This window comes from Qipengyuania zhejiangensis (genome assembly GCF_035607565.1).
Lineage (GTDB): Bacteria > Pseudomonadota > Alphaproteobacteria > Sphingomonadales > Sphingomonadaceae > Qipengyuania > Qipengyuania zhejiangensis.
Window position 1 is genome coordinate 1 of the sequence record NZ_JAYKGO010000002.1, and the last position, 230,686, is coordinate 230,686.

At 62.2% G+C, this 230,686-nt stretch carries 203 protein-coding genes, 6 tRNA genes and 1 other RNA gene (1 of these 210 cut by a window edge); 91 read left to right on the forward strand and 119 right to left on the reverse strand.

Translation table 11 applies throughout. The features are described from left to right. The first annotated feature begins 65 nt into the window (after nucleotides 1–65). From VR863_RS06055 to phoB, 8 genes are all read left to right on the forward strand, one after another. Nucleotides 66–1,253: an ATP-binding protein gene (locus tag VR863_RS06055; protein ID WP_324827577.1), complete on the forward strand. Its 1,188-nt coding sequence runs from the start codon at nucleotides 66–68 to the stop codon at nucleotides 1,251–1,253. A gap of 131 nt (nucleotides 1,254–1,384) precedes the next feature. Next, on the forward strand, nucleotides 1,385–2,761 hold the full coding sequence (locus VR863_RS06060; protein ID WP_324827578.1) for an OprO/OprP family phosphate-selective porin: 1,377 nt from the start codon (nucleotides 1,385–1,387) through the stop codon (nucleotides 2,759–2,761). A 120-nt stretch (nucleotides 2,762–2,881) separates the two neighbouring features. Next, complete coding sequence (locus tag VR863_RS06065) at nucleotides 2,882–3,928, forward strand: substrate-binding domain-containing protein (RefSeq protein ID WP_324827579.1); 1,047 nt, start codon at nucleotides 2,882–2,884, stop codon at nucleotides 3,926–3,928. Between the two features lie 16 nt (nucleotides 3,929–3,944). Continuing rightward, the gene (gene pstC, locus VR863_RS06070; protein WP_324827580.1) at nucleotides 3,945–5,330 is read left to right on the forward strand and encodes a phosphate ABC transporter permease subunit PstC; all 1,386 of its coding nucleotides are present in this window, start codon (nucleotides 3,945–3,947) and stop codon (nucleotides 5,328–5,330) included. After that, nucleotides 5,323–6,573, forward strand: a complete 1,251-nt coding sequence (gene pstA / locus VR863_RS06075) for a phosphate ABC transporter permease PstA (protein ID WP_324827581.1) — start codon at nucleotides 5,323–5,325, stop codon at nucleotides 6,571–6,573. Before pstC ends, pstA begins: the two co-directional genes overlap by 8 nt. Before the next feature lie 38 nt (nucleotides 6,574–6,611). Beyond that, complete coding sequence (pstB, locus tag VR863_RS06080; RefSeq protein WP_324827861.1) at nucleotides 6,612–7,358, forward strand: phosphate ABC transporter ATP-binding protein PstB; 747 nt, start codon at nucleotides 6,612–6,614, stop codon at nucleotides 7,356–7,358. Next, nucleotides 7,358–8,029, forward strand: coding sequence for a phosphate signaling complex protein PhoU (phoU, locus tag VR863_RS06085; protein ID WP_324827582.1), 672 nt, complete (start codon nucleotides 7,358–7,360; stop codon nucleotides 8,027–8,029). Before pstB ends, phoU begins: the two co-directional genes overlap by 1 nt. A gap of 70 nt (nucleotides 8,030–8,099) precedes the next feature. Further along, the gene (gene phoB / locus VR863_RS06090) at nucleotides 8,100–8,786 is read left to right on the forward strand and encodes a phosphate regulon transcriptional regulator PhoB (RefSeq protein WP_324827583.1); all 687 of its coding nucleotides are present in this window, start codon (nucleotides 8,100–8,102) and stop codon (nucleotides 8,784–8,786) included. A gap of 22 nt (nucleotides 8,787–8,808) precedes the next feature. On the opposite strand, the gene VR863_RS06095 is transcribed toward phoB, so the two are convergent. The 5 genes from VR863_RS06095 to VR863_RS06115 are packed head-to-tail and all read right to left on the reverse strand — an operon-like array spanning nucleotide 8,809 to nucleotide 16,397. Next, the gene (locus VR863_RS06095; protein WP_324827584.1) at nucleotides 8,809–9,534 is read right to left on the reverse strand and encodes an extensin-like domain-containing protein; all 726 of its coding nucleotides are present in this window, start codon (nucleotides 9,532–9,534) and stop codon (nucleotides 8,809–8,811) included. Beyond that, complete coding sequence (locus VR863_RS06100; RefSeq protein ID WP_324827585.1) at nucleotides 9,531–10,166, reverse strand: LysE family translocator; 636 nt, start codon at nucleotides 10,164–10,166, stop codon at nucleotides 9,531–9,533. The genes VR863_RS06095 and VR863_RS06100 overlap by 4 nt, the downstream gene beginning before the upstream one ends. 9 nt (nucleotides 10,167–10,175) lie before the next feature. After that, a complete protein-coding gene (locus VR863_RS06105) occupies nucleotides 10,176–13,715 on the reverse strand; it encodes an error-prone DNA polymerase (protein WP_324827586.1) in 3,540 nt (1,179 codons plus the stop codon). Nucleotide 13,716: 1 nt separating this feature from the next. Further along, entirely contained in the window at nucleotides 13,717–15,156 is a 1,440-nt protein-coding gene (locus VR863_RS06110) for a UdgX family uracil-DNA binding protein (RefSeq protein WP_324827587.1), read from the reverse strand. After that, the gene (locus VR863_RS06115; RefSeq protein ID WP_324827588.1) at nucleotides 15,153–16,397 is read right to left on the reverse strand and encodes a putative DNA modification/repair radical SAM protein; all 1,245 of its coding nucleotides are present in this window, start codon (nucleotides 16,395–16,397) and stop codon (nucleotides 15,153–15,155) included. The genes VR863_RS06110 and VR863_RS06115 overlap by 4 nt, the downstream gene beginning before the upstream one ends. Before the next feature lie 286 nt (nucleotides 16,398–16,683). On the opposite strand from VR863_RS06115, the gene VR863_RS06120 reads away from it, so the two are divergent. Continuing rightward, entirely contained in the window at nucleotides 16,684–17,085 is a 402-nt protein-coding gene (locus VR863_RS06120) for a PilZ domain-containing protein (RefSeq protein ID WP_324827589.1), read from the forward strand. On the opposite strand, the gene VR863_RS06125 is transcribed toward VR863_RS06120, so the two are convergent. Then, nucleotides 17,082–18,653 (reverse strand): DUF6504 family protein, encoded by a 1,572-nt coding sequence (locus VR863_RS06125; protein ID WP_324827590.1) that lies wholly within the window; start codon nucleotides 18,651–18,653, stop codon nucleotides 17,082–17,084. The genes VR863_RS06120 and VR863_RS06125 overlap by 4 nt on opposite strands. Beyond that, a complete protein-coding gene (locus VR863_RS06130; RefSeq protein WP_324827591.1) occupies nucleotides 18,650–19,432 on the reverse strand; it encodes a hypothetical protein in 783 nt (260 codons plus the stop codon). The genes VR863_RS06125 and VR863_RS06130 overlap by 4 nt, the downstream gene beginning before the upstream one ends. Nucleotides 19,433–19,581: 149 nt before the next feature. Between VR863_RS06130 and VR863_RS06135 the strand changes: the two genes are divergently transcribed. Continuing rightward, a complete protein-coding gene (locus tag VR863_RS06135; RefSeq protein WP_324827592.1) occupies nucleotides 19,582–20,067 on the forward strand; it encodes a pyridoxamine 5'-phosphate oxidase family protein in 486 nt (161 codons plus the stop codon). Between the two features lie 74 nt (nucleotides 20,068–20,141). Here the strand turns inward: VR863_RS06135 and VR863_RS06140 are convergent, their stop codons facing one another. After that, entirely contained in the window at nucleotides 20,142–21,722 is a 1,581-nt protein-coding gene (locus VR863_RS06140) for an amino acid permease (RefSeq protein WP_324827593.1), read from the reverse strand. A 108-nt stretch (nucleotides 21,723–21,830) separates the two neighbouring features. Next, entirely contained in the window at nucleotides 21,831–23,258 is a 1,428-nt protein-coding gene (locus tag VR863_RS06145; protein WP_324827594.1) for a sodium-dependent transporter, read from the reverse strand. A gap of 130 nt (nucleotides 23,259–23,388) precedes the next feature. Between VR863_RS06145 and panB the strand changes: the two genes are divergently transcribed. Both panB and VR863_RS06155 read left to right on the forward strand, forming a co-directional pair. Then, the gene (gene panB / locus VR863_RS06150) at nucleotides 23,389–24,261 is read left to right on the forward strand and encodes a 3-methyl-2-oxobutanoate hydroxymethyltransferase (protein WP_324827595.1); all 873 of its coding nucleotides are present in this window, start codon (nucleotides 23,389–23,391) and stop codon (nucleotides 24,259–24,261) included. 17 nt (nucleotides 24,262–24,278) lie between these two features. Beyond that, the gene (locus VR863_RS06155; protein ID WP_324827596.1) at nucleotides 24,279–25,346 is read left to right on the forward strand and encodes a DUF475 domain-containing protein; all 1,068 of its coding nucleotides are present in this window, start codon (nucleotides 24,279–24,281) and stop codon (nucleotides 25,344–25,346) included. On the opposite strand, the gene VR863_RS06160 is transcribed toward VR863_RS06155, so the two are convergent. The 7 genes from VR863_RS06160 to VR863_RS06190 form a co-directional block, all read right to left on the reverse strand. Beyond that, on the reverse strand, nucleotides 25,279–26,280 hold the full coding sequence (locus tag VR863_RS06160) for a bile acid:sodium symporter (RefSeq protein WP_324827597.1): 1,002 nt from the start codon (nucleotides 26,278–26,280) through the stop codon (nucleotides 25,279–25,281). The two genes, VR863_RS06155 and VR863_RS06160, sit on opposite strands and share 68 nt — an antisense overlap. Nucleotides 26,281–26,319: 39 nt before the next feature. Then, nucleotides 26,320–28,086 (reverse strand): tetratricopeptide repeat protein, encoded by a 1,767-nt coding sequence (locus tag VR863_RS06165; protein WP_324827598.1) that lies wholly within the window; start codon nucleotides 28,084–28,086, stop codon nucleotides 26,320–26,322. Continuing rightward, a complete protein-coding gene (prsR, locus tag VR863_RS06170; protein ID WP_324827599.1) occupies nucleotides 28,070–29,437 on the reverse strand; it encodes a PEP-CTERM-box response regulator transcription factor in 1,368 nt (455 codons plus the stop codon). The genes VR863_RS06165 and prsR overlap by 17 nt, the downstream gene beginning before the upstream one ends. Next, the gene (gene prsK, locus VR863_RS06175; RefSeq protein WP_324827600.1) at nucleotides 29,437–31,545 is read right to left on the reverse strand and encodes an XrtA/PEP-CTERM system histidine kinase PrsK; all 2,109 of its coding nucleotides are present in this window, start codon (nucleotides 31,543–31,545) and stop codon (nucleotides 29,437–29,439) included. Before prsK ends, prsR begins: the two co-directional genes overlap by 1 nt. Further along, entirely contained in the window at nucleotides 31,545–32,930 is a 1,386-nt protein-coding gene (locus VR863_RS06180) for a TIGR03013 family XrtA/PEP-CTERM system glycosyltransferase (RefSeq protein WP_324827601.1), read from the reverse strand. The genes prsK and VR863_RS06180 overlap by 1 nt, the downstream gene beginning before the upstream one ends. Nucleotides 32,931–33,082: 152 nt before the next feature. After that, nucleotides 33,083–33,376, reverse strand: a complete 294-nt coding sequence (locus tag VR863_RS06185) for a hypothetical protein (protein ID WP_324827602.1) — start codon at nucleotides 33,374–33,376, stop codon at nucleotides 33,083–33,085. A gap of 84 nt (nucleotides 33,377–33,460) precedes the next feature. Further along, a complete protein-coding gene (locus VR863_RS06190; protein ID WP_324827603.1) occupies nucleotides 33,461–34,843 on the reverse strand; it encodes a helix-turn-helix domain-containing protein in 1,383 nt (460 codons plus the stop codon). A gap of 152 nt (nucleotides 34,844–34,995) precedes the next feature. On the opposite strand from VR863_RS06190, the gene VR863_RS06195 reads away from it, so the two are divergent. Together VR863_RS06195 and VR863_RS06200 are read left to right on the forward strand one after the other, a co-directional pair. Then, on the forward strand, nucleotides 34,996–36,594 hold the full coding sequence (locus tag VR863_RS06195; RefSeq protein ID WP_324827604.1) for an isocitrate lyase: 1,599 nt from the start codon (nucleotides 34,996–34,998) through the stop codon (nucleotides 36,592–36,594). Between the two features lie 46 nt (nucleotides 36,595–36,640). Beyond that, nucleotides 36,641–36,829: a hypothetical protein gene (locus tag VR863_RS06200; protein WP_324827605.1), complete on the forward strand. Its 189-nt coding sequence runs from the start codon at nucleotides 36,641–36,643 to the stop codon at nucleotides 36,827–36,829. 114 nt (nucleotides 36,830–36,943) lie between these two features. Here VR863_RS06200 and VR863_RS06205 read toward each other — a convergent pair whose 3' ends face one another. From VR863_RS06205 to efp, 6 genes are all read right to left on the reverse strand, one after another. After that, complete coding sequence (locus tag VR863_RS06205; RefSeq protein ID WP_324827606.1) at nucleotides 36,944–38,275, reverse strand: amidohydrolase; 1,332 nt, start codon at nucleotides 38,273–38,275, stop codon at nucleotides 36,944–36,946. 29 nt (nucleotides 38,276–38,304) lie between these two features. Next, nucleotides 38,305–40,095, reverse strand: coding sequence for an SLC13 family permease (locus tag VR863_RS06210; RefSeq protein WP_324827607.1), 1,791 nt, complete (start codon nucleotides 40,093–40,095; stop codon nucleotides 38,305–38,307). Nucleotides 40,096–40,297: 202 nt separating this feature from the next. Continuing rightward, a tRNA-Leu gene (locus VR863_RS06215) sits at nucleotides 40,298–40,382 on the reverse strand. A 41-nt stretch (nucleotides 40,383–40,423) separates the two neighbouring features. Beyond that, nucleotides 40,424–41,245: an inositol monophosphatase family protein gene (locus VR863_RS06220; protein WP_324827608.1), complete on the reverse strand. Its 822-nt coding sequence runs from the start codon at nucleotides 41,243–41,245 to the stop codon at nucleotides 40,424–40,426. A gap of 10 nt (nucleotides 41,246–41,255) precedes the next feature. After that, on the reverse strand, nucleotides 41,256–41,609 hold the full coding sequence (locus tag VR863_RS06225) for a hypothetical protein (RefSeq protein ID WP_324827609.1): 354 nt from the start codon (nucleotides 41,607–41,609) through the stop codon (nucleotides 41,256–41,258). Between the two features lie 5 nt (nucleotides 41,610–41,614). Further along, the gene (gene efp / locus VR863_RS06230) at nucleotides 41,615–42,178 is read right to left on the reverse strand and encodes an elongation factor P (protein WP_324827610.1); all 564 of its coding nucleotides are present in this window, start codon (nucleotides 42,176–42,178) and stop codon (nucleotides 41,615–41,617) included. A 170-nt stretch (nucleotides 42,179–42,348) separates the two neighbouring features. On the opposite strand from efp, the gene VR863_RS06235 reads away from it, so the two are divergent. Continuing rightward, nucleotides 42,349–42,693, forward strand: coding sequence for an elongation factor P (locus tag VR863_RS06235; protein WP_324827611.1), 345 nt, complete (start codon nucleotides 42,349–42,351; stop codon nucleotides 42,691–42,693). Between the two features lies 1 nt (nucleotide 42,694). Here the strand turns inward: VR863_RS06235 and VR863_RS06240 are convergent, their stop codons facing one another. The 3 genes from VR863_RS06240 to thiE are packed head-to-tail and all read right to left on the reverse strand — an operon-like array spanning nucleotide 42,695 to nucleotide 45,357. After that, nucleotides 42,695–43,381, reverse strand: a complete 687-nt coding sequence (locus VR863_RS06240) for a M23 family metallopeptidase (protein WP_324827612.1) — start codon at nucleotides 43,379–43,381, stop codon at nucleotides 42,695–42,697. An 18-nt stretch (nucleotides 43,382–43,399) separates the two neighbouring features. Then, a complete protein-coding gene (locus VR863_RS06245; RefSeq protein ID WP_324827613.1) occupies nucleotides 43,400–44,680 on the reverse strand; it encodes a L,D-transpeptidase family protein in 1,281 nt (426 codons plus the stop codon). Between the two features lie 53 nt (nucleotides 44,681–44,733). Beyond that, nucleotides 44,734–45,357, reverse strand: coding sequence for a thiamine phosphate synthase (thiE, locus tag VR863_RS06250; RefSeq protein WP_324827614.1), 624 nt, complete (start codon nucleotides 45,355–45,357; stop codon nucleotides 44,734–44,736). Nucleotides 45,358–45,437: 80 nt separating this feature from the next. Here thiE and VR863_RS06255 point away from each other — a divergent pair, with 80 nt between their 5' ends. Further along, nucleotides 45,438–45,854 (forward strand): hypothetical protein, encoded by a 417-nt coding sequence (locus VR863_RS06255; RefSeq protein ID WP_324827615.1) that lies wholly within the window; start codon nucleotides 45,438–45,440, stop codon nucleotides 45,852–45,854. A 9-nt stretch (nucleotides 45,855–45,863) separates the two neighbouring features. Here the strand turns inward: VR863_RS06255 and VR863_RS06260 are convergent, their stop codons facing one another. The 5 genes from VR863_RS06260 to tkt all read right to left on the reverse strand — a co-directional run bounded on the left by VR863_RS06260 (nucleotide 45,864) and on the right by tkt (nucleotide 51,559). Continuing rightward, nucleotides 45,864–46,751, reverse strand: coding sequence for a fructose bisphosphate aldolase (locus VR863_RS06260; protein WP_324827616.1), 888 nt, complete (start codon nucleotides 46,749–46,751; stop codon nucleotides 45,864–45,866). Between the two features lie 143 nt (nucleotides 46,752–46,894). Continuing rightward, entirely contained in the window at nucleotides 46,895–47,350 is a 456-nt protein-coding gene (locus tag VR863_RS06265; protein WP_324827617.1) for a PaaI family thioesterase, read from the reverse strand. After that, complete coding sequence (locus VR863_RS06270; RefSeq protein ID WP_324827618.1) at nucleotides 47,347–48,546, reverse strand: phosphoglycerate kinase; 1,200 nt, start codon at nucleotides 48,544–48,546, stop codon at nucleotides 47,347–47,349. The genes VR863_RS06265 and VR863_RS06270 overlap by 4 nt, the downstream gene beginning before the upstream one ends. A 10-nt stretch (nucleotides 48,547–48,556) precedes the next feature. Further along, nucleotides 48,557–49,564, reverse strand: a complete 1,008-nt coding sequence (gap, locus tag VR863_RS06275; protein WP_324827619.1) for a type I glyceraldehyde-3-phosphate dehydrogenase — start codon at nucleotides 49,562–49,564, stop codon at nucleotides 48,557–48,559. A gap of 15 nt (nucleotides 49,565–49,579) precedes the next feature. Beyond that, nucleotides 49,580–51,559 (reverse strand): transketolase, encoded by a 1,980-nt coding sequence (gene tkt, locus VR863_RS06280; protein ID WP_324827620.1) that lies wholly within the window; start codon nucleotides 51,557–51,559, stop codon nucleotides 49,580–49,582. On the opposite strand from tkt, the gene VR863_RS06285 reads away from it, so the two are divergent. The 7 genes from VR863_RS06285 (at nucleotide 51,558) to VR863_RS06315 (ending at nucleotide 55,885) form a co-directional block, all read left to right on the forward strand. Then, entirely contained in the window at nucleotides 51,558–51,941 is a 384-nt protein-coding gene (locus VR863_RS06285) for a hypothetical protein (RefSeq protein WP_324827621.1), read from the forward strand. The two genes, tkt and VR863_RS06285, sit on opposite strands and share 2 nt — an antisense overlap. After that, on the forward strand, nucleotides 51,938–52,264 hold the full coding sequence (locus VR863_RS06290) for a cell division protein ZapA (protein WP_324827622.1): 327 nt from the start codon (nucleotides 51,938–51,940) through the stop codon (nucleotides 52,262–52,264). Before VR863_RS06285 ends, VR863_RS06290 begins: the two co-directional genes overlap by 4 nt. A 10-nt stretch (nucleotides 52,265–52,274) precedes the next feature. Next, nucleotides 52,275–52,444, forward strand: a non-coding RNA gene (ssrS, locus tag VR863_RS06295) — 6S RNA. A 95-nt stretch (nucleotides 52,445–52,539) separates the two neighbouring features. Further along, nucleotides 52,540–53,121 (forward strand): 5-formyltetrahydrofolate cyclo-ligase, encoded by a 582-nt coding sequence (locus VR863_RS06300; protein ID WP_324827623.1) that lies wholly within the window; start codon nucleotides 52,540–52,542, stop codon nucleotides 53,119–53,121. Beyond that, on the forward strand, nucleotides 53,118–53,333 hold the full coding sequence (locus VR863_RS06305; protein ID WP_324827624.1) for a DUF2842 domain-containing protein: 216 nt from the start codon (nucleotides 53,118–53,120) through the stop codon (nucleotides 53,331–53,333). The genes VR863_RS06300 and VR863_RS06305 overlap by 4 nt, the downstream gene beginning before the upstream one ends. A 51-nt stretch (nucleotides 53,334–53,384) precedes the next feature. Continuing rightward, on the forward strand, nucleotides 53,385–54,830 hold the full coding sequence (locus VR863_RS06310; protein ID WP_324827625.1) for an MFS transporter: 1,446 nt from the start codon (nucleotides 53,385–53,387) through the stop codon (nucleotides 54,828–54,830). Next, nucleotides 54,827–55,885, forward strand: coding sequence for an MBL fold metallo-hydrolase (locus VR863_RS06315; protein ID WP_324827626.1), 1,059 nt, complete (start codon nucleotides 54,827–54,829; stop codon nucleotides 55,883–55,885). Before VR863_RS06310 ends, VR863_RS06315 begins: the two co-directional genes overlap by 4 nt. Nucleotides 55,886–55,897: 12 nt before the next feature. Here VR863_RS06315 and VR863_RS06320 read toward each other — a convergent pair. The 5 genes from VR863_RS06320 to thyA all read right to left on the reverse strand — a co-directional run bounded on the left by VR863_RS06320 (nucleotide 55,898) and on the right by thyA (nucleotide 60,893). Continuing rightward, nucleotides 55,898–55,974, reverse strand: a tRNA-Asp gene (locus tag VR863_RS06320). Nucleotides 55,975–56,205: 231 nt separating this feature from the next. Beyond that, nucleotides 56,206–57,495 carry a dihydrolipoamide acetyltransferase family protein gene (locus tag VR863_RS06325; RefSeq protein WP_324827627.1) on the reverse strand — a complete coding sequence of 430 codons (1,290 nt, stop codon included), beginning with the start codon at nucleotides 57,493–57,495 and terminating at the stop codon, nucleotides 56,206–56,208. A gap of 5 nt (nucleotides 57,496–57,500) precedes the next feature. Beyond that, entirely contained in the window at nucleotides 57,501–58,499 is a 999-nt protein-coding gene (locus VR863_RS06330) for an alpha-ketoacid dehydrogenase subunit beta (RefSeq protein ID WP_324827862.1), read from the reverse strand. 71 nt (nucleotides 58,500–58,570) lie between these two features. Beyond that, a complete protein-coding gene (locus VR863_RS06335) occupies nucleotides 58,571–59,887 on the reverse strand; it encodes a 3-methyl-2-oxobutanoate dehydrogenase (2-methylpropanoyl-transferring) subunit alpha (protein WP_324827628.1) in 1,317 nt (438 codons plus the stop codon). A gap of 79 nt (nucleotides 59,888–59,966) precedes the next feature. Next, nucleotides 59,967–60,893 carry a thymidylate synthase gene (gene thyA, locus VR863_RS06340; protein WP_324827629.1) on the reverse strand — a complete coding sequence of 309 codons (927 nt, stop codon included), beginning with the start codon at nucleotides 60,891–60,893 and terminating at the stop codon, nucleotides 59,967–59,969. A 135-nt stretch (nucleotides 60,894–61,028) separates the two neighbouring features. On the opposite strand from thyA, the gene VR863_RS06345 reads away from it, so the two are divergent. The 4 genes from VR863_RS06345 to VR863_RS06360 all read left to right on the forward strand — a co-directional run bounded on the left by VR863_RS06345 (nucleotide 61,029) and on the right by VR863_RS06360 (nucleotide 64,500). After that, nucleotides 61,029–61,105: transfer RNA gene (locus tag VR863_RS06345), tRNA-Pro, on the forward strand. Between the two features lie 459 nt (nucleotides 61,106–61,564). Then, nucleotides 61,565–61,792 carry a hypothetical protein gene (locus VR863_RS06350; protein ID WP_324827630.1) on the forward strand — a complete coding sequence of 76 codons (228 nt, stop codon included), beginning with the start codon at nucleotides 61,565–61,567 and terminating at the stop codon, nucleotides 61,790–61,792. Then, nucleotides 61,761–63,665 (forward strand): ATP-binding protein, encoded by a 1,905-nt coding sequence (locus VR863_RS06355; RefSeq protein WP_324827631.1) that lies wholly within the window; start codon nucleotides 61,761–61,763, stop codon nucleotides 63,663–63,665. The genes VR863_RS06350 and VR863_RS06355 overlap by 32 nt, the downstream gene beginning before the upstream one ends. 361 nt (nucleotides 63,666–64,026) lie before the next feature. Beyond that, the gene (locus VR863_RS06360; RefSeq protein WP_324827632.1) at nucleotides 64,027–64,500 is read left to right on the forward strand and encodes a low molecular weight protein-tyrosine-phosphatase; all 474 of its coding nucleotides are present in this window, start codon (nucleotides 64,027–64,029) and stop codon (nucleotides 64,498–64,500) included. A gap of 18 nt (nucleotides 64,501–64,518) precedes the next feature. On the opposite strand, the gene recG is transcribed toward VR863_RS06360, so the two are convergent. Next, entirely contained in the window at nucleotides 64,519–66,582 is a 2,064-nt protein-coding gene (gene recG, locus VR863_RS06365; RefSeq protein ID WP_324827633.1) for an ATP-dependent DNA helicase RecG, read from the reverse strand. A 178-nt stretch (nucleotides 66,583–66,760) separates the two neighbouring features. Between recG and VR863_RS06370 the strand changes: the two genes are divergently transcribed. The 3 genes from VR863_RS06370 (at nucleotide 66,761) to mfd (ending at nucleotide 71,102) form a co-directional block, all read left to right on the forward strand. Next, nucleotides 66,761–67,189 carry a hypothetical protein gene (locus VR863_RS06370; RefSeq protein ID WP_324827634.1) on the forward strand — a complete coding sequence of 143 codons (429 nt, stop codon included), beginning with the start codon at nucleotides 66,761–66,763 and terminating at the stop codon, nucleotides 67,187–67,189. Between the two features lie 77 nt (nucleotides 67,190–67,266). Further along, complete coding sequence (locus tag VR863_RS06375; RefSeq protein ID WP_324827635.1) at nucleotides 67,267–67,545, forward strand: FAD assembly factor SdhE; 279 nt, start codon at nucleotides 67,267–67,269, stop codon at nucleotides 67,543–67,545. A gap of 74 nt (nucleotides 67,546–67,619) precedes the next feature. Further along, a complete protein-coding gene (gene mfd / locus VR863_RS06380) occupies nucleotides 67,620–71,102 on the forward strand; it encodes a transcription-repair coupling factor (RefSeq protein ID WP_324827636.1) in 3,483 nt (1,160 codons plus the stop codon). Between the two features lie 5 nt (nucleotides 71,103–71,107). Here the strand turns inward: mfd and VR863_RS06385 are convergent, their stop codons facing one another. After that, nucleotides 71,108–72,427, reverse strand: coding sequence for a GGDEF domain-containing phosphodiesterase (locus VR863_RS06385; RefSeq protein WP_324827637.1), 1,320 nt, complete (start codon nucleotides 72,425–72,427; stop codon nucleotides 71,108–71,110). A 133-nt stretch (nucleotides 72,428–72,560) separates the two neighbouring features. On the opposite strand from VR863_RS06385, the gene VR863_RS06390 reads away from it, so the two are divergent. Then, entirely contained in the window at nucleotides 72,561–73,340 is a 780-nt protein-coding gene (locus tag VR863_RS06390; protein WP_324827638.1) for an NAD kinase, read from the forward strand. Between the two features lie 98 nt (nucleotides 73,341–73,438). Beyond that, nucleotides 73,439–73,513 (forward strand) — tRNA-Asn (locus VR863_RS06395). A 4-nt stretch (nucleotides 73,514–73,517) separates the two neighbouring features. Here VR863_RS06395 and VR863_RS06400 read toward each other — a convergent pair. From VR863_RS06400 to VR863_RS06410, 3 genes are all read right to left on the reverse strand, one after another. Then, nucleotides 73,518–74,258, reverse strand: coding sequence for a sulfite exporter TauE/SafE family protein (locus tag VR863_RS06400; RefSeq protein ID WP_324827639.1), 741 nt, complete (start codon nucleotides 74,256–74,258; stop codon nucleotides 73,518–73,520). Nucleotides 74,259–74,296: 38 nt separating this feature from the next. Further along, on the reverse strand, nucleotides 74,297–77,056 hold the full coding sequence (gene secA, locus VR863_RS06405) for a preprotein translocase subunit SecA (RefSeq protein ID WP_324827640.1): 2,760 nt from the start codon (nucleotides 77,054–77,056) through the stop codon (nucleotides 74,297–74,299). A gap of 89 nt (nucleotides 77,057–77,145) precedes the next feature. Then, nucleotides 77,146–77,448, reverse strand: coding sequence for a hypothetical protein (locus VR863_RS06410; RefSeq protein WP_324827641.1), 303 nt, complete (start codon nucleotides 77,446–77,448; stop codon nucleotides 77,146–77,148). Between the two features lie 58 nt (nucleotides 77,449–77,506). Between VR863_RS06410 and argJ the strand changes: the two genes are divergently transcribed. Together argJ and VR863_RS06420 are read left to right on the forward strand one after the other, a co-directional pair. Then, entirely contained in the window at nucleotides 77,507–78,733 is a 1,227-nt protein-coding gene (gene argJ / locus VR863_RS06415) for a bifunctional glutamate N-acetyltransferase/amino-acid acetyltransferase ArgJ (RefSeq protein WP_324827642.1), read from the forward strand. After that, nucleotides 78,730–79,530, forward strand: a complete 801-nt coding sequence (locus VR863_RS06420; protein ID WP_324827643.1) for an inositol monophosphatase family protein — start codon at nucleotides 78,730–78,732, stop codon at nucleotides 79,528–79,530. Before argJ ends, VR863_RS06420 begins: the two co-directional genes overlap by 4 nt. On the opposite strand, the gene trxA is transcribed toward VR863_RS06420, so the two are convergent. From trxA to VR863_RS06465, 9 genes are all read right to left on the reverse strand, one after another. Then, entirely contained in the window at nucleotides 79,527–79,847 is a 321-nt protein-coding gene (gene trxA / locus VR863_RS06425; RefSeq protein ID WP_324827644.1) for a thioredoxin, read from the reverse strand. The genes VR863_RS06420 and trxA overlap by 4 nt on opposite strands. A gap of 51 nt (nucleotides 79,848–79,898) precedes the next feature. Continuing rightward, nucleotides 79,899–83,390: a double-strand break repair helicase AddA gene (addA, locus tag VR863_RS06430; protein WP_324827863.1), complete on the reverse strand. Its 3,492-nt coding sequence runs from the start codon at nucleotides 83,388–83,390 to the stop codon at nucleotides 79,899–79,901. After that, nucleotides 83,387–86,392, reverse strand: a complete 3,006-nt coding sequence (gene addB, locus VR863_RS06435) for a double-strand break repair protein AddB (RefSeq protein WP_324827645.1) — start codon at nucleotides 86,390–86,392, stop codon at nucleotides 83,387–83,389. Before addB ends, addA begins: the two co-directional genes overlap by 4 nt. Then, the gene (locus VR863_RS06440) at nucleotides 86,385–87,107 is read right to left on the reverse strand and encodes a nucleotidyltransferase family protein (protein WP_324827646.1); all 723 of its coding nucleotides are present in this window, start codon (nucleotides 87,105–87,107) and stop codon (nucleotides 86,385–86,387) included. The genes addB and VR863_RS06440 overlap by 8 nt, the downstream gene beginning before the upstream one ends. Beyond that, the gene (locus VR863_RS06445) at nucleotides 87,104–88,093 is read right to left on the reverse strand and encodes an aminoglycoside phosphotransferase family protein (RefSeq protein WP_324827647.1); all 990 of its coding nucleotides are present in this window, start codon (nucleotides 88,091–88,093) and stop codon (nucleotides 87,104–87,106) included. Before VR863_RS06445 ends, VR863_RS06440 begins: the two co-directional genes overlap by 4 nt. After that, entirely contained in the window at nucleotides 88,090–88,527 is a 438-nt protein-coding gene (tsaE, locus tag VR863_RS06450) for a tRNA (adenosine(37)-N6)-threonylcarbamoyltransferase complex ATPase subunit type 1 TsaE (protein ID WP_324827648.1), read from the reverse strand. Before tsaE ends, VR863_RS06445 begins: the two co-directional genes overlap by 4 nt. Then, nucleotides 88,524–90,866 (reverse strand): sensor histidine kinase, encoded by a 2,343-nt coding sequence (locus VR863_RS06455; protein ID WP_324827649.1) that lies wholly within the window; start codon nucleotides 90,864–90,866, stop codon nucleotides 88,524–88,526. The genes tsaE and VR863_RS06455 overlap by 4 nt, the downstream gene beginning before the upstream one ends. 73 nt (nucleotides 90,867–90,939) lie before the next feature. Then, nucleotides 90,940–92,349 (reverse strand): adenosylhomocysteinase, encoded by a 1,410-nt coding sequence (ahcY, locus tag VR863_RS06460; RefSeq protein ID WP_434784972.1) that lies wholly within the window; start codon nucleotides 92,347–92,349, stop codon nucleotides 90,940–90,942. Between the two features lie 128 nt (nucleotides 92,350–92,477). Next, nucleotides 92,478–92,942, reverse strand: a complete 465-nt coding sequence (locus VR863_RS06465; RefSeq protein ID WP_324827651.1) for an S-adenosyl-L-homocysteine hydrolase — start codon at nucleotides 92,940–92,942, stop codon at nucleotides 92,478–92,480. On the opposite strand from VR863_RS06465, the gene VR863_RS06470 reads away from it, so the two are divergent. From VR863_RS06470 to VR863_RS06480, 3 genes are all read left to right on the forward strand, one after another. Next, nucleotides 92,932–93,138 (forward strand): hypothetical protein, encoded by a 207-nt coding sequence (locus tag VR863_RS06470; protein WP_324827652.1) that lies wholly within the window; start codon nucleotides 92,932–92,934, stop codon nucleotides 93,136–93,138. The two genes, VR863_RS06465 and VR863_RS06470, sit on opposite strands and share 11 nt — an antisense overlap. Then, on the forward strand, nucleotides 93,119–93,598 hold the full coding sequence (locus VR863_RS06475; protein WP_324827653.1) for a peroxiredoxin: 480 nt from the start codon (nucleotides 93,119–93,121) through the stop codon (nucleotides 93,596–93,598). Before VR863_RS06470 ends, VR863_RS06475 begins: the two co-directional genes overlap by 20 nt. 75 nt (nucleotides 93,599–93,673) lie before the next feature. Beyond that, on the forward strand, nucleotides 93,674–93,931 hold the full coding sequence (locus VR863_RS06480; protein ID WP_324827654.1) for a hypothetical protein: 258 nt from the start codon (nucleotides 93,674–93,676) through the stop codon (nucleotides 93,929–93,931). A gap of 15 nt (nucleotides 93,932–93,946) precedes the next feature. Here VR863_RS06480 and folE read toward each other — a convergent pair whose 3' ends face one another. From folE to VR863_RS06495, 3 genes are read right to left on the reverse strand one after another with little or no spacing between them, the layout of a single operon-like run. Continuing rightward, nucleotides 93,947–94,555 carry a GTP cyclohydrolase I FolE gene (gene folE, locus VR863_RS06485; protein WP_324827655.1) on the reverse strand — a complete coding sequence of 203 codons (609 nt, stop codon included), beginning with the start codon at nucleotides 94,553–94,555 and terminating at the stop codon, nucleotides 93,947–93,949. Next, complete coding sequence (locus tag VR863_RS06490; protein WP_324827656.1) at nucleotides 94,552–96,090, reverse strand: phospholipase D-like domain-containing protein; 1,539 nt, start codon at nucleotides 96,088–96,090, stop codon at nucleotides 94,552–94,554. Before VR863_RS06490 ends, folE begins: the two co-directional genes overlap by 4 nt. A 24-nt stretch (nucleotides 96,091–96,114) precedes the next feature. Then, nucleotides 96,115–96,606 carry a hemerythrin domain-containing protein gene (locus VR863_RS06495; RefSeq protein WP_324827657.1) on the reverse strand — a complete coding sequence of 164 codons (492 nt, stop codon included), beginning with the start codon at nucleotides 96,604–96,606 and terminating at the stop codon, nucleotides 96,115–96,117. 89 nt (nucleotides 96,607–96,695) lie between these two features. Between VR863_RS06495 and VR863_RS06500 the strand changes: the two genes are divergently transcribed. After that, the gene (locus VR863_RS06500) at nucleotides 96,696–97,094 is read left to right on the forward strand and encodes a metallopeptidase family protein (RefSeq protein WP_324827658.1); all 399 of its coding nucleotides are present in this window, start codon (nucleotides 96,696–96,698) and stop codon (nucleotides 97,092–97,094) included. Nucleotides 97,095–97,163: 69 nt separating this feature from the next. On the opposite strand, the gene VR863_RS06505 is transcribed toward VR863_RS06500, so the two are convergent. Both VR863_RS06505 and VR863_RS06510 read right to left on the reverse strand, forming a co-directional pair. Further along, nucleotides 97,164–97,240: transfer RNA gene (locus tag VR863_RS06505), tRNA-Arg, on the reverse strand. 44 nt (nucleotides 97,241–97,284) lie between these two features. Next, a complete protein-coding gene (locus VR863_RS06510; RefSeq protein ID WP_324827659.1) occupies nucleotides 97,285–97,707 on the reverse strand; it encodes a (deoxy)nucleoside triphosphate pyrophosphohydrolase in 423 nt (140 codons plus the stop codon). 90 nt (nucleotides 97,708–97,797) lie between these two features. On the opposite strand from VR863_RS06510, the gene VR863_RS06515 reads away from it, so the two are divergent. Both VR863_RS06515 and VR863_RS06520 read left to right on the forward strand, forming a co-directional pair. Continuing rightward, a complete protein-coding gene (locus tag VR863_RS06515; RefSeq protein ID WP_324827660.1) occupies nucleotides 97,798–97,977 on the forward strand; it encodes a Flp family type IVb pilin in 180 nt (59 codons plus the stop codon). 117 nt (nucleotides 97,978–98,094) lie between these two features. After that, entirely contained in the window at nucleotides 98,095–98,274 is a 180-nt protein-coding gene (locus tag VR863_RS06520; RefSeq protein WP_324827661.1) for a Flp family type IVb pilin, read from the forward strand. A 95-nt stretch (nucleotides 98,275–98,369) separates the two neighbouring features. Here VR863_RS06520 and VR863_RS06525 read toward each other — a convergent pair whose 3' ends face one another. From VR863_RS06525 to VR863_RS06545, 5 genes are all read right to left on the reverse strand, one after another. Continuing rightward, nucleotides 98,370–99,836 carry a M48 family metalloprotease gene (locus tag VR863_RS06525; RefSeq protein WP_324827662.1) on the reverse strand — a complete coding sequence of 489 codons (1,467 nt, stop codon included), beginning with the start codon at nucleotides 99,834–99,836 and terminating at the stop codon, nucleotides 98,370–98,372. 104 nt (nucleotides 99,837–99,940) lie between these two features. Beyond that, the gene (locus tag VR863_RS06530; protein WP_324827663.1) at nucleotides 99,941–100,885 is read right to left on the reverse strand and encodes an acetyl-CoA carboxylase carboxyltransferase subunit alpha; all 945 of its coding nucleotides are present in this window, start codon (nucleotides 100,883–100,885) and stop codon (nucleotides 99,941–99,943) included. Between the two features lie 10 nt (nucleotides 100,886–100,895). Next, nucleotides 100,896–101,774, reverse strand: coding sequence for a tyrosine recombinase (locus VR863_RS06535; protein WP_324827664.1), 879 nt, complete (start codon nucleotides 101,772–101,774; stop codon nucleotides 100,896–100,898). A gap of 12 nt (nucleotides 101,775–101,786) precedes the next feature. After that, nucleotides 101,787–103,631: a hypothetical protein gene (locus VR863_RS06540; protein WP_324827665.1), complete on the reverse strand. Its 1,845-nt coding sequence runs from the start codon at nucleotides 103,629–103,631 to the stop codon at nucleotides 101,787–101,789. Beyond that, nucleotides 103,628–103,762, reverse strand: a complete 135-nt coding sequence (locus VR863_RS06545) for a hypothetical protein (RefSeq protein ID WP_324827666.1) — start codon at nucleotides 103,760–103,762, stop codon at nucleotides 103,628–103,630. Before VR863_RS06545 ends, VR863_RS06540 begins: the two co-directional genes overlap by 4 nt. 75 nt (nucleotides 103,763–103,837) lie before the next feature. Here VR863_RS06545 and VR863_RS06550 point away from each other — a divergent pair, with 75 nt between their 5' ends. From VR863_RS06550 to VR863_RS06560, 3 genes are read left to right on the forward strand one after another with little or no spacing between them, the layout of a single operon-like run. Then, entirely contained in the window at nucleotides 103,838–104,404 is a 567-nt protein-coding gene (locus VR863_RS06550) for a shikimate kinase (RefSeq protein ID WP_324827667.1), read from the forward strand. Beyond that, complete coding sequence (gene aroB / locus VR863_RS06555) at nucleotides 104,395–105,522, forward strand: 3-dehydroquinate synthase (protein WP_324827668.1); 1,128 nt, start codon at nucleotides 104,395–104,397, stop codon at nucleotides 105,520–105,522. The genes VR863_RS06550 and aroB overlap by 10 nt, the downstream gene beginning before the upstream one ends. Before the next feature lie 32 nt (nucleotides 105,523–105,554). Then, nucleotides 105,555–106,325, forward strand: coding sequence for a cyclase family protein (locus tag VR863_RS06560; RefSeq protein ID WP_324827669.1), 771 nt, complete (start codon nucleotides 105,555–105,557; stop codon nucleotides 106,323–106,325). On the opposite strand, the gene VR863_RS06565 is transcribed toward VR863_RS06560, so the two are convergent. The 11 genes from VR863_RS06565 to VR863_RS06615 form a co-directional block, all read right to left on the reverse strand. Next, nucleotides 106,322–106,582 (reverse strand): hypothetical protein, encoded by a 261-nt coding sequence (locus tag VR863_RS06565; RefSeq protein ID WP_324827670.1) that lies wholly within the window; start codon nucleotides 106,580–106,582, stop codon nucleotides 106,322–106,324. The two genes, VR863_RS06560 and VR863_RS06565, sit on opposite strands and share 4 nt — an antisense overlap. A gap of 181 nt (nucleotides 106,583–106,763) precedes the next feature. Beyond that, on the reverse strand, nucleotides 106,764–108,803 hold the full coding sequence (locus tag VR863_RS06570; RefSeq protein ID WP_324827671.1) for an acetyl/propionyl/methylcrotonyl-CoA carboxylase subunit alpha: 2,040 nt from the start codon (nucleotides 108,801–108,803) through the stop codon (nucleotides 106,764–106,766). Between the two features lie 93 nt (nucleotides 108,804–108,896). Further along, nucleotides 108,897–109,334 carry a hypothetical protein gene (locus VR863_RS06575; protein ID WP_324827672.1) on the reverse strand — a complete coding sequence of 146 codons (438 nt, stop codon included), beginning with the start codon at nucleotides 109,332–109,334 and terminating at the stop codon, nucleotides 108,897–108,899. A 144-nt stretch (nucleotides 109,335–109,478) separates the two neighbouring features. Further along, nucleotides 109,479–110,492 carry a biotin synthase BioB gene (gene bioB / locus VR863_RS06580; protein WP_324827673.1) on the reverse strand — a complete coding sequence of 338 codons (1,014 nt, stop codon included), beginning with the start codon at nucleotides 110,490–110,492 and terminating at the stop codon, nucleotides 109,479–109,481. Continuing rightward, a complete protein-coding gene (locus VR863_RS06585; RefSeq protein ID WP_324827674.1) occupies nucleotides 110,489–110,950 on the reverse strand; it encodes a DMT family transporter in 462 nt (153 codons plus the stop codon). The genes bioB and VR863_RS06585 overlap by 4 nt, the downstream gene beginning before the upstream one ends. Beyond that, nucleotides 110,947–113,103 carry a methylmalonyl-CoA mutase gene (scpA, locus tag VR863_RS06590; RefSeq protein WP_324827675.1) on the reverse strand — a complete coding sequence of 719 codons (2,157 nt, stop codon included), beginning with the start codon at nucleotides 113,101–113,103 and terminating at the stop codon, nucleotides 110,947–110,949. Before scpA ends, VR863_RS06585 begins: the two co-directional genes overlap by 4 nt. Nucleotides 113,104–113,138: 35 nt before the next feature. Continuing rightward, nucleotides 113,139–113,750, reverse strand: coding sequence for a glutathione S-transferase family protein (locus VR863_RS06595; protein ID WP_324827676.1), 612 nt, complete (start codon nucleotides 113,748–113,750; stop codon nucleotides 113,139–113,141). Nucleotides 113,751–113,781: 31 nt separating this feature from the next. Further along, complete coding sequence (gene mce, locus VR863_RS06600; RefSeq protein WP_324827677.1) at nucleotides 113,782–114,231, reverse strand: methylmalonyl-CoA epimerase; 450 nt, start codon at nucleotides 114,229–114,231, stop codon at nucleotides 113,782–113,784. Next, nucleotides 114,228–114,581: a hypothetical protein gene (locus VR863_RS06605; protein ID WP_324827678.1), complete on the reverse strand. Its 354-nt coding sequence runs from the start codon at nucleotides 114,579–114,581 to the stop codon at nucleotides 114,228–114,230. The genes mce and VR863_RS06605 overlap by 4 nt, the downstream gene beginning before the upstream one ends. A gap of 28 nt (nucleotides 114,582–114,609) precedes the next feature. Next, on the reverse strand, nucleotides 114,610–116,142 hold the full coding sequence (locus VR863_RS06610) for an acyl-CoA carboxylase subunit beta (RefSeq protein WP_324827679.1): 1,533 nt from the start codon (nucleotides 116,140–116,142) through the stop codon (nucleotides 114,610–114,612). A gap of 54 nt (nucleotides 116,143–116,196) precedes the next feature. Further along, on the reverse strand, nucleotides 116,197–116,907 hold the full coding sequence (locus tag VR863_RS06615; protein ID WP_324827864.1) for a TlyA family RNA methyltransferase: 711 nt from the start codon (nucleotides 116,905–116,907) through the stop codon (nucleotides 116,197–116,199). A gap of 71 nt (nucleotides 116,908–116,978) precedes the next feature. Between VR863_RS06615 and VR863_RS06620 the strand changes: the two genes are divergently transcribed. Together VR863_RS06620 and VR863_RS06625 are read left to right on the forward strand one after the other, a co-directional pair. Beyond that, nucleotides 116,979–117,536, forward strand: a complete 558-nt coding sequence (locus VR863_RS06620) for a hypothetical protein (protein ID WP_324827680.1) — start codon at nucleotides 116,979–116,981, stop codon at nucleotides 117,534–117,536. Between the two features lie 428 nt (nucleotides 117,537–117,964). Then, nucleotides 117,965–119,041 (forward strand): branched-chain amino acid aminotransferase, encoded by a 1,077-nt coding sequence (locus VR863_RS06625; protein WP_324827681.1) that lies wholly within the window; start codon nucleotides 117,965–117,967, stop codon nucleotides 119,039–119,041. A 39-nt stretch (nucleotides 119,042–119,080) separates the two neighbouring features. On the opposite strand, the gene VR863_RS06630 is transcribed toward VR863_RS06625, so the two are convergent. The 5 genes from VR863_RS06630 to VR863_RS06650 form a co-directional block, all read right to left on the reverse strand. Then, on the reverse strand, nucleotides 119,081–119,968 hold the full coding sequence (locus tag VR863_RS06630) for a DMT family transporter (protein ID WP_324827682.1): 888 nt from the start codon (nucleotides 119,966–119,968) through the stop codon (nucleotides 119,081–119,083). A 48-nt stretch (nucleotides 119,969–120,016) separates the two neighbouring features. After that, nucleotides 120,017–121,318 carry an MFS transporter gene (locus VR863_RS06635; protein WP_324827683.1) on the reverse strand — a complete coding sequence of 434 codons (1,302 nt, stop codon included), beginning with the start codon at nucleotides 121,316–121,318 and terminating at the stop codon, nucleotides 120,017–120,019. 144 nt (nucleotides 121,319–121,462) lie between these two features. Further along, nucleotides 121,463–123,790: an NAD(+) synthase gene (locus tag VR863_RS06640; RefSeq protein ID WP_434784973.1), complete on the reverse strand. Its 2,328-nt coding sequence runs from the start codon at nucleotides 123,788–123,790 to the stop codon at nucleotides 121,463–121,465. 28 nt (nucleotides 123,791–123,818) lie between these two features. Further along, nucleotides 123,819–124,832 (reverse strand): sensor histidine kinase, encoded by a 1,014-nt coding sequence (locus tag VR863_RS06645; RefSeq protein WP_324827684.1) that lies wholly within the window; start codon nucleotides 124,830–124,832, stop codon nucleotides 123,819–123,821. 137 nt (nucleotides 124,833–124,969) lie between these two features. Continuing rightward, a complete protein-coding gene (locus VR863_RS06650) occupies nucleotides 124,970–125,971 on the reverse strand; it encodes a DNA topoisomerase IB (RefSeq protein ID WP_324827685.1) in 1,002 nt (333 codons plus the stop codon). Between the two features lie 96 nt (nucleotides 125,972–126,067). On the opposite strand from VR863_RS06650, the gene yghU reads away from it, so the two are divergent. From yghU to VR863_RS06675, 5 genes are all read left to right on the forward strand, one after another. Then, nucleotides 126,068–126,919, forward strand: a complete 852-nt coding sequence (yghU, locus tag VR863_RS06655) for a glutathione-dependent disulfide-bond oxidoreductase (protein ID WP_324827686.1) — start codon at nucleotides 126,068–126,070, stop codon at nucleotides 126,917–126,919. A 61-nt stretch (nucleotides 126,920–126,980) separates the two neighbouring features. Beyond that, nucleotides 126,981–127,055: transfer RNA gene (locus VR863_RS06660), tRNA-Gln, on the forward strand. A gap of 81 nt (nucleotides 127,056–127,136) precedes the next feature. Beyond that, entirely contained in the window at nucleotides 127,137–128,642 is a 1,506-nt protein-coding gene (locus tag VR863_RS06665; RefSeq protein WP_324827687.1) for an acetyl-CoA acetyltransferase, read from the forward strand. 77 nt (nucleotides 128,643–128,719) lie between these two features. After that, nucleotides 128,720–129,505, forward strand: a complete 786-nt coding sequence (locus tag VR863_RS06670) for an enoyl-CoA hydratase-related protein (protein WP_324827688.1) — start codon at nucleotides 128,720–128,722, stop codon at nucleotides 129,503–129,505. Then, the gene (locus VR863_RS06675; RefSeq protein WP_324827689.1) at nucleotides 129,498–131,177 is read left to right on the forward strand and encodes an acyl-CoA dehydrogenase family protein; all 1,680 of its coding nucleotides are present in this window, start codon (nucleotides 129,498–129,500) and stop codon (nucleotides 131,175–131,177) included. Before VR863_RS06670 ends, VR863_RS06675 begins: the two co-directional genes overlap by 8 nt. 41 nt (nucleotides 131,178–131,218) lie before the next feature. Here VR863_RS06675 and VR863_RS06680 read toward each other — a convergent pair whose 3' ends face one another. The 4 genes from VR863_RS06680 to VR863_RS06695 all read right to left on the reverse strand — a co-directional run bounded on the left by VR863_RS06680 (nucleotide 131,219) and on the right by VR863_RS06695 (nucleotide 136,668). Further along, on the reverse strand, nucleotides 131,219–132,340 hold the full coding sequence (locus VR863_RS06680) for a DUF3500 domain-containing protein (protein ID WP_324827690.1): 1,122 nt from the start codon (nucleotides 132,338–132,340) through the stop codon (nucleotides 131,219–131,221). 131 nt (nucleotides 132,341–132,471) lie between these two features. Next, nucleotides 132,472–134,277, reverse strand: a complete 1,806-nt coding sequence (locus VR863_RS06685; RefSeq protein WP_324827691.1) for a flavin-containing monooxygenase — start codon at nucleotides 134,275–134,277, stop codon at nucleotides 132,472–132,474. A 259-nt stretch (nucleotides 134,278–134,536) separates the two neighbouring features. After that, nucleotides 134,537–135,538 carry a zinc-dependent alcohol dehydrogenase family protein gene (locus VR863_RS06690; protein ID WP_353545345.1) on the reverse strand — a complete coding sequence of 334 codons (1,002 nt, stop codon included), beginning with the start codon at nucleotides 135,536–135,538 and terminating at the stop codon, nucleotides 134,537–134,539. Next, a complete protein-coding gene (locus tag VR863_RS06695; protein WP_324827692.1) occupies nucleotides 135,538–136,668 on the reverse strand; it encodes a P-loop nucleotide/nucleoside kinase family protein in 1,131 nt (376 codons plus the stop codon). Before VR863_RS06695 ends, VR863_RS06690 begins: the two co-directional genes overlap by 1 nt. Nucleotides 136,669–137,002: 334 nt before the next feature. Here VR863_RS06695 and VR863_RS06700 point away from each other — a divergent pair, with 334 nt between their 5' ends. From VR863_RS06700 to VR863_RS06720, 5 genes are all read left to right on the forward strand, one after another. Next, a complete protein-coding gene (locus tag VR863_RS06700) occupies nucleotides 137,003–138,007 on the forward strand; it encodes a universal stress protein (RefSeq protein ID WP_324827693.1) in 1,005 nt (334 codons plus the stop codon). Beyond that, on the forward strand, nucleotides 138,007–146,178 hold the full coding sequence (locus tag VR863_RS06705; protein ID WP_324827694.1) for a GH36-type glycosyl hydrolase domain-containing protein: 8,172 nt from the start codon (nucleotides 138,007–138,009) through the stop codon (nucleotides 146,176–146,178). The genes VR863_RS06700 and VR863_RS06705 overlap by 1 nt, the downstream gene beginning before the upstream one ends. Before the next feature lie 91 nt (nucleotides 146,179–146,269). Continuing rightward, entirely contained in the window at nucleotides 146,270–146,689 is a 420-nt protein-coding gene (locus VR863_RS06710) for a CBS domain-containing protein (protein ID WP_324827695.1), read from the forward strand. Nucleotides 146,690–146,708: 19 nt separating this feature from the next. Next, a complete protein-coding gene (locus tag VR863_RS06715) occupies nucleotides 146,709–147,362 on the forward strand; it encodes a hypothetical protein (protein WP_324827696.1) in 654 nt (217 codons plus the stop codon). A gap of 27 nt (nucleotides 147,363–147,389) precedes the next feature. Then, on the forward strand, nucleotides 147,390–147,830 hold the full coding sequence (locus VR863_RS06720; protein WP_324827697.1) for a host attachment family protein: 441 nt from the start codon (nucleotides 147,390–147,392) through the stop codon (nucleotides 147,828–147,830). 19 nt (nucleotides 147,831–147,849) lie between these two features. On the opposite strand, the gene ppsA is transcribed toward VR863_RS06720, so the two are convergent. Beyond that, nucleotides 147,850–150,243, reverse strand: coding sequence for a phosphoenolpyruvate synthase (ppsA, locus tag VR863_RS06725; RefSeq protein WP_324827698.1), 2,394 nt, complete (start codon nucleotides 150,241–150,243; stop codon nucleotides 147,850–147,852). A gap of 27 nt (nucleotides 150,244–150,270) precedes the next feature. Beyond that, a complete protein-coding gene (locus VR863_RS06730; RefSeq protein ID WP_324827699.1) occupies nucleotides 150,271–150,633 on the reverse strand; it encodes a response regulator in 363 nt (120 codons plus the stop codon). 208 nt (nucleotides 150,634–150,841) lie between these two features. On the opposite strand from VR863_RS06730, the gene VR863_RS06735 reads away from it, so the two are divergent. The 4 genes from VR863_RS06735 to VR863_RS06750 all read left to right on the forward strand — a co-directional run bounded on the left by VR863_RS06735 (nucleotide 150,842) and on the right by VR863_RS06750 (nucleotide 156,057). Beyond that, nucleotides 150,842–152,125 (forward strand): cyclopropane-fatty-acyl-phospholipid synthase family protein, encoded by a 1,284-nt coding sequence (locus VR863_RS06735; protein ID WP_324827700.1) that lies wholly within the window; start codon nucleotides 150,842–150,844, stop codon nucleotides 152,123–152,125. A gap of 453 nt (nucleotides 152,126–152,578) precedes the next feature. Then, the gene (locus VR863_RS06740) at nucleotides 152,579–153,802 is read left to right on the forward strand and encodes an erythromycin esterase family protein (protein WP_324827701.1); all 1,224 of its coding nucleotides are present in this window, start codon (nucleotides 152,579–152,581) and stop codon (nucleotides 153,800–153,802) included. A gap of 11 nt (nucleotides 153,803–153,813) precedes the next feature. Next, the gene (locus VR863_RS06745; protein ID WP_324827702.1) at nucleotides 153,814–155,139 is read left to right on the forward strand and encodes an alpha/beta family hydrolase; all 1,326 of its coding nucleotides are present in this window, start codon (nucleotides 153,814–153,816) and stop codon (nucleotides 155,137–155,139) included. 3 nt (nucleotides 155,140–155,142) lie between these two features. Further along, nucleotides 155,143–156,057 carry a beta/alpha barrel domain-containing protein gene (locus VR863_RS06750; protein ID WP_324827703.1) on the forward strand — a complete coding sequence of 305 codons (915 nt, stop codon included), beginning with the start codon at nucleotides 155,143–155,145 and terminating at the stop codon, nucleotides 156,055–156,057. Here VR863_RS06750 and VR863_RS06755 read toward each other — a convergent pair. Both VR863_RS06755 and VR863_RS06760 read right to left on the reverse strand, forming a co-directional pair. After that, the gene (locus VR863_RS06755) at nucleotides 156,049–156,969 is read right to left on the reverse strand and encodes a 1-phosphofructokinase family hexose kinase (RefSeq protein WP_324827704.1); all 921 of its coding nucleotides are present in this window, start codon (nucleotides 156,967–156,969) and stop codon (nucleotides 156,049–156,051) included. The genes VR863_RS06750 and VR863_RS06755 overlap by 9 nt on opposite strands. 9 nt (nucleotides 156,970–156,978) lie before the next feature. Continuing rightward, complete coding sequence (locus tag VR863_RS06760) at nucleotides 156,979–157,566, reverse strand: CC0125/CC1285 family lipoprotein (RefSeq protein ID WP_324827705.1); 588 nt, start codon at nucleotides 157,564–157,566, stop codon at nucleotides 156,979–156,981. 258 nt (nucleotides 157,567–157,824) lie between these two features. Here VR863_RS06760 and VR863_RS06765 point away from each other — a divergent pair, with 258 nt between their 5' ends. The 3 genes from VR863_RS06765 to VR863_RS06775 all read left to right on the forward strand — a co-directional run bounded on the left by VR863_RS06765 (nucleotide 157,825) and on the right by VR863_RS06775 (nucleotide 161,162). Beyond that, a complete protein-coding gene (locus VR863_RS06765) occupies nucleotides 157,825–159,723 on the forward strand; it encodes a PAS domain S-box protein (RefSeq protein WP_324827706.1) in 1,899 nt (632 codons plus the stop codon). Beyond that, nucleotides 159,713–160,381: a response regulator transcription factor gene (locus tag VR863_RS06770; protein WP_324827707.1), complete on the forward strand. Its 669-nt coding sequence runs from the start codon at nucleotides 159,713–159,715 to the stop codon at nucleotides 160,379–160,381. The genes VR863_RS06765 and VR863_RS06770 overlap by 11 nt, the downstream gene beginning before the upstream one ends. Nucleotides 160,382–160,511: 130 nt before the next feature. Further along, entirely contained in the window at nucleotides 160,512–161,162 is a 651-nt protein-coding gene (locus tag VR863_RS06775; protein WP_324827708.1) for a BON domain-containing protein, read from the forward strand. A gap of 74 nt (nucleotides 161,163–161,236) precedes the next feature. Here the strand turns inward: VR863_RS06775 and VR863_RS06780 are convergent, their stop codons facing one another. The 3 genes from VR863_RS06780 to VR863_RS06790 are packed head-to-tail and all read right to left on the reverse strand — an operon-like array spanning nucleotide 161,237 to nucleotide 162,775. Continuing rightward, nucleotides 161,237–162,028: a universal stress protein gene (locus VR863_RS06780; protein ID WP_324827709.1), complete on the reverse strand. Its 792-nt coding sequence runs from the start codon at nucleotides 162,026–162,028 to the stop codon at nucleotides 161,237–161,239. 43 nt (nucleotides 162,029–162,071) lie between these two features. Continuing rightward, nucleotides 162,072–162,269, reverse strand: coding sequence for a hypothetical protein (locus tag VR863_RS06785; protein ID WP_324827710.1), 198 nt, complete (start codon nucleotides 162,267–162,269; stop codon nucleotides 162,072–162,074). A 23-nt stretch (nucleotides 162,270–162,292) separates the two neighbouring features. Next, nucleotides 162,293–162,775 carry an Hsp20/alpha crystallin family protein gene (locus tag VR863_RS06790; RefSeq protein WP_324827711.1) on the reverse strand — a complete coding sequence of 161 codons (483 nt, stop codon included), beginning with the start codon at nucleotides 162,773–162,775 and terminating at the stop codon, nucleotides 162,293–162,295. A gap of 207 nt (nucleotides 162,776–162,982) precedes the next feature. Between VR863_RS06790 and VR863_RS06795 the strand changes: the two genes are divergently transcribed. Beyond that, nucleotides 162,983–163,249, forward strand: coding sequence for a hypothetical protein (locus tag VR863_RS06795; protein ID WP_324827712.1), 267 nt, complete (start codon nucleotides 162,983–162,985; stop codon nucleotides 163,247–163,249). 257 nt (nucleotides 163,250–163,506) lie between these two features. Here VR863_RS06795 and VR863_RS06800 read toward each other — a convergent pair whose 3' ends face one another. Beyond that, nucleotides 163,507–164,046: a GNAT family N-acetyltransferase gene (locus tag VR863_RS06800; protein ID WP_324827713.1), complete on the reverse strand. Its 540-nt coding sequence runs from the start codon at nucleotides 164,044–164,046 to the stop codon at nucleotides 163,507–163,509. Between the two features lie 288 nt (nucleotides 164,047–164,334). Between VR863_RS06800 and VR863_RS06805 the strand changes: the two genes are divergently transcribed. From VR863_RS06805 to VR863_RS06815, 3 genes are read left to right on the forward strand one after another with little or no spacing between them, the layout of a single operon-like run. After that, on the forward strand, nucleotides 164,335–165,348 hold the full coding sequence (locus tag VR863_RS06805) for an AI-2E family transporter (RefSeq protein WP_324827714.1): 1,014 nt from the start codon (nucleotides 164,335–164,337) through the stop codon (nucleotides 165,346–165,348). Nucleotides 165,349–165,382: 34 nt separating this feature from the next. Beyond that, on the forward strand, nucleotides 165,383–166,204 hold the full coding sequence (locus VR863_RS06810) for an SDR family oxidoreductase (protein WP_324827715.1): 822 nt from the start codon (nucleotides 165,383–165,385) through the stop codon (nucleotides 166,202–166,204). A gap of 14 nt (nucleotides 166,205–166,218) precedes the next feature. After that, the gene (locus tag VR863_RS06815; RefSeq protein WP_324827716.1) at nucleotides 166,219–166,461 is read left to right on the forward strand and encodes a hypothetical protein; all 243 of its coding nucleotides are present in this window, start codon (nucleotides 166,219–166,221) and stop codon (nucleotides 166,459–166,461) included. Between the two features lie 32 nt (nucleotides 166,462–166,493). On the opposite strand, the gene VR863_RS06820 is transcribed toward VR863_RS06815, so the two are convergent. From VR863_RS06820 to acsA, 5 genes are read right to left on the reverse strand one after another with little or no spacing between them, the layout of a single operon-like run. Continuing rightward, nucleotides 166,494–166,745 (reverse strand): acyl carrier protein, encoded by a 252-nt coding sequence (locus VR863_RS06820; RefSeq protein ID WP_324827717.1) that lies wholly within the window; start codon nucleotides 166,743–166,745, stop codon nucleotides 166,494–166,496. Beyond that, nucleotides 166,742–167,911, reverse strand: a complete 1,170-nt coding sequence (locus tag VR863_RS06825; RefSeq protein ID WP_324827718.1) for a dihydrolipoamide acetyltransferase family protein — start codon at nucleotides 167,909–167,911, stop codon at nucleotides 166,742–166,744. Before VR863_RS06825 ends, VR863_RS06820 begins: the two co-directional genes overlap by 4 nt. A 1-nt stretch (nucleotide 167,912) precedes the next feature. Next, the gene (locus tag VR863_RS06830; protein WP_324827719.1) at nucleotides 167,913–168,887 is read right to left on the reverse strand and encodes an alpha-ketoacid dehydrogenase subunit beta; all 975 of its coding nucleotides are present in this window, start codon (nucleotides 168,885–168,887) and stop codon (nucleotides 167,913–167,915) included. Then, nucleotides 168,884–169,879 (reverse strand): pyruvate dehydrogenase (acetyl-transferring) E1 component subunit alpha, encoded by a 996-nt coding sequence (pdhA, locus tag VR863_RS06835; RefSeq protein ID WP_324827720.1) that lies wholly within the window; start codon nucleotides 169,877–169,879, stop codon nucleotides 168,884–168,886. Before pdhA ends, VR863_RS06830 begins: the two co-directional genes overlap by 4 nt. After that, nucleotides 169,879–171,627: an acetate--CoA ligase gene (gene acsA / locus VR863_RS06840; protein ID WP_324827721.1), complete on the reverse strand. Its 1,749-nt coding sequence runs from the start codon at nucleotides 171,625–171,627 to the stop codon at nucleotides 169,879–169,881. The genes pdhA and acsA overlap by 1 nt, the downstream gene beginning before the upstream one ends. 150 nt (nucleotides 171,628–171,777) lie before the next feature. On the opposite strand from acsA, the gene VR863_RS06845 reads away from it, so the two are divergent. Continuing rightward, complete coding sequence (locus tag VR863_RS06845) at nucleotides 171,778–172,350, forward strand: NAD(P)H-dependent oxidoreductase (RefSeq protein WP_324827722.1); 573 nt, start codon at nucleotides 171,778–171,780, stop codon at nucleotides 172,348–172,350. 6 nt (nucleotides 172,351–172,356) lie between these two features. Beyond that, on the forward strand, nucleotides 172,357–174,972 hold the full coding sequence (locus tag VR863_RS06850) for a cation-translocating P-type ATPase (protein ID WP_324827723.1): 2,616 nt from the start codon (nucleotides 172,357–172,359) through the stop codon (nucleotides 174,970–174,972). Between the two features lie 7 nt (nucleotides 174,973–174,979). Here the strand turns inward: VR863_RS06850 and VR863_RS06855 are convergent, their stop codons facing one another. The 4 genes from VR863_RS06855 to VR863_RS06870 form a co-directional block, all read right to left on the reverse strand. Continuing rightward, on the reverse strand, nucleotides 174,980–176,143 hold the full coding sequence (locus tag VR863_RS06855) for an efflux RND transporter periplasmic adaptor subunit (RefSeq protein WP_324827724.1): 1,164 nt from the start codon (nucleotides 176,141–176,143) through the stop codon (nucleotides 174,980–174,982). Next, a complete protein-coding gene (locus VR863_RS06860) occupies nucleotides 176,143–178,506 on the reverse strand; it encodes an ABC transporter permease (RefSeq protein WP_324827725.1) in 2,364 nt (787 codons plus the stop codon). Before VR863_RS06860 ends, VR863_RS06855 begins: the two co-directional genes overlap by 1 nt. Further along, nucleotides 178,503–179,231, reverse strand: coding sequence for an ABC transporter ATP-binding protein (locus VR863_RS06865; protein WP_324827726.1), 729 nt, complete (start codon nucleotides 179,229–179,231; stop codon nucleotides 178,503–178,505). The genes VR863_RS06860 and VR863_RS06865 overlap by 4 nt, the downstream gene beginning before the upstream one ends. A gap of 80 nt (nucleotides 179,232–179,311) precedes the next feature. After that, complete coding sequence (locus tag VR863_RS06870; RefSeq protein ID WP_324827727.1) at nucleotides 179,312–180,367, reverse strand: sodium:calcium antiporter; 1,056 nt, start codon at nucleotides 180,365–180,367, stop codon at nucleotides 179,312–179,314. Nucleotides 180,368–180,647: 280 nt separating this feature from the next. Between VR863_RS06870 and lptB the strand changes: the two genes are divergently transcribed. From lptB to VR863_RS06890, 4 genes are all read left to right on the forward strand, one after another. After that, entirely contained in the window at nucleotides 180,648–181,433 is a 786-nt protein-coding gene (gene lptB / locus VR863_RS06875; RefSeq protein WP_324827728.1) for an LPS export ABC transporter ATP-binding protein, read from the forward strand. A gap of 226 nt (nucleotides 181,434–181,659) precedes the next feature. Then, nucleotides 181,660–183,141, forward strand: a complete 1,482-nt coding sequence (locus VR863_RS06880) for a UbiA family prenyltransferase (RefSeq protein WP_324827729.1) — start codon at nucleotides 181,660–181,662, stop codon at nucleotides 183,139–183,141. Next, nucleotides 183,141–183,512: an SMR family transporter gene (locus VR863_RS06885; RefSeq protein ID WP_324827730.1), complete on the forward strand. Its 372-nt coding sequence runs from the start codon at nucleotides 183,141–183,143 to the stop codon at nucleotides 183,510–183,512. Before VR863_RS06880 ends, VR863_RS06885 begins: the two co-directional genes overlap by 1 nt. Before the next feature lie 2 nt (nucleotides 183,513–183,514). After that, on the forward strand, nucleotides 183,515–184,486 hold the full coding sequence (locus VR863_RS06890) for an NAD-dependent epimerase/dehydratase family protein (RefSeq protein WP_324827731.1): 972 nt from the start codon (nucleotides 183,515–183,517) through the stop codon (nucleotides 184,484–184,486). A 3-nt stretch (nucleotides 184,487–184,489) separates the two neighbouring features. Here VR863_RS06890 and VR863_RS06895 read toward each other — a convergent pair whose 3' ends face one another. The 9 genes from VR863_RS06895 to VR863_RS06935 all read right to left on the reverse strand — a co-directional run bounded on the left by VR863_RS06895 (nucleotide 184,490) and on the right by VR863_RS06935 (nucleotide 195,935). Next, on the reverse strand, nucleotides 184,490–186,133 hold the full coding sequence (locus tag VR863_RS06895; RefSeq protein ID WP_324827732.1) for a hypothetical protein: 1,644 nt from the start codon (nucleotides 186,131–186,133) through the stop codon (nucleotides 184,490–184,492). Further along, nucleotides 186,130–187,227 (reverse strand): acyltransferase family protein, encoded by a 1,098-nt coding sequence (locus tag VR863_RS06900; RefSeq protein WP_324827733.1) that lies wholly within the window; start codon nucleotides 187,225–187,227, stop codon nucleotides 186,130–186,132. Before VR863_RS06900 ends, VR863_RS06895 begins: the two co-directional genes overlap by 4 nt. 37 nt (nucleotides 187,228–187,264) lie before the next feature. Continuing rightward, nucleotides 187,265–188,581 (reverse strand): pectate lyase family protein, encoded by a 1,317-nt coding sequence (locus VR863_RS06905; protein WP_324827734.1) that lies wholly within the window; start codon nucleotides 188,579–188,581, stop codon nucleotides 187,265–187,267. A 5-nt stretch (nucleotides 188,582–188,586) separates the two neighbouring features. Beyond that, the gene (locus VR863_RS06910) at nucleotides 188,587–189,837 is read right to left on the reverse strand and encodes an outer membrane beta-barrel protein (protein WP_324827735.1); all 1,251 of its coding nucleotides are present in this window, start codon (nucleotides 189,835–189,837) and stop codon (nucleotides 188,587–188,589) included. A gap of 12 nt (nucleotides 189,838–189,849) precedes the next feature. Beyond that, a complete protein-coding gene (locus VR863_RS06915) occupies nucleotides 189,850–190,416 on the reverse strand; it encodes a polysaccharide biosynthesis/export family protein (protein ID WP_324827736.1) in 567 nt (188 codons plus the stop codon). Nucleotides 190,417–190,528: 112 nt separating this feature from the next. Continuing rightward, the gene (locus VR863_RS06920) at nucleotides 190,529–191,791 is read right to left on the reverse strand and encodes an O-antigen ligase family protein (protein ID WP_324827737.1); all 1,263 of its coding nucleotides are present in this window, start codon (nucleotides 191,789–191,791) and stop codon (nucleotides 190,529–190,531) included. Further along, complete coding sequence (locus tag VR863_RS06925; RefSeq protein WP_324827738.1) at nucleotides 191,792–192,616, reverse strand: sulfotransferase family protein; 825 nt, start codon at nucleotides 192,614–192,616, stop codon at nucleotides 191,792–191,794. A 5-nt stretch (nucleotides 192,617–192,621) separates the two neighbouring features. Continuing rightward, nucleotides 192,622–193,851 (reverse strand): DegT/DnrJ/EryC1/StrS family aminotransferase, encoded by a 1,230-nt coding sequence (locus VR863_RS06930; protein WP_324827739.1) that lies wholly within the window; start codon nucleotides 193,849–193,851, stop codon nucleotides 192,622–192,624. Continuing rightward, the gene (locus VR863_RS06935) at nucleotides 193,848–195,935 is read right to left on the reverse strand and encodes a nucleoside-diphosphate sugar epimerase/dehydratase (protein WP_324827740.1); all 2,088 of its coding nucleotides are present in this window, start codon (nucleotides 195,933–195,935) and stop codon (nucleotides 193,848–193,850) included. Before VR863_RS06935 ends, VR863_RS06930 begins: the two co-directional genes overlap by 4 nt. A gap of 461 nt (nucleotides 195,936–196,396) precedes the next feature. Here VR863_RS06935 and VR863_RS06940 point away from each other — a divergent pair, with 461 nt between their 5' ends. The 9 genes from VR863_RS06940 to VR863_RS06980 all read left to right on the forward strand — a co-directional run bounded on the left by VR863_RS06940 (nucleotide 196,397) and on the right by VR863_RS06980 (nucleotide 205,765). Next, on the forward strand, nucleotides 196,397–197,491 hold the full coding sequence (locus tag VR863_RS06940; RefSeq protein ID WP_324827741.1) for a glycosyltransferase: 1,095 nt from the start codon (nucleotides 196,397–196,399) through the stop codon (nucleotides 197,489–197,491). Beyond that, a complete protein-coding gene (locus VR863_RS06945; RefSeq protein ID WP_324827742.1) occupies nucleotides 197,491–198,678 on the forward strand; it encodes a glycosyltransferase in 1,188 nt (395 codons plus the stop codon). The genes VR863_RS06940 and VR863_RS06945 overlap by 1 nt, the downstream gene beginning before the upstream one ends. 1 nt (nucleotide 198,679) lies before the next feature. Next, nucleotides 198,680–200,473: a sugar transferase gene (locus tag VR863_RS06950; RefSeq protein ID WP_324827743.1), complete on the forward strand. Its 1,794-nt coding sequence runs from the start codon at nucleotides 198,680–198,682 to the stop codon at nucleotides 200,471–200,473. Continuing rightward, nucleotides 200,445–201,359, forward strand: coding sequence for a formyltransferase family protein (locus VR863_RS06955; RefSeq protein ID WP_324827744.1), 915 nt, complete (start codon nucleotides 200,445–200,447; stop codon nucleotides 201,357–201,359). Before VR863_RS06950 ends, VR863_RS06955 begins: the two co-directional genes overlap by 29 nt. Then, the gene (locus tag VR863_RS06960; RefSeq protein ID WP_324827745.1) at nucleotides 201,356–202,042 is read left to right on the forward strand and encodes a PIG-L deacetylase family protein; all 687 of its coding nucleotides are present in this window, start codon (nucleotides 201,356–201,358) and stop codon (nucleotides 202,040–202,042) included. Before VR863_RS06955 ends, VR863_RS06960 begins: the two co-directional genes overlap by 4 nt. Next, nucleotides 202,042–203,028: an ATP-grasp domain-containing protein gene (locus VR863_RS06965; RefSeq protein ID WP_324827746.1), complete on the forward strand. Its 987-nt coding sequence runs from the start codon at nucleotides 202,042–202,044 to the stop codon at nucleotides 203,026–203,028. The genes VR863_RS06960 and VR863_RS06965 overlap by 1 nt, the downstream gene beginning before the upstream one ends. 12 nt (nucleotides 203,029–203,040) lie before the next feature. Continuing rightward, entirely contained in the window at nucleotides 203,041–203,745 is a 705-nt protein-coding gene (locus tag VR863_RS06970) for an HAD family hydrolase (protein ID WP_324827747.1), read from the forward strand. Nucleotides 203,746–203,749: 4 nt separating this feature from the next. Beyond that, entirely contained in the window at nucleotides 203,750–204,841 is a 1,092-nt protein-coding gene (locus tag VR863_RS06975) for a glycosyltransferase family 4 protein (RefSeq protein ID WP_324827748.1), read from the forward strand. A gap of 213 nt (nucleotides 204,842–205,054) precedes the next feature. Next, nucleotides 205,055–205,765 (forward strand): response regulator transcription factor, encoded by a 711-nt coding sequence (locus VR863_RS06980; protein WP_324827749.1) that lies wholly within the window; start codon nucleotides 205,055–205,057, stop codon nucleotides 205,763–205,765. On the opposite strand, the gene VR863_RS06985 is transcribed toward VR863_RS06980, so the two are convergent. Beyond that, on the reverse strand, nucleotides 205,659–207,134 hold the full coding sequence (locus tag VR863_RS06985) for a lipopolysaccharide biosynthesis protein (protein WP_324827750.1): 1,476 nt from the start codon (nucleotides 207,132–207,134) through the stop codon (nucleotides 205,659–205,661). The genes VR863_RS06980 and VR863_RS06985 overlap by 107 nt on opposite strands. Before the next feature lie 178 nt (nucleotides 207,135–207,312). Between VR863_RS06985 and VR863_RS06990 the strand changes: the two genes are divergently transcribed. The 3 genes from VR863_RS06990 to ggt all read left to right on the forward strand — a co-directional run bounded on the left by VR863_RS06990 (nucleotide 207,313) and on the right by ggt (nucleotide 213,479). Further along, a complete protein-coding gene (locus VR863_RS06990; RefSeq protein WP_324827751.1) occupies nucleotides 207,313–209,613 on the forward strand; it encodes a GumC family protein in 2,301 nt (766 codons plus the stop codon). A 228-nt stretch (nucleotides 209,614–209,841) separates the two neighbouring features. Further along, a complete protein-coding gene (locus tag VR863_RS06995; protein WP_324827752.1) occupies nucleotides 209,842–211,599 on the forward strand; it encodes a hypothetical protein in 1,758 nt (585 codons plus the stop codon). Between the two features lie 92 nt (nucleotides 211,600–211,691). Further along, nucleotides 211,692–213,479: a gamma-glutamyltransferase gene (ggt, locus tag VR863_RS07000; RefSeq protein WP_324827753.1), complete on the forward strand. Its 1,788-nt coding sequence runs from the start codon at nucleotides 211,692–211,694 to the stop codon at nucleotides 213,477–213,479. Nucleotides 213,480–213,527: 48 nt separating this feature from the next. Here the strand turns inward: ggt and VR863_RS07005 are convergent, their stop codons facing one another. Next, nucleotides 213,528–214,727 (reverse strand): L,D-transpeptidase family protein, encoded by a 1,200-nt coding sequence (locus VR863_RS07005; protein WP_324827754.1) that lies wholly within the window; start codon nucleotides 214,725–214,727, stop codon nucleotides 213,528–213,530. Between the two features lie 69 nt (nucleotides 214,728–214,796). Here VR863_RS07005 and VR863_RS07010 point away from each other — a divergent pair, with 69 nt between their 5' ends. From VR863_RS07010 to VR863_RS07020, 3 genes are all read left to right on the forward strand, one after another. Continuing rightward, on the forward strand, nucleotides 214,797–215,438 hold the full coding sequence (locus VR863_RS07010; protein WP_324827755.1) for a murein L,D-transpeptidase catalytic domain family protein: 642 nt from the start codon (nucleotides 214,797–214,799) through the stop codon (nucleotides 215,436–215,438). 186 nt (nucleotides 215,439–215,624) lie between these two features. After that, nucleotides 215,625–216,896, forward strand: coding sequence for an APC family permease (locus tag VR863_RS07015; RefSeq protein WP_324827756.1), 1,272 nt, complete (start codon nucleotides 215,625–215,627; stop codon nucleotides 216,894–216,896). A 134-nt stretch (nucleotides 216,897–217,030) separates the two neighbouring features. Then, entirely contained in the window at nucleotides 217,031–217,735 is a 705-nt protein-coding gene (locus VR863_RS07020; protein ID WP_324827757.1) for a VIT1/CCC1 transporter family protein, read from the forward strand. Nucleotides 217,736–217,972: 237 nt separating this feature from the next. Here the strand turns inward: VR863_RS07020 and VR863_RS07025 are convergent, their stop codons facing one another. The 3 genes from VR863_RS07025 to VR863_RS07035 form a co-directional block, all read right to left on the reverse strand. Next, a complete protein-coding gene (locus VR863_RS07025) occupies nucleotides 217,973–218,572 on the reverse strand; it encodes an SDR family oxidoreductase (RefSeq protein WP_324827758.1) in 600 nt (199 codons plus the stop codon). Between the two features lie 48 nt (nucleotides 218,573–218,620). Next, entirely contained in the window at nucleotides 218,621–220,000 is a 1,380-nt protein-coding gene (locus tag VR863_RS07030; RefSeq protein WP_324827759.1) for an NAD-dependent succinate-semialdehyde dehydrogenase, read from the reverse strand. Between the two features lie 182 nt (nucleotides 220,001–220,182). Continuing rightward, nucleotides 220,183–220,749: a hypothetical protein gene (locus VR863_RS07035; protein WP_324827760.1), complete on the reverse strand. Its 567-nt coding sequence runs from the start codon at nucleotides 220,747–220,749 to the stop codon at nucleotides 220,183–220,185. A gap of 18 nt (nucleotides 220,750–220,767) precedes the next feature. Between VR863_RS07035 and VR863_RS07040 the strand changes: the two genes are divergently transcribed. Continuing rightward, nucleotides 220,768–221,544, forward strand: coding sequence for a hypothetical protein (locus VR863_RS07040; protein WP_324827761.1), 777 nt, complete (start codon nucleotides 220,768–220,770; stop codon nucleotides 221,542–221,544). A gap of 72 nt (nucleotides 221,545–221,616) precedes the next feature. Then, on the forward strand, nucleotides 221,617–222,192 hold the full coding sequence (locus tag VR863_RS07045) for a hypothetical protein (protein ID WP_324827762.1): 576 nt from the start codon (nucleotides 221,617–221,619) through the stop codon (nucleotides 222,190–222,192). Nucleotides 222,193–222,224: 32 nt separating this feature from the next. Here VR863_RS07045 and VR863_RS07050 read toward each other — a convergent pair whose 3' ends face one another. The 3 genes from VR863_RS07050 to VR863_RS07060 form a co-directional block, all read right to left on the reverse strand. Then, the gene (locus VR863_RS07050; RefSeq protein ID WP_324827763.1) at nucleotides 222,225–222,497 is read right to left on the reverse strand and encodes a hypothetical protein; all 273 of its coding nucleotides are present in this window, start codon (nucleotides 222,495–222,497) and stop codon (nucleotides 222,225–222,227) included. A gap of 729 nt (nucleotides 222,498–223,226) precedes the next feature. Continuing rightward, complete coding sequence (locus tag VR863_RS07055) at nucleotides 223,227–223,880, reverse strand: DUF2231 domain-containing protein (protein WP_434784974.1); 654 nt, start codon at nucleotides 223,878–223,880, stop codon at nucleotides 223,227–223,229. A 232-nt stretch (nucleotides 223,881–224,112) separates the two neighbouring features. Then, entirely contained in the window at nucleotides 224,113–224,502 is a 390-nt protein-coding gene (locus tag VR863_RS07060; RefSeq protein WP_324827765.1) for a hypothetical protein, read from the reverse strand. Nucleotides 224,503–224,728: 226 nt separating this feature from the next. Between VR863_RS07060 and VR863_RS07065 the strand changes: the two genes are divergently transcribed. Together VR863_RS07065 and VR863_RS07070 are read left to right on the forward strand one after the other, a co-directional pair. Next, nucleotides 224,729–225,016: a hypothetical protein gene (locus VR863_RS07065; protein ID WP_324827766.1), complete on the forward strand. Its 288-nt coding sequence runs from the start codon at nucleotides 224,729–224,731 to the stop codon at nucleotides 225,014–225,016. A gap of 93 nt (nucleotides 225,017–225,109) precedes the next feature. Continuing rightward, nucleotides 225,110–225,550 carry a hypothetical protein gene (locus VR863_RS07070; protein ID WP_173214127.1) on the forward strand — a complete coding sequence of 147 codons (441 nt, stop codon included), beginning with the start codon at nucleotides 225,110–225,112 and terminating at the stop codon, nucleotides 225,548–225,550. Between the two features lie 13 nt (nucleotides 225,551–225,563). Here the strand turns inward: VR863_RS07070 and VR863_RS07075 are convergent, their stop codons facing one another. The 6 genes in view from VR863_RS07075 to VR863_RS07100 are tightly spaced (at most 48 nt apart) and all read right to left on the reverse strand, a layout consistent with a single transcriptional unit that may run on beyond the window. After that, the gene (locus VR863_RS07075) at nucleotides 225,564–226,298 is read right to left on the reverse strand and encodes a PepSY domain-containing protein (protein ID WP_234030082.1); all 735 of its coding nucleotides are present in this window, start codon (nucleotides 226,296–226,298) and stop codon (nucleotides 225,564–225,566) included. A 20-nt stretch (nucleotides 226,299–226,318) separates the two neighbouring features. Next, nucleotides 226,319–226,885, reverse strand: coding sequence for a YybH family protein (locus tag VR863_RS07080; protein ID WP_324827767.1), 567 nt, complete (start codon nucleotides 226,883–226,885; stop codon nucleotides 226,319–226,321). 16 nt (nucleotides 226,886–226,901) lie between these two features. After that, nucleotides 226,902–228,251 (reverse strand): copper resistance protein B, encoded by a 1,350-nt coding sequence (locus tag VR863_RS07085; RefSeq protein ID WP_324827768.1) that lies wholly within the window; start codon nucleotides 228,249–228,251, stop codon nucleotides 226,902–226,904. Then, nucleotides 228,248–230,059 (reverse strand): copper resistance system multicopper oxidase, encoded by a 1,812-nt coding sequence (locus VR863_RS07090; protein ID WP_324827770.1) that lies wholly within the window; start codon nucleotides 230,057–230,059, stop codon nucleotides 228,248–228,250. Before VR863_RS07090 ends, VR863_RS07085 begins: the two co-directional genes overlap by 4 nt. Before the next feature lie 48 nt (nucleotides 230,060–230,107). After that, on the reverse strand, nucleotides 230,108–230,665 hold the full coding sequence (locus tag VR863_RS07095) for an RNA polymerase sigma factor (protein ID WP_434784975.1): 558 nt from the start codon (nucleotides 230,663–230,665) through the stop codon (nucleotides 230,108–230,110). Nucleotides 230,666–230,680: 15 nt separating this feature from the next. After that, a protein-coding gene (locus VR863_RS07100; protein ID WP_324827772.1) for a periplasmic heavy metal sensor crosses the window boundary here: on the reverse strand, nucleotides 230,681–230,686 show its final stretch. Its footprint extends 429 nt past the window's final position; the window shows 6 of its 435 coding nt (coding positions 430–435); its start codon lies off the right edge, out of view; the stop codon is at nucleotides 230,681–230,683.

Sequence of the window (230,686 nt, forward strand, 5' to 3'; positions counted from 1 at the left end):
CGGTTGTGACACAAACCCGATATCGGTTGGCATCATCGCTGCCACGCGTCTAAGCCGCGCGGACGATGGATGCGCGCCCCTTCCCCTGGTCCGGTTTCGTTCTGGCGCTGCTGTCCTGCGGCATCCTCGCCATCGTGGGCGTGGAGTTCATCTATGTCCTCGCGGTCCTGCTGGTCTGGGCGGGGTCGCTGTGGCTGGTCGGCTCCACTCCGCCGCCGCCCCAGCATACCAAGAACGAATCCGCCTTTTCGCGCGACCGGATGGGCGAACTGTTCGAACATTCCGAAACCCCCGTGGTCATCACCGAACGCGAACGAGTGATCATCGCGAACCTTTCCGCCCGCAAACTGCTCGGCTCCCATATTTTGGGGCAGGACGTGCGCATGGCCTTGCGCCAGCCAGAGGCGGTCCGGCTGATCGAACGCGGCGAAGATGGCAGCGCGATCGTTCGCGGACTGGCACGTCGCAACGACATCTGGCGAATCAACCGGCAGATGCTGGGCGGCGAACTTTCAATCGTGGAGTTTGTCAGCAAGACCGCCGAGGCCGACATCAGCCGGGCGCACACCGACTTTGTCGCAAACGCCAGCCACGAACTGCGCACACCGCTGGCGTCGATCATCGGCTATGTCGAAACGCTCCGCGAAGACGTCGACAACCTCGATCCAAAGATGGCCGACCGGTTCCTGGGCACGATCCAGCGCGAATCGCGGCGGTTGCAGGATCTGGTGAGCGACCTGATGTCGCTTTCCCGCATCGAGGCGGAAAAGCATGACCTTCCCGAAGACCGCATCGAATTCGGTGCCCTTGTCGAACGCGCCGCGCGCGACGGCGCCGGAAGCGATCGTGCCGGGCGAATCGATTTCGAGGCCAAGGGTCAATTCTTCGTGCGCGGCGATGCCCAGCAGCTGGAGCAACTGGTTCGCAACCTGATCGACAACGGCCTGAAATACGGTGCCGACGACCAGGTGGTTACCGTGCGCGTCCACCCCAAGGGGGAAAACCGCGTCAGATTGACCGTGACCGACAAGGGCGAAGGCATTCCGGCCGAACACATCCCCCACCTGACCCGCCGTTTCTACCGCACCGATCCGGGGCGCAGCCGCGCCTCAGGCGGCACGGGGCTAGGCCTCGCCATCGTCAAGCACATCGTGGAACGCCATCGTGGCCGGCTCGATATTGAAAGCACGCCCGGTGAAGGAACGCGCGTCACCGTGACCCTTCCGATCGAAGCGGCCGACGGAGCCGAATAGCAGGCGACCGCTTCGGTTCGTCCACAGCTTATCCACAGCGCAGCCGCGGGTAAGCAGCGCCTGTCACACAACTGTAATTTGCCCGTCATAGGGGCGTCAGCGGATCGACGTATTTCCTTAAAGGATTCCGCATGACACGTATTTTTCGCCTCTCGGTCGCGGCCGCTGCGCTCAGCTGCACCATGGCAACACCGCTGCTGGCCCAGGACGTAACCGTCACGGCTGACGAACTTGCCGCGATGCGCGCCCAGCTTTCGGCCATGAACGCCCGTATCGACCAGCTCGAAGGCGAACTGGCGACCGCAAAGGCGTCAAACGAAGCGCAGGACGCAACGATTGCCGCGCAGGCCGAAGCCGTTGCTGCCATCCCTGCCCCCACGGCATCGAAGACCTCGATCGCATTCAAGGGCGCACCCGAGATCAAGGGCGAAGGCGGCTGGAGCTTCAAGCCGCGCGGACGGTTGATGTACGATGCCGGTTTCACCAGCGTGCCCGAATCCACCGGACGCGACGACGGCTTTGGCAACGAAGTGCGCCGTGCGCGCCTTGGCGTGTCGGGCGATATCCCGGGCGGCTTCGGATACAAGTTCGAGCTCGACTTCGCAGGCAACGAAGTCGAAGCCGCCGACGCCTATCTATCGTATGCCGATGGCCCGATCGAAGTGATCGTGGGCCACCACAACAACTTCCAGTCACTGGAAGAGCTGACCAGCAGCCTTCACACGACCTTTATCGAACGTGCAGCCTTCACGGATGCCTTCGGCTTTGAACGGCGTATCGGTGCCTCGGTTTCCTATGCCAGCGGCATCGTTTCGGCACAGGGCGGCGTGTTCACGGACAACTTCGCCGATACCGGCACCAACAATCGCGGTGCCGATGCGCGGCTGGTGCTGAGCCCCAAGATGGGCGACACTCAGCTGCACTTCGGCGGTTCGCTGCATTACAACGACATGGGCGATGCAGCCGCAACCGTTCGCTACCGCCAGCGTCCGCTGGTTCACTTCACCTCCGAACGCTTCGTCAACACCGGCAACCTTGCCGCACAAAGCGAATTCGGCGTGGGTGTCGAAGCGGCGATGATTTCCGGCCCGTTCCATGCCGCTGCCGAAGGGTACTGGCAGTCGGTCAACATGCCCGGTGCGATGGAAGACCCTGGCTTCTTCGGTGGATATGCCGAAGTCGGGTATTTTCTCACCGGAGGCGATACGCGCGGGTACAAGGGCGGCAAGTTCGATCGCAGCAAGCCTGCCAATCCTGTGGGTGACGGCGGGATCGGTTCGATCCAGTTCAACCTTCGTTACGACTATCTCGATCTCAACGATGCCGGTGTCCTTGGCGGAACGCAAAACGGCTTCCTTGCATCGCTGATCTGGAAGCCGACCGATTACACCGCCTTTATGGTGAATTACGGGAAGCTGAAATACGACGATGCCGTCTATCCCACCACCACGGGCGACACCTCCTACTCTGTCGACGCGGTCGGTGTTCGCGCGCAGATCGATTTCTGATCGCGATACGGGGCGGGTGTTGGTCCGCCCCGGCATATCCGGCAAAAGACATACGCCTGTCGCAACCCTGTAACATTCCCGCGCTCTGGCGCCGCTAGCTATCAACCCAAGGGGCTAATCATGACCAAGACCAAATCCTATATCTTCGCAGCCGTGTCGGCCGTTGCTCTGTCCGCTTGCGGCGGCGCCAGTTCCGATGGCGGTTCGCGCGATTCGATCCGCGCCGTCGGCTCGTCGACCGTGTTCCCGTTCGCCAAGAATGTGGCCGAAGCGTTCGTTCGCTCCAACCCCGACTTCAAGTCGCCCATTATCGAATCGACCGGAACCGGCGGCGGCATGAAGCTGTTCTGCTCGGGCGTGGGCGCCGATACGCCGGACATGGCCAACGCCTCGCGCCGCATGAAGGCGAGCGAGTTTGCCGATTGCCAGGCCAATGGCGTTACCGACGTGATCGAAATTCAGGTCGGGCTCGACGGCATTGCCTTCGCTTCGTCGAAGGGCGGTATCAACATGAACCTGACCCCCCAGCAGGTTTACGAAGCGCTGGCCGCCAGCCCGTATGGCAAGGAACAGACTTCGAAGAACTGGTCGGACATCGACCCGTCGCTGCCGAACGAGCCCATCCTTGTCTACGGCCCGCCGTCCACTTCGGGCACGCGCGATGCGCTCAAGGAACTCGTTCTTGAAGCCGGGTGCAAGTCGAACGCCGAAATGAAGGCGCTGAAGGACAGCGACGAAGATCGCTACGACCAGCTCTGCACCGAAGTGCGTTCGGACGGCGCCTATGTCGATCAGGGCGAACAGGACAACCTGATCGTTCAGAAGATCGAAGGTAACCCCAAGGCAGTCGGCGTGTTCGGCTATTCCTACCTCGAAGAAAACGCCGACAAGGTTCAGGGCCTCAGCATGAATGGCGTGGCTCCGACCTATGAAAACATCTCGACCTTCGAGTATCCGGGCGCGCGTCCGCTGTATGTTTACGTCAAGAAAGCCCACCTCAACGCCATCCCGGGTCTGAAGGAATACCTCGCCCAGTGGACGAAGATGTGGGCAAAGGGTGGTGAACTGGCCAAGATCGGTCTTGTCGCATCGCCTGATGACGTTATGGCGGCCAACACCAAAGCCGCTATCGAGCACACAACGCTCGACGGTTCGCAGCTCAAGTAAGGTTTGAATGTAACACATGTCTCCAGCCATCCTGCTTCTCCTGGCCCTTGGCCTCGGGCTTGCCGGATGGCTGGCGGCCCGTGCTCGTGCGTGGGCGTTCCGTCGCGACAGCGCCGACGGACGCCTCGCCAGCCTCCCCAATTACCACGCCTGGTATGTGGCGCTGTGGATTGTCCTGCCGGTTCTGGCTTTCGTCGCCTTGTGGAGCGTGATTTCACCCGGCCTGATCAACCAGTCGGTCCTTGCGAGCCCGGCCGCCGCGGAACTTCCGGCCTTCGGCTTCCAGCGCCAGACGATTCTGAACGAAGCCCGCGCCGTAGCGACCGGCGCGGCGCCGGCGGTTTTCAACACTCAGGCGCAGGGGCTGATTGAACCCTATCGCGAGGCGCTTTCGCACTACAACATGATCGGCATCGTGGTGACGCTGCTGATCGCCTTTCTCGGTGGGGCATGGTCCTTCCTCCGCCTGAAGCCCGATTTTGCCGCACGAACGCGCGTGGAAAAGATGGTCATGTCCATCCTCCTCGGCGCTTCGCTGGTGGCCATCCTGACCACGATCGGCATCGTCGCCAGCCTGGTGTTCGAGACCGTTCGCTTCTTCGGCATGGTTTCGCCGCTGGACTTCCTGTTCGGAACCCATTGGGGTCCCGACCCCATGAGCAATCCCGAAAACCCCGATGGCAGCCGCTATGGCGCGATCCCGCTGTTCTGGGGCACGATCTTCATCGGCGCGATCATCGCCATGATCGTTGCGATCCCCCTTGGCCTGATGAGCGCGATCTATCTGACCCAATATGCCGCGCCGCGCCTGCGTGCCTGGGTCAAGCCGGCGCTCGAAATCCTCGCCGGTGTACCGACCGTCGTCTACGGCTATTTCGCCGCGCTGACGATTGCACCGGCGATCCGCGATCTCGCGCTGAAAATGGGGATGTCCAATCCGTCCAGCGAAAGCGCGCTTGCCGCAGGTCTGGTCATGGGCGTGATGATCATTCCGTTCGTATCGTCCATGGCTGACGACAGTATCGCCGCCGTTCCGCAATCCATGCGCGATGGCAGCCTGGCGATGGGCGCAACGACCAGCGAAACGATCCGCCGCGTCCTGGTTCCGGCGGCTCTCCCCGGTATCGTTGCAGGCATCATGCTCGCCATCAGCCGTGCGATCGGCGAAACGATGATCGTGGTGATGGCCGCGTCGACGGCCGCGAACCTTTCCGCCAATCCGCTCGAGGCGATGACCACGGTTACCGTGCAGATCGTTGCGATGCTGACCGGCGAAGGCAGCTTCGATCACCCGGCAACTCTCAGCGCCTTTGCTCTTGGCTTCGTGCTGTTCATGGTCACGCTGGGGCTGAATTTCATCGCGCTGCGCGTCGTAAAGAGGTTCCGCGAGGCTTATGACTGATCGCGTGGCCCCCACCCGTACGCCTGAATTCGAGGCTCGCCTGGCCAAGCGCTACTCCGCCGAACGGCGATTCCGCGCAATCGGCCTCGGTGCGATCCTGTTCTCGATAGCCGTGCTTCTCGTGTTGCTCGGCAACATGACTATCAACGGAATCGGCGGATTTCAGCGCGTCGAACTCGAAGTGCCGATTGACCTGTCGCAATCGGGCATCGCCGCCGACAGCGCCACCATGGCGCAGACCGACGCGGTCCAGACGCTCCAGGCCCAGGGCCTGGCCGACGTGGTGGATTATTTCGCCACCGAAGCTCTGGGCGAGGAAGCGGCCAGCGAACTTGGCGCGCAGGCGTGGCGCGATGTCGCCGCCGACATCATCGCCGATCCTTCGATCCTGAGGACCGAAGCGGTCTACTCGTTGCCGGCGTCAGCCAAGCTGGCCTCCGGATATTCCGGTGAAGGTTCTGCGGAAATGCAGGCGCTGGCCCAGCGCCTTTCCGACGAAGGCGTGCTGGTCAAGAATTTCGACCCCGCGTTTCTCAGCCGTGCGGATGCCACGAACCCGCAGCAGGTCGGGATCTGGGGGGCGCTGAAAGGGTCCATCCTGACCATGATCGTAACTCTGGCCCTGGCGTTCCCGATCGGTGTTCTGGCGGCTCTCTACCTCGAGGAATACGCCCCTAAGAACCGGTGGACCGATATCATCGAAGTGTCGATCAACAATCTTGCCGCCGTGCCATCGATCATTTTCGGGCTGCTGGGCCTTGCCGTCTTCCTCACCCTGTTCCCGAATTTGAGGTCCGCACCGCTGATCGGCGGGATGACGCTGGCCCTGATGACGATGCCCGTCATCGTGATTTCGGGACGTAACGCGATCAAGGCCGTGCCGCCCAGCATTCGTGACGGCGCGCTCGCGGTGGGTGCCTCGCCGGTGCAGGTGGTGTTCCACCATGTCCTCCCGCTTGCCCTGCCCGGCATCCTGACCGGGACCATCATCGGCATGGCCCGCGCGCTGGGTGAAACGGCCCCGCTGCTGATGATCGGCATGCGCGCATTCGTGGCGACCCCGCCTGATGGATTTACCTCTCCGGCCACCGTTCTGCCGGTCCAGATTTTCCTGTGGTCGGATGAAATTGACCGCGGTTTCGTGGAACGCACCAGCGCAGCGATTATCGTGCTATTGCTTTTCCTGCTCGTGATGAACGGGCTCGCCATCTACCTGCGAAACAAGTTTGAGAAAAAGTGGTGACCGTAGTCCATCAGAACCTTGAAACGACCGACGCCAAGATGAGCGCGCGGGACGTCTCCGTATTCTACGGGGACAAGAAGGCTATCGACGAGGTGTCGATCGACATCCCGACGAAATACGTCACCGCCTTCATCGGCCCTTCGGGCTGCGGCAAATCGACCTTCCTGCGCACGCTGAACCGGATGAACGACACGATTCCGTCAGCGCGGGTGGAAGGTGTGATCACGCTCGATGGCGACGATATCTACCGTTCCAAGATGGACGTGGTACAGCTTCGCGCCCGCGTCGGAATGGTCTTCCAGAAACCGAACCCCTTTCCCAAGTCGATTTACGACAATGTCGCTTATGGCCCCAAGATCCATGGCCTGGCGCAGGGCAAGGAAGAGCTGGACGCGGTGGTTCAAAAATCGCTCAAGCGCGCGGGCCTGTGGGAAGAAGTGAAGGATCGTCTGCAGGACAGCGGAACCGCGCTGTCGGGCGGCCAGCAGCAACGCCTGTGCATCGCGCGGGCCATCGCAGTCGATCCCGAGGTTATCCTTATGGATGAACCGTGTTCGGCACTCGACCCCATTGCGACTGCGAAAATCGAAGAGCTGATCGCCGAACTCAACGGCCGGTACGCGATCGTGATCGTAACCCACTCGATGCAGCAGGCTGCGCGCGTCAGCCAGCGCACCGCGTTCTTCCACCTCGGAAAGATGGTGGAATATGGGCGGACTTCTGACATATTCACCAATCCGCTGGAAAAGCGGACGCAAGATTACATCACAGGGCGCTACGGCTGATGCAGGAACATACCGTCAAGGCATTCGACGAGGATATCACGCGCCTCCGCGGGCTGATCGCGGAGATGGGCGGCCTGTCCGAAGCCGCAATCCACAACGCGATCGAAGCGCTCGTCAAAGGCGATGACGAGCTTTCCGACAAGGTCGTCAAGGGCGACAAGAAGATCGACGCGCTGGAAAGCGAAGTCGACAAGCTTGCCGTCCGCATCATCGCCCTGCGTGCGCCGATGGCGGATGACCTGCGCGAAGTGATCGCCGCCCTCAAGATTGCCGGCGTGGTCGAGAGGATCGGCGATTATTCGAAGAACATCGCCAAGGCGAGCAAGGAAATCGGGTCCAACCGCAAGCAGTTCGAACCGCTAACGCTGCTTCCGGCAATGGCCGAAGTCGCCAGCGAAATGGTTCACGATGTGCTCACCGCCTACGCTGCGCGCGATGCGGAACTGGCCCGCGAAGTGATCGCTGCGGACGAGAAGGTCGATGCCTTCTACAATTCGATCTTCCGCAACCTTGTCAGCCACATGGTCGAAAATCCGTCGACCATCTCGAGCGCGGCGCAGCTGCTGTTCGTCGCTCGCAATCTCGAGCGCATAGGCGACCATGCGACGAATGTTGCTGAAATGGTTCATTTTGCCGCGACAGGCCTTTATCCGCCTGACGAAGACGGCTGACACAAAACCGTAGCAAGAAGGTCATATTGAGATGCCGTCCGAGATAAGATTATCGCAGGAAGGCAAGAATTTGAACGCGGCCAAATTGCTTCTGGTAGAGGACGATCCCGCCCTCTCGGAGCTTCTGGAATATCGTTTCAGCAACGAAGGCTACCAGGTTCGCGCCACAGCGGACGGGGACGAGGCCCTGTTGCTTGCAGCGGAAGAAACGCCCGACCTCGTCATTCTCGACTGGATGATCGAGGGGACCAGCGGCATCGAAGTCTGTCGGCGTCTGCGCCGCGACAAGGAAACCGCGCACGTCCCCATCATCATGCTGACCGCACGCGAAGCGGAGGATGACCGGGTTCGCGGACTGGATACGGGCGCGGACGATTATCTGACCAAGCCGTTTTCTCCGCGTGAATTGCTGGCACGCGTCGCGGCGGTCATGCGGCGTATCCGCCCGGTACTCGCCGGCGAAACTATCGAAGTCGGCGATATCGCCCTCGATCCCGTGGCGCACAAGGTCACACGGCGCGGACAAACCCTGCAACTCGGACCGACCGAATACCGCCTGCTCAAGTTCTTCATGGAAAGCCCGGGCCGCGTGTTCAGCCGCGGGCAGTTGCTCGACGGGGTTTGGGGCACAGAAAGCGATATCGAGTTGCGCACGGTCGACGTACATATCCGCCGACTTCGCAAGGCTATCGAGCTGGAAGGGCTGAAGGATCCGGTTCGCACCGTTCGCAGCGCTGGCTATTCGCTCGAACCCTGAACGAAGGGCAAACAGCCCACGATCACCGGCAGACGCTGCGCCAACCCGGATTCATGTCGAGGTGCAGATGGTCGCGATGGGCAGCGTTGTAGTCCGGGCTCAACACCGTGGCGAAGCTTCGGCAGGCACCGTCGCGCACTTCGCGTAGAAAACGCGCCTTGGGCCCGTCACCTTCCCAGTCCCTTAGAACATCGATCCGGGTTCCGTCTGCTAGCGTAAAACCTGCAATGTCGATTGCATTTGCGGTTGCGTGTTCGCTCCACGGGCCATCATCGTTGCCATAAAGGCGGCGGCAGGAATAAGCGCCAAGATGCTGGATAGTTTCGATTTTGCTTGAGAAGATTCTTTCGGCAACAGGGCCGACCACATCGCGCTCCCACAAGACCAACCCGATCGCGGCGGGACAGGTCACCGGCGGCGTAGCGGGGTCGAGGGGGTAAGAGCCGAGCAGTGTGCGGTCGGTACGCGCGCATGCGCCTTCGCCCGCTGGTTCAAGCGCGCGGAACGCCACCTCGCTGCGGCTGAGAACCGCGCGACATGTTTGCGGATCGTCCCTCAACGCGATCAGCTTTGCGGTCGTTGCCATGCCATGTGGATCACGCAGGTCCAGCGGTGCCCAGGGATTGTGCTGCGGATTTTCTTCAAGCCAGGCCCGCCCGGCCAGCGCGATAGCAGCCAGGACCAGCAGCAGGACCACCCTGCGGTCGATGCGGAAGGGCCCGACCCATCGGGAAATAGGCTTGGTCACACGCCAGTCCGCAAAAGATCGACCAGAATGGCCGCGGCAATCGCCAGGAAAGCCAGGCCGATTCCCCGGTCAACCCACCGCCGCGTGGCTGCGCGTTCCATCGCGCTGGCCAGTCGGCGGCCCGCCCCGATGTACAGCCAACCCACCGCAAGATCGAGGACGAGTGCCACGATGGCGAGCACCACGATCTGGCCGCCGACCGATTGCGCCGGATCGACAAAAGGTGGTATTATTGCAACGACATAGAGCAGGGACTTGGGATTTCCGATGGCGACTATCGCGCCATCGCGGAACGCGTTGTCAGACGGTGCCTGCGCGGGCGCCTCGCTGTCCTCGCCCGCGTGGAAGGAGTGGCGAATGGCCTTGATCCCCAGCCAGGCAAGATAGGCGATACCCGCAAGCGCAAGCAGCCGGAAGGCGAGCGGGTAAGTCCGCGCCAGGGTGCCCAGGCCGAGTGCCGCGAGCAGCCACCACACGCAGTATCCGATCTGCATTCCCAGCAACGCAGCCCAGCCCGACCGCGCGCCCCGCCAGATCGCCTGCCCCATGACGAACAGCATCGATGGGCCGGGCACGATGCTCGTGGTGGCGGTCACCAGCATGAAGGCGGCAAGCTTTTCGGCATCGATCATGAAGGCCCCCTAATGGAAGTCCCGGCTTGGGGGAACGATTCGAACATTACGCGGGTGCCCGCCCGATGCCGGATCGTGCCACCCGCATTCGCTATTGCCCGCTGGCGGTTCCTGCCACGGCTCCACCGGTTGGTAGGGATCGTCCGCCCCGTGCTTGAGATTGTCGCGCGGATTGAATTTGTCCGGCAACGGTGAACTGACATGATCGGCCCGTGCGACAGGCGCGTTGAGCATATCGTCCGAGAGGCGATAGAGCTGGTCCGTTGCGTCAGTCATGTGCTGCGCGATGACGTGGATCACTTCGTCGTCGTATTCCACGCGCCCGCGCACTTCCATCAACCGGCTTCCCATCACCACGCGGCGCTGCCTGTCCTTCAGGTCAGGCCACACCACAAGGTTGATGACGCCCGTCTCGTCCTCCAGCGTGATGAAGCACACACCCTTGGCCGATCCGGGCCTTTGGCGGATCAGCACAACGCCTGCGACATGAACCATGCTGCGAAACTTGCGCTCGCGCAGGTCACAGGCGCGCACGAAGCCGCGTTCGGCAAGGCTGGCGCGCAGGAACGCCAGCGGGTGGGCCTTAAGGCTGAGGCGCGTGGTCTGGTAATCGGCGACGACTTCCTCGCTGAGCGGCATTTGCGGCAACTGCGTGCGCGACGTCTCGGCACCTTCGTCGCGCGCCTGCGCGGCAGCAAACAACGGCAGGTCCGCCCCACCGATCAGGCTGCGCGCATCCCACAGCGCCTGGCGTCGCGACAGCTGCATCGAACCGAAGCAGTCGGCGTTGGCAAGCCGCTCGATATGCGCAGGTCCGATGCGGGCACGATCCCTCAGCGCCGTGACGTCAGCATAGGCGCCATGCTCCTCACGTTCGGCAATCAGCCGTGCCGCCACGGCTTCCGGCAGGCCGTCGATCTGCCGCAGGCCCAGCCTGAGCGCGACGATCCCGCCGCTATCGTGCCGTGATGCCCCGGCGGCACCCGCCCCTTCCAGCGTGCAATCCCATTGGGACAGATTGACGTCAGCAGGCAGCACCGTGACGCCATGCTCGCGCACATCGCGCACGATCTGGGCCGGCGCATAGAAACCCATGGGCTGGGAATTCAGCAGCGCGCAGCCGAAAGCCGCCGGAAAATGGCATTTCATCCAGCTGCTTACATAGACCAGATGCGCAAAACTGGCCGCGTGGCTTTCCGGGAAACCGTATTCGCCGAACCCGCGGATCTGGTTGAAGCAGCGCTGGGCGAAGTCGCGGTCGTACCCGCGATCCACCATCCGTTCGACCATCATGTCCTGCAATTCGTCCACCATGCCGCGACTGCGGAAGGTCGCCATCGCCTTGCGTAGCCGGTTGGCTTCCAGCGACGAAAATTTCGCCGCGTCGAGCGCAATCTTCATGGCTTGTTCCTGAAAGATCGGGACACCGAGCGTGCGCTCGAGGATGCTGGACAGTTCGTCAGGCGGGCCGTGTTCGGGCGACGGTGCAGGAATGACCACCTGTTCCGCCCCGCGGCGGCGTTTGAGATAGGGGTGGACCATATCCCCCTGAATCGGGCCGGGGCGCACGATGGCGACCTGGATGACCAGATCATAGAATTCACGCGGCCGGAGCCGCGGAAGCATGTTCATCTGCGCGCGGCTTTCGACCTGGAACACGCCGAGCGAATCCCCCTTGCGCAACATGGCATAGGTTTCCGGATCTTCCCGCGGAACACTGGCCAGGGTCAGCGTACGACCGTGGTGCTCGTCGAGCAGGTCGAGGCACTTGCGGATGCAGGTCAGCATTCCCAGCGCCAGCACATCGACCTTGAGGATGCCAAGCGCCTCGATATCGTCCTTGTCCCATTCGATGAAACTGCGTTCGGGCATGGCGCCATTCCCGATCGGCACCGTTTCGCTCAACGCGCTTTGCGTGAGAATAAATCCGCCAACGTGTTGGGACAAATGGCGCGGCATACCAATCATTTGTTCGGTGAGTTTCAACACGCGTTTAAGATGTGGATCGGTTACATCCATCCCCGTTTCCGCAGCGTGTTTCTCGCTGATTTCGCGGCCCCACCCACCCCACACGGTTTTTGCGAGGGCAGCGGTAACATCTTCGGTGAGCCCCATTGCCTTGCCCACCTCGCGGATTGCCATTCGGGGCCGGTAATGGATCACGGTGGCGCACAGACCGGCCCGATGGCGGCTATACTTGCCGTAGATATACTGGATCACCTCCTCGCGCCGCTCATGCTCGAAATCGACATCGATATCGGGCGGCTCCTTGCGTTCTTCCGAAATGAAGCGGTCGAACAACAGGGCGTGTTTGGCCGGGTCGACAGACGTGATGCCAAGACAATAACAGACGGCTGAATTGGCCGCGCTGCCCCGCCCCTGGCACAGGATCGGCGGATCGACACCGCGAGCGTAATCGACGATATCCTTGATGGTCAGGAAATAGCGCGCAAGGTCCAGCTTGGCGATCAGCGCCAGTTCGCGATGCAGCGTCTGCCGGACACTGTCTGGCAGGCCGCTGGGGTAACGCCAGTTCGCCCCTTTCCAGGTTTCGCTTTCGAGGTGCTGCTGCGGCCCCTGCCCATCAGGATAGATTTCCTCGGGATATTCGTAGGCCAGTTCATCGAGGCTGAAATCGCAGGCGTCGGCTACATCGCGCGTGGCCGCGATCGCATGGGGCCAGCGATCGAACAGGCGCACCATCGTTGCGGGCGGTTTCAGATATCGTTCGGCGTTGCCGTGCAGCAAATGTCCGGCCCGCGCGACGGTGGTCTTGTGGCGAATGGCGGTCATCACGTCCTGCAACGGCCTCCGGTCGGGCGTGTGGTAATGCACATCGTTGGTGGCAAGGATGCCGAGGCCGTTTTCGCGGGCCAGCGCGTCCAGCGCCTCGATGCGCGCGATATCGTCACCGGCGTAAAGATAGGCCGCCGCGATATGCCGCAAGCCGGGCAGGCCCGCCGCAAGGTGCCGCACGGCATCTGCGAAAGGCACGGACAGATGCGCCTGCACCCGCTCGCCCCCCAGGCCGACGACATTGCTGGCCCAGGCGGGCACAGTGAATTGCCGCGCCAGATCGCGCGGCGGCAGCACGATCAACTGCACAGCTTCGCATTCTTCGGCCAGCATGCGCAGGCTGATGTGGCATTCGCCCTTTGCCTGCCATTCGCCATCCAGCGTAGACATCCGCCCGGCCGATATCAGGCGGCACAAGCGCCCATAGGCCGCGCGATTGCGGGGATAGGCGAGAAAGCACAGCCCTTCGACCGTTTCTATCCTGCACCCTATAAGCGGCTTTATCTTAAGTGTTTTCGATTCCGTATGGATACGGACCACACCGGCCATTGTGTTGGCATCGGCAATCCCGATCGCATCGTATCCATGGCTGCGCGCGGCAAGCACCAGGTCCACCGCATCCGATGCCCCGCGCAAAAAGCTGAAGCAGGAAACCATGCCCAGTTCCACGAACGCCGCGCGCGCGGGCGGATCGATCAGGTCGGGATCGAGCTCGATCCGCCGCTTGGGTATCTGAAGGTCGTTCTCGGGCATTTCACGCCGCCAGTTCCCTCAGCCGTTCCCTCACCACAGCAAGGTCGGCGTCGAACAGCCGCGCTTGCTGTTCGCGTGCAGCCCCATCAAGTCGCAAGAGATAGGACGGATGCGCGGTGACCCACAGCTCGCTTCCGTCGTCCAGCGGAATCGGGCTGCCGCGGACCTTGGAAATGCTCACCGTCCGGCCCAGAATACCGCGTGCGGCACTGGCGCCCATGGCCAGAACCAGCTTCGGCTTCACGATCGCGCGCTCGGCTTCGATCCACCAGCGGCAGGTGTCGATTTCCCTCGCCTGCGGGTTCTGGTGCAACCGCCGCTTGCCGCGTTGCACATATTTGAAATGCTTCACCGTATTGGTGACATAGGCGCGCCGGCGCTCGATCCCGGCATTTTCCAGATGCACGTCGAGCAGCTGGCCGGCAGGCCCGACAAACGGGCGTCCGGCCAGATCTTCCTGGTCGCCCGGCTGTTCGCCCACGATCATCAGGGCTGCGTCCTGCGGACCTTCCCCCATTACCGCATGGTTATCGAGCGCGCCGATCGGGCATTTGCGGCAGGCGTGGATAGCCCTGTCGATGCCGTCCAGCGTATCGGGTCGATCCTCGAACTCGAGCGAACCTTCCTCGACCATCGTCGCCTCGCGCCCCTGCGCGCCCGCAATCAGGCCCGGGATAAGCGCGGCTTCGGGCATGTTTTTCCAGTATTTCCTGGGCATTTCCTTCAGCATGGCGCCGACCTTCAATCGCGCGGGATTGAATATCGACGCGTAATAAGTGCGCCACAGATCCTCCATCGGATCGCCGTGCGGTGCATCGGAAACCTGCGCCGGGGGGCCTTCGGACATGGTTTCCCCATCCCAGTGCAAGCACCCGCCAGGGGTCAGGATGGACCAGCGCATATTGGCGAAGCGGCGCATGAAAAAGCCGGCGTTCGCACGCAGGATGTGATGTTCGGGCTCGAACCAGGCGACATAATGGTCGCCGACTTCCTCGTCCTCGCTCTCGACCAGGCGGAAGCGCACGAAAGCGTGCATCTTGTGACTGTCGCGGCGCACGTTCCTGGCCAGTTCTTCCACCCGGCGCACATCGGGATCGGCCTTGTCCTCCATCATTCGCGGATTGGCCTGCAAGCGCCACAAAAGGCGATAGAGCAGCGCAAAGCGTTCGCTATCCGAATGCAGGATGGCGTTCTTCGCAAGGCTGACGAAACGCCAGTTGGCCCGGACGGGGCGCGCATCGGCTGGCGGCACAGGCATACGCCGCTCTCCATGCGCGAACAGGTCACCGCTGCCACCCGGCTCCACCCAGGCGACACGATCGGGGGGCACTTCGCATTGAACCAGCGCCCGCGCACGTTCGCGCCAGAAATCGAAATCGTCCGGTTCGGGCAAGTGCGCCACGTAATAAGCGCCGAGCTTCACATGCTGGAGCGCGGTCATGACCCGAACAGCTCCAGCTGCTCGGTCCTGGGCGCGAGCAAGGTGCGAAGATCGGCGCGATCGGTCAGCATCACGGGGCGCCAGTCCACCGTGCAGATGAAGGGGCGCACCTTGGTGATCGACAGGGTCAGCCTGGCCACATCGTCAAGCCGCAGCGTGCGATGGCGACGGCTGGCCAGTATCTTGCCGACGGCCTTCACGCCAAGGCCGGGCACACGCAGCAATTGTTCCTTCGTGGCGCGGTTCACATCGAGCGGGAAGTGTTCGCGGAACTTGAGCGCCCAGGCCAGCTTGGGATCGATATCGAGCGGCAGGTTGCCGTCCGCTTCGGTCGCCTGCATCACCTCGGCCGGTTTGTAACCATAGAAGCGCATCAGCCAGTCGGACTGGTACAAGCGGTGCTCGCGGATGAGCGGCGGACGCTTGAGCGGCAGCACGGCGCTGGCATCGGGAATGGGCGAAAACGCGCTGTAATAGACCCGGCGCAGGCGGAAATTGTCATACAACCGGCTCGCCTTGCCCACGATATCGGCATCGGTCGCCGCGTCCGCGCCAACGATCATCTGTGTTGACTGCCCGGCCGGGGCAAAGCGCGGCGCGTGACGGAAACGCTTTCGCGCATCCTTCGCTTCGACCAGATCGGCCTTCACCTTGCCCATGGCGCCTTCGATCTGGCGCGCATCCTTGTCCGGCGCGAGACGGGTCAACCCGGCGTCGGTGGGCAGTTCGACATTGATGGAAACGCGGTCGGCATAAAGCCCCGCCTGATGGACAATCTCGGCATCCGCTTCGGGGATGGTCTTGAGGTGGATATAGCCCCGAAAATCGTTTTCTTCCCGAAGGATGCGCGCGACTTCGACCAATTGTTCCATCGTGTGGTTCGAGTTTTTCACGATGCCCGAGGACAGGAACAATCCCTCGATATAATTGCGACGATAGAAATTGAGCGTGAGGTCGACCACCTCCTGCGGCGTAAAGCGCGCCCGCGCCACGTTCGAGCTCTTGCGGTTGACGCAGTAATGGCAGTCGAACACGCAGTGGTTGGTCAGCAGTATCTTGAGCAGGGAGATACAACGCCCGTCGGGTGCGTAGGCATGGCATATCCCCATCCCCTCCGTCGAACCCAGGCCCTTGCCGCCTACCGAATTGCGTTTAGCCGTCCCGGAAGAGGCGCACGAAGCATCGTATTTTGCCGCATCGGCAAGGATTCCCAGCTTTTGAAGGATGGTGTGCGATGTCATTTGTTCCTTATATGTTCCTTTCCCGAATTCACCAATATCAAAAGGTGTGTTTTTCGAGGGCTGCATGAAATCAATGCAGTGAAAGAGGGAACGCTCACCTCTCTCAGGCCAGGAAATAGCAGGTCGCTTTCCGTCCCTTCCGAGCGCGCGATCAGGGCGGCCATACCGCCGGTGCGGCGCGCGGCCGCATGGCTAGCGGGCCCCAATGGTTAAAAGCTGGTCACCTTGCTCGTCAGACGGGTCTTAACCGTTCTTGCGGCACTGATCCGGTAACGGGGGAACAAGGGTGGCTTTTCTTCATAGCAACGCAGTCGCAAGCCACGCCGAACGCCGCTCGGTCCGGCGTTACGCGGTGGATTGCCCGGCAACGCTCAGGATGCCCGGGGGCGATCGCCCAGGCCGGTTGAGCGACCTTTCCGAAGCCGGGGCGCGGTTTGAATCCCAAGTGTCACCCGTAGAGGGGGCATCGGTCTTGCTGGTGTGGGCCGACCAGGAGCATTTCTGCAAGGCCGTATGGGTGAAGGGCCACAGCTGCGGATTGGTGTTCGAAAGGCCGATCCCGCTGAGCGTGGTCGAACACACCGTCGAATACGTCGATGTGCAATCGGGGCCAGTCGCCAATTTCGGCAACATCCCGCTTGGTCAGAAGCGTTCGCGGCGGGCGGCGTTGATACCCTCGGCAGACTAGGCGCACAGCCCCTGCAAATACCAGTCCGGCGCCCCGCCGCGCCCGTCACCTATGATACCCAGGCGATAAATCCAGTAACGCCGGCCACTGCCATCCTCGATCCGGTAGTAATCGCGCAGGCGGGCGCTGCCCCGTTCGCGCCACCATTCCGGCGCGATGCGTTCCGGCCCTTCGACACGGGCAACTTCATGCACCCGGCCCCGCCAGCGGAAGCGTTGGGGATAGCCATCGGGCGTGGCATAAAGCACCGCGATCTTTTCAGCCTTATCGAGAATTTTCAATGGCCTGGAATGGAAAGCCAATTCCCCTTGTGAAGCGGGTTCAGGGGCAAGCGGCTGTTGCCAGCGCTGCGCCCGTTCGGGAATATGGCTGGCGAAAGGAACCGGCCGGCTGACAGCATCCGGCCCAAGCCGGACCGTCAGGCGATCGATACAGGCGGCAAGGCTGGTGCCGTGGTTTTCGGCCGCCGCCTCGATATCATTCTGTTCCAGCGCGAGCGGTTCGGCCCAGCTGGCACGAAGGCGGAGCATCTCGATCCCGAAGCCGGCATCGATATCATCGAGGCGGGCGGAAAACAGCCGGCAGATATGCGCCGGATCGCGTGTGGCGGCGGCCAGTTCGAGGCGGCGTATCACCACTTCCCCATCCACGCGCCACATGCCCAGTTCAAGCCGCCTGGCGCCCTTGCCCCTGCCTTCCAGGTCACGCGCCATGTCCCGGGCCAGATCGCCCACCACCTGGTCGAGCAGCTGGCGATGGCGGATCGGTTCCATCAGGCGGCGCTGGACAAGCGGCATGGCCTGCGGGACCACCGGCAACAGCGGTTCCGGCACACGCCCCAGCAACTGGTCCATGCGGATCAGCGGGTTGGCGGCCGGCGATTTGCGGTTGCGGAACCGGCGCTGGATCGCATCGCGGCCGATAGTGGATATCTCGCCGAGCCGCTTGAGCCCCAGATGGCGCAACACGATTACCACGTCGTCGTCCAACCGCAGCGCCGCAACGGGCAACCCGCCCAGCGCCCGCTCGACATCGCCGGTGACGATCGCCCCTTCCGGTCCGTAATGCGCCAAAGCCCAGGCCGCCCCTGCCGTGGGCGCGATGGCGGTGCGTATGGCCAGTTGGCGGGCGGCAAAAGCCGTACGGACATCGGCCAGCAATTTTGCCTCGCCGCCGAACAGGTGCGGTACGCTCGTGATATCGACCAGCAGGCCGTCGGGCGGGTCCAGCGCAGCCCATGGGCCCCAGCGTTGTGCCCAGATCGCCAGCTTTTCCAGAAAACCCAGATCGCCTGCCGGATCCGAAGGGGCAGTGGCAATGTCGGGGCACAGCGTACGCGCATCGGCAAGCATCATCCCGCGCCGTGCGCCCGCCGCCGTGCCTGCGCGATTTACCGCCTCGATACGGGGACCATGGGCGGTATCGGCAATCAGGACCAGCGGCCCAGCGTCAAGCGCCCTGCCCGCCGCGCCCATTTCAAGCCGCCAACGGTCTATCGCGTAATCAGGCAGCCAGATTGCAAGGATACGGCGGCCACCTGGCCCCGCCGGCCCTTCGTTGTTGGTCATGCCCGCCGGGGCGCGTACCGATGCTGCAGCCCCGCCGTCCAGTTCGCCACCACACGGTCCGCTTCTTCGCGGGCCGTCGACGCGGCAAGCCGCCCCTGATCTTCGGTCAGTATCCATGTGCCGGGCGCATGTCCGCGGGCGCGGAACAGTTCCGCACGCCAGACGGGATCACCCGGTGCCTGCGGATTCCAGCGCCGCGCAGACGATGGGGCCGCGGCAATTTCCCAGCGCATCCGGGCTGAAGACAGGTCATGGCGGGCATCGATGCGGACCAGGAACAGCGGCACGCCGTGCCTGTCCGCTGCCAGTGTCAGACGCCGCGAGGCGGTGAAATCCAGCGCCCGGGGGTTGCCCGCAATTTCGCCCATGACGAAGGCGAATTCGCGGCAGCGCACGCCTTCTTCCAGCGCGAACAACGCGTCCTCTGCCTTTTCGGCCAGCACGTGAATGACACGCGCCTGCATGTCCTCGGGCAGGCCGGCACGGCACGGCCGCCCGCAAAGCCGCACCGCATCGCGGGTCTGCACCCACAGCACGGCCCGCCGGTCTTCCGCATCCTGCCCGTCACCGCGCGGCGTGTTGCGCCAATCATCCAGCGCCAGCGCCAGCGCCACTGCTGCGCCCGATCCTTCGCGAGAGGATGCGAAAATTTCACTGTGCAGCGCGGGCCCTGCTTGCGCCGCAAGCCCCGGATGCCAGCGCGCGCTGCGCCGCGCAGAAAGCGTGGCAACATCTTCAAGGGCCGCAATCGGCAGGAGGGAGGGATCGGCATGGGGCATGGGAACAAGACTCGTTTGTTCCTTCTATGTTCCATATTCCGGCGATTCGCAATTCATCCGTCCCCGGCCCCGCCCCGGCGCAGCCAGCGGAACATCCGGCCCGGCCCAAGCATTTGTCAGTTAACTACAAATTGAAAGGCACTCACCCCATGAAATATTCCGACGGAAACGCCGAAGCGCTCAAAGAAAAATTCTGGCACGCGATGGCCGACTCGCCCTTCCTGTTTCTCGAACTCGATGGCCAATCGGACACTTCGGTGCCGATGACCGCCCAGCTCGACAAGGACGCCAACAGTTCAGTCTGGTTCTTCACCCAGACGAACAGCGCATTCGCCAAACTGGGCAAGGTGAAGGCGAGCTTTGCCAACAAGGGTCATGATCTGTTTGCCCGCTTCGACGGCACCCTGTCGGTCGAAACCAGCAAGGAGCGTTTCGACGACCTGTGGAACAACTTTGTCGAAGCCTGGTACGACGGCGGCAAAGACGATCCTGACCTTCTGTTCCTGCGTATGGACCTGGGCCATGCCGAAATCTGGGGCGGCGATCTGGGATTGCTGAACACGGCCAAGATGGCGCTGGGAATGACGGTCCATGACGAGGCGGAAAAACGCCACGTGGAATCGGTCGACCTCTAAAACACATACGCCGCACACGTATAAAAAGGGCCGCCCCCAACCGGGAGCGGCCCTTTCATTTTATCGGCCGCAGGTCAGCCCTGCGGGTCTGACGGATGGATCGGTACCATCGTTTCTTCGCCAGCAACGTCATCCACCACTTCGACAATGCCGCGCCCCAGATGGCTGCGGCTGCGGCTGTAGCCAAAGTAGATCAGGATACCCAACGCGCCCCATCCCGGCAGGAACAGCATGGCCGCCGTCGGAAGATTGAAGAACAGCAGAACGCAGCCGACAATCGTCAGCGGCGCCACCAGCCAGACGAACGGCACCCTGAAGTGACGCTTGCGCCCCGGGTCCTTCACACGCAGCACCATCACCGCAATCGCCACCATCAGGAAGGCGTAAAGCGTCCCTGCGTTGGAGATGTCAGCCAGCTGGCCGACCGGGAAAAATGCCGCGCCGATAGCGACAGCCAATCCCGTGATGATCGTCACGATGTGCGGCGTGCGAAAACGGGGATGAACCTGGCTGAGCTTTTCGGGAAGCAGGCCGTCTCGGCTCATCACGAAGAAAATGCGCGTCTGGCCAAAGATCAGCACAAGGATGACCGATGGCAGGGCGACGAAGGCCGCCAGGCCGATTGCGTTACCGAAACCCGAGAAACCCAGCACCTTGAGCACATGGGCCAGCGGTTCGTTCGAACACACCAGCGCTTCGGCATACTGGGGCAGCGCGCATTGCCGCGCGAGTTCAGCCGAACCCGCTTCGAGTGGCAGGCCCATCGCATCCATGATCGGCTGACCGCCCACGGTGCCGATCGCCCCGGCCGCCACCAGGATGTAGAATACCGTGCAGAACAGCAGCGATCCGACCAGCCCGATGGGTACGTTGCGCTGCGGATCCTTGGTTTCTTCCGCAGCGGTCGAAACAGCGTCAAAGCCGACATACGCGAAGAACATGGTCGCCGCTGCACCGACCGCACCGACACCCGTGCCCCAACCGCCGAACACGCCCGCAGGCAGGAACGGGTTGAAGTTGCCGGGATCGAAATCGCTGCTGCCAAGGGTGATGATCACGAACGCCGTAAGCGCAGTCACCTTGATGGCGACGAGGACAGCGTTCACTTTCGCGCTTTCGCTGGTCCCGATGACCAGCAGCCCGGTCACGAGCAAGGCGATCAGCAAGGCCGGAAGGTTGATAAGCCCCCCTTCCACACCGCCGAGCGCCAGCGGCCCGGCGCTCAGGTAGGTTGGCAGATCGATGCCCAGCCCCCCAAGCACCGTGCCCGAGAAATAGCCTGACCAGCCCACTGAAACCGCGCTGGCGGCAATCGCGTATTCCATGATCAGCGCCCAGCCCACGGTCCAGGCGAAAAATTCGCCGATGGTCGCGTAGCTGTAGGTGTAGGCGCTGCCCGCCACCGGGATCATCGCGGCAATTTCGGCGTAGCAAAGTGCGGCCACGATACAGACCGCGCCCGCGATGGCGAAAGCCACCATCAGACCCGGTCCGGCCTTTTGCGCGCCGACAGCCGTGAGTACGAAAATGCCCGTGCCGATGACACAGCCGATCCCCAACAGGGTCAACTGCAACCAACCAAGCGAACGATGCAAAGACTTCTTCTGCGCTGTCGCCAAGATGGCGTCCAGCGGCTTCACCCGATCAAGGATCATATGGCGCAGTGGCCTCCCCCGGCCCGCCACGGGACAGTCCCGCTCCGCCAACCAGAAGCGCGTTATCTACGCCCGAATTTTAGCCCGAGAAAGTGGAAAAACGCAGGCTCAGTCAAGCAACGAAGGAAACAGCCCGGTCACCAGGATCGCGCCTACCGCAAGGGGGCAAACCCATGCAATCAGGAAGCGCCAGATCTTCAGAACGGCAGGAGAAAGTCCGGTTTCCGTCGCCAGCAACGTACGGTCCGCTTTCCAGCCGACGAAGATCGACGTCAGCATGGCCACCAGCGGCAACATCACCTTGCCCGTGAACCCGTCTATCGTGTCGAGAATGTCCGTGTCCGCGAACAACGGCCAGAAGCCAAGTGGGCGGACATCCGACCAGACATTGTAACCGAGCAGGCACAGGATGCCGACCAGGAAGGCCGCCCCACCGAAGATGAGCGCCGACTTGGGCCGTGACCATCCCCGTTCACCGATGCCCCATGCCGTCGGAACCTCCAGCAGGGAAATCGAACTGGTCACCGCAGCGACCAGGATCAGCACGAAAAAGAGAAATCCGATCAGGGCACCGCCCGGCATCGTCTGGAAAGCAAATGGCAGGGTCTGGAAAACCAGCGTCGGCCCCGCTGCCGGATCAAGGCCGACCGCGAACACGATGGGGAAGATCATCAGGCCTGCCAGCAGCGCAACCCCGGTATCGGCAATTGCAATCATCGCGGACGTCGCCCCGAGGCCGCTGCTTTCCTTGATGTAGGAGCCGTAGGTGATCAGGCCGGCAACCCCCAGCGACAGCGAGAACAGGGCCTGGCCCAGCGCGGTGTTGATTACCTGCGGGGTAAGCTTGCTAAAATCCGGGGTGAACAGGAATGCCATCGCCTGCGCCACGTCGCCTTCGATCATCCCGTAGATCACCAGCCCGATGAGCAGGACGAAGAACGCCGGCATCAGATAGGTAGCCGCTTTCTCGATGCCTGCATGGACACCGCGTGCCACGATGAACAAGGTCGCCCCCATGAAGAGAAAGTGCATCGTCAGCAGAAGGCCGGGGTCGGCGAACAGATTGCCCATCCGGCCCTGAATCGCTTCGCGGCTCTCACCCGCAAGGGCGCCGCGGAAAGGATCGCCCGACATGATTGCCTGGAAAAAGTCGGCGCCGAGGACGCCGGAATAATAGAGCACCCACCCCGCGACGACCGAATAGAAGGACAGGATCGGGAACGCAGCCATCACCCCGACCAACCCGAACAGCGACCAAGAAGACGACGCGTTGGATTTCGCGGCTACCCGCCGGATCGACCCGACCGCATCGCTCTGGCCGACCTTGCCGATGAAAATTTCCGCCAGCACCAGTGGCAAACCGAGCAGGAAAACGCAGGCAATGTAGACGATTACGAAAGCCCCACCCCCGCTTTCACCCGCAAGTGTCGGGAATCGCCAGATATTGCCGAGCCCGACAGCCGCGCCGACCGCAGCAAGGATGAAAGCCGTCCGCGAAGACCAGCCTTCGCCGGTAGTGGTGGTGGTAGCGACCATGGTTTCGTCCCTCTCCCGCGCGATGCATTCCCCAACCGCGCAATTTTCGTTCGCAGCCCTTAAACACGGTTTCACTTTTGAATCCAAGCGCCGCTTTGCCTTGTCCCTTGTCCTTGCTAGAGGCTTGAAAATGTCGACGACCTTCCAGCTCGATACGAGCACGAGCCGCGCCAATCCCACGCCGCAGCCGATGAAGCGGCTGACGGTACCCAAGATTCGCGCCCACAAGACGGACGGGCAATCCGGCGAACCGCTGGTAATGCTCACCGCCTACACCGCACGGCAGGCGCAACTGCTCGACGCGCATTGCGATCTGCTGCTCGTTGGGGATTCGCTGGGACAGGTTATCTATGGCCTGCCATCGACCATTCCGGTCACGCTTGACATGATGGCCAACCATGCCGCCGCCGTCGTGCGCGGAAGCTATCACGCCGTTGTCGTGGTCGACATGCCGTTCGGATCATACGAAGCTTCGAAAGAGCAGGCGTTCGAAAACGCAGCCTTTCTGCTCAAGCAATCGGGTGCTGCGGCGGTAAAGCTCGAGGGCGGTGCCCAAATGGCCGAAACGGTGGCTTTCCTGAACCAGCGCGGCATTCCTGTGATGGGCCATGTCGGTCTGACGCCGCAGGCGGTCAACGTGCTGGGCGGCTATATGGCGCGCGGACGCAGCGACAGCGAAGCGGACAAGATCGTCGGCGATGCAAAGTCGCTGGACGAAGCCGGCGCCTTTGCCATCGTTATCGAAGGCGTGGTCGAACCCATCGCGATCGCGGCGACGCGGGCCGTGTCCTGCCCGACGATCGGTATCGGCGCATCGGCCCAGTGCGACGGACAGGTGTTAGTAACCGAAGACATGCTCGGCATGTTCGACCGCGTGCCACGGTTCGTGAAGCAGTACGAGAATATCGCCGAAGTCATCGGCAAAACGGTAGCCCAATACGCCGAGGAGGTGCGAAGCCGCGCATTCCCCGGTGAACCACAGACCTACCAGCCCAAGAGCTGATCGAAAGACCGAAACAGATGGCCACTCTCTGGCGCTTTTACGGATTCTCGCTTGTCTTCACCGCGTTCTGCCTTGGCCTGGCGGCCTGGTACGGATGGTCGAGCACGGGCACCGTTTCCGGCACGCTTGCCCTGCTCTGGATCGTGGTGGTCCTGTCGGTGCTCGAAATCTCACTCAGCTTCGACAACGCCGTGGTCAACGCATCGGTGCTGAAGGAAATGGACGAAGTCTGGCAGCGCCGGTTCCTGACATGGGGGATCGCCTTTGCGGTCTTTGGTATGCGCGTGGTCTTCCCACTCGCAATCGTGGCCATTGCAGCGGGACTGGGGCCGATCGAGACAATCAATCTCTCGCTCAACCGGCCCGACGAATACGAACGGATCGTATCGTCCGCGCATGTCGGCATTGCCGGGTTCGGTGGCGCCTTCCTCGCGATGGTCGGTCTGAAATTCTTCTTCGATCTGGACAAGGACATTCACTGGATCGACGTCATCGAACGCAAGCTCAGCAAGTTCGCGGCTCTTCCGGCGGCAGAAATCGCTCTTCTCCTTCTCGCGCTGTGGGGCATCTCCACCATGCTGGAACCGGGCGAAGCGCTCACTTTCCTGATCGCGGGCATCCTTGGCCTCGTGACCTTCATCGCGGTCGAGGGCATCAACGCCATCCTCGAACTGAAGGAAGAGGCCCACAAGCTCCACGGCGCGGTGGCCCGGACCGGCCTCGGCGGGTTCCTTTATCTGAACGTCCTTGACGCAAGCTTCAGCTTTGACGGCGTGATCGGCGCGTTTGCCCTGTCCAACAACATGATCGTGATCGCGCTGGGCCTTTCGATCGGTGCGATGTTCGTGCGATCCATGACGATCCACCTCGTGCGCAAGGGCACGCTCGCGGCATACCGGTTCCTTGAACACGGCGCCTTCTGGGCGATCATCGTCCTTGGCGCGATCATGCTGCTGTCAGCCCGATTCCATATTCCCGAGACGATCACGGGATTGATCGGGGCGATCCTTATCGGTCTCAGCCTGGGGTGGTCGGTGCACTACAATCGTCGCCACCCGAACGGCGATGATGCGCCAACCGCGTAGCCAGCGGGGCAGCAAGAACCAGTTGCAGCAGGTGGTAAAGCAGCAGCGGCACCACCACGAACCCAGAAACTGCCGGGGGGAACAGGATCGTGGCGAGCGGCGCTCCGACGGCCGCGCTTTTCTGGGCACCGGCAAACAGGAATGCGATCCGGTCTTCGCGCAACAGGCCAAGTGCGCCGCCTGCTAGCCACGCGCCCCCGTGACCGATGGCGAGGAACAGGGTGACGGACGCCAGAAGCATGGCCCAGCTCGCGCCATCCACGCGGTTCCATATCCCTTGCTCGACCGCGCCGGAAAACGCGACATAGACGGCAATGGCGATTACGAAACGGTCGATCCATACGATTCGGTGCTTGTGCCGCAGGGTGAATGCAGCTGCCCGCGTCTGGAATAACTGGCCGAGGGCGAAGGGCAGGATCAAGATCGCGATGATCTTCACGATCGCTTCTCCTCCGACAGCCCCCTCGCCGCTGCCACCCAGGGCGAGGAATATCGGCACGCTGACCAGCACACCAAGAATGTTCAGAAGCGCCGCGCTAACCACGGAAAGCGCGACAGTTCCTCCCGCAAGTGAAGTGTAGGACGTTGCCGACTGGACAGTCGAAGGAAGGGTTCCGAGGTACAGGAAACCCAGCGCGATGATCGGCGGCATCCACCCGCCACCAAGCACCGACAGCCCCCAACCCGCCAGCGCCATGAAACCGAACACCCACATCACGAGCGGAAGGAGGAAACGCCAGTTGGCGATCCCCGCGGCAATTTCGCGGCGGGCAATCCGCAAGCCGTTGAGAAGGAACAGCACGAAAATCGCCGCGTTGGCGACGGCTTGCGCGGCTACGCGCGCTTCGCCCGATGCGGGAAGAATGGCTGCTAGGACGGTTGCACCGGCAAGCATCCTCAGCATGGGATCGGAAAGGACAGTCCTGAGCGCCATCGGGCGGCCCTGCCCCGCAGGCCCCGATTTGTCGAGCGTCTAGGTGCCCGGCAGCGAAGCCAGCTTGGCCGACAATTCGGCGCGGGCCGGCCGTTCTTCGTCCGGCAACGCCGCGATGAGCGCCGCAATCGCCGGCGGGTTCATCGGCTGCAATTCATGGGCTGCCAGGGCATATTCGAGCGCCGCGTCCGCATCGCCCAGCTTTCCCGCCGCCACACTCCGCGAGGCGAGCACCCACGGCACGCGTGCCATTCCCGATCGCATCGCATGATCCAGCAGGTTGGCCGCATCGGACCATCGGCCCTGCGCCGCGTAAGCATCTGCCAGCATAGCGGCAGCCTGCCCGTTGGCGGGATGACCGCGGACGTAGCTTTCCAGCAATTCCTGCGCCGCGACGGGATCATTCTGAGTGCTCGCAATCCGCAGGGTGAGTGGCCATGGCTGGCGCACGCGTGCCGATCTGAAATACGCGGCCCGGGCGGCCATCTTATTGCCCCGGGCGTACTCGGCATCCCCAAGAAGTGACCACGCATCGGCAGACCCCGGATTGCGGGTGGCGAAAGCGCTTGCCTGCAGATAGGCCAAGCCGATCCTGCCGCGGCCAATGGCATACCGCACGATATCGCGTGCTTGCAGATCCCTTTCCCCGGTTCTGGTGGACAGCGCATCCGATGGTGTTGTGCCGGGCAACACGGCAAGCGTGCTTCGCGCCGCTGCGGCCAGGTCGAGCAAGCTCGCCGCTTCCGCGCGATTGCCCAGCGTTTCGTGCGCCCGCCCGACCAGCGTGCGCAGATAGGCGGACCCGGTCGCGTCGCGTGCGCGCAGGTCAAATCGCTGGATCAGTTCACGTTCGCTGCCACTGCGCGAAAGCGCCAGGGCAAACAGATCCACCACGCGTGCATTGTCCGGCTGGCGGGTATGCAGCCGGTCCAGCGTCTGGGCTGCACTGGCAAAATTGCCTTCTTCCAGGTCGATAACCGCCGAAAGCAGGAGCGCCGAGGGAACATCCTCACGTACGAGGCCGGACCGCTGAAGAAGCTCGCGTGACAACGCGAAATTACGGCCCCGCGCCGCGATCACGGCGCGAATATAGTGCCCGCGCGATGTGGTTCGTGCACGCCCCCCTGCCGCGCGTAGAGCGTCGAGCGACTCCCGCGCGCGGCCGCCATCGGCTAGTGTGGCGGCGTATTCCAAGCGCAGGTCGGTGTTGGAAGGGTTTTCCTCAACCGCGCGCGCAAACCACGCCGCACCGGCTTCTGTACCTTGGTAATCGCGCACCAACTGACCACGAAATTGCAGCGCAGCAGCGGACGCGGGATCAAGCGCCATTGCCCTGTCGGCAGCATCGATGGCCTGGAAATGCTCCCCACCAAGATAGCGAAGGCGGCCGATATCTACCCAAAGATCCGCGCTTTCGGGATTTTCGGAATGGGATACGTCGAACGCCTTCCCGGCTGCCCGAAGATTGCCCCGTAGCGTCTCAAGCCGCCCCAGCATCCGAAACCCGAGAGCCCGCGTGTCCGGCGAGAACTCGGCATCGACCAGCCATTGTGCGGCTGCGTCCTCATCGCCCGAGGCAAGCGCGGCTTCCCCAAGCAGCGCCGCCAGGTGCGACCTGTCGCCGCCCTCTACCAAGAGGCGTTCCAGCACCACCCGTGCATCGGCAGCGTTGCCCGCCGCCAGCGCGCTGCGCGCACTTTCGACGGATACAGGCGTCGCCGAAGGCTGGGCACACGCGGCCACGACCAATAACGCGCACAGCGCCATCGGCCTTAGAAAATAGCGGAAGTCATGTCTGGAGATCATACTGCTTCAGCAAATCGTATAACGTCGGGCGACTGATCCCCAGCAGTTTGGCGGTGTTCGAGATATTACCCTCGCTGCGCGCCAGCGCCTGTCGGATCATCCGACGGTCGGCCTGTTCGCGGGCAGTCTTCAGGTTCAGGGCAAGATGCGCATCGTCCCCGCCAGTGCCTTCAAGGTCGAGATCGCCCGCCCCCACCAGCTTGCCATCGGCCATGATGACCGCGCGCTTGATACGGTTTTCGAGCTCGCGGACATTGCCCGGCCAACTCCACCCGTCGATCGCGGCAAGCGCATCGGGTGCAAAACCTTTCACCTGCGGATTCATCTCGGCGGCAAAGCGGGTCAGGAAATGCTTCGCCAGAAGCACCGCGTCACCGGGCCTTTCGGCCAGTGTCGGCACTTTCACAACGATTTCGGCCAGACGGTAATAGAGATCTTCACGGAAGGTGCCCTGGCCGATCATCGCTTCAAGGTCCTGATGGGTGGCGCACACGATGCGCGTGTCGACCTCGATCGGCTTGCGGCCGCCGATCCGTTCGATCGTTCGTTCCTGGAGGAAGCGGAGGAGCTTCACCTGAAGCGGCAGCGGAATGTCGCCTACCTCATCGAGGAACAGCGTACCCCCGTGGGCCAGTTCGACCTTGCCTTCGGTCATCTTCACCGCACCGGTGAAGGCACCTTTTTCGTGCCCGAACAACTCGCTTTCGAGCAGGTTTTCGGGGATCGCGGCACAGTTTATGGCAATGAAGGCCCCCGCCGAGCGATCGCTGGCTTCGTGAAGGCCCTTGGCGAGCAATTCCTTGCCCGTTCCACTGGCTCCGAGCAACATGACCGACACATTGGTTGGCGCGACGCGTTCGATCGTGCGGGCCACTTTCGCCATTTCCGGGGCGGATGTGACCATCGAGCCGAGGACCTTGCGATCCTCCCCGACCTTTTCGCTCAGTCGGCGATTTTCCGCTTCGATCTGGTGGAGGCGGTATGCCCGCTCAACGATCAGGCCAAGCGTGTCGATATCGACCGGCTTCTGGTAGAAATCGTAGGCGCCGTGTTCGATCGCCCGTAACGCGCTTTCACGCGCCCCGTGGCCCGATGCGACGACCACCTTGGTATCGGGCTTCATCGCCATGATCGCTTCAAGCACGGCGAAACCTTCGCTGGTCCCGTCCGGATCTGGCGGAAGGCCGAGATCAAGCGTTACAACCGCAGGTTCATCCAGACGCACTGCGGCCAGGGCTGCTTCGCGGGTTCCCGCAATAACGACGTCGAAATCGTCGTAAGCCCATTTGAGCTGCGCCTGCAGACCTTCGTCATCCTCGACGATCAACAGCTTTGGTTTGTCGCCGGCCATCATGCGTCCTCGTATTTGCTGCTGTGCGTGGTGCGCCCGATAAGCTTGCCCGCAGCTTCAAGTGGCACTGTAACAGTGAAGCGCGTTCCCAATCCCTCGCGCGATTCCACGTCGAGCCGTCCACCCATCGCACGGATCATTTCGCGCGCTTCGAAGGCGCCGATGCCGAAGCCTCCCTCCTTCGAGGATACGAAGGGCTTGAACAGGCCATTGCGCAGGAATTGCGGGCTCATTCCCTTGCCGTTGTCGATGACCTGAAGCTTGCCGGATACTCCGTTGGAATACACTTCAAGCATCACCGAACTGTTCGGATCGCTGGCGTCGATGGCGTTCTGGACAAGATGGACCAGCGCCTGTTCGAAACCTTCGGGATCGCCGGTGACGATCGCGGGTTCCGCCCGCATCAACGCGACCGGGTGCATCCGTCCGAACCGATCGGCGACCGACCGCGCAACCAGCGACAGATCGAATGGCCGCACGCTCGCGCTATCCTTGGTGCCATAGCGCGCAAGCCGCGCCAGCAGCGTGTTGAGCTTGTCCGCGCTGTTCCTGAGCGTGACCAGCATATCCTTGCGGAATTCCGGTTTCTCGGCGTGCTTTTCCGCGTTGCGAAGCAGCAGCGATATCTGGCTCGACAGGTTCTTTATGTCGTGCATGACAAAGGCCATCCGGCGATTGAATTCGTCGAACCGGCCCGCTTCAAGCAAAGCGGCCTGGCCGGATTCTTCCGCCAGATAACTGGCCAGCTGGCGCCCGACGACGGTCAAGAGGTCGAAATCCTCCCAATCCAGCTTTCGTTCGAGGACCGGTCGCGCAAGGATGGCAAGACCGACCAACCGGTCGAAATGCAGCAAGGGCACCGCAGCCCAGGCACGCGGATCGTCGCGCAGCCATGCCGGAACAAGCTCGACCTCGCCGTAATGATCCATGCCCGCACGCACTTCGCCGAAATCGATGATCAGTTCCTCGCGCTCGAGAATGGCGGCAAGCGCAACCGGAGCGGCAGGTGCCGGAACCTCCATGCTTCCCCAACGCCAGGTCGCGGCGAGTTCCAGTGCGCCATCTTCGTCCGGCATGAGCAGGAATCCGGCCGGGCTGTCGGTGATGTCGGCAAGCGCCTTGATCGCACGTTCCTGCAGGCTCGATTCGTCAAAGCCCGTGCGCCCGACCGTGTGGGTGAACCGGATCCATTCGCTGCGATAATCATAGCGATGCTTGAAAAGATGCTTGATCGCGGTAACCCGCAGCCAGCCCCGCAATTTTTCCGAGGGAAGCCAGATCAGCGCGAGAGCGCCGGCTGCAATGACCAGCCCGACCTGCGCAAGCCGAGCGAGATCACCCGTCAGCATGTCGAGCGAACGCGCCAGAGCGATCATGATCAACAGGTAGGCACCGATCACGAGCAGCGACAAGAACCGGAAGGTGACCACCCGAGAAGGGCGAAACTCCAATCCGGACGCCGATTTGGCAAAGCCGAGCGCGAACGGGATAGCAACGATACCGGCGGCCAGGCCGCGCAGAGCGACCAGTTCGGTCGGTGCGGCGCCGAGGATGTAGGACACGGTGTAGTAGTTCAGGTCGAACGCCCACATCCCGGCGAGCGCCGCTGCATTCCAGCGCAGCAACCGACGCGATGCCGCAGCCGCGCCGACATACAGATTGTGGAGCAGCACCAGCGCGCCGATCGCCACCATGACCCTGAACAGCGTTGCCGTTTCGGATGTGAGCTGGGTGATTTCGGGCGTTACCGCATATCGGTTTGCGACGAGAAGCAACGCAAAGTGCAGCGCCTCGACGCTGGCGAGCGCAAGAAGCGCCGGGCGCACGATGCGCAGCGATTCGTCGCGCCCGTCGTTTGCGAAGTGGCGCAGCATGACGAACAGCCACGCCAGATTGCGGGCAATTTCCGTCAGTTCGACAATAGTTCGCCCCGGCTCGAAACTGGCGGCGGCAAAACACCAGTTTGCCGTGAGCGCGAGCGCGACGATCGCGGGCATCCGGTCAGAGCGCGTCTCATCCCCGCGGCTCGCAATCCATGCGGCTGCAATGGCACAGGTGATCGCGCCAACGGTGTAGGCAATATAGGAGAAGGTGCCGGCGCTTTCCATCAACGGGCACCCTCGGGCCAAAGGATCACCCGCGCGGTCTGCAGCAGGATCAGAAGATCGAGAAAGGGCGTGTAATTCTTGGCGTAATACAGATCGTATTCCAGCTTGTGGCGTGAATCCTCGATGCTGGCTCCATAGGGATAATTGATCTGCGCCCAACCGGTGATGCCGGGTTTCACCACATGCCGTTCGGCATAATACGGCAATTCCCGGTCGAGGTCGGTGACGAATGTCGGCACTTCGGGTCGCGGGCCGACAAAGCTCATTTCGCCTTTCAAAACGCTCCAGACCTGCGGGAGTTCGTCGATGCGGACGGTGCGGATGATGCGCCCCACGCGAGTGATCCGCGGATCGTCCTGCTCCGCCCACCTGGCGCCTGATGCTTCGGCATCGGTCCGCATCGAACGAAGTTTGAAGAGATCGAACGGCACGCCGTACAGCCCGATCCGCGTCTGCCTGAAGAACGCGGGGCCCCTGGTTTCGAGCTTCACCAACACCGCAAAGATCGCGATCAGGGGCAGGCCGATCACCAGGATCAACAGGCTCACGACTATATCGAAGGCCCGCTTGGCAACGCTCGAAAGGCGGCGGCCGGCCGAAAATCCATCCGAGAAGATCAGCCAGCTCGGGTTGAGAGTGTCGAGGTCGACACGGCCGGTCTCACGCTCAAGAAAACTTGAGTAATCGTTGACGTTCACGCCCTTCGTTTTGACCCGCAACAGATCCTGGAGCGGCAGTGAATTACGGCGTTCCTGCAAGGCAAGGACGACTTCGCTTGCACCGGCGTTCTCGACAAAGCGTCCAAGGTCGGGAATGGAATCGCGCGGCACCGCACCTTTGACCGTGGCTTCGCAGTCACCCATATCGACAAAGGCAACGGTGGAAAAACCGCTCTCCCGGCGGGCGGAAATGCGTTGCAGGCGTTCTGCACGCGGACCGGCGCCTAGCACCAGGATGCTGCGCCGAAACGCTTCGATGCCGAGCATGCGAGTGGCGAGGATGCGGTTGCCGATCAAAGCAACAAGAGCGATGACCATCGCGTAAAGCAGGACGGATCGCCAGAACGCGGAGCCGGGCAGCACGAGATTGATGAATGCGATGCCCAGCACGCCAAGGCTGACCGCGACGAGCAGGCGGGCAATCGCGAACCGGATCGAGCGCAAGGCTTCCGGTCCGTAGGTCCCGACGGCGATCATCGCCAACCATACCAAAAGCGCGAAACCACCGAGGCCCAGCGACCGGTCAGCCAGCGAACCGATGTCGGTTCCGATCTGCCCGACACGAATGCGCCACGCGGCCTCGCCCGCAACCACGAGCAAGGCAAAGTCCACTAGGCACAGCAGCACCACATTGTAGGGAATGTAGTGCTTGAAAAGGCGGATCATCCTGTCCGGCTCGCAAATCGTTGGTGTCGGAATGCTTTACTAGCAGGCGGGAGTGAACCGTCGGTAAATTTTACACATCAAAAAGCGCGACAAAAAAGGGGCGGCAGACCCGCGTCCGCCGCCCCTTTCCGAAATATACCCGGATTAACGCGTTACTGCGTCACAGCGTCTTCCATGGCGGCGCCGGCATCCTGAGCCGCTTCGCCGACCTGGCCAGCGGCCTCGCCGACCTGACCGGCCGCTTCTGCAACGGCATTGTCCTTGGCCACTTCCGCACCGCTCATCTGGGTGATGAAGAAGACGCCAACCGCAGCAATGAGCAGGACGATCAGGATCAGGCCCCAATTCGTGCCGCTCGATCGTGTGTCCCCATCGGATACGATGGTGTGGGTGGTGTGCGTGTCGCCCGACGGCGTGGTGGTTTCTGTGATGCGTTCTTCGGTCATGGCTTCGCTCCCTGCGAATGATACTATTGTCCGCCAGAACGCCAAAGATACCGCCCCAGTTCCGCGCCACCCGCAGATTGATGGTTAATCGCCGGAAAACTCGAATGGGGTCAGGCCCCGCCCAACGGCATCAAAGGCAAGTTTTCGGCCAAGTGGTGGCAGCGAACGCTGGCTGCAACGCGCCCGGTGGCAACGTGCACACCCCGGTCCGATCGGCTGGGCATGTTCCGACCGCAGCGAAACGCCCCGTGCCTGGGCGAGTTGACCCGCAAGCACGCCTTCGACCCCAATGGAGACGGCAAATTGCGCCTCGCCTGGCGCTCCGCTGCCTTCCACCGTCCGCGAAAGAGTAAGCCAGCCCCCCTCACGTTCGCCCGCGTTGTCCAGCGCGACGAATTGCACCTGCAATTCACCGGCCCGCTCGAAGGCCCTGTGTGCGTGCCACAAGGGGCAACTGACATCGGAATTGACGAACCGTGCGGTGCTGGCGCCCATGAACGTCTTGGAAAACTGTCCTGCGCGGTCCAGTCGAACCATGAAGAAGGGAAGGCCCCGCTGCCCGACGCGTTGAAGCGTCGTCAAACGGTGGGCCAATTGTTCGAAGCTCACCCCAAATCGCCGTTCGAGCACGGGCAAGTCATATCCGGTGGCCTCGCAAGCCCGAAGGAAACGCCCGTAAGGCATGATCAGGGCCGCCGCGAAATATCCGGTCAGGTGGCGCGCGAACAGGGACCGGGCCGCATCATCGGCGAACCGTGCGCCATTTGCCTGCGCCTCGATTGCTGTCCGCTGTTCCAGTTGAGCTATTTGCAGGGCCAACTGGAAATTGCGGGAAGCGGGGCTGAGCATTTCGGAAAGCTGGACCTGGCGCGCATGCAGGTCGAGCCGCCGCAAAGTGTCAGGCAAGACCTCACGGGGCAGGACGCGCACCGATAGCTGGTGCCGTTCGCGCAGGCGTTCGGTCAAGGCAACACCGATGTCGCTACGCGACAGGCGGATCTCATCGGCGAGTTCCTCGGCTGCGTGATCGAGATCTGCGAAATGGTTGCGCCATCGTTCGATCTCGCGCCGCGATGCGGCAAGCGGATCGTCCGTCGAAGCCGCCGCGGGAAGGGCATTGTCATAAAGCCGCGCGAAAGCCGCTGCCGCCTGCGGTGCCGAAGCGAGAAATTCCTGCAGCTCTTCACGGTCGACACCCAAATCGCTGAAGCGTTCATCGGCAAACCGGCGCGTGAGCCCTTCGATGCCCCCGATCGCCTCGTCCTCGCGCAAGCCGCGCGGGTCGAAGTCGAACTGTTCCACCATCTGCATGACCACGCGCGCGCTCACCGGGCGCTGGTTGCGTTCGATCAGATTGAGATAGCTTGGTGATATGCCGAGCCGGGCAGCCGTGCTTGCCTGGGTCAACCCCTCACGCTTGCGAAGGCGGCGAATGGCAGGCCCGGCAAACAGCGCTTCATCGGCCATGTAGTGTCACTTTCTTTACATCTTTACACGCTCGATAGCGCAATTCCTGCCTTACAGACAAGAAACTTTGTAAATATTCCTGTCTTTCACCCCCTTGTCGCTCCATCTTCCTCTCAAGGCGATCACGCCAGACCATGACAAGGAGCAAACCCGTGACCTACCAGGCCCGGATCAAGGAACTGAACGAAACCATCACCGCAAACGGTGCGCCGTGGGGCGCAATCGACGCCGAAAGCGCTGCGCGCATGGTCGTCCAGAACCGTTTCCGCACGGGACTCGACATTGCCCGTTACACGGCAACCATCATGCGCGAAGACATGGAAGCGTATGATCGCGATCCGGCAAACTACACCCAGTCGCTGGGCACTTGGCACGGGTTCATCGCGCAGCAGAAGATGATTTCGATCAAGAAGCATTTCGGCAGCACCAAGCGCCGTTACCTTTACCTGTCGGGCTGGATGGTTGCCGCGCTGCGCAGCGATTTTGGCCCCCTTCCCGACCAGTCGATGCACGAAAAGACCAGCGTTCCTGCGCTGATCGAAGAACTGTACACCTTCCTCAAGCAGGCCGACGCCCGCGAACTGGGCGGCATGTTCCGCGATCTCGACGCCGCTCGTGAGCGCGGCGACGAAGTGGAGGCGAAGCGTCTGGAAAAGGCGATCGACGAACACGAAACCCATGTCGTTCCGATCATCGCGGACATCGACGCCGGTTTCGGCAATGCCGAAGCAACCTACCTGCTTGCCAAGAAGATGATCGAAGCCGGCGCCTGCGCGTTGCAGATCGAGAACCAGGTTTCGGATGAGAAGCAGTGCGGTCACCAGGATGGCAAGGTCACGGTTCCGCACGAGGACTTCGCCCAGAAGATCCGGGCGATCCGCTATGCCTTCCTCGAACTGGGCGTTCCGGATGGGATCATCGTTGCGCGCACCGACAGCCTTGGTGCCGGCCTGACCAAACAGATCGCCTTTTCGAGCGAGCCGGGCGATCTGGGCGACCAGTATAACGCCTTCCTCGACGCGGAAGAAGTCGATCCGGCCAACATCACCAACGGCCAGGTTTTCATCAGCCGCGACGGCAAGTTGATGGCGCCCAAGCGTCTGCCCAGCAATCTCTACCAGTTCCGTGCCGGAACCGGCGAAGACCGCTGTGTGCTTGACGGCATCACGTCGCTTCAGGCGGGCGCCGACCTGCTGTGGATCGAGACCGAAAAGCCGCATGTCGACCAGATCGCAGGAATGGTCGATCGGATCCGCGAAGTCGTCCCCAACGCCAAGCTGGTCTACAACAACTCGCCCAGCTTCAACTGGACGCTGAATTTCCGCCAGCAGGTTTATGATGCCTGGGAAGCGGCCGGCAAGGACGTTTCGGCCTATGATCGGGCGAAGCTGATGAGCGTGGATTACGACGGCACCGATCTGGCCGCCGAAGCCGACGAACGTATCCGCACCTTCCAGTCGGATGCTGCGAAGCGGGCCGGTATCTTCCACCACCTCATCACGCTGCCGACGTATCACACGGCGGCGCTGAGCACCGACAACCTTGCCCGCGAATATTTCGGGGACCAGGCGATGCTTGGTTACGTCAAGAACGTCCAGCGCGAGGAAATCCGCCAGGGCATCGCGTGTGTGAAGCACCAGAACATGGCCGGTTCCGATATCGGGGACGACCACAAGGAATACTTTGCTGGTGAAGCGGCCCTGAAGGCCGGCGGCAAGGACAACACCATGAACCAGTTCGCCGCTGCCTGAACCGCAACGCCGAACCATCAGATCCCACCTTTCAAAGGACAGGACCATGACTGAAGAAACCGCTGCACCGCCCCGCGAACCAGGCCGCGCCCGCGCGCTGTTCTCGACCGCGGATTTCCGGCTGCTGAGGACCGCCCTTACCGCCTACGCACGGCAGACGGACGACCGCGAGGAACTGGCCAGGATCAACGCCCTGCACCATCGCCTCGGAACATACGTCCCGTCCGACGGCTGATCGCGCGGCTTCGGCCGAAATTGCTACCAGTTCTCCTGGGGAGGAGAATACGACCGTCGGAGCGCCCCAACGCTCCGGCGGTCGACACGTTCAGGAAGGCAAGGGTCTAAGGATTTAGCCGCCTGCTCTGGGCATCAGATCCATGGCCGAACTGGCCAGCGCCTCTGCACCGGTTGCGATGACTTTTTCCGCGTCGGGTGCCCAGAACGGCGAATGCAGCGAGGGGAGAGGTTTGCCTTCGTCCTTCAGCGCCGTGAGCATGTGTTCGGGCGTTCCGCTGATCCAGAAAATCACCGATTTGATATTCTCGGGATCGGCGCGCCGGAACTCGCTGAAATCTTCGCCGCCCATCACCGGTGGCTGCGTTCCCACGCGATCTTCACCGAAACGCGTGGCAAATCCGGCCATCATCTGTTCGGCGAAATCGGGATCGTTGTAGGTTGCCGGAGTGAAATATTCCTGCACTTCGACAACCGGCATCATGTCATCGGGCAACCCGGCCGCAATCGCTTCGCCGCGGGCGATCCGCGCGATCCCGTCGAGCAGGAGCTTGCGGCTTTCATCCGAATAACTTCGCACGGTGAGCTGCATCCGCGCTTCATCGGAAATGATGTTGTGTTTCGCGCCGGACAGGAAACTGCCGACCGTCACGACACCAGGCTCCAGCGGCGAAAGTTCGCGGCTGACCAGCGTTTGCAGCCGCATGACGATCGCGCTGCCGAGCACGATCGGATCCTTGGTGGTATGCGGATAGGCGCCGTGCCCGCCGACGCCCTTTACCGTGATGTTCACACTGTCGACATTGGCCAGGGCATAGCCGGGAGAAACGCCAATCGTACCGGCTGGCTTATCCGCCGCGGCATCGTGAAAGGCGATTGCGTAATCGGGCTTGGGAAAACGGGTGTAGAGACCATCCGCAAGCATCGCGCGCGCACCGCCGCCTGCTTCTTCTGCCGGTTGCAGGATCATGACCAGCGTTCCTTGCCACTGGTCCTTGCGTTCGGAAAGAAGCTGCGCGGCACCTATGAAACCGGTCATGTGCGTATCGTGTCCGCAGGCGTGCATGACGCCGGTCGTGACGCCGCTTGCCGGTGTGGCAACCTGCTTCGATGCGAACGGCAAGCCCGTCTGCTCGACGACGGGCAGCCCGTCCATGTCGGCACGAAGCATGACCGTAGGCCCGTCACCGTTCTTCATGACCGAAACCACGCCGGTCTTGCCGACCCCTTCGGTCACTTCGAAGCCCAGCTTGCGCATCCGTTCCGCCAGCTTGGCGGCCGTTCGCACTTCGGCAAAACTCAGTTCCGGATTTGCATGCAGATCGCGATACAGCTCCATCAACTCGGGCAGGTCGGCCGCAACGGCATCGCGCAATTCGTTCGCCTGCGCCGGCATGCTGCCCAGTAGCGCCGCCATGGCCAGCGCGCTTGTCCCGATTACCCGCATCAAATCATCTCCCCTTGTGGCCCGAAAAGCTACAGACCGTATGTGACGACGAGCGCCACCGAAAGCGCCGTCACCATGATCAGCACCAGCGGCAAGCCGGTGCGAATGTAGTCTTTGAACACGTATGACCCTTCGGCCATGATCAACATGTTGGTCTGATAAGCAATGGGCGTCGCGTAACACAGGTTGCAGCCGAACAGCACGGCCAGCACCAGCGGTTCGGGCGGTAGCCCCAGCTTGGTCGCAATCGAGAAGGCAATCGGCGTGCCCACGGTCGCCGCGGTCGCATTCGATGCAAAATTGGTCAGCAAGGTCATGGTGAGCATGATTGCGGCGAGCGCCGCTGCCGGAGACAGATATTCAAGACCTGCCGCCATCACCGCAGCGATCCAGTCCGCCGCCCCGCTGTCGAGTATGATCCGGCCAAGCGCGATACTGGCGGCCACCAATACGATAACGCTTCCCGAAAGCGCCCTTCCCACCCGGTCGAACCGGACACAGCCGGTGACGAACATGAGAATGGCGCCAGCCAGTGCCGCAATCGCGATCGGTACGAACCCCAGGGAGGCAAACACGATAGAGCCGCCCATGATTGCGGCCGCAAGCGTCGCCTTGGACCGGCGCGGCAACTCGCGGATGCCCTCCAGCTGCAGAAGACTGTCTGCGCGGCTGAATTGCTGCATGTCGTCGGGCAGGCCCATCACGAGCAGAACGTCGCCTTCGGCAAACCGCAGGTCGCCGCCTTCCGAGAACTTGTCCCGTTCGCCGACCAGGCGTTCGGGCCGATGCGCGCCGATTACCGCCACCCCGTAGAGATCGGCGATTCCGGAACTGGGCAATGTGCGGCCAATCAGACGGGAATCCGCCGTCACGATCATTTCCACGACCGCGATGTCCACTCCCATTTCGACAGAACGGCGTTTGATCCGGTCGATGACCCAACTTGGAGCGGCATCCCCGCGCAGCGTGATCATGGCTTCTTCGATGGCATCGTGCGTGCCGGTCATCCGCAGCCGGTGATGCGGACGAAGGAGGCCGGGCGGAACGTCGTGAAACTCGATTCCCGCGGGCAGCCGAGAAGACACTTCGGACAATTCGCGCCCGTTGAGGATCGAATTTTCGGTCACGCGCAGACGGGTCTCGAACAGCCGCAGCGCGTGAACCCGTTCCACCCGGTTGTCGCCCAGCATCCGGGGCATCACCAGCCAGACATAGGGAAGCGCCACCAGGGACGCGACGAGAACGATCGGGGTAAAATGGAACACGTCCATTTCCGGCATACCCAGATCAACCGCGATCGATACGACCAGAATGTTGGTGGATGTGCCGATCGTAGTCGCCACCCCGCCCATCAGGGAGGCCGCGTTGAGTGGCATCAGCGTCTTTGAAGCCGGCAAGGCGCCTCTGAGCGCCAGTTGCACGAAGATCGGCATCAGCAGGACCAGCACCGGCGTGTTGTTCACGCCCATCGACAGGATGAAGGTCACAACCAGCGAGAACAGCAGGCCAAGCTGCAGGTTTATCTTGAACAACCGTTCGAGGAACCGGGCCGCCGGATCGAGCGCACCGGTGACGACCAACCCCCGCCCCATGATCATCAGGGCGCAGATGGTAATGAGCGCGTAGTGGCCGAAGCCGGAGAACGCGAGCGACAGCCCGTCCGTCGGCTGGGTTTCCGGAAGCGGGAAGAAATACAGCCCCACCGCGATAACCGCGATCGTCAGGAGCGAAATGATCTCGATCGACATCCGTCCGCGCGCAAACGCGACGAACATCCACAAGGTGACGATCATCGCCGCTATCGCGTGATATGATGGCATCCCGATCATCCGCCTTCGGGGATTCCATCCCTTGGCGCGGAAAACAAGGCAATTCGCGTTTTTAAATCGAGGCTTTGCACGTTCGCAGTGCTTGGGCGCCGCATAACGCCGCCAGGTCGATCAAGCCGCTTGCCGCAACCGTGTGTTTTGCGACGGCTGGCGGTCGACCGCGCATGGCGGTCTGCGGCTCATCGAATGTGTGTGGTGCCCCTGGCCGGACTCGAACCGGCACTTCCGAAGAAACTCGATTTTGAGTCGAGCGCGTCTACCAATTCCACCACAGGGGCACTGGACAAGGAGCGCGGGTTAGCCGCGCCTTGACGTGGCATCAAGCCTTCAATGCACCGACCAACAGCTTGTGCAGCTTGGAATGCAGCGTGTCGTTGGCGGCAAGCACCTGGCCCGAATGGATCGGCAGCGAACGGCCGCGGAAATCGGAAACGAAGCCGCCTGCCTCACGCACGATAAGACAGCCTGCGGCCGTATCCCAATCGTTGAGGCCGCTTTCCCAGAAGCCATCGAAACGGCCCGCTGCAACCCACGCCATGTCGAGCGAAGCCGCACCATTGCGCCGGATCCCGGCGACCTGCGGCCCGATGGACGAGAATATTTTCGTCCATTCGCCAAAATCGCCATGGCCCTGGAACGGGATGCCGGTGGCAATCAGCGCATCCGACAACCGGCCACGGGCCGAAACGCGCAGGCGGCCATCGTGCAGCCATGCACCGCGGGCCTTTTCAGCCCAGAAGGTTTCGTCGGTGACGGGATTGTAGACGACGCCAGCGGTGACTTCGCCCCAGCCCGACCCGTCGAGCTTGGGCTCCTGCGCGGCGATGGAGATCGCAAAATGCGGAATTCCGTGAAGGAAATTGCTGGTCCCGTCGAGTGGATCTACAATCCAGCGCGGCTTGGTCGGATCACCTTCGATGGTGCCGGCTTCTTCCAGCACGAAACCCCAGTCAGGGCGCGCTGCAAGGAGTTCGTCGTAAAGGGTGCGTTCGGAAATGCGGTCCGCCTTGGAAACGAAATCGGCAGGGCCTTTCCGGCTGACCTGAAGGTGTTCCACTTCGCCAAAGTCGCGGCGCAGACGGCCCCCGGCCTTGCGCGCGGCCTTTTCCATGACGCGGATCAATCCCGACAATACGGCCATCGTAACTCTCTTATTCGGTAAGGACGCGGATCGACCGCGCCTGAAGGTGGATATCGCCCCACTCGCAACTCATGTCGAAGCGGGTGCCTTCAATATTGAAGGAATGGATTGCAAAGCGGCGGTTGGTTCCGCCCGCTTCGCCTTCGGCACGTTCCAAAGTCAGCTTGGTAATACCCGCAAACTTCAGTGCACCAGGGTGGAAACAGCCTTCTTCGTCGACGCCGGGGGCTTCATAGTCCACGTGCGCCGGATCGAGGCAGAAATCCATGTCCAGCGTCAGTTCGTCATCGTTGATGATCACACCGAGAAGAACGCTCTTCTCGATGTCGATGTTCTCGAACCGGCTGGCGATGGATTTCCCCACGAGGCCTAGCCAGCCTTGCCCACGTATTCGCGATCGTAGACGTTCACGACAATGCGCGTGCCGCTTTCGATATGCGGCGGAACCATGACCCGTACGCCATTTTCAAGCACGGCCGGCTTGTAGCTGGACGAGGCGGTCTGCCCCTTCACCACTGCATCGGCTTCGACGATGGTGGCCTCGATCTGTTCGGGCAACTGAACGCTGATCGGCTTTTCTTCCCAGAGTTCGAGCGTGACGGTCATGCCATCTTCCAGGAAGGGGCGCTCGTCGCCCAGCAGGGCGGCATCGAGGTTGATCTGTTCGAAGCTTTCCTGATCCATGAAAACCAGGTGGGGGCTGTCTTCGTAAAGGAACTGGTATTCCTTCGTGTCGAGACGGACCTTCTCCACCGTGTCGGCGCTGCGAAAGCGCACGTTGGTTTTGCGTCCGTCCTGCAGGTTCTTCATTTCAACCTGCATGTAGGCGCCGCCCTTGCCCGGCTGGGTGTGCTGAATCTTGGCTACTTTCCAGATTCCGCCTTCGTATTCGATGATGTTGCCCGGACGAATGTCCACGCCGCTGATCTTCATGGGGAAGCTACCTTCGACTTGTAAAAGAGCGTGCCAGCCCGTGCGGGTGGCTTTGTGCGCCGCGCGCCTTAGCCCAGTGCGCCGCATCGGGCAAGGCGAGTGGAAAATCTGCGCCGCAGGTGTTATATGCATGCCGGACGGTAGACATGACAAAAACGAAACCACTTCTGATGACCTTTGCTGCCTTGGCGGCGCTTTCAGCACCCGTGGCTGCGCAGGGCCGGCTCGCGTTGCTGGAACGCGGCGAATATGTGTGTGCCCTTCCCGGGGATGCTACCGGTGCCGCCTGGATCGAGCAGGAAAACCGTGGCTTCTCCATTACCGGCGGCTCCAGCTATGAAACCAGCAAGGGGACCGGCACCTATCTGATGGAGGGAAAGCAGGTTATCTTCACCCGCGGGCCCCTGAAAAGCGTCAAGCTGATGCTGCTGAGTTCCGGGCTGCTGCAGGAAGTCGGGCGTGACGGCAAACTCGGCCGTTTGCGTTGCCACCGCGCTGGACCGCTGCCCGACTGAACTATTCGCCGATCAGCATCGGATAGGGGTTCAGCGCGTGGGCGGGTTCCCACCATTCGGCATCCGGTGTCGTCTGCAGGATCGCGAAATGCAGATGCGGGGCTTCATCGGACGCGTTGCCCGTGCTCCCCACCGTGCCAATTCGCTGCCCACGCCGCACACGCTGGCCCTCCTTCAGGCCTTCCGCGTACTGATCGAGGTGGGCGTAGTAATAGATCGTTTCGCCATCGGTCGACCGCACATAGATCGTGTTACCGCCAGCGTCCGATTTGAAAATTTTCTCTACCTCGCCCGGAGACGCCGCGACGACCGTGGTTCCCTTGGGCGCCATGATATCGATCGCTTCGTGAAGCCGTTCCCCGCCGCCGCGTGAATCGCTGTAGGTATCGGTCAGATCGGTTGGACGGACATTCAACACCGGAACCAGCAGACTGTTCTGACTGCCCGGCGCAGGCGCCATCGCACCCATCTCATCGAGCGGAGCGGCAACCTGCGTTTCCGACAGCCCCGCTGACGCACCGACATTGGCCGATGGTGAGGGACTGGGCGCCGCGTCAGCCGGACGGGTCGTTTCCAGCTGACTCGCGCTGTTCGCATTTTCGATCAGCGTCCCCCCCGCCACGATCCAGACTGCGCTGGTGGCCGTGGCGGTGACGACGATAGTGAGTATCCGGTCGATGAATGTCATGGGTTTCAGCCTAGCGCGTCAGGCTTCGAAAATCACCTGCGTATCGGTGGACACCATCTGGGACAGGCGCGCCGCATCCCAATTGGTCAGGCGAACGCAGCCGTGGCTCTGCGTGCGGCCGATGGTTTCAGGCTCGGGAGTGCCATGGATGCCGTAATGTTCCTTCGAAAGGTCGATCCACACTACCCCGACCGGACCATTGGGACCGGGAGGGAGCATCTGCTTTTCTTCATCGTCGGACACGTCCCAGAACAATTCGGGATTGTAGGCGAACGGCGTGTTGCGCGCGACGCCAAGAATTTTCCATTCGCCAATCGGCAGGGGATCGTTCTTGCTTCCGGTCGTGACGGTGAACATGGCCACCAGCTTGTCGTCCGCATCGAAGGCTTTCAGTGTGCCGGCCTTCTCGCTCACAACGATCCTGGTGACTTCGGCCTGTTCGGTACCGACACCCAGAGATGCGAGCGTTTTCTGCCAGTCGCCCTTTTCTACCTTACCCGGCGCAATCCGGTCTGCACCGATATTGGGAACGCGGATTTGCCGCCCTGCGGTGAAGAAGCTGTCGTTATTGGGGGTCGGGGTAAACCCGTCCTCGGCATTCTGCGCGGCACCGGACTTGGCAGGCGTGGGCGTGGCCGATGCGGTCGCGCGCTTCGCAGGGCCGGTTGTCGATGCACCACCCTTCATACCGGCAGGCACTCCTCCGGGATTCAGCTGCTTGAGAACATCGACCGTCGTATGGAATCGTTCTGCCAGCTTCTCGTCAAGCGAGGTGTAACCAAGACGCTTCATCTTCGCCTGATCTGCCGGGCTATCGGGCATTTCGTAAAAGGTTTCGGTCGACCAACTGGCCGGAATGGTCACGACGCGTGTTGCGGGGATATCCCGCCATTGCTCCAGCGCGGACCTTGTCTTCGTATCGAGCTTGCCGGTGATTTCCAGCTTGTTGGCTTCCTGAAACCCGCGCAGCGCGTTTTCGGTGCTCAAGCCCATCTTGCCGTCGATCACACCGGGACCGAACCCGCGCCTGTCGAGAACCACCTGGGCCTGCATGACCGGTCGATCTTCCGGATCGGCGATCGTGTCGGCGGATCCTGGCATCGCGTCGCCCTTGCCATAGGCGGCATCGTTCGATGCCATCGTATCGGCAAGATTGTCATCGCCGTAGGTTTCGTACCCATACTCGGAACCACTATCGGCGGTGGCGGCGATATTGGTCTCGGCGGCGTCGTTGTCCTGTCCGGACATTCCGCAGGCGGCGAGGGCCAGAAGCGATACGGTGGCGATGAAATTGCGCATGAAGGTCTCCCTGAAATACGGGACGCGACCCGCCCCTCTTCAGGTGACACAACTCACGCGGCGGCGATTTGCTCCGAAAATGCTTTTACCGCCGCCACTTCGTCGCCGTTCCAGACTGCGCCCGACACTGCCAGGAAGTCCGCACCGGCCTTGATAAGCGGGCCACAATTGGCCGGGGTAATCCCGCCTATGGCAACACACGGCAGTTCGAACACCGCGCTCCACCATTCGAGAATCTCGACATCGGGGCGATGCTCGGTTTCCTTGGTTGACGAGGGGTAGAACGCGCCGAACGCGACATAATCGGCACTGGCTTCACCTGCTTCCATCGCGAAGTGCTTTGACGCGTGACAGGTGATGCCAATCTGTGCGTCGGGCCCGAGTTCTTCGCGCGCCTGGCGCGGGTCGCCGTCGTCCTGCCCCAGGTGCACGCCGTCCGCCTGCAGGCGCTTCGCCAACGCGATATCGTCGTTTACGATGAACGCGACATCGCGGGCCGCGCAGATGGCCTGCAACGGCTCGGCCAAACGGGCGGCATCGTGCTGGTCCAGCCGTTTCACACGGAACTGGAAGGCCGTGACAAGGCCGGGACCCGCATCGAGAGCGCGTTCGAGCCGCTGGGGAAATTCGCCCGACACGTCGAGCGGCGAGATAAGATACAGTTGGCAATCGGTCATCGCTGCGCTCCGTATCGACCTGCGCGCGTTTCGTCACGCATTCAGATTGCGGCAAGCCTGGTGCGCGCTATCAGCGAGCGATGAACCGGACTGCAAAAACGCTCGCCGCGATCGCATTTCTCGCCCTGCCCCTTGGCGGATGCGTCGTCGTACCCGATTCGCCCAACGTCGAAGGCAGGCCTTGGGCGCAGGGAACTCCCGTCCCACTTGGCCAGCCCGTGCTGGTTGGCGATGTCGCGGTAACCGCGAAACGGATCGTCGAAGACAGCCGCTGCCCCATCAACGCCCGGTGCGTCTGGGCGGGCCGCCTGATCGTGGAAACGCGCATCGATGGTGCGGGCTGGCGCGATACCGCCAACATCACCTTGGGCGAATCCTATGGAACGCACGGGCAGGTCGTAGCCCTTGTCGATGCCGGTCCCGACAAGATGACCAGCCCGGAACTTCAGTCGGGCCAATACCGCTTCACATTTGCGGACGCCAAAGACCCCGGCTAACGGGGTGCGCTAGCTGACGCTGGCGGCGTGGATCTGGTCAATCGCGCCCGACAGGGTTCCGTCGAATTCGGAATCGTTTTGCGTGGCCCGCAGGTCCTGCAACAGGCCGCGGCTGAAACTGGCGATCATTCCAGGGTTCCTGGCCAGTTCGGCGCAGGCCTCGTCGGTCGAATACCCTCCGGAAAGCGCCACTACGCGCAGAACCTTGGGATGCCGCGTCAGGCCGGCGTAAAGCCCGGCTTCCTTCGGGATCGAAAGCTTCAGCATGACTTGCTGACCTTCGGGCAAGGTGTTCAGCCCTTCCTCAATGGCGGCGAGCATGATCTTTTCGCCTTCCGCACGGTCCGCCGCGGTAATGTCGTATTCCGGCTCCAGCATCGGCATTAGGCCGCTGGCCAGGATCCGCGCGCCTTCGGCAAATTGCTGGTGAACGGCTGCCTTAATGCCTGCTGGATTGGCGGATTTGATGACCGAACGCATCTTCGTTCCGAACACGCCGAGTTCGCGAGCACGGGCGCACATGCTCTCAAGCCCCGGGTTGGGCTTCATCAATTGTGCGCCGTCACGTTCGTCCTCAAGCCCCTTATCGACTTTCAGGAAAGGGACAATCCCGCGTTCCATCAGCCGCGCCGGAACGCTCTTGCCGCCGCTGTCGCCTTCCATCGTCTTTTCGAACAGGATTGCGCCAATGACCTTGCCGTTGCCGAAGCACGGGCTTTCGATGATGCGCTGGCGCATTTCGTGGATCAGGCCGAACATTTCGTCCTCGGTCGTCCACGCATCATCGGTAACGCCGTAACCCTGCAGCGCCTTGGGGGTCGAACCGCCCGATTGGTCGAGAGCGGCGATAAAGCCCTGTCCTTCGGCAATCCGCGCCTTCATTTCATCGAAAGTCATAGCAAAACCCCATGTGCGTGCATTCGTATGCGCGGCCACATAACGCGGCGATTTCGCACCTGCAACAGCGTGGGGCGAAACTTACTCAGAATTTCGGGTGGTGCATGCCTTCGGGAACAGCCGCTTTCGCGGGGTCGGCAAGATCAGCTGCGGCGCACCTTGCGGATGATCCCATTGAAGCTCAACACCGGTGCGCCATCGGCTGTGACCATACCGACCACATACAGTGTCTTGCCGCCCGCGCGGACAACTTCGCCGCGCGCCTCGATAAGCTGGCCGACGCGCGCGGGATCGAGGAAATCGCCCGCCAGGTGCATCGTCACCCCGTGCGAACCTGCAAGCGCTTCGGTCGCGATCGTGAACAGCGCGCTGTCCGCAAATGTCATCAGGCACCCGCCGTGCATGAAGCCAGCGCCATTCATATGGCGTTCTTCAGCGCGGAATGCGGTTACGAAGCTGCCGTCGTGGTCGCGGCGTTCGAAGAACGGGCCGGCACGCTGCTCGAAGGCATCGCCCTTCCAGGTCGACCAACCGCTCCACTCGCCCTGCGTGATCGGAACAAGCCCGCCCGTCGAGCCGACCGCTTCGTTTTCACTCATTTGACGAGCGCTGCGACGCCGGGCAGTTCCTTGCCTTCCATCCACTCGAGGAAGGCGCCGCCTGCGGTCGAAACAAAGGTGAAATCGTCCTTCGCCCCGGCGTGCGCAAGGGCGGCGACCGTATCACCGCCACCGGCAACCGATACGAGCGATCCGTCCTGGGTCAACGCGGCCGCCGTGCGGGCCAAGGCGACCGTTGCGGCATCGAACGGCTCGGTCTCGAACGCGCCAAGCGGTCCGTTCCAGACAAGCGTTCGGCATGTCTTGAGGACATCGGCCAGCGCCTCGACCGCCAGAGGACCAACATCGAGGATCATTTCATCCGCTTCGACTTCGTGGACATTGCACGTCCGCAGGCTGGCGGGATTGGCGGCGAATTCCTTGGCCACGACAACATCGTAAGGCAGATGCACGGTGCACCCGGCGTGACCCGCTTCGTCCAGAATCCGGCGGGCCGTGTCGGCAAGGTCATGTTCGCACAGCGATTTGCCTACATCGATGCCCTTGGCGGCAAGGAAGGTGTTGGCCATGCCGCCACCTATTATGAGGTGCTGGACCTTGCCCACGAGATTGGTGAGCACATCGAGCTTGCTCGACACTTTCGCGCCGCCAACGACTGCGGCGACCGGCTGCTCGGGATTTCCCAGCGCCGCGTCGAGCGCCTTGAGTTCCGCTTCCATCGCCCGGCCCGCGTAGGCAGGCAGAAAATGCGCCAGCCCTTCGGTCGTTGCATGGGCGCGGTGCGCGGCGGAAAAAGCGTCGTTCACGTAGAAGTCGCCGTGGGCGGCAATGGCCCTGGCAAAATCCGGATCGTTTGCCTCTTCACCCGGCCAGAAGCGCACATTGTCCATCAGCCCGATGTCGCCATTGCCGAGTATGCCGATGGATTGCTCAACCACGGGGCCGCTGACCTCGGGGATGAACATGATCTCACGGTTGAGCACACGCTCCACATCGCCCTGAACCATGCTGGTGCTCATGGTCGAATAACGCTTGCCCGCAGGGCGCCCGAAATGGGCGAGCAACAGAACCTTGGCGCCCTTGTCGGCGAGTTCGAGGATCGTAGGCATCGCTGCCTCGACCCTCGTTACATCGCTTGCACGGCCTTCCTGCATCGGCAGATTGAGGTCGACCCGCACCAGAGCGACCTTTCCGGCGATATCACCAAGGTCGTCCAGGGTTCTGAATTTGCTCATAATACTGCCCTTAAAGGAACTTCGCCATCACTCCGGCGGTGTCGATCATGCGGTTGGAGAAACCCCATTCGTTGTCATACCAGCTGACAACGCGGCACAGCTTGCCTTCCATGACCGAGGTTTCGAGGCTGTCGATCGTCGAACTTGCCGGGTAGTGGTTGAAATCGCTGCTGACGAGCGGCTGATCGGTGTAATCGAGCACGCCCTTCATCGGCCCTTCGGCAGCGGCCTTGAGCGCCGCGTTGAGCTCTTCCTTCGTCGTGTCGCGGCTCGGCGTGAACACCAGGTCGACGAGGCTGACATTGGGTGTCGGCACACGAACCGACGATCCGTCCAGCTTGCCCTTCAATTCGGGAAGAACGAGGCCGACGGCGCGCGCAGCACCCGTGGTGGTTGGAATCATGTTCTGGGCACCGCCACGCGCACGGCGCATATCGGAATGCATCTGATCGAGCATCCGCTGGTCGTTCGTGTAGCTGTGGATCGTGGTCATGAAACCACGCTCGATGCCGACAGTGTCGTGGAGAACCTTGGCCATTGGCGACAGGCAGTTCGTCGTACAGCTGGCGTTCGAAACGATCAGATCGTCCGCAGACAGCGTTTCGTGGTTCACCCCGTAAACGATGGTGGCCGACACGTTGTTGGCGGGGGCCGAAATCAGGACGCGCTTGGCGCCGGCCTTGAGGTGCGGTTCGGCAGCTTCGTGGCTCTGGAAGAAACCGGTGCATTCGAGCGCGATGTCGACACCCTGTGCCGCATGTGGAAGGTTACCCGGATCCCGCTCGCTGGTGACCGCGATCTTCTTGCCGTTCACGGTCATGAAGCCTTCACCGACTTCGACCGTTCCGGGGAAACGGCCATGCGTGCTGTCGTACTGGAACAGCAGGGCGTTCGATTTCGTGTCGGCCAGATCGTTGATGCTGACCAGTTCGAGATCGTGATCGTCACGTTCAAGAATTGCGCGGGCGACCAGGCGGCCGATGCGTCCAAAACCGTTGATTGCAACCTTCGTCGCCATGAGAAAAACTCCTGCTTAACCGTTCAGTTTATTGATGATCCGCGGAACGATACTGTCCGCGGTGAGACCGAATTTCTCGAACAATTCCTCGGCCGGGGCCGATGCGCCGAAGCGGTCGATCCCGACGGCAATCCCGTCACAACCGATGTATCGTTCCCAGCCAAAGGTCGTGCCCGCCTCTACCGACACCTTCAGCGCATCGCGCGGAAGGATATCGGCACGATAGGCGGCGTCCTGTTCATCGAACAATTGCGTGCAGACCATCGAAACGACGTCCGCGCCAACGCCCTGCTTCTCAAGCGCTTCCGCCGCTTCCAGTGCAACGTGGACTTCCGACCCGGTCGCGACCAGAACGACCTGCCTCTTTGCCCCGGCCTTTTTCAGACGATACGCACCCTTCGCACTCAGGCCGATCTCTTCGGGGGAATTGCGCAGCTGGGGCAGATTCTGCCGCGAGAGGGCCAACACGGTCGGACGGTCGCCCTGACGCAATGCGATTTCCCAGCATTCCGCGGTCTCTACCGCGTCCGCCGGTCGCATGACGAGCAGGTTCGGCATCATCCGCAGGCTTTGCACGTGCTCTACCGGCTGGTGGGTCGGGCCATCTTCGCCAAGGCCGATGCTGTCATGGGTCATGACATAGACCACACGGCACTTCTGCAACGCGGAAAGGCGGATCGCCCCGCGACAATAATCGGTGAACACCAGGAACGTGCCGCCATACGGTACCACGCCGCCGTGAAGCGCCATGCCGTTCATGGCGGCGGCCATGCCGAATTCCCGAATGCCGTAATAGATGTAGCGGCCCGAATAATCGTCTGCCGTAAGCGGACCGATACCGCCTGCCTTGGTGTTGTTCGATCCGGTCAGGTCGGCGCTGCCGCCAATCGTTTCGGGCATTTTGACGTTGATCTGACCCAGCGCCATTTCGCTCGCCTTGCGAGTGGCGACCTTCACCGGGTCTTTCATGAGGGATTCGATGTAGCCGTCGAGGCTGAAGCCTTTCGGCAATTCGCCCGCCATGCGGCGCTCGAACTCGGCACGCTGGGGATTACCGGCCAATCTGACCGACCAATCGCCATGTGCCTTTGAGCCACGATCCGCCGTGCCGGCCCAGTCGCCGAGTACTTCCTGCGGAATTTCGAACGGCTTTGCGTCCCACCCGAGCACGTCCCGCGCCTGGGCAATCTCTTCGTCGCCCAACGGCGCGCCATGGGTGGCGCTGGTGCCCTGCTTGTTCGGCGCGCCCTTGCCGATCACTGTACGGCAGGCAACCAGCGATGGGCGCTCGTCTGCAACCGCTTCGTCGATCGCGCGGCGGATATCGTCGAAATCATGACCGTCGCATTCCACGACATGCCAGCCGGTCGCTTCGTAGCGCGCCTTGATGTCCTCGCTCGTCGAAAGGTCCGTCGGTCCGTCGATGGTGATCTTGTTATCGTCCCACAGCACGACCATCCGGCCCAGCTTGAGGTGTCCGGCGATGCCGATCGCTTCGTGGTTGATACCTTCCATCAGGCACCCGTCACCGGCGATCACCCAGGTGCGGTGATCGACGATATCGTCGCCGAATGCCGTGTTGAGATGCCGCTCGGCAATGGCCATGCCCACAGCCATCGCTAGTCCCTGACCCAGCGGGCCAGTGGTCAGTTCAACGCCGTCCAGAAGGAAGTTTTCAGGGTGGCCCGCGCACGGGCTTCCCAGCTGGCGGAAATTGCGGATGTCATCCATCGTCGGGGCCGCGTAGCCGGAAAGATGCAGCAGGCTGTAGATAAGCATCGAACCGTGTCCGGCGCTCAATACGAAGCGGTCACGATCGGCCCAATCGGGGGCCTTGGGATCGTGCTTCAGATATTCGCTCCAGAGGACTGTCGCGACGTCCGCCATACCCATCGGCATACCCGGATGTCCGGAATTTGCCGCCTGCACCGCATCCATCGAAAGGGCCCTGATGGCATTGGCCATCCGGGCCATACGTGCGGTGGGAAGGCTCATGCTGCTGCTCTCCGGAAAATGGCTGATTCGACGCGCGCGCAGCCATCGCGGCTGCGACGCGGCAGGTCAACCCGGACACTTCCCCATGCACAGCGGCGATCCGGCTAAAGCCAGTTATCAACAGGGGGTGGCAAACCTTTGCCTGCACGGGCCAATCTTGGTATTTGAAACCGCAATGGCCACACAACGTATCTCACAGGCGATGGACCGTATCGATCGCGCTTTGGCGCGAATTGAGACCCAAGCCGCGCTGACACGGCATTCTCCTGCGGGCGATACCGCTTCGGGCAGCGCACTTGCCGCACGCCATGAAGCCTTGCGCAGCAGCGTTATCGCTACCGTCGCCCAGCTCGACGCTCTGATCGAAGGGCTCGGGAAGTGAGCGATGTGAAGCTCAAGGTTGGCGGACGCACCTACACCGTTGCCTGCGCTGACGGACAGGAAGCCCATGTCGAACATCTGGCAGGGATCGTGGATTCCAAGCTTGGCGGAATGGGCGGAAACCTGTCCAGTAATGAAGCCAAGAACCTGCTCTTCGCCGCGCTGCTGCTCGCGGATGAGGTTGACGAAGCGCAGAAAACCGCGCCTGCGCCAACGGCGGCACCGGATTTCGATGCCGAACGCCTAGCCGCACAGCTGGACAGGGTTGCCACCGCGCTCGAAAATGCCGCGCAAGTCCTTGAGAGCGGGCAGCCAAGCGCCTAGATAGGCTGCGGCGGTACTGCCCGGCACGAGCTGCAGAATATCCCTGAGGCTATAAGCAATCCTAGGGAGCTGTCCCTTTCCTGGAACACGGGTTCGTCCTGGGAACCGGGAAACACGGCCCCCACCTGACACTTTAGGCGTCAGAGGATTTCACCGGCAACGACCCATGGTGGTTCCGCCACTCCATATTCCGGCAGGCGCCGGGGAACGGCCCCGGCCCGCCCCCGCGCCCGCCCATTGTCCGGCACCAGCAATCCGGACGGAGAGACGAGCCGGTGACCACTGCAAACAAGGATGACCTTCGCAAATCGCTTCGCAAGGCGCGCAAGGTCCATGTGGAACAACTTCCGCAAAGTATGCGCGGGCTGGTTTTCCATCGTCCCCCGGCACCTCTTCTAGACCTCGTCCCTGCAGGCGTCGACATTGGCCTTTACAACGCGACGCCGCACGAAGCGCCCACCACGTCTTACGCGCAATTCCTGTTCGAACGCGGCCACCGGCTGTCCTTGCCGCGCTTTGCCGAACCTAACGGACCGATGGATTTTGCCCATTTCACCGATCCGTTCGACGAAAGCGATCTGGAAATCGGCCCGTTCGGCCTGCTCCAGCCAGATGCGGCAACCGAAAGCCTTGTCCCTGGAATTCTGTTCGTTCCGCTGGTCGGATTCACCGCAGAGGGCGGGCGCCTGGGTCAGGGCGGCGGACATTACGACCGATGGCTGGCAGCCCATCCCCAAACTACCGCGATCGGGCTGGCGTGGGATTGCCAGCTTCTTGATGCCCTGCCGATCGAAGCGCACGACCAGTCGTTGACCGCAATCGTCACACCCACACGCATTTATGGACCGTTCGAATGAGAAACGAGCCCACCTGGCGCATTCCCGTTGGGCTGCTCGGCCTGTTGTTTGCACTGGCGGTCTACGGCCTGGTCATCGCCCGTTACGTGCCCGAGGTAATCGGCACCTGGCCGACTTTGCTGCAAACACTGGTTTACGTGGCGCTGGGGCTTGCGTGGCTGCTGGCGCTTCGCCGGTTCCTCATCTGGATGGAAACCGGCCGCTGGGGGTGATTGCCAACTTCTTCGTCCTCTCCTAGCCTCACGGTTGAGGGAGAGTACCGAATGGCATCAAGTAGCATAGCCTCGTCTATCGAGGTGAATGGGAAGCCGACCGTCTGGATCAAGCTGGCGCATGGCTTTGGTGCGGCAGCCTTCGGTGTGAAGAACAACGGGTTCGATTATTTCCTGCTGCTTTTCTACGGTACCGTCATCGGCCTGGAACCCGGACTGGTCGGGCTGGCCATCCTGATCGCGCTGGTCTTCGACGCCTTGAGCGATCCGCTCGTCGGCTATTGGTCGGACAATCTGCGATCGCGCTGGGGACGCCGTCATCCCTTCATGTATGCCGCGGCCGTTCCGGTGGCGTTGAGCTATTTCCTTCTGTGGAATCCGCCAGACTGGGGCCAGACCGGCTTGTTCCTTTACCTCACCGGTCTCGCGGTGCTGATCCGGACGTTCATCACGTTCTACGAAACGCCGAGTTCAGCCCTTATCCCCGAACTGACGAGCGATTACGACGAACGCACAAGCCTGCAATCCTATCGCCTGTTTTTCGGCTGGTCCGGCGGGAATTTGATGAGCATTCTGATGTTCGGGGTGCTGCTGACCGGTCCCCTCGGGATGCGCGATCCGGATGCGTATGCGACCTATGGCATCATTGGATCGGTGGTGATCTTCGTGGCCATCATGATCTCGGCGCTCGGCACGCACAGCAGGATCCCCTACCTTCATAAACCGCCAGTGCCATCCCAGCGATACAGCGTCAGGCGCATCTTTCGCGAGATGATCGAAACCCTGAGCGAACGCAGTTTTCTTGCCCTGTTCGCCGCTACCATCCTGTTCGCGATCGCGACCGGACTGGCCGCGGCGCTCTCGTTCCTGATGCTCAACTATTTCTGGGGTTTCAGCGAATTCCAGATCTTCATCTGGACCTGCACCGTCTTCTTCTCCGCGCTCCTCGGCTTTCTCATCGCACCGTGGACGGCGAAACGCATGGGCAAGAAGCCGGCCACCATTCTGCTGGGCTTGCTCGCGTTTACGATCCAACCGGCACCTGTCCTTCTAAGGCTGGTCGGCGCGATGCCCGAAAACGGCGATCCGCTGCTGTTCCCGCTCGTGCTGTCCATCAACGTGATCGACCTTGCGCTTATCATCGCGGTGCAGGCGGTCGCCTTCTCGATGATTGCCGACCTGGTGGAAGCCAATCAAGTGAAGACCGGCCGGCGAAGCGAGGGCGTCTATTATGCCGCGATGACGTTCACGCGAAAGACCACGCAAGGCCTGGGCGTGCTTGCCGCGGGCGTCATCCTTTCCGCCATCCAGTTTCCGGAAGGTGCAGACCCGGGGACGGTCGATGCTGAAACCCTCTGGTGGCTTGGCGCACTATACGCCCCTTCATTGCTGGTCCTGTGGTTGGGCGCGCTGTTCTTTGTGGCGCGTTACAAGATCGACAAGGCTGGCCATGAAGAAAACCTGCGCAAGCTTTCCGCACAAGTGCCTGCCGAATGAAACGGGCGCTCGTAATCGGCGGCGTGATCCTGCTCGGCGCAGTCTTCTGGTTCAATCAGCAGGCCGCGGGACAATTCGTGTTCGACCGTGCGGTCAAATCAGCGGTCGGGCGTGATGCCTCCGCCGAACTGCCCGACGGGATTCATGCCTATCTGTGCGGTAGCGGTTCCCCCTTGCCCGATGCCGACCGCGCCGGTCCGTGCATAGCCGTCCTTGCCGGGAAGGACGCCTTCGTGTTCGATGCCGGATCCGGGGCAATCCGCAAGCTGGGCCGCATGGGGTTCCCGATGGAGAAGCTTGCAGCGGGCTTCCTCACCCACCTTCATTCCGACCACCTCGATGGCCTTGGCGAACTGATGCTTCAGGCCTGGATGGCGGGTGGCCGGGATACACCGCTCCCTGTTTATGGCCCCCCGGGGACGGAGCAGGTACTGGCGGGATTCATGCAGGCGTATGCGATCGACCGGGAATACCGCATCGCGCATCATGGGCCGGCGGTCGCCCGGCCAGGCGGGTTCGGTGGGGTTGCCCGCATCCTCGATCCATCCAAGGGAAATATTGCGTGGCAAGCCAACGGCGTGACCATACGGGTCATCGCGGTGGACCATCGCCCCGTGGACCATTCCTATGCTTACCGCATCGAATACGGCGGGCGTGCACTGGTCATCAGCGGCGATACGAAAAGATCAGATGAGCTGGCAGCCTTTGCAAAGGGCGCGGACGTTATGTTCCACGAAGCGTTGAACCCGGCGATGGTCGGCCAGATCGGAAGCGCGCTTGCGGCGCACGGCAACGCCGACGGGGCCAAAATCATGGCCGACATTCCCGACTATCACGCTTCGCCGGAAGAGGCCGCAGAAGTGGCTCAGGCCGCGGGGGTCAAAGCGCTGGTGCTCTATCACCTGGTTCCGGCACCGCCGATAGCGCTGGTCGGCAAGGCATTCCTGGGCAAGGCCGAGGATCAGTTCGAAGGGGACCTGCGCCTCGGCAACGACGGAATGCTCGTCAGCCTGCCCACAAGGGGCGAGGCTGTTGAGTTCGACGATCTGCTCTAGAAACTTCCCAAGTGGCGCGAGTGACGGGGCTCGAACCCGCGACCTCCGGCGTGACAGGCCGGCACTCTAACCATCTGAGCTACACCCGCTTGAAGCGTTGCACCGCTTGGGAGCCGGGCCACTAAGGCAGGGTCCGATTCCTGTCAATGGAATTTCGGGACCTTTTTTAGGCAATTTGCGACATTGCCCGATGTCGTCCCGATTGTGGCCGGATCGGACCGCTCGGTGCCGTTCATGCAAACTTTATTGCGCACAAAAAAGCGCCGCGAAATCGTGTGATCCCGCGGCGCTTTTGGAACCGATACGAGGGCTTCGACGCATTAGCCAACCAGGATGAGCGCCGGACTTTCGATGAGCTTTTTCAAGGCCTGGACAAAGCTGGCGGCATCCCAGCCGTCCACGACCCGGTGATCGCAGCTGATCGAGATATTCATCAGCTTGCGTTTTTCGATCCGTTCGCCGCCCTGTCCGTCGCTCACGAACATCGGGCGTTCGATTATGCGATTGGGACCAATAATGGCGACTTCCGGGCGGTTGATCACCGGCGTTGTCGCAACCCCGCCCAGTGGGCCGAGCGAAGTAACCGTCAGGGTGCCGCCCTGCATTTCTTCCTTCTTCGCCGTGCCGTTTCGCGCGGCATCGGCCAGCCGGACGATTTCGTTCGCAAGCTGCCACAGGTTCTTTGCCTGCGCATCCTTGATCACCGGCACCATCAGCCCCGCATCGGTCTGGGCGGCCATGCCCAGATTGACTGAACCGTGCCGTGTCACCACGCCGGCTTCGTCGTCATAGCGGGCGTTGATCATGGGGAAGTCCGGCAAGGTCTTGCAGATTGCCGTGATCAGCATTGGCAGGATGGTCAGCTTGGGCTTGTCACCACGGTTGGCGTTGAGCTGCGCCCGAAGATCTTCGAGCGCGGTGACATCACATTCCTCAACATAGGAGAAGTGGGGAATGTTGCGCTTGGACGCAGCCATATTCTCGGCAATGCGCCGCCGCATTCCGATGACCTTCACCACTTCATCATTCCGGCTCGGTGCAGCCGCACCGTATCCGCCCGTGTAGGACAGGAAAGCGTCGAGATCGCCATGCCGGATACGGCCATCTTCAGCCGGCTTCACCTGCGCCAGGTCGATGCCAATATCCCTGGCGCGCTTGCGAACCGCCGGGGTGGCGAGGACTTTGGCGGCGTGGGAGGGCTTAGGCGCCGGTGTTGGTGCCGGAAGCGGTTCGGGCTGCGGATCGGCGGCCAGGGCATCATCGGCATCGCTGGCGTCGGATGTTTCCACCTCGATACGCTCCTCCACCACATCGGCCTTCGGTGCAGGCGCAGGATGCATATCTTCCGGAGCGTCTTCCGGCGCTTCGCCTTCGACATCGATCACGACCAGCATCGAGCCGATCGAAACCATTTCGCCTTCGGCCCCTGCAATCTCGAGGATTTTGCCGGTCACGGGGCTTTCCATCGGGACGGTGGCCTTGTCGGTCATCATGTCGACGAATTCTTCGTCTTCGTTGACCGTGTCGCCGACCTTCTTGTGCCACTGCACAATCTCGGCCTCGGCGATGCCTTCGCCAATATCGGGCATGCGGAAGGTGAATTTCGCCATGGGACTCAGTCCTTGAGAATCTTGTCGAGGGCCTCGCCGATGCGGACAGGGCCAGGGAAATAGGCCCATTCGAGGCTGTGCGGATAAGGGGTGTCGAAACCGGTCACACGTTCGACCGGTGCTTCTAGATGGTAGAAACACCGCTCGGTCACGAGCGCGGAGAGTTCCGCCCCGAACCCTGCTGTGCGGGTGGCTTCGTGGACAATCAGGCAACGGCCGGTTTTCTGTACCGATGCCTCGATCGCTTCGATATCGAGCGGGACGATCGTGCGCAGGTCGAGGATATCCGCCTTCACGCCCTTTTCGGCGCAGACGGCTTCGACGACATGCACCATCGTGCCGTACGCCAGGATCGTGAGATCGTCGCCTTCGGTCGCGATACGCGCCTTGCCCAGCGGGATCTTGTAATAGCCTTCCGGCACCACGCTCGCATTGAACCGCTTCCACGGCTGGACGGGCTTGTCGTAATACCCCGAAAACGGTCCGTTATAGATGCGCTTGGGTTCGAAGAAGATGACCGGGTCGTTGTCCTCTATGCACGAGATCAACAGGCCCTTCGCGTCATACGGGGTCGCCGGGATGACGGTCTTCAATCCCGAAACGTGGGCAAAGATTGCTTCGGGGCTCTGGCTGTGCGTCTGGCCGCCGAAAATACCGCCACCGAACGGGCTGCGGACGGTCATCGGGGCGATATATTCGCCTGCCGAGCGGTAACGCAGCCGTGCCGCTTCGGAGATCAACTGGTCGAGACCGGGATAGATATAGTCGGCAAACTGGATTTCGGGGACCGGACGAAGGCCATACGCCCCCATCCCCACGGCCACGGCAATGATGCCGCATTCCGAAATCGGCGTGTCGAAAACGCGCGTCTTGCCATGCTTTTCCTGCAAGCCCGCCGTGCAGCGGAACACGCCGCCGAAATAGCCGACGTCTTCGCCCATGATGACCACGTCCGGATCGCGCGTCATCATGACATCGAGCGCTTCGTTGATCGCCTCGATCATGTTGAGGCGCCGTTCGGTGCCTTCGCCGGCGCTGTCCGTGCCGATCACCTCGGCGTCCTGTGCTTCGCCGCTCATAGGTCGAGCCCTCCGGGGAACTTCGTCTCGCGCTCGCGGATCGCCTGTTCGCTCTGTTCCTTGAGGTGCCAGGGCAGCTCTTCGAAAACATCTTCGAACATGGTGCGGAACGGGTGATGCAGACCATGGCCCAGAATGCCGTTGGCTTCCGCTTCCTTGGTCACCTTCTTGACGTACTCGGCAGCATCGACGTCCATCTTCACCTGGCGCTCTTCATCCCATTCACCGATCGCGATGAGATGCTTCTTGAGCCGGTTCACGGGGTCGCCCAGCGGCCATTCCTCGCGTTCCTGCGCGCTTCGGTATCCGGATGGATCGTCAGACGTGGAATGCCCTTCGGCCCGGTAGGTGAAGAATTCGATCAGCGTCGGCCCGGCGTTCGCGCGCGCACGGTTGGCGGCCCATTGTTCGGCCGCGAAACACGCCAGCGCATCGTTGCCGTCGACACGCAGTCCGGCAAGACCATAACCCAGCGCGCGGGCGGCGAAGGTCGTGCGTTCCGAACCGGCAAAACCCGAAAAGCTGGAGATCGCCCACTGGTTGTTGATTATGTTGAGGATCACAGGCGCGTTGTAGACGGTCGCGAAAGTGCAGGCGGAATGGAAATCGCCTTCCGCGGTGCTGCCCTCGCCCACCCAGGTCGCGGCAATGCGGCTGTCGCCCTTGATCGCGCTGGCCATTGCCCAGCCGACTGCTTGCGGCGTTTGCGTGGCCAGGTTTCCGCTGATCGTGAAGAAGCTGTGCTCGCGGCTCGAATACATGATCGGCAGCTGGCGGCCCTTCAGCTTGTCACCCTTGTTCGAATAGATCTGGTTGATCATTTCGATCATGGGATAACCGCGCTGGATGAGGATACCCTGCTGGCGGTAGCTGGGGAAAACCATGTCATCGCCCGCCAGCGCCATCGAAGCGGCAACGCTCGTCGCCTCTTCGCCGGTACATTTCATATAGAAGCTGGTCTTGCCCTGGCGCTGACCGCGGAACATGCGTTCGTCGAAAGCGCGGGTCATCGCCATGTGGCCGAGCATCCTACGCAAGGTGTCGGCATCCAGCTTGGGGTCCCACGGCCCATGCGCCTGATCGTCATCGCCCAGCACACGCACCAGACCGTAAGCGAGGTCGCGCATGTCCTTGGGATCGCATGTTTCATCGGGGCGCGGCTGCGAGCCGGCTTCCGGAATTTCGATATGCGAATAATCGACCGTGTCGCCCGGCCGGAACTTCGGTTCAGGAACGTGCAGCGAAAGCTTGGGACGGTTGCCGCCCTGCCCTGCCGCGTCCCGATCGTCTTCGGGTGTGGGCCTATCGGCCATAAGAAACTCTCCCAGACGCATTCTTACGCGTTGGCGTTATATTATTTCACACGCGCGAAACGGTCAAGAGATGGCCGGATCACACGGCAACGGGCGCCTTTATCGGCCCGTGCGGCGTGTAGTCCCGAACCTCGAAATCCTCAATGCGGTAGTCGAAAATGGTGTCGGGCTGCCGCACGAGATCAAGCCGCGGATACCCTTGCGGTTCCCGCGAAAGCTGCTCCTCGATCAACGCTTCGTGGTTCAGATACAGGTGAGTATCACCGCCCATCCACACGAATTCGCCCGGCTCCAGCCCCGTCTGCTGGGCCAGCATTCGCTGAAGCAAGGCGGCCGACCAAAGATTGAACGGCAGGCCGAGGGCGACGTCACAGCTGCGCTGGTACAACAGTGCGTTGAGGCACCCGTCCGCAACATGAAACTGATACGTCTTGTGGCACGGCGGCAACGCCATCCGGTCGATTTCCGCTACATTCCACCCTTCGATGATGTGGCGGCGGCTGCCCGGATTGGTCCTGAGCGATTCGACCAGTTCGGCGACCTGGTTGATGCCCTCGCCGGGCTCATACAGGCCGTCCTTGCGATAGCGGTAGGTTGGCCAGTCCACCCACTGCTTGCCATATACCGGCCCCAGATCTCCCCACCGCACGGCAAAGGCTTCGTCTTCGGCGATTCGCCGGACGAATTCGTCGAGCGCGATATCTTCGCCCGTTTCCCTGACGTACCGCGCGTGCGGCCAATCATTCCATATCTTCACGCCCTGCAGCACCAGGGGCCGAATGTTGGTGTCGCCCGTCAGGAACCACAACAATTCGCGGGTCGCCGTTTTCCAGTAGACACGCTTGGTGGTGATCAATGGCATGGCCCCACCGGCAAGATCGAACCTCAGCGTCGCGCCGAAGATCGAACGCGTACCTACCCCCGTGCGATCGCGCCGCTCGTCGCCCTCGCTCCAGATGCGCCTCATGAGGTCGAGATATTGCTGTTCGTAATGCGTTTGGGACACGGTCTGCCTTCTGTGCGGCCTTCCATCTCCTCTAGTGTGGTTTTGTCGAAATTGCCTGCTTGCACGTCTGCCAATCCACACCTATAGGCCGCGCCTGCTTCGCACCCGTGAGCTTGTCTTGCGGGCCGATCCGGTCGGGGAGTAGCTCAGCCTGGTAGAGCACTGTCTTCGGGAGGCAGGGGCCGGAGGTTCGAATCCTCTCTCCCCGACCACGATAACCCACTGGAAACAGTGGGTTTTTTCGTATTCAGCGTCCATCTTGGGCGACTTTTCTTGACCTAGTTTTGACCTAGCTTCGGACCTCGCAGCCAAATTCTGCAAGCTAGATCGCACGCATACGTGTCTGAATGAACTAGTTTTTCCTCAAACTCATTCACCGCTGTAATTCGCGCTTGAGACAGAGGTTACAGATCCAACCCGCCCGTCCTGAGCGCTTTTCTTGCCTATTGAGGCAAGGGTCAGACCATGTGCAGAGCGTCGGCCTATATGTCCGAAATGCGCCCCCACTCACATTATTCGCAAAATACTTGCGCAAATATGATATTTCAGACGTCATACAGCGCGGCTTATCCCCAATAATATTTGTTAAATAATCTTCGCCAAATTGACTCTCTGGTGAACGAGAATACTGTGTTCACGAATCGCAACGGGAAAATATTTGGATAAAGAGCATGGCCAAGCCAGACAAACACGAGAAATTTCGGGATCTTGCCGAAAAGCGGACCAACAAGGCGCTTGAGGCGATCTCGCGTATTGGCAATTTATCCAACACCCAGCTCTATCAATGGGAGGACGCGGAGTTACGCAAAATCCTCAAGGCATTGCGCGACGAGGTGAGCAAGGTTGAGGCGCGGTTCGATGCGCCCAATGCAAAGTCTCGCCGTGGATTTAAGCTCTGAAGGGATTGTGGTTGCTATGACAAATTCGATGTCTGTTTCTGCTCTGCGTGTTGATGATCAGGATTTTCTGGTCACTAGCACCATCGATCGTTGCCCTAAGGTGATGATGATCCGAGAGCTTCTGAAGAATGCAATCGAGGCCGCCACCCTTGAAGATGGAGGTGGATTAGTTGAGTTCTCGGTCACTGATGTTTGGGAAACCCCGAAGCTGACTATTTGGAATAGCGGTCCAGGCATGGATGATGAAGAACTGGCAAGGATGACAAATCTTGCCGCTTCAATCGGGAAAGAGAAAGGCTTGGATAAGAACTTCGGAATGGGAGCGAAGGTCGCATCCCTCCCATCGAACCGCCAGGGCCTGCGTTATCGCTCATGCAAAGATGGCAGGGTCCACGAGACCATTCTTTGCGAAAGAGAGGGCGTCTATGGTCGCCTCCGCAGAGAAGACCAAGAGGGCAACGATTTGGGTGATGTCATAGACGTCACTCAGGTCGTCGAGAATGAAGGCTTGAGATCCATTGATCACGATTGGACGGAAGTATGCTTGCTCGGCAACCGTCGAAATCAGAACACAGCTGAAGACCCGTATGACGGTGATCCAAAGCAGAAGAAGTTTTGGCTGGCTAACTACCTATACCACCGCTTCTACCGAACTCCCGATAATGTCGAAATCAAATTGCTTAGTGGCACCCACACAAGGGGTGACGGCACCAGAATGTTTAAGGCCATTCCTGAGAGACGGGAGGCTGGCTTTTTCGCAGACCACGAAACCATCGAACTATCAAATGGGATTCGCATCCACTACATTTATGACGAGCCTCTCGACGGAACATCACACAATCGATCTGTAAGCGGCTCAATTGCATCTAATCTCAGCACCTGCTCTGTAGTCTTTCAGGGCGAGATGTATGACGTCCTTAAAGGGCGCTCGTGGACCCTCGAAGCACCGACGTTTGGTATACCTTTTGGAGCGAAGCACATTTCAATCCACATTGAGCTACCGGACGACTACGAAGTTCGAGCTGACGGATACCGCCAGTTTCTTCGATACATTGATGGGGAGCAATCCCAAGTGGAGGCTAGCGACTTCACCGCAATCGTCGTTGAAAATAGGCCTGAGTGGCTTGTCGAACTTGTCCACTCGATGGCACCAAATACCGGAGATTCGAGTGACGAGATCCGCAATAAGCTTCAAGAGTTCTTGAACCGTTTGCGAGTTCGAGTCGCTTCCCCAAAAACTGATGACGAAGGTGATCTTGACGTCGATGTGGGCTCTGGACGGGGGGCGAGCGCGGGGACACTTGGAGGCAGTGGGTCCGGCACCAAGAGATCGAAACCAGATGACCTAGCTATTGTTGCGACCGGATCGCAAATGGCTCGGCTCGCGCAGAATTTAGAGCGAGCGCCGAAGCTCATCCCTCTCGATGATCTCGAAGAGATAGAAGCTAAGCAAATTGTAGGTCGTGCAGGCCGCTATTATCTCAAGTCAGGCGAGCTTTTCATCAACATGCGATATCCAGCAGTGGATGAGATGTGTGAGATGTTGAGGAAAGAATACGCTCACGCACCAGATCCTGAATTGATGCAGGAAATGGCGCGCGGCCATGCCCGGAATACCATGATCCAAAGGGTTGGATTGGCTGTTGTTTTCGCGCTCGCGAAGAGACTCAATAAGGAGTGGGACGATGTCGCAATGGATAAGGCCTTAGAGCCTGAGAGCCTGAGCCTTCCAGCAGACAACTTCTACGTCTCATTGCAAGATGCCCGGCGGTCGCTTGGTCGTGCACTGAAGTTAAGTCGCATGGGAACGGACTCTGAACAGGAAGAGGCCGAGAGTGAAAATTTTGAGAACGGGCAATCTGCGGTTGCGTGACGCTCAGCCAAAATCACCAAACCTCTTCATATCCTAGCGTCCCTCAATGAGCAAAGTGGCACACATGCAGCGAGCTTCAAGAGCAGTGCGTGTCGATTCAGTTTTGACCTAAACTTGACCTAAACTGACACTAAAAATGTGCTGAAACAGTGCGCTTTCGACGTCCTATAGCAACGAAGAAGCGCGGAAATGCGCGTGTTTGTTAATACGCATGTTTTTCGGGAGGCAGGGGCCGGAGGTTCGAATCCTCTCTCCCCGACCACATTCCTTTTCGTATTGGGGAAACCCCAGCGCGGTGGCGTCGAATAGCATTCGTCGTTCGCCCTTGCGCCTGGGTTATCGGCCAACCTAAACCACCAGCATGACCACGCCATCGGTCCTCTTCGTGTGCCTGGGCAATATCTGCCGTTCGCCACTCGCCGAGGCGGCTTTCCGCCGCGTTGCCGAGGAAGCGGGTCTGGATGCCGAGATCGATAGCGCGGGCACGGCAGATTATCATGTCGGAGCGGCGCCCGATCGCCGCAGTATCGAAGAGGCTGCGCGCCAGGGGGTCGACATTCGGCACTATCGGGGCCGGCAGCTTGTCGAAGCCGATTTCCATCGCTTCGATTTCATCATCGGCATGGATCGGTCGAACATGGCGAATATCGCGCGCTGCGAACCTCCCGGCGGCAAGGCGCGTGTGGCAATGCTGCTTGACCTGGTGGCGGGTCAGGAAGGGCGCGAGGTCGGCGACCCCTATTACGGCGGGCCGGAAGGTTTCCGCAGAACCTGGATGGAGGTCGAGGCCGGGGCGAAAGCCTTGCTCGCGCTATTTAACGAAGACCGTGATTAGGCTCCGCACTCGCGGGCTTTACCCCCCGCGAAGGGTCTTCACGCCGTAATCCCGTTCGAAAAGATAAAGAAGAATCCGCGCTGCCTCGCCCCTCGGCCCTTCAAGGCCGCCGTCCCGTTCGATCATCAAGCGGGCATCGTCATAGGCCTTGGGCAAGAGCTGCGTGATCTGCTCGAGGCTCGCCACGGTGAACGGCGTATCGCCTGACTGCCGCGTGCCGAGCAGTTCCCCACCCCCGCGCAGCCGCAGATCCTCTTCGGCAAGCCGGAACCCGTCCTGGGTTTCGCGCATCAGGGCCAGCCGTTCGCGCGCGGTTTCGGACAGGGTATCGCCGCGAACAAGCACGCAGATCGACTTTTCGCTCCCGCGCCCCACCCGTCCGCGCAGCTGGTGTAACTGGGCAAGGCCGAACCGTTCGGCCTGTTCGATTACCATCAGCGTGGCGTTCGGAACGTCCACGCCGACTTCAATCACCGTGGTTGCAACCAGCAGCTTTGCATCGCCGCTGGCGAACCGTTCCATCGCGGCATCCTTCATTTCCGGCGCAAGTTGGCCGTGAACCAGGACGACATCCGTTCCGAACCGCTCCGCCAGCGCGGCGTAGCGCGCTTCGGCGGCGGCTATTTCCTCTGGCCCGTCCATCTCGCGCACCATGGGGCACACCCAATAGGCCTGCCGGCCTTCGGCGATTTGCGCGGCAAGTCGGTCGACGAGCGCACCCAGCTTGTCCTGCCCCATGACAACGGTTTCGATCGCCTGGCGCCCGGGGGGCAGCTCGTCGAGCTTGCTCACATCGAGTTCGCCATACTGCGCCAGTGTGAGCGTGCGCGGAATAGGCGTTGCCGTCATTGCCAGGACATGCGGTGCGCGCCTGCCCTTGCTGGCCAGCATCAACCGCTGCCCAACCCCGAAGCGGTGCTGTTCGTCGATCACGACCATGGCGAGATTGCGATAGGCAACCTTGTCCTGGAAAATGGCGTGCGTGCCTACGACGATATCGATGCTGCCGTCCAGCAGGCCCATCAGTGTCGCCTCGCGGGCCTTGCCCTTGTCACGACCGGTGAGCAGCGCCACGCGGGCACCCGTCGGCTCTGCCATGCGGCGCAGGCTTTCGTAATGCTGGCGTGCAAGAATTTCGGTCGGCGCGAGCATGGCGGCTTGCGTTCCTGCCTCCACCGCGATGAGCATCGCTTCCAGCGCGACCACCGTCTTGCCCGCCCCGACGTCACCTTGCAGCAAGCGCAGCATCGGCGCTTCCTGGGCCAGATCGCCTTCGATTTCGGCGATCGAACGGATTTGCGCGCCGGTCAGCGGAAACGGGAGCTGCAACCTGTCGCGATAGGATCGATCGCCCTGCAACGGCTGCCCCTTGCGCTTGCGATTATCGGCACGCACCAGCATCAGCGCGAGGCTGTTGGCCAGCAGTTCGTCATAGGCCAATCGGTCGCGTGCGCCCTTGTCCTCGCCCTTGTGGGCCAGCACCAGCGCGTCACGCCATGCCGGCCAGTCTTCCTTTTCGATCTGGCTGCGTTCGATCCACTCCGGCAGTTCCGGCGTGCGTTGAAGAGCCTGGCCCACCAAACCCGCAACCTTGGGCTGGGTCAGCCCTTCGGAAAGGCGGTACACAGGCTCGCACAGCCGGTTAAGCGTATCGCCGCCTTCCTCCAGAACGTGGTCGGGATGAACGATCTGCAACATGTCGCCATAGCGTTCCAGCTTGCCGGCAACCCATCGGGTTTCCCCAACCGGAAGCTGCTTCCTGGCCGAATACGAGGCACGGCCGAAATACGTAAGCGCCAGGATATTGCCCGCGTCGTCCTGGGCGAGCACGCGATAGGGTGCCCGGGCGTTGCGCCCACCGCGATGCTCCGTCACGGTCAGGCGCACCACGATCTGCTCGCCCTCGCCCGCTTCATCGAGGTCCGCGATGGCCCGGCGGGTCACGAAACGTTCGGGCAAATGGTAATCGAGATCGCGGACCCGCGTGAGGCCGAGTTTCTCCAGCGGCTTCTTCAATTTCGGCCCCACGCCATCGAGGGCGTCAGTCTCGGTGAACAGGGGATTCAATACGTCGGGTCGCATGACACGATGCCCTAACCGCTTTCTTCCATCCTGCGAAGCTCGGAGCGCGGGTTGCCAACGTCCCGCTTTCCTGTTCTACATGGTTAATCGAGCTTAGCTTTGGGGGGCAGGTCGCAGTCTTGCCTTGGTGTATAGCCCGACCACATGGGTCGCGCCTGTCCACTAGGGGGAATAAGCAATGATCCGTAAAATCCTGATATCGGCCGCAGCGGCAACGATCGCATTTTCGGCGGTTCCGGCAGCGGCCCAAGATCAACCACAGCAGCCGCGCACGACGTATGAACTGCGGTTCCTGGACCTCGCTCCGGGCAAGGACGATCGCTGGAACGAAATCATCGAGACGTATTTCATGCCCGCCCGCAAGGCTGCCGGACTTCCCGACGTCACGATCCATTGGCTTGTGACCGGCGATTACGACATTCTCATGCCCATGGTCATGCCGCGCGGCATGGCAGCCTTCGATGAACATGGAGGCCCGGAACGCAGGGCGTTTCACCAGGCTTTGGTGAAGATTGTCGGAAGCGAGGAAGCGGCAACCAAGCTTTACGATGAAATGGGCGAAATCGTAGTTCGCACGAAGAGCGTCTACAGCCACACCCATCCGTAAACCTTATCCTGCCCTTGATCGACAGGGCAGTATCGGACACAGGGGGCGCCGTTCCATAAGGATGGCGCCCCTTTTCAATGCCTGAAGCACTCACTTTCGAAGGTCGCAAACAGCGTGCAAAGTTTCGCGCATGGCACCGCGGCACCCGCGAAGCCGATTACATGATCGGCGGCTTCTTCGATCGGTACCACGAAAGCTGGGGCGAAACGCAGCTGGCATGGTTTGAATCCCTGCTCGAAGAAGACGACGTGGACGTGATGGCCTGGGCGCTCAAGACCCAGCCAGCGCCGCCGCAGTTCGAAGGCCCGATGCTCCAAGCCATGCAGAAACTGGACTACGTCGACATTCCGCGTTGACGGGGCAAACCCGGCCCGGTCCACCAATCCCACGTTGACGGGAACGCGCGGAACGTTATCGCGCTGTCCCTTGCATGGCCGACCTTTCCCGCATCCTCAAATCCGACCGCGCCCTGACGCTGGCGCAGGTCGCGCGCGGCGCACAGCCGCTCGTCATGGCCGACCTCGCGCGGGCAAGCACGGGCCGCGCCGTGTTCATCGTCCCCGACGATGCGGCGATGCGCGGCGTGGTCGATGCAGCGCACTTCTTCGCCCCCGAACTGGAAGTGATCGAATTCCCCGCTTGGGATTCGCTACCCTACGATCGCGCAAGCCCGGCACTCTCCATCAGCGCCCGCAGGCTTTCCGCGCTGCATCGCCTGCAGACAGGCAAGGCGAAGGCGCAGTTGGTCGTCACGACGGCGAATGCCGTTCTCCAGCGGGTGCTGACCCCGTTCCGCGTTCGTGAAAGCGTCCGGGAATTCAAGGTCGGAACGGAGATCGGCCGCGACAGCCTGTCTGCACTTCTCCAGCGGCAGGGCTACAGTCGCACCGACACGGTGATCGACAAGGGCGAATACGCCATTCGCGGCTCGATCGTCGATGTCTTTCCCAGCGGTATGGAAGAAGCCCTGCGGCTAGATTTCTTCGGGGACGAACTGGAAAGCCTGCGGACATTCGACCCGAACACGCAGATGAGCACCGGCCGGCTGCCCTCGCATCTGCTGTTGCCCGCAAGCGAAGCCCTGCTTGACGAAGACAGCATCAAGCGGTTCCGCAGCCGATATCGCGAAATGTTCGGAGCGCACGCAACGCAGGACCCGCTATACGAAGCGGTCAGCGAGGGGCGCCGTCTGGCGGGGATGGAAAACTGGCTGCCGCTCTTTGAGGATCGGCTGTCGACGCTGTTCGATCACCTAGGCGAGAACGACCTTGTGGTGATCGACAACGCCGCGCTCGCTTCCGCCGATGAACGCATCAAGGACGTGGCCGACTATTTCGAACAGCGCACGGCCGCCAGCGGACAGGCCAAGGGAAGTTATCGCCCGCTCGAACCGGCGACGCTGTATCTGGGCGATGCCGAATTCAAGGCTGCGCTGGCCGCGGCACCCGCTCACCGTGCGACCGCTTTCGACGAACCCGAAAGCGACACCGTGATCAATTTCGGTTTCCGTTCGGGGCGCGACTTCACGCCTGAACGGGCGCGCGGCGACAATGTCTACCCCATCCTGGCCGACCATCTGAAAGGCCTAGCGAAAGCGGGAAAACGTCCCCTTCTTGCGACCTATTCCAAGGGCAGCAGGGCTCGCATAGCCTCGATCCTGGAAGAAGCCGGCACGCCAGTGCAACTGGCCGATACTTGGCAGGAGGCGCTGGGACTTTCCGCCAAGGGCAAACCTGCCGCGCTGATCCTGCCCATCGAGGCAAGCTTTGCCAATGACGAGATGGAACTGCTGACCGAGCAGGACATTCTCGGTGACCGGCTCGTGCGTCGCAAGAAAAAGCGCAAGGACGCCGATGCCTTCCTCGCCGAACTCCAGGCGCTGGGCGTCGGCGATCTCATCGTCCACACCGAACACGGCATCGGCAAATATCTCGGCCTGGTGCCGATACCCGTCGGCAAGTCCAAGCACGACTGCGTCCAGCTGGAATACCGCGGGGGCGACAAGCTGTTCATCCCGGTCGAGAATATCGACGTCCTCAGCCGCTATGGCAGCAGCGAAGATGCGGTGCAGCTCGACCGGCTGGGCGGCGAAGCATGGCAGAAACGCCGTGCCCGTCTGAAGGAACGCATCCGCGAAATCGCGGGCGAACTGCTGAAGGTCGCAGCCGCTCGCGCGTTGAGAAAGGCGCCCGTGCTGGAGGTCGAACCCGGCCCCTACAACCAGTTTCTCGATCGTTTCCCATGGGAAGAAACCGACGATCAGGACCGCGCCATTTCAGACGTTCTGGGCGATCTGGAAAGCGGCAAGCCGATGGACCGCCTGGTGTGCGGCGACGTGGGCTTCGGCAAGACCGAAGTCGCCCTGCGTGCCGCATTCGTAGCGGCCATGAACGGCCAGCAGGTCGCCGTGGTTGCGCCCACCACCCTTCTTGCCCGCCAGCATTTTGAAAACTTCGCCAACCGCTTTTCAGGATTCCCGCTCAAGATAGGCCGGCTTTCACGGCTCGTTCCGGCCAAGGAAATGAAGGAAACCCGCGAAGGGCTGGAAAAGGGCGATATCGACATCGTGGTCGGCACCCACGCCCTGCTGTCCAAGCAGACGCAGTTCAAGAACCTTGGCCTCGTGATCGTGGACGAGGAACAGCGGTTCGGCGTGACGCACAAGGAAAAGCTGAAGCAGCTGCGCGCCGACGTGCACATGCTCACGCTGACCGCGACACCGATCCCGCGAACACTGCAGATGGCGATGACCGGCCTACGCGAACTTTCGACCATTCAGACCCCGCCCGTCGACCGCCTCGCCGTGCGGACCTACGTGATGGAATGGGACGACATGGTGATGCGCGAAGCCTTGCTGCGCGAACACCATCGCGGCGGACAGAGCTTCATCGTCGTCCCGCGCATCTCGGACATGGAGGGGATTTCCGACTGGCTGCACGAACATGTTCCGGAAGTGAAATTCGTTGCTGCCCACGGACAGATGGGAGCAGGCGAAATCGAAGAACGCATGAGCGCCTTCTACGAGGGCAAATACGATGTGCTGCTGGCGACGACCATCGTCGAGAGCGGGCTCGATCTTCCCAGTGCCAACACGATCATCATCCACCGCGCCGATATTTTCGGTCTGGCCCAGCTTTACCAGCTTCGCGGCCGGGTGGGCCGTGCGAAACTGCGGGCCTATGCCTACCTGACCTACGCCGCCGATACGCAGCTTACCGAAGTGGCCGAAAAGCGGCTCAAGGTGCTGGGCGACCTCGACAGTCTCGGTGCGGGCTTCCAGCTTGCCAGCCACGATCTCGACATCCGCGGCGCGGGCAATCTGCTGGGCGATGAACAGTCCGGGCACATCCGCGAGGTCGGCTTCGAACTTTACCAGTCGATGCTGGAAGACGCGATCCTCGCTGCCAAGGCCGGGGAGCTTGGCCTCGAAGCCAAGCGCGAGACGGTCAGCCCGCAGATCACCGTCGACGCGCCCATCATGATCCCGGAAGAATACGTTCCCGACCTTGCGGTTCGCATGGCGCTGTATCGCCGCCTTAACGATGCCGCGGACAAGGCGGAAATCGAGGCGCTGGCCGCCGAAATGATCGACCGCTTCGGCGACCTGCCGGCAGCCACGGCCAATCTGGTGCGGCTGATCGAGATCAAGCATCAGGCGATAGAGGCGAATATCGCCAAGATCGACGTCGGCGCGCAGGGCACGCTCGTCACCTTCCACAAGGACGATTTCCCCGACGGTCCGGGCCTGCTGGCCTACGTGGATCGCCTGCAGGGTACAGCCAAGCTTCGCCCCGACATGAAGCTGGTGATCAGCCGTGCATGGAATTCACCCGAAAGCCGCCTCAACGGGCTGTACCAGCTGACCAAGGGCCTTTCGGCAATCGTGAAGAAAGCGCGCAGCCGGAAGCAATAGCGCGGTCAGGCCTTGGCAAGCGCCAGGAAATCGTCCGCAGCCATGGGTTCGGACCGCAAGAAGCCCTGATAATACGCGCACCCTTCGGCGGCGATAAGCGCACGCTGCGCTTCCTGTTCGACCCCCTCGACGACAACGGCGAGATCAAGCGCTCGCGCCATGGCCAGAATTGCGCGGAACACCGCAAGGTCGCGTTCGTCTTCGAGGACGCCATCGATCATCGAGCGATCCAGCTTGATACAATCGATCGGCAAGATCTTGAGGTAGCGAAAATTACAGAAACCCGCACCGAAGTCGTCGAGCGCGATGCGGATGTCGAAGACCTTCAGCTGGTCGAGAACATGGCCGACGCGGTCGAGGTCGCCCAGCAGGACTTGTTCGATGATTTCAAGCGTGATCCGCGACAGTGGGAACCCGATCCGTTCGGCCAACCGCGCAAATTCCATTGCGAAACTTTCGGCCGCCAGATCGGCAGGGGTTATATTCAGCGAAAGCCGCAATTCCGGCGGCCAATGCACCGCCTGCTCCAGCGCGCGCTGCGCGATATGCCGGGAAAGCTGTGCCGTATGGTCGGCCCGTTCGGCGATCTGGAACAAGGTGCTTGCACCGATCCGGCCGATTTCAGGGTGATGCCAGCGCGCCAACGCCTCGGCCCCGATCATCGCATCATCCTCCAGCGCGTATTGCGGTTGAAAAACGATCTCGATCTCATCGTTGTCGATGGCGGCCAGCAGGTCCGCTTCCAACTGGCGGAAGGAACGACCCGATCGTGCAACTTCGCCGGTCGACCAGTCGATCCTCTGACCCTGGCTGACACGCATGCGCGCGGACACTTCCGACAGGCGGTCCAGGATGCGGTCCAGCCCGTCGTTCTGCGTCACCCGCATCAGCGAAATCCGCGGCCACATTCGCAAGCTTGCACCGCCTTCCGGATTGGCAATCGGCATGGCGATGGCATCGGCAAGCGCTTCGGCGAGCCATTGCCACCGCTCGCGGCTGCATTGCTGGCGCGAAACGAGCAGGAAGGTGCTGCCGCTGATCCGGGCGGCAAGCCAAGCGGTGCTTTCCAGTTCGTCGACGGCGAAATGCCTGATCCGCTGTGCCACTTCGACAAGCGCGCCGTCGCCGGCGCTTTCGCCGAACGCCACGTTCACGGTGTCGATCCGTCCTAGCGAAATCAGCATGGCATGGATGGGGCACGCGATGGTATCGCGGGGCCAGTCTTGCTGCCAGCGGTCGATCAGCGCGCGCGCGGTTGCGCCGTCGGCCAATCCGGTGAGGCTGTCTCGCGATTCGTCTGTCGTTACGTGGGCCATAGTTGCCATGTGAGCGCTCTTATCGCGCCGACCCTCATGTTTGACCAGTAATTCCGTTCTGTTGCCAAATGGGACGTGTAACCATAGGTACGCACCGGAACACCCGCCCATGCCGGCCGGGATCGGGGGGATGGGGAAAATCATGGCAGAATACAAACGCCTCGCCCTGCTTGTCTCCGACACCGACCGCGCCAAGGAAGCCGCGATCGAACTCGCCAACCTGACCGATTGGGTTCCATTGGAAGATGCGGACGCGGTGGTGGTGCTGGGCGGCGACGGATACATGTTGCAAAGCCTGCATTCGATGCTGGACAGCGGGCGCATCATCCCGGCCTACGGCGTCAATCTGGGCACGGTGGGGTTTCTGATGAACCGCAACCGCAAGTTCGACACCCTTCTGGGCCGTATCGGGCGGGCGAAACCACACCGCATTGCGCCGCTCTTCATGCAAGCCGTGACGCAGGATGGCGAAATGCACAGTTTCTGCGCCATCAACGAAGTGTCGCTGCTGCGCGAAACGCGACAGACCGCCAAGATCGAAGTCTCGGTCGACAACAAGGTCCGCATTGCAGAACTGGTTTGCGACGGGGTGCTCGTATCCACACCCGCGGGTTCGACCGCCTACAATCTTTCCGCGGATGGCCCGATCCTCCCGCTCGATTCGAACCTTCTCGCGCTCACCCCTATCAGCCCCTTCCGGCCACGCCGCTGGCATGGCGCGATCCTGCCCGACCGCAGCGAAATACGTCTGCGTGTCCTCGAAGAAGAGAAGCGCCCCGTCAGCGCGGTGGCCGACCAGCGCGAATTGCGCGACGTTGCCGAAGTGCGCCTCGCCATCGCGCGGGAGAAAGAGCTGACGCTGCTGTTCGACCCTGGTCATTCGCTCGACGAACGCATCGTTGCCGAGCAGTTCATGGTGTGATTTGCACCCTGCCTGCCGCGCCGCACAATTTTTGCCAATTGCCTGCTTGCCAAACCAAATCAGCGCCCATATAGGCGCACCCCTGCCGTATAGGCTGCTCCCCGATAGCTCAGCGGTAGAGTAGGTGACTGTTAATCACTTGGTCGTTGGTTCGAATCCAACTCGGGGAGCCACTTTCTACCAAAGCGCCAGCAAGAGGCGTCCGCCCACCCAGATGGTGAGGGCGGCGGTGGCAAGCCTTATCCAGCGCTGAGGCAGATATTTCACGGCCAGCAGGCTACCCAACTGGCCCCCGATGGCCACGGCAATCAGAAGCGGTAATCCGAGGTCGACAGCGGCCGCCAGGCGCCCTTCCCCGCCCTTCAGCACCTGTCCGGCAATCCCGAAGAGGGAATTCACCAGGATGAACACGCTGGCGGTTGCAGCGATCCCCCGCGCCGTGTTCCAGCGGGCGAGATGCAAGAGCGGAGCAAGGAAAATTCCGCCGCCGATGCCGACAAGTCCGGCCAGAAAGCCCAGCGGTGCAGCCGCGAACGGCATGAGCGGCGCCAGCTTGGCGGGTCGTTCGGTGCTCTCGGTGATCGGCAACAAGAGAGCCAGGCCAGCCACGACGAGGCTGCCCCCCAGCAGCGCCATGAAGGCGCTCTCCTCGATCGGGGTGATCCCCCCGACAAACGCGGCAGGTGCCGCGATTGCCGTCAACGTCAGCGCCCCTTTCCAGGGCGTCACACCGGCTCGAGCGAAACGAACAGTGCTGCCGGCGACCACCACGATATTACAGGTCAGCGCCAGAAGCGGGAGTATGCGGTAATCGACATCCGAGAGCGCGAGCAGCGCGCTGTAGGTCGACCCACCGCCAAAACCGACACTGGCGTAAAGGACGGCGGTCACGAAAAAGGCGGCAACGAGCCAGATCATGCCCGTGCCGCCCTAACCGTCATCCCGCCAACGGTCGATCAGGCGCCGCCGCCGATCGCCCCGTGGCAATGCTTGTACTTGTTGCCCGAACCACACGGGCACGGCGCGTTGCGGCTGACTTCCATGCCCGCATAGGGATTTTCCGACACGGAGCCACCCGGCCCCACGGCCGCGCGTGCGCTGCCCGCAAGGGCGCCGAACAAGGCCGCCCGCTGCGCCGATCCATCGCCGTCGCCGGAATTTTCGAGACCGGTGAGCGGATCGATATGGCCAGTAAGGAAATCGGGCAATTCAGGCAGGTCGATCGGGGGAAGCGGTTCCGGTTCGCGCAATTCGATGCGGATGAGCTTGTTCGTCACCGTTTCGCGCAGCTTGTCGAGCATGCTTTCGAACAGGGTGAAGGCTTCCTGCTTGTATTCGTTGAGCGGCTGCTTCTGCGCATGGGCGCGAAGGCCGACCACCTGTCGCAGGGCATCGAGCGTTGCGAGGTGATCTTTCCATTCGCCGTCAAGTTCCTGAAGAAGAACGCTCTTTTCGATCCGCCTCCACAAGGCAGGATCACCGGCCGCCTGCTTGTTGTCCATGACGCGGTCGGCTTCGGTGCGAATCCGTTCCTCGATCAACTCGGGTTCGACCTGCTCTTCCTCCAGCCACTCTTCCATGGGGAAGGTCAGGCCCAGGACTTCTTCGGTGCGCTCCTTCAGGCCGGCGATATCCCATTGCTCGGGATAGCTTCCCGGCGGGCACGCGGCCGATACGATCGAATTGATCGCGTCGTGGCGCATGTCGACCACGACATCGTCCACCGCTTCGCTGTCCATGATCTCGGCGCGCTGTTCGTAGATGACCTTGCGCTGGTCGTTCATGACATCGTCGTACTGGACGACCTGTTTGCGAATTTCGTAGTTGCGCGCTTCGACCTTCTTCTGCGCGGTTTCGATGGCTTTCGACAGCCACTTCGACCCGATGGCTTCGCCATCTTCGAGGTTCGAATTCATCATGCGGCTGAACAGCGTGTCTGGGCCGAAAATTCGCAGAAGGTCGTCTTCGAGACAGAGGTAGAACCGGCTGAGGCCCGGATCGCCCTGGCGACCGGAGCGCCCGCGAAGCTGGTTGTCGATACGGCGGCTTTCGTGCCGTTCCGTGCCGAGAACGAACAGGCCCCCCGCCTCGAGAACCTTGCGCTTTTCTTCCTCGACTTCGGCCTTGATGCGCGCGATCGCCTCGTCCTTCTCCGGACCGTCCGGCATTTCGGAGAGTTCGTCGTCGATGCGGAAATCGACGTTGCCGCCGAGCTGGATGTCCGTCCCGCGGCCAGCCATGTTCGTGGCGATGGTCACGGCACCGAGACGGCCCGCCTGCGCCACGATGTGCGCCTCGCGTTCGTGGAAGCGGGCGTTGAGCACTTCATGCTCGACCCCTTCGTCGTGCAGGAACTGGGACAGCAGCTCCGATTTCTCGATCGACACCGTGCCGACCAGAACCGGTTGGCCGGTTTCGTATTTCTCGGCGATCGCCTTGGCGATGGCTTTGAACTTGTCCTGCGTGTTCTTGTAGAACTCGTCGTCCTCATCGATGCGCTGGATGGTCACGTTGGTCGGAATCTCGACCACGTTCATCTTGTAGATATCCCAGAATTCCGCGGCTTCCGTGGCTGCCGTACCGGTCATCCCAGAAAGCTTGGGGTACATGCGGAAATAGTTCTGGAAGGTAATCGACGCGAGGGTCTGGTTCTCGGGTTCGATCTTGACGCCTTCCTTGGCTTCCACGGCCTGGTGCAGGCCGTTGGACCAGCGGCGACCGTCCATCATCCGTCCGGTAAACTCGTCGATGATGACGACCTTGTCGTCCTTCACGATGTAATCGGTATCGAGCTTGAACATGTGCACCGCGCGCAAGGCCTGGTCGAGATGGTGGACAACCTGCGTGTTTTCCACGTCGTAAAGGTTTTCCGTTTCCAGCAGGCCCTTTTCGATCAGGATCTTCTCCGCTTCCTCGGTACCTTCCTCGGTCAACTGGATGGTGCGCTGCTTTTCGTCCTTCTCGAACCACAGGGCGGGGAATTCCTTCACCACTTCATCGATCGAGATGTAGAGATCGGACTTGTCTTCGGTCGGGCCGGAGATGATCAGCGGGGTACGCGCTTCGTCGATCAGGATCGAATCGACTTCATCGATGACCGCGAAATTGAAGGGGCGCTGCACCATTTGCGTGCGCTCGTGCTTCATGTTGTCGCGAAGGTAATCGAAGCCGAGTTCGTTGTTCGTCGAATAGGTGATGTCGGCGTTGTACGCTTCCCGCCGCTCGAATTCGTTCAGGTTGGGCACGATCACGCCGATGGTCAGTCCCAGGAACTGGTGCAGGCGGCCCATCCAGGCGGCGTCGCGCTTGGCCAGGTAATCGTTGACCGTGACCACGTGAACGCCCTTGCCCTCGATCGCGTTGAGGTAGGTCGCAAGAGTGGAGACCAGCGTCTTGCCCTCGCCCGTCTTCATTTCCGCGATTTCGCCGCGATGGAGGACGATACCGCCAACCATCTGCACATCGAAATGCCGCATGCCAAGGACGCGGACCGAGGCTTCGCGTACGGTTGCGAAGGCTTCGGGCAGGATATCGTCGAGCGACTTGCCGTCAGCCAGCTGGCTGCGGAACTTGTCGGTCTGGGCCGCCAGTTCTTCGTCGGTTAGAGCCTGAATTTGCGGCTCCAAGGCATTGATCTGGTTCACGATCTTGCCGAGCGATTTGACGTAGCGGTCGTTGGAAGAGCCGAACATGGCCTTCATCACGGAATTGAGCATGGGGATGGCACCTTGAGGTGAATTCTATGGGAAAATGCCCGTGCACACAGATTGTGCCGGGCAAATCGATCAAAATCCGGGAACGCGCGCTATTCGTGAGCGCGGTCGGGACCGAACATGACGGTGGGGATGACCACCGTAACCGCTTCGGTCGGACGGCAAGGGGTGGTTTTTTCGCCCCTCAGCTTTTGCTGGCGCTGACGTTCGGCACAGGTGACGACTTCGGTCTTGCCCGATGGATCGGCCTTCTGGCTGACCTCAAGTGTGGCGCCCAGCACTTCGACCATATTGGCGTGCACAGGCGTGCCGACGGCCGCAAGACCGGTGATTAGCGCGAGGCAGGCGAACAGACGACGAAGCATTGCCATGCCCAGATAAGCCTTCCAATTCATTGCGTCCACCCCCGGTTGACCGTTTACCCAAGGCCGTAGAGTTCGTATCGGCTTGCCTATGGATCTCGAACGCTCGCCCCTCGCCCTTCCCTTTCCCGACCTGCCGCCCATCGCGGGGGTCACGCTGCGCGTTGCACGGGCGCGCTACAAGGACTGGGATCGGTGCGATCTGACCTTTGCCGAACTGGCCGCAGGCACGGTCGTCGCGGGTGTTTTCACCAAGAGCGCCTGCGCATCGAGCGAAGTCGAATTGGGGCGCGAACAGGTCAGGCTCGGAAGCGCGCGGGCGCTTGTGGTCAACGCAGGCAATTCCAACGCATTTACCGGTTACCGCGGGCGCGAGGCGGTGGAACTGATCATGGCGCAGGTCGCCGAGGCGCTCGACTGTCAGCCCAGCGAGGTGTTCGTATCCTCCACCGGCGTGATCGGTGTGCCGCTGCCGCAGGACAAGGCCCGAGCGGGAATAGCGGCCGCCTTGTCCGCAGTGCCATGCAGCTGGGAAGATGCGGCCAGCGCCATCGGAACCACCGACACCTTCACCAAGGGCGCGGCTGCATCGGCGATGATCGGTTCGACCCGTGTGGAAATCGCGGGCATCATCAAGGGCAGCGGAATGATCGCACCCGACATGGCCACCATGCTGGGTTATGTGTTCACCGACGCCAGGGTCGATCCAGCCTTCCTGCAGGAGATGCTGACCCGCGCCAACGACGCGACATTTTCCTGCATTACTGTCGACGGCGACACATCCACGAGCGACACAGTTCTGGCCTTTGCAACCGGCAAGGCTGAAAATTCCCTGTTTTCCTCATGGGACGACAGCGGTGCCGACGCGTTCTATTGCGCGCTTCTCGATGTCTGCCGCCAGCTGTCCCACCTCGTCGTGCGCGACGGCGAAGGTGCACAAAAGTTCATTTCCATCGAAGTGACCGGGGCGCACAGTGATACCAGCGCACGCCGTGTCGGTCTGGCCATTGCCAATTCCCCCCTCGTGAAGACGGCAATCGCCGGTGGTGACGCCAATTGGGGCCGCGTGGTCATGGCTGTCGGCAAGGCGGGGGAACCTGCGGATAGGGACAAGTTGTCGATCGGGTTTGGCGGAACCTGGGCCGCAAGGGACGGGCAGCCGCTGGCAGATTACGACGAGACGCCGGTGGCAAAACACCTCGAAGGACGGGATATCGCGATCGCGGTCGATCTCGGCATCGGTGAAGGCCGCGCCACAGTCTGGACGTGCGATCTCACGCATGGGTACATCGACATCAACGCCGATTACCGGTCGTGACCACGCTCGACCGCGCGATCCACGCGTTGGTGCAGCGGGTTACCCAGCAGGTCATTTTGCCGCGCTATCGCAATCTGGCCAGCGGTGAAATCATCGAGAAGTCGGACGACGACCTCGTCACGATCGCCGATCGCGAAGCGGAAGCCATGCTCTCGGAAGGGCTGGCATCGCTCGACCCTTCCATTGCTATAGTCGGCGAGGAAGCGGCCCATGCCGACAAATCCGTGCTCGACCATCTGGCCAACGATTGCTGGATCATCGATCCGATCGACGGCACCCATAACTTTGCCCACGGCAAGGCTCCGTTCGGCATCCTGCTCGCCCGCGCATCGGGCGGTCTGGTGCAATCGGGGTGGATCTATGACTGCCTGACCGGCCGGTTCTGCCACGCCCACCGCAGCAAGGGCGCATTCGTGGGCGATTCCGCGATCAAGGCGCGCGGCACCGGAAGAACCCCTCAGGTAGCCGCCATCTCGGTCATCTTCCTTGACGAGCAGCGGCGCGAGGCGGTTGGTCGGCACATGGCACCGCATTACCGCACTGTGGAAACGCCGCGCTGTGCGGCGGAACAGTATCCGCGGCTCGGGCTGGGCGAAAACGACGTGTCGTTTTTCGAACGAACGCTGGCATGGGATCACGCCGCCGGCACGCTCTGGCTGGAAGAGGCCGGCGGCAAAGCCGCGCGGCCCGACGGATCGCCCTATCGGGTCGACGATTGGGAACGCACGGGCCTGCTGGGTGCGGCGAGCCCGGCCTTGTGGGACGAGCTCGCCAATCACTATTCGAAACTGGGTTAGAGTACGCTCTCAAGCCATTGCTTGAGCTGGCCCTTGGGTGCTGCGCCGCGCATCTGCGCAGCGGGCTGACCGTTCTTGAAAAGGACCAGGTACGGAATCGACTGCACACCCATTTCGCCCGGAATGCCGGTGTTTTCCATGATGTCCATCTTGGCGATGGTCACCTTGTCGGACATTTCATCGGACAATTCTTCGAGTGCCGGAGCGATCATCTTGCACGGGCCGCACCATTCGGCCCAGAAATCGACCAGAACGGGCTTGTCGCTATCGAGCACGTCGGCCTTGAAGCCTTCGTCGGTGACATTGATGGTGGCCATGGGATTCTCCTGAAATTCTTGGTCTGCAGTTATCTGGGGTGCGGGTATCGATTACTCAACAACCGGCAGCGCAAAGCTTTCCTGCCGGCCTGCAAATGCGCTCTTGTAAGCTTCGAGACGGGCAGGCGGCAAGGCGATCAGTAACGGGGTCTGCGTATAGAGCACGGCGGCCTCCACGGTGCGGCCGGGATAGACGACCTCAAGCGCCGCGACATAGGCGGCCATCTGCCGCATCGTGCTTTCCGGCACATCATCGAAGCTGGCCGGTGGGCGGCGCGCTGTCTTGAAATCGACAACGGTGACCTTTGTCGCGGTGACGAGAAGCCGGTCGGCCGTGCCCATAACCACCTGGCCTTCAACCGTAGCGGCCAGGGGAATTTCCGCCAGCGCGTCGGGTCCGAAGATCGCGGCAAAACCGGGTTCATCGATCACGGCAAGTGCGCGTGCGAGCATTTCTTCGCGGGCAGACGGAGCGAGTTCGGGCGCCTGCTGTTCGAGCCAGTCGCGCGCGCGCGCCGCGCGCTCGTCCACGGGGACTTGCGGCACGCGTTCCAGAAGCGCGTGGATCAACGTGCCGCGCCGCGCGGCTTCCGCTGCGTGCGCAGGCGGAAGGGGCGGATCGCTTCCCTCGACCTCGCCGAGGCCAGACGGCGCGAGCGGGCGCGGCGGACGCGGTTCCGGACCGACCGGTCGCTGCGCCCAATCGGGCAGCGCAGGCGCAGGTTGCGGCAGGCCCGCTTTCGCTTCGGCAGGCAGAGACGGTGCGCGCGCGCCGATTTCCCACCGTGCGCCCCAAATGTCATCGGCCAGGCCTTCGCCGTCATCGAACAGGGTCCGCAGCCGTGCGTACCAACTGTCTTCGTGCGGGCCATTTCGTGCGTCACGCGGGCCAAGCGACCCACCGATGAACAGCGCCTCCTCGGCTCGCGTCATCGCGACGTACAGCAGACGCCAGTGTTCCTGCATCGAGCGGGCAGCGTAATCGTCCGCAGCCTTCAGGATCGGTCCGATTTTCTCGTCCTTGGTCAACCCCGGCAAGGGCACCACCCGCGTTTCATGGCCGCCAGGCGGCGTATCCGCCAATTCGAGATCGCCCGAAGGATCAGGCCGGATCGCGGCGTCCGCCAGGATCACGATGGGCGCCTGCAGACCTTTCGATCCGTGCACGGTCATGACCCGAACCTGGTCGCCGCCCTCGCCCGCTTCGCGTTTCAGTTCACCATCGCCGGCATCGAACCAGCGAATGAACCCCTGCAGGCTCGGCACATGCGCGCTGGCATAGGCGTTGGCTGCGTTGAGCAATTCGTCGATCGGATCGTTGGCTTCGCGCCCCAACCGCGCGACCAATCTGCGCCGCCCATCCATCGGCCCGACAAGTATCCAGTGCAGCAATTGCTGCGGCGTATCGAAATCGGCGCGCCGCAATATCTCGCGAAGATTCGCAACCGTCCCAGTCGCCAACGCCGCCTCGCCTGCGCGCAAGTGTTCCCACAACCGCGTGCCCTTGGGGCGATACCCGTGTTCCAGCAGGTCGTCCTGATTCCATCCGACAAGGGGGGAAACCAGAAGGTTCGCAAGATTGAGGTCGTCGAGCGGTTGTGCAGCGAAACGAACGGCCGCCATCAGGTCCTTGACCGCCAGCGGATTGCCTAGCCGCAGCCGATCGACCCCGGCAACCGGCACGCCGTGGCCATACAGGCGCGCAACGATCAGTGCGGCGAGGTCACGGCGTTTCTGGACCAGCACCATGATATCGCCCGCCTGGGCGCGGCGCTTGCCGTTCTTCACGAGCGTGAAGCCGGGCCCTTCTTGGTCGAGCCAATCCCTGACCTGCCGGGCGATTTTGTCCGCCATCAGCCGATCATGCCGATCAAGCCAGCCTCCGCCTTCATCGTCGGTATCTGGGTCTTCATCGTAACCGTCAGGCCCGCGAACATCCTTCCACAGCGTCACGATGCCCGGATCGGTGCTGCCGACGTGCGGATCGTCGCGCATGTCGAGGCCCAGACCTTCGTGCCCGATCGCATCGATGGCTGAATCGACGAAACCCAGCACTGTGGCGTTGGTGCGGTAACTTTGGCCCAGGCCAAACTCTTCCAGACGCCGGATGGCGGGGGCATCGCGAAGATTTTCGGCGGCATCGGCGGTGGCGGCCATCCTGTCCCTGAAATAATCGCGCGCCTCGCGAAAATTTTCCGGACTTGTTCCCTGGAACCCGAAGATCGCCTGCTTGTAATCCCCGACCGTAAAAATGGTTCGCACCGCGCCTTCGCGCGCACCGATGCCCGAAAAATAATCGTCCGTCAGCGCCTTGATTATCGCCCACTGCGCCGCGTTCGTATCCTGCGCTTCGTCCACCAGGATGTGATCGAAACTGCGATCCAGCTTGTAACGGATCCAGTCAGACATCGCGTTGCTGGACAACAGGTCCGCCGCGCGCGCAATCAGATCGTCGAAATCGACCAGGCCTTCGCGTTGCTTCGCGGCTTCCCATCGCAGGGCAAAGGCACGGCCCACCTCAAGCTGCGGGGCGAGATAGCCGGAAAGTTCCACCAGCGCGGCGCGCTCACGGACGGCTGCGACCGCTTCGGACAAGGTCGCCTGATGTGCGGGGAGAGAGGGATCGACCTTCTCCGCCCCCGCCATCTTTCGCGGTGCGCCGTCCTTCTTGAGAAAGGAGTCGAGAAACCCGTCGAGCGCGCTCAACCGCCCGGCGCCGTCCAGCGCCAACCAATGTTCGGCAAAATTGGCCGCATTCTGGCCCGTTGCGGCGGACCAACCCCGCGCCGCATCGCGGCAACTCTTCAGGGTGGCGACCGGGAAAGTCCCGTCGAGGCATCCTTCGGCCACCCAGCTTTCATCCGCGTCGGCGGGAATTCCCAAAAGCTGGCGGACCCGCCCCAACATCGGCGGCTGCCAGCTTGCGGGCCCCTTCCACAGGTCCATGTGCCTTGTGCATCGCATCAACCATCCGCGAACCGCGTCAGGGCCCTTGCGACGGCTCATTTCGGCGATGGCTTCGCGGTTCGCGGGATTGCCTTCGGCCAACAGGTCGGAAAGCACCTGGCGGCTTAGCAGATCACGCTCGCGATCCTCGATCGGCCTCGAGCCGGGCAGAACGTCGGCCTCGCTCGGGAACGCGGCGAGGAGGTATTGGGCAAAAGCATGGATCGTATCGATCCGCATCCCGCCCCCGGGGCAATCGAGCACGCGCGCAAACAACGCACGGGCGCGGGCCTGGGTGTCGGGGTCGATGGGCGCGCCGAGATAGGCAAGCTCCCGCGCGAGATCGGCGGAAGCCATCCGCACCCAGCGCGCCAGCACCGAATTGACGCGAACGGCCATTTCCGCCGCGCCCGCCTTGGTGAAGGTGAGGCACAGTATTTGCGAAGGGTCCGCACCCGGTTCCAGCAGCAGGCGCAGAACGCGGGCCGAAAGCACCTGCGTCTTGCCTGTACCGGCGCTGGCCGAAAGCCACACGCTGTCCCGCGGGTCGACCGCCGGGCGCTGTTTACCGCGCAGTTCGTGAACCTTGCCGCTCATGCCGATTGTCCGCCATCCTGCAACGCGATCCATTCATCCAGACGCATCAACTGGTCGAACGTATCGTAGGCCGGGTAATCCGGGTTCTCACGCGCCGTGAACGGGTCTTTGCCCTTGATGAACCGGGCGATCGCTTCGGTCAGCTTGTCGGCTGTGAGAGGCAGAAATTCTTCCGGCACCACACCCGATGTCTTGCGCCCGATCTTCAGAGGCACCTCGACATAACCGAACCCGTGCGGATTATCCGCCTTTGCGCGGCCCAGCGACCAGTACTCGTAATCGCCCGGTTCACCCGATATTCCGGCAAAGCCACCGCGTTCCGCAATCAGGCCGAGTATGCCGAGCTGCAAGGCAAAGCCCTGCTCCACCATTGCCGCGCTCGGAGGCTTGCCGGTCTTGTAGTCGATGATCGCCAGCGACCCGTCTTCGAGCCGGTCGATCCGATCCGCCCGGCCGTGCACATGAACGCCGTGAAAATCCATCGCACCGCTTTTCTCAACCGCGACCACCGCGCGGTCCTGATAGGCGCTGACGGTTTCCTCGACCCATTGGAGCGCCGCCTGAAGCCGCGGCTGCCAAAGCCCGCGGGTCAGTGCATCGGCGTGTTCTTCATCCAGCACTTTCTCCATAATCGGAGCCAGGCGCGCGGCAGGATCGGCTACGCGTTGCTCGTGCCAGCGCTGGAGAATCTCGTGCGCGACATTGCCCTGCCACATGGGCGATGGTTCCGCATCCAGCGGTTCGAGATCGGAAAGGCCCATGATCTTGCCTGCGTAAAACTGGTATGGATCGCCCAGCAACCGATCGAGCGCAGTGGCCGAAATATCGACATCGCGCTGTTCGACGGATGGTTCGGGTTTCGGACGGGAATAGGGCTCCGCCTTTTCGGCACGGGCCATGGCCCGCGCCATATCCACGGCGGCCGTTTCCCTGTGCCGGTCCAGCAGATCCCCCAACAGGGCTTCGACCCGAAGCAGGAACCGGGATGGAATTGCCGGCCCGCCTTCGTCGCGTGACGCGCGGCTCAACACAACCTCGGGCGCGCCGAGCGCACCGGCAAGATCGTGCGCGGAAAGGCCGATGCGGAATTCTGCGCCAGGCACGCCAAGTGTCCTGAGAACCGGCGGTGCAAGCAGGGCGTCCACACCGCCCCTTGCAGGCCAGGTGCCTTCGTTCAGCCCTGCGCAAATGACCATGTCGGCACGGTTCATGCGGCTTTCGAGCAGACCGAGCACCTGAACCCTTGCATGCCCGCCATACGGCGGCCTTACCGCGACCAGTTCCATCGCATCGCGCAACGCCACGGAAGCTTCGCGTGGATCGAGCCGGAAATCCGCCTCGCGCGCGTTCTGCCGCAGTTCCTCGACGAAGGCGGCCAGCGCGCGGCCATCTTCACGGGCCCACAGACCTTCCCCGCACAGCGCTTCGCCTGCGGTCACGAACGCATCGAGCAAGTCGGCGAGCGCGACCTGCGTTCCCATGTCGAGCAGCGGGGAAAGCGCCGCGTCGACCGCCTCATACCATTCCGTCATACGTGGATGGCGTTTGACCAATCGTGCCGCAAGGCGCGAAACCGGCTCCAGCCCCCCGGCCTTGCGGGGGCCGCGCATTTCGCGTTCGATGCGGCGGAGCTGGCGCAACCAGACGCCGCGATCCATGCCGCCATGAACGAACGGATGGCCGAGCAACGCCATGAGCGGCACCGGTGCAGCATCGTCCGCCATGATTTCGGCCAGAAGCAGCAGCAATCGGCCCGCCGCCGTCTGCGAAAGCGGGCGTCCCGCCGAATCGTCCGCCACGATGTTCCACCGCGCCAGGTGATGAACCACGCGCCGCGCCAGTCCCCGATCCGGCGTCACGACCGCCACCCGTTTTTCCGGTTCCTCGACCGCACGCCGGACCAGCAACGCGATTGCCTGCGCCTCTTCTTCCGGGTGCGCGCTTTGCATGATCCGCACGCCGGACAGGCGCCGTTTTTCGGCAGGCAGGTCTACCCAGCCCTTGCTCGCCTCAGGTGGCAGGAACAACGATCCTATGGCGTGACTGCGCTCCGGCGCAGAGGCGGCCAGGCCCTTGCGGTGCCATTGCTGGACCTCCTCGCGCGCTACCCCCATTCGGTTCAGCAGCAATTTGAGGTGGTATTGCGGGTGCGTCACCGCATCGTCGCGCGCGAACGGCGTATCGCCCGGTTGCGGGGCCGCGCCCGCCCGTCCCAGTTCATCCCAAACTTCGCGCGGGATGGTGAGATCGAAATCGGGCAGGACGACCGCACCTTGGGGAAGGTCGGCGACCACGCGAAGCAGCCGGGCGAGCGACGGTGCCGTGCTGGTCACGCCAGCGGCCACCACGGGTGTCAGCGGCGGCGCGTCCTTCCACTGCCGTGCAGCGTGATCGAACAACCGGTTGCGGCGCGTTGCGGCATCCAGTGCGCCCCATTGGTCGAGCTGCGCCAGCCAGACGCGCTGCACCGTGGCGAAAAGGTGCAGGCTGCGCTGCCAGTGGGCAGAAAGATCGGGAAAAAGCCCGATGACCTTTTCGTCCATCAGGTCTTCGGGATTGACCCCTTCGATCAGCAGGCGGTCCATCGTGGCGCCGGTTTCACGCGCCAGGCGCAGCAATGTCGCGCCGCCGGGTGCATCGTCGCCCATGACCTGTGCGATAATCTGCGCCAGCGCAAACAGGCGCCTGCGCGGGTCGATGGCCGGCGGAATATCGCTGGCGCCCAGTGGATCGAGCAGAGGGCCAAGCGTTTCGTCGAGATCGAGGTCCCCGATCACCGCCATGCGGGGCATCAGGAGACCTTGCACACCCGTTTCGCCAGCGTGGCGAACGAAGGCCTCGGCCACGGTTCGGCGGGCACGGCTACTGGGCAGGAGAAGCGTCAGCCTGGCGAGGCCGAGATCGCCATCGGCATACCGCGGGACCAGGCCCGCCACCAGCGCATCGGAAAACCCCCGGTGGGCAGCGATGGAATAGACGAGCGGCCCCGACCGCTCAGCCACCCCGCAGCGCCTCTTCCGTCGGGCGAATGTGTTCAGGCGTGCCGACTTCGTACCAGTTGCCGGTGAAGGCGATGCCGAAAAGCCGGCCTTCGGCGATCGCGCGGTCCCACAGGATATTGGTCGAAAACTTGCCTTCGGGCGGATCGCGCAACAAGCGGTGGGATACAAGCTGGATGCCGGTGTAGATGAACGGCGCGATGCGGCCTGCAACCTTGCGCTTCAGGCAGCCGTGGCCGTCCATGTAGAAGTCCCCCGTCCCGTCGAAATTGAACGCCCGCGCATGGCCGACGACCAGCAAGAGCGCGTCCATCCTTTCGGGATTCCAGCGCGACGACAGATCGGCAAAGGCGTTGCGCGGCCCATCCAGCCAGATGCTGTCGGCGTTGCACGCGAAGAACGGATCGGGAAGCAGGCCAGCGGAATGCGCCTTGACCATGCCGCCGCCCGTTTCCAGCAAGACGTCACGCTCGTCGGAAAAGGTGATCTTCGGCGCGTTTCGCGGGCCGACGTGCGCCTCTATGGCATCGGCCAGATAGTGAACGTTGACGACGGCCTTGGCCACGCCTGCTTCTTCAAGCCGGTCGAGCGCGCGGTCGATAAGCGGTTGCCCGGCAACTCGCACCAGCGGCTTCGGCGTCGAAGCGGTCAGCGGACGCATGCGCTTGCCCAGGCCTGCGGCCATCAGCATCGCCGTATCGGAAACAAGACCGGTCACTGGACCTTGCCGCCTGCGGCGTCGCGGATTTGCTGCGGGATATTGTCGGCAAACCACCGTGCCACGGGGGCCATGGCTTCGTGGGAAAGGTCGCGCTCCATCGCCGTCCAGACACGCGGGATCATCGACAGATACCGATCCTTGCCGTCACGCTTCCACAGGCGGGTGAATATGCCGACGATCTTGACGTTGCGCTGCGCGCCGAGGCGGGCGTAGTCGGCTTCGAAATGATCGTCCGGATCGGCCGCCGCGCGATACCGGCACAGCATGTCGTGCTCCAACGCCTCGGACACGTCGCGGCGGGCATCCTGCAACAGGCTTACGAGGTCATAGGCCGGATGGCCGACCAGCGCGTCCTGGAAATCAATCAACCCCTGTGCGCCCGCCAGCCTGCCCGGCTCCAGCAGCATGATGTTCTCGGCATGATAGTCGCGCAGAACGGTAACGCCGGGGGCCTGCCGCCCCAGTAGCGGTGCCAGGGCCTCGTCCCACGCCGCGCGCCATCCGGCGGTATCGATGTTCAGCCGCATGGCGGGGCAATACCATTCGGTGAAAAGGTCGACCTCGCGGCGGTACACTTCCATATCGTAAGGATCGAAAGGTCCGGGCGGCAGCCGGTGGAGCCGAACCAGCGCATCGATCGCCTGTGCATAGACATGGTGTTCGTCACCGGGGTGTTCATCGATCCATTCGCGCATCCGCTGATCGCCGAAGTCTTCGATCAGGACCCAGCCTTCGGCCGAATTGTGGGCGAGGATATGCGGCGCGCGCATACCGTTTTCGTCCAGCCAACGGGCGACATGGATGAACGGCGCGGGATCTTCATGCGGCGGTGGCGCGTGCATCAGCAGCGCGCTTTTCCCGCCCATGCGGAGGCGGAAATAGCGGCGGAAAGAGGCATCACCAACCAGCGGGGCGATTTCCGCCCCTTTCCAGTCTGTGTCGCCAAGGAACTGGTGAATGCCTTCAGGCAGCGCATCGCTCATGGCCAACGGCTTTGCCAATTGTCGCCCGCGGTTACAACGGCTTCACGCCCCTCGCCCACCTTTTTGAGCGCGATTGAAAGGCAGCCTGCCTCATGCTCGAAGCCACCGGCGTGATCCGGCCACTCCGCGATCAAAGCCGCACCTTCGCGATAATCGTCGAGGCCCAGCTCCTCCACCTCCGAAGGGTGTTCCAAACGGTAGAAATCGGCATGGACCACAGGCACGCTGAGGCCGTCGTAGGCTTCGATGATCGTGTAGGTCGGCGATGGCACCTCGCCTTCGTGGCCAAGCGCCGACAGGATTGCGCGGGCCAGGGTTGTCTTTCCCGTTCCCAGATCACCGGACAGCGCGATGACATCGCCCGGTTCCAGGCGCGCCGCGATCCGTACGCCAAGAGCTTCCATCGCCGAAAGATCGGGCAGATCTATCGTCACGGCAGACTGATGGTTGCGGTGGTTCCGGCGTTCTTGCGGCTCTGGATATCCAGCTTGCCGCCATGCGCTTCGATCAACTGGCGCGCCAGCGGGATGCCGAGGCCGTGCCGCCGTTCGATCCCCTTGCCGTCTGCGGCCATGCGAATCCCCTCGAGCGCGCGGGCAAGTTCGTGCTGCGTCATGCCTTCGCCATTATCCGAAATGACAATGGTGTTCGCGCCGCGGTTCCTGGCAATTTCCACCAGAATACGCCCGCCGCGCGGCGTGCTCTTGATTGCGTTGTCGAGCAATTGCGCGATGGCGCGGCGCAACTGTTGCGGATCGACCGACAACGATTTGCCTGCGCCCCCCTTGAGGTCGAGCGTGAGCCCAGCTTCGACGATCGCATCCTCACGCGCGCGAACGACTTCGGTCACAAGCGGCAACAATTCCGTCTTGGACTTGTGCAGCGGCATGAGGCCCGCTTCGCTTTGAGACAGGTCGAGCACGTTTTCGACCTGTTCGGTCAGCTTGCCGACCGATAGCGAAATCGCCTGCACATACTCCATGGCCTGGGGCGACAGTTCGCCGGCGACACCGCCCGAAAGGAGTTCGGCAAATCCCCCGATCGATGTGAGCGGCGTACGGAACTCGTAACTCATGTTCGCCAGGAAGCGGGTCATCACGGCGTCGGCTTCCTCGAGCGCACGGTTGCGTTCGCGCAGCGCCTCTTCCGCCCGGCGCGATGCGGTCACGTCGAGCACCGTCAGCAGGCCGTTGCCATCGGGCAGCGGCACACCCGCGAAATCCAGCGAACGCCCGTCGGCAAGCTCGATACGGCCTTCGCGTTTCTTGCGGTCGAGCGTTGCCGAGCGGATCGTGTTGCCGACAACCGAAATGGTCTTGGGGTCGGCAAGGTTGGCGGCAATCGCCTCGAGCAGGTCTTCGGCCTGCGGATGCCCGTCCAGCACCTCCGGATCGACGCCCCAGGCACCCGAGAACCCGCGATTCCACAGCTCCAGATGGCCGTCGGGAGCGAACACCGCCAGCGCTTCGAAAAGACTGTCGAACGTGGCCGTGCGGGTGCGCAACAGCGTGTCGCGCATGGCGGACAGCGCGAGCTGTTCGGTGCGGTCTTCGGCAATGACCACAAGGCCGCCATCGGGCAGCGGCTGGGCCACGATCCGCAAGTGGGTGCCATCAGACAGCGGCCACGCTTCTTCGTGGGGTTCATCGGAAAGGAACCACTTGCCGATTTCGCCGCGCCACGCGGGGAAATCGCGCACTTCCGGAATACGGCCGTTTTCACGCGCAATCAGCAGCATCTGTTCAAACGTGGTCCGATCGTTGACCACGCCGGGCGGCAACGAAAACACGCGATGAAACGGCTGGTTGGCGAAGGTCATGCGATGCTGGGCGTCAAACTGCGCCACACCGATGGAAAGCTGGTCGAGCATGGACCGCTGCGCTTCGCGAAAGGCGCGAAATTCGCGTGCCTGTTCTTCCATTTCCTCGATATCGACGGCGTAACCGGCGATCCCTTCGCCCACGAGTGGAAGGTCGGTGACGCGGATGGTACGGCGCGCGTTGTCGATCGTGGCAGACACGATGCGTTCGATGGGTTGGCGGCGATCCGCGGCCTGCTGCGCCACCTGCGCTGCGTTGCGCCCGCCCACGGTTTCCACAAGTTCGATCTGGTTGGTGACGACGGTGTCCGCGCTTTCTGCGCCAACCGCTTCGACATAGGCCCTGTTGACGAGCCGCAGCTTCATATCCGCACCGCGGAACCACATCGGCATCGGGGCCGCTTCGATCAGGCCCACCAGCGCGCCGAAATCGTCGCGGGCGCGTGCCGCGTCTTCGCGCAATTGCGCCAGTTCGATCTGGCTTTCGCTATAGTCGAACACCCACACCAGCGCGGCACCACTGGGGGATACCGCCGGATCGGCCAGCGTTCCGTGCATGGCCAACGCCCGGTTGGAACCGGGCACCGTGACCGACATGCGAAACGGCTTGGCGGTTTTCTGCGTCCGCCGCACGTTCCGGGTCAGTTCTTCCATCTGTTCTTCGCTAAGACCGCTGCCGTCGAGATCGGACAGTTCGCTCAGGAATTCGGGAACCTGGTGCAGGCCAAGCCAGCGCGCGAAACGGTCCGGGGCTTCGATCCGCCCGTCAGTCCGCACGAGCAAGGGAATGGCCGGCGATTCTTCGATCATCCGCGCCAGGCGCAGCGCCGCCTTGCGGCTGGCGACCGATTTCTGCTCCTTGCCGCTGGCGCGCAGCATCACCCACACCGCTGTGGCCGTCCACAGGGCAAGCAGCAGGCCAACGATGGCCAGCAATGCGGGCGATGAATCCATTACCTGCCAGCTATGCCGCATGGCACGGCGATGCAATGGCAAGCCATTGCCGTTCCCCGCAAAGGATTACCGATCAATAGCGATAATGTTCGGGCTTGAACGGCCCTTCGACCGGCACGCCGATGTAATCCGCCTGCTTCTGGCTCAATTTCGTGAGCTTCACGCCCAGTTTGTCGAGATGCAGCGCAGCGACCTTTTCATCGAGGTGCTTGGGCAGGACATAGACGTCGTTCTTGTATCCGCCTGCGTTCTTCCACAGTTCGATCTGGGCGAGCGTCTGGTTGGTGAAGGAAAAGCTCATCACGAAGCTTGGGTGACCCGTGGCGCAGGCAAGGTTCACGAGGCGGCCCTTGCCCAGAACGATGATTTCCTTGCCGTCCGGGAACTTCACCAGGTCGGTCCCCGGTTTCAGCTCGTTCCACTCGTAATTGTCGAGAGCGGAAATCTGGATCTCGCTGTCGAAGTGGCCGATGTTGCACACGATGGCCATGTTCTTCATCGCCTTCATGTGTTCGGCGGAGATCACGTGTTCGTTGCCGGTGGCCGTCACGAAAATGTCCGCGACCTTCACCGCTTCGTCCATGGTGACGACTTCGAAGCCGTCCATTGCCGCCTGAAGGGCGCAAATCGGATCGACTTCGGTCACCAGAACGCGCGCGCCGCCATTGCGGAGCGACTGGGCACTGCCCTTGCCCACATCGCCGAAGCCGGCGACGCAGGCGACCTTGCCCGAAAGCATCACGTCGGTGGCGCGGCGGATCGCGTCGACCAGCGATTCGCGACAGCCGTACAGGTTGTCGAACTTCGACTTCGTGACGCTATCATTCACGTTGATCGCAGGAAACGGCAGCTTGCCGCCCTTGGCGATGTGATAAAGGCGGTGGACGCCGGTGGTGGTTTCTTCCGAAACGCCCTTGATCGCCTTCACCGACTTGGTGAGGTAGCCGGGCTTTGCATTCACGAAAGCCTTGAGCGCGCGCTGCATCTCGATTTCTTCGGCGTTCTGCGGCTCGGGCATTTCGTCGCCCGCTTCCATCCGTGCACCCCACAGCGCGAACATGGTCGCATCGCCGCCATCGTCCAGAATGAGGTTCGCGGTGCAATCGGGATCTTCGTCGCTCGACCAGTCGAAGATCCTGCCGACATAATCCCAGTAATCCGCCAGGCTTTCGCCCTTCACCGCGAAAACGGGAATGTCCTTGGCTGCTATGGCGGCTGCGGCGTGATCCTGCGTCGAATAGATGTTGCAGGTTGCCCAGCGCACGTCGGCGCCCAGCGCGACCAGCGTCTCGATCAGAACGGCCGTCTGGATGGTCATATGCAGCGAACCGGTGATCCGCGCGCCTTTCAGCGGCTGGCTCGCGCCGTATTCCTCGCGCAAGGCCATCAGGCCCGGCATTTCGGTTTCGGCAATGGCGATTTCGGCGCGGCCATAATTGGCCAGCGCGATATCCTTGATGACGTAGTCGGTGAATGCGGTCACGCTGCGGTCCTCGAACTTGCGGGAAGGCGCGCCGCGCAATAAAAATGGGGCGGCGCACGAATGGCGCCGCACCTAGCCCTTCGAGTGATCAAGGGCAACCGCCCCCATGACGCTCGGCACAGGGGGGTTTAACGCGCGGCGAAACGTCCCCCCGCCTGGGGCCGCTGATTCAGCAGCTCGCCTGCAGCCTGACCGAGGTCGGCAGGGTTGCGGGAACGGGCAAGGTCGTGGGTGATCTGCTTCAGTTCCCCGCAACCCAGCCACGGATGTCCCCGTCCGTACTGGTTGGCCATGCCGACGCTGATCCGATCGAGAGCGCGCTTGGCACCCTTGCTTCCGTGCCGTTTCACCAACCCGCTTTCCAGGGTGCGCGCGGCACCGTTCAGCGTTGTGATGTGGTTGGTGGTGAACGCGCGGTAATCCGGCTGGAAATCGTCCTGGCCCATGCGGCACCGCAGCGACGTGACCATTAGCATGATATCGAGCTTGCGGATCTGCTCCGCCTCGCTGCCGGTCACCGCTGCGGCCGATACCGGCGTCAGCAGGATTGCCGTTGCGCTGGCCATAGCCGCGATTTGCTTCGTGAAATTCATGTCCCTGTACTCCCCCGCGGAGCGTCCCGAATGCCCGCCTGAGAGAAAGGTGCGCCTGAAAATTTACCTGACTTTAAACGGCTGCGGTAAAGCGAAATTAACCAAGCGCCTCGGTTGCACTTGGCAACCCGGCGGCCTACCTCTTGGCGAGGATGGGACAGACAAGGAATTTAGCAATGACGATTTCGGTGGGTGACAAGCTACCCGATGTGACGCTGGTCAAGGCAACCGAGAGCGGGCCTGAGAAGGTCCAGTCGGGGGATTATTTCAAGGGCAAGAAAGTGGCGCTGTTCTCGGTGCCCGGTGCCTTCACTCCGACGTGCTCGGCGCGGCACCTTCCCGGCTATGTAGAGAAGGCTGACGAATTCAAGGCCAAGGGCGTCGACGAAATCGTCGCCACGGCGGTCAACGACGCTTTCGTGATGGGCGCGTGGAAAGCGGCCAACGGTGCCGATGCGGTCACCATGCTGGCAGACGGCAACGGCGAATTCGCGCAGGCCGTAGGCCTGACCATGGACGGTTCGGGCTTTGGCCTCGGCACCCGTGGACAACGCTATTCCATGATCGTGGAAGACGGCGTGGTTACCGAACTCAACGTGGAAGCGCCGGGTGATTTCTCGGTTTCGAGCGCAGAGCACATGCTCGGCCAGCTTTAACCGATACCGTCCCGATTGCGGACAAACCTGCGCCCCGTCTTGCTCCTTCGCAAGGCGGGGCGCAGTCTTTTATGCATGGCTAAGGAAGACCACACCCAGGACGATTTCGGAATGCTTCTCGGATGGAGGGCAAATCCGGCTGGCGACAAGATTGCCCTGCTCTTGCAGAGCGCGAGCAAGGTGGTCGAACATTCCGGGGATGTGCGCGAATACCGTTACTTCCTCACCAAGCAGCAGGCGGTGCAGCTCGGCAATTACCTTTACGGTCTTGCCGGGGAAACACCGCCCAGCCCCAAGCCTCAGGGCCTGTTCGGGCGTTGGCTGCGGGGCTAGGTTCGAGCGTTCAGCTCAGTAGCCCATCAAGCTGAGCACTTCCTTGCGGCTGCGCTGGTCTTCGAGGAAGGTACCCATCATCCGGCTGGTGATCATTCCAACACCGGGCGTGCGTACGCCGCGCGCCGTCATGCAGCTGTGCGCCGCTTCGATGACCACCGCCACACCCTGGGGTTGCAGGTTTTCCCAGATGCAGTCCGCCACTTCGGCGGTTAGGCGTTCCTGTACCTGCAGGCGCCGTGCAAATCCGTGCAGAACGCGCGCAAGTTTGGAAATACCCACCACACGGTCGTTCGGAAGGTAGGCGATCGCCGCCTTGCCGATGATCGGGGCCATGTGATGTTCGCAATGGCTCTGGAACGGAATGTCCTTGAGCAGGACGATTTCGTTGTAACCGCCAACCTCCTCGAACACGCGGCTGAGGTGATAGGAAGGGTCTTCGCCATACCCGAGGCAATATTCCTTCCACGCGCGCGCGACGCGTTGGGGTGTATCGATCAACCCTTCGCGCGACGGGTCATCGCCCGTCCATTCGATCAATGTGCGGATGGCAGCCTGCACATTTTCCGGCACAGGCGGCTTGCCGCGCGGATCGTCCTCGTCCGGTCCAACTAAACTGCTCACGAACCCCTGATCCTCCTGATCTTGTCGCGTACCCGTCCCAAGCGGCTGCCATCGCGGAACAGGCCGCCTTTTGCAAACGGCTCGAACATATCGTCGGGATTTTCGGGATCCAGCAAGCTCGACTGCGCGAGCTTTTTCTCGGCTTCGTTCAGGTCTGGCGGGTGATACCGGCGCAGATTGCGGCCGCCATCGGATTGCGAATGATCGATCATGGCGGCAATCGAACCGTGGCGTTCGATCAGTTCATCAATTTCGTCCGCGTCGAGCCCGATGTGCTCCGCCATGAGCGAACGGCGGATCGCGGCGACACCATCGCGGGCGTGATCGTTACCCGGCCGCGCCGCATCCACGAAAACATCGCATTCGCTGTCCAGACCCATGGAACGGTTGTTCAGATTGGCCGAACCGATCCGCAGGATTTCGTCATCGACAATCATGATCTTGGCGTGGACGTAAATTGGCGTTTCACCCGTCAACGGCGTCCAGATCGAAAACCGGCCCTTGTGATCGGCTTCCTCGATGCACCGCACCAGTTCGGCGCGGGCATGGTCCATCGCCTGCTGTTCCAGCCACCCGTCGGCATTGGCGGGATGCACCACGACGACTTCGGGCGGATCGTCTTCTTCCATGCGCGAAATGATCGCTTCGCAAACCTTGCGGGCAGCGAAATACTGGCTTTCGGCGTAGATGAATTTCTTGGCGCGGGCGATATGGAGGACGAACAGATCCTGGATTTCGTTGACCGCGTCCCAATCGCGATAGGCAGCGCGGGTCCGCGCAATGCCGATTTCGACATTCTCGAAATCAGGTTCCAGACCGTCGGGCCACAGGCTCCGGTCGGTACGTTTCATCGGCACCAGCGGGGTGCCGCCAGCCCTTATCCAGCGATCCCTGCCAAGATCGCCCAACGCTTCGGCCACGTCGCCTTCCATCATCATGGACGCATCGTGCCACGGTCCATATTCGAAACCCGATGGTGTCTTGCGCATCGGATCGTGTTCGACATGGTCGCGCGTGTCCCAGCGCTGCACGGTCATGTCGATGCCGCCGCACACCGCGAACGTGGAATCGAGTACGGCAATCTTCTGGTGATGGCTGCATCCCACCGGATGCGCGTTGTCGAACTTGAAATCGATCCTCTTGTGTCGCGCCCAGCGAAGCAGGTCCCACCACATCGACCCGCGGAACGTGAACTTGAACACGCCGAAGCTCCATTTCAGGATATCGATTTCCAACGTGGGCCGGTGCCGGACAAGCCAGGCGATGAACCCGCCGAGCCTGGCGGGGTATTTGCTCTTCCAGCCGCGCTGCCACCAGTGACGCCCGTCCGCCAGGTGGATGCGCGTGTCGAAATCCCACCCGACCAGGAAGATCCGGAAGCGTGCATTCAGCATCGCTGCCTGCATCAGCGAGAAATAGTTCGCGGCATCGATCGCCACATGCACGCGATCCGCATGCGCATAACGCCAGACGCCCGGCTCGACGCTATCGTCGAGCCGGGAGACGTTCTTCGGGTCCGGCTTTTCTTCCGACAAATTTCGTGCCCCCCTTGGCAGCCGTTATTCCTTGGCTTCTTCCTTCTTTTCCGGAGTCACTTCCGCGTCGGCCTTCTCGTCCTTCTTACGCCGCTCGAACACGCTCCGCATATGCTTCATGTCGTCGTCGTCCAGATATTTGGCGAATTCGGGAAAGTGGTCTTCTTCCTCTTCCTCGATGTGATGGCGATAATCGTGGTCGAAGGTCTTGAACTTCGTCAGCCACGCCCCTGACGACATATCGGTGGCAGCGAGGTCGTTGAGCGCTTCGTCCAGTTCGTGATGTTCGGCAACCGAATGGCGCGTATCGTCTGTGGTCGGCGGCTTGCGCAGCATGGTCGAATACAGCGCCTGCTCCTCTGCCGCGGCGTGCCCCTTCAGTTCCTTCGTCAGTTCGGTGAAGAGATTTTCACGCTCGCTGGTGTCGCCGCTGGTTTCCAGCAGCCGATCCAGCAGATCGCGGTGCTTGTCGTGGTCCTGCTTAAGACGTTCGAAAATTTTCTGGGTGTCGGACATGATCGAATCTCCTTTGGGTATCCAACAGGTGAAACGCCGTCGTGTTCCGCTTCCTTGCGCGGCGGATACGAACTTCTCATATCGGGTGCATGAGAAACCACCAAGACGGGCCGACACGGGTGCAGATGCAGGTCATGGCGCAGGCCGTCGTCGCCTCCTTGCCGGTGCATTTTCGCGATCAACTTGGCGATGTAATCCTCAAGGTCGAAGATTTCGCGACGCTGGAGCAGCTGCAAGCCGTGGGGCTGGACGACAGGTGGGACCTGACCGGCCTCTATGAAGGCCAGGCCCTGCCCGATCGCTCGATCTGGGAAAGCGGGACGATGCCGCCATGCATCTGGCTGTTTCGCGAACCGCTGATCGCCGAATGGCGCAGCACGGGCGTGCAGATGGACGATCTGGTGCGCCACGTGGTCGTCCATGAAGCCGGGCATCATTTCGGGTTCAGCGACGAAGACATGCACTGGCTCGAGGACGAAGCCGACTAGGCACCGACAGGATCAAAATCGAGCCCGAAACCACAAAAGGCCACCCTTCTTGCGAAGGATGGCCTTGTATGGCGCGCCCGGAAGGATTCGAACCTCCGACCACCTGATTCGTAGTCAGGTACTCTATCCAGCTGAGCTACGGGCGCGCTGGAGCGGGCCACATACGGGGGCACCATCGGCTTGGCAATCCCTAATCCCACCCTTTTTCAAACAGTCGTGCAGCCAGTTCGATATCGAGCGGCGGCTTGACGAGCGCGGCGATCTGGTCGGGTGTGAACCAGTCCACCGATCCCCCTTCCCGCACACACGGCGGTTCGCCATCCCAGGCCAGAGTGTAAAGAAGAATGACAATCGGCGAACGCGGCCCACCCGCTGGTTCCTGAGCAAAGCCGGCCGGCACCAGGTCGGCTCCGTTGACGACGAGCGACAGCTCTTCCTCGATCTCGCGAACCAACGCGTTTGCGGGGGTTTCGCCCGCTTCCACCTTGCCGCCGGGGAATTCCCACAAGCCGCCGTGATGCTTGTTGGCGGGGCGGCGATGCATGAGCCAACGGCCCGTATCGTCGTGCAGGGCCAGCGCGACCACGCATGTCCATGTCGGAATTTTTTCCATTTCTCTCACACCCTTCAACCTTTTCTTAACGCTGGCAGCCGTAACCACCCAATGTCAGCTTCGACACAGTGACAATGGGGCAATGCTGAAATGGTCAAATTCCTGAGAGAACTGGGACGCGACACAAGCGGAGCGACTGCTGTCGAATACGGGCTGATCCTCGCACTCGTCTTTCTGGCGATGATCGGGGGCATCCAGACCTTTGGTACCGAAGTCATCACGATGTGGACCAATGTCAGGGACAATGTCGCGGCCGTTACCGCGGCCTGACGGAAAGAAAGCGCGTCGGTGTTAGGAATTTCTCAACACCTGATGAGCAAAACGGAAATTGCTCGAACCGGTTAGCCGGGAAGAGCCGGGAACGAAGACTGAACCAGGAGACTACACATGAAATTCTTCACCAAGCTGATCCGCGACGAACAGGGCGCCACTGCAATTGAATACGGCCTGATCGCCGCACTCATCGCCGTTGCTGCCATCACCGCGATGCAGAGCCTCGGTAACGAGCTGAGCACGACCTTCAACAAGGTCGGCACCTCGATGAGCACTGCCAACACGGCTGCTTAATCGGCATAACGCCAAAACGAAGAAGGCGGCGGGAGCAATCCCGCCGCCTTTTTCTTTTTCTGCCGTAATCGTATCGGCAGAAGCGGTGTCGCGGATCAACGTCCGCGAATGACCACCTTGACCTTCTGACCAGCGCTCACGCCTTCGTTCGCACCAAGGCCGTTGAGCACGCGGAAGCGTTCAACCTGGTTATCCGTATAGGCCATGCGCCGGGCGAGCGAGGCAACCGTATCTCCGCTGCCGACAGTCACGACATCCAGAACACGGGGCACGATGCTGCCTGCCTGTTGCGCATCGATGCGCCGCATCGACGAGAACATGGGGTTGAACGCGCTGGCCTGACCGGCCGGGGTAATGGCGAGGAAGTGGTAAGCCCTGTCGTTGGCGAATTCATAGGCGAACACGGTCACATCGATCTGGTCGCTGCCCGACGTCACACGCGCCGTGCTGTACGCTGCGGGAAGGCCGTTCACGGTCGTGCGCTGGATCGCCTGGGGAGTGATCTGCTGTTCCTTGCTCAGACCCGCGAACACGCTGGTGACATAGGCGTTCAGATTGCCGTTATACGGGGCGAGCGTCAGCTGCGCCTTGCCGCTCTGGCCGCTGATCGAAACGGCGCGGGTGCCGTTGATCATATAAAAGCCCTGCGGCGCGGTGAACGCCAGACGCAGCTCAGGATGAATGAACTGACGTCCTTCGATGACGCCCTGCTGGGGATCATCACCATAGAGCAGCCCGTCGATACGCGACAGGAAGGTGTCGCGATTCGTTACACCGGTCATGCCTTGCGCCTTGGCCAATGCGCTTTGGACACGGCTGGCTGGATCGGGGTGGGTCGATGCCCATTCCGGAATGCTCGCGTTGTCGCGGCCCTGGATACGTGCATCGAGCGCGTTCTGCATCGCCAGACTCTGGAGAACGGTGCCCATTGCGCGCGGGTCATAACCCGCCTGGTTCAGATACCGGATGCCAAGATCGTCGGCCTCCAGTTCCTGGGTGCGGGAAAACTTCAGGGTCAGCAGCTGCGAACCCTGCATCGCAAGCTGACCCAGCTGCTGGCCGAAGCCGCCGCCGACCACCGATCCGACGACCGCACCCAGCAGGCCAAGCAGCGAATTCTGCTGCGCCTTTGCCTGCCTGCGCTGCGAGTGGCGCGCCGCGACGTGGCCAACTTCGTGGCCGAGAACGCCCGCGAGTTCGGCTTCGTTGTTCATCAGGCTGACGAGCTGGCGGGTGGTATAGATATAGCCGCCGGGAATGGCGAAGGCGTTGTTCACCGGGCTGTTCAGCAAAGACACCGTGAACGATTCGCGTGCGTTGCCGAGGCCCGACTGAACCGCGATGTTCTTGCCGACCTGTTCGACATACTGCGCCTGGGTCCCGGACATCGCACCGCCGAATTCGGCCAGCAGCTGCGGGTGTGCTTCCGAACCCATCTGGGCTTCGCTCTGCGTGATAGGCGCAGACGCGTCGGGAATTGGTCCGCCAACTGCGGCACAGCCGCCCAGCGCGAGCGAAAGCATTGCAGTGGACGTAACGGCGGTGAATTTGATGCGCGACATTTAAAGGCTCCCCTTGTGCAGGTGTGCGTCAAGGCATCCACCCGCGTGTTCGTTTACGACAAAGGAAACTTGGCGAAGCGGGGCTTTGTTCCCGCGTGCCTTTTTCAGCCTGCGATCTTCAGGAAACGTTCCTCGCGAATCCGCTTCAGTTCGGGCGCTTCGAATCGCTCCAACTTGTCGAGCTCTTCCGAAATAGCGGAGCCGAGCGCGGTGGCTGCCGCACGCGGGTCGCGGTGGGCACCGCCCACGGGCTCCGAAACGATCCGGTCGATCACGCCCAATTGGGCAAGATCCTGCGCGGTTATCTTCATCGCTTCCGCCGCATCAGGGGCCTTTTCGGCGGTGCGCCACAGGATCGACGCGCAACCTTCGGGCGAAATCACCGAATAGACCGCATGTTCGAGCATCAGGACGCGCTCCGCACTGGCCAACGCAACCGCACCGCCCGAACCGCCTTCGCCAACGATCGCAGCGACCATCGGTACGGGCAAGGCAAGGCACGCTTCGGTCGACCGGGCGATCGCTTCGGCTTGCCCTCGCTCTTCCGCCTCCACACCGGGAAAGGCGCCCGAGGTATCGACCAGCGTGACGACCGGCAGGCCGAAACGACCGGCCAGGCCCATCAGGCGGATCGCCTTGCGATAGCCTTCGGGCTTGCCCATGCCGAAATTGTGCTGGATGCGGCTGGCGGTATCGTTGCCTTTTTCATGCCCGATCAAGACAATCTTGCGGCCATTCAGCTTGGCAAAACCGCCAAGGATCGCTTCGTCCTCGCCATAGGCGCGATCACCGCCAAGCGGCACGAATTCATCGAACGCATAGTCCACATAGTCGCGAAAATGCGGGCGCTGCGGGTGTCTGGCTACCTGTGTCTTCTGCCACGGACTCAGCGATGCATACGTGCTGGAAAGCAGGTTTGCGCTCTTGATTTCCAGCCGCTGCAATTCGTTAGAAATGTCGACGTCGTCGCCTTCGGCGGCAGTACGCAATTCGGCGATGCGCTGTTCAAGCTCGGCAACCGGCTTTTCGAATTCAAGATAAGAGATCATCGCCACCCCGCTAGTCGCTCGCGCGGTGGCGGGCAAGAGGATGGCGTTCGTTGACCAGCTTGACGAGCCGCGCGGCATCCACGTGCGTGTATATCTGGGTCGTCGAGATATCCGCATGTCCGAGCAGCGTCTGGAGCGCACGAAGATCCGCTCCGCCTTCCAGAAGATGGGTCGCAAAAGCGTGACGAAGGACGTGGGGGCTGAGTTTTTCAGGAGGCAGGTCGGCTCGGGCGGCGAGCGCCTTGAGCAGCTGAAAAAGGCGCACGCGCGTAAGGTGGCCGGTTCGCGACGGAAACAACCACGCCGAATCCGCATCGCGCAGAGGCAACCATGCGGACATGGCCGCCTTTGCACGCTGACTGACGGGGACCATGCGGGTCTGCCCGCCCTTGCCTGTGACGGTCAGGAACGGGGCGTCGCGCGGCACGGCCGAAACGGGCAGGGACACGAGTTCGGTCGCGCGCAAACCCGATCCGTAAAGCAATTCCAGCAATGCGAGCATTCGCACAGCCAATTTCTCGCCGCTCGAAGCTTCCGTCTCGGCCCGTTCGAATAATGCCGCAATGTCCTCATGCGACAGAATTTTCGGCAACGGGCGGCGTGTCGCTGGACGCGGCAAGGCGTGCGTCGGATCGTCCTCGCGCACGCCCTCGTCCACAAGAAATCCGAAAAACTGGCGAAGGGACGAAACCTTGCGCGCCAGTGTGGCCGGTGCCAGCGAAGCCCAGCCCTGCCCCAGCCTCGCCAACTGAGCCGGCGATGCGCTTTCCAGCGCGCCGCCGACCATGTCATCGGCTTGTTCGAGATCGCGCCCATAGGCCAGGATCGTGTTGCGAGCGGCACCGCGTTCCGCCGCCAGCATTGCAAGGAAATCGTCGATCTGGCTCATTGCGCCCCCACGTCAGGCGCGCGCCACCGCCTCTGCAGCGATCATGCGGGCTTCGGCTTCCATCCCGACCCGGCGCAAGGCCGAAACGATGTGGAAAAGGTGGCGGGCGGTCATGCGATCCCAGCTGTCCCCCTGCATCCCGAGCCCGGCAAGAAACGCGACGAGGGCAGGATTGTTCACCTCTGCCGCGCGGTCGATTGCCCGGGTCCAACGCGTTTCACCGCCCAGACTGAACGACAGGCGGTTGCTGTATTCGGTGACTTCACCCTGATCGACGCGGTCCAGGCCGGCCAGCCCAGCCAGCAGGAATCGGGATTTGCGCTGGCGGGACGATTCGTCCGCATCGGTAAAGGTGTCGAGTTCCCCGTCCGTAACCTTCGCCTGGCGGTCGGGTGCGGCCAACGCCAGCAAGGCCCATCCCAGGCTGCCATCGTCAACGGTATCGGCCCAGCGCAAGGCGTCGCGGTCGAGGCCGGCCGCCAGCATGGACGCGATCAATTCGCCGGCATCATCGGCAAAATCGTCCTGCGCGGGCAACCGCGCCGCTGCATAGGCGGTCAGCACCATTCGGCCGTAGCCATATCCATCAGCGCCGTTCCACACGTCGCGGATGGCGGCGAGCCGGGCAGCCGGATCGGTGCCGACATAGGCTTCGCGCAGCCGCGAGGCGCGCACGGCCGCATCGCCCTGGGCCGAACCCAGCGCAAATATCTGCGAATAGAGGTCGACCATTGCTGCCGATGAATAAAGGCCGCTCTGCGCCGCGACATCGGCTGCAGCCACACGCTGGAGGGGTGACAGCGCCGGAGTAAGTGCGGCGCTTCGGAGCAGGGATTCGGGCAAATCCCTTGCCAGCGATTCCGGCACTTCTTCGCCCAGCGCATTCGCCAGCGCGAACCGCCACGCGGTCATGTCCTCGACATCGTCCCACTCGATGGTGACCGCTTTGCGCCCAGTGCCCGCCGCACCCGAAAAACGCTGCGCGAGCAGCACGTCGATCACCGCGCCTTCGCCGCGCGACTGGAGGCGGCGCAGATCGTTCTGCGCGCGCGTTTCCTCGCCTGCGAAAGCATTGCAGATACCAGCCAGCATCTTCCATTCGGCATCGTCCCGGTCGGTCTTGACCAACCGGACGGCCGGACACGCACCTACGATATCGGCTGTCCCGATATACGCATCGACCGCCGCATTCGCGAGGCCGGGCGAATAGTTCGCAGTGTCGATATCCTGGACCAGCGCGCGGGCGACAGCGTGTTCGCCCAGCGCGTTGAGGGCGCGAACCCTGAGGGCGGCAAATTCAACCGGGTCCATGCCCGATGGCGCCTCGAGACGGCTGGCAAGGGCGCGCCGCATGAGAATGTGCCCCCAGCGCGAAACCATCGGTGCCTTCGTGCCGCGCAGAACCGCCCTGACCAGTGCAGCCGGCTGGTTTGCCAGCGACCCGCGGGGAAGCCCACCCTCGGCATTCGAAATCACACCTGCCGCATCCATCGAACGCCGGGCAGCGGGGGGAATATCGAACTTGGCCTTGAGGCCGAGCAACTCGTCGAGTTCGTCGGTCGACATTTTCTCGAGTTCGCTGGCCGTCGGCAGACGTTCGAATTCGAACGCAGCTCCGGCGGTTTCCGCTTGCTGCTGTCCGCTCGGCAGCGGCTGCACGATTTCGCCGGCAACCGTGGCAGCAGGGCGCGGAGCCGAAGTGCCGGACGGTGCGGGTGCCTGAGACGGCCGCGGCGCGGGGGCCGGGGCCGGATCGTTGAAACCGGGCGGCAGGAGATCTTCGGGCGCATCCTGTGCCAGAACCAGCGTCGAGGTCAGCGCAAGCGCCGCCCCACCGATCAGCCAAGTCGCCTTCATCGGGCATTCTCCGGCAATTCGATGGTCTGCTCGATCGGATGCAAGGGCTCACGCCCGCCGTCGAACCAGGCCCACGCGAGCACGGCCACGATCGCCAACGCCGCAATTACTCCAACACGCTTACCGCTCATGGCCAAGATTTTCGCGTCCCGTCTCAAGTGCTCATACCTTGCCCGCGCCCTAGCCCATCTCTAGGCACGGCGGCAATGACCGAAGCGCTTGCCCTGTCCGATGCGGAAATTGCCGGTATCGCCCGCAGGCTTGACCGGCCGGTTGTCCTTGTGGGGCTGATGGGGGTCGGCAAATCCACGGTCGGGCGGCGGCTGGCCAATCTTCTATCGACCAAATTCGCCGATGCGGACGAAGAAATCGAACGTGCGGCCGATCGCAGTGTTGCCGAAATCTTCGAGGAATACGGCGAAGCCTATTTCCGTGATGGCGAACGACGTGTTATCGCCCGTCTGATGGAGGAACGCATCGGCGTGATCGCCACAGGCGGCGGTGCGTTCGTCGACGAGGAAACCCGCACCACGATTCTTGAAAACGGTCTGGCAATCTGGCTCGACTGCGACATCGATACGCTGGTCGAACGCACCGGCCGGCGCAACACCCGCCCCCTTTTGCGAAACGGCGATCCGCGCCAGATCCTCACCGAATTGAAAGACCGGCGCTCAGCGGCCTATTCGCAGGCCCAACTGCACATCGTCACCGACAACGGGCCGCATACCGAAACGGCGTTACGCATACTGGAGGCAATCGACGCATGGCTGTAATCCCTGTCGAACTCGCGGGCCGAAGCTATGACGTGCTGGTCGGACGGGGCGTTCTGGATCAGGCGATGGTCCACGCGCGGCCGTTCATTGAACCGTATCATGCCGCTGGCCGGCGCAAGGTGCCGGTCGTGGCCGATCGCAACGCGCTGAAATTTCACGGCGAGCGTCTGGCCCATTCGCTGGCCTCCGACGGGTTCGAAATCGACTGGTTCCTGGTCGAGCCGGGAGAGGCGGCGAAAAGCTGGGCCGGGCTGCAGGACCTGGTCGACTGGCTGCTCGAACTTGGCATCACGCGCGGCGATCATGTCTTTGCCCTTGGTGGCGGCGTCGTCGGCGACCTGACAGGCTTTGCCTGTGCCATCCTGAAGCGCGGTTGCGGGTTCATCCAGTTGCCGACCACCCTGCTGGCGCAGGTGGACAGTTCGGTGGGCGGGAAAACCGCAATCAACACATCGACCGGCAAGAACCTTGTCGGCGCGTTTCACCAACCGTCGCTGGTGCTGGCCGATCTCGACGCGCTTGCCACCCTGCCCTTGCGCGAATTGCGTGCCGGTTATGCCGAAGTGCTGAAATATGGCGCCCTGGGCGATGCTGGCTTTTTCGACTGGCTGGAGGCAAACGGCGACGCGGTGCTCGCGCTGGAAGATGACCCGCTCGAACGCGCGGTTGCCAACAGCGTTGCTGCAAAAGCCCGCATCGTCGCCGAGGACGAGCGCGAGACGACTGGCACCCGCGCCCTGCTCAACCTCGGCCACACTTTCGGACACGCGCTTGAAGCGGAAACAGGGTTTTCGGACCGGCTGCTCCATGGCGAAGGGGTCGCCCTGGGCATGGCGCTCGCCGCTCGGTATTCCGCGCGACGCGGGACCATGTCGCACGCCGATGCGGATCGCGTAACGCGCACGATCGAAGCGGCAGGCTTGCCGGCCAACATTTCCGCGCTGGCGCTGGATTGCAACGGGGCGGCACTTGTCGGCCATATGCTGCACGACAAGAAGATGGCTGCAGGCACCCTGCCCTTCATCCTGCTTCGCGCAATTGGCGACGCGTACCTTGCGAAGGACGTGAACCTGGACGATGTGGCTGCCTTCCTGGACGAACAGCTCCTGACCGATTGACCGGTGGAATTGCTGCGCGCATGCTGCAGCGCATGACGCGCTTCATCGACCTGTCGATCCCGATCACGAACGATGTCGTTTCCGACCCGGAGGTGATGCGGCCCAGGATCCAGTACATGACCCACGAAAGCACATGGCAACAGATCGCCATGTTCTTTCCCGGTCTGGAAAAGGACGACCTGCCCGACGGCGAAGGCTGGGCCGTGGAAACGCTCCAGCTGTCGACGCATAACGGAACCCACATGGATGCCCCGTGGCATTTCCACTCCACCACCGATTGCGGCGCAAGGCGCGCGCCCAGCATCGACGAAGCTCCCCTCGACCGATTTTTTCGTCCTGCGGTAAAGCTGGATTTCAGTCACCTTCCCGATGGGCATGTGGTGTCCGCGGCCGAAGTTGCAGAGGCGCTGGACAAGATCGAATACGCGTTGCAGCCGCTGGATATCGTGCTGGTCCAATCGGGGGCAATTTACGGCACCGACAACTTTACCGACCAGGGCGTGGGATTGGGCGAAGACGCCACGCTGTGGCTGACCGAACGGGGCGTGGAAGTCGTCGGCACCGACGCTTGGAGCTGGGACGCGCCGTTCAGCCATACGGCAAAACGATGGGCCGAAACGCGGGACCCGAAGATCATTTGGGAAGGCCACAAGGCAGGCCGCATCCGCCCGTACTATCAGATCGAGAAGCTGACGAACCTTTCATCGCTTCCCGCTCACGGGTTCACCCTGAGCTGTTTTCCCGTGAAGATCGAACGCGCCAGCGCGGGATGGATCCGCGCCGTCGCGATGATCGACGATTAGCCGGCGCGCGGCGTAAGCTTGGTTACCGAGCCAGCCTGGCTGGCATCGATTGCTTCGGCCAGCATCGCATCGTGATCGGCAAACAACCGTTCGATCTCGTTCCTGCGATCGAGGAGCGTGTAAGCGATGCCCGGCGCGAGGCTTTCGCCATCGCCGATCTTGCCGAGGATGCCGGCCAGGTCGCTGACCGTCGCTTCCTCCGGCGTCTTGAAGAAATGCCCCTTGTTGTCGAAGAAGCCTGTACCCCTGTGTGCCATGCCAAATACTCCTGTGCGAAAGCTTCAGAAGCGACTCGAAGAACCACAGGATCATCCACCAGCCGGCTGGTTACCAGTGCGTTTACCATGATCGACCGAAATTCGCGGCATTTGTGCAAGTTTGGATATGCTCCGAAACGCGTTCGTTTCGCAGCTCGGTAATATCCTGTTCCGTCCGGATCTATTCCAGTTCGAGAATGATCGCGTCGACCGCCAGGCTATCGCCTTCGGCAGCGTTGATCTTTGCCACCACCGCCTGCTTTTCGGCGCGCAGGATGTTTTCCATCTTCATGGCTTCGACAGTTGCGAGCGGTTGGCCAGGCTGGACCTCTTCGCCCTCGCCCACGTGCAGCTTCACCAGCAAACCCGGCATGGGGCAGATCAACAATCTGGAAAGGTCCGGCGGGACCTTTTCGATCATCAGCTTGGCGAGATGGGCAATCCGCGTCGGCAGAATACGCACATCGTGCGTCGCCCCGCGCGTCGTGAGCGCGTAACCGGTACGGGTCGGGGAAAGCTGCACGGTCAGCGCTTCGCCCGGCGTGTCTTCATCACCGCCCAGATCGACTTCGAGGATCGCGTCGCCGGGTGTATATTCCATCGACAAGGCAACCGGTTCGCCATCGACCGTGATCGCATCTTCTTCCAGAACCACGGCATAATCGGTTGCACCGATGCGCACCGTCCAGTCACCCGGGGCAAGCATGGTGCCGTCCAGTTGTTGGTCGATACGGCGCGCCCGGTCCGCATCGGCTGTGGCGATTACACCGCCGACCGCCGCAAGGCCGCGTAGCAGGTCTTCGGACGCCGGTGCCCCTTCGAACCCGTCGGGATATTCTTCCGCGATGAAGCCCGTGGTCAGTTCGCCCGAGCGGAACCGGTCGTGCTGCATGATCGCGCTGAGGAAATCGATGTTGTGGCCCAGCCCGTCGATCCGGAAAGCATCGAGAGCCTGCACCTGCAGATCTGCCGCCTCGTCCCGCGTTTCGCCCCATGTCACCAGCTTGGCGATCATGGGGTCGTAGAACATCGAGACTTCGCCGCCTTCGAACACCCCATCGTCGACGCGAACGCCGCCGATCCCGCGGCGCCCGTTCGCCGCACCGTCGTCGGCCCAGGGCTCAACCGGTGGCTGGTAATGCACGAGACGGCCGGTCGACGGCAGGAAGCCGCGATAGGGGTCTTCGGCATAAACGCGATTCTCGATCGCCCATCCGTCGATGGTCACGTCATCCTGCGACATGGCGAGCTTTTCGCCCGCAGCCACGCGGATCATCTGCTCCACCAGATCGACACCGGTGATCGCTTCCGTAACGGGGTGCTCTACCTGAAGCCGCGTGTTCATTTCGAGGAAGTAGAAACTTTCGCCGGACGGGTCCGCCCCGCTGACGATCAGTTCGACCGTGCCGGCGCTGTAATAACCCACCGCAGCGGACAGGGCGACGCATTGTTCGCCCATCGCCTTGCGCATTTTCGGTGTGACGAAGGGCGATGGCGCTTCCTCCACGACCTTCTGGTGGCGACGCTGGATGCTGCATTCGCGTTCGTTGAGGTAGATGATGTTGCCGTGCTTGTCGCCCAGCACCTGGATTTCGATATGACGGGGGTTCTCGATGAATTTCTCGATGAACACGCGGTCGTCGCCAAAGCTGTTCAGCCCTTCGCGCTTGGTGGCTTCGAACCCCTCGCGCACATCCTTCTCGTCATAGGCAAGGCGCATGCCCTTGCCCCCGCCGCCCGCGCTGGCCTTCATCATGACCGGATACCCGATTTCGGCGGAAATCCGGACCGCGTGTTCGGTATCGTCGATTTCGCCGACGTAACCCGGAACGACGTTCACGCCCGCCTCGCGCGCCAGCTTCTTCGATTCGATCTTGTCGCCCATCGCTGCGATGGCGTTGACGGGAGGGCCGATAAATTCGATCCCCTCTGCCGCCAGCGCCTCTGCGAAGCTGGTCCGTTCGGACAGGAAGCCATAGCCGGGATGAACGGCCTGCGCCCCCGTCTGCTTGCACGCGGCGATGATCTTGTCCGCGATCAGGTAGCTTTCGGCAGCAGCGGCGGGCCCAATATGCACCGCTTCGTCCGCCATCCGCACGAAAGGCGCGCGCGCATCGGCATCGGAATAGACGGCAACCGTGGCGATTCCCATCCGTCTGGCGGTCTTGATCACACGGCAGGCAATCTCACCACGGTTGGCAATCAGGATCTTTGAAAACATCGGGCCTCCGGCGCGGAAAAATAAGCGTTACATGCCCATGCCGCAGCGGAGGCCCGGTATCAAGGCGCGCTCAGCACGCCATGCGTTCGCCGGTCACTCGTTGGTGTCGATGTGACCGATTTCGGTGCGTTGTTCCTGAATGCAATCATCGAATTCGGCGAAAAGGGCCTTGGCCTTGTCTTCGCCGCCAACCTGCCGGGCGAATTCGGCATCCCATTTCTCGCCGTCAGGGTTGGATTTCCAGCCCATCGACGCGATGCCTTTGCGCATCTTCATGCCGACGATGGAATCCCATCCGCCGGTGCCCATGTGGAAATCGATCACGTCGTTCCAGCCGAGCGCCTTGTCGACTTTTTCGAACATCGAGATGATTTCATGGGCACGGGCTGCCTTGCCCGATTTCCACTTGATGAACTGGACCCGATACCAATCGACTTCGCGCAGTTCGGGTGTTTCATGATGTTCGGCAAGAGCCGGCGTTGCACCGAACACAAGGCCCAGCGCAGCGGCAGTCAGAGTCAGCTTCTTCATAAAGTTCTCCCCCAGTAAAGGTTACGACCCTAAGAAGCGTCCCGGTTTTGTTGATGCTGATGTCCCCCCAGCGCGCACAGGCAACGCCTCTTTTGAAGGCGAGTCAAGCAGGCCATGCACACGGTTGAAATTCCAGTCGATTCCCTATTCCGCTGGTTCCAGTTTGCGCTCGCAAGCGCGCATCGGCTCTTGTTGGGCAAGAGGCGTGAGTCCCAGTTTTGCAAACAGCGCCACGTCGCTGTCGTCGCCCGCATTGGGAGCCGTGAGCAACGTGTCGCCGGTGAAGATCGAATTCGCGCCGGCCATGAAACAAAGAGCCTGCGTGGCCTCGGACATGCTTTCGCGCCCTGCACTAAGGCGCACCATGCTCATCGGCATGCAGATGCGCGCCACCGCCACGGTGCGAACGAACTCGATATCGTCGATCTTGGCGAGCGGGGTGTCGGCGAGCATATCCCCCAGAACCGTGCCCTTGACCGGGACAAGCGCGTTGACCGGTACGCTTTCGGGATGGCGTTCGAGCGTGGCGAGCGTGTTGACGAAGCCGACCCGATCCTCGCGCGTTTCGCCCATCCCGACGATCCCGCCGCTGCACACGTTGATGCCAGCGTCGCGCACATTCTGGAGCGTGTCGAGCCGGTCCTGATAGTTGCGGGTCGAGATCACGCGCTCGTAATATTCGGGGCCGGTATCGACGTTGTGGTTGTAGTAATCGAGGCCCGCTTCTTTCAGCATGTCCGCCTGTTTCGGCGTCAGCATGCCCAGCGTCATGCAGGTCTCCAGCCCCATGGCGCGCACGCCCTTCACGATCTCGACGAGTCCAGGCATGTCGCGGTCCTTGGGGTTGCGCCAGGCGGCACCCATACAGAAGCGCTGGCTGCCTGCGTCCTTTGCCTGCGCCGCGCGCTGGAGGACGGACTGGACCTCCATCAGCTTCGTCGCCTCGACCCCGCTGTCGGCCTTCACCGATTGCGAGCAATAGCCGCAATCCTCCGGACACCCGCCGGTCTTGATCGACAGCAGCGTGCACAGCTGGACCTGGCTTGGCGGATGAAATTCGCGGTGGACCGTGGCGGCCTGGAAGAGCAATTCGGTGAACGGCAAATTGAAGAGGCCCGCGATTTCCTCGCGGGTCCAATCGGTGCGGATTTGGATCACGCGGGTTTCCTTGCAAGATAGATACCCAGCGTCATCACCGCGATGCCGATCAGGCGCTTGGGTGTGAGGCTGGACTGGATAGCGCCAAGCCATCCGAAATGGTCAATTGCCGCTGCCGCAACGATCTGCCCCAGCAGGACGAAAAATATCGCATTACCCAGCCCGATGCGCGGCGCGGCATAGGCAACAGATGTGGCATAAAACAGCATGAAGATGGCGCCAAACCATATCCACGGCGTCTCGAAATGGAATGCTGACGCTTGTGGCAAGCCGGTAATGACCAGCATGATCATCGCTATTACAAGTCCAACGGCGAAGGTTACTGCTGTAGCCGCGACCGGACCACCAAGCTGCTTACCAAGCGCGGAATTGAGCGCAGCAAAAACGGGTATGCCAATGCCCGCGGCGAACATCATTCCCGCGATGGGCAAGAACGCGGACTGCGGTGCAGCGCTCACTCCGCTGCGTCCTCCATATCCTCGCCCGCAGGTGGCATGTTGTGCCCCAGCAACCGCAGCACGTCCGCCGCGCATTCGACCACATTGCTGCCCGGACCGTAGATGCCCTGGACCCCGGCATCGCGCAGGAAGTCGTAATCCTTCTGCGGGATCACGCCGCCGGCAATCACCTTGATATCGGGGCGACCGGCGTCCTTCAGCAGGCCGATCAGTTCGGGTATCAGCGTCTTGTGCCCCGCCGCAAGGCTGCTCGCACCGATGGCGTCGACTTCATTTTCCAGAGCCATGTCGCGGGTTTCCGCAGGTGTCTGGAACAACGGGCCGGAAAGCACGTCGAAACCCATGTCGGCAAACGCGGAGGCTATGACATTGGCACCGCGATCGTGCCCGTCCTGGCCCATCTTCGCGACCATGATCCTGGGTTTGTGGCCGAGCCGGCGTTCCACCGCCTTCACGCCTTCGATCACCTGTTCGTACCGGTCGTCGCCCTCATACGCCTGCGAGTAGATGCCGCGAACCGGCTTGGGCAGCGTGTTGTAGCGGCCATAGGCGTCTTCCATCGCCTGGCTGATTTCGCCCAACGTCGCATCGTGGCGCGCCGCCTCCACGGCGAGCGCGAGAAGATTGCCATCCTTCTGCGCCGCCCCGCGTGCAAGCGCGTCGAGCGCTGCCTTGCAGGCCATGTCGTCGCGCCCTGCCCGCACCTTCTCGAGGCGTGCAATCTGGCTTTCGCGCACGGCGTGGTTGTCGATGTCGAGCGTGTCGATGTCGGCCTCTTTTTCGAGGCGATACTTGTTGACGCCAACGATCACCGTTTCGCCCTTGTCGACGCTGGCCTGCTTGGCCGCGGCGGCGCTTTCGATGGCCGCCTTGGGCTTGCCGCTGGCGACATAGGCCGTCATCCCGCCTGCCGCTTCCACTTCGGCGAGCAACAACCGGGCCTCGTCGACCAGCGCAGCGGTGAGGCTTTCGATATAATAGCTGCCGCCCAGCGGATCGGCGACGTGGGTGATGCCTGTTTCTTCCTGGATCACCAGCTGCGTGTTGCGCGCGATGCGGGCGGAAAAATCGGTCGGCAAGGCGATCGCTTCATCGAGCGCGTTGGTGTGAAGCGACTGCGTTCCGCCCAGCACCGCCGCCATCGCCTCAACCGTGGTGCGGATGACGTTGTTGTAGGGGTCCTGCTCCTGCAAGCTCACGCCGCTTGTCTGGCAATGGGTCCGCAGCATCTTCGATTTTTCGTTCTGCGCGCCCAGCCCGTCCATCACGTCATGCCACAGCGCGCGGGCCGCCCGCATCTTGGCGATCTCCATGAAGAAATTCATGCCGATGCCCCAGAAGAAGGACAGGCGCGGCGCAAAGGCATCGATATCGAGCCCCGCTTCCATCGCGCGCTTGGCGTATTCCTTGCCGTCCGCAATCGTGAAGGCCAGTTCCTGCACCGCCGTCGCGCCGGCTTCGTGCATGTGATAGCCGCTGATCGAAATACTGTTGAATTTCGGCATGTTGGCCGATGTGTACGCGATGATGTCGGACACGATCCGCATGCTCGGTTCGGGCGGATAGATATAGGTGTTGCGGACCATGAACTCCTTGAGGATATCGTTCTGGATGGTCCCCGAAAGCTTGTCCTGTGATACGCCCTGGCGTTCCGCCGCGACGATGTAGAACGCCAGCACGGGAATGACCGCGCCGTTCATCGTCATGGAAACGCTCATCGTGTCGAGCGGGATCTGGTCGAACAGGATTTCCATGTCGCGCACGGTGTCGATCGCAACGCCCGCCTTGCCGACATCGCCGACAACGCGGGGATGGTCGGAATCGTAACCCCGGTGGGTGGCCAGATCGAAGGCGACCGACAGGCCTTTTTGCCCGGCGGCAAGATTGCGGCGATAAAAGGCGTTCGATTCCTCGGCGGTGGAAAAGCCTGCGTACTGGCGGATGGTCCACGGGCGGCCGGTGTACATCGACGCATACGGCCCGCGCGTGAACGGCGCGATGCCGGGAACGCCAGGGTCGATGCCCTGTGTATCCTCGCTCGTGTAGAGCGGCTTCACGGCGATACCTTCCGGCGTATGCCAGGTCAGGTCGCGGCCCTTCACTTCCTTGTCGGCGAGGGGCTTCCAGTCGTCATAGGTGCGCTTTTCGGTCATGCCCAAGCCCTAGCGGGGCCGGGCGCGCTTGCCAATCAGGCAGAGGCGCTTGGCCGTGCGGAAACCCGTTCGTGCCATGCGCGCAGGTTCGCGCATTCCTCGGGCATGTCCATGCCGACAAAACCGGCGAAATCGATGGTTGTCAGCAACAGGATATCGGCCGCGCTAAAAGCCTCCCCGGCAAGAAATTCCCGCCCCTTCAGCGACGTGTCGAAAAAGCGCATCGCATCCAGCGCGCGCGGACGGTTTGCTTCGCCCCATTCGACATTGCGGCCCGGAAGGGCGGCGGTGAACGCATGGGTGTGGACCCACACCGCGCCCACGGCGGGCATGAGGATCATCTCGACCCGGCGGCTCCACATCTCGATCTCCGCGATTTCCACCGGTCCCGTCCCGAACAGGCAGGGTTCGGGATGCAGCGCTTCGAGATACCGCATGATCGCAACGCTTTCCGCAATCACCGTACCATCGTCCAGTTCGAGGATCGGCGTCTGTCCCCGCGGATTCTTGGCGACGAATTCCGGCGCCTTCTGTTCGCGCCGGGGAATGGAAACTTCCTGCGAAGGCAGGTCGATGCCCTTTTCTGCGGCGAAAATACGCACGCGGCGCGGATTCGGTGCGGGATTTGGGCTGTCGTAAAAGATCATCGCTCTGCGTTCCTCGCTGTCGTCGGGCCGGTCAGTTGGACCAGTGCGCGCCTTCCCTGGGCGTTTCCATGATTTCGGTCAGCTGGCCCATCATGTCCTTGGGGTGGAGGAAGAAGATCGGCGTGCCGTGCGCGCCGATGCGCGTGGGGCCAAGGATGCGCTTACCCATGTCCTCGAACCATTTGCGCGCGTCCTCGATATCCTCGACTTCGTAGCACAGGTGATGCTGCGCGCCGGCGGGGTTCTTTTCGAGGAATTTGGCGATGGGGCTGTCGGGACCAAGCGGTTCGATCAGCTCGATCTGCGTGCCGTGGGTGCCGTTTTCGCCGGGCGTATCGACGAAGCAGACCTTCACCCCCTGCGCCTCGAGATCGAACGGCTTGTGGAACGAGGTCGCGCCCATGACATCGCGGTAATAGCGGATCGATTCCTCGATCGAGGGCGTAGCGACGCCGATGTGATTGAGACGGCCGAGTTTCATTGATCGTTCCTCTGTCGCGACTGGCTCATTCCCCCACCACGCTTTCCGGGCGGCAGCACATCCTGAACCAGAACCATTGATTTTCCCGACTTGCACATTGCAACCTGAACGCTTCGCGCAACTCCGGCTTCGGTCGTGCGGCGATGGTAGCCGTAAAATGCGCAATCGGGGGTTCCGTGGTCAGGAGTGAACCCTGCTGACAACAAATCTGCAACGACTTCGCCCCGCAAGGACCAATCAGTCCGCGCTAGCCCTTCTAAATGAATTTGGGCGGCTTGTGCATCGCCAAGGACGATGGCCTCAAGCGGGCTACGCGGTGTCAAATCGGGCGCCTGCGCGAACGCAGCCATGGGCAGCAAGAGGAGGGCAAGGCCTGTGCTACAATGGAATATTGTCATGCTTCTTCCACGGGTTTTCGAGCACCTTCCCGCGAAGCTTCCGTAGCCCCAGCGCAATCCGCCGCCGCGTGGAGTGCGGGTAGATCACCTCGTCGATATAGCCGCGGCTCGCCGCCACGAAGGGGTTGGCGAAGCGGTCTTCGTATTCCTTCGTCTTCTCGGCGATCTTGTCCGGATCGTCGCGGTCCTGGCGGAAGATGATCTCGACCGCGCCCTTGGCGCCCATCACGGCGATTTCGGCGGTGGGCCATGCGTAGTTGAGGTCGCCGCGCAAATGCTTGGAGGCCATCACGTCATACGCGCCGCCATAGGCCTTGCGGGTGATCACGGTGATCTTGGGCACGGTCGCCTCGGCATAGGCGAAGAGCAGCTTCGCGCCGTGCTTGATGATGCCATTATGCTCCTGCGCCGTGCCGGGCAGGAAGCCCGGCACGTCGACGAAAGTCAGGATCGGGATTTCGAAGGCATCGCAGAACCGCACGAAGCGCGCGGCTTTCTTGGACGAATTGATGTCGAGCACGCCCGCCAGCACCATCGGCTGGTTGGCCACGACGCCAACCGTGCGCCCTTCGACACGCCCGAAGCCGCACAGGATATTGCCCGCGTGCGCCGGCTGAATTTCGAAGAAATCGCCTTCGTCCAGGACCTTGGCGATCACTTCGTGCATGTCGTATGGCTGGTTGGCGTTGTCGGGGATCAGCGTGTCCAGGCTCGCCTCTTCGCGGTCCCACGGGTCCGATGTGGGCCGTTCGGGCACCTCTTCGCGATTCGACAGCGGCAGGAAGTCAAAGAAATTGCGGGTCGCGAGCAGGGTTTCGATGTCGTTTTCGAACGCGACATCGGCCACCGATGTCTTGGTCGTGTGGGTAATTGCCCCACCCAGTTCTTCCTGCGTGACGACTTCGTTGGTCACCGTTTTCACCACGTCCGGGCCGGTGACGAACATGTACGAGCTGTCCTTCACCATGAAAATGAAGTCGGTCATCGCGGGCGAATAGACCGCACCGCCCGCACACGGCCCCATGATCAGGCTGATCTGCGGGACCACGCCGCTGGCAAGAACGTTGCGCTGGAACACATCGGCATAGCCACCAAGACTGGCGACACCTTCCTGGATGCGCGCACCGCCGCTGTCGTTAAGCCCGATCACCGGCGCGCCGTATTTCATGGCGCCTTCCATGACCTTGCAGATTTTTTCCGCATGGCGTTTTGACAGGCTGCCGCCGAAAACCGTGAAATCCTGGCTGAACACGAACACGAGGCGTCCGTTGATCGTGCCCGAACCGGTGACCACGCCGTCACCGGGAATTTTCTGGGTTTCCATTCCGAAATCGGTGCAATCGTGTTCGACATAGGTGTCGAGTTCTTCGAAACTGCCTTCGTCCAGCAGTACGTCGAGCCGTTCGCGCGCGGTCAGTTTACCCTTGGCGTGCTGTGCGTCGATCCGCTTCTGGCCCCCACCCATGCGGGCAGCTTCGCGGCGGCGTTCCATTTCGGCGATATTGGCGGACATGCTCTCTCCGTTTGAACTCTCGGCAAACCGCCTAGAGCGCGGAGCGCGGCAGCGTCAATCGCGGTGGGCAGATATCAGGAATTCCACATTGCCTTCCGGACCGGTGATCGGGCTTTCGACTATGCCCTGGACAACGAAGCCCAGCCCTTCGACCCAGGCGCGCACTTCATCGCACACACGCTGGTGCAAATGCGGGTCGCGCACCACACCGCCCTTGCCCACTTCTTCGCGACCGACTTCGAATTGCGGCTTGATCAGCGCCACGAGACGGCATTGCCGCGCAGCCAGTTCGAGCGGGCGTTCCAGCACCTTTGCCAGCCCGATGAAGCTGGCATCGCAGACGACCCAACTGCACGGCCGGTCGATCATCTGCGGCGTCAGGATGCGGGCGCTGGTCTGTTCGAGCACGGTAACGCGTTCGTCCTGCCGCAGCTTCCACGCCAGCTGGTTTGTCCCGCTGTCGACCGCGAAAACGTGATCGGCACCGCCCTGCAAAAGCACATCGGTAAATCCGCCGGTGGAACTGCCGATATCCATCGCGGTCACGCCCGAAGGGTCGAGGCCGAAATGTTCGATTGCATGGGCCAGCTTGATGCCGCCCCGACTTACCCACGGGTGGTCGCGGCCGCGCACTTCGAGCGGCGCGTCTTCGGCCAGTTGCTGACCGGGCTTCGGCAGTTTCTTCTCGTTCGAGAACACCAGCCCCGCCATCACCAGCGCCTGCGCCCGCGTTCGGCTCTCCACGAGCCCGCGGTCGACAAGCATCTGGTCGAGGCGTTTTTTCGGCAATGCAAACTCCGTTTGAAACCAGGGCGCTTAGCGATCATTGGTACATCATGAAACCGATCTATGCCCATGCCACAGGCGCTCTTGCACTCACCTTCGCCATCGCCGCCTGCGTGCCTGCACCCGATTCGACGCCCGCACCGGCCCCTGCCCCGAGACCTGTGGCGACGAGCGCGGCCCCCGCCCCGGCGCCAGCGCCGGTCTACGATGCCTGGATCGACGCTCCGCAAACCGCGGGCGATTGGCGGATCTCCGGCTCGCAGGCCATCTTTGCCGATGCCAGTTCGTCCGGCGGCCCGATCCCCTCCGGAGTTGCCAAGCTGCTGCTGGAATGTCGGCCCGGTTCGATCCGGGTCATGGTTTACAGCGATTCGCGCGTCGCCGTGCCCGTCACGATCCGCACCGAAACCGCGGCACGCAGCTTTACCGCGCAACCTGTGGCATCCGGCACCAGCCGCCATGTCATGTTCGACATCGCCGCGCGTGACCCGATACTCGACGCCATGGCGCTGACCCGCGGGCGCTTCGCCGTAGAAGCGCAAGGGACCACGCCGCTGTACATTCCCAATTGGGCCGAAGTGACGCGGGTCATCGAGGATTGTCGCTGACAACAAAAAAGGCCCGCGCGGTTTCGCCGGACCAGAAACATCAATTCTGACGTGGGAAAACTTTTTTACAAGCCTTGTTTTTGAGCGTTTAGCGCAACAAATTGTCAGTCAAGATCAGCGGCGCACGCGGTCTTGGGCCCGGTGAAACGGGTTCTAGCTCACAAGCTTGAAAGGAGGTGATCCGATGTCTCATGGTTCAGTAGCGAGGTCGGTGAAGATCCCTACGGAGCATATTCGGTAACTTTCCAGCCGAGTAAGGCTACGTGAGCGGCGCTTCCGGCCGCTGACCATGCGAAGGGCAGTTTCGACCGAGGTCGGAGCTGCCCTTCTCATTTGCGCCACAGTTCACCCGGTCTGCGCTTCCCGATTTGTGTCAGTGAAGATTGCCTGCCTTGCGAAAGCGCGCGCCGCGCATTACCCGCCGGAACATGGAATTCGAGCATATCACGCACCCCTCGCCCATGGCCGACGACGCCCGCGAAGCGATTCTGGCCGATCCGGGATTCGGCACGCACTTCACCGACCACATGGTCACGATCGAATGGTCCGAGGAAAAGGGCTGGCACGATGCCAAGGTTGGCCCCCACGAGGCGATTGCGCTCAATCCGGCTGCGGCGGTGCTCCACTACGCGCAGGAAATTTTCGAAGGGCTCAAGGCCTATCGCCACGAAGACGGCGCCATCGCCCTGTTTCGTCCTGAACAGAACGCGCGCCGGTTGAACGCATCGGCGGACCGGCTGGCCATGCCGAACCTTCCCGAAGACCTTTTCCTGCAGGCGATTCGCGAATTGATCGCGGTCGACAAGGCGTGGGTGCCCAGCCTTGAAGGGGGATCGCTTTACCTGCGCCCCTTCATGATCGCGACCGAGGCTTTCCTGGGCGTGCGCCCGGCAAAGAATTACAAGTTCCTCGTGATCGCAGGGCCTGCGGGCAGTTATTTCAAATCCGGCGCACCGGCGGTCAGCATCTGGATTTCGGACTACAGCCGCGCTGCCCCCGGCGGAACGGGCGCGGCGAAATGCGGCGGCAACTACGCCGCCAGCCTGGTCCCCACGCGCGAGGCGTTTGCCCGCGGGCACGACCAAGTGCTGTTCCTCGACGCGGTTGAGCACAAGTGGGTGGAAGAACTGGGCGGAATGAACCTGTTCTTCGTTTTCGACGATGGCAGCGTGATCACGCCGCCGCTGACGGGCACCATCCTGCCGGGCATCACCCGCAACAGCCTGATCCAGATTATGCGCGAAGAAGGCCTCGATGTGCGCGAGGAGCCTTACAGTATCGATCAGTGGCGCGACGATGCCCAGAGCGGTCGCCTGCTCGAAACCATGGCCTGCGGGACAGCTGCCGTGGTTACCCCGGTCGGCAAGGTCGCGGGCGACGATGGGGAATTCACTATCGGCAGCGGCGGCCCCGGCCAGCTCACCAGCAAGATCCGCGAACGGCTCACCGGTATTCAGCGCGGCACCAGCGCCGACACGCACGGCTGGGTGACACGGCTGGTCTGATCGCTGCAGAAACAGGCGCAGGACGCCTGCGCCTTCCGATCAGAACCGCGCCTTCACCAGGAACCACCGCGTGAACGTGGCGCTTGGCCGGACTACGATGATCCCCACCCCGCACAGCGCGATGGCCCCACCGATCAGAAGGCGCGGGCCGATCTCGTCCCCGGTCAGCCATGCCCCGAAGGCGATCGTCAGGATAGGCGTCATGAGCGTGAGTGGGACCAGAAGGTTGGCATCGTGCGCCTGCAACAATTTGAAATACGCCGTATGCGCGCCGACCGATACGATGATCGAAGCGAAGAACAGGCAGGCAGCCAGTTCCAGCGGCGCCGCCGCAAACGCCGAAACCTGGCCACTTTCCAGGCCGAGGCTCAGCGGCAACAGAACGATCATCGAAGACACGGCGGCCCACGCCTGAAGCTGGATGGACGATATCTCCAGCCGCTTGACGAACACCGACCCGAGCGCGCCGATGACTGCCGATACGAACACCAGCAGAAGGCCCGCGCTTGCCTCCATCTGGTTTTCACCCATCATCGCGAACAGCACGCCCCCGAACGCAAGTGCGATTCCCAGCCCCCTGCGCCATCTGACCTTCTCACCCAGAAACAGGATGGCGAACAGCACGGTCATCGGCGCGCCTGAAAGGCTGATCACCCCCGCAGCCGATGGGCTTGCCGTTTGCAAACCCATGAACAGCAGGGAAAACGATCCGCCGCTGATCGCAAGGCCGACCAGCATGACCCGGCCGAGTTGCGGCGGCACCGGACGCAGCAACGGCAACAGCGCGATGGCAACGATCGCGGACCTCAGCAGAGCATAGAAAAGCGGCGGCGCGCCAAGATCGCCGACCGCGATCTTGCTGATCACGACATTGAGCGCCCACACGATGTTGCAGAACATCATGATCGCAAGACTGCGCGAACTCATGCCTTTAGAACGACCGGCGCTGGCAGAAGTCGGTTATGCGTTTCACCTTCAATCCACTCTGGGTTTGAGCACCTCGTCATGCGGCAGTTTCGCAGCCAGCCTGGCAAAATACTCGGGCCGGCGCGGATAGCGCACGGTCACCAGAAGGACAATCGACGTCACGACACCTGCCCCCACAACGAGGAAGATCGAAGGCAGCCCGCCGAACGATTCCACCCTGCTCAGCATGAACGCGCCAAAGGATATGCCGAAGTTGGAAAGCGCCATGTAGATCGTGAACTGGGTGGCCGCCACGCTGACATCGCACAGCCTCATCGAGATCGGCAGACAGGCAACGGTGAGCAGGAAATCCAGCGAAACCCACGCATAGACGAATGCCATGAACAGCCGCTCGTCCGACCATTGGTCGACGCTGAAGTACATTATGCTGACCACCGCCAGCTGCACGAACAGCCAGCCGATCGCGGTCCGCTTGGCACCGAACTTGTCACCCAGCCATCCACCAAGCGTGAGGCAAAGAACCCCCGCGATCAGTCCGGCCGACGCGGTAAGGCCCGATATCTGCGCCTCGTTCCAGCCGAGAAAATTCGATCCGATCATCGGTGTCGCGCCCGTAAGCCCGCCGTAGAATATGCCCCTGCCGAACAGGACGGGCACCCACAGGACACTCGGCAATTTCGTAAGCGAGACAAATGTGCTTCGCAGTACCGGCCACCATGCCTCCGCCTGGATGGCAAGGTTGCGCGGATGGGATGTCCCCTTGCTCCAGGGGAAGCGTCGTTCCCCATCGCGTTCGTTGAAGGACAGAATGTAAACGCACAGCGCGCCGATCAGAAGTGCCACGATCGCATAGGCCGCCGGGGCACCATACGTACCGATGACAGCCCCTGTCAGCGCGGTGGCTGCGGCAATCCCGATCGCCTGCCCGCCGAACATCATCCCGCTGCCCCTGGCCCGTTCGTCTTCCTCCATGATGTCGACCGCGAGGCCGTCCACCGCGACATCCTGAAACGTCGTCGCCATGTTTACCGCAAAGCCGATCCCACCCAGAAGAGCGACATCGGTAACGCCGGGGTTGAGCAGGATCGCGGTGACAAGGCACGCGATCATCGCGCCCTGGGATCCCAGCAGCCAGGCACGGCGGCGCCCCATCGGAAGGTACGTGTAACGGTCCATGAAGAAGCCGTTGACGAATTTGAGGCTCCACGGGAGCGCGGTCAGGGCGATGACCGATCCGACGTCGGCAACCGACGCGCCGTTTGCCGCCATCCAGGCCGGAATTGCGAACCAGAACAAGCCAATCGGCATGCCCTGCCCAACGTAGAGGATGAAGAGAGTAAAAAGTCGCAAACGCCGACTCTGCGATAAAACGAGAGTCTTCGATTCAAACGATGGTGCCATGGTCCCCCCATTGCCGCCCGAAGGACGACAGGTAGCGACCGCTATTGCTTCGAATACACAGCGACGTTCGGTTTGTTAAGCGCCCAGCGCTATTTAATCTTCGGCGCTTGTGCTCTTGGGGAGCGAGGTCGCCAGATCCTGAAGCCAGATGTCGGCAACCGCATCGCTGGGCGCACGCCAGTCACCCCGCGGGCTCAGCGCCCCGCCCGCGCTCACCTTGGGACCGTTGGGCATCGCGCTGCGCTTGAACTGGCTGAAAGCGAAGAACCGCTTCACGAAGTTCTCCAGCCAGTGGGCAATCGTCGCAAGGTCGTATTCGTTCTTGGCGTCTTCGGGGAAACCGATGGGCCACAGGCCGGCCTTCGTGTCTTTCCAGGCGTGCCAGGCAAGGAAGGCCACGTGGCTGGGCTTGTGACCCCAACGGATGATGTGATGCAGGAAAAAATCGTTCAGTTCGTATGGGCCGATGATCGACTGCGTGCTTTGAATCTGGCCATCGGCATCGGCTGGCACCAGCTCGGGGCTGATTTCAGTGGCCAGGATGTCGGCAAGGACAGCATCCACGCCCTCATCGAACTGGCTGGTGGTGGTGGTCCAGCCGATCAAATACTGGATCAAGGTCTTCGGAACGCCTGAATTCACGCCGTAATGGCTCATCTGGTCGCCAACACCATAGGTGCACCAGCCCAGCGCCAGCTCGGAAAGATCGCCCGTGCCGATGACGAAGCCGGAATGGTGCCCCGCCAGCCGGAAAAGATAATCGGTCCTCAGGCCCGCCTGCACGTTTTCGAAGGTGGTATCGTAAACTGGATGGCCATCCGCAAAAGGATGTCCGATGTTTTCCAGCATGGTTGTGGCGGTCGGGCGAATGTCGATTTCCTCCGCCGTGATGCCAAAGGCGTTCATCAGCCTCCATGCGTTGGATTTCGTGCCCTCGGACGTGGCAAAACCCGGCATCGTGTACCCGCGTATATCGGTGCGCGGACGGTCGAGGCGGTCCATCGCCTTGGCGGCCACCAGCAGGGCATGGGTGCTGTCGAGGCCGCCCGAAATGCCGATCACCAGCGATTTCGCCCGGGTCGCCTGCACCCGGCGCATGAGCGCATCAACCTGGATGTTGAACGCTTCGTAACAATCCTCGTCCAGCTTTTCGGCGCGGTTGGGGACGAAAGGGAACCGGCGGATCGGGCGTTGCAAGCCCTTGTCGCCAGCCGGCGGAGAGTGTTCGAACTCGATGCGGCGAAACCAGTCTTCGGGCCGCCCCGCGGCTTCGGCGGCATCGTTGAACGTGCCCATCCGCATACGTTCGGCAAGGATGCGCTGCGTATCGATATCGGTCACGCACAATTCCGGGTGCAGATCGAAGCGCGTGCTTTCCACCATCAGGTCGCCCATCTCGTAGATCATGCCCTGCCCGTCCCACGCGAGATCGGTCGTGCTCTCGCCATGGCCTGACGCCGAATAGGCATAGGCGCACACGCAGCGGCTGGAACTTGCGCGGGAAAGCAGGTGGCGCTCGTCCGACTTGCCAATGGTGATGTTGGACGCAGACAGGTTCAGCAAGATGGCCGCTCCGGCAAGTGCGGCCATCGTACCGGGAGGATTGGGTGACCAGAAATCCTCGCAGATTTCGATCCCGAAGATGAACCCCTTCATATTGCCGGCGGCAAAGATCAGGTCGGTGCCGAACGGCACGTCCCGGGCATTCACCGCTATGGTCAGGCCAACGCATTCGCGGCCATTCGCAAACCAGCGCTTTTCATAGAATTCGCGATAGTTCGGCAGAAAGCTTTTCGGCACCGCGCCCAGCAACTTGCCGCGAGCGATCACAAGGGCGCAGTTGTAGATCCGGCCGTTGCGCCGCAGAGGTGCGCCGATGACGAGAACGGGCGAAAGGTCGCGCGACGCTTCGACGATATTGGCCAGATGCACCTCGACCGCGTCGAGCAGCGCCGTCTGGATATGCAGATCGTCCAGGGCATAAGACGACAGGCACAGTTCGGGGTACAGCAGCAGGTCCACGTTCTGATCGTGCGCCTTGCGCGCCTGTTCCAGGATACCTTCGGCATTGTAGGCCACGTCGGCGGTGCGAACCTTTGGCGTGCTGGTCGCCACGCGCACGAAGCCGTGGGTATGCAAGTCATAAAACGGGTGGGTATCGGTTGCGGCCATGTGGCTGTCCTGAAGTCCGGTGGAAGGAGTGATCGATGGCGTTATCCAGTCCACGGGCTGGCATATGCCGAGGTCGGAAAGCCGCCGCTGGACAGGTGCCCGGGCTATCTTGCCCTTGGCTTCCCATCCATAGACCGTTCGGCTTGGCCACGGTTCCGGCACGCCGTAAACGCGGCCGAATTCCGCCGCCGTCAACGGTGGATCATGCGCTTCGCGAAAGGTGCGGATCTTGGTTCCGGCAACGTGCATTGCCGCATCAGTATCCCTTCAGGATACTTTAGGCAACCGTCGCGGATTGCCTGGCCAGTTCGGTCCTGTACCCGTGAAGCGCGCCGCCCGATGCGTGGACCGCGTTGGCCTGCTGGGCAAACGCTTCCATCAGGCTGGATCCGAGCCCCTCGCCCGATCCGGAAACGGCATCGATGCCCACGCCGTCGTCCTCGATGGTCAGGCGCCAGTCGCCATCCGCGACATGGAAGAAGATGCCGATCTTGCCGCGGCGTTCGTCAGGAAAAGCGTATTTGACGCAATTCGCCATCGCTTCGTTCACATAAAGACCAATCGCGACCGCGTGTTCACGGGGCAAGGAAACAGCATCGATCTCGCGATAGACATCGATATTCTCTGACACGGCCGATCGTTCGATCCGGTCGATCAGCAAACCGAGGTACGGCTTCATCGCAACCTCGCGCTCGTCCGCTTCGTCGAACGACAGGCTGGAATAGGCATCGGCGAATGTTCGCACCCGAACCGCCGCATCGTCCAGGTGCCCATGCAGCGATAGGTCGGAAATGCGCCGTTTCTGGATTTCCAGAAGGCTTGCGACCAAGGCAAAATTGTTCTTCGTGCGATGTTCCAGTTCGGCCAGCAGCACCAGGCGCCTATCGGCGGCATCGCGGATCTGTTCGAATGTGCTGTTCGCAGCGCGGCGGAACGCCTCGGCAAATATGATGACGATCAGACAGCAGGCTGCGTTGAGGATGACGCGCGGCGGATCCGACGGGTTCGTGAAGGTGAACGAACCCACGGCCGGCAAAACGAAATACCATGCCCACACGAAGGTCGCAGAAAAGGCAACCAGCCCGGCTCGCCAGTGTCCGTAAAGGGTCGCGAGGAGGACCGTCGGATAGATCAGCGCGAAGGGACCGGACGTCGGCGCCCAGATATCGAACACCACCCTGAGGCCGATCATCGCAACGGCACACAGCAAGCCGAAGATCAGCTGCGAAGCAAGCTTGCCCCGGCGCGAAAGGAACTGGCGGCTGACATCGAATTGAGCGAGTCTCTGCATGACACGCCTTTCCCGCGGGGATTAGGTTCGGCGGCGACCTGCCGCCGAAACGCCGACGCTTCCCGCGATATCGGCGATACCGCGATACGCTACCGCGAACCAAGAGTCGAATATTGTCGTGCGAAACAGCCGAAAGATCAGGCGGCAAGCAGTTCGGTGGCGGACGGTGCCGATTCCAGCATCGCGATCAGGCCCCGTTCGTCGCGCGTCAACCACTTGGTTGCGCGCGGTAATTCCAGCGCGGTGCGCCATCCTTCCTGACTGTCGACCAGGCCTATCACCGCAGGGTGGATGTAGCTTTTGCGGGTGACAGCCGGGGTGTTTCCGAGCTTGCTGGCCACGCAATCGAGCAGGGTCTTCATCGGAATCGCCCCATCGCCGGTTCGCAGGCATTCAAAGGCCATCACGCTTGCGTGCCAGGTTCTGAAGTTCTTGGCGGTGAAGCGGTGCCCCATCGTCTCTTCCAGATATTCGTTCACGTCTGTCGACCCGACGGCCTGAACGTCGCCAGCATCGTCGACATATTTGAAGACGTTCTGCCCCGGCAGATCCTGCATCTGGCGCACCATCCGGGCGAGGCTTCCGTCCGACAGCGTGACTTCGCGCATCTGGCCCGACTTGCCCTTGTATCGCAGCTTCAGCGTCTTGCCGGTGACTTCGGCGTGGCGGCGGCGAAGGGTGGTTGCACCGAAACTCTTGTTGCGCTGCGCGTAACCTTCGTTGCCGACACGCACCGCGCCCAGATCGAGCAGACGCACGACGCTGGCCACGGCGCGATCCCAGGTCATCTTGCGCCCGGAAAGGTCGCTTTCGACACGCTTGCGGACCAGCGGCAAGAGGCTGCCGAACGCCAGGCAGCTGTCGAACTTCTCGCTTTCGCGCATGGTGCGAAAATCGGGGTGATAGCGGTATTGTTTGCGCCCCTTTGCGTCGATCCCGGTTGCCAGGATGTGGCCGTTGGCGGCGGGACAGAACCACGCATCGACATAGGCGGGCGGCAGCGCGACAGCGTTCAGCCGTTCCTTTTCGGACCGATCGGTAATCAGGTTACCGAGCGGATCGTAATAGGCCCATCCCTTGCCTGCACCCTTTCGGGTGATGCCGGGAAGATCGATGTCGACATAGATGAGCTTTGTCATGGCGTATCGAATACTCGCGGCAGGCGGGCCGGGTTCCGCTTGCTTGCGAAAAGACCCGCACCCACCTAGCCCGTTGCAACCAACAGGAGAGCGAACTTGGCCGATCCCACCTACACCCCGCCCGAAGTCTGGACCAACGACGCCGAGAACGGCGGACGCTTTGCGGCGATCAACCGGCCGACTGCCGGAGCGCGGGAGGAGAAGGATTTGCCTGTGGGCGAACACGCCCTGCAACTCTATTCGCTGGCGACGCCAAACGGCGTGAAGGCGACGATCATGCTGGAAGAACTGCTGGAAGCCGGTTTTTCCGAAGCCGAATACGATGCCTGGACCGTGAACATTTCGGACGGCACGCAATTCACCAGCGGCTTTGTCGACGTGAACCCCAATTCCAAGATACCGGCGCTTCTGGACTGCAGCGGCGCGCAGCCGGTTCGCGTGTTCGAAAGCGGCGCGATCCTGATGCACCTGGCAGAAAAGTTCGGCGCCTTCCTGCCCACGGATCACACCCGCGCCGAAGTGTTGAGCTGGCTGTTCTGGCAGATCGGCAGCGCGCCTTTCATCGGTGGCGGGTTCGGCCATTTCTATGCCTATGCGCCGGAAAAGTACGAATACCCGATCAACCGGTACGCAATGGAAACCAAGCGCCTGTTCGATGTCGCCGACCAGCGCCTGGCGCAGGCCGAATACCTGGGTGGCGGGGAATATACTGTCGCCGACATGGCCGCCTATCCGTGGATGGCCCCCTTCGTATTCGGCGGAATCTACGGCGAAGCGCGCAAGTTCCTCTCCATCCACGAGTACGAGAATGTCGAGCGCTGGGTGAAGCAGATTTCGGCGCGTCCTGCGGTGCGCCGCGGGCGGATCGTCAACAAGGCCTGGGGAGAAGAAGACGAACAATTGCTCGAGCGCCATTCGGCTGCCGATTTCGAAGGCAAGAAGCTGTAACGCACCCCTTCACATCCGCTCCGGGCACGTTATAGGGGCGGCCCGGCGCACACGCGCCTGCTGGGGTGTAGCCAAGCGGTAAGGCACCGGTTTTTGGTACCGGCATGCGCAGGTTCGAATCCTGCCACCCCAGCCACTCTCTCCCTCATCTTCCGGTTGCAGGTTGCAACCTTCCCGCTACGTTCAATTCCGACGAGCAAGTGGAGAGAGTACTCGCATGGCGCACACGGACCCCGAACGCACCCCCGTAATCGTTGGTGTGGGGCAGATAAACGACCGCCCCGAACAACCCGGCGATGGCCTCGATCCCGTGGCACTGATGGCCGAGGCGCTGCGGCGCGCAGACGATGACGCGGGCGGCGGCCTGCTGGCCGATTGCGATTCCCTGGCGGTGGTGGCCCAGCTTGCCTGGCCCCAGCTCAACCCCGTCGATGGTGCCGTTGCCGAAGCGCTGGGAATCGATCCGGCCCACCGTATGCAAACAGCGATGCCGAATGGCGACAGCCCGATCTTGCTCCTGCATGAAGCGGCCAATCGTATCGGGCGCGGCGAAGCGTCGATTTGCGCGATAACCGGCGGCGAGGCGCTGCGAACCGCAGGCCAGCTTGCCGCCATGAAGCCCCGCGATACCGATGAAAAACCCAACGCCCTGCGCGATGCCACACACCGCGTCCGCAAAGGGTACGCGCAGGCCTACGGCCTCGTCATCCCGACCGACGTGTACCCGCTTTACGAAAACGCCGGCCGCGCGGCCTATGGCCAGACATTGGCGCAAGGGCAGGCCGAAAGCGGCGCGATATGGGCCGCAATGAGCCAGGTCGCCGCGCAATACCCGGGCGCGTGGATACGCAAGCCGGTGAGCGCCGAAGACGTCACCACGCCATCGGACAACAACCGCCCGATCGCGTTTCCCTACACCAAGCTTCAGGTCGCCAATTCATCGGTGAATCAAGGCGCGGGGTTCATCGTCACGAGCCTTGCCGAAGCGCGCAGGCGAGGGATTGATGAAAGCCGCCTGGTGTTCATCGGCTATGGCGCGGCAGCGCATGAAAACGGAAATTTCCTTGTGCGCGATCGCTACGATGCGTCGCCCAGCCTGGCCACATCGATCGAACAGGCCATGGCGCTCAATGGCATCGAAACCGGCGATCTCGATCATGTCGAACTGTACAGCTGCTTCCCCTGCGTCCCGAAGATGGCGCGGCGGGTGCTGGACTGGCCGCTGGACAAGCCTTCGACCGTCTTCGGCGGCCTGACGTTCGGTGGCGGCCCCATCGGCAATTACATGAGCCACGCGGTGGTCGCGATGGTCGAAAAACTGCGCGGCACGGGGGAAAAAGGGTTGTTGTTCGCCAATGGCGGATACGCGACCCACAACCACACGATCCTGCTTTCGGGACACCCCACGCACGCGCAGTTCCCGCAGGACTTCGACTTCCAGGCGCAAGCGGATGCACGCAGGGGTCCGGTTCCCGCGCTCGATGAAGACTATTCGGGGCCTGCAACCGTGGAAACCTACACCGTATTCTATGACCGCAACGGCGCACCGCGCGCAGGCGTAGTCGTGGCGAAGACGCCCGACGGCTCCCGGACGCTGAGCGCAGTGGACGTGTCCGACCCGGATATGATCTGTGCGCTTACTTCGGGAGAGACGGAACCCGTGGGCCGCGCTGGAACGATCAGCCGTTTGCCGGACGGTCTTGCCCACTGGCACTTCGCGTGAACGCCAAGCTCGGTTGCATTGACGAACCGAATTGAGCAAGACAGTTCAAGAACATCAGGACGAGGGAGAATACAGACGTGAGCACATTCGAAACGATCATCGTCGAGAGAGACGGCGCTGTTGCGAAAATTACCCTCAACCGGCCCGAACGGCTCAACGCCTGCCCGCCGAACATGGCGGACGAGATTTTCGAAGCGACGCGTGATCTTGGCGATGCGCGCGCGCTGCTCATTACCGGCACCGGACGGGCGTTCTGCTCGGGCGCCGATCTCGCCGCGCGCGGCGATCGTTCCGTGGGCGGCGGCGACGGCGCGTTCGATGCGCTTTCGCGCCACTACAACCCGATGGTCATGGCCCTGGCAAACCTGCCGGTGCCGGTGATCAGCGCCGTTCAGGGCCCGGCAGCCGGGGTCGGCTGTTCGATCGCGCTTGCGGCGGATTTCGTGATCGCCGGCAAGAGCGGCTATTTCCTCCAGGCCTTCGTCAATATCGGCCTCGTTCCCGATGGCGGGTCAAGCTGGCTGCTCCCACGCCTTGTCGGCATGGCGCAGGCGACCCGCATGATGATGCTCGGCGAGAAGATCCACGCCGAAGAGGCCGAACGGATCGGCTTGATCTACAAGTGCGTCGAAGACGATGCCCTGACGGCCGAGGCAGAAGCGCTGGCCGCTCGGTTGGCCGCAGGACCGACGGTTGCCCTCGGCCTGATGAAGCAGACGATGCGCGATGGGCTCCAGGCGGATTTCGGGTCCACCCTGGCCGCAGAAGCGACCGCTCAGCGAAAGGCGGGCGGATCGCAGGATGCAATGGAAGGCGGGATGGCGTTCCTTCAAAAGCGCAAGGCCCAATTCAAGGGTGCCTGACGCCGCCGAAACCGCGGCAGACTGGATCGCCCTTGCCCATGATGCCGCGGCGGCTGCGCGCGATTACACCGATGCAGTGCATGCCAAGGTTGCCGGAATCATCGCCCCCGGCGGCAAGGTCGACGCCGCGCTGGCCGAACGCGAACAGCGGCTGGTGCATGGGTTTGCGTGGATAGCGACCACGGCCGAAGCCCTGGGCGCGGTGGCCCAATGGGCTTCGCGTGCCCATGCCGCCGGTTCCTATGGCGAAGTCGACGAACTGGCCTTGCGAGTGGGCTTCGGGGAATACTGCGCCCAGATCGCCGGCGGCGTTCCAATGAGCCAGAGCGAGGTGGCGCGACCGTCCGATTTCGGGCTGGCTTTCGAAGCGCACGATTTTGCCTCGAAAGGCGCCGTGGCGCGTTTTCTTGCAAGCGGCAGCACGCCAGAAACCCGGGCGAAATTCGCCGAAATTCTGGCGCAAGGAAACCGCCCCTACGAAGGGTTTGGCGACGAAACGCTGGACCTGATCCGCGACCAGTTTCGCGCCTTCACCCGCGATCGCATCGCCCCCAAGGCGCATGAATGGCATCTCGCGGACGATCTCATCCCGATCGAAGTGGTCGAGGAGATGGCCGATCTCGGCGTGTTCGGCGTCTGCATCGCGGAAGAATATGGCGGCCTCGGCCTCGGTAAACTGGCGATGTGCCTTGTCTCCGAAGAGCTTTCGCGCGGGTGGATCTGCGCCGGTTCGCTTGGCACCCGGTCCGAAATCGCCGGCGAATTGATCGGGGAGAACGGGACGGACGAACAGAAGGCGAAATTCCTGCCCCTGCTCGCCGACGGGTCGATCCTGCCGACCGCGGTCTTCACCGAACCGGACACCGGATCGGACCTTGCGTCTGTCCGCACGCGTGCAAGCCCGGCGGCGGACGGGACATGGCGCATCAACGGCGCGAAGACATGGATCACCCATGCCGCCCGGGCCGATCTCATGACCGTGCTGTGCCGGACAGATCCGGACACGCCGGGTTATGGCGGCCTGTCGATGCTGCTTGCCGAAAAGACCCGCGGCACCGATGAAGCCCCCTTCCCCGATCCCGGCATTGCTGGCGGAGAGATCGAAGTGCTCGGTTACCGCGGCATGAAGGAATACACGCTCGGTTTCGACGATTTTACCGTGGCCGAAGATGGCCTGCTTGGCGGGGCCGAAGGACAAGGTTTCAAGCAGTTGATGCGGACCTTCGAAGGGGCGCGTATCCAGACCGCCGCAAGGGCGATCGGGGTGGCATGGAACGCGTTCGACCTTGGCCTGTCCTACGCGCTGGAACGCAAGCAATTCGGCAAGAACCTGCTGGCCTTTCCCCGCGTGTCCGACAAGCTGGCTATGATGGTCGCCGAACTCGTCATGGCGCGCGAACTGACCTATTCGGCAGCACGCCACAAGGACAAGGGCGAACGCTGCGATATCGAAGCCGGCATGGCGAAGCTGCTCGGTGCGCGGGTGGCCTGGGCCAACGCCGACAACGCCCTGCAAATCCATGGCGGCAACGGCTACGCCTTGGAATACGAGATCAGCCGCGTGCTGTGCGATGCCCGCATTCTGAACATTTTCGAAGGCGCTGGCGAAATCCAGGCCCATGTGATCGGCCGCGGCCTTGCCGCGTCGCGCGCGAACAGCCCCGCGGCCTGATCACCGGCCCACGCGGACTACATAAGCACCGCGGCGCGGCTTCAGTCCTGATGGGCCTCTTCGTAATGCCGGCCCAACCAGTCGCTGCCGTAATCGTTGGTGGGATCGCGCACAATTGAATGGACGTGGTTGTATCCCCCGCCACCCGATTGTTCGCGCACGTAATCGATCAGGATCGACGGTCCTTGCACGCGGAACATGTAACGCGCGCCCGGTTCGCCGACCGGGCCCCACCAGGCAAAATGAAGCGAATCCATTCCGTCCGCCACGATCGCCGACCGCTGGCGCGCGGCGGCTTCGTCGGAAGCGTTGCCGAGGTATTCGTCGATCAGGCCGGTCAGATAGATGCGTTGCCTGTCATCCAGTTGGGACGCCTCGATCCCCTTGGCATCTGCAAGGCGCGCCTGCTGGCCCTTGCCGACGAACGCTTCGTCATCAACGGTTGGTGCGATGACAGCCTTGGCGATCTGATCGGTATCGAGGGATGCCATCAAGGCGAACGCACGGTCCGCTTCGTGCTGCAAAATCCGCCAGCCGGCATAGCGCCCATCCGGTACGATTTGCGGATTGGCCCCCAGGAACAGCGGGACGAACGCGATGCGCCCTTCCGAGACCGTGAAATTGGCGGCGTAGTGATGGCCCGTGACCGTCCACCCCCAATCGGCACCGGCAAGATCGCCGTAGATTTTCACGTAGAACAGCTCTGAATCGTAGGCGGGCAGCATTGTTGCCGCCTGCGCCCTGCGGGGATCGCTGTCCTCAAGCTCGGCCATCGATTGTGAGACGAGTTCGTGAAGAACATCCTCGTGCCAGATGATGGTGGTCGATTTCAGATATCCCTGGCTCGACAGCGCGGCCGCCATCAGGGCGTGCAGCGCCTTGCGCTGATCGGTTGTCATACCCGCTACCGCCGCGCCCGTGCGGGGGGCGAAATTCACCGGCAGGTTGGACCAGCTGGTGCGCGCCGATTCGTCGTCCAATCCGGTCACGGCTTGCGCGCGCTGGCTGTCGTCGAGGGTGTCGAGGAAGGCCTCGGTTGCCTGGCGCATTGCCGCGACGCGCGATTCCTCGAGCGTTATGGCGTGACCATCTTCGGCGGCGGCCATCGCCCCACCGGGAACCAGAGCCGCGCCTGCCAAAGCAAACAAAAGGTGACTTCTCATCGCATCCCCCCCACACAAATCACGCGCCCCGAACGAAGGTGTAGGCCGCGGATCGCGGGGCGACAAGGCACGGTACCTGGGCAGGCTGCGACGCGCCCTTCGATCAGGATGTCCGAAGGGGCGCGCCCGGATTAACGGAACTCCAGCCCTTCGAACGAACCGCTCCTTCGCCAGGCATCGATGTGGGTGAAGAAACCCTGCGCGCCTGCGGGATGGCCGAGGGCAAAGCGCTCCTGTTCGCCATAACCCTGCCCTTCGTTGTTGTAATATCCCGGCGTGCACTCGGTGCTCCCGATCCGTGCGCCCGGACCGGTCAGCAGGAAATCGATCCATTTCTGCTGGGCTTCGGCGGTCGGCTCCACTTCGGCATGGCCATTGGCCTGCGCGTGGCTGACCACGGTTGCCACCGTAACGGCGTGATCGACGAGATTGTGCGGATAATTGGCAATGAAAGCCGCGGCCTGGTTCTGCTGAACGAAGAACAGGTTCGGAAACCCGTGGACGTGCAGCCCGTGGAAGGATCGCATTCCGTCCTTCCAGTATTCCGATAGCCTCACGCCGTCGCGGCCGGTCACATCATACCCCGAACGCGCGACGAAATCGGTGCCGACTTCAAAGCCCGAAGCATAGATGATGCAATCGACCTCGTATTCCTTGCCGTTGGCGACAACTCCCTTTTCGGTGATCCGTTCGACACCCTGCCCCTCCGTATGGACCAGGTGGGTGGTGGGGCGATTGAACGCCTGCAGATATTCGTCATGGAAGCAGGGGCGTTTGCACAGCTGGCGATACCAGGCCTTGAGCTGCTCGCCCGTATCGGGATCATCGACGATTGCCTGTGCCCGTTCGCGGATTTCTTCCATCTTGCCGTTATCGGCGTCTTCGAAGGCGGCCATGATGTTTTCCGGCGTGCGGTCTTCGGGTGCCATGTCGATGACCTGCGCACGAATACGTTTGCCAAGGTCGGTCCAGCCGTCATCGACAAGGTCTTCGGCGGGGAAACCGATTCCGAGGTTGGCGACGAAATTTTCCTGCCATTTCTTCTGCCATCCCGGTTCGTTCACCCCGGCAAACCATTCCGGATCGATGGGAACATTGTTCCGTTCGTCGACGGAAGACGGGGTGCGCTGGAACACGAACACTTCCTTGGCGTCGCGCGCAACGTGGGGAACGCATTGAACGGCTGTCGCGCCGGTGCCGATAATCGCCACCCGCTTGTCGGCAAGCGCGGTCATCGGCGCACCTTCGGGGGTTCCGCCGGTGTAGGAATAATCCCACCGGCTGGTGTGAAAGCTCTTGCCCGCGAAATTCTCGATCCCGGGCAAGCCCGGCAGTTTCGCGACGTGGAGCGGCCCGGTGCCCATGCCGATATAATTCGCGGTGAAGGCATCCCCGCGATCGGTGCGAATTACCCAGACCTTCCCCGCATCGTCCCATGCAAGGTCGGTCACCCGTGTATGAAAAAGCGCATTGTCATAGAGATCGAAATGTTCGCCGATCCGAGAACAATGGTCGCGAATTTCCGGCGCGTGGGCGTATTTCTCGCTCGGCATGTGTCCGGTTTCTTCGAGCAGTGGCATATAGATCATCGACGCGGTGTCGCACTGCGCACCGGGATATCGGTTCCAGTACCAGGTCCCGCCGAAGTCGCCGCCTTTCTCGATGATGCGGTAATCCTCTATTCCCGCTTCCTTGAGCCGCGCGCCGGTGACCAGTCCGGCAAACCCGCCGCCGATAAACGCGAAGGTCACGTGGTCGGTGACCGGTTCGCGCGGCTTCACTGGTGTGTAGGGATCAGCCGCAAGATCGGAAAATTCGCTCTCCAGGCGTTTGTACTGCGCCGAACCGTCAGCGCGCAGGCGCTTGTCGCGTTCCTCGGCATACTTACGGCGAAGCGCGTCCTTGTCGATTGCCGGTGCGGCGTGCGTGGTGGCCAAAATATTTCTCCCGTAGGCAAGGTGCTGGCACAAAGGTGCGTCAAGTCTGCCGCGCTGGCAACTATCTGAAACCGATTTCGGAGCGATCCGGCATGAAAACCGAGGCGACGGCGGTTCGGCCCGGCCAAAAAAATGGCGGCCCCTTCCAGAGCCGCCATCCAGTTTCAGAACTCCGCGTTGCGGAGACCTTCGGGTCGCAATGTCTAGCTAGAACGAACGCCTCGGCCCGATCACTAGTAATTTTCCGGAGCGCGATGGGTCACGGCACCAGGACCAATGCCCCTTCCACCGTGCCCTCGCGCAGACGCCGAAGCGCCTCGTTTGCCTGTTCGAGGGGCATCGCTGTGAAGTGGGTCCGGATGGGAACCTGTACGGCGAGATCGAGGAACGCGGCGCCATCGTCCCGCGTCAGATTGGCGACCGAACGGATCGATCGTTCTTCCCAGAGTATTGCGTAAGGGAAACAGGGAATGTCGGACATGTGAATGCCCGCGCACACGACACGACTCCCTTTACCCACTGCCTTCAAGGCCTGCGGCACCAGTTCGCCGGCAGGAGCAAAGATTATCGCAGCGTCGAGCGGTTCTGGGGGCGGTTGCGAAGACGGCCCTGCCCATCGGCAACCCAGCGTGCGTGCAAAGTCCTGCCCGGCGTCATCCCCTTCCCTGGTGAAGGCAAAAACATCACGCCCTTGCCAAGCCGCAAGTTGCGCAAGGATATGCGCCGCCGCGCCGAAGCCATAAAGGCCGATCCGGCGCGCGTCGCCTGCCATGCGATAGGCGCGATACCCTATCAATCCCGCGCACAGCAGCGGCGCTGCGTGCTGGTCGTCCAGCGTTTCGGGGAGCGCAAAACAGTATCGCGCATCGGCAAGGCAGTGACTCGCGAACCCTCCGTCCCGCGTGAAGCCGGTGAACACCGGCGCGTCGCACAGGTTTTCCCGATCGGACAGGCAATAGCGGCACGTGCCGCAGGTGTGGCCCAGCCAGGGGACGCCGACACGCTGGCCAACCGACAGTCCGGATACATCCGCCCCCACCGCCTCGACAACACCCACGATTTCGTGCCCCGGCACGATCGGCAAGGTTCCATGAATATCCCCGTCCACAACGTGCAGATCGGTCCGGCACACGCCGCAGGCGCCAATTGCAACGCGCACCTCGTTCGCATCCGGTTCCGGAATTGGGCGCTCGACCAGCTTCAACGGTTGGCCCGGTGCATCGAGCTGCATCGCCCGCATGCCTGATGGCGCGGACCTCATCAGCACGGCTCCAATAGGCCAAGCACGCGTGATAGCGTCTCTTCGGCGGAACCGCTGGCGTCCACCCTATTCCACGAACCCAGCGACCCGATGCACCGCGCCATCTGTCTGTCGACCACATCGGGGCCCGCATCAGACGCGTCCCCTTTTCGTGCGAGCACGCGTGCGTGCAAGGTGGCTCGCGGCGCCTGCAGCCATAATCCGGTGAACGGGACATCGAGGCTGGCGGCCAGCCTCTCGATCCCAAGTCTTGTGTCCTCATAGTCGAAGACCGCGTCGACAATTACCGGCCACCCGGCCTGCACTGTCTTCGCTACCAGGTCGTACAAGGCGGCATAGGCGGCGTTGTGTGCAGCAGTTGTATAGGCGCTTTGCGGCAAATGCGCTTCGGGCTTCACACCGGCGAGCCGCTTTCGCAGCACATCCGTGCGCAACCATCGCGCACCGGGGACAGTGCCGATGCCGGGGGCCAGATTGCCAGCCACCGTCGATTTCCCGCTGCCGCTCAAGCCCCCGATGGCAATCACGCGCGGCGCTGGCCGTTCCAGCGCCGCCAGCGCAAGGCTGAGGAGATTGCGCGCCGCTTGGCCATCGCGTTGCCATTGCGCTGCAACGATCGCGGACTGCGCCGCGCGAATGGACAGGAAAAGCGGCAGCGCCGCCAGCCCAGCCGCCTCAGCCCGCCAGTCGCAATACCGGTTGAAGACCAGCGACGCTTCATTGCGAAGGCCGATGTGCCACAGGTGCACCAACAGCAGGGCGAGGTCGTAGAGCACGTCGACCGGTGCCTGTGTTTCAGATTGCGCAGGAAAGCTGTCGAGCATCGCTCCGCCGCTCTCTTCTACTACATCCTCCGCCACCTCGAGTGCTCCTACGCAGTGCCGCACGAAACCCTCCTCCGACCTCCTGTCGAGCAAACTGGAAAGTTGGGGTAGGCGATCGCAACTGGCCCGGAAAAGTTCATCGTTCAGCCTCGCGTCCATGGCCCGGCTCTTCGTCGCGCCAAGGCCCGCATGGTTCGCCTCGATCAGATTGAGGACGCGGCGGGCACCGTCCCCATGGGCGACCATCGCCCTGTCGTGACTGCTCACCACGGCATCGGCAATCTCACGCCAGACGGGCCGAAGCATGGGCACCGCGCCTGTTTGCATGTGCAGGTCAGCTCTCGCCCGTTCGTGAACGCGGGGTCGGCCAGAAGGGTTTTCGCGCGCCATAGTGCCGGTAACCAGAGCATCATGCCTTGCCCTTGGCGCTTCGTAGTTTCGCGTATCCGCCCGGCAGCCATGCGGCGGCGCAAGCGATCATCCCCGCAACGGTCAGCCCCGTTGCGGGAACGGTCCTAGTAACATTGCGGATTTCCCGAAAACGCCATGTCGCGGACTCCTGCACGGTCAACTTTCAACATGTCGAGCCTCTGCGTTGTTCAAAACGAAGAGGCTTTGCCCTGCACCGAGGTGAAGGCCCATGGCCGTTTCCGCATTTTCCTTTTCCAGTTCCGCCAGTTCTTCGCCGGTCATCGCCTGCCTCGATGACACGGCCCGGGCGCAGGAAGTGGCACAGGTTGCGGCCAATTATTCCCAGTGGCTCGATCGCCCGCTCATCTTCTTCCACTCTCTCGAGTTCGGCCGCGCGCAAAGCGCGATGTCCGATCCGCTCGAATGGCAATTGCGCCGGTGCAAGGCCCAGCAAAGCCTGCAACGCGTGACCGAAAATCTGATCGGATCGCCGTCCTCCCCAATCCTGCAAATTGGCGAGGGCAGCTGGGTCCAGTCGCTTTCGGGATTGCTCGAAACCGTCACGGACGCCGTGGTCGTGATCGGATCGGCTGCCAACGGCAACACCGCGCATCTGGCCAGTACCCTGCTGGATCGTGGGGCGCACAAATTGTTTGTCGTCCCTCCAGGCATGCGGGAGCAGCTGTCCGACAGTCCGCGCATCGCCGTGCCGCTGGACGGATCGAAGTTTTCGGAAGCCTCGCTTGCCGAAGCGATTGCGATCGCCCGGGCACATCCGGCCGAACTCCTGTTGCTCCACGTCACGCCTCCCGCCGTGATCGATACCTTCGGCCCGCTTGGCCACACCGACCTGGAGCTTCAGGTCATGCTGGACCGGCGCAACGAAATGGCGGCGGGCAATTTTCTTGAAACCAGCTTGCGCCGCTTGCGCGATATGGGCGTCAAGGCGCGCAGCCGCTGCCTCAAAGGCGATCCGCGTTCCGGTCTCGAAGGATTGCTAGCCGAAGAATCCCCCGAGCTGGTTCTTCTGTCGGCCAGAGGTCAGGGGATCAGAACCTGCGAAAACCTCTCGCTCGGGAGCACGGCCAACTACCTGATCGATCATCTCAACCTGCCTGTCATGATCGTGGGTTTCGGAGCCGATGAAGCGAAACGGAATTCGCCGTTCACCACAGGGCGCGACCATGCCCGCGACTTTCGGGGACCGCTCAACAGCTCACCCGTTGCCGCCTGATGATCGAAACCTTCGCTGACCCGGTCGCGGCCCATGGCTGGGAAACAGGCGAAGCGCTCGATTTCGGAAGTCGCCGCGAGCGACCCCGCCCGGTACCGGCCTGGCGGTCGATCGACCGCCTCTCGCCGTGGCTCACCAAGGCGATGGAAGCGGCGAGCCTGGCGGAACCGGCATCGTCTCCCGCTGCCGAATGGGTTCTCGACAACGGATACCATATCCAGCGCGCGATGCTGCTGGTGCGCGACGATATGCCGCCCGGCTTTTACGCACGGCTTCGCCCGCTTAGATCGGGTGCCGCAGCCGGCGAGCCTCGGGTGCTCATGCTGGCGCACGATCTGCTGGAGGCGAGCCATTTCCAGCTCTCGCGCGAAAATGTGCTGGCCTATCTGGAAGGGTATCAGTCCCACAGCGCGCTCGACATTGCAGAACTGTGGGCGTTCCCCACCATGCTGCGGATCGCCTGCATCGAACGGCTCGTCACCGGCTTTGCCGCGGCTTTCCGCACGGTACCCGCCCCTTTTCGAACAAGTGAAAGCTGCGGGCAATTCATGCGCTCCGTCGAACCGGCCGACTGCGTGGCGCGCGCCATCGCAAATCTTGCCGTCATCTCGAACATTATCTGGAAGGAAATTTTCGACGAAAGCTGCCACGTCGACAGGGTGCTCGCCCGCGATCCGTCGGGCACATTTCCCAAAATGGATTTCGATACACGCGATGCCTGCCGTCAGTCGGTCGAACGCCTCGCGGATCTGGGGGCGAAAGACGAAGTCGAAATCGCCGAGGCGGCAATTGGCCTGGCGCATGAACACGGCGACCTGCCGTTCGACCATGTGGGCTATTGGCTCATCGCACACGGCGTGGTCGAGCTGGAGCGCACCCTTGGCATTGGACCGTCGGCCTTCCGGCGGTTGGGGCGATGGCTCATGCACTGGCCGGGCGCCGTGTACGCGTTCGCCTTGTTCCTGTGCGGATTGGCGGGACTTGCCTTGCCCGTCGCCTACCTTGCGCTGCGGGGTGCGAACACGGCCGAAATGATGCTGGGAATAGCGCTTGCTGCTTTGCCGGCAACCGTGCTCAGCGTCACTCTGGTCAACTGGCTGGTGACGCTGGTCGTCCCGGCGAAGCAATTGCCGAAACTGGATTTTTCGGAAGGCATCGACCCGAACTGGCCCACCGTCATTGTCCTACCGGTAATCGTCGGGAGCATCGGTGAAGTGGCTGGGATGCTGTCCCGGCTGGAATCCCATTTTCTCGCCAATCCGGGCGCGCGCGGCTATGTCTTGCTCAGCGATCCTGCCGACGCGTCGCGCGAACACGTGCCGGGCGATGAAGCGATCGAGGAAGCCCTTCGCCTCGGCGTTCGGCGCCTGAACCGGGAACGCGGGGCTGGTTTTTGCCTCCTGCACCGGGCGCGCCGCTACAACGATGGCCAGGAATGCTGGATGGCCTGGGAGCGCAAGCGCGGTAAGCTTGAACAGTTCAACCAGTTTATCCTGACGGGGGACCGAACGGCCTTCCCCGTATCCGAAGGCGATATCGACCGGCTGGCCGGCGCAAAGTTCGTGGTGACTGCGGATGCCGATACCCGCCTGCCCACGGGTGCCGTCGCCCGCCTTGCGGGCACGCTCGCGCACCCGCTCAATCGGCCCCTTTTCGACGACGATGGCCGGGTGCGTTCCGGTTATACGGTCCTTCAGCCAAGGGTGGAGATTGCGCCCCATGGGAGGGACACGCTTTTTGCACGGCTGTTTGGCGGCGATACCGCGATCGATATCTATTCGCGCGCGGTCAGCGATGTTTATCAGGATCTTATCGGGACGGGAAACTTCGTTGGCAAAGGCATTTACGATGTCGCCGCCTTTGCCCGCAGCCTCGATGGGCGCATTCCGGAAAACCAGCTGCTGAGCCACGATCTGTGGGAAGGCCTGCATGGCAGGGCCGGCCTCGCGAGCGACATTATCGTCTACGAAAGCTATCCCGAAAGCTACGCCGAATATGTTCGCCGCTGGCATCGGTGGGTGCGCGGGGACTGGCAATTGCTGCCCTGGCTTTTCTCGCGGGTACCCGGCCCGGGAGGGACCCGGATCGCCAATCGCCTGTCTCTGTTCGACCGGCTTCGCATCTGGGACAATATGCGGCGCAGCCTCGTACCGCTCAGCGTCCTCCTGCTTCTGCTTGGCGGGTGGTTTGTCCTGCCCGGTTCACCGTTGTTCTGGACAGCCATGGCACTTCTGGTGCCCAGCGCCTGGCTGTTCACCGACCTCGTGACCGGGGTCGCGCGCGGGCGCCGCCGGGGTGTGCTGATGGGCACCATGCGGCAAGCGCGCGAACATATCGAACGCTGGGCGCTCCAGATCGTCTTTCTGCTTTCGGATACGGTGACCGCCATTCACGCGATCGGGGTCACGCTGCTCAGGCTGAGGCGCGGCCGCAAACTGCTGGAATGGACGAGCGCCGCGCATGTCAGCCATCTGTTGGCGCGCAGCAGCGCGCGGAGCGGGCAATGGGCTGCTGCCTGGTCTTCGCCGCTCCTTGCGACTGGCATCGGCGCGCTTTTCCTGTGGGATGCCAGTGCCCTGCCGGTGGCGACGCCGCTGCTGCTGCTTTGGTTTCTCACACCAGAAATCGCCTGGCTGACTGCGCGGCCCCGCCTCAGAACGATCGAGCCGCTGGATCTCGACGACAGGCTCTACCTGCGCCGGGTCGCCCGCCGAAGCTGGCTCTATTTCGAACGCTTTGCCGGGCCGGAGGATCATTGGCTACCGCCCGACAACCGGCAGGAAGCACCGGTTCCGGCCACCGCGCATCGGACTTCGCCGACAAACATCGGAATGCTGGCGCTGTCCGCGCTGTCCGCATGGAAACTGGGCCATATCGGGAGTGCCGATTTCGCCGGTCGGATGCAGGCCATGCTGGATACGCTGGATCGGCTCGACCGTTGGAACGGGCACATTCTCAACTGGTACGACACTCGCGATCTGGCCCCGCTCGAACCGCGGTATGTATCCACGGTCGACAGCGGCAATCTGGCGGTGAGCCTGGTCGTCCTGGCCAGCGGATGCCGCACGGTTGCCGCCTCACCCAACTTCTGCGAGCGGCGGTGGGAGGGGCTGGAAGACTGCCTTGCCCTGCTTGCCGAAGCGTTGATCGAATGTGGGCTCGGCGATGAACTCGCCCAGAAAGTCGATGTCCTTATCGACGATGTTTCGCGCCGATCGCACGATCCCCTGACCTGGTCCGAACTGATTGAAACTGCGGTGCGGCAGATGGCCGAAGTGCGGACGAGGCTGGTCGAATTGCTCGAGCGGACGGACCGGATCGATGCCGGATCGCTGGAAGCGGTGCGCGATTGGCTTGACCGGTGCGAACATCACCTTGCCGACAGCCGCAGGGAGTTGAGCGAAACATCGGGGATGGCGCACAACGCCCTGATCGCCATGCTGCATGACATTGGCCAGCGGGCAAGCGAGATGGCCGAAGCGATGGATTTCGCGCCGCTTTACGACCGGCACCGCAAGCTGTTCCACATAGGCTATGACGTCACCTCGCAGCGGATCGACACCCATTATTACGATCTGCTCGCCAGCGAGGCGCGACTGGCCAGCTACTTTGCAATCGCCAAGCGGGACGTGCCGCCCGAACACTGGTTCCAGCTCGGTCGACCGATCGTGAAGCAGAAGAACGACCTGTCGCTGGTTTCGTGGAACGGGTCGATGTTCGAATACCTGATGCCTTCGCTGTTCCTGCGCAGCGATCCGGCGACCCTTCTGGGCGAAACGGAAACGGCCGCGGTTGCGATGCAGATCAGCTACGCCAACCGGCACCGGGTGCCGTGGGGTATCTCGGAATCCGGATTTGCATCCTACGGCAGCGACGGGATCTGGCGGTACAGGGCGTTCGGCGTCCCCGCTCTCGGTCTTCGCCGGGGCCTCGAAGACGATCTCGTGATCGCTCCCTATGCAACCGCCCTCGCCCTGGCCGCGACACCGCACCAGGCCGTGGCGAACCTGCGGCGGCTCGATAAATGCGGCGCGATGGGGCGCTTCGGGTTTCACGAAGCCCTGGATTTCACAAAGGGCCGATCTGCCGGGGGCGGCGATCCGGTACCGGTCCGTTCCTATATGGCGCATCATCATGGCATGACCATCGCCGCCATCGCCAACGCGCTGGAAGACGATGTCATGGTCTGGTGGTTCCACGCCGATCAACGCATGGAATCGGTCGATCTCCTGCTGAACGAACGCATCCCCTGGGAACTTCCAACCGAACTCGAACGGCTCGAGCTGCCATCCACCAAGGCATCAAGCGCACCATTGCAACCGCGGCCCGAGCCGTGGGAGCTTGGCCCGATCGAACGGCCCATGACCGCGCTGCTCGGCAACGGCCGCCTGTCGCTGCGCTTGGCCTCGGACGGATGCGGCGATCTGGTCTGGAAGGGCAACGCCGTTACCTGCCCCACGGGCATCAACCGGGATCGCGGCCATTTCCTCTACCTGCGCGAAAAGGCAACGGGCCATGTCTGGTCGCCCACCTCTGCCCCGGTTGGCGCAGCGGGGGGAAGACGGGTCATCATCCACCCGCACAAGCTGGAATTTCGCTGCCGCACCGGTGCCATTTCGACCGCGCTGGACGTTCTGATATCGTCATCGCAGGATGTCGAAATCCGGCGCATTCGGCTGATCAACGAATCCGCCGAACACCGGACGATCGACTTGGCGAGTCATGCGGACATCGCCTTGGCCGATCTTGGCGAATGGTCGCGTCACCCCGCGTTTGCCCGGCTGTTCGTCGAAAGCCACAGCCGTCCCGATCTCGACACCCTGCTGTTCTCGCGGCGCGCCAGAAGCCCGGATATCCCCGGGCTGGTGATGGCCCAGCGGATCATCATGTCGCCCGACAACGCGCGCCTTTCGGGGTGCGAGACCGTTCGCAAGATCACGCGCGGCCGTCTCGGCCCTATCGCGGAATTTCCGCACGTCAGGCCGGGCGGCGCGGATGTCGGCCAGTTTCCGCTTGATCCGGCGGCCGGTTTTCTGGTCGAAATCGACTTGCCGCCCCACGGCGAAGCCGAAGTTGCGCTCGTAACCGCGCTTGCGCCGCTGGAAAGCGAAGCACTGGAACTTGTCCGGCGATACGGCGCGCTTTCCTCGCTCGACTGGGCGGAACAGGACTGCGGAGACAGCATACGCCATGAAATCCAGGCGCTCGAGCTGGCCCCGCATCGGCTGAGAGACGCGCAGCTCCTTTTCGCCGCTCTCAACATCGACCACGGACCACGGGCACCCTTGCCGAGCGACGAGACACGGGACGACCTGTGGGCGCTGGGTGTGTCGGGCGATTTCCCCATTCTGCTGATAGAATTGAACGAACGGTTCGACGTTGACGAACTGCAGTTCGTTCTTGCCGCGCACAGCTTGTGGAGGCGCAAGGGGGCACAGGTCGATCTCGTCATCCTGCACCCGGGCCTGCCGGGGTACGTGGAGCCGCTGCGTGAGCGGATATACGACATCGTCAAGGCCAGCGGGTGCGAAGAGCAGATCGGCGAACGCGGAGGCATAACCATTGCGGGCAGCGAACATAACGATGCCCGCAACATCCTTGCCCTGCGTGCCGCTGCAACCACGACCCTTGCCGAGGGCGGTGGCTCGATCGAGGCGCGCCTGCGGAACATCGACGCGGGCAGGATACCGGTTCCGAATTTCGTCGCGACGGCGCCTGAACCGCGCGCGGAAACAACTGCGGCACGCGCGCCGGAAGCGTCGGCTCTGGCGCTCCCCAATGGCTTTGGCGGCTTCACGGAGACGGGCGCTTATCGCATCGAGCTTGACGAGGGCCGAACGACCCCTGCTCCATGGTCGAACGTGCTGGCCAACAAGGACTTCGGCACCATCGTCACCGAAGCTGGGCTGGGGTTCACGTTCGCCGGAAACAGCGGGGAAAATCGCATCACCCCGTGGCATAACGATGCGCTGCTCGATCCGCAGGCCGAAGCGCTCTACCTGCGCGACGAGGAAACGGGCGAAGTCTGGTCCGTCACCCCGCTTCCTGCCGGAGGGGTTGGCCCGTGCCGGATCGAACATGGAACCGGTGAAACGCGCTGGTCGCGCCGGTCCATGGGGCTGGAGCAAGAATTGCGGTGCTTTGTCGCGCCGGATGATCCGGTGAAGATCGTGGACCTTGCGTTGCACAACACCGCCGCGACGCCGCGGCGCATAACCGCGACCTATTTCGCCGACTGGATTATGGGCACGCATGCCGCCGAACCGGCACCGTTTCGTGCAAGCTGGTACCGGGCGGACCTGGGGGCCGTGCTGGGGCGAAACCGCTGGCAGCGCGAGTTTCGGGACAAGGTCTCGTTTCTTGCCGGAACAGACACCGTGCACAGCCTCACGACCTCGCGGTCCGACTTCCTCGGCGCTGTCCCCGATTGGCGGCACCCGGCCGGGCTTATCGCGTGGGGATTGGGGGAACGCCCGACAAACACGGGCCGCGATGCGGTGGCGGCGGTTCAGTTCCACCTCGACATCGCGGCTGGCGAAACAGCAGAAATCTCGTTCCTGCTGGGGCAGGCGGATTGCGAAGACGATGTCGCCACCATCCTCGAACGCTGGCGCGCGGCGGGCATGATCGACGCCGGACGCAAAGCTGTGTCATCGCAATGGGACACGCGGTGCGGTGCCGTGGAAGTTACAACGCCCGATCCGGCGTTCGACGTGATGGTAAACCGGTGGCTTCCCTATCAGGCCATGTCTTCGCGGGTGTTTGCGCGGGCCGGCTTTTACCAGGCATCGGGCGCGTTCGGGTTTCGTGACCAGTTGCAGGACGTACTTGCCCTGCTGCTCCCTTCGCCTCAGTTGGCGCGCGATCACATCCTCGATGCAGCCTCGTACCAGTTCGAAGAGGGCGATGTCCTCCATTGGTGGCACCCGCCTTCTGGCCGCGGGGTCCGCACGCGATGTTCCGACGATCTGCTGTGGCTGCCCTTCGCCGCCGCTCGCTATGTCGAGGCGACCGGAGACAGCGGTATCCTGGATGTCAGCGTCCCGTTCCTTTCCGCCGAAGAACTGGCGACTGACGAGCATGACCGGTTCAACGCATTCCCGCGCGGAACCGAGGCCAGCCTGTACGAACATTGCATGCGTGCGTTCGACCGCGCCTACCGCCTGGGCGCACGCGGGCTGCCCTTGATCGGCGATGGCGACTGGAACGATGGCATGAACCGCGTGGGTTCGGGCGGAAAGGGCGAAAGCATCTGGCTTGCCTGGTTCCTCGCGGTAACGATCCGCGATTTTGCCAACATGTGCGAAGTGAATGAACGGAGCGATTTCGGCCCGCATTGGCTGCCGCGGCGCGACCTCCTGATTTCCGCTGTCGAGGAACATGGCTGGGACGGGGAATGGTATGTCCGCGCCTTCGACGATCACCAGCGGCCCGTGGGCTCTCATGCCGACGACGAATGCCGCATCGACGCGCTCGTTCAATCATGGGCGGTCATGGCGGGGGGCGACAAGGCGCGCGCGAACCAGGCTATCGACAGCGCGTTCCGGCAACTCGTGCGGCCGGACGACCGGATTGCGCGGCTCCTGACGCCACCCTTCCATCGCACACCGCGTGATCCCGGATACATCAAGGCGTACCCGCCCGGCATCCGCGAAAACGGCGGCCAATACAGTCACGCGACCGCCTGGCTCGGCATTGCCTGCGCCATGCTGGGGGACGGTAATCGGGCAAAAGCGGTCTTCGACCGCATCAATCCGGCGCGGCAGGCCGACACATTCGAACACACGTTGGTTTACACCACCGAACCTTATGCGGTTGCCGCGGATATTGCCGGCGGCCACCATCTCGGGCGCGGAGGATGGAGCTGGTATACCGGGGCGGCTGGCTGGGCATGGCGGCTTGCGACCGAACATATTCTCGGCATCACGCTCGAAAACGGGTGCATATCCATCGATCCGTGCCTCCCTTCCGATTGGCCGGGGTTCGGCGCAACCGTGCGCGGGGACGGCGAAATCGAGATCGAAGTCACCCGTGGGCAGAATTCGCAATGCCTGGTCGACGGGCAACCAGGCACCGCGCAATCGATCGGCTTCCCCGGCAAGGGCAGGACACGCACGGTGGAGCTGGTTCTGGCCCCGTCCCCGGCCATCCCGGCCGGCACCCTGCGCTAACGCCCTATTGTGTCTTCTACGGAGCGAAAAGCCGCCGTCCATGCCTCACGATGCACCGGTTGAATGTGGCACAGATCGAAGGAGCGTGGCCATGAAGGTAAAGGACGCGATGCACCCGGGCGCAAGCTGGATCGATCCCGAAGCGCCCCTGCCCGATATCGCCGCGAGGATGCAGAAAGAGGATATCGGGGCCTTGCCCGTCGGCGAAAACGACAAGCTGATCGGGATGGTAACCGATCGCGATCTCGTGGTGCGCGGTATCGGAAGCCATGACGATCCGTTGCAACTCACCGCGCGTGACGTGATGAGCGGGCCGATCGTTTTCTGCACGGCAAACGAGGATCTGGAGGATGCTGTCCGCATCATGGAACGCAAGCAAATCCGCCGCTTGCCCGTGATCGACGAACATCACCGGATGGTCGGTATGCTGACCCTGGGCGATGTCGCCGCCAAAGCGACTGCCTCGCTCGCTGCGGAAACGCTGCGGGCGGTTTCCGCCCACCACCCGTGACGATGGGACGGCCTTTCCCATGTTGAAATGGATCCTGCTCGCCCTTGTCGTAATGGTCATTCTCGCCGTGGTGGGGGTTACCTTCTGGGTCCAGACCGAAGCGCCCTTCCGGCGCGTAACCCTCGCCGAAGGACCTGCCGAGCGTGCCCTGATCCTTTACCACACCAGCCGCGACGCGCATTTTTCGGACGATCTTGCTGCCGCGCTGGCGCAGGGCTTCGAGGAAGGCGGGCTTTCGGTCGATCGTTGGCCGATGACGAAAAGCACCCCTCCCCGCCCGGAAGGTTACGCTGTGGTGGCCGTCGTCTCGAACACGTTTTTCGGGGCTCCCGACTGGCCGACGGCGCGTTATCTTGAACGGGCGAAACTGACCGATCTGGACACGATCGCGATCATCGCTGGTAGCGGAAGCACCGACCGGGCAGAACGGCTGTTGCGCGCCAAGCTGGAAAAGACGGGCGCACGGCTGCTGGCCCTTCGGCCGCTTTGGATCAAGCGCCCGAACACGCCCAATTCGCACACGAAGGACAACCGCGAAATCGCGATGGGGTTGGCAAGGGCGATGGCAACAAAGGCCGCGGATAATGCCAGGGCAGGCAAGCCCGCACGCGACGATCCGGCCCTGCGCATCATGGAGGGATCGGAAGGTGCCGCCGGTTCTAGGGTGCAGTGACGAAACGAAATCGATTGGGAGGATAAGATGCTGTTACCGCGGGGAATGATCGTGTTGGTGGTGGATGGTGCGCGCATGCTTCTGCTGCGAAATCGGGGAGATGCGACCGCGCCCGATCTCAAGGTGATAGACCATCGACAGTATGAACCCCTGCCCGCGCATGAACTGGCGAGCGACGCCCCCGGCATCTCCTTCACGAGCGGCACCCCCGGCAGGAACACCTACGATGACGGCGACCCCCACGGGAGCGAGGAAGCGCGCTTCATCTCGGCCGCGGCGGATGCCTTGGACAAAGCCATCGAGGATGAGCCGAACGACGTGGTCGTCATCGCTGCCCCGCCATCGCTGGGTATCCTTCGCACCACGTACACGCCTCGCATAAGGTCTGCCCTGAAGGCGGAACTCGACAAGGATCTGACCCAGTTGCCGGTGGCGGACATAACGCAGCGCCTTGTGGATTTTGAATAAGCCGCGATAGCGGTGCGGCTTATCCGCTTGCTTCGGCGTCCGCGATGGACCGGATCGTCCTGACGAAGCTGTCCGGGTTCAGCGATATGGAGTCGATCTGTTGCCGGACCAGGAAGGCGGCGAAATCGGCGTAATTGCTGGGTGCCTGGCCGCAAATTCCCACCTTGATCCCGGCCTTGTGCGCGCGGCCAATCACGTCCGCGATTGCACCGGTAACGGCCGGACTGCGTTCGTCGAACAGTTCGGCAAGGATTTCGGAATCCCGGTCGATCCCGAGCAGCAATTGCGTGAGATCGTTGGAGCCGATGGAAAAGCCGTCGAAGCGTCGGGCAAAATCCTCGGCCAGGATGACGTTCGCGGGAATTTCGCACATCATGTAAACCTCGAGCCCGTCTTCGCCCCTGCGTAGTCCGTTCGACGCCATTTCCTCGAGAACCCGGTCCGCTTCTTCCGGCGTTCGGCAAAACGGCACCATAACGATCACGTTTTCGAACCCCATGGTCCCGCGCACCCGTTTCAAGGCCCGGCATTCCAGCGCGAACCCTTCACGGTACCGGTCATCGTAATACCGCGAGGCGCCCCGAAACCCGATCATCGGGTTTTCTTCGGCCGGTTCGAAATGCGCGCCTCCGACAAGCCCGGCGTATTCGTTGGTCTTGAAATCGCTGAGCCGCACGATGGCCGGATGCGGATACCAGGGTGCCGCCAGCGACGCGATCCCCCGGGCAAGCGTATCGACGAAGTATTCGGCCCCGTCCGGGTATCCGCGAAATAGGCTCTCCACCTGTTTGCGCTCGGCCTTCACCAGGCGGTCGGGATGCAGAAGCGCCATCGGATGCGCGCGCACGATATTGGCGATGATGAATTCCATCCGCGCAAGGCCCACTCCGCGCGCGGGCAACTGCCACCAGACGAAGGCTGCACCGGGATCGGCGATATTGACCATTATCTGCGTGCGCGTCTCCGGCAAGGTGCCGACATCGACATCTTCGACGGTGAACGGCACTTCTGCGTCGTAGACATGGCCCTTCTCACCCCCGGCGCAGGACAGGGTCAGGGTTTGGCCGGTTTTCACCATGCAGGTTGCCTGCCCCGTTCCTACCACCGCCGGGACGCCCAGTTCACGGCTGACGATAGCCGCGTGGCTGGTCGTGCCGCCATGGTCGGTCACGATGCCGGCGGCGCGTTTCATGATCGGCACCCAGTCCGGATCGGTGTTCGGCGCGACAAGGATAGCGCCGTCTGGAAATTCGCCGAGTCTTTCGGCGGAATCGACCACGAACGCCTTCCCTGTGGCGATGGCATTGCCGACCGCCGCACCCGAAAAAACCGGAATGCGTTCTTCGACCAGCGTGTATCGCCGCATGATCGAACGATCCGCGCCTGCCTTCACCGTTTCAGGCCGGGCCTGGACGATGAATAACTCGCCGCTGACACCGTCCTTGGCCCATTCGATGTCCATGGGTTTGCCATAGCGGCGTTCGATCGCCGCACCCCAGCGGGCAAGTTGCAGGATTTCCTCGTCGCCCAAGACGCGGCGCACACGCTCCGGCGCAGGCGTGTTGATAAGCCGGGTCGGCTGCCCTTCGCTGCGGCCATAGACCAGCGTCACCGACTTGCTTCCGCATTTCCGGGAGATAATCGGAATCGCTCCGGCTTTATCGAGTAGCGGTTTGAAAACCACGTAACGGTCGGGTTCGACCTGCCCCTGAACCACGGTTTCCCCAAGGCCCCAGGCAGCGCTGATCTGAACCACGTCGGGAAAACCCGTCTCCGTGTCCAACGTGAAGATGACGCCCGCACCGGCTTTGTCCGATCGCACCATCTGCTGCACACCCACAGACACGGCCACCGAAAGATGGTCGAACCCCTTGGCTTCTCGATAAGCGATGGCGCGGTCGGTGAAGAGGGACGCAAAACAGCGCCTGCAGGCTTCGACCAAAGGTTCGCGCCCGCGAATGTTCAGGAAGCTTTCGTGTTGCCCGGCAAAACTTGCCCCCGGCAGATCCTCTGCCGTGGCGCTCGATCGCACGGCAACAGGCGGAATCCGGTGGCCGATACGATGGGCAAGCCCGATGTAATTGCGCTCGATTTCGTGGCGTATGCGTTCCGGCATCGGTGCTGAAAGGATCCGGTTGCGAATGGCCTTGCCCGATTGCTTCAGCGTCATCCTGCCGGCCTGAAACGCCTTGAGAGTGTCCCCGATGTGCGCATCCAGGCCGTTGTCCGCCAGGAAAGCGCGAAACGCCCGTGTCGTAAGGGCAAATCCGGGCGGCACGCGGATGCCGTCCTGTTCGAGATCGCGGCTGAGAACACCCAGCGATGCGTTCTTGCCGCCAACCAGCGCCAGGTCATCGAGGCTCAGATCCTCGAACCACAGCACGAACTGTTCTTGCCGGGATACCGTCGTCAAGATGTCATCCCTCACGGCGGACGCCCATCATTGAAGGCAGGGAACGTGCGACAGGGCCACATCCACGGCCTGTTCGATCTGGTTGAGGTGGAACGGGCCATCGTAACTGCCGACCTCCGCCAGACGTTGTGACGCAAGCGCGGTGTTCCCGCTGACCATCAGCACGGGGATCGATGCATCGCTGGAAATCTGCCGTGCAGCGTTGATCGCCGATCCTGTCTCGATATCGTCGCCGATCACGATGATGTCCGGCCTGTGCTGATGCGCCGCGTCCAGCGCCTGTTGCTCCGTCCAGGTGTAGTCGAACGTCCCGAACCCCAAAGGTTCAAGATAGCTCTGGATGGCCCGACTGATGGCGATGTTGTTGTCGATGATCAGGGCGTGGCCCATGAGCGTGGATCCTTCTCCGTGTTGCCGGTGAAGAATGGCGGAGCGATCCGCCCGGTGCGCTCCGCAAATATCCGAGGGAAGGTATCGCCTCGCTGGCCGCGGCGATGCAGCGCCGGTTCGCCGTCGCCCGTATTCGGGAAACTCCCAATGGGTTCAGCGGATCAAGACCTTACGCAAGAACAGCTTCAGGTTTCAAGCGGAGGTCTCGATGGACGCAGTTTCTTCCAAGTGGGCGGCATCGAACTCGGTGCGGCATCCGCCATTGCTGTGGAGGCCGGTGTCGCGCGCCATGGCGCGGGCCGGGATCGCCGGTGCCCTGCACATTCGCGACGGCAAGGATCGGCTTCTGGCCGGCGAGCCGGAGATGGTATCGCCTCTCGTGGTTGTCAGGATCACCGATCCCCTGTTCCCGCTGAAGCTTATCCTCCACCCCTCGCTCGCGGTGGGCGAAGCCTACATGGACGGCCGGATCGAGCTGGTTTCGGGATCGCTGCGAACCTTCCTCGCGTTGGGTGCAAAGCTTCGCCGACAGGGAGAGCGATCGTTTGCCAGGCGGCTTGCCAATCGGCTGGCCCGCGCGTTCGCCCCCGTAAACGGTGCGCGGCGGGCCAGGCGCAACGCCCGCCACCATTACGATATGCCCGCCGATTTCTATCGCCTGTTTCTCGACCGGCGTATGCAATACAGCTGCGCCTATTTTCGCGATGGCACCGAAACCATCGACGAGGCGCAGATCGCCAAAATCGCCCATATTGCCGCCAAGCTCGATCTTGCTGCGGGCCAGTCGCTGCTCGACATCGGGTGCGGCTGGGGCACGCTTTCCCTGGCGCTGGCGGACGCCGCGGGAGTGGATGTGACCGGCATCACGCTGGCGCCTGAACAATGCGAAGAAGCGCGGCGGCTTTCCTCGTCATCCAGGGCAGCCAGTCACAGCCGGTTCGAGATCGCCGATTACCGCGAATGGTCGCAGCAGCATGATCGCATCGTGTCGGTGGGGATGCTGGAACATGTCGGCAGGGCACGTCTCACCGCGTATTTCCAGCAGGTGGGACGCCTGCTCAAGCCCGATGGCGTGGCGCTGATCCACGCAATCGGGCGCTGGGATGGCGAAACCGGCCCAGATCCGTGGACCGATCGCTACATTTTTCCCGGCGGCCACATACCGTCGCTTTCCGAAGTTGTCCCGGCCGTCGAAAACAGCGGCTTGAAACTGCTCGATCTGGAGGTTCTGCGCCTGCATTATGCCTACACGCTCGAACAGTGGTCAGCGCGCTTCGCGGAAAATCGCAACGATGCCCGGACCCTGTTCGGGGAACGGTTCTGCCGGATGTGGGAATTCTATCTCGCCGCAGCCGAAACCGCGTTTCGCGATGGCCAGCTGATGGTGTTCCAGCTTCTGCTCGCGAATGAAAGAGACGCCCTCCCCCTCACCCGGGATTACGTGTGCCAGTCCGAAGACGAATGGACACACCGCGTGGCATCGCAAGCGTGAAAGGGGGCACCTCCGGTAGATTACGGATACAGACACCCGATTATCCATCGTATTCAGGAATTGTCAGTCAGGAGCGGCAATGTCGTTTTGGACCGGATCGATAAGAGAAGGTCTTGGCCCGAGATTGTGCAACGAGAGGCTGGCCGAGGCCTGCGGTGATCCCCAATACATGACGCGCAAGCGTCACGGGCCAGGGGACGCCGCAGGCTTTTCCTTTTTCCCCCAAGATCGCTGCCGTGTGCCCGACAGGCAGACACGCAGGCATCCTGCTCCGTAAATTCACCAGATGCGCGTGACTGCCGCTTGAAAGCACATTCCGTTCTCAAAGGAGAGCGGTCCATGCCGGCAACTGCATCAACTCATCCCTCAGCAATAGACCCCCGCTTGTTCCGCGTGTTGCACAACGCGGCCGAACCCCTGCCGAACCCGTCTGACGCCGACGCCTTCGGGAAGATGTTCGACAGGTTCGGCGATGCCCGCATCGTTTTGCTGGGCGAGGCCACGCACGGAACGAGCGAATTCTATCGCGCGCGCGCCGCGATCACCCGCAGGCTGGTGGAAGAGCACGGATTTTCCATCGTCGCGGTGGAAGCAGACTGGCCGGATGCCGCCCGGATCGACGACTATGCCCGCCACAACGCACCGCGGCCGCGCAAGGGCGATGTGTTCGTGCGTTTCCCGACCTGGATGTGGCGCAACCTCGAAATGCTCGAATTTGCAGACTGGATGCGGGGCCACAACCAGGGCCTTGCCGATGATCGGCAAGTCTCCTTTCATGGGCTCGACGTCTACAGCCTCGATGAATCGATCCACGCCGTGCTCGGCTACCTCGACACGGTCGATCCCGGTGCCGCCGAGGAAGCCCGCGCCCGTTACGCCTGTCTGACCCCATGGCAGGACGAACCTGCGCGCTATGGCCACGCGGTGGTCCGCGGCGGTCGCAACAGCTGCGAGGATGCCGCCGTCGCGCAATTGCGCGACTTGCTCGACAAGCGGTTGAAACACATGGAGCAGGATGGCGAACGCTGGTTCGATGCCGTTCAGAACGCCCGTATCGTGCTTGCCGCCGAGCGGTATTACCGCGCCATGTATCGCGGTGCGGCCGAAAGCTGGAACCTGCGCGACAGGCACATGTTCGGCACGCTCCAGGCCCTTCTCGCCCATCGCGGCGACAACGCCAAGGCGGTGGTGTGGGCGCACAATTCCCACATCGGCAACGCCGCCGCCACCGCAATGGGTTGGCGCGGCGAATTCAATATCGGGGAATTGTGCCGCATGGCGCACGGCGACGAAGCCGTCCTGGTGGGCTTCGGCACCGACCGCGGGACGGTTGCCGCAGCCAGCGAATGGGGCGGCGACATGGAGATCAAGACCGTGCGGCCAGCGCGGCCCGACAGCTGGGAGCATGTCTTTCGCCATTCCGGCTTCGCCCGATCGCTGACCGACTGGCGTGGCCCCAGACACAGGGAACTGGCCAACAGTCTGCGTCAACCGCTGCTCGAACGGGCGATCGGGGTGGTCTACCGGCCGGAAAGCGAATTTCTCAGCCACTACTTCGAAGCCGTCCTGGCCGAACAGTTCGATGCCTACATATGGTTCGAAGAAACGACCGCTGTCACGCCGCTCGGCGTCGAGCACCCGCAAGGGGCGCCCGAAACCTATCCGTTCGGACTTTGAGGATGGCCACCATGACACACGAACCGCGCTTCTTCACCCTGGGGCCGAACAATCTGCCCGCCATCCTGCGCGTTCCCGATGCGCCCAAAGGCCTTGTCGTCTTTGCCCATGGTAGCGGCAGCGGCCATCGCAGCCCGCGCAACAACCAGGTGGCGGATGCGCTGAGCGCCGGCGGGTTCGCCACTTTGCTTTTCGATCTCCTCACCGTTTCCGAAGAGCGCGACCGGCGCAATGTCTTCGACATCGAACTGCTCGCCACGCGCCTTATCGATGCCATCGAACGGGTGACACGAGAGCAATCGCTTGCCGGTTTGCCGGTCGGCCTTTTCGGCGCCAGCACCGGCGGCGGGGCGGCCATACGTGCCGCAAGCCGACGGCCCGACCTTGTGGGCGCGGTGGTATCGCGCGGGGGACGGCCCGATCTTGCGGGGGTCGATGCGCTGCGCGGTTTGCGCGCCCCCACTCAACTGATCGTGGGAGGGGCGGACCACCAGGTGATCGAACTCAACCGCGATGCGGCTGAACAGATGCGTTGCCTGCATGAAATCGTGATCGTTCCCGGCGCCGGGCATCTGTTCGAGGAACCCGGTACGCTGGCCCAGGTGGTCGACCATGCGAAGCGCTGGTTCACGCAAAATCTGGTGAAACCCGCAAGGATGGTCGATGTCGCGCCGACCTTGCCGCTGGAAGGGCGCGTGCAGGCTGGCCAGATGCTCGCGGACAGGCTGGCCCACCTTCACGGCTCCGACCCGATCGTTCTTGCGCTGCCACGCGGCGGCCTTCCGGTGGCCTTCCCCATTGCGCGCGCGCTCGGTGCGGATCTCGATTTGCTGATGGTTCGCAAGCTTGGCGCACCCGGTCACGAAGAATTTGCCATCGGCGCCGTGGTCGATGGTGACGAGCCACAGGTGGTGTTCAACGAGGATGCGATGAAGGCGATCGCGCCGAGCCGCGAATATGTGCAGCGGGAACTCGACCGGCAGATCGCCGAGCTTGAGCGGCGCAGGCGCGCCTATATCGGGGACCGGGAAAAACCGCAGATCGCGGGACGGACCGTGATCATTGTCGACGATGGAGTCGCCACCGGTTCCACCATCATGGCCGCCCTGCGCGGCGCGCGGCGCAACAATCCGCACAAGCTTATCCTGGCGGTGCCGGTGGCCCCGCCCGATGTGGTGCGCCAGCTTGGCCATTTGTGCGACGAGATCGTCGTGCTGGCGACACCGGACCCCTTCTATGCCGTCGGCAATCATTACCGCGATTTCCGGCAGGTGGATGATCAGGAGGTGATCGACCTTCTGGCCGCGGCGGATCGCGCCAGCATGGAAAGCCGATAGGCGATGGATCGCGGCGCGGCCCTCCATCGTATCAGACACGCAACCGGTTTCATCGCCGCGCTGGACCAGTCGGGCGGCTCCACCCCGCGCGCGCTGGAGAATTACGGCATCGCGAAGGGTTCATGGACCAGCGATGCAGAGATGTTCGAGCTGGTCCACCAGATGCGCAGCCGCATCGTTACCTCGCCCGCCTTTGGGGGTGACAAGATCCTTGCCGCCATCCTGTTCGAACGCACTCTCGAAACCCCGGTGGCTGACCAGCCGATCACCCGGCTGCTAGACCGCAAGGGCATCGCCAGCTTCCTGAAGATCGACGAAGGGCTCGCCGATGAAAGTAACGGCGTGCAGGCGATGAAGCCGATCACGCGGCTGGACCACAAGTTCCGGCTCGCGCACGATCACGGCGTGTGCGGCACGAAGGCGCGTTCCTTGATCCTGAGCGCGAATGATCGCGGGATAAGGGCGGTTGTCGATCAACAGTTTTGCCTTGCGGCACAGGTTGCCGGCGACGGCCTGATCCCGATCGTGGAACCGGAAGTTTCGCTGAAGGCCCCCTGTCGCGAGGAAGCCGAACGGATGCTTCTCGACACGCTGGCGCACGCTCTGGACGATTGGCGGGGCAATATTCCGGTTGTGCTCAAACTATCGCCGCCAGTTGTCCCCGATACCTATGCCGGATTGGTCGATCATCCCAAGGTCGCGCGGGTCGCCGCCCTGTCGGGTGGGTTCGATAGGGCACGCGCCTGCCGCGAGCTTGCGAAGAACCACGGGATGATCGCCAGCTTCAGCCGTGCCCTGCTCGAAGATTTACGCGTGTCGATGAGCGACACGGCATTCGATGCGGCCCTTGCCCGCGCCATCGATGAAATCCACGCAGCCAGCTTCACCAAGACCGAACTGGGCGAAGTGTCAGCCTGATCCCGCCAGCCGAAGGATATCGTCCGCCCGCGCAAGCCCCGTTCCAGGCGAAAGAACCGCCGCCGCACCTGCCGCGACGCCAAGGTGAAACGCCTCCTCGATCGGCTTGCCCTGCGCCAGTGCGAAAACCATGGCGGCCAGAAAGCTGTCGCCGGCGCCAACCGCGCTCTGCACCTTTACGGGTAAGGCGGGCAGCCGCAGGTGCCGGCCTGCGCTGACCAGGATTGCGCCCTCGCGCCCCATGGTCACGGCTATATGCCGGGCGGCCCCCCTAGCTATGATCGCATCCGCCGCCTCGATGATGGACTCGTCGCTTTCCAGCTCCTTGCCGACCAGCGCACGAAGTTCGCCGATGCTGGGTTTGGCCAGAAATATCTCCGGTCCCGAAAGCCCCCCCGAAAGACCGCGTCCCGAACTGTCGAGAACCACCCGCACATCGTTCCTGGCGGCCAGCGCCGCCGCTTGCGCGTAGATATCGTCGGGTACGCCCCGCGGGAGCGAGCCGCTCAGCACCAGGTAGTCGTTCCGGAGCGTGTTCAGCTGCGCCAGGCAACGCATCCATTCATCGGACGCGATTTCGGGCCCATCGGTGGTGAACCGATATTCCTTGCCGCTTTCGCGTTCCAGAACGCTGGTGCTGATGCGGGTTTCGCCCGCTATCGGGACACGCGTCTTCACCAGCTGGTGCAAGTCGAGCAGATGATCGAGCGCGGCCCCGGCAGCGCCGCCCGACATGTAGTGGCACCGCGCATTCGCACCGAGCCGCACGAGAACACGCGCGACATTGATGCCGCCCCCTCCCGGGTCGTGACGCTCGTTCGAACCGCGCATCTTGTGGATCGGGTAAATACGGTCGACCTCGAACGACAGGTCGACCGTCGGGTTGAGCGTCAGTGTGGCAATGTCGAGCATGGGCGCGCGCTAGTCCTTGCGGGAATAGTCGCGCACGACGCGCGGACCGATATCCTCGAGCACCTTGCGCGCCACATAGACATGGCCGTTGCCCGATGGTGCCGTGCCCCGGCCCATCCGGATTTCGACCGTTGCCTCGAATTCCTCGATCTCGCGTTCGTCGAACCGGTCCGCCCAGAAGGGATCGGCGTGATACGGGTCCCAGACATACCAGCCCCTGCCCCGCACGTTATAACGCCAGTAGGGCAGCCAGTATCCGTAATAGCTTCCGTGCCAGGGAGTGTAGAGCGGGTCCCGCCGGATTTCGCGCCGCACCTTGTGGCTGGTTTCCCGATCGATCACCGAAAACCAGTCATAGCCCTGTTCGACCGTGAGTTCCGCCGCACGATACAGCAGGTACGCCTCCACCGTCTCGCGCGAGGTCAGATAGTTACCGCTGAAGGACACGCGGTACCGGCCTTCGGCAAGGCGTTCGTCGGAATACCCCCTGCTCATTCCGGCGGACGCCGATTGCGGTTGATAGGGTGTCGGGTGCGCGCACCCTGCGACGGATACTGCCAACGCGGCTGCGGCCGTGAACTTGCGGAGGGAAATCATCGTAGCGCACCTTCCTTCGACTGAATCGGGCCACGAAACCGTTCTGGCCTGAAAATCTGTTTCGACTTCCGGGACACTCAAGCGCGGGGACGCAAACAAGGGCATCGGTAATTACCCGAGGTTTTGGCAGAGGATTCAAGGCCCTTAGTGCGCCCGCCTCCGTAACATTACGGATGCCGGGACGGCGCCGGTTGCACCCACTGCTTTTGCTTCCTTCTTGTGTTAAGGAGGCGAACTGCGAAGGCACAAAAAACGCCCATGATTAACCGGGAAGGCATTGCCAGTCCTGCAGGGGACGATTTGATCGGGCTTCTGCTCGACCGCGTTTCGGCGGCCGTGGCGCTGTTCGATCGCGATATGTGTTATGTCGCCTGCAACGATCGCTGGATTGCCGATTACAAGCTGGGCGACACCGACATTATCGGGCGGTCGCACTACGAATTGTTCCCTCAGATCAAGAACGAGTGGCGCGAATTGCACAAGCGCGCGCTGGCCGGGGAATCGTTCGCCAAGGATGTCGACAAATACATTCACAGTAATGGCACCGTAAGCTGGATACGGTGGGATCTGGCACCCTGGCACGACGCGGACGGCGGGGTGAAAGGCGTCATCCTGCTAACGGAAGACCTGACCGACCAGATCGAAGAAGATCTGCGCAGCCGGATACTGACCGAGGAGATGTCGCTGTTCATCGACATCGCGGAAGACATGGCTTTGTGCATGCTCGACGACGACGGCAGGATTACAATGTGGAAATCCGGCGCGGAACGGATGTTCGGATGGACCGAAGCAGAAGCGGTGGGCCAGTCCTTCGAATGTATGTTCGACGCGGCCGACCGGGGACGCGGACTTCCGCTGCGCCAGCTGAAGGTTGCGCGCGATATCGGGTCGTTCCGCGATCGCTGCTGGCGCATCCGCAAGGATGGCAGCCGCTTTCTGGGCGAAATCACGATAAGCTATATCGAAGGCGACAAGCTCTTGCCGAGCGGGTTTGGCCACGTGGTGCGCGATGTGACGGGCGAAGACCTACATGCGCGTTCGCTCGAAGCGAGCACGGTCCTGCTGCGCTCGATACTCGATACCGTGCCCGACGCCATGATCGTCATCGACGACCGCGGCATCATCCTGTCCTTCAGCACGACGGCAGAGGACCTGTTCGGCTACAAGCGCGAAGAAATCATCGGCCAGAACGTATCTGTGCTGATGCCATCGCCGGACCGCGAACTGCATGACGAATATCTTGCCCGATATCATGAAACCGGCAAGCCGCATGTCATTGGCGGCAGGCGCCGCGTCCTTGGCCTGCGTAAGGACGGGACCGTCTTTCCCCATACGCTGCGTGTCGGCGAAGCGACCGGCGGCGGGCAGCGAATGTACGCCGGTTTCCTGCACGATCTTACCGAAACCGAAGCGGCCGAAGCGCGCCTGCAGGAGCTGGAACGAGAACTGACCCACATCGCCCGGATCAGCGAGATGGGAACTCTTGCGACAGCGATGGCGCACGAACTGAACCAGCCGCTGATGGCGATCGGCAATATGGTTCAGGCATCGTCCGAACTCATCAGGGGGGGCGGAGATCAGGAAGTCCTGAACCTTGTCGCCGGTGCCCTGGAGGATGCCGGTCACGAAGCCATGCGAGCCGGAGCCATCGTCAAGCGGCTTCGCAGCTTCGTGTCGCGCGGCGAACTGGATCGCACCATCGAAGACCCGGGCGGCCTGGTCCGCGATGCCTGTGAACTCGTCGCAGCCGACGCAAAGCTCAGGAACATCCAGATCATGATTGCGATTGCGGAGGAAGCAGAAGCGATCCTTGTCGACCGGGTTCAGGTCCAGCAGGTGCTGCTCAACCTGGTGCGCAACGCCACGCAGGCCATCGTCAAGGACGGCACAATCGCGATCGATGTGCGTCCGGATGCGGGCAGGATGCTGTTCAAGGTCGCCGACAGCGGCCCGGGCGTGCCCGCCGAACGCATTTCCCGACTGTTCGAGCCGTTTTCCACGACCAAGCCCGAAGGGATGGGAATGGGCCTGTCCATTTGCCAGACCATCGTCGAGGCCCACGGCGGCAAATTATGGTACGAAGGTGATCCCGATGGAGGGGCCGCCTTTCTGTTCACGATGCCCAAATTGAAGGAGGACGAGGCCGATGCCAACTGATCGCAAACTTGTTCACGTAGTGGATGACGAGGATTCGATTCGGCGATCGCTCGACTTCCTGCTCTCCACCTCGGGGTATCAGGTCAAACGGTGGGAAGACGCGCAATCGTTCCTCAAGGGTGCCGACAAGTTCGAGCCGGCCTGTGCGATGATAGATATCCGGATGCCGGGAATGGATGGGCTCGAACTGCAACGCGAAATGAAGACGCGCGGCTTCAACTTCCCGATAATCGTGCTGACCGGCCACGGCGACGTGTCCATGGCGGTTCAGGCGATCCAGGGCGGCGCCATCGACTTTCTGGAGAAACCCGCCGACCGCAAGAACATCCTCGATGCCGTGGAGGCCGCTTTCCAGAGCCAGGCCGACAGCGAGGACCAGCGCAACCGCAAGGAATGGGCCATCGGCCAGATCGGGCATCTCACCCACCGCGAACGCGAGGTGCTCGACGGATTGGCCTGTGGCTATCCCAACAAGACGATTGCCTACGATCTTGGCATCAGCGCGCGCACGGTCGAGGTGTATCGTGCCAATGCGATGGAAAAGCTCGATGTCGCCAGCTTTGCCGATGCGCTGCGGATCGCGTTTGCCGCGGGCATGGGGTCCGAACGGCGCTGGCTTGAGGAACACACTCTCATTTCGCCAGACCAGGACGCCTGATCGCGCCTGCTCCGGAACATTCCGCATCCCGCCGCTGGCGTGCGCGATGCAGAAAGTTCGCAGCAGGCGGATCTATCCGCCACCGACCGAAAGGTTCGCCTGCCATCTGTTCATGCAGTGGAGACAGGCAATGAAAACTGACAGTCAACTCAAACGCGACGTCCTCGAGGAACTCGAATGGGATCCCCAGGTCGACCATGCCGACATCGGCGTTTCCGTTGTCGATGGCGTGGTAGCATTGAACGGCTGGGTGAAAAGTTACGCCGAGAAGATCGCGGCCGAACGCGCCGTCAAACGTGTCGGCGGGGTCAACGCCATCGCCGAGGAACTCAAGATACGTTTTTCATCGGACGCCAAGACGGCCGACCATGAAATCGCCCGGCGCATCCTCGATATCTTCAAATACAGCGCCCTGATCCCGGAAGAGAAAATCCAGGTGAAGGTCGAAAAAGGCTGGGTCAGCCTCACCGGCGATGTCGAATGGAATTACCAAAGTTCCGAAGCGGCAAAGGCGGCCGGGAAGGTGACCGGCGTGGTCGGTGTTTCGAACAGCCTGGCAATCAGGAACAGGGCCGACATTTCCGATGTCCGCAAGCGGATCGAGGAAGCGTTCAAGCGACAGGCCGATCTCGACGCTGCATCGGTCACGATCACCGCCACCGGCAACAAGGTTACGCTGGGCGGGAAGGTCAAGGCCTGGCACGAACGCAAACTGGCCGAACAGGCCGCATGGTCCGCCCCCGGTGTGACCAAGGTGGAAGACAACATCATCATCAGCTGACATCCCGCCACACGAACAAACAACGCCCGCCGGACCCAGCAGTCCGGCGGGCGTTGCTGCATCTGGCCTTCGCGTCAGTGGGCCACGAAAAGCGGTATCGGGGATTCCAGCAGCATGGTGCGCGTAACACCGCCGAACACCGCCTCTGCCGTGCGCGGTTTGCCGTAAGCTCCCATCACGATGTAATCCGATGCCCTGTGCGATGCATGGTCGAGGATCGTTTCCGCCACCGACCCATCGCTGTTGCGTTCGACCAGCTCGGCCGAAATTCCGTGGCGCGAAAGGTAGGCCGCAACGTCCGTCATGGCGAAGGCGCCTTCGGACTGGTTGACTTCCAGAACGGCCACTTCCTGCGCGCGCGCCAGCAATGGCACCGCGGCGCGCACAGCCTCGTTGCACGGTTGCGATCCATCCCAGGCGATCAGCGCACGTCCTGCCACGTCCAGCCCTTTGCATTCCGGCGGGACCGCAAGAATGGGCCGCCTTGCCCTCAACGGCAGCCTTTCCGGCTGGGCGCGGCGATCGGGTTGCGCTCTTCGGGATGAAACCACCATCAGGTCCGCAAGTTCGGAAGCGTTTGTCATCGCCTCGACATAGGTTCCAAAGCTTGTCCGGATCGACCACGGTATGTCCTCGACGGCGAGACGCTGCTCAAGCCGCTTCCGGTTCGCTTCCGCCTGCTCTCGCAATTCGGCCAGCACCACGACTTCTGCACCGGCACCATAGTAGTCGGGCACCATCACGGGCATGGCCGTTACATCGAGGCATTCCAGATGCCCCCCCAAGGCACGCGTGACATCGAGCGCGACCTGCAATCGGGCCTCCTGTCCGTCATCGCTATGCACAAGCAGCAGGATATTTTTCATTTCTGGCTCTCCAGTAGGCGTGAACGCAAACGTTGCGGCGGAATCAGGTGGCCTGGCCCCCGGCGGCGTCCTGATCGGGTGACGGAAACTCTTCCGGCACCCCGCCAGGATTGTCCTCGTCGGGAACGGGCGGCCACAATTCAGGGGGCACATCCGGCTGCGGTTCGACCGGCAACGGATCGAACCCGGGTGGCTCCACGGGCTCGATCCGGTCCGGCTGGGCGGGAGGGACACTAGCCATCGGCCAGTCCCCTTGTGGCAGGATCAACCAACGGCAATCTTGCGCACCCGATTGACCGCCTGCTTGTCCTTCTTGATGTCGATCTGGAGCACTCCGTTGCGGTACTTCGCCTCAATTCCATCGGGATCGACGTCGGCGGGCAAGGTCATGCTGCGGCGAAACGAACCGTAGCTTCGTTCGCACATCATGAACCCGTCGGACTTCTCTTCGCTTTCGCCGCGCTTTTCGCCCGAAATGGACAGAACGCCGTCACCGAATTCGATGTCGATGTCCTTTTCCTCAAGTCCGGGCAATTCGGCGGTCAGTTCATAATGATCCTTGCGATCCTTCAGTTCGACCGCGGGGCTGAAGGCAAAGCCGTTGGACAGATGGAAGATGTTGCGGACGGGGCGGGAAAAACTGAAGTCGTCGAACAGCTGGTCGATTTCATCGCGCAGTCGTCCAAAGACCGCCGGCAGGCCGTGCTCGCGGGCACTCTGCACCGGCAGGGTGGTTTGCTCGTTCATCGGGAGATACTCCTTGGGTTGCAGCCACGCCGCCGAGGGGGTCGGAGAAGCGTGTAGCCGCGACCTAAGCGTGTGGGCCGCGCCCCGGAAACTGGGTAAAATACGGAACCGGCGGCTCCGGTGTTTCCCGAATATGCCCCTTCGACTCAGCAAGTAACGTCGCCCTTTGCCACGGGCATTCCGCCCGGGGCACACGGGAGACTTGCCGTGAACTCAGAGAAATCCCGCAGCACCCTGCCTATCGGTTGGGCCCTGTTGATCATCGCCGTGGCGGTGGCCGCCGGCGTTTATTTCTACTTCGAGCGTACCCGCGTGGCGGAACCCCAGGTTGCCACCCCCCCAAGCACCGAATGGACGGCCAAACCCGAAGGTGGGGTCGAGGTGACCTTGCCCGAAACACCGATGACTAACGTCCCGATCACCGGCGATGAAGGCGAACCGGCACCCGCGCCCGATCAGAACCAGACGCAATGATGCATCTGACCGCTGCGCTGGATGGCGTGCCGGCACACGGCAAGGGCCTTCTCCGGTAGATTACGGGTTCTTGGGGCAGCGCGCAGCGGCCATTTTGCGGTTTGCAGGCGACCTCGCCATCTGACCCGTCCCCTCGATCCCGGGGTCGCCTGTATTTCCAGATCGCAATCGCCAAATCGCCCATGCGTGACGGCCATGGCGCGCGGCCTATTCAGTGGCCAGGGCGCTGAGTCCGGCGTGGCCCTGTAACGCTGCACTCAGGCGAGCGAGGCTTCTACGAGAACCATGGTTGGATCGCCGTCGTAGGGATGTGCTTCGAACCCCAGCGTGCGTTCCACTTCCAACGCGTCGTGGTTGGCGCGGCTTTCGACGGATCGCAGGGTCCGTATGCCTCGCTCTCTTGCAAGATCGGTCGCATGGCGCAGCAAGGTCCAGCCTATCCCCTTCCCCCGAAATTCCCGCGCGACCACGACCGCCACCTCGGCGACTTCCATCGCCGGGTCTGCAACGATCATGACGCTTGCGACAAGCGTGCCCGTCGCCTTGTCGAATGCGAGGAGGTGCTCTGCCTGGCGATGATCGACCTCGAGCATTGTCGCGACCTGATGCGGTTTCACGGCATCAAGGCCGGTCAGGAACCGGAACCGCAGGTCTTCCACCGTCAGACGGTCGAACAGATCGGCAAGCAGAGGGCCATCGTCGAGCGTGACCGGGCGCAGATCGAGCCGGAGACCGCCCCGGGTCTCCAGATCGTGCACGGCCTGTTCGCCAAGCGTCCGGTCGATCGCGTTGCCCATTGAATTCGCCTTTCCTGCTCGAAGCCGCCTCCTTGCCCGAACTGGCGAAAGGCACGGCCGTATCCCGCGTGTCGTGACCAAGCCTATCGCGCGCTGAAATGCGTAATTTCCCCGATACCTGCGTGCAGGCGCCACGCCCATGAAGCGGAAACAGCATGGAGATTTGACGGTGCACCACGATCGTACCACCCGGCTACCCGCACGGCCGAGCGCCGATGGCGGTTCGGCTCAGTGCCCCGGACCTGCCAACAGCCGGACAGGGCGGTTCGTGCCGAAAATGGACCGGCGATGAGCCGCGGAGAATTCGCTGTCCGGCTTGCGATGTGCGCCCTCGCGGTCGCCTGCGCGCTGATCCTGTACTATCTCGTCGGTGTGTTGCTGATCCTGTTTGCGGCCTTGCTGGTGGCGTTGGCGATCCACGCCCTGGCCGACCCTTTCGTAAACCGCTTCGACATCCGCAGGGGCCGTGCGCTGGTGGCAAGCGGGATGGCGATCGTGCTGGTGCCGTTGGCGATCGTAGCGGCGTTCGGCAGCGAACTCAGCGCCCAGATGACCCTGGCGGTCCAGAACTTTCCGACGACGTCCGCGGAAATTGCCGATCTTCTCGCGATGTCGGGGATACCTCCCGAAATGCTTGCGCGACTGGGGCAACTCGACATTGCGGAGCCACTTGCACGGTTCGCCGCCGAAACGGTCGCGAACGCCGTGGAACTCATGGCAGCGGGCATTCTGGCAATCGCGACCGGTTGCTATCTCGCCGCCCAGCCCAGAACCTATCTGGACGGGCTGCTCGCGTTCGTATCGCTCCAGCGGCGTATGGCGATCGAGGCTTTTTGCATCGATCTGTCGACCGAACTCAAACACTGGCTGGTCGCGCAGATAGTCCTGATGGTGATGGTCGGGACGTTGACCGGTTTGGGGGCATGGATACTGGGCGTCCCTGCCCCGTTGGCGCTGGGGATTACGGCAGGGTTGCTCGAAGTCGTTCCCTATCTGGGGCCGGTCCTGGCCACCGTTCCCGCGTTTGCCCTGGGCATGTCGATCAGCATCGAGGTGGCGGCCCTGATGATGGTCTGGATATTCGCGGTGCAGCAGCTCGAAGGGTTGGTGCTTACCCCGCTCGTCCTGAAAAGAGCGGTGCGTCTGCCGCCTGCCGTTTCGCTTCTTGCCCTTGTCGCCGCAGGCATATTGCTCGGTCCGGTCGGCGTGCTTCTTGCAGCGCCGGCGGCGGTGGTGGGGTATGTCGTTTACCGCCGGTACACGGCCAACCACAATTCCTCGAACCACCTGCCATCTGTCTGATCGTCCATCGGGACCGCCTTACGTATCATCCCGAATGAACCCGCCTGCGCCGCGCCTGTATTACTACACGCACGCAGCGGTTAGGCAGGAGGAGGCCAGATTGGGCGGCGAAAATTCCGGACACGGCTGCATCATCATCACGGGCGGCGCGCGCGGCATCGGTGCCGCGACCGCCCGATTGCTGGCCGAGGATGGCGCCAGCCTGCTGATCACCGATGTGCTGGACGACGAAGGCGAGGCGCTTGCCGCAGAGCTTGGGGAACACGCGCATTACCAGTCGCTCGACGTCACCAGGGCCGAAGACTGGGGACGCGCCGTCGCCGAGGCCGAGCGCCGCTTCGGGACCGTCAGGGCGCTTTTCAACAACGCCGGAATTCTTGGTCTGGGCACTGTGACCGAATGCACGCCCGCTGATTTCCGCCGGATCATCGACGTGAATCTGACAGGCATATTCCTTGGTATTCACGCCGCCGCCCCTGCCATCAAGCGCTGCGGACAGGGCATCATCGTCAACACGTCATCGACTGCCGGATTGCAGGGTTATGGCGGTCTTGCCGCCTATGTCGCCAGCAAATGGGGGGTGCGCGGGCTGACCAAGGCGGCCGCGCTCGATCTGGCGCCCGATAACATCCGCGTCATCTCGCTCCATCCAGGGCCGATCCACACGCCGATGACCCAAGGCATGACCGACGAAGTCGTCGCCCGCCAACCGATCCCCCGTTTCGGGGAGGCGGAGGAGGTGGCGCGCATGGTCCGGTTCCTGCTGAACGAAGCGACCTTTTCGACCGGGAGCGAATTTGTCGTCGATGGCGGCGCGGTGGCCGGACAGGTGCTTCCTCTCGACGCGCACTCGTGAAGAGACCGCGTCAGATGACCAGCGAAACCTGCACCTCCCCGCGACGCCGCCGCGAAGTCTTCCCTCGCCAATTGGTGGAATGCATCAGGGACGCGCGGACTGCGCTGCCGCACGAACTGGCGGAATTGAGCGAGCGGATCTGGCGCGAAGGCCTTGCGCATAGCTTGCGGGCGCGCCGCCGCCACGCGCACGATCTGGCCAAGGTCGCGCTTTGCGGGGTCACGGGCGGCTCTGTGTGCCTCGCAGCGCAAACCTGAAACGGTGCCAAGACCAACACAGTGGCCTGAAGCTATCGTGCCTCAAGTCTTTGGCCCAGATATTCGATAGCACCACCGAGCGTGACCAGCTGGCCAGCATCGGCATCGGGTATGTCGAACCCCAACCTGCGGCTTAGCGCGACCACGAGGTTGAAGATGTCCATGGAATCGAGATCGATCGCTTCGCGCAAGTCCTCGCCGTCATCGACCGAAGCAAGATCGGCCTCCGGTGCGATGGCGCCGATTTCATCGACGATTATCTGGCGCAGATCGGCGCGGGTCATAATTTCGCCGGTTCCTGCAACAGTTCCTGTATCCGCCTGAGAAGCAAGGCCCCGCGGTGCCCGTCGCTCACGCGATGGTCCGCGCCGAGCGAAACAATCATGATCGGGCGCACGGCGACGGCATCGCCCACAGCCCATGGGCGCAGGTCCGGACTTCCGAAACCGATGATCGCAACCTGCGGGGGATAGATGATCGGCAAAAGCGTCTCGACACCGCGCTCGCCCAGCGAGGATACGGTCACGGTGGGATCGGAAACCTCCGACGACAGGAACCGGCCCTTCCGGACCCGTTCCACCACTGCGCGCATCCGGACCATCAAATCCGCAAGCGAAAGCTTGTCCGTATCGTGAATTGCAGGAGCAGCTAGCCCCCCGCCGCGGATCGAAATTGCCAGACCGGCATGGATGGACCGCGACGGGACAAAGTTTGACCCGTCATGAAAGCCGTTGAATTCCGGGTATTCCTGCAAGGCCAGCGCAACCGCCTTCAATTGCAGCGCGCCAAGGAGCAATCGTTCGCCGGGAGAATGGTTCGAATTGTACGCTTCGAGCCAGGTTTGCGCGGCAAGGCAATCGACCGGCTGGGTTAGATAATAATGCGGTATCTCGCGCTTCGATCGCGCCATGGCCGCCGCGATTGCGCGCCGCATCGAACCGCCCGGCGCCGCCTTCTGGGCAATTTTTCCAGTCAGGGCGGCTTCCACATCGGCAAGCTGGATCGCCCCGCCCGGCCCCGATCCCGAAACCGTGGCCAGATCGATCCCTTCGTCACGCGCCAACGTGCGCGCGGCGGGCGATGCCGGCGCAGCGCTGTCCTGCTGCGGAGCGGCAGCCGAAGTTCGTTGCGCCGGTTCAACCGGAACAGCGACAGGTGGAGCCTTCGGCGGCGGCGGGGCATCCGATACGGGTTCGGGCAGCAGACCATCCTCTCCTGCACCGCGAATGGTCGCAAGCGGCGTCCCCACCGGCACACGGCTGCCCGGCTCGACGAGGAGTTTTTCCAGCGTACCGGTTTCGAAAACCTCGACCTCGATCGCTCCCTTGTCGGTTTCCACGACCGCGATGATATCACCTTGCACGATCTCGTCGCCGGGTTGCTTGAGCCATTCGACAAGCGTGCCTGCCTCCATTCCGGCCCCAAGCGATGGCATGGTGAACGCCCCCATCTCAGCGTCCCATGACCGTGCGGGCCGCCGCGATGATTTTCTCCACGCTGGGGAGCGCGGCTTCTTCCAGGTGGGCGGGATAGGGGATCGGCACTTCCTCGCTGCACACGCGCGCCGGAGGAGCGTCGAGCGACCAGAACCCGCCATCGACGATACGGGCGATTATTTCGGCGGAGATACCTCCCGAACGCCAGCCTTCGTCCACGATCAGCGCCCGGCGCGTTTTTGCGACGCTGGACAGTATCGCACCTTCATCGAGAGGGCGAAGCACCCGCAGATCGAGCACCTCTGCACCGATACCTTCGGCATCCAGAAGGTGAGCGGCTTCGAGCGATTTACCCAGGGAACCGCCATAGGTGATCAGGCTGATGTCGGCCCCTTCGCGCCGGATGGCGGCGCGGTCTATGTCGCAGCGCTGGTCGGCCGGAACGTCCGCGCTGTCGTTGTACAACAGCGCGTTTTCGAAGATCAGCACGGGATCGGGATCCTGCAACGCCTGCCCCAACATGCCGCGCGCGTCCTCCACCGTCGCAGGCGCAAGTATACGCAATCCAGGGATGTGCGCGTACCAACCCTCGAGGCTGTGCGAATGCTGCGCGGCGAGCTGGCGTCCGCCGCCGGTGGCCATGCGGATCACAACCGGCACGTTGAACTGGCCGCCCGACATGTGACGGATGGTGGCCGCGTTATTCATGATCTGATCGAGCGCGAGCAGCGAGAAATTGCAGGTCATGATTTCGACGATCGGCCGCATTCCGCCCATTGCGGCGCCCATACCTATGCCGGTGAACGCGCTTTCGGAAAGCGGGGTATCGCGAATGCGGTCCGGCCCGAATTCCTCCAGCAAGCCCTTGGAAACCGCGTAACAGCCACCGTAGCGGCCTACGTCCTCGCCCATCAGGAAAACGCGCGGATCGGCCATCATCGCTTCGCGGATCGCTTCGCGCACGGCATCACGATAGGTCAGCGCGGTCATAATCGGGATTCCGCACCGACGTGGTGCAGCAGGGTGTCCACCGGTTCCCACGTCCCGTTTTCGGCAAATTCGACCGCCTGTGCGACTTCGGCGGCGACATCGGCTTCGATGCGGGTAACGTCGGCGTCATGCATTTCGCCGGCCTTAAGTGCCCAGTCGCGGAACCGCACGATAGGATCGCGCTTCATCCATATCTCGATCTCGCTCTTGTCGCGATAGAGCTGGGGGTCGAACATGGAATGCGCGCGAAAGCGATAGGTTCGGCATTCGAGGAAACGCGGGCCATCGCCCCTGCGGATGCTGTCCACGGCCCGCCTCGCGGCCGCTTCCACCTCGACCACGTTCATTCCGTCCACCGCTTCCGAAGCGATACGGTAAGACGCCGCCTTGGCGGCAAGATCGGTCTCGGATTCCGAAAGACCCAGCGCCGTGCCCATTGCGTAGAGATTGTTTTCGCACACGAACAGGACGGGCAGCCGCCACAAGGCCGCAAGGTTCAGCGTCTCGTGAAACTCGCCCTCCGCAGCGGCACCTTCGCCGAAGAAACAGGTGCTCACGCCCGGTTTCGCCTGCATCTGGTCGGCAAGCGCCAGTCCGGCAGCGAGGGGCAAACCACCTGCCACGATCGCGTTCCCGCCGTAGAAGCGGTTGGCCTTGTCGAACAGGTGCATCGACCCGCCGCGCCCCCCGCTACACCCTTCCTGCTTGCCGAACATTTCGGCCATTATCCGTGTGGCCGGAATGCCGCGTGCCAACGCATGGCCATGTTCGCGATACGTGGCGACAACGGCATCGTCGGCGCCAAGCGCCTGCATCACGCCGACCGCAACCGCTTCCTGCCCGATATAGAGGTGGAGGAAGCCGCGGATCTTCTCGACGGTGTACAGCTCGGCACATTTTTCCTCGAACCGGCGGATGCGGATCATCTCGCGGAGCAGCGTCAGGCAATGGTCGCGGTTGAGCTGAACCTTTGTACCCGCTGGATGGTCCATCACGGCGTCTCCAACGTGGAAGTGTCGCCTTCGGGAAGCCCCAGTTCCCGTGCCTTGAGCAATCTGCGCATAATCTTGCCCGATCGCGTGCGCGGCAAATCGTCACGGAACTCGATCTGGCGCGGCGCGATGGCCGATCCCAGATTGCTGCGCGCATGGCCGATCAGATCCTTTCGCAGCGCTTCATCGGCAACGAAACCACGGTGCAGCGTCACGAAGGCCTTGACGATTTCGCCCGCGCGTTCGTCCGGCAAGCCGATCACGGCCGCTTCGGCCACGGCGGGGTGTTCCACCAGCACGCTTTCCACCTCGAACGGACCGATCAGATGGCCCAACGACTTGATGAGATCGTCCGCACGCCCCACGAACCAGTAATACCCGTCCGCATCGCGCGCGCCGATATCGCCTGACAGGTACCAGGCGTCGCGAAAGCATCGGGCATAGCGCTCGTCTTCGTCCAGATAGGCGCGGAACATGCTTGGCCATGGAACGCGCAACGCCAGCTCTCCCGGCTCCATCGCATTCTCGATAATTCGCAGGGTGTCGCCTTCGGTGTCGACGATCGCCGCTTCGATGCCGGGCATCGGCTTGCCCATCGAACCCGGCTTTACATCCAGCGCCGGAAAGTTCGCGATCATGATGCCGCCCGTTTCCGTTTGCCACCAGGTGTCGTGAAACGGTCGGCCAAAGGTCTCGACGCTCCACTCCACAGCCTCCGCGTTCAGCGGTTCGCCGACGCTGGCCAGCAAACGCAGGCGCGAAAGGTCACGCGATCGGGCCAGATCGTCGCCCGCCTTCATCAACAGCCGGATGGCGGTCGGCGCGGTGTACCAGACGGTCACGCCCTCACGCTCGAGTGTCCCGTACCATCGCTCGGCATCGAACTCGGCCTCGTCGACGATCATGGTCGCGCCATTGGTGAGCGGCGCGACAATCCCGTACGATGTCCCCGTCACCCAGCCGGGGTCCGCGGTGCACCAGAAAACATCGTCCTCACGCAGATCGAGCACGAGGCGACCCGTGGCGTTGTGAACCACCACGGCTTCGTGAACATGGGTTGCACCCTTGGGCTTGCCGGTGGTCCCACTGGTGAAGTGCAGCAGCGCCATGTCCCCGGGCTGCGTCCTGACGGTGCTGAAATCAGCCTTCGTTTCCCCCATCATTCCGGCAAGATCGATGCACCCCTCGATTCCGACGCTGCCATCCCCCACAAGGAGTACGTGGCGCAGATCGGGCAGGCTGCCGCGATTGGATGCCACTTTTCTGGCATAGGTGCGCGGTGTGGTGACCAGCAATTCGGCCTTGCCGATTTCCATCCGCATCCGCACCGGTTCCGGTCCGAAGGCGGAGTAGAGCGGGCAGAACACCCCGCCCGCCTTCAACGTGCCGAGCGCCGAGATATACAGTTCCGGCACACGGCCGAGCAGGGAGAAGACCCGTGCACCGCGCGTGTGGCCGAGATCGGCCAGCAACCGTGCAAAGCGATCGGTTTCACGCTTGAGCTCGGCATAGGTAAAGCTGCGCCTGCTGCCCTCTTTCCCAAGCCATCGGATTGCCTCGCGGTCGCCCCTGCCGGCTTCGACGTGCCGGTCGATCGCTTCATGCGCGATGTTGAGGCCGCCGCCGGGGAGATAGGCAAGCCATTGCCGCATGTCGTCCCAACCAAGGGTGCGGTGGGTCAGCGCGTAATCGGGCATATTCGCCGCAGCGCATTGGGCGGCGGTTTTCCGGACTGCCGAGAACGCCATTACCGCATCCCTGACGGTGGTGGTTCGCAAAGGTGCATTTGCACGGTTTCACAGCCGGAAATACTTCGGTCACCTAGGAATATCCCCATGGCAGACCGCTCCGGTAGTTTACGAATATCGTCACGCAGCAGACCGGCGCTTGGTAATTCCATGTCCAGGATCACCATCATCAACGGCCATCCACACGGCGATCCGGACCATTATGTGCACGCGCTGGCGCGCACCTATGCCGATGCGGCGCGCAAGAAGCATGAAGTGCGCTCGATCGAGGTCGCATCGCTGGATTTTCCGATCCTGCGAGATCCGGACGACTGGAAATCGGGCGACCCGCCACCAGGGCTTCGAAAGGCGCAGAACGATATCGACTGGGCCGAACACCTGGTGATCCTCTACCCGCTGTGGCTTGGCGATGTCCCCGCGCTGCTCAAGGCATTTCTCGAACAGGTTGCCCGGCCCGGATTTGCCATCGATCCGCTGGGCGACGGGTTCTTTCGCAAGCTGTTGCTGGGGAAATCGGCGCGCCTCATCGTCACCATGGGGATGCCCGCTGCCGGATACCGGCTCTACTTTCAGGAACACAGCGTCAAAAGCCTGAAGCGCAACGTGCTCCATTTCGTGGGCATATCGCCGGTAAAAATCACGCTCATCGGCGATGTCGAGAACGAGCGGTATCGTGAAAAGGGAATTCGAAAGGTCGAAAAGCTTGGCCTGCAAGCCCGATAAATCGCGATGAAACCAGCTCCGGCAGGCCGCGCATGGCATCCGGTCACCGGACAAGAAGCGTTGTCGCTCCTCGACAGCACGACACAAGGCCTCGACAATCAGGAAGCCTGGCGCCGGCTCGCACAATGGGGACCCAATGCCCTGCCGCAGGCGCGCGGAAGCAACGTTGCCAGGGTGTTTATCCGGCAGTTCGCCAGTCCACTCATATACCTGCTGCTGTTTGCGGGCGTGCTTTCGCTGCTGATCGGGGACCGATGGGATGCCGTGTTCATTTTCGGCGTGCTGCTCACCAACGCGACTATTTCCACATTCCAGGAAGCCAAGGCCGATGCCAGCGCCCAGGCCTTGCGATCGCTGATCCCGCAGACAGCCCGCCTGCGCCGCGATGGCGAAGGGCGGATCGTGCCTTCGGACCAGATCGTGCCCGGCGACATCGTCGAGCTGGAGAGCGGCATGCGGATAACCGCCGATCTGCGGTTGTTGGAGGCGCAGGGACTGCAAATAGACGAAGCCCCTTTGACAGGCGAATCCCTTCCCGTGACGAAGGACCCGCAAGCCACACTGTCAGAGCAAACGCCGGTCGGCGACCGGACCAACATGGCCTTTGCCGGCACGACAGTTGCGGCGGGACGCGGTCTTGGCGTTGCGGTCGAAACCGGAACGCACACCAATCTGGGGCAAATTGGTCGCACGCTGGAAGAAGCGACCCGGCTGGGCATCGACACCCCGATGGTCCGGCGGCTTGGCCATCTCTCGCAGCAGATTGCGCTGGGTTCCGGCGCACTCATCGCCGTGCTTTCGGCCGTGCTGCTGCTGCAAGGAAACGGGGCCAAGGACATCGTGCTGCTGGCAATCGCGCTCGCGGTTGCGGCCGTGCCCGAAGGCTTGCCAGTCGCCGTGACCGTGGCACTGTCGGCTTCATCGCGGCGAATGGCGCGGCGCAATGTCATCGTGCGCGAACTTCCCGCCGTGGAAGGCCTGGGGGCCTGCACGCTGATCGCAAGCGACAAGACGGGCACCTTGACCGCCAACCGGTTGGCGGTGGAACGGATCGTCCTGCCCGACGGATCGGCAATCGATCGCAAGGACTGGCGCGGCGCCGACAAGTCCGGCTGCATTGCAGAAATCGGGCGCGCTGCCGCCCTGTGCAACGAAGCGCACCTCGTGGATGTTGGCAGCCCGGTGGGGGATGCGGTCGACGTTGCCTTGCTCAAGTTTGCGGATGAAAGCGGAGCCGATTTTTCGCGAATGGACGCAGCCGGCCGTCATCCGCTCATCCCGTACGAACCCGAACTGCGGTTCGCCGCGGTCGAAGCGCCGTTCGGGGGGAGAACAGCGATCATCGTCAAGGGTGCGCCGGAAACCGTCATACCGATGTGCCGAGGGAACGCCGATAACCTCTCGGCGCTGTCCGACGCGCTTGCCGCCGGGGGGTTTCGCGTGCTCCTGCTTGCCCAAGGTGAACGCGCCGGACACGCGCCGGTCGAAGCGGAACAGCTCGAAGGACTGTCTCCGCTCGCGTTTCTGGGCTTGATCGATCCCTTGCGCACCGGCGTTGTCGAAGCTGTCGAGCGATGCCGCAAGGCCGGCATCGACGTGCGCATGATCACCGGGGACCATCCTGCCACCGCCATCGCGATCGCGCGCAAGATCGGGATGCCTGTCGGCACGGACAGTGTCGCGACGGGGGCCGAGCTCGCGGCGCTTGAAACCAGCCGCAACGCCTTTGAACGCAAGGTGGAAAACGCGGCTGTCTTTGCGCGCATCGAACCATCCCAGAAGCTGGCAATCGTCAAATCGCTGTCCGCGCAGGATCATATCGTGGCGGTAACGGGAGACGGCGTGAACGACGGGCCGGCGCTAAAGGCGGCCGATATCGGGGTGGCGATGGGTATCAGGGGAACGGACGTTGCCCGCGGCGCATCCGACCTCATCCTTGCCGACGACAATTTCGCCACCATCGTGTCCGGGATCGAAGAAGGCCGCGTAACCTTTGCCAATATCCGCAAGATCGTGCTGTTCATGGTGGCGACCGGCGTGGCCGAAATCGCGATGTTCATCGGTGCGCTCATGGCGGGCCTGCCCATGCCCCTGACACCGGTCCAGCTGCTCTGGCTCAATCTCGTTACCAACGGCATTCAGGACGTAACGCTGGGCTTCGGGCGCGGCGAAGGGGATGAGCTGCAACGCCCCGCGCGCCGCCGCCTGGCCCCGCTGATCGATCGTGCGGCATTGCTGTTGATGGCCCCCGGCGCCATCGTGATGACGGTTCTGGCCGTCCTCCTGCTCGACCGGGAACTTGCCGCCGGGGCATCGCTGGCGGACGCGCGCAACGCGGTTCTGCTGATGGTCGTGCTATTTCAGAACGCGTTCCTCCTTGCCATCCGCCATCTGCGGCACCCGTTCTGGCATTGGCACAGCAAGGAAAATCATTGGCTGTTCGTCGGCATGACGAGCGCGCTGGCCCTCCACCTGGCTGCGATGCACCTGCCCTTCACGCAGCGGTTGCTGGGCCTCGCGCCGCCGGTTGCGGATCTGCTTGTTCTGTGTGCATCGGCAGCGGCACTGGTCCTGGCCACCACCGAAGGGGCGAAGATCCTGGTGCGCAAACTCGACTGGTAACGCGGCATTACCGCCGACGCAGGCGAATTCCGTCCTCGACCATGTTGCCGGGATTGAGGACCACGGCGTCGCCTTCTGCAAGACCGCCAAGAACTTCGCCGTGCCGTTCGTTGAGATGGCCGACCTTCACTTCGCGTTCGCGCGCACGGCCCCCTTCATCCACAAAGACCCGCCACCCGCCATTCTTGCCGCGAAACAGCGCGCCTACCGGAACGCGCAGGACATCGGGTTCAGACCAGAGGATGATCGTCCCATCGACCTGATAGCCGTGCCCGAGCGCTGAAATCGCTGCGGCGGCTTCCGGGGCGAAATCCACGATCACGTTGACGCGTTGCTCCTCGATCCCGAGGGCCGAAACCTTCAGGCGGCCGAAGGGTTCGACCCGCCGGACCTTTCCGCGCAGCGGATCGCTGCCGCCCCAACGGGTAATCTCCACCGGTGCGCCGGGCCGAACCCGCGCCGCTTCACGCGACAGCAGGTCGATCACCACCTCGATCCGGCGGGGATCGCCGATTTCGACCAGCGGCGATCCCATCGCGATGACACCTTCGCTTTCGGCCAGGCGCCGCAGCACCACCCCGCTCTCCGGCGAGCGGACCGTCACCGGCCCCGCATCGGGCAAACCCGATGCTGCCGGCTCGTCGAGATACCCTGCCAGACGGCGGATTTCGGCCTGGGCGCGCCGCAGATCGGCTTCCCGTGTGAGGACCAATGTCCCGGCCGCTTCCAGTTGCGCCTTGGGGAAAAAGCCGCGCTCGGCCAGCTTTCTTGCGCGTTCCAGATCGCTCCGCGCAAGATCGAGCGATGCGGCAATGCCCCGCTCCGCAGAACGCGCGGCCACTAGCGCATCGCGGACATCGGTGCGCGACCGGACATCAAGCGGCGTCGATGGAACGCCCGCCATCCGCGCGATCACTGTCTGGTTGGCTACCACCTCGTCGCCCGGATCGAGTTCGATCCTGGTGACGTATCCGGTGACGGGAGCCGAAACGGTATAAAGGTCGAGCACCCGGGTCACCCCATCATCGGTAATGCCGACACGCATTGCGCCGCGCGTCACCTCCGCCTCGTCGACTGGCGTCGCCTGCGGCCAGAACGCAAACGCCAGCCCTGCGACCAGCAGACCGCCCAGGATCAGCGCCCAGCGCCAGCGTTTGATACGCTCCATCATCATTCATGCGCCTTCAGGACACGAACCATATCCAGCTGCGTGACCCGCCGTGCGACCAGCAAGGCCGTCAGCAAGGCGGCAAGCATCACCACCACCGCCGAAAACCCGTAGGTTGCGCGCGCAGGCGCGAAAGGCAGACGGAACAGGTCGGAACTGAACATGGCAGCCATCAACTGGCCCATCCAGTAACCGATGAACGCACCGAGCGGGATGGCCGCAAGAATCAGCAAGGCGAGTTCTCCCAGCAACACCGTCGCGACCTCGGCCTTGTGATAGCCCAGAACCCGCATTGTCGCGAGTTCATGCGCCCGTTCGGAGAACAGCAGCCGCGCGCTGTTGTAGACGACGCCGACTGCGATCGCGCTGGCGAACGCGACATAGAACCCCACCATAGTCACGATATTGCGGTCGATGACCTCTTCGAACAGGCGCATGGCCGCCGCCCTTTCGGTGACGCCGAGGACAACCGGCATTTCGCCCAGATGTTCGATGATTTCGTCACGATAGGTCGAGTCGATCTTCAACAGTGCCGAACTCACCGGAGAGGCGTCACGCGCGATCCGGTCGATGACCGCGCTTTCGGCATAGGCACGCGTGCCGACAAGCTCGTCGATCGTGGCGGTAACGGGCAGCACGCTGCGCGTGCGGCGACCACCGAGCAGTTCCACTTCGACTTCGTCACCGGCGGAAAGGTCGAGATGCGCGGCTAGGGCGCTGCTCAGCATCAGGCCCGACGCGGGCACCGCGACCTCTCGGCCATACCGGTCGATCCGCGCGCTCAGCATGGCGTCTTGCCCCGTGCCTTCGATGGCCGCCCTTTCCGAACGTGCACCGTGAACAAGGCGCACTGGCAAGGCCCTCGACGGTTCGACCGCGATGACCCCGGGAAGCGAGGCGAGTTCGAAGACGACGTCCTCGTTGCGCGCCTCGATGAACGATACGGCGAGGTCTTGCCGCTGGGCGCGGAAAAAGAAATCGTCCAGCATGGTCCGGGATGCATCGATGAACTGAAGGGTGGAAAACAGCAGGCCTAGCGAAAGGGCAACGCCGAACACGGTGACCGCCGAACGTCCCGGCCACCGCGCAATGTGGCGTACGATCATGTGGCCGACCGAGGTGAATCCGGCCCGCCGCCCGAACCGTTCCACCCGGCCCACCCGATAGATTGGCGGCGGGGGCGCCGACATGGCGACGGCCGGGGCCAGCTTCACGGCCGACCGAACGCCGCCGAGCGCGCCGAGCACAGCCGATGCTGCCGAAAGCAGCGCACCGGTGAGAAACACCTGGCTGGACACTTGATAATAGAGAAACGGGAAGCGGTAATAATCGCCGTAAAGTTGGGTCATTTCGCGCCCCATCCACCAGCCCAGCCCTGCACCAAGGGCGATACCGATCAGCGCGATGGCGAGCGCGAACTTGAGATAATGCCATCCGACCGACCAGTTCGAATAGCCGAACGCCTTGAGCAGCCCGATTTCCTGCCGTTCGGTGCGGATCAGGCGACCCAGAACGATGTAAACGAGGAAAGTCGAGACAAGCAGGAAGATCGGCGGGATCACCCTGGTCATCGCGTCGAGTTGCATGAGTTCGTTGGTCAGAAACTCGTCCGACGGGTGGTCCGCGCGTCCATAAGCCCCTGTCCCGCCATACGGTTCGAGAAGCACGTCGAGCTGGCGGACCAATTCCGATTCCACCGCTCCATGTTCCAACGCGACGGCTATCGACGTGACGGCCTCGGTGCGGTTGGTTGCCGCCTCCAGCGCCTTGCGGCCCATCCAGAATATTCCGAAGCGGCGTTCATCGGGGACCAGTTCACCCGGTGCAATGGCCCAGATGTAATCGGGCGCAAGTCCGATCCCCACGACCTTCAACCGGTCGAGGTTGCCGTAGATTATGGCGTCGATTTCGTCCCCCAATCCGATGTGGTTGGCATCGGCAAAGGAACGATCCACGATCACTTCGCCCGGTCGGTCGATACCCGGACCGCGGCCGCGCAGGATCACCACCTGATTGAGCCGCGACGTGCCCCCATCCTCCACCGAATTGATCACCGCGCGGATCGAATCCGTACGCCCCGGCAAATCCAGCCGTGCATATTGTTCGATCCGCCCTTCGGCGAAGGCTACCCCCGGCAGATCCCCTGCACGCTCCACGATGCTGCGCGGCGCGCGGGTCATCGACCCGAACACATCGGCAAAATGGTAACGCTGGTAATAGGCATCGCGCGTTTCGACGAGCGAGCGGTGAACCCCCGTCGATAGAACGAAAGTGGACATTGCAGCCGCGATCACCAGCGCGATCGCGAAGGCCTGCCCGCGCATACGCCACAGATCACGCGCCAGTTTCAGGTTGAGCGCCGTCACCAGCTGATCTCCTCAGCCGAAACCCGTGTGTCGTTCACCACGACGCGCGCGATTTGCCCGTCGAGGAAATGGAACACCCGGTCCGCCATGGCCGCGATTCCGGCGTTGTGGGTAATGACGATCAGCGTGGTGCCCAGTTCGGTGTTTGCCCGGGCGAGCGCATCGAGAACCCGCACACCGGTCGCGCTGTCGAGGGCCCCTGTCGGTTCGTCGCACAGCAGGACACCCGGGCGCTTGGCGATGGCCCGCGCGACAGCGACACGTTGCTGCTCTCCGCCCGAAAGCTGCGCCGGAAAATGATCCATCCGATCGCGCAAGCCGACCAGATCGAGCGCGTCTTCGGCCGGCATCGGTGAGCGTGCGATTTGCGTGACCAGCTCGACGTTTTCCCGCGCCGTGAGGCTGGGGATCAGATTGTAGAACTGGAAGATGAACCCGACATTCGCCCGGCGAAACCGGGTCAGTTCGGCATCGGCAAGCGCGGTAAGATCGGTCGACCGGTACCAGAGTTTTCCGGACGTTGCCCGGTCGAGGCCGCCGATGATGTTCAAAAGGGTCGATTTGCCGCTGCCCGATGGCCCCAGCAGGACAAGAACTTCGCCCTCGCAAATGTCGAGGTCCACGCCGCGCAGGGCATGAACCTCGGTCTCCCCTGTGATGTAGATCTTGCGCAGGTCCCGCCCGGTAAAAACCGTTTCCCGCTCAAGTGTTTGCCCGTCCACCATACCGCTATCCTAGAAGAGTGGAATGCCCCCGTGCCTACGCAAAACAACGGAGGCATCGGCCGACTAGGGCCAAGCCGGAATCAAGGCGCCGGCATCCCGAAAAGATAGACGGTCCCCGCCGCGTACAGACACATGGCGACCAGCGAATCCTCGCCCATCCCGATAAAGGTTCGATTGCGCCGCTCGATCAGGCCAAGGACGAATATCCCCGTCATGCCAAGAGCCAGCAGCGCCGCCAGCGCTTCGAAATTGCCCGCAAGCCGCAGAACCGGTGGGCCCGGCGCAGCAAGATCCACCACGAAGATGATCGCCAGATTGAACAGGTTCGATCCGAAGACTTCGCCCACGGCAAGCTCGTATCGCTGGCACCGCATCGATCCGACAATCGCGCTGAGTTCGGGCAGGGAAGTCGCGGCCGCCGCAAACAGGAAGCCGACCACGCCGTCGCCCAATCCGGTCTTGCGCGCGATGACCTCTGCGCTGGCAGCAAGGACGAACCCGCCGGCCAGGATCAGGGCGGCGAGAAACAGCAATGCCGGCACAACAGGCTTTAATCCCTGCTGCGTTTCCCGATCGGCACCCGTTCGGGCGTGGTCCGGGGGATTGACGACCTGCCACATGGGTCGGCGCTCGGAACGGTTCGCTATGGCGATTGCCATGACGCAAAGGGCGACAATGCCGGTCGAAAACGCACCGACGGGGCCAATCCTTTCGCCGCCGCCAGCAACGATCGCAGCCCCCACTGCGCCGAGCAGAAGGACGCCCAGGACGCCCTGGATCAACGTGACCGGCCGCGCGACGACCGACGTTAGCGGACGAGCGCCCAAAACCATGTCGGCAAGCGCGAGGAGGAGGATATTGAAACTGGCGCTGCCAAGGATGTTGTTCAGCGAGAGGAGCGGTGCGCCCATGGCGGCGGCGCTGGTGGCCGTGGCCAGTTCCGGCAGCGAGGTGATGCCGCCAAGAACGAGCATTCCGGCAACACCCTTGCCCAGCCCTGTCCGGTCGCACAGCGCGAGGACATAGCGGGGCAGGTTCGATCCGGCCCACCAGACCAGCAAGGCCGCGGCGATGAACGCGGCAACCGCACTCTCGAGCGTTGCCGCAGCTGTCAAAGTGGTGATGAATTCGGTCATGGACACCAGGATGAACAGGCTGGGCAGGTCATGCGAAAGGCAAAGCCTCTGACATTTCCAACCCGCACAATTGCGGTGTCATGACGCCAGCCACAGTGTCGGGTAATATGAAGTCGAATCCTTGCATGCCGCCATCCCGATCATGGACCATCGGCCATGCCAGCATGGATCGGCCCGAACCGGTCGGTCACGCAATGATGACTGCGTTACGTGACATCGAGCCGCCATTGGTAGATATCCGAGGGTCTTAACCGACTGAATTCCCAGTATGCGTCAGCCCATGGAACCACCCCCCCACGCCGATCGGCGCCAGGAAATCCAGCAGACCGGCAGGGGGCTCGAGGTCGTCGATATCCGCAAGGCTTTCGGCTCGCGCCAGGTACTGAACGGCATTTCCCTTCAGGTTTCGCGGGGCGAGGTGGTCGGCCTGTTCGGGCGTGACGGAGCGGGCAAGACCGTGACGATGTATTGCATCCTCGGGCTGCTCAAGCCCGATTCAGGGCGCGTTGTGCTGGATGGGCAGGATGTATCGCGGATGCCCTATTATCGCCGGGCCATGCTGGGCCTGGGATACCTGCCGCAACAGCCGTCCATCTTTCGCGGCCTAACGGTCAGCCAGAACATCATGGCCATGCTCGAAATCGTGGAACCCGACCGTTCCCGGCGCCAGGAACGTCTCGAAACCCTGCTGCGAGACCTGGGGATCGATGCGCTGCGCGATGCGCAGGCCACATCGCTTTCGGGCGGGGAAAGGCGGCGCTGCGAAGTGGCGCGTGCGCTCGCTCTCGAACCGGCGTTCATCCTGCTGGACGAACCGTTTGCCGGCATCGACCCCATGACGATCGGCAGCATCAAGCGGATCATCCAGGATTTCAAACGGCGCGGCATAGGAGTGCTGCTGACCGACCAGAACGTCCGCGAAATGATGGCGGTGATCGATCGCGCTTGCGTGATCGAAGAAGGCGCAACCGTCTTCAGCGGCAGCCCTGCGGACATGCTGCACGATCAGCACGTGATCGATTTCTACCTCGGACAAGGCAGGGTGTCGCAGTTCGAAAAGGGGTGATGCGGTGCGGACCGACGGCCCACACACTTTGGTACCGCGCGGGCGGACCCTGCCGGACGAGAATCGTGAAGGATGGCGCGCATCGTCACGATTTGATTGGAGATTCCACCATCCGGTAATGCCGGGCCTAGCCTAATGGTACACCCCGCTTACCCTTATGTGCGCTGGCTATAGCCGATCCCATGATGATAATTCGCCCCATACACACCGATGATTGGGGTATTGCGTGGACATTGCGACAACGAAGGGCGGACATACCGGCAGCAATGCCGGTGCACGCGATATCGTCGTCGATCTCGATGGCACGTTGTCGCGCGTGGATGCTCTGCACGAAGACTTTTTCGCCGGGCTGAAGAACTCTTCACCCAGCAAGCTTGTCCGTGCCATATTCGGTTCGGGCGGCAAGGCGGCGATGAAACGGTCGCTCGCCAGGCTGGCGGGCCGCAATTCCGGTCTTTCGCCGCTGCGCCCCGAACTGGTCGGCCACCTCGATCGCTTGCGCGTAAGCGGGTGTTCGCTCCACCTCGTGACCGCATCGGACCAGTATCACGCCGATGCGATTGGTGAAGCCACCGGACTGTTCGACACGGTGACCGGCAGCGACGGCCAGCGAAATCTCAAGGGGCCGGAAAAGGCCAGCTACCTGACCGAGCAGTTTCCCGAAGGCTTCATCTATGCCGGGGACAGCACGGCCGATATTCCCGTATGGCTGGCATCGAGCGGCGCGATCCTTGTCGGCCGGGGCAAACGGCAGGGTGCCAAGCTGGAAAGCAAGGGCGTCCCGATCGTGGAAACCTTCGATGACGATGGCGGCAGGCTGCGCGACTGGTTCAAGATGTTTCGCCTGCACCAGTGGATCAAGAACACCCTGATCTTCGTTCCGCTGCTGCTGGGGCAGCTGTTCATGGTGCCCGAAGCGGTCATCGCGACCGCGCTCGGTATGCTGTTCTGGAGCATCGCCGGATCGGGCACCTATATCGTCAACGACATCTTCGATATCGAGGCCGATCGAAGCCATCGAACAAAATGCAATCGTCCGCTTGCCAGCGGCAGGATCGGTGTGGCCCCAGCTTCCGTCGTGGCGATAGGTCTGATCGCGATCGGGCTGGTCGGGGGATTTTGGCTGTCGACAGCCTTTGGCATCGCCCTGTCCTGGTATCTTGTCACCACGCTGGCCTATTCCTTCGGATTGAAGGCGGTGCCGCTGCTCGATGTGGGGATAATCGCCCTGTTGTTCACCAGCCGCATTGTCGCCGGTTCGCTGCTTCTCGCCCTGCCGCATTCACCCTGGCTGACTTCGTTTTCGGTGTTCGTGTTCTTCTCCCTCGCGCTGGCGAAAAGGCATGTCGAACTGGTCACCACCGATGTTGCCGATGACGAGAAGACCATCGCGGGCCGCGGTTATCGCGTGAGCGACTGGCCGTTGACGCTGGCATTCGGACTTTCGGCCGCCATGGCGTCGTGTGTCGTGATGCTGCTGTTCATCACGCTCGAGGCCGCGGCGCGCGGCGTATATGCCCGCCCGGAAATGCTTTACATCACGCCGATTGTCCTGCTTTTCTGGTTCATGCGCATCTGGCTCCTCGCCCATCGCGGTGAATTGAACGACGATCCCGTGATCTTTGCGGTCAAGGACCCGGTCAGTATCGGGCTTGGTGCAGCACTCCTGGCCGGTTTCGCGGCGTCCGTAGCGAGTTCGCATATCTGATGGCAGTTTCACCCCACACCCTCGGGATAATCATCCTGAGCATCCTGATGAACGCCCTCGCCCAAATCTTTCTGAGCATTTCCCTCAAGGGTAAATCGCTCGTCATCCCGGGCGATCCGGTGCAATCGCTCTACGCGATAGCCACCAATCTGGGCGTCCTGGTCGCGCTTGCGGTCTATGGGTTGAGCGTCGTTCTGTGGATGTATGTCCTCAGCAAGACCGACGTTTCGCTGGCCTATCCCTTCCTGGGACTTGGTTTTGTTTTCGTCGCGTTTTTCTCGTATTTTTTCCTTGGCGAACCCTTGGGTGTCCAGAAATTCCTTGGAATTTCCCTCGTTGCAATCGGGATAGTTTTGCTCGCACGGAGTTAGGTTTGACCGACACTGTTGTTGTAACTGGCGGAAGCGGATTCCTGGGGTCCGCACTGATCGACCTGCTCCTCGATGCGGGCTACGACGTCTGCAATATCGACCTTGTTTCCTCGCGCAGGGCCGCCGATCTGGCCGGCGAACACATCGTCGACCTGACGGACCGCGATGCGACTTTGCAGATCGAGTTCACACCCGGCGCGAACGTGGCCCACCTGGCCGGGCGGCAATACAGCGGACAGGTGAAACGCGCCGTTCGCTCGCGTTTCTTCCAGGAAGGCAACGTCGAAGGCACGCGCAACGCGCTCGACATGGCGCAGCGCAACCAGGCGCAGTCCTTTTCCTTCGTCAGCACCGACATGGTTTACGGCACGCCGCAACGTTCGCCTGTCGATACCGGCCATCCGCGCAACCCGTTCGGTCCTTACGGCGCATCCAAGGTGGCGGCGGAGGACATGATCCTCTCCGAAACGCGCCCGTTCCGCTCGATCGTGTATCGCCCCCGCCTTATCGTGGGGCCCGGCCGGTTCGGCCTGATGGCAAAACTATTCAAGGCAATCCGCAAAGGTCTGCCGGTGCCGATCATCGGTTCGGGCGAGAACGTGTACCAGATGGTCTCGGTCTTCGATTGCGCTTCGGCGATCGTGAAGGGAATAGAGAACCCGGCGGCTGAAGGGGTGTTCAACCTTGGATCGACAGAGAGCGAAAGCAGCCGCCCCCTGATCGACAATTTGATCCGCACCGTGGGATCACGCTCAAGGACAGTTCCGATTCCGAGCGGGATCATCAAACCGGTCCTGCGGGTTCTCGATCGCTTCGATCTCAGCCCGCTGGTGCCCGAACAGTTCGAAATTGCGGATCAGCAATACGTTCTCGACGTGTCGCAAACCCGTGATGTCCTTGGCTGGGACCCGTCACGCAGCGATGCCGAAATGATGCTGGCTGCCTATCGCCGATACTGCGACGTGCACGGGTAGACCTTAGGGCGAAACGTACACCGTTCCGGCGCCCTTGCGCTTGTCGCCCAGATCGACCGGATACGCGGTAAAGCCGTTCGCCTTCGCCCACTCTTCCAGCGGCACGTCGAGATATTCCTCGGTCCCGACAAGGACGGCGGAAGGGGGCGCTGCTTCCAGCAGGCCGGTCAGGCCGCTGGGTGTCTGGACAGCCGAAAAGTATTGCCGGTCGGTTTCGTTCACATATTCGACACCGCGATAGATGAATGGGCCGATCAGGAGGCCGTCGTAAGGGGACAGCCCTGCCTCTATCGCGTGGATCGGTGCCAGCGTCAGGACCGGGCCATCCATCCTGTCCGGGCCGATACGCGCCGCAATCCCCGCGGCGGCGCGGTGGACACTGTTCCCCGTCCATGCGGACGGCCGGGCAATCGTTCGAAGGTCCGGCAAAAGCATCGGGGCGGCGGCAATTGCGCTCAAGATCATTACAGCCGCCAGCACCGGTTGCGCCGCCGCCTTCGCACCCGAGCCTAACGGTCCGTAGAGCACCGCGCACAGGACCAGCGCGAAGGCTATCGGCGGGGCGTAATACTGCGGGAAACCGGGTGTCGGAACAAAAGAGATTGCAAGCGCAAGGCCGACCAGGCCGGATGTCAGCACGATCGGCCACAGGGGTGCCGGTTGCCCCGGCTCTGCCGCGTCACCGCCCCTGCGAAGGCGCACTATCGCAAGATAGGCGACGAGCAGGAAGATCAGCAAGGTTCCACCCGCGAGCCAGGCGCCCTGCGCGAGGATCATCTTGCCCCTCAGCCCAAGGGCAACCGGCCCTTCCAGTTCCGATTGCGCGGTCCAGAAAGCCACGTGCGCATCCCCGTGAAAGCGCACGACATGCGCAAGGAAGCTCTGCGGTTCGCGGATCAGGTAGAACAGCGTGGGAATACCGGCCAGCAACGCGCCCACGGCAAGCGGCAAGGTGACGCGCACGAAACGCTGGGCCAGCGGCAGTTGGCGCGGAGCCAACAGCGCGCACAGACCCACCGCAGGGATCAGCAGCGCGTAGTTCGCCTTCATTCCGATCGCGACGGAAAAGAACACGCCCGCAAGGAAACACTGCATCGCCTTTCCAGGGACTTCGGACGCCCCTTTCAACAGGAACAGCAGGCCAAGCAAGGCGAAGGGGACAGGCGCGAAATTGTTGGTCACGATCATCCCTGCCGGACCGAGCAGCAGCGGATTGAGCGCGAGCAGGACAGCCAGCATCAGCCCAAAGGCGCGCGAACCGCCCATGAACCGTGCAATGGCGTAAAGCGCGTAGAGGCTTACCCCCCAGAACAGCACCACCACCAAACGCCCCGTCAGCAGGACCCTCTCCGTTCCGAACAGGTCGAGAACCGCGCGCATCATCAGCGGGAAATTGGGCAGGTGGGTGTAGTTGATTTCGCGGTAAAGGTCCGCGCGATCCGCGTAAAAGGCGGCCGCCAGGTAGAAGTGTTCATCATGCCGCAGTGGGTACGCCATGATCCGGGAGAACAGCGCCGCACACACGACGGCAACTGCAGCGATCGCAAGCGGAGTGCGATAGGTTTCCAGATAGATCCGCGCCTTGTCGAACGCCTTGTCCCAAACCCCCTCGGAAACCGGGCGGAAGCTGGATTCCGACATGTTCAAGGCTTCTTCGCCCCGCGGTAGATGCGTTCCTTGAAATACCATTGGTAGGGCGCAATCTCGAAAAGCTTGTGGGCAGCGTGGGTCAGCGCGAAGGTGATCGGCGTGGTTACGAGGAAGAACAGGCCCATCGAAAGCGCCCAATTGTCGGTAAACAAGTCGTACCGCACGAAAAGGCCGCGAACCGCGAAGTAGGTGTAGGGATGGATCAGATACAGCGAATAGCTGACCGTCCCCAGATATGCGACCGCCCGGCTCCTGGAAATCGCGGTGCTCAGGCTTTCGGGCTGGATCGCGAAATAGAAATACAGGACCGTGCTGAAGAGCAACGCCCACGCGTAAGGCGAATCGATGAATTCCCGATCGAAGGAACTGCGATAATTGGCTGCCAGGTATATCCAGATCGCCAGCAGGATGATCTCGCAGGCGCGGATGCTCCGCACGGTCGGCCGCCAGTCAAGATCGTGCGCCAGCCGGATTGCCATCCCGCCCACGAAGAACAGGGCCACCGGATATCGGATGATGAACAGCGCCGCGAGGACAAGGATGATTGTGCCGAACACCCAGGACCGCTTGCGGATGAGGAAATGGAACCCCAGCGCCGCCAGGGCATAGAACATGACCTCGTAAGTCAGGCTCCAGGCGTTTGGCGTCAGCTGTTCGGTTCCGGTCAGCAGGTTGGTGAAGAGGAACCCCGACACCACCGTCAGAACGTTGTTCGATCCGGGATAGGCGTTGGTCAGCGCATTCAGCAGCACATACAGCACGCTGAGCACGAAGAAGAGCGGGTAAAGCCGCAGGAAGCGACGCTCGGCGAAATCCTTTAGCGAATACCGCTGGATACTTGGCAGGATGACAAAGCCGCTGATCGTGAAGAACAGCTCCACCCCCCACACGCCGACATTCCACGGTCCGCGCACAAGTTCGACGTAGAACGCATTCTGGGCATAGATATGCTCGGCCGTGCCGCCCAAAAGATGGGCGAAGAACACCATCAGCGAGGCGATCCCGCGCAGCCCGTGGGTGGCGGCGTTGAACTCGCGGTTCCTGGGCACGTAGCTGGCGCGCGCGGGCTCGTGGGCAACAGCCTCGGTCATGTCCCTGCCCGCTTCTGCTGTGCATTCCCGGCCCGCATCACAGGATGCTCACGCCGGTCAGTTTTTGCGTGTGCGCGAAATCGAGGAAGCGGTCGAAATTGGTCCATCCCGCATCGTCGATCCCGTCCCACGGATCGTGCAAACCGACCTTTGCGCCATGCGCGCGTTCCCAACTGTCCGCCATCCCGTCACCGTCACTGTCGATATAGGGTTGGCCGGGATCAAGTTCGGGCATCGTGCCGGCAGACTGGCGTATCCCGCCCCCACCGCTCCGCACTTCGCCCACGATCCGGCGGTCAACCGCGTCGCGCGGGAATGCCCCGGCTTCTTCCAGCACGGCCTCATAGGCCGCTTCGGCATCGACCGCCTCGATCCTGAGCGGGCAGACCGGATCGCTTGCCAGCGCATTTCCGACCGAACCGGTCAGCATCGGAATACCGATGTTGCGGTTGTCCGCCTGGTATATTCGCGCCGGACCTTTCGAACCCCTGATCGAACGGTCGATCGCGGCAGCCCTTCCGCGATTGGTGTCCGGACCGGCAATATAGGAATTGCCGACAATGTTGACCGGCGATCCGCCGTAGCTTTCCCAAACTTCGGTGAACTGGGATTGGGCGTTGTAGAACACGTTGTTGACGACATCGACGCAGGAGGCGGGCGGCACGTTGACGTCGGGATTGCGATCCCCGTTGTGGGCACAAAGATTGCCAAGGAAACTGATGTTTTGCGGGCCCTTCGGATCACTTGCCAGCAAAGCGCATTTGTCGTGCCGGGGAATCCCTTCTGCAAGAATCGACCGCGAGATCGTCAGACGGTCGTTGTCCCCCCATGCGCCGATATTCTCGTCGAGCGCCCATGACGTGCTGACATGGTCGATGATCACGTCCCGGCTGTTGGCGATGGTGATGGCGTCGTTGGCGCCGCGATCCGTGCCTGCGCGGTCCATTCGCATCCGCAGGTGACGCACGATCACATCGTGCGTGTCGGCGATGGCGAGCGGCGTGAACCCCGTATCGCCGCCCGCGTGGGACAAGGTGATCCCGTCCCCCGGCGCCGTTTCGCCTGCGATGGTGATGAAGCCATTGCGGATGGCCGGGCGCTTGGACGTGAACCGGATCACACCGGCCACCTCGAATACGCAAACCCGCGGCCCATCGAGTTCGATGCATTCGCGCAACGAACCCGGTCCGCTGTCGTCCAGCGTTGTCACCTTGACGATCTGGCCGCCCAATCCGCCGCGTGCGTCCCGCCCGTATCCTTCGGCACCGATGAAGGCGGCGCGCCCTTCCGCCTGGGATCGACAGCCGGTTGCGGCAGTAGCAAGTGCCAGAACCAGGGCGAAAAGCCGCATCATGGCGATCAGAGCTTCTGGCGTATGCCGAGCGTCACGACGAAATTGTTGTACTTGTCGATCTCGGCCAGGGCATTTCGTTCTACATAGCCAGCCTCGGTGTAGAGCGAGGTCCGGCGGTTGACCAGATATTCGAGCCCGCCGCCAAAACCGGCGTTCCGCAGTGTTCCGCGCGATTCCCCGCGATACGCCCGTTCAACATAGGACATCGAAAGATTGCCCAGAAGATTGTGGCGGATTTCCTGGTTCACAACGACACGCGCGATCGTATCGATACGCGTCGTGGCGCCGGAACGGACGGTGGCCACATCGCCGCGCTCCAGGGTGAAGGTGACGGCCGTGCGCTGGCGGGGTTTCCACGCGACTTTCCCGGTGAGGCGCAGGCCGGTGTAAGGTTCGATGGACGGATCGTCAGGGTCGGTACGAAACACGCCGACACCAAAGAACCCCTGAATGCGGTCCCCCAATTCGCGCCGCACGCCCACCACGGCCCCGAAGGTGTTCTGATCGCGGTCGATCCCGGCCTGGTCGGTGGCGAGGCGGAAATCCCGCCTGTTGGCGAACCCTTCGACAAAGATATCGGTCGATGCCGCGATGCGATAACCCATGTTGACCGCGGCACGATACGCCTGCTGGTCGCGGTCGGCATCGTCAGGGCTCAACAGGTCGAACTTTTCCGTCCCCACATTGAGGCCCCACCGGATCTGTCCGCTTGCATCGCGATACGAACCTTCGGCCAGGAAAACGTCGATCTTGCGCGGTCGATCGGTCGGGCCGGCGTTGGTTTCGGGGTCGGCCCGCCCTTCGATGTTCCGGTCGTAAGCCACCTTCGCATCGAAATTCTGTTCTTTCGATGGGGTGAGGCCCAGTGCCAATGAAGTCCCGTACGTATTGGAATTTTCGCGGGGATTTTCCTTGTGACGGATCAGCGACCCGTGCCCTTCCGCCACGATCGACCCGGTGCCGATCTGTTGCGAGTAGGCGACGCTGGCACGGATGATAGCACGCAGGTCTTCCGCGGTGTCCTGCGATGTCAGGAACAGATTGTCGACATAGTCGGCCCGTGCATCGAATTCGGCGAGGAGCAATCCGCTCCCGACCGAAATTCCTTCGTACTCATATCCGGGACGGGGAAGTTTGACCGGCGACGGATCCTGGTTTTGAGCCGCTGCGGGTGCGCAAAGCGACAGCGCCGCCGTGGCGACCGCCACGCTTTGCAGCACACCCTTCCATTGCGGACTTTTGGTACATTCAGACAAGTCCGGAATTCCTTAGAACCAGGTTTCGTTTACGATGACCGTGTCGCCCGGCATGACCTGGGTGTCGGCATCGCCCCTGCCCTTGGTCTGCTGGCCCCTGATGGTGCGATTGATGCCATAGGTCTTCGTATCGGCCCGGAAGGTGTGGCCACCTGCAATCGAGATCGCGGTCAGGACTGTCATACCCGGCACGTAAGGATACGCCCCGGGGACCTTCACTTCGCCCAGAATGTAGAACGGGCGATAGGCTTCTATCTGCACGCTCACCACCGGGCTGACGGCGATCTCCCTGCTTTCGAGCAGGCCGGCGATGTGCGTTTCGAGCTGCGACGTCGTCTTGCCATCGGCAGCGATCGATCCCAGCATCGGCAGCGACACCGTACCGACATCGCTCACGTTGTAATCGTTGCTCAAGGCATCGAAACCACCCACCACGATCCGGATCTTGTCGCCGGCACCCAGTTCGTAACCGGCGGCATCCATCGCGACCTGCGGCAGGGGTTCAAGCCGGGCAGTCGGGTTCGAGCAGGCGGACGCCACCACAAGCAGCAACGCGGCTCCAATCATGCGAAAGTTCATGGGCTTAACCCTCCCTGTTCAGCCTTCCAGACGTAGCGGCCCGATCCGCTCCCCGCAATTGCCCCATCGGGATAGGTCGATGGCCCAGTGGAGGTGGTCCAATCCGAAAACGCTAACGCCTCACCAGCGCAAGAATACCGATCCGCATGGCAAACAGCAGCGGCACAACCCACAGTCGGGCGTACATGTGGGTCGAGGCGCTGGCCACGATCACGAAAACGAAGCCGATCGACAGCGCCAGCGCACCAGCCGTCCGATCGGCCGCGAAAGCCTTTACGGCCACGAACGCGAACAGGCCCAACGCGAAACACCATCCGAGCAAGGCAAACAGCCCGCCTTCGGTCCAGATTAGCAGGAAGGCGTTATGGACCGGCGCCTCGCCGTCGCTGACCGCACGGAACTGGTCGGCGCCCAGCCCCAGGATGTTGGTGTCGTCCGAAATCTCCAACGCCTCCTCGATAAGATCCATCCGGCCGCTGTAGGTCCCGGCGGAGGAAATATCGCCGGATTCCACCGCGCCAAGGACGCGTTCCTCGAAGCTCTGCGGCAGCGTGAAGCCGGCAGCGAACGCCACCAGCAAGAGCGCTGCGCCAGCGGCCATCGGCTTCCAGGCGCGCCAGCCATAGGCCGCGACAACGAAGACCAGCAACGCGACCGAACTGCTGATCAGACCGGTGACCGATGCCGTCAGGATCAGGGCGAGGCCCAGAATGGCCGCCCCGATCAATCCGATCCACAAGGGCCAGTACCCGGTGCGGATGAAGAAAAGGACGAACGGAAGCGCGAGGGATATCACCGCCGCATTGCGGTTGGCGCTGCCGAAGAACGAGCCGAGACGTTGGGCGCCGGTGACGAAATTGTGGTTGATCCAGGCGAGACCGAAGGGAACGTCGCCATAAAGGTAGTACATGACGATGCTGAACAGTTCGGCCAGCACGACGATACCGACCGAAATCGTGATGAACCGCCACAGTTCCGCGCGCGACCGACCGAAAATGAAATAGGGCAGGACCAGATAGGCAAAGAGATATTGCGAACCGACCACCGCGAACCGCAACGGATCGCCGTTAACCAGGCTGCTGACCCCCAGCGCCAGCAGCATCAGGCAAAAGGCCAGGATCCACCATGCGGTCAGCCCTGCAAACGGATTGAGGTTCAGCCTGCCCGACATCAGCGCGAACACCAGCCCGACCGCGAAACACCCGTCCCCCAGCGTGAACTGGATGTCCGGGTGGAACCGCCACATCATGAACGGCAGAAGCGCAAGGCCCAGAATGATTGCGCGATAGGCGATGCGGTCCATCACCTGATGCGCCAGCGATGCGGAACCGGCGGGCGATAATCCGCTGAGGGGTGTGTCGAACCCGGTGTTCATTTACTTCGCCAGCCAGTGGGTCAGATCGCGGTCCAGCAAGGCGCCCAGATTTTCGACGTCGGCGGCGTAGAAATCGCGCATCGATGCGCGCAGATCGCCGCCGAGTTCCGGGTATTCGACCTCGCGCGCGAGGCGCCTGTGCAGCGCGGTGAACCACGGCTTCGAGCGAAGCGGTTTGACGAGAGCCTTCACCGGCGCGAACGCCTTGCGCACCGGAAGCGGCAACATCGGCGCATCCTTCACATTGGCCCGTTCCGCCAATGCCAGCCGATCGCCCTGATCCGGCAGGTGCAGGAATTGCGTCACTTCGCGCACGACCTCCAGCGGCCTTGATCGAATGTCGTCGTAAAAGATGATCTTGATGCGGTCTTCGGGAAACCAGTCGAGGAAACGCTGGATGTGCCGGTGATAAAGGCCATCGACCAGAAATCGGGGAAAGGCATGGTCCGGGCTGCCGAGAAAGCGCGCAATGTCACCATCCACCGTGCCGCGCCGGAAATACATGCAATAATCGGAATAGGCCCTGTCCACCGGATTGCGCAGCTGGATCACTATTCGCGCATCGGGCAGCAATCGCGCCATGCGTTCGGGAGCCTGTTCATGCGCCAGGTAATCGGCCGATTTTTCGGAGATCGTCTGATCGGGGCGGGCATCGACGAACCATGAACGATACCACTCCTCGCCGCGGTCGAATTCGCTGCTGAAATAATGGGGTTCCGGTCCGGGAATGAACACGTCGTCCCGGCTGCGAAGCTGGTTCGCAATCCAGGTGGTGGCAGCCTTGGCAGCGCCGACAACGACGAATTCGGGTAGTCCCTTTGTCACCACTGTCACCGCATTGCGAGCTCGACGATATACTTGAGAATACGGCCCGCAGCCCGGCAATCGTCAGTGGTCAGCGTGTGATCCACCTGCAGCATGATCGTGGTTTCGCCAAGTTCACGGGCGACCGGAAGCCGCTGATCCGGTGCCAGCTCATACCCTTCGAACGCAGGTTCAAGGTAGATTTCCGGGCAGGAACCGGTCGAACAGGGGAGCCCCGCCGCCGCCGCATTTTCGATGATGTGCCGCCGTTCCCAGCCATCGCGCAGCATCTCGGGCCGAATGGCGACGTAATACTTGTAACGTGCGTGCTCCACGCCATCGCGCGGTTGCATCAAACGGATCGCAGGTACGCCGGCCAGTTCCGCTTCGATCGCGGCTGCATTGGATCGCCTTGCAGCCAAGCGGTCATCCAGCTTGCCGATCTGCAGCAGCCCAATGGCCGCCTGCATTTCGGTAAGGCGGAAATTGCTGCCCAGTGAATCGTGCAGGTAGAGAAAATCCGGACCCGGAACGATCCCGGCGTAATTGTCGGGATCCTTGCCATGGTCCTTGTAGGCCCACGCCTTCTTCCAGCAGTCACGGTGGCGCGTGACCATCATTCCGCCCTCGCCCGCGGTAGAAATGATCTTGTCGGTGCAGAAGGAGAAGGCGGCCGCATCCCCAAAGGACCCGACCGGCTGCCCGTCGATAAGGGCACCATGCGCCTGGGCGCAGTCCTCGATCACGCGCAAATCGCGCCGTTCGGCCAGCTCCATGATGTCGGCCATCTCGCACGGCCATCCGGCAAGGTGGACGACTATGATGGCCTTGGTGTTCGCGGTCAGCGCGGCTTCGATGGTCGACGCGGTTATATTCTGGCTCACGCGGTCGACATCGGCGAACACGGGTCTGGCACCGCACGCAATCACGCAGCTCGCCGTGGCCATGAAGCTGCGGGCTGGGACGATTACTTCGTCGCCTGCTCCGATGCCGAGGGCATGCAAGGCGAGTTCGAGGGCAAGCGTGCCGTTGGCCACCGCAATCGCATGGGGAACACCGCAAAGGTCTGCCATCGCCTTTTCGAAGGCTTCGTTCTGCGCGCCATGATGCAGGGCGTTGACCTTGCCCGAACGCAGAACATCGCACGCAGCCTGGACCTCATCCTCGCCAAATGTGGGCCAGGTGGACCGGTTGGGCACTTCGGCTGGACTGCCCAGATCAGGCCCGGAGGTTTCTATCGTGGTGTGCGAGTTCAAGCGACAGGGCTCGCATTATGCGGGGCGGTGCCCCGCGGTTGGACGCGCGCTATCCCGTTGCCATCCGCGGCCAGCGTGTCTGCCAGGAAGGCCGGTGCCACCGGGATGGCCTGTGTTTCGGGATGAACCTGCATTGCATCCTCCCCTTCTTCGAGCAGGCGGAACACCAGGTTACGCACGGCCCAGTCGTCGGCATGACTTGCATAGACATCTAGACGGTTGAAAATCTCGTTCAGCACCTTCAGCGATATCGCATCCGGCTCCGCCTCGAAGATTCCGTCGAGAACCGACGGGAGCTGGTGCTCGTGGTCGCTGAACAGTTCCTCGAAGAGCTTTTCGCCGGGACGCAGCCCCACGAACTTGATCTGGATGTCCTTTTCCGGAACCTTGCCCGAAAGGCGGATCATCCGCTTGGCTACGTCGAGGATTTTCACCGGCTCGCCCATGTCGAGAACGAAGATCCTGCCGCGCTCGACCTCGTCGGACCGGGCCGATGCCTGCAACACAAGCTGCACGGCTTCCTGAACGGTCATGAAGAACCGTTCGATATCGGGATGTGTGACGGTCAACGGACCACCGGCCAGCAACTGCTTTTCGAACAGCGGGATCAACGAACCGCTCGAACCCAGAACGTTGCCGAAACGCACGGTGAGGAAGCGCGGCGCGTCCTCTCCGTCGGCGCTGGCGATGTCGCGCGCCTGGCAATACAATTCGCCAAGCCGCTTGGTTGCCCCCATCATCCCGATCGGATTGACCGCCTTGTCGGTCGACACCTGCACCATTGTCCTGGTGCCATAGCGGAATGCAGCATCCACCACGTTGCGTGTGCCCAGAACGTTGGTCTGCACGCCGGCCGAGGGGTGCTTCTCGACGATGGGCACGTGCTTCAGGGCCGCCGCGTGGAAAACCATTTCCGGTTCGAACTGGGCGAATACGTCCATCAATTGCCTGCGTTGCCGAATACAACACAGAACGGCGCTCCTTTCGACGCCGGGGAAGTCGTTTTTCATTTCGTTATCGACTTCGTAGAGTGCGAACTCCGAGGACTCTAGCAGGATCAGGTGCGAAGGTTTGAACGAGGCGATCTGGCGCGCCAGTTCGCGGCCGATGGTGCCACCGGCGCCTGTGACCAGGACGCTGCGACCTTCGATGGATTGGCTCACGACTTCGTAGTCGAGGACGTTCTGCGGACGGCCGAGCAGATCGGCGAGATTGACGGGCTGCAGCGCCTGATTGTCCTTCTGGACATCGACCGGAGCTGACCGGTTGGCCCCGACATAGGATTCCAGAGACGGCAGGCAGGCGACACTGAGGCCGAGACTTTCGGCCTTCGCCACCATTTGCAAGTAGGGCGACACACGCAGGCGATCCTGTGGTTCCGCGATCACCAGCCGCGTCGGGCGTTTGCCCCTGGCGCTTTGCTGGGCAACGATGGTCTCGAGATCCATGGGCATACCGAGCACCGGCAATCCGCGCATCCGCGACCAGCGCTTGCTGCCTTCCTCGAGCATGATGCCAAGCGGACGCCCCGCTTCGACATGGTGGCATTCGAGCCCGCGAAGGACCAGCTCGATGCGATCGCCGCTACCGGCGAAAAGGGTATATTCGTCCTCTCCGTCCCGGCCCGAAAGGGGTTCCGGCGGCATGATCGAGCCGCGCATGTATTCGGAGACGAGGCGACGCAGAAGGCGTGGCCCCATGCAGCCACCCACCACAAGCATCCCGTACAGTACCGGCAGGCTGCGCGGACGCCATGCACCAAGCGTCTGGGTGCTCAGAAGCAGGATCATGCCGAGCGTAAGAATTGAACCGTACAAGACGATCCGCGTAATGTCGCGCGTGGAGGAATAGCGCCAGGAAACCCCTTGGAGACCCAGCAGGACGTGGGCGACAACGGCCAGTATCGCGATAAAGGGCGAAACCGAGTGCACGGCTTCGAGCATCACGGGCGGCGGCTCAATCCCGCCTGTACGAAGCCACAACGCACCGTACAGAGCGGCGACAGCCACCAGCGCATCCAGGCCGACGACGACCAGGTTACGTAGCGTGAGACGAAAACTGAGATATCGGCCTGCGGCGTGCATGGAACCCCCGGGGTTGAAGATGCGCGCTCCGAATGTTGGTTCGTAAGGCCGATCCCGTCCGGGTCTTCCTTGCCCCATCGTGTCGCGTGGGCTGTTGAGTTCCTTGATAAACGGTAAACTTACGAAACTAACTGGAATTAAGGGTGTGACACGCGCTCCGTTTGGCGGGGCGGTAGCCCTTTAGGAGTAACCGGAACTCCGCGCAGACAGGTGTTGGGCGCTTTTAGGGCACGGCGGGGTAATCCGAACCACGCAGCCAATGATCCGTTGTTGCCACTGATTGTCCGAGCATCTCGGTCTATGCTTATGCTATGAATGCGCTTTCCGGATCACCTCCCCTGAAAAATGCGATCGAATGCCGCCCATCCGGGCAGGCAATCGGCACAGGCGCACATTCGCTGTCCGCCAGCACCGCTCGGCCTGTGCGAATCTGCTTTCCGTTCGAGGATCGTTCGCGGGAGGTGGGCGGCAGTCACATTTCCGCCGCCGGACTGATCGCGGCGATGGACAAATCCCGCTTCGATCCCACCATCGTGCTGCTTGGCGAACCGGGCATGCTGACGGAATTCTTCCAGTCGGTATCCGTGCCCGTGAAGCGCATCGATATCGGTTCGCGCAATCTCGCCAATCCGGTTTCAGCGTGGAAGGCCGTGTCTCGCGCGGCGCGCCATCTGGCCGACGGGCGCTACGACGTGGTGCACACCAACGAAGGCAAGATGCACGCCGTGTGGGGCATCGCCGCCAAGATGGCCGGCGTGAAGCAGGTATGGCACCATCGCGGCAATCCGGCGGCGCGCGGGCTTACCTTGCTGGCTCCGGCGGTGGCCGAGCGGGTTGTCTCGGTTTCGTCCTATGCCGCGCCGCGCCCGTCGTTCTATTCCGCCGCCGAGCGCTGCACCGTGATCCACAGCCCGTTCGACCTGTCGTTGTGCGACACGGACCGCGCGGCATCCCGCAAGGCGGCAATCGCTTCGCTCGGCGTACCGGAAGATGCGGTGCTGATCGGGTATTTCGGCCATTACAGCGATCGCAAGCGACCGGTTGGCTTCATCGATGCCTTGGCCGCCGCGAGGCGCCGCATGCCCGAACGCGAAATCCACGGGCTGATGTTCGGCGAGGAACATGATGAAGGCATGCTCGCGCGGATGCAAAGCGCGATCGAGCGGCATGGCCTTGGCAAGAACGTTCGCCTGATGGGCTTTCGCAAGCCAATCGCGCCGTGGATTGCGGCGTGCGACGCAACGCTGGTCACCGCGGTCCAGGAACCCTTCGGGCGAACTCTGATCGAAGCCATGCTGCTGGAAACGCCCGTCATCGCAGCAGCGTCCGGCGGCAATCTGGAAGCAATCGAAGACGGGGTTACGGGCCTGCTCGCACCAGCCGACGATCCCGATGCGCTTGCCGATGCGCTGGTTCGCCTTCTTTCACGGCCCGATCTGGCGGAATCGATTGCCACGCACGCCAGGCTCGATGCCCTCGACAAGTTCGGCATCGAAGCACACACCCGTGCCGTCGAGGCGGTTTACGACAGCCTTTCAAGCGGAGCATCGGTCTGATGAAGGTGCTCCACATCATCACCGGCCTCAATGTCGGCGGTGCCGAAAACATGCTGTGCAAGCTGCTGGAAAACGGCAACGCATCCGACCGTAGCGCAGCGGTCCTTTCGCTGCTTGATCCCGGGCCGCTTGCCGAACGGATCCGTGCGATCGGCGTGCCGATCTATACGCTTGGCATGAAGTCGGGTTTGGCGGGACCGATCTCCACGATCCGCCTTGCCCGGATCGTGAATATCGTATCGCCCGACGTGCTTCACGGGTGGATGTATCACGGCAATCTTGCCGCGACGTTCGCGCATTCCACCGTTGCGCGGCGGTTGCCGTTGATCTGGAATGTGCGCCATTCGCTTGCCGATCCGTCGCTGGAAACGCGCCGCACTCGCGCAATCCTGAAAATTAGCGCCGCGATTTCGCGGGCGCCGTCCTCGATCATCTACAACTCCGCGCGCGCGGCAGATCAGCACGAGAAATACGGCTATTCTCCGCACCGACGAGTGGTCATTCCAAACGGCTTCGATTTCGACATCTTCCGGCCGAACATCCAGGCACGCAAGCGCATGGGCGGCGAATTCGCCATCGATCCCGGTGCCACGGTGGTTGGTATCGTCGCGCGCCTGCATCCGATGAAAGCCCACGCAATGCTGGTGAAGGCGGTGGGCCACGCCCGCGCGGCAGGACGGGACCTGCACCTGGTGATGATCGGAGAGGGCATTTCCAGCCCGCCCGCCGAATTGGCAGCCGCCATTGCGGACCATCTGCCCGCCGATCGCGTGACGTTGCTGGGCGCGCGGTCCGATATCGCGGATATCCTGCCCGGTTTCGACATACTGGCGGTGCCTTCCGGCTGGGGCGAAGGTTTCCCGAACGTCATCGGCGAGGCGCTGGCTTGCGAAGTGCCTGTCGTGACTACCGACGTTGGCGACAGCGCGTTGATCGTGGCCGAGAACGGCATAGTCGTGGCGCCCGGCGATGCGGATTCCTTTGCCCAGGCCCTGGTTGAACTGACCGACCTTGGCCCCGAAGGGCGTGCCGCAATGGGCCGGGCCGGACGCAATCGCACACGCGGACTGTACGGTCTGGCAGAGATCGCCGACCGGTACGAACGCCTCTACGAAGCGGTGTCGGGCGACGATGGAACGCCCCGGCGCACCCTCGACGTGCAGGAAGAGCCCGTTAGGATACGATGACATGAAAATCGTCGTGTTCTCGAGCCTTGCCTATTCTCTCATCAACTTTCGCGGGCGGCTTCTGCAATCCATGGTCGATCACGGCCACGAGGTTATCGCCTGCGCACCCGATGAAAACGACGAGGTTCGCGCCGGGCTGAAGGCGATGGGGATCGACTTTCGGACTGTGCACATGGCGCGCGCGGGGCTGAACCCTCTCGACGATCTGAAAACGCTGCGCGCAATGATTGCCCTGCTCCGCCATGAACGGCCGGACGTGGTAATGGCCTATACCCAAAAGCCGATCGTCTATGGCGGGATTGCCACCCGAATTGTCGGGGGAATGCGGTATTACGCGATGTGCAGCGGGCTGGGCCATGCCTTTTCGGGCGAAGGGCCGCGCATCGCGGTGCTCCGCCGGGTGGTCAGCATCCTGTATCGCATGGCGGTGGCAAAGGCGGACGGCGTCTTCGTGTTCAACCGCGATGACCATGACGAAATGCGCAAGCACGGCATCCTTGCGGATGGACAGGTCGCCGTACAGGTGCCGGGTTCAGGCATCGATACCACGCGCTTCGCACAGGAACCTGTCCCTCAAGGTCCGCCGATATTCCTGATGATTGCGCGCCTCCTGCGGGACAAGGGGCCGCAGGAATATGCGCGGGCGGCCGCGATGGTGAAGAAGGATTTCCCCAACGCCCGGTTCCAGCTGTTGGGCCCGTTCGATGCCAATCCCAGCAGCGTCACCGCCGAGGAGCTCGATCGCTGGCAGGAAGAATACGGGATCGAGTATCTGGGTTCCACCACGGACGTGCGCCCCCACCTTGCCGGGTGCACGACCTTTGTGCTGCCGACCTACTACCGCGAAGGCCTGCCCCGCACGATCCTCGAGGCGATGGCAACCGGACGTGCGATCATCACCACCGATACCCCAGGCTGCCGGGAAACCGTGATCGAAGGTCGGAACGGGTATCTGGTCAAGCCGCGCGATGCTGACGATCTGGCGGACGCGATGCGCAAGATGGCCGAGGTGGGCGATCGCGCACAGGTCTTCGGCGAGCGTTCGCGGTCGATCGCGGAAGAACGGTTCGATGTCGAAAAGGTCAACGCCCTCCTGCTTTCGCTGATGCAGCTCGATGACCAGCCTGCCGGCGACAAGGCCGCATCCGCATTACCGGCATCGCTCGATAGCAACGCCGCGCAACACAAGCCTTCGTTCGCGCGCCGCGCCATCGACATGGTGGTTGCCGCCATGGCGCTGGTCCTGCTCGCCCCGTTCCTGGCGATCATCGGTCTGCTGGTGCGGATCAGGATGGGTGGGCCCGTGTTATTCCGGCAAGAACGTGCGGGGTTGGGGACACACCCCTTCGTACTGGTGAAATTCCGTACCATGACCGGCGAATGCGACAGCAATGGCGCTCTCCTGCCTGACACCGACAGGACGACATCGTTCGGCAATTTCCTGCGCCGCTTCCGGATCGACGAACTGCCCGAGTTCTGGAATGTGCTGCGCGGCGAAATGAGCCTGTTCGGGCCGCGCCCGCTGTTGCCCGAAACCATTGCCGATTTCGGGGCCGAGGGGCGCAAGCGTTCTTCGATCCGGCCCGGCCTGACCGGCTGGGCCCAGATTCGCGGCGGTCCGCTGCTGACACAAAAGGACAAACTTGCGCTCGACACGTGGTACGTCGACAATAGGAACTGGCGGGTGGACCTGACTATCCTGCTGAAGACACTGCTGGTCATCCTTCGGGACGACGAAGTGGACGAGATTGCAATCGGGAGGGCCAATGCGGGGTTTAATCGTCGGAGCAGTTGAAGGTACGCGCGTTGCTGCGCGCAAGATCGCTTCGGCCACCGACTGGACGCTCGCAGGGATCATGACGCTTCCGCCCGAAAAGGCGGGGCGGCATTCCGACTATGTCGACCTTTCCGATGTCGCGCGCGAAACCGGCGCCCGCCTGATCCATGCGCAGGACAGCAATTCGGACGATGCCTGCACCGCACTTGCCGAATGCGCGCCGGATTTCACCTTCGTTATCGGGTGGTCGCAAATCTGCCGACCCAACTTTCGCGCTGCGGCGAGAGACAGGGTGATCGGGTATCACCCTGCCCCGCTCCCGCGCCTGCGCGGGCGCGCGGCGCTCCCCTGGACCATACTGCTGGACGAGAAGATCAGCGGATCGACCCTGTTCTGGATCGATGACGGGGTCGATTCCGGAGACATACTGGCGCAGCAGTTCTTCCACGTTGCCCCGCGGGAAACGGCGGCCAGCCTCTACGCAAAGCACATGGATGCCCTCGAGGGCATTCTCGACATGGCCTTGTCCAGCCTTGCAGCCGGCGAAGAACCGCGCACGAAACAGGACGATACCTTCGCGACCTACGCCGCCAAGCGCACTCCGGCAGACGGGTTGATCGATTGGAATTGGTCGGCGGACCGGATCGACCGGCTGGTCCGCGCGGTGGGGCGGCCATATCCCGGCGCCTTCACGACCTTCAAGGACCGTACGATCACGATCTTCGGTTCGAATATCTCCGCGATCCCGAATTTGCACGCCATGCCCGGACAGATCGTGGCGCGCGCAAGCGACGAATTTGCCGTGATGTGCGGCGATGGGCGGGTTCTGACCGTGACCGATTTCACGATCTCCGAAGACCAGCCGCTGCCCCTGCAACATGCCGTCCTGGGAAGGTCCACATGAGCGTTATCCAGTCCACCCGGACCGCCCTCGTTATTGCCCCGCATCCCGATGACGAAGTTCTGGGCTGCGGCGGAACGATCAGTCGGCTGGTCGCTTCGGGTGCAACCGTCGATGTCGCCATCGTGACGCGCGGGATGCCGCCCGCCTATACGCAGGAGCATGTCGATCAGGTGCACGGGGAAGCAAAGGCAGCGCACACCCGCCTTGGTGTCCGTAACACCCACTTCCTCGATTTTCCCGCCGCGCAGCTCGATCAGGTTCCGCAGGCTGAACTAAACCAGGCAGTGCGCGAACTGATGCTGGATGTGCAACCCGACACCATTTTCGTGCCGTTTGTCGGCGATATCCATGTCGACCACAAGCTGGTGTTCGGCGCGGCCATGGTCGCCTCAAGACCGGCGGGCGGGTTCCGTCCCGACCGCATACTGGCCTACGAAACCCTGTCCGAAACCAATTGGTCGGCGCCGTATCTGTCGGAACCGTTCGTACCCAATGTTTTTGTGAACATCGAAGACCATATCGACAGCAAGATCGAAGCGTTCGAAGCGTTCGCATCGCAGTGCCGCCCCTTCCCCAACGAGCGGTCGACGCAGGCCCTTCGGGCCCTGGCATCGGTCAGGGGCGCGTGCGTGCATGTGCCCGCCGCAGAGGCTTTCGTCCTTGTCAGGGACATCGCGGGTTGATGAAATCAGCCGCGAGTTCCGACCGGTCGCTGACGGTTCTGATCAGTTCGGCAGGCAGAAGGGGCGAACTGCTCCAATGCTTCCGCCGGTCAGCCGAAGATATCGGCGTCGATCTCCGCCTGCTTGCCTGCGATCTTGATCCGGAGTGGAGCGCCGCCTGCCATCTGGCCGACCGCGCCTTTGCCGTGCCCCGTGCCGACGACCCCACTTATGTCGATAGCCTTCTCGAAATTTGCGCGCGCGAAGGGGTCGATTTGCTCGTCCCCGCAATCGACACCGAACTGATCGCGCTTAGCCAAGCGCACAGCCAATTTGCCGAACAGGGAACCCGGGTCAGCGTTAGCGAACCCGGCTTCGTCCAGATGGCCCGCGACAAGGAAGTGACGGCGCGGGCGCTGGCCGAACACGGCATCCCGACCCCTGCCACCTACACCCTCGAAGAAGTCGCCGGCGCCCCCGATGGCTTCGAATGGCCGATGATGGCAAAACCCAACCACGGCAGCGCCGGGCGGCTGATCTCCATCATCGAACGGCCGCAGGATCTCCCTGTCGATCCGCCCGAACCGCTGATCCTTCAGGAATTGCTGGTCGGTCCCGAATACACGATCAACATGTTCTTTGATCGGCAGGGCCGAGCTGCCACCGTCATCCCTCACCGCCGCGTGGGCATTCGCGCCGGAGAGGTCGAAAAGGGTGTAACCGAAAGGCGTGCGGATATCTGCCGGATCGGCTGGAAGCTGGCGGAAGCCTTTACCGGCGTTCGCGGCGTCATATGTTTTCAGGCCATCGTCACGGACCGCGGCCCTTATGTCTTTGAAATCAACGCCCGGTTCGGCGGCGGTTATCCGCTGGCCCATGCTGCGGGCGGGGAATTTGCGCGCTGGCTGATGCAGGAGGCGCTGGGTTGGCCCTGCGAAGCCAACGACGATTGGCAGGAAGGCGTGCGGATGATGCGTTATGATGCTGCCGTCTTCCTCCCCAGCTGAGGATCGAGAGCCGTGTTGCCCCCTTGCGTGTTCGTGTTCGACCTCGACGACACCCTCTATTTGGAGCGGGATTACGCGCTGAGCGGATTTGCTGCTGTCGGCGATTGGGCACGGGCGGAACTGCGGATCGCGGATTTCAGCGAAAGGGCGGGCCGATTGTTTGCATCCGGCCAGCGCACGCGCATTTTCGACGCGGTGCTCACCCAGGTGGGCCTTGCGCCAGACCTTGAACGTGTCGGGAAAATGGTCGAAGTCTTTCGCAACCACCGCCCCGCCCTTTCCCTGTTGCCCGACGTTGAACGGTTCCTGGGGCGTTGTAACGCGGCAACCCGCCTGGGCCTGATAACCGACGGATACGAAGCAGCGCAGCGCAACAAGGTCGAGGCGCTCGATCTGGCGGGCAGAGGGTTCGATCCGATCGTGATAACCGACGTGTGGGGCCGGGAATTCTGGAAACCCCATGCCCGTCCCTATCGAACGGTCGCCGAACGTCATGCGGACGCGCGCAGCCAGTTCGTCTACATCGCGGATAACCCGGCGAAGGATTTCATCACCCCAAAGGCAATGGGATGGGTAACGATCCAGGCCGAACGCGAAGGCGGCATCCATTCACCGGAACCGCCGTCCCCCGCCCATGCGGCCCATGCCCGGATTCGAACGCTCGACGAACTCGACGAGGCGGTTGCGCGATCGCTGCCCCTGGTCGGATTGACCTGAAGGAATGCGCATCGCCTTCATCCTCGCCGGTATGGGCGCAGGCGGTGCCGAACGTGTCGTCTCCGTGCTGGCGGCAGAACTGATCGAGCGCGGGCACGACATTACTGTCGTCGCCTTCGATGCGCCGGAAGATCGCGTGTATCATCCGCTGCCTGCGGAAGTCCGGCTGATCCGACTTGGCGTTGCGAAGGGTGGTGGCCGCTTGATGCGGGGTATCGGCGCGTCGATCCGGCGGACTGTTCGCCTGAGAAGTTTCCTGAAACAGGACCGGCCCGATGTCGTCCTGTCTTTCCTGACCAAGGTCAACGTCCTCACATTGCTGGCGTCGCGCGGGCTCGATCTCAAGGTCGTCATTTCCGAGCGTAACAATCCCGCCGAACAGGGAGCGCATCCCGCCTGGTCGTGGGCGTGGAAAAAGCTCGCCCCTTGCGCTGCGACGGTCGTCCTCCAGACCGAAGCGATAAAAAGCATCTACCCCCCAGCCATCGCCAGAAAGGCAGTGGTGATTCCCAATCCGGTTGAAGTCCCGCAGGAATTACGCGCCAGACCGGACAGCAAGGTGGTGGTTGGTGTTGGCCGGCTCACCCATCAAAAGGGCTTCGACCGCCTGATCGACGCTTTTGCCCGGGTGGCGGACGATCACCCTTCGTGGCGGTTGATCATCTGGGGCGAAGGACCGCTGCGGCAGCAATTGGAACGCCAGGCTTCCCGAACGGGGCTGGCTGACCGGATAACCTTTCCAGGCGTGAGCGACCGGCCCGCAGGCTGGATCGAAGACACCGGCATCTATGTATTAAGCTCGCGCTATGAAGGCTTCCCAAACGCCCTGCTCGAAGCGATGCAGGGCGGATTGCCCGTCATCGCCTTCGACTGCCCATACGGGCCAGCGGACATCGTAACCGACCACCGCGACGGATTGCTGGTGCCTGAAGGCGATGTCGACTTGCTGGGACAGGCCATCGGGAAACTGATGGCGAACCGCGAAATCTCGACCCGGTTTGCCGCGTCCGCAAGGGAGAAAGCGGCGCACTATGCCCCTTCGCAAATTGTCTCAAAATGGGAATGCGTAATGTCCCGCCTTTACACCAAAGGCTGATATGCCTATGATTGCGCAACAAATCAGAAGTTTAATATCTGATACGAACAAAAAATTTCCGAGGACGCAGGAGAGAAGGGGTCGCGCCAAACTATTGCGAGGTAGTCTGTATCAAAGTTACGATCGGTTTTCCCGGGAGTAGTGGACGAGCATGGTTACCCCAACAGATCGGAGTGACTCTAAATGCAACTCGATTGTCGTGTCTCTGTCATCATGGAGAACGAGCTGGTTCGTGAAGGTATGCGTCGCATCCTGACGGACAAGGGCTTGAACATTTGCTGCGCGGTCCGGTCCCCACGTGACCTCCCGTGCGCATCCGAAAAAATCCCGAACGAAAAGCCGCATGTCATCTTGTGCTCCACCGCGGGCGGTAGCGAGATGATCAGCACGATTATCGACGTTCACGAACGTCAGCCCGACGCCAAGATCGTCGCGCTGGTCGAACAGTTCAATCTGGAAAACCTGTCGGCAGCGTTCGTTCAGGGCGTTGACGGTTATGTCGTGAACGACATCGGCGTTCAGCCCCTCATGGGCGTGCTCCAGATGGTGTCAGCCGGAGAGAAGGTGTTCCCTTCCGAAATGGCGCAGATGCTCACCTCGCCCAATTGGCAGCTTCCCGACAGCGATTGGAACATTGACAGCGACACCAACCTGTCCACTCGCGAAATCGAGATCTTGCGCTGCCTGATGGAAGGTGACTGCAACAAGGTCATCGCGCGCAAGCTCGACATTACCGAATCCACCGTGAAAGTTCATGTGAAGGCCGTGCTGCGCAAGCTGGGCGTATCGAACCGCACCCAGGCCGCTGTCTGGGCCATCACTCGGCGGGTCGGGCAGGAGGAACCGGCTGGTCCGACCGCTGCTGATCTTGTGCCTCACGCCGCAGAGCCCGTGAATAAAGCAGTACAATTGCGGGTAGCATGATCGCGTTTGCGACCAGGTGGGCGATGCTCGCCCCCGCAATACCGAACCTGGGGACCGCCACGACGATCGTCGCGTAGAACACGCTGACGGAAAGCGCGGTTGCCATCAGTATGCGGGTCTGCAGCCCCATGTTCGCCAGGGCTGGGCGCAGGGCGCTCCCGCACAATAGCGCCAGCGTGGCGAGCGAATGGATTATGAGCGGTACCGTCGCGTCGAGATAATCGCGGCCTGCAATCAACAGCACCACGGGTTCGGCCAGGAACACCAGCATCACCGAACACGCAAGGGCGCCGGCCAGTGTCATCGCTTCGATCTGCCGCACCAGTTTCTTGAAGGGTTCGATATCGCGCCGCGCCCAAAGCCGCGCCAGGTGAGGGAAGGAAACCTGCTGCAAGGTTCCGCCCGCCTTCTGCAGCGCGTAGCCGAGTTTGCGGGCAATCTGGTAGATACCGGCCGCTGCCGGACCGAGAAAGGCGCCCACGGCGAGCACATCCACTTCCTGCGTGCTCTTGCGCAGCAGTATCGTGAAGTTGGACGATACGATCATGCCCAACATACCGGGGTTCTCTCCAGCAACACCCTTGAGCGGTTCGCCCAGAAAACCCGTGTAGCCTTCTGATCGCAAGACGAAATACGCGACCACGCTGAGCAGTATGCGCTGCGCAACCAACACGAAAACGATGATTGCCAGATAGGTCCACGCCGTCGCCCCGAGGAAAAAGGCCAGCGCCAGCAGCGCAAGACGCAGGACCGCGGCAATCGGATCGAGCCAGGCGATCAGCGCAAACTTGTCGAAAATACGCAGGATACCCAGCGGGGTGGATCCGATGCCGAAGACAAGCGCAATCGCATAGAACTGCATCATGGCCACGCCCTCGCCGGAAAGGCCGAGCAGCGAGGCGGCAATGCTGGCGGTCAACAGGCAGACCACTGCGGACATCGCGGAAAGCCCGATATCGAGCGCAAAACCGAATTTGATCAACCTGAGAAAGCGGGACCGATCCCCTTGTTCGAGCGCGATCGCCCCGTAGCGTATGAATGTCTGCCAGGTTTCCAGCTTGATCAGCTGGTTGAGCATCTTGCCGTAGGATTCGACCAACACGATAAGGCCGAGGCCCGCCGGCCCGAGCGCGCGGGCAAGAATGCCCATGCTGACAACACCCAGCAGAAGCGCCACGGCGTTGCCCGAAAGCAGATGCGCGACGTTCTTGAGCACCGTCGGCAGGAACCGATCCCCGCTGATCAGTGCCGCTTTCCTGCGAATTGCGGTGGTGGCGCGGGCGAAGACGATTGCGGTGGGTCCTGATCCTGACGGTGCAGCCGGACCAATCGCCCCTGCTCTCGCCAGTTTACGAGGTTGCCCCGGCACTAGATACTGCGAACCTGCCCAAGGCTTCTAATCCATTGGAGGTAGTACCTTCATGGCCTTCGCTGTGGCGCATTAGCCAGCGCCCGCACCGGCGATTTCCTCTATGCTTGCCGCTTATGCTGGGCCCACCCGCACTGTATCATGCGCCCACGGCAAACCGCTGTTCGAAGGACATAAAATGAATGTCGTTAAATCCGGCAATGGCGAAGGTTTCCTGACGCCGGCGCTGCCAGGACCCGTTGATTACCAGGACGAAGTCGGCAGTCCGCATGGCCTGCTTTCGGTTCTGCGGCGGCGACTGCGTTTGATCCTGGCGGTCGTATTCGCGGTGATGGCCGTGACATCGTTGTGGCTGTGGTTCGCAACGCCGATCTATTCGGCGACAGCGGTGATGGAACTGGACGCCGCTGTTGGCGCAGGCGGCAGCACCGATCCCAACCGGCCTCCCCCCGTGAGCGAGCTGGAACAGCAGGAAGATTATTCCGCTCGCGTACAGATGGAAGCGCTCAAGTCACGCCCCGTTGCACGCAAGGTCATTGCCGATCTTGGCCTGCTCGGGGTCGAGGAATTCAACGGCGGGGTCGAACCGGTTGCCGACTTGCGGCCCGAAGGTTCGTCCGCCACGCAAGATGACCTATCCACCGCTATGGTCGACGGCGAAGATACCACCAGCGACCCGCGCCTCGCGGGCGTTCCGGCTGAAACGATCGAAGCGGCCATCGACAGCTTGCTGTCCGCCATTTCGGTAGAACAGGCCGGAAACTCGAACTTCATCGTCATCACTGCAAAATCGGAAAACCCGCAGCGGGCCATGGATATCGCGAATGCGATCGTGGACAGTTACACCGAGAACCGCACGGCGGAGATCGCCGAACTCAACAGCCGGCTACTGGCAGACCTGGGCGAGCGCACCGAGGAGTTGAGCGATCGTCTCAAGGGCGCGGAATACAAGGTGGCGGAGTTCAAGCGCCGCAACGGAATCGATTCGAGCTTCGCCGAAGCCGCAGGCGCGGCAGAGATACAGGGCGCCGCAGCGGCGATTTCATCGGCGCGCGGCGAAAGCGCCATGGCATCGGCGGCAGCGGCGCGTCAGCGCGCAGCCGGAGCTGCGAGATCGCCCCTGCTCGATAACCTGAGAAACCGCGAATCCGCGCTCGAGAGCCAGCTTGCGAACCTTTCCACCCAATACGGCGCACGCCATCCTGACGTCATGAGGGTCACGGCCGAACTGCGCGAGGTGAAGCAGGCTGTTGCTGCCGAAGCCGCCCGCGCATCGGCTGCTGTGGAAAGCGAACGCGCCGGTGCCAACGCCCGCGCCGGGCAGATCGCCTCCGACCTTGGCGGCCTGCGCGCACGCGCGCGCCGACAGGACATGGCCAATCCGGAACTCGCCGCTCTCGAACGGGAGGTGCAGACATCCAACAGCCTTTACCTCAGCATGCTGGAACGCGTGACCGAGCTACAGCTTCGCAGCGACAATCCCCGCCCCGAAGCGATCCCCGTCTCGACCGCGTTGCTGCCGGACAGCCCCAGCTTTCCCAAGCCCCGCCAAACGCTGGCCGTGGCCATGGCAGCGGCCGTGATCCTTGGTGTCTTCCTGGCGATGGTCATGGAATCCTTCGACAACCGCATCCGCAGCGGGGATCAGATCAGGCGCATCACATCGCTGCCTACTTTCGCGATGATCCCGCAGAAGGGCACCATTCCCAACGAGATGGAAGGCCCCGAAGACGCTGGGAACACCCCGCGATCGATCTTCGCCGAGGCGTTCCGTGACGGATTCCTCGAAATCGTTTCACGCGTGAACGGGGAAAACAGCCGTGTAATCATGGTCACTTCGGCTCTTCCCGGCGAGGGCAAGTCGACCGTTTCTCTCGGCGTGGCGCTGTCGGCCCTCGGTCAGGGAATGCGCGCCATTGTCCTCGATTTCGATTTCCGGCGCCGCGGTCTGACCAAGATGCTCGGCCTCGAAGATCACCCGCAGGGCCTCGACACCTATCTCAAGGGCCAGACCGATCTCGACGGGGCAATCTCGAACTCGGCCCGAATTCCCCAACTTGCCAGTATGACCGTCACGGGCATGCCGGATAATCCCGCTTCCATGTTCGATACGAACAAGCTGCTCGAACTCTTTGCGCAATTGCGGGCCCGATATGATTTCATCGTGATCGATACGCCCCCGGTCATGGCCCTTCGCGACGCCAAGGTTCTTGCAGCCTACGCGGACGGCTCGGTCATGACCGCGCGCTGGGGCAAGAGCTCGCCCGACACGCTCAAATCCGTGATGCAGGTTCTGGGCAACAATCTGATCGGCGCAGTCATTACACGCGTGAATTATGCCAAGCATGCACGGTTCGCATATGGCGATGCCCTGCAATATTATTCCAAGTATTCCTACTATTACGATGACGATTTCGAAGAACGAACGTTTATTCAACGGGTTATCGACAGTATCCGAAGGAAATTCCGGCCCGCCTGATTTCGTCGGGATTCTGGAAATTGCGCTTTTTGACGCGGATCAATCTCCGAACCCGGCTGTTAAACTTGTTCCCCGCAGTTTCGACAAGACGAAGCATAAACGTGCCGAGCGGTGGGCCGCGCGGGTGGGCGATGATTTCGGCCTGCGTTATCTTGAGCGTGATTACTCAAATTGAGGTCTATCGTGCGCGCGAACAGCAGAACCGGATGGTTTCGAGGTGGCTGGGCATTGGCCCTTTGCGGATTGCTTGCCGCGTGCGGCGGCGGCGGATCGTCAACCAGCCAGGCAACGCCGACACCAACGCCAACCGCTACACCCACGCCAACGCCCTCGCCGCCACCAACGGGTGGCACCGGTGCCGCCTTCGCCAATCCCGATGATGGGAATATTCCCGATGCGACCAAGCACCCCATCGCCTTCCCCACGGCGATCGGTTTCGGCCGTAACGCCCGCGTTCGTGCGTCGAATGCGGTCGTGTACAAGATCAACTCGCTCGAGGATTCCGCCAGTCCCGGCGATGGCAAGATCACCTATCGCGAATGCGCGCTCGCGCTGCAGGTAACGGCCCCGTACGCCATTCCCGCAGGCAGGCCCCGCTATTGCGTGTTCGACGTGGCCGGCGCGATCGTGATGCAATCGCCGGCCAATATCACCACGCCGCGAATTTACATTGCCGGCCAGACATCACCCGGCGGGATCGAATTCAGGCTCGGTGCGAATTACGATCCGGTCAGTTCGCTGATCGATACGCGCGGGGGCGGCGATCACATGATCCTGCGCCACGTTCGCGCGCGGTTGGGGGAACACCCGGACCGCATATCTACCAATGGCGATCCGATAAGGCTCAACGATACGAGCCACCAGATCATCGATCACGTATCCTCGATGTTCGGCACCGACGAGAGCCTCAACCCCAATTGCCGCGATTGCACCATTCAATGGTCGATCATCGGACCCAACATCTGCTTCAACGCCGGCCACACATCGTCGGCCCACTGCAAGACCTTCTTCGTCAATCCCGGCAACAACATCACGATTGCCCACAACATCTCGCAGCACGGGCAATTCCGCGGCATCAATCTGGGCCTCGGGATCAAGCCGCGCGTAGTCGGGACTTTCGGGCAGGCGGACGTGTTCAACAACGTCGTCTATCACTTCACCGACGAAACAGGTGTGCTGTCGAACCAGAATGGCAGCGCCTATGTGAACTACATGGCCAATGTCGCCTTCCGCGGACCCAACGACAAGCCAGCGGGGAACTATCTGGCGGCATTTTTCGCCCGCGACACGGTCGATCCCTATGGCTTCAGCGTTTTCATGAGCGACAACGTGACGCAGCGCACACGGGTCTCGGGCCAATTTGGGCAGACGGTGTCCGATCCCCAGAGAAACTCCGCCGGCTTCCCAACCGCCGCCGATGCGGACAACGCGTGCGGCGTCAACGCGCAAGGGTCCGCCAACTGCGCGGTAAAGGGTTTCGACGTTATCCAGTCGCTCAACTACACGGCCGCGCCGGGTGTAAACGGCCGCCAGTTCGAAGCGTGGCACCTGACAGGCCCGGCTCAGGCGATGCGCGATGCCCTGGCCTTTGCCGGAGCGGATCTGTGCCGTGACGGGTCCTGCCGTGACAATGTTGACCGGATGTACGTGGACGATCTGCGGACGTGCGACCGCGCGCCTTTCCTGTTTGACAGTGGCTTTCCATCGACGGTCGCGCAAGCTGGCGGGTTTGCCGCCATTTCGTCCACCGGTGCCGCCAAACAGGACAGCGACAACGACGGGATGCCCGACGAATGGGAAAACCGCTTCACCAACACCAACGCCAACGTCTGGGATGCAAACGAGGACGCAGACGGTGACGGTTACCCGAATATCGAGGAGTATCTGAACTTTCTGGCGCAGGATCACCTTCGCTATGGGAGCAGCTTCATAGGGTCCGGCACAGGCGCGTTGCCCGCGTATAATTGCGGGCGCGCCATGTTCTAGCCAACCACGAACCGGGGGCGAATGGGATCTCCCCCCGGTTGTCACCCACGGGTCAAGCGACCATAAGAACCGCGGCCCAAGGGGAGAGTGGAATGCGTTTTGCGACAACAGCGGCGGTTTTGGCATTGGGTCTGGTTTCCGTGCCCGCCCAGCCGCAGGACGCAGCGATCCCGATCGACGAACAGATCGGCGCGGGCGGACGGCCAATTGGCGCACAATGGTCCCGCAGTCCGGTTGTCGCCGGACGCGGCATGGCCGCAACGGCCCACCCACTGGCAACCCAGATCGCCCTCGATATCCTGAAAGCTGGCGGCAGCGCGGTTGACGCAGCGATCGCCGCAAACGCCGCGCTCGGCCTGATGGAGCCGACCGGCAACGGGATCGGGGGGGATCTTTTCGCGATCATCTACGATCCGAACACGGGCAAGCTTCACGGCATCAACGGTTCGGGAAGATCACCGCGCAACCAGACACTCGACCAACTCGTCGCCAAGCTTGGAAGCGCCTCGGAAATTCCGCCGGTCGGTGCCTTGCCGGTCACCATTCCCGGCACCGTCGACGCCTGGTTTGCAATGCATGAACGCTTCGGCAAACTGCCGATGCGCGAGGTTCTGGCACCGACCGTGAGCTACGCACGCGACGGGCATCCCGTTGCGCCGGTAATATCGATGTATCTCGCCCGGAATTTACGCTCGTTCGAGCAAAGGTCGAAGGCTGGCGAGTTCGATTTCACCAACGCCCGCGCCACCTGGTTCGCCGATGGGGAAGCGCCGCAGGTCGGGGAAATCTTCCGCAATCCCGATCTCGCGAACACGCTCGAGACCATCGGCAAAGACGGCCGCGACGCTTTCTACAAGGGCGATCTTGCGCGGGTCATGGTCGATTACCTGCAACAGCAGGGTTCGGCCTTTACCCTTGATGATTTCGCCGCGCATTCGAGCGATTGGGTGGAGCCGGCCTGCACACTGTATCGCCGCGGGTACGAGCTTTGCGAACTGCCGCCCAACAGCCAGGGCTTCGCGGCCTTGCAGATGGTCAACATCCTCAAGAACATCGACCTGAGCCAGTGGGACCGCGGCAGCCCCGAGGTCATCCATTACATAACCGAGGCAAAGCGGCTCGCCTATGCCGATGTCGCGCGTTTTTATGCCGATCCCGACTTCGCGCCGGTCCCGATGGAACTCCTCGACGATGCCTACGGGGCCGCGCGTTTCGCCCTGATCGATCCCGATCGCGCCACACCCGAATTCGGTCCCGGCGAACCCAAGCTGGAAGGCGAAGGCGACACCACCTACCTCACCGTCGCCGACAGGAACGGGATGATGGTGAGCCTGATCCAGTCAAACTACCGCGGCATGGGCGGGGGATTGGTCCCCGACGGACTCGGTTTCATGTTCCAGGATCGGGGCGAACTCTATAGCCTCGATCCGGCGCATCCCAACGCCTATCAGCCGGGCAAACGCCCCTTCCAGACGATCATTCCGGCCTTCGTGAAGCGCGATGGCAAGCCATGGATGACCCTTGGCCTGATGGGCGGCGGCATGCAGCCGCAGGGCCATGTCCAGGTGCTGATCAACCTGGTCGATTACGGGATGAACCTCCAGGAAGCAGGCGATGCTGCCCGGATCAACCATGATGGCGGCCGCCAGCCGACCGAGGGCCTGGCCGGGCCTTCCGCCGATCCGCTGGGCACGCTTTACGTCGAACCCGGCATTCCCGCGGCGACAGTCGAACGGCTGCGCGAAATGGGCCACAAGGTCGAAATCGTCGACGATGGCATCATGTTCGGTGGCTATCAGGCCATCGCCCGCGATCCTGAAACGGGGGTCTACACCGGGGCAACCGAAATGCGGAAGGACGGGCAGGCAAGCGGGTATTGACCCGCACCGGTGCGACTGCGGCCTTGATCCGCGCTGCGTGCGCTGGCCTTACCAGACCTGGGCGCCGGTCTTGGTGTCACACCCGAAAGCAGCAAACTGCGCCTTGCTGGCGCGGCCATCTGCCAGTGCCTTTATCCGGCGATCCCTTCCGTAAATGTCGTCCAGAATGGCGATCCCGCCCTTCCCGTCATCGACAGCGGTGAAATACGCGACGTAGAGCGGTAGCGGCTTGGCCAGATCGATCCGCGTCGTTTCTGCGCTGGCCACGATCCGTTCGACCTCTTCCCTCGTCCTGACGCCTTCGAGCAGCGTCGCTGCGTAGTCGAGGGCTTCGCCGGTTCGGATGCAGCCATGGCTGAAGGCCCGCACGTCTTCCTCGAACAGGGTCTTGTTGGGTGTGTCATGCATGAACACCGAAAAAGGGTTGGGCATGACCAGCTTCATCTGGCCCAAAGCGTTGTTCGGACCAGGCCGTTGGCGATACCGGCCCCCGCTCCAGACATAGCCCCGCGACCTGGCGAGCGACGGGTTCCGCCTTACCAACGCGCCGACACTTTCCCTCACGATGCTCGCCGGGATTTCCCACCAGGGGTTGAGTATGACGCCTTCGATCCTCGTATCGAAGACAGGCGTCGGCGTGGAAGTTTTGCCGACGATCACACGCCAGGTTCCGGCCTGCACGCCGCCGCGCCACAGATAAGCCTCAAACCGGGCCGCGTTGACAAGGACGTAGTCGTCCCCGAGCGATCGCGGCAGCCAGCGCCAGCGTTCCATGTTTCGGGCGATCACACCCCGCCGCTGTTCGTCTGCTTCCCGCCCGTACGCAGCGCGCAAAGCCGAATAGTCGGCATGAGCGGGCCGCTGCATGGCGAAGAACGTGTCGAGCGCCCCGCCGGAAAGGGCACCGTCCAGCATCCGGCCAAGGCTGTCCTCATCGTCGGTATCGCGGATATTCCACCCCTGACGCTCGGCGCTGCTGGCCCTTCCTTTCAAGTGCATTTTTGCAAGCCGCAGGGCAATTTTGCGCGCCTCGGCAGAAATTTTTTCCGCATCGCCGCCGGCCAATGCCCGATCCAGTTCGGTTGTCGGGATATGCGGGAGCGCGTCTTGCGGGGCGGCTGCAACCCACTGTTTGAGCTTCGAGACATCGGCTGACGACCATGCCGGCGAGGCGTCCTGCGCCGCAACAGGCGACCATGCGAACACCAGGACCGCCATCGCCAGAACCGCTATTCCCAGACTGCGCACCGGATCACCTCATCTTGCCTCGATCAATCCTGCCACCACATTTCATGAATGTTACCCATGGATCGCATCATGACAATCAGCAGACGTCAATTTGTTGGCGGCGGAGTGTGCGTGGCGGCCGGCTTCATCGCGCCGGGCGCTGCGGTTGCCCCGCCAACGCTCACCCCCGCCACCCCCGTTCCCCCGCCAAAGGCACCCCCGCAGCACCTGCCCCCGGCTGCATCGCAGGCTCTCGATGCGATGGCGCGTCACCAGTCGCGCCTTGTCCACCGCGACCGGATCGCGGTTGCCGATTATGGCGTCCATTCGGGCGAAACGCGCTTCCATCTCCTCAACGTGGAGCAGGGCCGCATAGAGGCGTCGTATCTGGTGTCGCACGGCAGGGGATCGGACCCGGCGAACACGGGTTTCGTCGAACGCTTTTCCAATCGCCCCGGGTCGAACGCATCGTCAGCCGGGAGTTTTCTCACCGGGGACACCTATCATGGCAAGCATGGCCGATCGCGCCGCCTGCATGGTCTGGACCCGGAAAACGACCTCGCCTTCGAGCGGGCGATCGTCATCCACGGCGCCGACTATGTCGAGCGTTCGATGGCACAAATGCAGGGCCGCGTGGGAAGAAGTCTGGGGTGCTTCGCGTTCGAGCAAAGCAAAATCGGCGAAATACTGGATCGCCTCGGCCCTGGCCGCCTCCTGTTCTCCACGAAATAACCGCGCACCGGTCGACCGCGCGCGGCCAAGCTGCCGACGAAGATGCGTGGCCAGAAGCCCTGATGTGAGCTGGCTGGTTCCAACAGAAGTCGGGTCCGCGCCAGACTAACCCCCGCAAATGAGGCACCAGGTTTGCGCTCGCGCCGTGTCGATGCGAGAAGCGGCCAAGCGTTTGAGGGGGAACGGATGCCAGACACACAGGAATTGCCGCGCACCATCGGGTTTCTTGGCACCGCCCTCTTCCCGATCAACGGCATGATAGGTGCAGGGATATTTGCCCTGCCCGCCATCATGGTTGCGGCGGTCGGCAATTTTGCACCATGGATGATGCTGTTCGGCGCGTTGCTGATCCTGCCGCTGACGTTCGTGTTCTCCACGCTCGCAACCCGGTTTGACAGGCACGGCGGGCCGGTCCTCTACGCTCACGCCGCCTTCGGACCGTTTGCGGGCTTTCAGGCCGGTTGGTCCCGCTATGCATCGGGGGTGGTGGCCGTGGCGGCGAATACCCAGGTGGCCGTCGCCTATCTCGGCGTGCTGTTTCCGGTGCTCAACGAACCGGCAGTAAAGGCGAGCGCTGTGGTCGGCTTCATCGTCTTCACGACAATTGTGAACCTGGTGGGCATGCGCGCGTCAGTGAAAACGCTGGGCGTCATGACCGCGATCAAGATCCTGCCGCTGATTGGACTGGTCGTAATCGGGCTGGCCACCCACGATCCGGCCGTAGGCTTCAGCCTGCCCCAATTCAGCGAATTGGAGAGCGTGGTTCTGCTGACATTCTATGCCTACATGGCTTTTGAGAACGGGACCTTTGCCGCTGGCGAATTGCGCAATCCAAAACGCGATGTGCCGCTCGCGCTGATGACGACACTGGCTGCAGTCGCGCTGCTCTACATGGCGGTGATCTGGGCGTACCTGGCGATTTCCCCGACAGTCGATGGAAACGAAAGCGCGCTGTCGGCCGCCGCCGGAGAGTTGATGGGACAAGCCGGAATAGTGGCCATTTCGGTAGCGGCTGCCTTCTCTATCGGCGCCAATACGCTGAGTGGCGGCATCGTAACGCCGCGCATGACATTCGGTATGGCCGAACAGGGTACCTTGCCCCGCGCTTTCTCACATATCTCGAAGCGGTTCCAAACGCCCGATGTCTCGATCCTGTTCTATGGCGCTGCGGCGATCCTGTTCAGCCTGTGGGCAGGCTTCGCCACGCTGGCGATTGCCAGCACATTGTCGAGGCTCGTGATGTATCTTCTGTCAGCCCTGGCGTTGCCCGTGCTGGAGAACAGGGACGAACACCCGGCACCGCGGTGGCATCTTGCCGTCGCCTTGCTCGCGGCAATTTCGACTTTCTGGGTTGCCAGCCAGGCCAGCGCAGAAGCCTACAAGATGCTCGGCCTGATACTGGTGGTGGGCACGGGGCTCTACTTCCTCGCCGTGCGCGCAAACCGGCCGGTGCAATGAAGCGCAAGGCGCAAGCGGGCTTCGCGCGCCCCACGCCAACCCGCTCACCGGGATAACGCACCGAACCGTTGCAGATTGCCTGAAAATCGCGAAAGCTTGCGTCTCATACCGGGCCGCAACGAGGAGCCTGACCGATGAGCCGATTGCACCTTCACGACGAAACCCACGCTGTCGCGCGCATCGGATGGCTGCGGGCCGCCGTGATGGGCGCGAACGACGGGATCGTTTCGACCGCCAGCCTGATAGTTGGCGTGGCATCCGCCGACGCCAGCCGTTCCGGCGTTCTGGTGGCCGGCGTTGCGGCCCTCATCGCCGGGGCCATGTCCATGGCAGCGGGGGAATACGTCTCCGTCAGTTCGCAAGCTGACACGGAGAAAGCCGATCTCGCCCGGGAGAAGCAGGAACTGGAAACCCTCCCCGATGCGGAACGAGAAGAACTCGCCAAAATCTATGAGGAACGCGGGGTCAACCGCGAGACGGCGTTGCAGGTTGCCGACCAGATGATGGCCCACGATGCGTTGGCCACCCACGCCAGGGACGAGCTGGGAATTTCCGCTCATACGACAGCAAGACCGCTCCAGGCTGCTCTGGCCTCCGCGCTGACGTTCACCGTTGGCGCCGCAGCCCCCTTGAGCATCGTGCCGTTCGTGGACACAGCGTTGCTGGTTCCGGCGGTCGGGGTGATTTCCTTGATCTGCCTTGCAATACTGGGCGCGCTCGGCGCACGTGCCGGTGGTGCGCCACTGATACCATCGGTCCTCCGCGTCACGTTCTGGGGCGTTCTGGCCATGGCGCTGACGGCAGCGGTGGGCCAACTCTTCGGTGCAGCGGTGGCCTGACGAGGACGGGTTCACTAAACGAGGTCGGGGGCAGGTTTTGCCCCCGACACCTAGAAGAACATCTGACCGGAGAGGGCCGTGAGGGATAGGCGGCTCTCGTCTTTGGCCACCACCTGCAAAAAGCTCGATGATCATGAGCGCCGTGATGATCGGAAAGCCGGGCTCCTGCGCCTTTCGGAACACAAATGCCGGCGGCGCAGAGGCGAATTTCTCACCCCACGCCTTCGGCACCTCGGGTTACTTTACGCTTTCCATTTCAAGCACCTTGCCCGCCCATTCCGGGGCTTCGGCAGCGTCCGCCAGTATCCGCGCAACATCGCCGCGGGCAGCTTCGCCCTCTGGATCGGCATTCTCGCCGAGCCTGACGTCGCCAGTGCCGTCATCGTCTGTCAGAGCGACCGGACGCAGGATTGCGTATTCCAGATCGGTAGCCATCAGATGCTCGTCCGCCGCGTGCTTGGCCTCGAGGTAGTGGGCAAGATCGCTTTGCGGATCCGGGTCACCCGCGCCGATGCTGCTGAGCATGACAAATCGCCGCACTCCGCTGCTGACCGACAGATCGACCAATGCCTTCGCACCGTCGCGGTCAACCTTGTCGGTCATTTCGGGGGACGTATCCCCGCCCGAACCAGCGGCGAACACGACGACTTCGCACCCTTGCGTCACATCGTCATCGAGGTCCGTCAGATCGCCCCGACGCTGTTCGACACCTTCGGGCAAGCCGCTAGTATCGGAACTTTCGCGCACCATCGCGATCGGGGAATGCCCCCGGGTCTGCAATTCGCGCACGAGCCTGAGGCCGGTCTTACCGGTCGAACCGGCGATAAGTATCTTCATGGGGAAATCTCCAGAAATTCAGTGCCTTTGAGGGGATAAGGGTCGAACTCAGGGAAGGAAGATCGCCTTGGCGTTCACAAATTCCTTCATCCCGAAGCCACCATGTTCCCGGCCATATCCGGAATTCTTCACGCCGCCGAAAGGCATGTTCGGATCGGCAGCGCCAAACGAATTTATGCGGATCATGCCGGTATCGAAATGGTCACGGGCCAGGCGAATGGCCTTGTCCTCATCCCTGGTGAAAATACCGCCGCCGAGGCCGTAGCGGCTGTCGTTCGCGATCTTCATCGCATCCTCGTCATCCTTGGCCCGAATGATGGAAGCCACAGGGCCGAACAACTCGTCGTCATAGGCTGGCGTGCCAGGCTTGCAGTCTGCCAGAACCGTGGCCGGATAGTAGAAGCCTTCGCGGTCCGGCTCGGGGTCTCCTCCACAAAGCAGCGTCGCCCCGCCATCCACGCTCTTGCCGACCTGTTCCACCAAGGTATCGAACTGCTCCTTGCTCGAAACGGGCCCAAGCCCGGTATCCTCGTCGGTCGGATCGCCCATCTTTACCGCCTTCATCCGCTCGACAAATCCCGACACGAACCGGTCGTAAACGGCATCGGTCACGATGAAGCGCTTTGCCGACACGCATGTTTCGCCGTTGTTATAAAGGCGTCCCTGCACACAGGTCTTGATCGCCAGGTCGATGTCCGCGTCTTCGAGGACGAGGTAGGCATCGTTCGAACCCAGTTCGAGGACGGTCTTCTTCAGGTTCCTGGCAGCTGTCTGTCCGATATGGCTGCCGGCTCCATCGCTACCCGTCATGGTCACGGCGCGGATCAACTTATGCTCGATCACCTTGTCCGAAAGGTCGTGCCCGACAAGGATGACATCGAAAAGACCCTTGGGAAGGCCTGCTTCCAGACAAAGGTCGCGCAGGAAAAGTCCGCTGCCGGTGCAGATCGAGGCGTGCTTCAGGATGACGGCGTTGCCGACCATGAGATTGGCGGCAAGCACCCTGACAGGTTGATAGACCGGGAAATTCCACGGCTGCACGCTGTAGATCACGCCGATCGGCGAGAAGCTCACGATACCGCGTTTCTTGCCACCACCGTGCGTGCGTTCCTGATCCGCGAGTTCGCCGGGTCCGTTATCCGCCGTATATTCGAATATGCGCGCGCAAATTTCGACTTCGGTTCTGCCGTCCTTGAGGAGTTTGCCCATTTCCCTGGTCATCAGTTCCGAAAACTTCTCGGCATTCTGGCGCAAGATGTCGGCGATCTTGCGCAAGTAAGGGGCGCGTTCCTCATGGCTCTTGGTCCGCCAGTCGAGGAAAGCGGTCTGCGCCGCCTCGATCTTTCCGAAGACCTCCTCTTCGCTCATCAATTCATAGGTTTCGAGGGCCTTCCCCGTGGCGGGGTTGCGGGTCTGGATCTGGGTCATGGATTACTTTCTTGTTCGCCCGGCGGGCACGGCCCGCCTTCTAGGTACTTGTCAAAGCAACGGACGCCGGTTGGCGACGTTCCGAATTTGACGAAACAGGATCTAAAGAAAGCGCGCCGTCTGGCGTCAGGCGATTGCCGCACGCGGGCCTGCAGCCCGGTGCCCAGTCGGACCGGGGACGCTCAACCGCCATGCGTGTGCGGTGGCACGCGGAAAGTTACCGGCGGCACGCATCCTTGGCCATCGACCGGATACGGGGCAGCAATTGGCAAAGCCACGGTTCGGATGTTAGACACCGTCCGCCGGGTCGCAAGCTTGGGGACAATGCAATGGTTCGAAAACTTCTGGCGATCCTTGGTGTTTTGTCGGCATTCGTCTTCGGCGGGCAATCCGTGGCCCAGGACGATGCCGGAAAATATCTTTACGTTTGGGTTGGCGATCGCGCCGATGAGGGAAACGACTTCATCGCGGTCATAAATGCCGACCCGGACTCCGCGAACTACGGCAGGATCGTTACAAGCCAAGCCACTGACCAACGGAGCGTGAACGCGCATCACACCGAATACGAAATGCCGGCGAGCGGCATGCTGTTCGCCAATGATCACGACGCGAACCGGACGATAATACTCGATCTCACGAACCCGTTGAAGCCGCGCCAGGCGGCGGCATTTACGAGCCTTGGCGGTTACAGCATGCCGCACAGCTTCGCTCGCCTGCCGAATGGTAACGTCCTCGCGACCTTCCAGCATGCCGAACACCACGCTGGCATGAAGATGCCGATCAAGAGCGGCGGCATCGTGGAAATCAACGACGAAGGCGAGATGATCCGCGCGATCAGTAACGCCGATCCTGCCTTCGCCGAAGAAGGTCTGCTACCGTATGGTCTGGCGGTCCTGCCAGAGATCGACCGCGTGCTCGTCACCAACTCGCCCATGGGCGACGACTGGCTGATGACCAGCAACACCTACCAGGTCTTCCAGCTTTCAAATCTCGCGCTTCTCGGAACATATCGCCTCGATCCCGGCCCCCGCCTCAACGGGCATATCTCTCCAGAGGAACCGCGGGTCGGACCGGATGGCGCTGTCTATGTGCACACCCTGTCCTGCGGAGTGCAGCGCGTCACCGGCCTCGACGGCCCCGTCCCCCAGGCGCAGATGGTGCACCAATATCCGGGAAACTGGTGCGGCGTGCCCACGATCATGGGCCGCTACATGGTGCAGGCCGTGCCTGACATCCACGCCTTCATCGTCCTCGACATTTCCAAGGGCGCCGAACCGGTGGAGGTCTCACGCCTCGACATGGGAGACGATTTCCGTCCGCATTGGACAGCTTGGGACCCCGAAATTCGCAGGCTCGTGGCTACGCCCAGCAGAGGTGGCCAACGCATGTATCTCCTCAACCTCGATGAATCGACGGGAGCGCTGACAATCGACGACACCTTTCGCGGCGAAGACGGCGAGGTCGGTTTCAGCTTCGGCAGTCGAAACTGGCCCCACGGCTGGACCGGGGAAGGCGCACCTCACGGTGCCGTGTTTTCGCGCTGAAGGAAATGGTAGCGGAGGAGGGACTCGAACCCCCGACACGCGGATTATGATTCCAACGGGAAAGAGATCGCCTTGGGATCGATGCTTGCCCGGCACGAGAAATTTTCGCACAAAAAGACCCTCGTGCCTGCGAGCACAAAGATTGAGGGAGAGAGTCCAATGTCGCAAATTTCATCAAAGGCTTGCATCGCCATGGTTGCAGCCATCTCAGTCGCGTCGTCGACTGCGGCGTCTGAAATAGCGAACATACCAGATGCTCTCCAAGCCAAAATTGACGCTGCAGAGGCTGAGTGTGCGAGTTTCAACGACGGAGAATTCGCTCTCGAAGAAGGTTCGGTCCAACGTGTGGATCTGGATGGGGACAATACCGATGATTGGGTCCTGAACGAAGTCCGCTTCGCATGCTCCACCGCAGCATCACTTTACGGCGGCACCGGCGGAAGCATGTCCCACTTCTTGGTCGGAGCCGAACTGGCCTCGATCCAGAACCAGGGTTGGGAGATCACTCAGTTCGGCCCGCATACCGTCCTCCTTGCGCGAGTGCATGGATCGAACTGCGACGGGATCAACCCAACGCCCTGCGTTGTCTCCAGCGTATGGGACGGAGAAGCGAAAGTTTGGCGCTCTGCAAGTGCGGCGTGGGAATAGGAGCGCGCGCCGCACCCTGCTTTGAAGGTGGCCTACTCGGCGTATTCGCAGAAGGTAGCGCCGTATTCGGCCCTATCGAGTCCGGCCGCCTCGGCATCGGCTTCCGAGGGGTAGCGATTGCCATTTTCATCGCAAACTTCGAAGACTTCGGCGCTTTGTGAAGTTGCTGCATCGCCAGCATCCGCCGCAGTCGCTGCTTCTTCCAAAACAGCCTCTTCGGTCGGTTCTTCTTCTGCCGCACCTGAACAGGCGACGACCGTAAATGCGGACATGGCGACGAGGATGGATTTTAACGACTGTCTCATGCTTCTCTCCCCTTGGGCGGGAAAGTTTCGCACGAAATCGGCAAGCGCGCAAATAATCGACCGAAGGTGCTCGACCGCCCGATTTCCCGAATTTCCTGGAATGGTAGCGGAGGAGGGAAATATAGGGAGCGTATAACATGCTGATTTACCTAATCAACTTTTTGAATCACCTTGCAAATACCCCCATCAATACCCCCAGAATCGGACAGATGAGATAAAGCGCCTTTGGCAAACGATGACATGTTATTCGTAGTGACAGGTGAAAGGAGCGTCGGCCGTTTTCGGGCCGATCAGAAGGCGAAACGCCAGGTCATGAACCATCCGCCCGATCGTACAGCGAGGACATTTCATGGTCTGGCATGGACGGCATATTGTGGCCCGCATGCGGATCGGGTGTGTCGCTAGGCTTCGCATTCATCGGCGGGGGAGTGGCCGCAGGTGACGGCGCTACTACCGGAGTGCTCGCCGGTCGGTCTGGTTGCCTACCGGCAGTCACAGCTTCATCCGACCGGTTCGTGTTGGCCTCTCCAGCGGGAGAGGCAGCGTTGTCTCTTTCGGCTTGGCCAGGACCTGTGCTCTCGGTCGGCGGGGCCGTATACAGTGGCAAGGCTTCAGCTTCTGATGAAGTGTCCTGCGTCTGATCACATGCAGCGAGCCCTAGCCCCAGTGCCGCCGCAGCAAGGGGGGCAACAAACCCGTTCCGATTCGATCTGCGCATCGTTCTATCCTTCAAAGCCAGGAGATACCAAGATGATTGGCACCGTGCGCAAGCTCGCCGCCCAGAAATCCCTGCACCAGCACTAGAGCGGCCATGGCAAAGATTGTGGCGCGAAGCGCGGTCCGGCTAGCGGAAGCACGGCTCGCCAGATAGGCCATCGCCAGACCGAGGACCGCGATCAGCATCCCGTTCCATCGATGGACCTGCATGACGGCATCACCGCCGAACCAAAGGCCGGTGTGGATCCATCCGAACAGGACTGCGACGACTGCGCCGATTGCTCCGCCGTAGACGAGCACGCGCACCGCGCTCTCAAGCCCTGCATCTTTCCGGCGCATGACGAACAACTCGGTGGCAGCAGCCATGAGAAACAGGGCGATCGGGAAGTGGATGGTCGCCGGATGCAGTTTTTTCAGGACGGCGATGACGCCGGAATCGCCCTCATCAGCATGGCCACCAGCCTCGTCATGGCCTCCACTTGCTTCGTCGTGCGCGGCTGAGGGCTCGCCGACCGCTCCGCCGTCGCCCATCTGCGCCATGGCCGCCTGGTCATGCGCATCGCCATTCGCGGCGGCAGGCGCGGCGCTCGTCTCTTCGCCATGCTTTTCGTCGCCATGAGCCTGAACTGGTCCGACGAAGAGCAAGCTGGCAGCTACAATAGCCATGAATTGTATTCTTTTCATTCTCTAAGGGTTCCGGTCTTGGCGATGGTCGTGCGACCTATTGTGTCTGTATTGCTCTGCGAACCCTCATCTCTTGCGGTGATGGAGCGTGATGATCCTCGGCGCGTGAGGGTCCAAATTTAACTCATGAGGGGGTCGGGTCTCTTGCCAATATCACAGCCTTGTTAAGAGGGCGGCCAGCCTTAGGCACGAGCGAGAGTCCGGCCACCATCTCCTAATCGTCTTGCGCCATGTTCTGTTGAGCCGCCATCTGCTCCATCATATCGTGCATCATCATCATGCGCTGGTGACAGGCCGCCATCATATCGGAATTGGCGCCCTGCATCATGCCCGCCATGTGCTCTTGCATTTTTGCACGATGTTCGGCCATAAGCGTTTGGCGTTCGGCAGGATCGCTCGCCGCGTGGGCCTGCTGCATCAGCGCGCGCATTTCAGCCATCTTCTCGCGATGCGCCGCCATGGCCTCCGAATCCTGCATCATGTGGCCAGCGTGATCCTGCTGCTGTGCCGCAGCCTGAGCTCCGTGGTCATGCTGTTCCTGGGCCATCGCCGGAGTGGCTGTCAGGCCAGTGGCGAGAATGAGAGCTAGAGCTGTCCGTTTCATAATCGATTTCCTTACGTCGGTCATGCGATGGGTGCTGTGCGCATTCATTCTCTTTACGCAGCCAACATCTCTTCCCCTCAAACAATTTCCGCGCCCACCGGAGACGGCTGAGCCGATGGCACAGCCGGTTGCAGGAATGGTGTTTTTCGGTCACCCTTTTTAACCGAAGCCGGTAGAGATGAATGGAACAGATCATGGTGACAACAGAGCTGTCGGAGAAGCAGTCGTGAGCAGGGTCAATGAGGACGGCAGCTGGGATATCCCGGAGCCCGATCATGCCGAGCTGGTGCAAATGCGCATGCGCCTCATAACTCTCGAGAACATAGTTCTCGGGCTTTTGTCCGGGGCGAGCGATGAACAAATCGAACGGATCAGCAAACGTGCGGACATGATCGAACCGCGCCCTGAGGCGAGCCGGCATCCGTTTACCGAACTGGCAGCAGGTGACATGCGGAAATTTCTCGAACGCGCTGCTCGCATGGCCAAGACCGAGAGGCGCGAAGACGGTGACTGATCCAGGCTTTGGGGCAGCAAAGACGTTACGCAGGACGTGGAACTCCGGCCAGCCGCTATTTCCTTGCGCACATCATTCCGGCGTATCCGCAGCATGACCAGAACCCATTGGCTCATCTTCATTTGTGGAAGCCTGATCGCGTTCGTCTGGGAGATTTTCCAGATGCCGTTTTTCAAGCCGGGCAATCTCGAGACTTATGAGCAGACCATTCGCTGCGGCATCGCAAGCCTGGGCGATGGCGTGATCCTACTCACAGCTTATAGCCTTGCTGCACTGCGCGGCGGGCACGCGTGGCCCTGGCAGTCAGACAAGCTACCCTATGCGATCTATTTCGGCTTCGGGCTTGTCGTCGCCATCGCCGTCGAAATGATCGCTACGTCGCTTCCTGCAAACAGCTTCCTGAGCTGGCGCTACAGCGATTTAATGCCACACGAGCCAGTGACGGGACTGGCGCTGATCCCGATCGCAATGTGGACGATCGTACCCGCACTAACGATCCTGCTGATCCGCTTTGCCCGCGTCGAACCTGATTGAACAAGGAGCGGCTTCAGGGAGCATTTGGCACAGGTTTTGCCCGCCGCCTGATCTTGGGAAACCGGTTGGCAAGCAGCACGAAGCCCGAAACCGCGATGATTGTCCCGCCGATCCCGAACAGTAGCAGCCACCAGCTGTTGATCCGGTCGCGCTGCGTCCAGTCCATGATATGCAGCCCCCAGACAAAGTCGAACAAGCGCCAGGTGTCGCTGCGGGCAGCGAGCACCGAGCCGCTCGATGCATCGATGTAGACGCGGGTATTATCCTCATCGCCGTAAGTGATTTGCCACGCCGGGAACGGACCGCGGAATTCGGTCCCGACTGCGTCTTCCACGAAAAGTGTTTTCGCTATGGTGGTTCGCGGCCCGGTCCAGGCACGTCGGGCGATGGCCTGTGCGCTCGCAGCGGGAAGAGGCGAGAGGAGCATGCCGCTTTCCGGATCGCGGAGCGTGACGCTTCCATCTTCCCGACGGACCTCGGTCACGGCCCTGCCGCCGACCGCGCGCGTCGCAAGGGAAACCACCCCCTCGCTGCTATCGAGCCATTGGGGCATGACAGCATCAGCGGGCAGGACCTCCGGCGCGCGCGAAACGACATGTTCGGACCGAACCTCTTCGATGTCGAGGAACGACATCAGCGCCCCGGTGGCCATCCATAGTAGCACCTGGACGCCGACAAAGATCGCCAGCCATTTGTGAAGCTTGCTGCCCAGCACATGCAGACGCAGCTTGAAAGAGCGAGTCGCCAATCGGTGTTCCCCCGATCAAATCAGTTGTTACGCGGCGCTCGTGACGATGAATGGTACTGAACGATCTTCCAGCCATCCGCATCATGGGCGAGCACCGAGGTCGCAACGCCTTCGCGGTCGATCACGCGGCCGTCGGCCAGTTCGATCCGATAGGTGTACGTTTCGCGGCCATAGGCCATATGTCCCATCCGGGTGACTGCGAGCGTCGGTTCGCCGAAGGTGAAGCTGGTTATTGCATCGAGTTCCGGTCCCAGATGATGCTCCATGTAATGCGTGAAGCTGCCTTCCGCCTTGCCGTTTTCGTAAACGAAGGATTCCTCGGCAAACAGCGCGGCCATCGCCTCTGCATCGCGCGCTGTAAGGGCATCGCGATATGAGGTCAGAACCGCCTCGGCTCCCGTAACGTCATCGTTCATCGCAGCCATATGTTCGGCATGGTTCATGTCCTGGCCCGAATGGTCCATCGGCATCGCCTCGGAATGTTCCGAATGCGCCGAATGGTCCATGGATTGTGCCACGGCGGGAGTGGCGCCCGCGGCCAAGGCCAGGGCCATCGCGACCGCGCTTAGAGATAGTCTCGTTCTCATTGTATATTTCCTTCTCTTAAAACCAGAATCGCAAGCCCACGATGTAATTCGTCACGCTCGGGTCTTCACCTGCAGCGCGTGCAAAATCGGCGCTCTGACCGATCCGCCATTCCTGCGAAACGCCGACATAGGGCGCGAATTCGCGTGCGAACTCGTAGCGAAGACGCAGACCTGCCTCGATCCGGTCGAGGCCAGCGCCAGTGCCGAGTTCGGGAATATCCTGAGCGGAAAGTGCGATTTCGGCACGCGGTTGAAGGATCAGCCGCTGCGTGATGCGCTGATCAAGCTCGCCCTCAAAACGCGCCGTCACATCGCCTTTGTTCGATACGAACGCTGCAACGTCTACCTCGAACTGGTAGGGAGCAATGCCCTGTATGCCAATGACCGCATGGGTCCGCTCGGGCCCTGTCAGATCCTTGCGGACACCGGCTTGGAAATCGAAGAAGGGCGCGATGGCGCGGCTCCAGAGCGCCTGGACCTCGGCGCCCTCGACTGGCTCACCGAAGCTGCCTTCACCTTCGGATTTGAACCAGAACTTGTCGATATCACCGCCATAATATCCCTGGATATCCCAAAGATATCCATCAGCTCCTTCGCGTGCGCGATACTCAAGCCGGTCGCCCTGAAACCAGAAGCGCATCCCGCCGTCGGTCTCGCGGACAAGCTCGCGGCGCGCTTCGTTCATGGCCTCCTCTCCCCAGATAGAGACGGCCGCACGGGCGGGGCCGCTCCCGGCTTCGGGAGGAGGCGGCAGCAGAGGGATTTCCGGCCCGGAGTTCATCTGCATGGCGGAATGATCCATCCCCTGCATATTCTGCATGGCCTGCCCTGGAGCCGGATCATCCTGCATCTGACCATGATCCATCTCACCCTGAGCGGTCTGATCCTGCGGCATTGCACCATGATTCATCCGGCTATGGTCCATCTGCCCGGCCTCCTGACCGGACTGGCCCATCGGCATCGTCATGACAGGCTGCCCTTGGGTCATTGGCATATCGCCGTGGTTCATCGCACCGTGGTTTGCCTGTCCACTTTCCTGCCCGGTCTGTTCCATGGGCGTTTCCATGCCCGAACGACCATCCTGAGCGGTCATCGAACCATGAGGCATCGTCGAGTGGTCCATGGTCGAGTGGTCCATGACCGCCTCAGACCGGGCAGCCGGTTCGCAAGCTCCTTCAGTAACCGGATGCCCCATCGCGCGATGGCGCTCGGCTTCCGCCTCGCACTTTGTCTTGGCGTCAGCCTGCGCCTCGGCGCTCTGCTGCGGCTCCGCCGGCGAGTGACCGGCATGCTGCGCCGCAGCGGGGGAGGCGAGAACTGAGCTGGCTGCGACCGATGCGAGCAGGCTGGCAATACGAATCTTCATGCGCCCTCTCCGTCCGGATTGGCAACCGTGACGATCTGAAACATCCCGGCATGCATGTGATAGAGAAGGTGGCAGTGGAAGGCCCAGTCGCCAGGCTCATCCGCCGTCAGGTCGAACTGCGCGCTGCCACCCGGCTGCAGGATAACTGTGTGCTTGAGCGGTTGACGGTCGGCCGGGGCGCCATTGACCAGCTCGAAGAAGTGCCCGTGCAGATGGATCGGGTGCGCCATCATCGTGTCGTTGATGAGCTTCACGCGCACGCGCTCGTTATAGGCGAAACGGATCGGCTCGTCGGAGACGGCGGAAAACTTCTTGCCGTCAAACGACCACATGTAGCGTTCCATGTTCCCGGTGAGATGGATTTCCATCCGCCGCGAGGGAGTCCGGCCCTCCCGATGAGGTGTCAGCGAGCGGAGCTTGCGATAGTCGAGCGTGCGGTGAGGGACATCGGCGAGGCCGATGCCGGGATCGCCCATTCGGTCGACCGGGTTCATCGAGACCATGTCTAGCCCGGGTCCGACCTTCACATCGGGAGGCAAGCGCGAGATATCACGCATCTGCATGCCTCCCGCCATTCCGGCCATGCCCGCCATATCCGAATCGCCGGACGAACCATGGTCCATTCCCGCCATGTCACCGCCACTGCTGTGGTCCATTCCGGTCATGCCGGCATCGCCGCCGGAGCCATGGTCCATGCCGCTCATGCCCATATCAGCCATGGTCAGCAGCGGGGGATCGCGCAGCGGAGGTATGGCGGCGCGCGCGCCGGGTGTGCTCGCAAGTGTGGCAATACCCATGCCGGAGCGGTCCATGGACTCTGCCACCAGCGTGTAAGCCTGTTGCTCGCCCGGCGTCACGACGACATCGTAGGTTTCGGCAACGCCGATCTGGAACTCGTCGACCTCGACCGGTTCGACATCCTTCCCGTCCGCCTGCACGACAGTCATCGGCAAGCCGGGAATACGGATATTGAAGAAGGTCATGGCTCCGGCATTGATGAAGCGCAGGCGTACGCGCTCGCCGGGGCGGAAGAGATATTCCAGGTTGTCGAGCGGGCCGTGACCATTGAGGAGGTAAGTGTAGGCAGCGCTCGACACATCGAGGATGTCGGTCGGCATCATGCGCATCCTGGCCCACATCCGGCGGTCCTCGCCCGAAAGCGGATAGTCGTCGGTCCAGGTGTTCTGGTTGTAGTTGAAGTAGCCTTCGCCCTTCTTGAGCTTGTCGAAGATCGTGTGGGGCGACATATCGCTGAATTCGCTCAGCACCACGATATATTCGCGGTCGGCCCGCACCGGATCGGGTCCGGCGGGATCGACCACGATAGCGCCGTAGTGCCCGGCCTGTTCCTGCAACCCGCTATGCGAGTGCCACCAATAAGTTCCTGCCTGCCGCACGGGAAATTCCGCTGTGAATGTCTCGCCTGGTTTGACGCCGGGAAAGCTCACGCCGGGTACACCGTCCAGTTGGAACGGCACTAGCAGACCGTGCCAGTGAATTGAGGTATCTTCCTCGAGCTGATTATGAACGTTCAACCGCACGGTCGTGCCCTCTTGCAAACGCAACAGCGGACCGGGGATCGTGCCGTTGACGGCGATGGCGCCGCCGCGCCTGTTACCCGTCGCGAAGGCAGAACGTGCGACGGTGAGGTCGATATTCGGCCCCGCTACCTCGTCCAGTCCTTTCCTAGCGTTACCCGCTAGGAGGTCCGCGCCGCGCGCCCAGGCCGGCATGGCACCGGAGAGACCAAGCAGGCCCAGCCCGCTAGCACTTGTTCCAAGGAATTTTCGGCGATTGAGGGCAGGCATAGGGGGCTCCTGAAAATGCGTATACCGTCACATACGCGGTCAGCTGCCCTACCCCTCAAACTTTTCGAACCGCTCCTTCAGCCGGTTGCGCGCACGATAGATGCGCGTCTCGACGGCTTTCTCGGTGGTGCCGAGCAGCTCGGCAGCCTCGGCCTGGCTGTACCCCTCGACAGTGACCAGCACGAGCGCCTCTTGCAGCCGCACCGGCAAGCGCCCGATTTCGACCTGGACCAGCCGCAGCTGTTCGCGGGCTCCGGCAACATTTTCCGGATTGGGGGCATCGTCGGCAACGGCGTCGGCTTCCCGCCCGCTCGGCAAGCCAAGGAAGCCCGCAACTTTCCTCCGGCGAAGCCTGTCGCGGCACTTGTTGAGAACGATTGTCGTCAAATAGGGACCGATGGGCTTGCTCGGATCGAGGCGATGACGAGTCAGCCAGACCGACGCGAGACCGTCCTGAACGACATCTTCGGCCCGCGATGGTGAACCCAGCATGCGCGTGGCAAGCGCAATCAACCGGGCGATCTCGCTCTCGACGAGAGCTGTGAACGCCCGCTTGTCACCGGCTATCGCCCGCCCGATCAGAGCTTCATTCGAAGTGTCATCCACCGCTGCCAAGGCTGGTCAGTC

What these genes read in the sequence shown, in the direction of transcription:
- VR863_RS06055 (WP_324827577.1), top strand. Translation starts at nt 66, where the DNA reads ATGGATGCGCGCCCCTTCCCCTGGTCCGGTTTCGTTCTGGCGCTGCTG.
- VR863_RS06060 (WP_324827578.1), top strand. Translation starts at nt 1,385, where the DNA reads ATGACACGTATTTTTCGCCTCTCGGTCGCGGCCGCTGCGCTCAGCTGC.
- VR863_RS06065 (WP_324827579.1), top strand. Translation starts at nt 2,882, where the DNA reads ATGACCAAGACCAAATCCTATATCTTCGCAGCCGTGTCGGCCGTTGCT.
- pstC (WP_324827580.1), top strand. Translation starts at nt 3,945, where the DNA reads ATGTCTCCAGCCATCCTGCTTCTCCTGGCCCTTGGCCTCGGGCTTGCC.
- pstA (WP_324827581.1), top strand. Translation starts at nt 5,323, where the DNA reads ATGACTGATCGCGTGGCCCCCACCCGTACGCCTGAATTCGAGGCTCGC.
- pstB (WP_324827861.1), top strand. Translation starts at nt 6,612, where the DNA reads ATGAGCGCGCGGGACGTCTCCGTATTCTACGGGGACAAGAAGGCTATC.
- phoU (WP_324827582.1), top strand. Translation starts at nt 7,358, where the DNA reads ATGCAGGAACATACCGTCAAGGCATTCGACGAGGATATCACGCGCCTC.
- VR863_RS06100 (WP_324827585.1), bottom strand. Translation starts at nt 10,166, where the DNA reads ATGATCGATGCCGAAAAGCTTGCCGCCTTCATGCTGGTGACCGCCACC.
- VR863_RS06105 (WP_324827586.1), bottom strand. Translation starts at nt 13,715, where the DNA reads ATGCCCGAGAACGACCTTCAGATACCCAAGCGGCGGATCGAGCTCGAT.
- VR863_RS06110 (WP_324827587.1), bottom strand. Translation starts at nt 15,156, where the DNA reads ATGACCGCGCTCCAGCATGTGAAGCTCGGCGCTTATTACGTGGCGCAC.
- VR863_RS06115 (WP_324827588.1), bottom strand. Translation starts at nt 16,397, where the DNA reads ATGACATCGCACACCATCCTTCAAAAGCTGGGAATCCTTGCCGATGCG.
- VR863_RS06125 (WP_324827590.1), bottom strand. Translation starts at nt 18,653, where the DNA reads ATGACCAACAACGAAGGGCCGGCGGGGCCAGGTGGCCGCCGTATCCTT.
- VR863_RS06130 (WP_324827591.1), bottom strand. Translation starts at nt 19,432, where the DNA reads ATGCCCCATGCCGATCCCTCCCTCCTGCCGATTGCGGCCCTTGAAGAT.
- VR863_RS06135 (WP_324827592.1), top strand. Translation starts at nt 19,582, where the DNA reads ATGAAATATTCCGACGGAAACGCCGAAGCGCTCAAAGAAAAATTCTGG.
- VR863_RS06140 (WP_324827593.1), bottom strand. Translation starts at nt 21,722, where the DNA reads ATGATCCTTGATCGGGTGAAGCCGCTGGACGCCATCTTGGCGACAGCG.
- VR863_RS06145 (WP_324827594.1), bottom strand. Translation starts at nt 23,258, where the DNA reads ATGGTCGCTACCACCACCACTACCGGCGAAGGCTGGTCTTCGCGGACG.
- panB (WP_324827595.1), top strand. Translation starts at nt 23,389, where the DNA reads ATGTCGACGACCTTCCAGCTCGATACGAGCACGAGCCGCGCCAATCCC.
- VR863_RS06155 (WP_324827596.1), top strand. Translation starts at nt 24,279, where the DNA reads ATGGCCACTCTCTGGCGCTTTTACGGATTCTCGCTTGTCTTCACCGCG.
- VR863_RS06160 (WP_324827597.1), bottom strand. Translation starts at nt 26,280, where the DNA reads ATGGCGCTCAGGACTGTCCTTTCCGATCCCATGCTGAGGATGCTTGCC.
- VR863_RS06165 (WP_324827598.1), bottom strand. Translation starts at nt 28,086, where the DNA reads ATGATCTCCAGACATGACTTCCGCTATTTTCTAAGGCCGATGGCGCTG.
- prsR (WP_324827599.1), bottom strand. Translation starts at nt 29,437, where the DNA reads ATGGCCGGCGACAAACCAAAGCTGTTGATCGTCGAGGATGACGAAGGT.
- prsK (WP_324827600.1), bottom strand. Translation starts at nt 31,545, where the DNA reads ATGGAAAGCGCCGGCACCTTCTCCTATATTGCCTACACCGTTGGCGCG.
- VR863_RS06180 (WP_324827601.1), bottom strand. Translation starts at nt 32,930, where the DNA reads ATGATCCGCCTTTTCAAGCACTACATTCCCTACAATGTGGTGCTGCTG.
- VR863_RS06185 (WP_324827602.1), bottom strand. Translation starts at nt 33,376, where the DNA reads ATGACCGAAGAACGCATCACAGAAACCACCACGCCGTCGGGCGACACG.
- VR863_RS06190 (WP_324827603.1), bottom strand. Translation starts at nt 34,843, where the DNA reads ATGGCCGATGAAGCGCTGTTTGCCGGGCCTGCCATTCGCCGCCTTCGC.
- VR863_RS06200 (WP_324827605.1), top strand. Translation starts at nt 36,641, where the DNA reads ATGACTGAAGAAACCGCTGCACCGCCCCGCGAACCAGGCCGCGCCCGC.
- VR863_RS06205 (WP_324827606.1), bottom strand. Translation starts at nt 38,275, where the DNA reads ATGCGGGTAATCGGGACAAGCGCGCTGGCCATGGCGGCGCTACTGGGC.
- VR863_RS06210 (WP_324827607.1), bottom strand. Translation starts at nt 40,095, where the DNA reads ATGCCATCATATCACGCGATAGCGGCGATGATCGTCACCTTGTGGATG.
- VR863_RS06220 (WP_324827608.1), bottom strand. Translation starts at nt 41,245, where the DNA reads ATGGCCGTATTGTCGGGATTGATCCGCGTCATGGAAAAGGCCGCGCGC.
- efp (WP_324827610.1), bottom strand. Translation starts at nt 42,178, where the DNA reads ATGAAGATCAGCGGCGTGGACATTCGTCCGGGCAACATCATCGAATAC.
- VR863_RS06235 (WP_324827611.1), top strand. Translation starts at nt 42,349, where the DNA reads ATGACCTTTGCTGCCTTGGCGGCGCTTTCAGCACCCGTGGCTGCGCAG.
- VR863_RS06240 (WP_324827612.1), bottom strand. Translation starts at nt 43,381, where the DNA reads ATGACATTCATCGACCGGATACTCACTATCGTCGTCACCGCCACGGCC.
- VR863_RS06245 (WP_324827613.1), bottom strand. Translation starts at nt 44,680, where the DNA reads ATGCGCAATTTCATCGCCACCGTATCGCTTCTGGCCCTCGCCGCCTGC.
- thiE (WP_324827614.1), bottom strand. Translation starts at nt 45,357, where the DNA reads ATGACCGATTGCCAACTGTATCTTATCTCGCCGCTCGACGTGTCGGGC.
- VR863_RS06255 (WP_324827615.1), top strand. Translation starts at nt 45,438, where the DNA reads ATGAACCGGACTGCAAAAACGCTCGCCGCGATCGCATTTCTCGCCCTG.
- VR863_RS06260 (WP_324827616.1), bottom strand. Translation starts at nt 46,751, where the DNA reads ATGACTTTCGATGAAATGAAGGCGCGGATTGCCGAAGGACAGGGCTTT.
- VR863_RS06265 (WP_324827617.1), bottom strand. Translation starts at nt 47,350, where the DNA reads ATGAGTGAAAACGAAGCGGTCGGCTCGACGGGCGGGCTTGTTCCGATC.
- VR863_RS06270 (WP_324827618.1), bottom strand. Translation starts at nt 48,546, where the DNA reads ATGAGCAAATTCAGAACCCTGGACGACCTTGGTGATATCGCCGGAAAG.
- gap (WP_324827619.1), bottom strand. Translation starts at nt 49,564, where the DNA reads ATGGCGACGAAGGTTGCAATCAACGGTTTTGGACGCATCGGCCGCCTG.
- VR863_RS06285 (WP_324827621.1), top strand. Translation starts at nt 51,558, where the DNA reads ATGCTGCTGCTCTCCGGAAAATGGCTGATTCGACGCGCGCGCAGCCAT.
- tkt (WP_324827620.1), bottom strand. Translation starts at nt 51,559, where the DNA reads ATGAGCCTTCCCACCGCACGTATGGCCCGGATGGCCAATGCCATCAGG.
- VR863_RS06305 (WP_324827624.1), top strand. Translation starts at nt 53,118, where the DNA reads ATGAGAAACGAGCCCACCTGGCGCATTCCCGTTGGGCTGCTCGGCCTG.
- VR863_RS06310 (WP_324827625.1), top strand. Translation starts at nt 53,385, where the DNA reads ATGGCATCAAGTAGCATAGCCTCGTCTATCGAGGTGAATGGGAAGCCG.
- VR863_RS06315 (WP_324827626.1), top strand. Translation starts at nt 54,827, where the DNA reads ATGAAACGGGCGCTCGTAATCGGCGGCGTGATCCTGCTCGGCGCAGTC.
- VR863_RS06325 (WP_324827627.1), bottom strand. Translation starts at nt 57,495, where the DNA reads ATGGCGAAATTCACCTTCCGCATGCCCGATATTGGCGAAGGCATCGCC.
- VR863_RS06330 (WP_324827862.1), bottom strand. Translation starts at nt 58,499, where the DNA reads ATGATCGAGGCGATCAACGAAGCGCTCGATGTCATGATGACGCGCGAT.
- VR863_RS06335 (WP_324827628.1), bottom strand. Translation starts at nt 59,887, where the DNA reads ATGGCCGATAGGCCCACACCCGAAGACGATCGGGACGCGGCAGGGCAG.
- VR863_RS06350 (WP_324827630.1), top strand. Translation starts at nt 61,565, where the DNA reads ATGGCCAAGCCAGACAAACACGAGAAATTTCGGGATCTTGCCGAAAAG.
- VR863_RS06355 (WP_324827631.1), top strand. Translation starts at nt 61,761, where the DNA reads ATGCAAAGTCTCGCCGTGGATTTAAGCTCTGAAGGGATTGTGGTTGCT.
- VR863_RS06360 (WP_324827632.1), top strand. Translation starts at nt 64,027, where the DNA reads ATGACCACGCCATCGGTCCTCTTCGTGTGCCTGGGCAATATCTGCCGT.
- recG (WP_324827633.1), bottom strand. Translation starts at nt 66,582, where the DNA reads ATGCGACCCGACGTATTGAATCCCCTGTTCACCGAGACTGACGCCCTC.
- VR863_RS06370 (WP_324827634.1), top strand. Translation starts at nt 66,761, where the DNA reads ATGATCCGTAAAATCCTGATATCGGCCGCAGCGGCAACGATCGCATTT.
- VR863_RS06375 (WP_324827635.1), top strand. Translation starts at nt 67,267, where the DNA reads ATGCCTGAAGCACTCACTTTCGAAGGTCGCAAACAGCGTGCAAAGTTT.
- mfd (WP_324827636.1), top strand. Translation starts at nt 67,620, where the DNA reads ATGGCCGACCTTTCCCGCATCCTCAAATCCGACCGCGCCCTGACGCTG.
- VR863_RS06385 (WP_324827637.1), bottom strand. Translation starts at nt 72,427, where the DNA reads ATGGCAACTATGGCCCACGTAACGACAGACGAATCGCGAGACAGCCTC.
- VR863_RS06390 (WP_324827638.1), top strand. Translation starts at nt 72,561, where the DNA reads ATGGCAGAATACAAACGCCTCGCCCTGCTTGTCTCCGACACCGACCGC.
- VR863_RS06400 (WP_324827639.1), bottom strand. Translation starts at nt 74,258, where the DNA reads ATGATCTGGCTCGTTGCCGCCTTTTTCGTGACCGCCGTCCTTTACGCC.
- secA (WP_324827640.1), bottom strand. Translation starts at nt 77,056, where the DNA reads ATGCTCAATTCCGTGATGAAGGCCATGTTCGGCTCTTCCAACGACCGC.
- VR863_RS06410 (WP_324827641.1), bottom strand. Translation starts at nt 77,448, where the DNA reads ATGAATTGGAAGGCTTATCTGGGCATGGCAATGCTTCGTCGTCTGTTC.
- argJ (WP_324827642.1), top strand. Translation starts at nt 77,507, where the DNA reads ATGGATCTCGAACGCTCGCCCCTCGCCCTTCCCTTTCCCGACCTGCCG.
- trxA (WP_324827644.1), bottom strand. Translation starts at nt 79,847, where the DNA reads ATGGCCACCATCAATGTCACCGACGAAGGCTTCAAGGCCGACGTGCTC.
- addA (WP_324827863.1), bottom strand. Translation starts at nt 83,390, where the DNA reads ATGAGCGGCAAGGTTCACGAACTGCGCGGTAAACAGCGCCCGGCGGTC.
- VR863_RS06445 (WP_324827647.1), bottom strand. Translation starts at nt 88,093, where the DNA reads ATGAGCGATGCGCTGCCTGAAGGCATTCACCAGTTCCTTGGCGACACA.
- VR863_RS06455 (WP_324827649.1), bottom strand. Translation starts at nt 90,866, where the DNA reads ATGGATTCATCGCCCGCATTGCTGGCCATCGTTGGCCTGCTGCTTGCC.
- VR863_RS06465 (WP_324827651.1), bottom strand. Translation starts at nt 92,942, where the DNA reads ATGAATTTCACGAAGCAAATCGCGGCTATGGCCAGCGCAACGGCAATC.
- VR863_RS06475 (WP_324827653.1), top strand. Translation starts at nt 93,119, where the DNA reads ATGACGATTTCGGTGGGTGACAAGCTACCCGATGTGACGCTGGTCAAG.
- VR863_RS06480 (WP_324827654.1), top strand. Translation starts at nt 93,674, where the DNA reads ATGGCTAAGGAAGACCACACCCAGGACGATTTCGGAATGCTTCTCGGA.
- VR863_RS06495 (WP_324827657.1), bottom strand. Translation starts at nt 96,606, where the DNA reads ATGTCCGACACCCAGAAAATTTTCGAACGTCTTAAGCAGGACCACGAC.
- VR863_RS06500 (WP_324827658.1), top strand. Translation starts at nt 96,696, where the DNA reads ATGAGAAACCACCAAGACGGGCCGACACGGGTGCAGATGCAGGTCATG.
- VR863_RS06510 (WP_324827659.1), bottom strand. Translation starts at nt 97,707, where the DNA reads ATGGAAAAAATTCCGACATGGACATGCGTGGTCGCGCTGGCCCTGCAC.
- VR863_RS06515 (WP_324827660.1), top strand. Translation starts at nt 97,798, where the DNA reads ATGGTCAAATTCCTGAGAGAACTGGGACGCGACACAAGCGGAGCGACT.
- VR863_RS06520 (WP_324827661.1), top strand. Translation starts at nt 98,095, where the DNA reads ATGAAATTCTTCACCAAGCTGATCCGCGACGAACAGGGCGCCACTGCA.
- VR863_RS06525 (WP_324827662.1), bottom strand. Translation starts at nt 99,836, where the DNA reads ATGTCGCGCATCAAATTCACCGCCGTTACGTCCACTGCAATGCTTTCG.
- VR863_RS06530 (WP_324827663.1), bottom strand. Translation starts at nt 100,885, where the DNA reads ATGATCTCTTATCTTGAATTCGAAAAGCCGGTTGCCGAGCTTGAACAG.
- VR863_RS06535 (WP_324827664.1), bottom strand. Translation starts at nt 101,774, where the DNA reads ATGAGCCAGATCGACGATTTCCTTGCAATGCTGGCGGCGGAACGCGGT.
- VR863_RS06540 (WP_324827665.1), bottom strand. Translation starts at nt 103,631, where the DNA reads ATGAAGGCGACTTGGCTGATCGGTGGGGCGGCGCTTGCGCTGACCTCG.
- VR863_RS06545 (WP_324827666.1), bottom strand. Translation starts at nt 103,762, where the DNA reads ATGAGCGGTAAGCGTGTTGGAGTAATTGCGGCGTTGGCGATCGTGGCC.
- VR863_RS06550 (WP_324827667.1), top strand. Translation starts at nt 103,838, where the DNA reads ATGACCGAAGCGCTTGCCCTGTCCGATGCGGAAATTGCCGGTATCGCC.
- aroB (WP_324827668.1), top strand. Translation starts at nt 104,395, where the DNA reads ATGGCTGTAATCCCTGTCGAACTCGCGGGCCGAAGCTATGACGTGCTG.
- VR863_RS06560 (WP_324827669.1), top strand. Translation starts at nt 105,555, where the DNA reads ATGACGCGCTTCATCGACCTGTCGATCCCGATCACGAACGATGTCGTT.
- VR863_RS06565 (WP_324827670.1), bottom strand. Translation starts at nt 106,582, where the DNA reads ATGGCACACAGGGGTACAGGCTTCTTCGACAACAAGGGGCATTTCTTC.
- VR863_RS06570 (WP_324827671.1), bottom strand. Translation starts at nt 108,803, where the DNA reads ATGTTTTCAAAGATCCTGATTGCCAACCGTGGTGAGATTGCCTGCCGT.
- VR863_RS06575 (WP_324827672.1), bottom strand. Translation starts at nt 109,334, where the DNA reads ATGAAGAAGCTGACTCTGACTGCCGCTGCGCTGGGCCTTGTGTTCGGT.
- scpA (WP_324827675.1), bottom strand. Translation starts at nt 113,103, where the DNA reads ATGACCGAAAAGCGCACCTATGACGACTGGAAGCCCCTCGCCGACAAG.
- VR863_RS06595 (WP_324827676.1), bottom strand. Translation starts at nt 113,750, where the DNA reads ATGATCTTTTACGACAGCCCAAATCCCGCACCGAATCCGCGCCGCGTG.
- mce (WP_324827677.1), bottom strand. Translation starts at nt 114,231, where the DNA reads ATGAAACTCGGCCGTCTCAATCACATCGGCGTCGCTACGCCCTCGATC.
- VR863_RS06605 (WP_324827678.1), bottom strand. Translation starts at nt 114,581, where the DNA reads ATGGCTGCGTTCGCGCAGGCGCCCGATTTGACACCGCGTAGCCCGCTT.
- VR863_RS06610 (WP_324827679.1), bottom strand. Translation starts at nt 116,142, where the DNA reads ATGTCCGCCAATATCGCCGAAATGGAACGCCGCCGCGAAGCTGCCCGC.
- VR863_RS06615 (WP_324827864.1), bottom strand. Translation starts at nt 116,907, where the DNA reads ATGCTTGTCGACCGCGGGCTCGTGGAGAGCCGAACGCGGGCGCAGGCG.
- VR863_RS06620 (WP_324827680.1), top strand. Translation starts at nt 116,979, where the DNA reads ATGAAACCGATCTATGCCCATGCCACAGGCGCTCTTGCACTCACCTTC.
- VR863_RS06625 (WP_324827681.1), top strand. Translation starts at nt 117,965, where the DNA reads ATGGAATTCGAGCATATCACGCACCCCTCGCCCATGGCCGACGACGCC.
- VR863_RS06630 (WP_324827682.1), bottom strand. Translation starts at nt 119,968, where the DNA reads ATGAGTTCGCGCAGTCTTGCGATCATGATGTTCTGCAACATCGTGTGG.
- VR863_RS06640 (WP_434784973.1), bottom strand. Translation starts at nt 123,790, where the DNA reads ATGCACGTTGCCGGAACCAAGATCCGCACCTTTCGCGAAGCGCATGAT.
- VR863_RS06645 (WP_324827684.1), bottom strand. Translation starts at nt 124,832, where the DNA reads ATGCAGAGACTCGCTCAATTCGATGTCAGCCGCCAGTTCCTTTCGCGC.
- VR863_RS06650 (WP_324827685.1), bottom strand. Translation starts at nt 125,971, where the DNA reads ATGACAAAGCTCATCTATGTCGACATCGATCTTCCCGGCATCACCCGA.
- VR863_RS06665 (WP_324827687.1), top strand. Translation starts at nt 127,137, where the DNA reads ATGGCGCACACGGACCCCGAACGCACCCCCGTAATCGTTGGTGTGGGG.
- VR863_RS06680 (WP_324827690.1), bottom strand. Translation starts at nt 132,340, where the DNA reads ATGAGAAGTCACCTTTTGTTTGCTTTGGCAGGCGCGGCTCTGGTTCCC.
- VR863_RS06690 (WP_353545345.1), bottom strand. Translation starts at nt 135,538, where the DNA reads ATGAGGTCCGCGCCATCAGGCATGCGGGCGATGCAGCTCGATGCACCG.
- VR863_RS06695 (WP_324827692.1), bottom strand. Translation starts at nt 136,668, where the DNA reads ATGCTTCGGCCCGTCTGGCGTGAGATTGCCGATGCCGTGGTGAGCAGT.
- VR863_RS06700 (WP_324827693.1), top strand. Translation starts at nt 137,003, where the DNA reads ATGGCCGTTTCCGCATTTTCCTTTTCCAGTTCCGCCAGTTCTTCGCCG.
- VR863_RS06705 (WP_324827694.1), top strand. Translation starts at nt 138,007, where the DNA reads ATGATCGAAACCTTCGCTGACCCGGTCGCGGCCCATGGCTGGGAAACA.
- VR863_RS06710 (WP_324827695.1), top strand. Translation starts at nt 146,270, where the DNA reads ATGAAGGTAAAGGACGCGATGCACCCGGGCGCAAGCTGGATCGATCCC.
- VR863_RS06715 (WP_324827696.1), top strand. Translation starts at nt 146,709, where the DNA reads ATGTTGAAATGGATCCTGCTCGCCCTTGTCGTAATGGTCATTCTCGCC.
- VR863_RS06720 (WP_324827697.1), top strand. Translation starts at nt 147,390, where the DNA reads ATGCTGTTACCGCGGGGAATGATCGTGTTGGTGGTGGATGGTGCGCGC.
- VR863_RS06730 (WP_324827699.1), bottom strand. Translation starts at nt 150,633, where the DNA reads ATGGGCCACGCCCTGATCATCGACAACAACATCGCCATCAGTCGGGCC.
- VR863_RS06735 (WP_324827700.1), top strand. Translation starts at nt 150,842, where the DNA reads ATGGACGCAGTTTCTTCCAAGTGGGCGGCATCGAACTCGGTGCGGCAT.
- VR863_RS06740 (WP_324827701.1), top strand. Translation starts at nt 152,579, where the DNA reads ATGTTCGACAGGTTCGGCGATGCCCGCATCGTTTTGCTGGGCGAGGCC.
- VR863_RS06745 (WP_324827702.1), top strand. Translation starts at nt 153,814, where the DNA reads ATGACACACGAACCGCGCTTCTTCACCCTGGGGCCGAACAATCTGCCC.
- VR863_RS06750 (WP_324827703.1), top strand. Translation starts at nt 155,143, where the DNA reads ATGGATCGCGGCGCGGCCCTCCATCGTATCAGACACGCAACCGGTTTC.
- VR863_RS06755 (WP_324827704.1), bottom strand. Translation starts at nt 156,969, where the DNA reads ATGCTCGACATTGCCACACTGACGCTCAACCCGACGGTCGACCTGTCG.
- VR863_RS06760 (WP_324827705.1), bottom strand. Translation starts at nt 157,566, where the DNA reads ATGATTTCCCTCCGCAAGTTCACGGCCGCAGCCGCGTTGGCAGTATCC.
- VR863_RS06765 (WP_324827706.1), top strand. Translation starts at nt 157,825, where the DNA reads ATGATTAACCGGGAAGGCATTGCCAGTCCTGCAGGGGACGATTTGATC.
- VR863_RS06770 (WP_324827707.1), top strand. Translation starts at nt 159,713, where the DNA reads ATGCCAACTGATCGCAAACTTGTTCACGTAGTGGATGACGAGGATTCG.
- VR863_RS06775 (WP_324827708.1), top strand. Translation starts at nt 160,512, where the DNA reads ATGAAAACTGACAGTCAACTCAAACGCGACGTCCTCGAGGAACTCGAA.
- VR863_RS06780 (WP_324827709.1), bottom strand. Translation starts at nt 162,028, where the DNA reads ATGAAAAATATCCTGCTGCTTGTGCATAGCGATGACGGACAGGAGGCC.
- VR863_RS06785 (WP_324827710.1), bottom strand. Translation starts at nt 162,269, where the DNA reads ATGGCTAGTGTCCCTCCCGCCCAGCCGGACCGGATCGAGCCCGTGGAG.
- VR863_RS06790 (WP_324827711.1), bottom strand. Translation starts at nt 162,775, where the DNA reads ATGAACGAGCAAACCACCCTGCCGGTGCAGAGTGCCCGCGAGCACGGC.
- VR863_RS06800 (WP_324827713.1), bottom strand. Translation starts at nt 164,046, where the DNA reads ATGGGCAACGCGATCGACCGGACGCTTGGCGAACAGGCCGTGCACGAT.
- VR863_RS06805 (WP_324827714.1), top strand. Translation starts at nt 164,335, where the DNA reads ATGAGCCGCGGAGAATTCGCTGTCCGGCTTGCGATGTGCGCCCTCGCG.
- VR863_RS06810 (WP_324827715.1), top strand. Translation starts at nt 165,383, where the DNA reads ATGAACCCGCCTGCGCCGCGCCTGTATTACTACACGCACGCAGCGGTT.
- VR863_RS06815 (WP_324827716.1), top strand. Translation starts at nt 166,219, where the DNA reads ATGACCAGCGAAACCTGCACCTCCCCGCGACGCCGCCGCGAAGTCTTC.
- VR863_RS06820 (WP_324827717.1), bottom strand. Translation starts at nt 166,745, where the DNA reads ATGACCCGCGCCGATCTGCGCCAGATAATCGTCGATGAAATCGGCGCC.
- VR863_RS06825 (WP_324827718.1), bottom strand. Translation starts at nt 167,911, where the DNA reads ATGGGGGCGTTCACCATGCCATCGCTTGGGGCCGGAATGGAGGCAGGC.
- VR863_RS06830 (WP_324827719.1), bottom strand. Translation starts at nt 168,887, where the DNA reads ATGACCGCGCTGACCTATCGTGATGCCGTGCGCGAAGCGATCCGCGAA.
- pdhA (WP_324827720.1), bottom strand. Translation starts at nt 169,879, where the DNA reads ATGGACCATCCAGCGGGTACAAAGGTTCAGCTCAACCGCGACCATTGC.
- acsA (WP_324827721.1), bottom strand. Translation starts at nt 171,627, where the DNA reads ATGGCGTTCTCGGCAGTCCGGAAAACCGCCGCCCAATGCGCTGCGGCG.
- VR863_RS06845 (WP_324827722.1), top strand. Translation starts at nt 171,778, where the DNA reads ATGTCCAGGATCACCATCATCAACGGCCATCCACACGGCGATCCGGAC.
- VR863_RS06850 (WP_324827723.1), top strand. Translation starts at nt 172,357, where the DNA reads ATGAAACCAGCTCCGGCAGGCCGCGCATGGCATCCGGTCACCGGACAA.
- VR863_RS06855 (WP_324827724.1), bottom strand. Translation starts at nt 176,143, where the DNA reads ATGATGGAGCGTATCAAACGCTGGCGCTGGGCGCTGATCCTGGGCGGT.
- VR863_RS06865 (WP_324827726.1), bottom strand. Translation starts at nt 179,231, where the DNA reads ATGGTGGACGGGCAAACACTTGAGCGGGAAACGGTTTTTACCGGGCGG.
- VR863_RS06870 (WP_324827727.1), bottom strand. Translation starts at nt 180,367, where the DNA reads ATGACCGAATTCATCACCACTTTGACAGCTGCGGCAACGCTCGAGAGT.
- lptB (WP_324827728.1), top strand. Translation starts at nt 180,648, where the DNA reads ATGGAACCACCCCCCCACGCCGATCGGCGCCAGGAAATCCAGCAGACC.
- VR863_RS06885 (WP_324827730.1), top strand. Translation starts at nt 183,141, where the DNA reads ATGGCAGTTTCACCCCACACCCTCGGGATAATCATCCTGAGCATCCTG.
- VR863_RS06900 (WP_324827733.1), bottom strand. Translation starts at nt 187,227, where the DNA reads ATGACCGAGGCTGTTGCCCACGAGCCCGCGCGCGCCAGCTACGTGCCC.
- VR863_RS06905 (WP_324827734.1), bottom strand. Translation starts at nt 188,581, where the DNA reads ATGATGCGGCTTTTCGCCCTGGTTCTGGCACTTGCTACTGCCGCAACC.
- VR863_RS06915 (WP_324827736.1), bottom strand. Translation starts at nt 190,416, where the DNA reads ATGAACTTTCGCATGATTGGAGCCGCGTTGCTGCTTGTGGTGGCGTCC.
- VR863_RS06920 (WP_324827737.1), bottom strand. Translation starts at nt 191,791, where the DNA reads ATGAACACCGGGTTCGACACACCCCTCAGCGGATTATCGCCCGCCGGT.
- VR863_RS06935 (WP_324827740.1), bottom strand. Translation starts at nt 195,935, where the DNA reads ATGCACGCCGCAGGCCGATATCTCAGTTTTCGTCTCACGCTACGTAAC.
- VR863_RS06945 (WP_324827742.1), top strand. Translation starts at nt 197,491, where the DNA reads ATGAAGGTGCTCCACATCATCACCGGCCTCAATGTCGGCGGTGCCGAA.
- VR863_RS06950 (WP_324827743.1), top strand. Translation starts at nt 198,680, where the DNA reads ATGAAAATCGTCGTGTTCTCGAGCCTTGCCTATTCTCTCATCAACTTT.
- VR863_RS06955 (WP_324827744.1), top strand. Translation starts at nt 200,445, where the DNA reads ATGCGGGGTTTAATCGTCGGAGCAGTTGAAGGTACGCGCGTTGCTGCG.
- VR863_RS06960 (WP_324827745.1), top strand. Translation starts at nt 201,356, where the DNA reads ATGAGCGTTATCCAGTCCACCCGGACCGCCCTCGTTATTGCCCCGCAT.
- VR863_RS06965 (WP_324827746.1), top strand. Translation starts at nt 202,042, where the DNA reads ATGAAATCAGCCGCGAGTTCCGACCGGTCGCTGACGGTTCTGATCAGT.
- VR863_RS06975 (WP_324827748.1), top strand. Translation starts at nt 203,750, where the DNA reads ATGCGCATCGCCTTCATCCTCGCCGGTATGGGCGCAGGCGGTGCCGAA.
- VR863_RS06980 (WP_324827749.1), top strand. Translation starts at nt 205,055, where the DNA reads ATGGAGAACGAGCTGGTTCGTGAAGGTATGCGTCGCATCCTGACGGAC.
- VR863_RS06990 (WP_324827751.1), top strand. Translation starts at nt 207,313, where the DNA reads ATGAATGTCGTTAAATCCGGCAATGGCGAAGGTTTCCTGACGCCGGCG.
- ggt (WP_324827753.1), top strand. Translation starts at nt 211,692, where the DNA reads ATGCGTTTTGCGACAACAGCGGCGGTTTTGGCATTGGGTCTGGTTTCC.
- VR863_RS07010 (WP_324827755.1), top strand. Translation starts at nt 214,797, where the DNA reads ATGACAATCAGCAGACGTCAATTTGTTGGCGGCGGAGTGTGCGTGGCG.
- VR863_RS07015 (WP_324827756.1), top strand. Translation starts at nt 215,625, where the DNA reads ATGCCAGACACACAGGAATTGCCGCGCACCATCGGGTTTCTTGGCACC.
- VR863_RS07020 (WP_324827757.1), top strand. Translation starts at nt 217,031, where the DNA reads ATGAGCCGATTGCACCTTCACGACGAAACCCACGCTGTCGCGCGCATC.
- VR863_RS07025 (WP_324827758.1), bottom strand. Translation starts at nt 218,572, where the DNA reads ATGAAGATACTTATCGCCGGTTCGACCGGTAAGACCGGCCTCAGGCTC.
- VR863_RS07030 (WP_324827759.1), bottom strand. Translation starts at nt 220,000, where the DNA reads ATGACCCAGATCCAGACCCGCAACCCCGCCACGGGGAAGGCCCTCGAA.
- VR863_RS07035 (WP_324827760.1), bottom strand. Translation starts at nt 220,749, where the DNA reads ATGCTGGAAGGTCGCGAGGACGTTACCATTCGGCAGGCGAGCGAAGCT.
- VR863_RS07040 (WP_324827761.1), top strand. Translation starts at nt 220,768, where the DNA reads ATGAAGATGCCGATCAAGAGCGGCGGCATCGTGGAAATCAACGACGAA.
- VR863_RS07050 (WP_324827763.1), bottom strand. Translation starts at nt 222,497, where the DNA reads ATGAGACAGTCGTTAAAATCCATCCTCGTCGCCATGTCCGCATTTACG.
- VR863_RS07055 (WP_434784974.1), bottom strand. Translation starts at nt 223,880, where the DNA reads ATGGCTATTGTAGCTGCCAGCTTGCTCTTCGTCGGACCAGTTCAGGCT.
- VR863_RS07060 (WP_324827765.1), bottom strand. Translation starts at nt 224,502, where the DNA reads ATGAAACGGACAGCTCTAGCTCTCATTCTCGCCACTGGCCTGACAGCC.
- VR863_RS07070 (WP_173214127.1), top strand. Translation starts at nt 225,110, where the DNA reads ATGACCAGAACCCATTGGCTCATCTTCATTTGTGGAAGCCTGATCGCG.
- VR863_RS07080 (WP_324827767.1), bottom strand. Translation starts at nt 226,885, where the DNA reads ATGAGAACGAGACTATCTCTAAGCGCGGTCGCGATGGCCCTGGCCTTG.
- VR863_RS07085 (WP_324827768.1), bottom strand. Translation starts at nt 228,251, where the DNA reads ATGAAGATTCGTATTGCCAGCCTGCTCGCATCGGTCGCAGCCAGCTCA.
- VR863_RS07090 (WP_324827770.1), bottom strand. Translation starts at nt 230,059, where the DNA reads ATGCCTGCCCTCAATCGCCGAAAATTCCTTGGAACAAGTGCTAGCGGG.